The following is a 230,686-nucleotide window of genomic DNA, read 5'->3' on the forward strand; positions in this document are numbered from 1 at the left end:
GTTTGAGACTGGAAGACGGTCTGCTGGACCTTGAGACGACCTTTGGCCGCAAAGCTCCACTGGTTGTGGAAATTGGTTTCGGTATGGGCCTGTCGCTGGTTGAAATGGCTGGCAACGAACAAGACAAGAACTTTATCGGTATCGAAGTTCATCGCCCGGGCGTTGGCAGCCTGATGAACGAATCCGATAAGGCTGGCTTGAGCAACCTTCGCGCATTTTGTGATGACGCGGTAGAAGTTCTGGCTCGCTGCATTCCGGACAACAGCATTGACCGTATGCAGATTTACTTCCCGGATCCATGGCACAAGAAGCGTCACAACAAGCGTCGTCTTGTTCAGCCAGAGTTTGTTGCTGCCATCCTGCCTAAGCTGAAGCAGGGCGGTGTTCTGCACTTGGCAACAGACTGGGAAAACTATGCCGAACAGATGATGGAAGTGATGTCTGCCGCTGAAGGTTATAAGAACCAGGCTGGCGACCAGAACTATTCTCCACGCCCTGATTATCGACCAATTACCAAGTTTGAAAAACGCGGCGAGCGGCTTGGACACGGTGTTTGGGATCTGCTGTTTGAGAAAGTCTGACTTCTCAGAATTGCTTAAACGATGCCTGGCTTATGCCGGGCATTTTTTATGCGCGCAAATAACCAAAACGACAATGAGCTTTATCGGACTGAAAATAGTGGAAGCAGGGAAAATGTCTTTTGCGGGGATAAAAAAAAGCCTGGTACCTAAGCAGAGGGGGGAGGAGGGTGGTACCAGGCTTACTATTACAACCAGAAGTCAGGGAGTAATGAAAAAGCAAGACGAATGATAAACTTTCATAGAACTCGCAAAATCCGTACATTCACTCTACAAGTTGTCGCGATTACCTAAACATGCCAACAAACCAACAGGCATACCACATGAAGCGTACAGGCGTTTTCGGTTCAGCCTTTAATCCTCCCACTCGAGGCCACCTTGATGTACTTCGGCAGGCCGCCCCGCGCTTCGATAAAATTTTGTTGCTGCCCAGTGTAGCCCATGCCTTTAACAAGGAAACAATTCCTCTGCAAAAACGTCTCGAGCTTCTTGAGGCATTCTGCAGAGATGTTGAAGAGTTACCTTGCAAGCTTGAAATTTCCACACTGGAGGAAGAGATTCTTGCCAGTCAACCTGACTCTCCCGTTTATACGTGGTCAGTGTTGAATACTCTAAGCAACCAGGAACCAGCGACAGAATTCACCTTTATTCGCGGGCCGGATAATGCAGCTCAGGAAACCTGGCAGCGCTTTTATCGTTATCAGGACATTGAACGACGCTGGTCCATTTTCACCGCGGATGAATCCGTCAGCGCGCGCAGCAGTTATGTGAGAGAGTTACTGTGCCAACCCGAACCTGAGCTAAACCTGTTGCAAAAATGGCTGACGCCATCTGTAATGGCAATGATTCTGGAGCAACGCCTCTACCAAGCAAACGCCTCAATCAAACGAAAGCATGAACGATAACAGCAAACTGTCTTTCACTATCGAGCGGGAGGAACCTCTCTACAAAGGTTTCTTTAACGCAGCCCGTTACTTCTTCCGTCATAGCCTGTTTCGGGGCGGTGAGAGCAGTCTGGTTGCCCGAGAGGCTTTTATTCGCACACCCGCCGCCGCTGCTCTGCTTTATGACCCTGTACTCGACAATGTCGTTCTAGTTGAGCAGTTCCGGGTCGGACCGATGATTGAACAGGATTATCCGTGGATGCTGGAAGTCGTAGCCGGCATTGCTGAGCCGGGCGAGAAGCCAGAAGACGTGGTTATGCGCGAGGCTGTCGAGGAGTCTGGTTGCCATATCACCCAGCTGCTACCTATACATTCTTTCTACCCTTCTCCCGGCGCCTGTAATGAAGTGATTCATCTGTTCTGCGGCTTGATAAACAGTAAAGGTGCGGGTGGCATCCATGGATTGGATGAAGAACAGGAAGATATCAAGGTTCACGTTATCCCGGCCCAGCAAGCATTGGACATGCTCACCGCTGGCAAGATCAATAACGCCACCACAATAATCGCTCTGCAATGGCTGCAGAACTATCGAACCTCGGAGCAAACGGCCTGACACCATGAACAAGTTCTACAACCTCATTCTACTTGTGTTCATCAGCGTACTGGCCGGTTGCAGCTCGATTCCTTATGAGGATGGCTATCCGAAAGAAAACCGCTGGGCGGTTCTGCCTGTGCAGTCTCTTCAATCTCCAGATATCGGCGTTCAGACTGAACGCATGCTGAAGGTTCTGCTGGCTTCCAGAGGCATCGCTCATGTTGCTCTGCCACCGGAAACAGAACTTCAGGGTGATAACGCTCTGCTGCAGGGTGCTCAACGGTTGAGCAATGCGGAATCCTGGGCTCAGCAACATAATATTCAGCTGGGAATGACCGGTGTTATCGATTTCGTTAAGACCGATTCTCGCGACCGTTTTCTGATCGGAATAACCTTGCAGGTTATCGATATCAAGACAGGCGAGCACTTGTGGGCAGTTTCTGGGCAGGGTGAAGGTAAACCCGGTGAAGATCGCTACACAGTTACCCGCAATCTTCTGACAGCCTTGCTGAACGGGCTTCCCCTGAAGCAATAGCGATCAACGCCAACTCTCTGTGGCTGCTAGATTGAAAGAAATCAGCAGCAGCCACAGGAGATTCTTATGCTTTATGGGTTCAGGGATGAATCAGGCAATCTTGTCGCGATTGGAGAGGCACAAGTGTCTCCAGAGTGGCAACCGATCGATGAAGTTTCTGACGAAACCAGAGCCTTTCTTGCCCGCCAGCAAGCTTCCCAGATAGAAGCCAATGCCCTTCAGGATTCTGACCTGCAATTTATTCGGGTGTTGGATGACGTGATTGAACTTTTGATAGAGAAGCAGATGATTCAGTTTACCGAGCTTCCGCAACCTGCTCAGGACAAGCTCTTGAAACGGAGATGGTATCGCCAACAGCTACGGGGCGATGACGACACCACCCATCTTATTGATCCTCAGGAAGGGTTGCTCTGAAGTTCATCTCAGCCTGCAAGACCATAGGCAGATCCACATTCATACTCTCCAGAAGCTGACCTGTGGCCTGCAGAATGCGGTAACGGGAAAAAAGCTCTTCATGTACAGTCTGAATAAAGTCCCGCTGGGACTGAAACAGCTCATTTTCGGTATCCAGAAGATCCAACAATGAACGCTTGCCCAGCCGGAACTGCTGCTGGTAAGCCTTGGCAACTTCCCGACTCGCAGTGATATGCTCCTCCAGATACTGAACTTGGCCATCCAAGTAAATAAAAGCATCCCAGGCCAACCTTAAGTCCCGGGTAATATTACGGTAGCTTAGCTCCCTTGAGGCTCTGGCCTCTTCAATCCTCCAGGCAGCCTCACGACGGCGAGCCTGATCAGCTCCACCGTTGTAGATGTTGTAGGAAAAATTCAGCATCGCGCTGAGTGTATCGTTTCGTCCATCCGAGGCTGGAATGTCCGAGCGGATATCACTCCAGCTCTGCCCAACCTCGATATCCAGCTGGGGCAGGAAATTACTCTTGGTCGCATCCGCCTGTGCTTCGTACGTTTTGATATCGTAACTAGCGGCCTGAATCGTTGGGTTGTTCTGCCCGGCCATAGCCATGGCTTCGTCGAGTGAAACTGGCAGCAGCGTACTGTCCACCATTGGCATCATCAGATTCAGCGGCTTGCGGTTGACGATACTGAAATACTCACTGCGGCTGTTGGAGAGTGTATTGATCGCAGTGATCAGATTGGCGCTGGCTCGCGCTCTCCGGCTACGAATCTGCTCAAGGTCAGAGCTTCTGGACAGGCCGCTGTCGGCTCTCTGGAAAATCTGATCGTAGATCTCATCATGGACAGCCAGGTTCTCTCGAGCCAGCTCCACCAGCTGTTCAGAGCGAATCACCTTCAGGTAAACCTCAGCGACCTTGAGAGCCACACTTTCAGCTCGGGCGTGCATCATCATGGAGCGGGATTGGGTATCCATCTCCGCACCTTCCACCCGGTTGCTGGTACGAAAACCATCGAACAACATCTGCTTCAGGGAGATGCTGGTTTCCCCGACCCGGTCTGTGGTTTTGCTGTTCCCGCTGCTCAAACGGCTGTGCTTACGCTGCCAGCCCAAACGCCCGCTGACACCCAGCTTGGGGAGATAACCGGCCCTCTCAATATCCACCTGCTCTTCACTGGCCCGAAGCTGGTTGATGCTGATCAGAACCTCGGGATTAGTCTCGATGGTGTAGGCAATCGTTTCCTGAAGGCTGTTGGCTGAAGAAGATGACGATAATGAAAGTGCACCGACCAAGGCCAGAGTGGAGCAGGCGCTCAGGCTCGATAGTAAGGAAAAGCAGCGTCCCATCCCTGGACCCTCTTGGTAGACAGCATCCGGAGCCATAATGGCTAATGATTCCATACCCGGGTACGTCTACGGGCACGACAACTAATAGCGTTATCGACGGTTCCTGCCTTTGAGTTTAGAGGTTGCTATCAAGGCTGAGAGGAAATTCCTCCTGGGCGGGTTTTGTGAGCCCCGGCTGTCGGCCAATTCTCGACCCAACTGTCCTGCTGCTCAAAGCAGGGTAGAGGCACCATCCACTCTGGGCTTCTTACGCGAGATGGGTACAGCCGCCCATCAAGATGATCCAACTCATGCTGAACAACCCGCGCCATAAAACCATCCAGTTCCTTTTCTTTTGGTTGACCGTTTCTATCCAGCCCAATCAGGCGAATGGCTTCCGGCCGCTCCACCCAACCTCGAAAGCCTGGAACCGAGAGGCAGCCTTCCCAGGTCCAGACCTTTTCTTCACTCGCCCAGACAATTTCAGGGTTAATCCAGCACTCAACAGGATGAGCATCCGCATCCGGGTATCGAGGGTTCTTGGCGGGAATCCCAAAGGTGATAACGCGGGCAGCCCAACCGAGCTGAGGAGCGGCAATGCCAACGCCATTCATGGTCAACTGGCTAGCTTTCAGAATCTCCAGATTGTGCTGAAAGGTTTCAGAGGTCAGGTCATCAGGACTGACCGACGGCTGAATCTGGAAGAGGAGTGGATGACCAACCAGAACAATATCCGGGTTCTCAGATAAGCGCTCCATAAGAGCTCCCTGCCATTAAAATTTCGTATTCTGGGCAAGGATTATAGGCTTTCAGCCCTCTCATGTTAGCAGATTGCCATTATCCGTAAGCTGATTAGTGAGCTGAGTAACATCGGTCGTGCCGAAGGATGAAGACAGATCCACATTATCCAGCACGATATTTTGGACAACAGGCCCACCAGCAGTAGTGCTCACGCCAATCGTTGTGTTGCCATCAGCAAAGCTGAATGAAAGGAACTCATCTAGAGTACTCTCTGCTGTGTCGGGCAGTAACTCTCTCAGGTCGAGTACATCGCCCAGACGACCAGCTGAGAAGTCGGTAATCGTATCAATAGCCGGTGAGGACGATGTTCCAACATCCGCACCTCGCCAAACATAGAAGTCTGAACCACTGCCGCCTGTCATGGTGTCGTTACCGGCTCCACCAATAAATTCATCGATATTGGTCCAGGTGTCCGACGAACCTGTGAGCGTATCATCCCCTGAAGTTCCGGTACGGGTATGGTCAATGCCTGCCAGGGTTGTGTGGATAGCTGAGGTGGATGTCCAGCTGGAGGTTGTAGCGCCATTGCTGTCATATTCACTGACCGTGGCAGAAATACCCATATGCTGCCCCCAAGCCTGAGAGCCGTTAATTGTTGCAAGGGTCAGGCCAGCACTGGCCGCATCAAAGCTATCCAGCCCTGCATTGGTTCCAGGTGTGGCTCGCCAGACAAACTCAGACGAATTGCTGGTGTTGCCGGTAATGGTGCCGTTATCTGTAAGCACAGACGGCACATTGAATGTTGATCCGTTAACACCTGAGATTACGATCTCTGTGATCTTGTCGCTGTCATTCTGAGTGGTGATGGTGAAATCAATGGGGATTGTAGAACTGGAGGCATCAACACTCGTCATGACATTGTAATTGGAGAAGGTTGCAGCATCTGTAGTCACAACTTCACTACTGCCATTCACAAACACGGTCAGGATGCTTTGGGTTGATCCTCCCGTTGTGCTTGCGGTGTAGACAAAACGATCGGTTCCGGTTTCCTCACTGGCCAGATTATTTGTGGCTTCCAGGCTGTTATCCAATGTGTAGATGTAGCTGCCATCCGTTTGCATGATCAGCGTGCCATATGTTCCCTGGATCGTAGCTCCGCCATTACTCACAGTCGATGATGTACCATCCGGCAAAGCAACTGTGGTCACGCCTGTTGTACCGGTGTCGTTGGTGAGAACATTACCGGCCATAGATGTACCGGAGGAAGCTGAGTCTTCAATCTTTGCAGCTCCAGTCACTGGAGCACGACTGGACACCAGGCCTGTAGTTGTATCGATGGTGACCGTTTCCCCACCCGTGTAGGACCAGACAACACCGCGAAGCTCTCCGTTGACCGAGGTGATACCATGGAGGGAACCAGCATCGGAAGCATTGGGAAGAGGCGTTGCGGTAAAGCCAGAGTTCGAGGGCTCGATGCGGACAAACTGGTAAATGCTTTGACCATTGGTGTAGGTATAGGCCTGTGTATACAAAGCCCCATCATGCCAGACCAAGTCGCCCCAATTATTTTCAAAGCCACTCACACCACCAAGATCAGTTGCTGCACCGGTTGATGGGTTCAGTGTGTAAATATGTCCATCATATTTTGCCGCATAGATAGTGCCATCAGGCGCCACTGTTAAACCAATAAACGACATGCTATCCGTAACGCCGTGCGCACCAACGAGCGTCAGCGCCTGTGTGGAAGGGTCGAGTGTGTAAAGATTGGTGCTGTCAGTGACATACAACGTGCCGTCAGGTCCCATTGCCAATGTTTTCCTTGATGCACTGCTTCCTGTTATGGCCCCGAGGCGATGAGAGACTCCGGATTCAGTATCTACGACCGCAAGATAATCCTGCCCACCTGTTTCATCGAGCATATAGACAGCACTGGCTGAAAAACCGGACTCTGTCACTGTCAGGGTGTCTGCATTTGCGGAGCCATCAGCAATAACATTCACGGTAAGATTTGCGGTGGAGGTTGTTGTACCGTCGCTGACTGTATATGTGAAGGTGTCAGTACCACCATTAGCGGCACTGTTGAGAGGCGTGTAAGAATACGTGCCATTTGCTGCGATCACCAGCGTTCCATAAGTGCCGGTAATGCTGGTTGTACCCGATGCAGCGACATCCGTTGTCCCTACCCTGGTGACAGTCAGAGAGTCGCCTTCCGCATCACGGTCATTGCCAAGTAGTCCCTGCCCGGCAACGCTGTTTATTGCAGCCGATTGATCGGACATAACCGACAACACATCATCAACCGCGACAGGTGAAATATTGGATGGCGTGGAAACTGTTAGGGTAAGAGTTGAAGAGGATGTGCCGCCGGCTGAATCTGTGGCCGTATAGTTAAAGATTTCCGTAGCTGAGGTATTGCCACTGTGAAGCAGACTGACTTCCTGCTCATTCAGTGCCCGGTTATAGACCCGCACCTCATCAATCTTGCCGTTAAAATTAAATGCTCCGGTTTGCTCACCATCGTGAAAAAGGTTGCCATCACCACTGCCTCCAAGACGGATATCACTGGCATGGCTGGCAACAGCTTGCGCATTGCTGATCTCTCCAATGCTTGCACCATCCAACCATGCTTCCATCGTGTTGGTCGAAGCATCTAAAGACAAGACAATACTATGCCACTGACTGGTATCAAGATTGGAAATATCAGTGCTGAAGTAATGTCCGGTCCAGCCCGTACTACTGCTATAAGCTCCGGCATATAAAGTATTGCTCTGGATATAAATTATAAAGCCGTTGGTCGTACCACCTTCTTCATAGATGACCTGACGGTCAGACAGACTTGTTGCTGAATCCGGCTGGAAGAACAGGCTGATAGTTCTGGCTGAGATATCGGAAGTGGGGGTATTAATCTCTACAGAGTCTGCAAAAGAAACATAATCTCCGGTGCCATCCAGCTGGAGAGCATTCCCCGTCCGACCACCGCTTACAATACTGGCATTGTTATTCAGCGTTCCGGTATCGGTAACACTGTCCATGATGGACGAATCCTGAACACTGGCAGAGCCCACACTTTCATTGAACGCCCAATGGGCAACCATATCACTATGCAGATCAACACTGGCTGCTGTGTAGTTATACATTCCGTCAGCCTGGATGCTTAAGGAACCGTACTGCCCTTGAATGGTAGTGGAGCCTGTTTCCAGTATATCGGTATCACCGACTCGACTCAGGGTTATACCTGTTCCCTGATCATTGGATAAAAGACCACTTTGCTGAACAAGACTTTGACCAAAAACAACGCTTCCCGTATCCGCTGTGGTGGATGCCGCCACTACCGGTTCTGGAGTTGGGGTGGGAGTTGCTTGTTGCGCTGCGGGTTCGGGAGTCGAAGGTGATGCTGGTGTGATAGTTTGCGTAGAGGTCTGTTGAGGCGCTGTGGATGGTGTTGAGGTTGTAGCTGGCGCAGAGCTTACAGCCGTCTGCACCTGCGCACTGCTGATAACAGCTCCACCTGTAGCGCTGCTTGATACAATCGTTGGATGACTGATGATCGGTGTCGTATTTGATGAGGCTCCGCTACCAGAGGCTAACGCTTCAGATAAAGCTATCGGGCTGTTTGCTGCTGTACTGGGTGATGATGCAATCGCCCCGGCGGATGAAACTGTAGATAACCCTGAGGAAATACCAGGATCAGAACTCTGAGAAAATACCGGACCTCTGCTTGAGGTATACCCTATATCACGAACACCACTATCCAGTGAATTTCCTAACGAACCATCACGAGCCAAAGTGGGTGTACTGCCAAGGCCAGCTATCGGACCGGATGATCCACCACCAATCTGCCCAGAAGCTGCTGGAGTATTCTCTTGATGATTTGGTGAATCCGCTGAGTAGCTAACCGGACCAGACTCGAAAAAACCGGAGCTGGAAATATCCGGGAATAACATTCCATCTGCTTGTGAATTGGCAATAGTTTCTGAGTCATCTGATGCTTTCAATTCATCAGACTGATCACTCTCTGTGAGATCGGTGATTTGAGTCGATAGCGTCGTCGCTGGTAGTGTCAGTGTTCCACCGGCCGGCAAAGCAAGTTGGCGACCATCGGGGAAAAGCAATATAGCCTGTGCGCCTTCTTCTGCTTCCAGTGTTTCACCTGGCAGCAAGCTATCACCCTCACGCACAATCCTTGAACTGCCATCAGGGGCAACAGCTCTGACTTCCCCGGTTACTTCACCCACTGTGAACATAGTCTGCTTCCATCCTTGCAAGCATCAGTTCAACACCAACCTATGTCATCAGGTTGCCATTGTCCGTAAGGTTATTGATCAGGGCGCTGGCATCTGTTGTTCCATACATTACGGACAGATCAACATCCTGAAGAACAATTTTCTGTACTGCATCACCGCCTGCAGTTGTGCTGACATTGATCGTGGTATTACCGTTATCAAAGTTAAACCCTATAAACTGGTCCAGATCATTGGCCGATGCAGAGTTAGGTATAAGGTCTGCAAGGCTGAGCACATCGCCACTCATACCTAATGAAAAGTCAGTGATAGTATCTATTGCCGGTGAGTCCGATTTACCAACATGAGTGCTCTGCCAACCGAAGACATCAATACCATCACCACCGGTTAGAGTATCATTGCCCCTGCCACCCAGAATGGCATCCTCAGAGGCTGTTCCCACCAGTGTGTTGTTTCCGTCATCACCGGAAACCATATTGTCCGCAAACACCAGTTTGGAATCGAAGGGAACGGTAGAAGTCCAACTGTTTGAAGCCGTTCCATCACTGTTGTATTCCGTCACTGTAATCTCAACATGCAGATTGCTGTTCTTATTCACAGCGTCCGTTACGCCACTCAATGTCAAACCCGCAGAATTCGTATTCAGTATGCTCAAGCCGCCGAAGTTTCCTGACGTAGCAGTCCACTCCCAACTGTTGTCATTGGCTTCAATCGAACCACCGTTGTTTAAATCCTGTCCAGACGCAGAAATGGTAGCATTCTCATGGCCGGTAATTCTCAAGCCAGTAATACGTTGTGTTGCGGTATCCACCATCGCGCTGAAGGCTATTGGCTGGCTTTCCTGTGTGCTGCTGAAAACATGGGCATAACGTTCACCCACTAGCTGAGCCGGAGGAGTAGTGGACACATCACTCGCACCATTTACAAAAACCGTCAAAACGCTTTGAGCAGTGGTTGAACCATTTGTGGCCGTGTAGGAAAAACGATCATTAGCGGTTTCATTAATTCCCAGTGAGTCCAATGCATCCACTGAGTTATCAAGGTGATAGGTATACGAGCCATCAGCATTGATTCGGAGCTCACCGTACTGCCCCTGAACTATGGTGACTCCGCTGCTGCTGACAGAAACATCCTGCCCATCAGCTCCCGAAATCTGTGTAACCGCAGTTGCACTGGTGTCATTCGTAAGAACATTCCCAGTCGTCTGACCAAAGGCAAACTGGCTACCACCAGAAACATCTTCGCCGATGGTATTGGTAAGAAGCGTTGCCTCACCATTGGAGGGGTTCAGCTCATAAATCACCCCATCGCGGTTAACGCCAAGTAGATCCCCATTGCGGGATATTAACGAGCTGTAGGGCGTATCAACCTCGGCAATCGGGATAACCATATTGGTTCCCATATCCAGTCTGGTCAGCCAGTTTTCACCACTCGTGGAGTGATAGAGAACGGTATAGATTGAGTTGTCATGCCAGGTAATACCACCGACAGGTTCACCACCCAAATTGCCTATGGCAGTCGTCGTACCATCCGTCAGGCTGATACTGTGAAGTACGTTTCCATCATTAACCGCGTACAGCGTTCCAGAGGGGGACATGGTGATACCTTCAACCTCGCCACCCAGATTATGCGATACGACTTGAGTCGATGTTCCGTTAGTCACATTGATGGAATACACACCCGAACTTGTTATGCCGTATACCGTGTTATTGCTTGAAACCGTGACATCCATAAATGTCGGGGAACCCGAGAAAAGTACACGACTGTCACCGTTCTCAGTATTAACAGCCAGTAGTCGACTGTTTGCAGCATCATAAAGAAGTACTCCACTGTCGTATCCTTCAGACTCATACACCGTAGCACTGTCAGTGGATGCAAAGCTGGCAGCAGTTACTTCTACAACCAGATTGGCAGTCGATGTGGTTGTGCCATCACTGACAACATAGGTAAATGTTTCTGTACCACCATCAGTGGCTGAGTTCAGCGGCGTATAACTGTAGGTACCATCGGAGGCGACAATCAAAGTACCGTATTGGCCTGAAATCGTAGTTGTACCCGAACCGTTGATTGTTGTGCCATTCACCGTTGATAACGTGAGAGTGTCACCATCACGGTCATGTGACTGTCCGATCAGGCCAAGTCCGGCAGCCGTCACTCCAGCTGAGCTTTGGGCATGGGCCACAGTCAGGTTTTGATCCGAGACTTCCGGAGCATGGTTGTAGTTTTCCTGCACGGCGATTGTCAGCGTTGAAGTGGCCGTATTGCCGTTCTCATCGGTCACCCTGTAGGTAAATTCATCATCGAGATCGGTTATCGCGGCAGTATCAATATCATTGGCCGTGTATGTGTAGGTACCGTCAGAGTGAATCTCCAGACGACCCAAAGTAGTGTTAACCGTGACACTGCTACCAGCCGGAACATGGACATCATTCACATGAGAAACCCGACTTCCCTCAGGTACTGAGTCATTACCCAAAATACTGGTACGGCTGACCAGCTGACCGTTGAGGCGGGCAATCTCGGTGTCCGCAGTTAGAGACATATTGTCTGATACGACAGGCTCATCAACCGTAGGTTGTGAATTCACTGGTTGTTCGGTCTGGGGAGCAGTATTAGGAGTTTGAGCTGTATTGGTATTTTGTGGCGAAACAGTTTGAGTATTGGTAGGCTCGGCAGTATTCGGTACGGCTGTCTGAATATCTGAAGCACTTCCATAGATGGATGCGCCATCAGAATGACTGCCTGAAGAAGTATCAGCCACCGTGCTCTGCGCAGCAGTCTGCTCGTCGCTATTGGTAGACGTCAAAGCATCCGTGCCAACAACTTCGGAGCTCTGGCCACCACTTGCGCTTTTAACAGCCCCGCCAGAGTAAGAGGGGGCACTGTAGCTGGAAAATGAAGGCTGAGAGTTATAAGAAGATGATGGGCTCTGCATTCCAGAAGACGCCAGAAAATTCACTGCTGGCGAGAGAATAGGTGTTGAACCAAGCCCTCCCAGTTCTAACGAACCACCTCCAGATTGGGTATTGTCCTGAGTGGTATCGTCACTCGTATCCTTGCTGGCTACGCCATCTTCAGCGTCATCAGTTTTGGGCTCTGCTTCTGTAGCAGTTTCGAGCGATGGAGAAAAAGAAGAAAAGCTGTTCACCACAACAGGCTGTGCATTACCGACCTGAATCTGGCAGCTTCCGTTCATGGTTTTCAGGGATTCTTCAGGCAGTAACTGGTCGCCTGATTTCAACGCTCTTAGTGAACCGTCTGGAGCCTCCGCAAAAACCTCTCCAGAGACATCAAAAACGGTAATGGGGGCATCCTGCTGGCTGGCCTGGAACATCCTTCTTCCCACCTCTTAACATCGAGAAGTACTTCTTCATCTGCCATTTCGTTGAGACAGGGCTTATTTCAAGATTAGGAGCTGCAAATCAGCCGATGGAGAGAAAAAAGCTATAAAAGAATTATTTTTATTCTCTTTAACCATCAAAATCAGGTTATGCCCTCAAACGCTCAGCGTTCTGTCAGGGCATTGTCACGGGCTTTCAGGATAGGCTTGAGCAGATACGACAGTATGGTTTTCTTGCCCGTCACTATATCCACTTGGGCATGCATGCCCGGGATGATCTCCAGTGGTTTCTCATTGCTACCGAGATGGTTTTTCTGGGTTTTGATCCGTACCTGATAGAAACTCTCGCCTTCTTCATCGGTTATGGTGTCCGCACTGATATGATCGACAACACCTTCGAGACCACCATAAATAGCAAAGTCATAAGCTGTCAGCTTCACGATGGCTTTGTCACCGGACTGCAGGAAAGCCACATCCTTAGGATTGATCTTGGTCTCCACCAGCAAGGCTTCTTCCACAGGAACAATCTCAATAAGATCCATACCTGGCTGCACAACACCACCAACGGTTGTGACATTGATTTTCTTCACAATTCCAGCCAACGGTGCACGCACCTCTCTACGCGCCACCTGATCTTGAAGCGATTTACGAGATTCCGTTAATTGTGCAATTTTTACTTCCTGATCCCTTAGCTCTTCCTGAGATTTCTCACGGAATTTCAGTACCACCTCACGCTCTTTAGTCTTTTGCTCCTGCATAGTGGACTGCAAACGAGGAAGGTTCAGCTGCGCTTCATTCAGTTCAGAGAGAAGATCATTAACCCTCTGCTCCAACTGAATCATCTCCACTTCAGAGACAACACCCTTCTGCGCTAATGGGCGGGTCATGGACAACTCTTTCATTCCAAGATCGTAACTACGCTGCAAGTGATCTCTTCGCGTTTCCAGAGCTTTCACTTCCTGCTCACTCTGTCGCACTTTTTCCGCTACGATCTCAAGTTCTGTTTCCAGCGCTTCCTGCTGACTGTTGTATAAACGCATCTCACGACGCTGAACGTCTGCAAACTCAGAAACGGCTTCAGGGAATATCAGTTCACTACCCTCAGACTGAGCTTTAAGTCGGGCAATGGCAGCAAGAAGGCTGTAATACTCAACTTCCGATTCTTTGAAGGTCGAGTTGAAACTCGTGTCATCCAGCACCATCAGAATCTGGCCTTTAGCGACACGATCGCCTTCCTGTACCAAAAGTTTTTCCAGTATCCCGCCTTCCAGATTCTGAACCACCTGCAAACGGGAAGAGGGCACAACTTTGCCATCGCCACGGGTAATCTCATCCACTTCCGCCCAGCTTGCCCAAGCGATCGCCATGATGATGGCCAGAAAGCTGATAACAATCAGCATGCGTCCACCCTGGGGAGACTTCAGCAACATTGCTGCAGAGGTATCAGACATGTACTCCAGCTCGACGGCTGAAGCTTTGCGAGGCTCACGCCCCTGTTTGGGAAATTGGGCAACAGGCGCTTTCTGCCCCTTGGGAACCGGCGGACGAGTCTTTTTACGCCCACGTCGAGGGTCGAGAGGTACTGTCTTGTTGTCGTTTTTATCTGCCATCAGGAAATCCTCAACTTACCTTCCCGCAACGCAGCAAACACCTGCTCTTTAGGGCCATCAGCAACAACACGTCCCTGATCCATAACTATCAGGCGATCAACCAGATCGAGCATGGAAGCTTTATGGGTGACCAGCACCAATGTTCTGTTCTGGCAGTAATGACGCAGACTCTCCCGCAAACGCGTTTCCGTGGTGTTATCCATAGAGCTGCAGGGTTCATCCAGCAGCATAATGGGAGCATCAACCAGCATGGCTCGGGCAATCGCTACACTCTGCCTTTGCCCACCAGAAAGGTTGGAACCGCGCTCGCCCACCTGCATGTTCAGGCCTTCCGGATGGCGGTCAGCAAATTCTTTCACGCCGGAAAATTCCGCCGCCTGCAAAATAGCTCCGTCATCCATGTAGCTGACCCCCAGAGCGATATTTTCTTTCAGGGTTCCGTACATCAGCATGGAATCCTGCAACGAGCAGCCAATGTTGTGCCGCAGGTCTGAAGGGTTTATCTGGCGAATATCCACACCATCAATGCGCACAGCTCCGCTTTCAGGCTGATAAAGCCCAAGCAACATCTTCTCAACCGTGGTCTTGCCAGAACCTATACGACCAATGATTCCGACCTTCTCTCCCGCACGAATACGCAGGCTGACATTATTCAGCGCCTTAAACTCTTGCCCGGGATACGAGAAGTTCACTTGCTCGAATTCGATATTGCCTTTCAGCACCGGGCGGTGTGCGTAGGACTTCCCCTCAGGCCGATCCATTGGCAGCTTCATAATGTCGTTCAGAGCATTAAGAGCGACCTTGCTCTGGTTATAACGTGTAGACAGTCCGGCAACCTGCGCCATAGGCGCCAGCGCTCTTCCGGAGAGCATTACACCGGCAATCAGCCCCCCCATACTCAGCTCGCCTTCTGCTATCAAATAGACCCCTGCAACTACCATGGCCACGGTCACGACCTGCTGAATATAGCCTGCAATCGTGCCGGCAGAGCTGGAAAGCAATTTACTTTTGATACCCCACTTGGCGATGTGCCCGACATTCTTCTCCCAGCGCGCCTGGAGATCACTCTCAGCCCGCGCCACTTTGAGGGTTTCAATATTCGTCAGCACTTCGATCAGGGTGGCGTTCTTTTGTGCAGACGAACGAACCGTCTTATCCACGGAGCGTCTGAGCGGCCCCAGCAGGGCAAAGCCATACAGCGCAATAATCAGTGCGCCAATAACGGGTATCACCACCAGCGGGCCACCAATAAAGCCGATAGCAAGCAGGATGATGATGGTGAAAGGCAGATCAACCAGAGCGGTAATCGTGGAGGAGGTAATAAAGTCCCGAATACTCTCGAATTCCTGAATATTCCGGGAGAAGGAACCTACCGACTGAGGCCGTGAAGCCATCGAAAGTCCCATGACCCGTTCAAAGATACGGGCCGACAGCAGCACATCGGATTTCTTTCCAGCAATATCAATAAAGTAACTGCGCATCATCTTGAGCACAGTGTCGAAGGTGAACAGCGTCAGCGCGCCTGCCGCGAGCACCCACAGGGTTTCAATCGCATTGTTGGGCACAACCCGGTCGTACACATTCATCACAAACAGCGGGCTGGCGACAGCAAAAATATTGATCAGCAGAGAGGCCAACAAAACATCACGATAAATCCGCCAGGATTTTGTCATGGTTCCCCAGAACCAGTGTCGGGAACGGATACTCAGGGTTTCCGGTGCCCGGTCATCGTACTGGTACTTCTCCCGAATAAAGAACGCATGACCGGTGTACTCTTTGGCGAGCATATGCAGCGTGACTTCACGGGTGCCATTGCCTGACTCAGGCAGAATCACTCTCGCAACCTTCTTCTTACGATCGATAGCAGTAAGAACGCAGGCGCGACGGCCTTTCAGAAGCAGCACAGCAGGAGTCACCAGCGGGGAGATTTTACCGAGGCGTGTTTTCACCAGCCGAGCAGAGAAGCCACCCCGTGCAGCGGCCCGGATAAACAACTCAGCCGTCAGACGACCATCCTGAAGCGGCAAACCATGCTTCAAGGCATCGGCGCTGCTGGGGCTGCCATGAATCTGGGTAACGGTGACGAGACAATCCAGTAAAGGGTCCAGATGCGTGCTGCCATCCCGTGGCAAGCCCCACTCAGGGTTCGATTGTTGATTGCCTGCGCCAGGCGGCATAGATGGGGCTGGATCAGGCATAAAACCTGTAAAACCTCTGATAACTGCTTTATCAAACAAGCGTAGGAGCAAAGGTGGGGAGTGTTTTTGCGGGATGGCATCTGCGACATAAACCGGTCGAGAGGCCGAATTAGAGTTTATGAGCCACAGAAAGCCCGAATCTCAATTGACGCAGCAGGAAGGGAAATTAAAGTTTCTGCGACCAAAACGAATAACGGCCAAGCCAGACACTAAAAGTCCAACTCAGCCGCTTATTATCAAGACAGGGTGATATCAGCTTTCAGGAAAGCCGGTATCAAACACCTCTTTCTTCATGCGCTTCAGGCCGATATGGCGAACATCCGTACCTTTCACCAGATAGATTACATATTCGGCGATATTGCGGGCATGGTCACCAATCCGTTCCATGGAACGCAGCACCCACATGATATTCAGCACCCGGCTGATAGCCCGCGGATCTTCCATCATATACGTCACCAGCTCACGCATGGCTGAACGGTATTCACGATCCACCGCTTTATCTTCCTGCGCCACGGCCAGAGCCATATCCGCATCGAAACGGGCGAAGGCATTGAGAGCATCCTGAACCATACGGCGCACATGGTTGCCAATATGACGCGCTTCTATATAGCCCCGTGGAGCTTCGCCATGCTCGGCCAGCTCCATGGAGAAGCGGGCGATCTTGGCAGCTTCATCACCAATACGCTCCAGGTCAGTGGAAGCTTTGGTGCAGGCGATAACCAGACGCAGATCAGAAGCCGCCGGCTGACGACGGGCCAGAATACGGGCAGCCTCTTCGTCGATAGAGACTTCCATAAAGTTCACATCATCATCTTTGGCTCGCACGCTCAGAGCCAGATCACTGTCTGCCTGAATCAGAGACTCGATCGCATCAGAAACCTGCTTCTCAACAGCGCCACCCATCGCTAGAAGATGGTTACGCAGTTCTTCCAGCTCGTTATTGAACTGCTGGGAGATGTGTTGGTTCAAATCGGTATTCATATCCATGATGGTTATCTCCCTTAACCGTACCGTCCGGTGATGTAATCCTCAGTCTTCTTCTCGCGAGGATTGGTGAATATGGTGTCCGTATCGGCAAACTCGATCAGCTGGCCCATATACATGAACGCGGTGTAGTCAGAAACACGCGCCGCCTGTTGCATATTGTGGGTCACGATCACGATAGTGAACTGTTCCTTCAGTTCATTGATCAACTCTTCAATCTTCAGCGTGGAGATGGGATCCAGTGCAGAAGCCGGTTCATCAAGAAGCAGAACCTCAGGCTTAACCGCGATGGTACGGGCAATAACCAGACGCTGCTGCTGACCACCGGATAACCCCAGTGCGCTGTCATGCAGACGATCTTTTACTTCGTCCCACAGAGCCGCACCCTTCAGGGCCCACTCTACAGTTTCGTCCAGAACCCGCTTCTTGTTGATGCCCTGAATACGCAGACCGTAAGCCACATTTTCATAAATGCTTTTCGGGAACGGGTTTGGCTTCTGGAATACCATGCCAACCCGACGACGCAGGTCAGCGACATCAACACTCTTGTGATAGATGTCTTCACCATCGTGAAAGATTCCGCCTTCGATACGGCAGCCATCCACCAGATCATTCATACGGTTCAGACTGCGCAGCAGGGTAGACTTACCGCAACCGGATGGTCCGATAAAAGCCGTCACGCGCTTTTTCGGGATTGGCATATTGATGCCGAACAGCGCCTGCTTTTCACCGTAGTAGAGGTCCAGCCCACGAATATCCAGACAGGTTTCTTCCTGTTCCAGACGCATCTTTGTTCGACCACGACCCAGCTCATTCATGCTGATACCGTGAGTACGGGCTTCTGTATTCTTCTCTTGTGCGCTGGTCTCACTCTGAGCCATATCTGTTGCTTCCGAATGCTCTTCCCGGTCCAGGGCTTCCGTCTCGTTCAAAGCGATTGCTTCGCTCATAGTCAGTCTTCCTGTCAGATTCTGTGTTGGCAGAGTACTTATGTCCACACTTACTCAGTAACTGCCGTCCAATTTCTATTTCTGTCTCTAATAGCTTGCAGCTTTAAACTTCTAAGGCCTTGTACTTCTCACGCAGGTGATTCCGGATCGCTACTGCGGAAAGGTTCAAAACGGCAATAACAACCACCAGCAGCAGGGCGGTGGCATAAACCAGCGGCCGTGCGGCTTCAACGTTCGGGCTTTGGAAACCTACGTCGTAAATATGGAAGCCAAGGTGCATAAATTTCTGGTCGAGGTGCAGGAATGGATAGTTACCATCCAGCGGCAGGCTTGGCGCCAGCTTCACCACACCCACCAGCATCAGAGGAGCAACCTCACCTGCTGCACGGGCAACCGCCAGGATCAAGCCGGTCATCATCGCCGGGCTGGCCATTGGCAGAACCACACGCCACAGGGTTTCTGCTTTAGTGGCACCGAGAGCCAGACTGCCTTCACGAACAGACTTGGGAATACGGGAGAGCCCTTCTTCCGTGGCAACAATAACCACCGGCAAGGTCAGCAGCGCCAGCGTCAATGAAGCCCACATCAAACCAGGAGTACCAAACGTTGGAGCAGGCAAGGCTTCCGGGAAGAACAGAGCATCCATCTGTCCGCCTAAGAAATAAACAAAGAAACCCAGGCCAAATACGCCATATACAATGGAAGGCACACCGGCGAGGTTATTCACAGCGATACGAATGACCCGAGTCGTGAAACCCTGCTTGGCATACTCACGCAGATAGACGGCTGCAATCACACCAAACGGCGTCACGATGACCGACATAATCAGTACCATCATTACCGTACCGAAAATGGCCGGGAAGATACCGCCTTCGGTATTGGCTTCACGGGGGTCGTCAGCTACAAACTCCCAGATCTTGCTGCCGTAGAAAGCGATCTTGCCGCCCAGTCCCATGGCATTGGGCTGATAGGCTCGCACAATTTTGGAAACATTAATTTCTACGGCCTGACCGGAAACCGTCTCGGCAACAACGGTATCGCGAGTAAACGACACATAAAGCTCACCAAGGGATTTTTCCAGAACCTGATAAGCAGCGTTCAACTCGGCACGTTGGGCTTCGATATCCGCCAGAGCAACTGGAGTCGCTTCGCCTTTCAATTCCAGTCCACGCTGTTGCAGACGCAAACGCTCCAGTTTGCTGTTAATCGCACCGATATCCTTCTTCTCGATTTTGTAGATATCGTTATGGATGGTCAGTGCACGTTCGATGCTGGCATTCAACGCATCCCAGGCTTCAGAACCTGTGGCGACAACCGCACCATTGTGGCGAACTTCTTTAACGAAGCCGTAGAAGTTACCCCACTCACGACGCTCCAGAGCGATTGCATCTTCCGGGTACTGAATGTTGTCCAGCCATGGCTCAATAATCCAGGCGAAGTCGCTACCACTGACATCACGGTTGCCGACCTTGAGCAGCTGACGGGTCACCAGATCCTGTTCTTCAAAGCCCTGAATACCGGCATCACGCAGTCGCTGGGTGGGAATCTCTTCCTCGTCGGCAAACTGCCCCATTACCACCTGAGTGCTTTGACCAGGAACCTGATACTGTGCAGTCATAATGCTGGCCGGCCAGAAGTGTCCCAGACCACGCACCGCGATCAGAGCCAGCAGACCAACGACCATCACCACACTGATGGATACCGCTCCCGCATTCATCCATACCCACGGGGAACCACTTTTAAACCAGCTTTTGACAGTTATTTTCATATCGTTTTACCGTCGTTCATTTCCGCCGCAGGGTTAGAGTGAGCTGTACTTCTGACGCAGTCTGTGACGCACCAGCTCAGCCAGCGTGTTGACCACGAATGTGAAGATAAACAGCACCAGAGCCGCCAGGAACAGGATGCGATAGTGAGAGCTGCCCACCTCGGATTCCGGCATTTCTACAGCGATGTTGGCTGCGAGAGTCCGCATGCCTTCAAAAATATTGGCGTCCATTATCGGCGTGTTACCCGTCGCCATCAGTACGATCATGGTTTCACCGACCGCACGGCCCATACCGATCATTACGGCGGAGAAAATACCAGGGCTGGCAGTAAGCAGAACCACTTTGGTCAGGGTCTGCCATGGTGTTGCGCCCAGTGCGAGAGAGCCGTAACTCAGATGCTTGGGTACGCTAAAGATGGCGTCTTCTGCGATGGAGAAGATGGTTGGAATAACTGCAAAGCCCATCGCCAGACCAACCACCAGAGCATTACGCTGGTCGTAACTGATACCCAGATCCTTGGTAATCCAGGAACGCATATCACCACCGAAGAACACGCCTTCCAGCGAGCCACTGATCGCCAGACAGATCCAGGCCACCAGAATCACCACCGGGATCAAAAGGCCCGCCTGCCATCCTTCGGGAACAACAGTGCGTACATTCAGAGGCAACCGATCCCAGATAAAGGCAAACAACAGAATCCCAAACGGCATCAGCAGTAGCAGACTGAAGATGGCCGGGAGGTTGTTTTCCACAAACGGTGCCAGCCAAAGACCCGCCAGGAAGCCGAGGATTACTGTTGGCAAAGCTTCCATCAGTTCAATTACCGGCTTCACCTTGCGGCGCATGGCTGGAGCCATAAAGTAGGCGGTGTAGATCGCACCACAAATTGCCAATGGCGCCGCCAGCAGCATGGCGTAGAACGCAGCCTTCAGGGTTCCGAAAGCCAGGGGCATCAGGCTCAGCTTGGGTTCAAAGTCATTGTTTGAAGCAGAAGACTGCCAGATATATTCCGGCTCATCGTAAGACTCGTACCAGACCTCATCCCACAGAGCGCTCCAGGACACTTCCGGGTGCTCGTTTTCCACACTCCAAAGGTGCATCTGATTCCCCGTACCAAGCACTAGAGCATCTGCTCGCGGAGCCAGACCGGCCTGATCAACAACACCTTCAGTTACGGACAGAGTCATAACCTGACGGCTGGCCGTGGTGTTATAAAGACCCAGAACACCCTCAGCATCGAGCGCCAGAAAACCCTTACGACGATGTTCCGGGATAATACGGGTAATAGCAGCATCGCCCTGTTGAAAGCTGCGAATCTCGGTCAGCTCATCTTCACCGGCAGCGTTTGTAGCCATAAACCACTGACTGATACGACCATTGCTGTCACCAGCCAGAAGGGAAATACCACCCAGCAGAAGCTGAAGCTCGGTCACTTCATTCTTGCCGGCTGTCAGAGCATAGGACTTCTCGACAAAAGGCTGGCCGCTGCGAATATCAATCTGAGTCAGCGTGTCGGTGCCAGAAAGCACATACAGCCAGTTGAGATCAGGTTCCAAAAGCAGGCTTCTTGCGGCAGCACCGGAGAAAGGCAGTGAAACCTCTTCCCGCTCAAGGGTTATCTCTTCGGTGAGGAAATCCTCTTCCTTGAGAAAACGAACCATAAACAGGTCGGAGCCGCTGGCCCCCGCCACAATCAGCTGTTCTTCCGCATCACGTACCGCAACCTTATCCAGTGATGCGCCCGCCTCAAGAACAATAGGCTCTTCACCGTAAGGGAAGGTCAGCAGCGGTGTAATCAAACGCTGATCATTGGGCCAGGTGATGCGGTACTCATGTTTGAAAACAATAACTGAGCCATTGGAAAGGCCAGCAATCATCATATTGTTTCCGGCAGCCATTGGCGCTGCGGACGTTACTGTCACACCGGGCTCTACCGGCAACGCGATAGTTTTCCGAATCGCGCCATCTTCCGTATTGAAGAAAACAGCTTCACCGGCACTGGAAACCTGCATGCCGATTTCGGCCTGTTCCTCCATCGTCACATAGAGGCTGTTGGCAGAGGCCACAGGCATGTTATAGCTGCGCTCAAGCTCCACTTCAGGAGACTGAAACAATGGCATCACTTCGTAGAGAAGATAGAAAAAGATCAACAGAATGGCGGCAATAACGCCAAGCCCGCCAGTGGCAATGCCATAGCGGGCCGTCTTATCTTTTATTTTTCTGACATTGCGGTAGCGCAGGACCGCCGGGGTATCGAAGTTAACGCCCGGAGCTGACTGAATGCTTTGTTCACTCATGCTGCTCGTTCAAACCCTGATTTTGTAATGCGTTATAGGAATGAAACTCCCTTATATGAGCGAACCTTAAACTCCTTTTATGACAGTTAAGTTACAGAATTGTCATATTTTTGAGTCTTCCGTATTTCACATAATCTCTTGGCCTCAATAACACACCTGTAACTTCATCTGACTTTCTGAAGCTTGCTCAAGAACCTCTGCATCAAAAGCAGTCTAAACAAGCCAGATATCCCTTAACTCGAGCAGTTTTTAGGAAAGTACCAGGAAAAACTCTGCTCCAATGGATCTCGGGCCAGCCGGTTAAATAGGAAGTGTGTCCTTAAATGGCAGAGACTCAAATCCACACTGATTTATTTGATAGGAGGAAGTGAAAATGGATGATCGTGTTCACTTTAGATCCACTCCAACAGGTGCAACTGTGGATCTGGATAGCAAGAAAACCATGACCGACGGAAACTGGCAAGGCTCACACGTTGCAGCTACGCGACGTCCTCCTATACAAATACCACCCGCGCCGACTCGTACAAAGGATGAAACAACACCTCTACCAGAACGCAAAACTGAAAATGATAAAGGGATCGATGTTCACTCAGCATTGAGTGCGGCACGCCGTTCAGCCGTAGACAACCTGTATGAAGTAAGATGCTCAATTGCCAATGCATTCTTTATTTATGCCGAGGAGACACCTAAGCATCTCCCCTCAGAGGGCGTTGACATACCTCTCTCTGTGATTTCAATAAACGGCGAGGCTGTGATCAGAACCAAATCGTCAAAGCCTCTCACAGAAAATTTCAAGCGGTACTACTGGTTATCAACCACTGCCACTCGCCATAAGCTTCGCCAACTCTGCAGTACACCGTACATATCAGAAGCTGTTAAGTCCGCATCATCACTGGTGTGCAGCTGGATTGCCGAGCCCCTGCAAAGTCTTAACGGCAAATTCAGGCTTTCTTTTGACGTTGAGAGCATTGATATCACAGGTGACGATGAGTCAAATGAAGTCAAAGTGCATTATGAGCTGAAATACACGCCCTCCATTATCAGCCAAGACCAAAAGTACCCTCTCTTTGACAATATGGATGTCACCATGAAAGCTGTGGTGACTTTGATCGACGGTCACCCTATCAAGGAACCTGCATTTCTGAAAATCAATACAAAATCACTGCTTTTACCAAAGCCTCAGTTCCCGAGCCAAGATCCAAAAACTGAGACAAATACTGAGGATGATCCAGATCTATTTGTGGATGATTTAATTCAACTGGACGACTGAGGCATCCGTTATGACATCACCCGTTCAATCACGAACGCCCTCGCCCTTTGAGGTTATCGAGATTAAACCGGTGCCAACTCCGGATACCTCAACAACAACGTTCGCCGGTCTTGATGTGTCGGTCGAAGACCCAGAGCATTTACTGCCTGGTCTGATTCCTGTTCCGCAAGACGTTCCGCCCCTGCAGCTTTCCAGCAGCGACCGTCACTGTGAAGTGATTCCCAAGAAGATAAAGCAGCTCTCTGTGGATACTTCGGAGTTATCTGTTGAGGCTGCGGTTGAAGAGGCTGGCTCTCAGTTTAAAAAGGATCTGCCAGAGAATCTGGACATATTGCAGGATGCTTTCAGCTATAAAGCCCTCAACCTGTATCAAGACTGTGACACTAAATATGCTGAAGACGAAAAGCACTATCCCTATTTACACGCCATAAAGATCAAAGGCGCTCCACTGCAAAAAGAAGAGGGATCTGTCTGGGGGTTATTCAAAGAGACCTTGAGAGGAGGGGTATTCGGCAACAATCTCAATCATCATTTTCCTGGCATACCCATGCCCACACGGGAATTTATTATGTTGCTTGCCTCCAGGGAGTATCTGACAGGAGCACTTCGCGCACTGACTCCTGCTATCAGCAACCAGATCGAGATGATCAAACCCGGTATCGAAGGGCGAGTCAGCACATCACTGCATGTTCAGGAGATCTTGATTGATGGCGATCCAACGAACTTCCACTTCACCATTCAATACCAGATCGCCTATTGGCCCAAGTTTTTGTATCAGAATAAACAAGTTGCCATTTTTCGTAAAAACCCGCCTCTTCTGACCTGTAAATTGGATGTTCAGACCCAGAGGCCAGTGGGAGAAAAAATACAGTTCCCGGCCCAGGTAGAAATTGCTATGGAGATGGGAGAGCTAAAAGCAACTCCTGAGCCGGTGAAGAAATCTGCCGATCTCGATGAGGACCTGCAAGACTCTCAAACCAAACAAGAATCTCCCGATCGTCAGGAGAGTTATTACGACATCAACTTCTATCCGCTCTAACCATCCAATCTAACGCAAAAACCCGGCACAAGGCCGGGTTTTCAGGGCTCTAACTTTTCAATTAGAGGCCAAGTGCAGCCAGCTGCTTGTCAACAACCTTGGAAGGCAGAGGGATGTAACCATCCTTAACGACTACTTCCTGACCCTGCTGAGAAAGAACCATTTTCAGGAACTCACGCTCGATTGGCGCCAGCGGCTTGTTAGGCTGCTTATTCACGTAAACATACAGGAAACGGGACAGTGGGTAGCTGCCGTTTACCGCATTGTTCGGGTTAGCTTCTACGAAGGCCTGACCGGCTTTCTTGGCCAGAGGTACAGTACGTACGCTGGAAGTCTTGTAGCCGATACCGGAGTAACCAATGCCGTTCAGGGACGCGGATACAGACTGAACAACAGAAGCAGAACCTGGCTGCTCGTTTACGTTGTTTTTGTAGTCACCCTTACAGAGAGCTTTCTTCTTGAAGTAACCGTAGGTGCCGGATACAGAGTTACGGCCGTACAGCTGGATATCACGGCCAGCCCAGGAACCGCTCAGGCCAGTGTCGCCCCAGTTGTTGATCTTCTTGTCGCCGCCACACTTCAGCGTGGAGGAGAAGATTGCATCAACCTGAGCCATGGTCAGACCTTTAACAGGGTTATCCTTGTTAACGAATACGGCCAGAGCATCGATAGCAACAGGAACGGCAGTCGGCTTGTAGCCAAACTTCTTCTCGAACGCAGCCAGTTCCTTATCCTTCATCTTACGGCTCATAGGGCCGAGGTTAGAAGTTCCTTCAGTCAGGGCAGGAGGCGCAGTAGAAGAACCGGCAGCCTGAATCTGGATGTTCACGTTAGGGTAAGTGCGCTTGAAGTCTTCAGCCCACAGAGTCATCAGGTTGGCGAGAGTATCGGAACCAACGCTGGACAGGTTACCGGAAACGCCACTGGCCTTGGTGTAAGCCGGGATTTCGGCATCAACCTTGTTGCTGGCCTGGGCAGTGAAGGAAACACTGGCGGCGGCCAGAGTCAGAGCAGTCGCCACTCTTTTAAAAGAGAAAGGGTTAGTCTTTATCATCATAAGCTCCCTGTGTATTTATCTTTTCCCGGTGCTTTAAGGGGGCAAGCCACTTAATCACCGATCTGAACTTCTTGGACGATGACAGTATCCGTGGCGCTTATGACAATTCTATGAATAGATTGTTACAGATTTACTACACGCTATTTTCTCCTGTACATCGAGGGAACAAGGGTAGGAACCATATGTGTTGTCAGCTTCATCAAATCGGCATCTTCAAACAGCAATGTCTGTACGGGAGCCGCCCTTGAAGGTGTAAGTGAGTGGCTTGAATACCCACATGCTGTCAGACAGATCGGCTCAATGTCTGCCATCAACAACTGCAGTTTTCTGCTCGCTTCACTTACATCGAATATTTTATCAACAGCCTGCACGGTAGAGAGTGCCATTTTGGTCATATCCTTACTGAGCTGAATCCGGCTCGGCCTTGTTGCCGATGGCAGGGCCATGGAGTGTGCCACCTGCTGTCGGGTCAGCATCGTATGGGCGATCGGCCACTGGCTGGTCAGGTAGTCAAAGTAGAGTCCGTCTGTAATGCTGTGAGAAGCATGGGCCAGCCATTCAAATATACCGGCGGCAGGACGCCTCAGCCGCTTGAGTTCATTCAGAGTGGTATCAACCATATAAAGAGCCATTGGCGCTTCCAACAGCATCATCAAAGCTTCAGCAGCCTCGGTTTCCGAGCCGGATTGCGCCAAGGCGTTCAGCTCATTGAATATTTTGACGACCATGAGATCCAAATCATTGGTCACACTTTCGGTGTCGTGCACTTCCAGCAACTTCTCATAATAGGTATCGGCTTCTTTAAAGCTTTCTGGTCTTACTCCCGGGAAGAAGGGCCGTGTCAATTTGTAAACAAAAGGCCGTTGTCTTATCAAAGCATGTTCGAGGGCTGCCGCCATCAAGTGAAAATCCAGAACTACGCCTGAGCCCTCATACACATTTTCAATATATGTCTGTAATGCTCTGGTGAGATCAGGCCAGTCTGCGGAACGGCTTTTCATGTAGGCGGGCAGCCCAAGCAATTCTTCGGGAGACATCTTTGAGGATGAGCCATGCCCTTTTTTATGCATCTTCCTGTTAAACAATAACCACCACTCCCGGTGCTTGTTGTCCTGCGCCATGATTTTGATAATGGCATCACTCACCGGTAACTCTGCGGCAAAGGAAATCTGCTTATTGGTCGTGTTCAAGGGAGTCAGTTGTAGAAACAACTCTGGCCCCCGATAGCGCAACAGGCTGAGGAGCACATTAAATATCTGGGCAAGGCTGCCAATACTCTCTGACTCGTATGTCCCCGGAATTTTACGTTTGTACATAACATGATCAGTACGCCGCCAGAGATCCTCACTGTTCTCTCTCAATGTGCCATCGGGCTTAAAAATCGTTCCCCAGAATATGCTCAGAAGATCGAGAGTCATCTTCCGATCACCAGCAGTTGATAGAATCTCCAAACACAGCGAAGCGACTAACTTTCGGACGAAGTTCTGCCTCTTTTCCAGCGGAACACCTTCAGCCTTCTTGGATTTTAAAAACATCTCCAAGCCTGTGAGCCCTCGTCTGTTCAGCTTTTGTGATGCCAGATTGTCAGGCGTGTTGATAATGCGTCCGTCCTGCTCAATAGTGCTGGCAACTTCCGGATACTTTTTCCGGAATGCGTCCTGATTCAGGACAATCACATCCAATGCCTGAGCATCGCCCGCCAATGACATATACACACTCTGACCAGCCTTGCGATCAGGGCTCGCGTAAATGCTCATGGTTTGCATAAGGGAATCCATAACCTGATTCTTCACGCTCACAGAAGCCAGTTCTGCGGTTGGAATATCCTTTTTTAACTGCAGACTTGTTAGAGTGGCATCTTCCGGAGAGTCGTTGTCGGACCAGGCTTTAAGCAGATCAACATCATCCTCGTCATCCTCATTCCACATGGCAGGAGCGGGGATACTGAGCCCCAGAAACAAGGTCATAATCAGAAATGCGAAGAAGCGTTGAGTCATGCCTGCGGTTCAGCCTTTGATCGCCCCAGAACGGATGGAGGATCAAACGTAGACCATCTGTTTTATTTTTGTTGTGTGATTCCTTTTCAAATGTCTAAACCGTGCTATTTCTTTCCTTCCTGATTTTCCAGCCGCCTAGTACGGGAGTTTATGTCACGGATAGCTTTGAATAATTTATGCATCCGTATTGCTTATCTCATTAGCCTTATTCTGGTTTCCATCAGCCATGATTCATTCGCCTATTGGTATATGGAGCTGGAAATCACTCTGGATCCGCGCAATCCATGGGTGAGCATAACCGGTGTAGATTCGATAAAAATCTTACCTGCCTCAAATACGTTGAAAGGCACACCACATTCTCCACCAGAGTACTATCTGGTTGGTAAAAGCAGTCAGCACGCTATCGCTCACGATAGTAGAAGACCTGGAAGAAGAAATTCTTTTGCCACTGCCAATCGGATACCGACTCTGTATGCCATACAGGTTGTAGAGGGCACAGGTTACTTACTGCGATCCAGGCTCTCATCTGCTCCAGATAAATCTGATTTTTTAATGGTTATGGAGGTGATTGATCAGACGCCTGCTGAAAACTGCTCGCCTTTCTTCGCCACCCTCTATGCCAGTATGTATGGGAATATCGATCACTCTTTATTTAATACAGGACAATCTGAGTCGTCCGAAAAAGTCCTGAAAGCTCTATTGATGCACTGGGCACGTAAGTTGGAGGGCTCGATAAAAGAGGGCTGGGGACTCAGTACTCTGTCCATTATGTGGCGTCAGGTTTTCGCCGAGGACAAAATCACCTTCTCTACAAATTCAAATGACAAAGACCCAGAACCTCCTGTGGCGTTGCTTAAGGAGATGACTCTGGAAGTCAAAGCGAATAAGCAGCACACGCCTCAGCAGAAAAAGCCTTATAAGCCCCCAAAGCTGGATGACAGCCTCTTTGAGGATAACTCCAGCGGTGACGACGCTTCTGAAGATGAAACCACGCCACTCGCTTTAGCGGGTCAGCCGATATATCAGAAGATGCCGCAACGCTCCCTGCGCAGAATTACCCTTAAGGAAGGAAGCAGTGAGGAGTACCAGGAAGCCGTTGCTCAAATTAATAATGCCACCGAGCAGCAAAAGGTTGATGCCCAGAAAAAAGATATCAATGCAAAATCAACTCTTAAACGTCTGGACCTTGAGCGTCTGGAAGTAAATAGAAAGCTTGTTGGTGTTTATCTGGCCAAGCAACCTGGAGCCGAATCCATCGTTTATAGCGGTTTTCTTCAGAACGATGCCGAGCCGGCCCGGTATATTGCGGTAAAACAGACTTGCTGCCGTGCCAATGATCCAGTCTCGATACAGCGCAGGGAAAGGCTGCTGAAGTATTTTGATCACCAGCTTCAGCATTCCAACCTTATCCCTGTCTTACACTGGCAAAGATACAGAGACAGCCTGATAACCATCGAACCATTGATGTATCCCCTTGAGCTCAAAGGCCCCATGGCAATGGCGGAAATCAAACAATTTGCCAGGCAGATGCTTGATGTACTCGCATATTTACACTCTCTCCACTATGCCCATCTGGATTTCAAACCTGCCAATGTCGTTTTTCGCAAGAGAAAGGACGCACCAAAGTTGTTTGTTCTGACAGACTTGAGCACCATGCGGCATATCAGTCTGGAGCCAGAACAGACACAGGACAATCAGGAGCCGTTGGTAGGAACTTTGACCTTCCTCCCACCAGAGACAATAGACATGGCTCTGAAATACCAGGCCGGAAAAGCCATAGATACCAGTCTGATCCAACCTTTCACTCAGGACCTTTTTGGCTATGCCATATCATTGATAGCACTGTATTTTGGCGAAGATCTCCGCCTCGCACATAATCGCTTCGTGTCTCCGGATAATCCGAAAGTCGATACTCTGCCCGAATACCGGGATATGTTAACGACGCTGCTAAATAGCACTTACAGCACAGAATCCTTTTCCAGCAGTTTCTTAACCATGCAGAAGTCCCTGGCCCCCCACTTCAAGGCTCTGCCTGATTTCTGGTTCATGAACTTATTGAGGGACGTTTTAAGCTACTGTCGGCAAGCCAAGCACAATACTGCCAGCATACTCTACAAAAACCACTTTCAACTTAACGGTCCTGGTCGCCTGACTCCACCTCTTCCCAGTCACTCACAGTTAGTGGTTCCCAAAAGAAACAACTATCCCCCTGTTGTTCAGCCGCTGCCTGCCTCTGGAGTTAACTCTGGCAGCAACCAGCCTGTGTTCCCGACCATGAGCCGAAGGGATTATCGCAAACCTGATTAAGTATCGACTCACTTGAAGCCGCAGGTATACTAGGCGCAAACAATAATAAAATGGATTTTTGCAGTGGATTTCTCCAAGCAACCAGGGATTGTCAGAGTTGCCTTCTCGATTATTCGCATCACAGATTCCTTCACTGAAGTCACAGGGCGCGTTCTGTCCTGGCTGAATATTGCTCTGGTCATAAGCATCTGTACCGTCGTGTTTATGCGTTATGTGCTCAGCCTCGGCTCCATTGCCTTGCAGGAGCTGGCCATCTATCTCCATGCGTTTATCTTTCTGGGTTGCTGCGCCTACACACTTCGCCATGATGGCCACGTACGGGTCGATATCTTTTATCGTCGTTTCTCTGCTCGTAAAAAAGCCATTGTTAATGTTCTGGGAACACTGTTCCTACTCACGCCTGTCAGTCTGTTTATTGGCTATGCCAGCTGGGATTACATAGAGACCGCCTGGCAGTTGAGAGAATCATCACACGACGCTGGCGGCCTGCCATGGGTTTATCTGTTGAAAAGCATGATTCTGTTTCTGGTAGCCACGCTGCTTATTCAGGCCATTGCTGAACTGTTACGCGGACTGCTAACCATCAGCGGCTATCCAGCTGCAATTGAACGCTCTGCCGAACCACTGCAGGAGGCTGCGTAATGGATTATACGCCGCTGCTCATGTTTGCCGTTGTCTGCCTGATTCTTCTGGCAGGTTACCCCGTTGCCTTCTCTCTCGCCGGAACCGCTCTGGCCTTTGCGGCCATCGGGATAATGAATGGTGTCTTCGAGCCCGCTTTTCTCAACGCTCTGCCCAGCCGCCTTTACGGCATTATGACCAACCAGACTTTACTCGCTGTACCGCTGTTCGTACTGATGGGCGTAATGCTGGAAAAGTCTCGGGTGGCGGAAGATCTGCTCGATAATATGGCCAGATTGTTTGGCCGTATGCGCGGCGGGCTTGGCATCTCTGTCACTCTCGTTGGCATGCTGCTGGCGGCCAGCACCGGTATTGTAGGTGCGACCGTTGTGACAATGGGCCTACTTTCGCTGCCCAGTATGCTAAAGCGCGGTTACGATCCCTCGCTGGCAACAGGCGCAATTTGTGCCACTGGCACATTGGGACAAATTATCCCGCCTTCCATCGCACTGGTTCTGCTTGGTGATGTTCTCTCCAGTGCTTATCAGCAGGCACAGCTCAAGCAAGGTATCTTCTCTCCAGAAACGGTTTCTGTGGGTGACCTGTTTGTAGGGGCTTTGATTCCAGGCCTTATTCTTGTGGTGCTGTATATCACTTACCTGCTTATTGTCGCCTGGCTTAAGCCAGAGAAATCTCCAACCATTGAGATAGATGAAGACTTACGCTTCTTTGATCTGATCAAAAGCCTTCTTCCACCGTTACTGCTGATTTTTGCAGTTCTTGGCTCAATCCTTACGGGGGTCGCAACTCCCACCGAAGCTGCCGGCGTTGGTGCTCTTGGTGCATCGTTGCTGGCTCTCCTTAAGCGACAGATGTCATTTTCAAAGCTGCATGAGGTCGTTACCAGCACCACTCGTATCACCTGTATGGTCTTTATGATCCTGATTGGGGCTTCTGTTTTCTCGCTGGTGTTCCGTGGGTTTGGCGGGGAGGAGCTGATCCACCAACTGTTTGAAAGTATGCCGGGCGGTGTGTTTGGCGCAACGCTGGTTGTGATGCTGGTGATCTTCGCCCTGGGCTTTATTCTCGACTTTATCGAGATCACTTTTGTCGTTGTGCCAATTGTAGGCCCGGTTTTGCTGGCTATGGGGCTTGATCCGGTCTGGCTGGGCATTATGATCGCCGTGAACCTGCAAACGTCGTTCCTGACACCGCCATTTGGGTTCGCACTGTTCTATCTTCGCGGTGTGGCTCCTGATACAGTACGCACTATAGAAATCTATCGCGGTGTTGCACCCTTTATTCTTATCCAGCTGATCCTGCTGGGCTTGTTGGCCGTATGGCCGCAACTTGCAACATGGCTACCCGAGCAGGTTTATGGTTAACACCCAGAAGCCACTGGCTCTTGAGGCAACCTCTCGACAACAATAAAAATGAGCCCTCTCTAATGGAAGTATTGGAATACGAAGCAACGACTGACGCTGAGTCCGACGCTCTCCCGGCGCCCCAGGGTGAACTGACCCTGCAGATTCCAGCCATGCCCAGAGATACCAATCCGGATAATGATATTTTCGGAGGCTGGGTTGTCTCCCAAATGGATCTGGCAGCAGAGATTACTGCTCGCCGGGTTGCGAAAGGGCGCGTCACTACGATTTCCATCCACCAGCTCAACTTTCTGCGGCCTATCGAAGTCGGCGATATGGTCAGCTGCTACACCAATGTCACCAACATTGGCGGCAGCTCCATTCATATCGATGTGGAAGTCTGGGTTCAGCCACCGGCTGAGCAGGTTCCCCACAAGGTAACTGACGGCACATTTGTCTTTGTTGCCATCGATGCCAACCGCCGCACCCGCAGGATTCGATAATCGCTGATGGTATAAGACCTTCGTCGTAGTCAGACGTTTTTGCGACCAAGGTCTTATAGAATTCTTACCGCCTTCCTCCAATAATCGACCAAAGTTGATTAACTCAAGGTCGAGGAGGATGCATGTCAGCCATCGCAGCACAGCTTGAATATCTGTCGCTTAAAGTGCGACCGCTTCTCCCTGCCCCTGACGTAAAAGCACGTTTCAAGCGCCGGACAGTTAAGGTCGTGCAAGCCAGCAAGTCCCGGATAGGTGGCTTTTTCCGCAACTTCGGCAAGAACGTTCGCTTAGGTGCCAGAAACTTCAGACGCGCCCAAAATGTTGCTCTACTTCTCCTGCTGCAAAGGCTCAGTCAGCTGTCCTATATCGCTCTCCTGGAATACTTCAGTATGTTTTCGGGTATTCCCGTTCCACAGTCTTATTACGTGCTGGATCTTGTCTGTAATGTTGAGGACAGCCTGAATATGAACAGCTCGGTACCGGTGAATAACTTTGTGCAGGACTACACCCAGCGCCACGCTCCCGGAATGGCTCTGGATGCGGCTTATAAAATGGTCTGTTCTTAAACAACCTTTGTTGTCGCCGTCACCAGTCCAGGCAACTCGGCTTTCAGCTCCATGCCGGACTCAAGCTTACCCACACCTGCCGGCGTGCCCGTCAGAACTACATCGCCGGGTTGCAGTGTGAAGTATTTGCTGATGTAGGAAAGCAAAGCCGGAATCCCAAACAGCATCTGGGCACTGCTGCCATCCTGTCGTACATCACCATCAATCGTCAGCTTCACCGGAATATCATTAAGGTTCTGCCCGGTATATTTCAAAAACCCGGAGAGAGGGCTGGCTCCATCAAAGGCCTTGGCTTTTTCCCAGGGATGACCTTTCTCTTTCAGCTTTGATTGCAGATCCCGCAAGGTCAGATCCAGAGCAACGCCTAAACCGACAATGCCGTTGGCCGCTTCAGCTTCTGAGACATTCTTCATGGTTTGACCAATCAATATGGCAATCTCAACCTCGTAGTGCACATCCCCCAGCTCAGGAGCGAACACAAGGTCCTCTTCGAGTGGCGTAATCGCAGTGGCAGGTTTGATAAACAGAATAGGATCAGTTGGAATCGGGTTATTCAGCTCCCTGGCGTGTTCGGCGTAGTTCCGACCAACACAGACAACCTTGCCAACAGGAAGATCTACAGCTGAGTCTGCACTCTCTTCGCTAAACCAGTGATGCTGATACATGGCATATTCCTCAAGTATTTTTCTTGTTTCAGAGCATTTGGGCGTGTTGATGTTTCAGGGCTATGATGAAAGTGCATAGGGGGAAATCTGCTATGCAACAATAAAACCTCAACAGTCCTCAGGCTGAACCTCTGATAGGGGTAAAACATATGAGCGAAGAACTTCAGCTCCGCATCCAGACCCTGCACGATATGCTCGAAGGCCAGCCAGTCGATGAATGCACTGCGGCCACACTCCGGCAGGTCACCAATGATCTCCAGATTGCTTTGGCTCAGGCTGAGGGTACGATTCCCGAAGAAGCCTATAACGAAGAACTGGAAAAAGCCGCCATAGAGTTTGCCGAAGACCATCCGGCTATCGCTCAGGTTATACGTCAGATTATGAATACGCTGGGTAATATTGGTATTTAAAAGCCGGGTATATAAAAGCCCGATATTTAAGAGCCCTATCCGGCGGCAGGCACCAGAGAAGCTCTGGTGCCAAAGCCTGTACGAGCTTATAGATCGAAAATTTTGCCCGGGTTCATAATGCCGTTCGGATCAAACACCTTCTTGATACCGCGCATCATCTCAATCTCTGCAGCACTGCGGGTGTAAGTCAGATAATCCTTTTTCAGCAGCCCGACACCATGCTCGGCTGAAACTGAACCGCCATAGTTCTGCACTATCTCAAATATCCACTTACTCACCCGATTGCACTGCTGCAGAAACTCCTCACGATCTAAAGCGTCCGGCTTGAGGATATTCAAATGCAGATTGCCGTCTCCGATATGACCAAACCAGATAATTTCAAAGTCTGGATATTCACGGGAAACCACATCATCAATCTCTGCCAAAAAGCCCGGCACCTTGGAAACCACCACCGAGATATCATTCTTGTAAGGTGTCCAGCGGGTGATGGTTTCACTGATATCTTCCCGGCAGCGCCATAGGTTCTGCAGCTGTTGCAGGCTTTGGCTCATCACGCCATCCAACACCCAGCCTTGCTCCATGCAGTGCTCAAATAGTTCCATGGCGGTATCCGACACAGCTTCGCTGGTGCACTCAAACTCCAGCAGCGCATAAAAAGGTGTGGGTGTTTCAAACGGACGCGGAATACCGGAGTGTTCAACAACCTTGGAAAGCGCCTGCTCTGAGAAGAACTCAAACGCGGTCAGATCCATCTTCTCCTGGAAGGTTTTCAGGATGGACATCACACCATCCATATCTTCCGCCCCCAGCATCAGCACAGTCAGTTCCTGAGGCGGACGGGCCAGACGCATAGTGGCTTCAACAATAAAGCCCAGCGTCCCTTCTGCACCGATAAAGAGCTGCTGCAGGTCGTAGCCGGTATTGTTCTTCATCAGGCCATTATTGAGTTCAAGCAGTTCACTGGTACCGGTCACCACTTTCAAGCCGGCCACCCAGTCCCGAGTCATGCCATAGCGAATAACCTTGATGCCGCCTGCGTTGGTCGCGATGTTGCCGCCAATCTGGCTGGAGCCGCTGGAGGCGAAGTCCACCGGATAGAACAGCCCCTGATCTTCAGCAAACTGTTGCAACTGTTCCGTGATAACGCCCGGGCCACAGGCAACAGTACGATCTATCGCATTGAATCCCGAGATGGTGTTCATACGGTCAAAGGCAACCACGATCTCACCATTGGTGGCGACAGCCGCAGCACTCAGTCCGGTACGGCCGCCGGATGGGACAAGGCCGATCTTATGTTCATTGGCAAAACGGGTAATCGCCTGAACTTCTTCGATCGAGGCAGGGAGAACAACGGCTAGTGGGGAAGGGTCAAGAAAACGGGTCCAGTCGCGACCGTAATTAACTAATGAGTCATCATCGGTAAGGACTTTGGGTTCACTGCCAGTCAACTCTGCAAGCGTGGCTTTAAGAAGGCTAATTAACTGCTCTTTATTCATTCTTCCGGCTGCCTTTTTATCGTTAAGCGTACAAACCGCGATACAATGTGCCGCCATTGTACGCATATACCGAAAAGTTTTCTCTAACCGTTGCGCGCCATGTGTTAGTATTGCCCTCCCGTATGAGGGTGCGGGCTTATCCAAGACATCAAATCACAACATCAAAGCAGTCAGGAAAAGTGAGCATGGCCACAACTTCTCTCGACAAAAGCAAGATCCGTTTTTTGTTACTCGAGGGCGTCCACCAGTCTGCCGTAGCGTCACTGCAGGCCGCTGGTTACACCAACATTGAGTATCTCAAAACCTCTCTCCCCGACGAAGAACTCAAGCAGAAAATCGCTGACGCGCACTTTGTTGGTATTCGATCCCGTACACAATTAACCCGTGAGGTTTTTGAAGCTGCCGAGAAGCTGATTGCCGTTGGATGTTTCTGTATCGGTACCAATCAGGTTGATCTGGAAGCGGCGACCGAGCACGGTGTTGCGGTCTTTAATGCTCCGTATTCCAACACCCGTTCCGTCGCCGAGCTTGTGCTCGCAGAAGCCATTATGCTCGCCCGCGGCATTCCAGAGAAGAATGCTCTGGCCCACCGTGGTGGCTGGCTGAAGAGTGCCGCCAACTCGTTTGAAGTCCGTGGCAAGCGTCTGGGTATTATCGGTTACGGCAATATCGGCTCTCAGCTCAGCGTACTGGCTGAATCTCTGGGTATGGATGTTGTTTACCATGATGTGGTCACCAAGCTGCCGCTGGGTAACGCTAACCCCATGCCTTCCCTTGAAGAGCTGCTGGCAACCTCTGACGTTGTTTCCCTGCATGTTCCTGAGACAGCAGAAACCCAGTGGATGATCGGCGAGAAAGAGCTGGCCACCATGAAGAAGGGCAGCATCCTGATTAACGCGTCCCGCGGAACGGTTGTCGATATTGATGCACTTGCTAAAGCCATGCAGGACAAGCACCTGGCTGGCGCGGCTATCGATGTATTCCCGGTCGAGCCTCGTTCCAACGATGATGAGTTTATCTCTCCGCTCCGCGAGTTCGATAATGTCATCCTGACGCCGCACATTGGCGGCAGCACGCTGGAAGCACAGGAAAACATTGGCGTAGAAGTGGCTGACAAGCTGATCCGCTACAGTGATAACGGTACATCTTTGTCGTCTGTGAACTTCCCGGAAGCGTCCTTGCCAGCCCATGCCGGCCACCACCGAATCCTGCATGTTCACCACAACATTCCAGGTATTCTTGGCCGTATTAACCAGATCTACTCTGAGCAGGGTGTGAATATCTCCGGTCAGTTCCTGCAAACCAATGAAAGCATTGGTTATGTGGTAACAGACCTGCAGGCAGACCACAGCCGTGAGGCTATCAAGAAGATGAAAGAGATCGAAGGCACCATTCGCTGCCGGGTTCTCTACTAAGCGACACCATCCCGCTACGCTCAAACACAGAGAGTAGCGGGATAATCCTCACTAAAAACTCATCTCATGTGACTCAATGCCATCTGCGGCATCAAACTGCACAGTTTCTTTGCCAGATAACTCAAGCTCCCAGACGTTTCCAGGGTAGAGACGGTTCTCGACAAAGTACTCACAGTCCACGGGCTTACTGTCCCGACACTGTCGAATATTACTGAGATAAACATTGGTATTGCTGTTGTTGGTCAGCGTCAGCGTATTGCCTTCCCGTTTACCCACCAGATCAAACACAGTCTTTTCTGGCCGTACAATAATGAGTGCCTGATAACCGACCATCAACTTAACCGCATTCTGTTCTGACTCAAACTCACCTGCGACTGGAGAGAAGTTCACCCGGAAGATTCGCTCTTCGCTCTCGGCCGGAAGCAGGTTCACCAGTCGAACCAGTCTGCGTCCTGCGGGTGGGAGAATCACACGGTTAGGCGAGGCCACCAGACCTATCTTGGAGGGATCATCGGTAATGATGCGAGTCTCTGCTGGTGTTCCAGGCTTATCCACTTCAAGAACCTCAACATTGATAAACAACGTCTCGGACTCGCTGGTATTAATCAGCTGGACATCATTACGGCTTGGCGAATCTTTCGTGAAATCAACAATAATCCGATCTACAGCCAGCTGAGCCAGAATGGATTGCGACAACACCAATCCGGCAACAGCAATCAAGAAACGTAATCGATTCATACAAACCACCCTTCGGCTGCCATGAAAAACAAGGACCGAAAACACTGAGGCTTATTAATTATTTTGAACGACCAAATAGTAAGCCTGTAGTTATTTATAAGACAGGAGGATCGTTTTTTTCTACATGAGATGCCTAGAAGTTATTTAGGCTCTAACCAGAGCCTAAATATTTAATCAGTAATAGATCTTAAATTATTCAGCGGCAATAATAATTGAAGAATCAGCCTGATTAAATGCGAGAGTCGTCGTACCCGCTTTGCACTCTGCAATTTGGTTTGTGTGAATAGAGTAAGGCTGAGAGTATGTGGAGAAGTCATTCTGATCGATAGTAGTTTCCCCTTGGGACTGAAGTCTGAACTTTCCGACACCACTTCCTGCAACACAGAGCTGGCCTTGCTCAACGACCTTTGCATTGATCTTTGCAGGAATTACAACACGAACAGTAATGTTTTTTGAGTCAGATACTGGAGCTGCGCTGGTAGAAGTTGAAATGGCTACCATAGAAAACGCAGACAACAAGAAATATAAGTTTTTGTTTATCATTTTATCGTTTTTTCTCTTAATTATTTCTTCTCTTTTCTCGAACTTATTTATAGCAACAAATATTGACTTAAATCAAAGAAAGGCCTGTTGATAGGGAGCATTGTCAAGCCTCAGGCAGGCCAAACGTCTGAAAAACAAGGGCAGTCAAAAGCTGACCACTTACTAATTACTTAAGAATTTGAAGATACGGATCAACAACAAAAATAGCAACCCTGCAATTTTGTAGGTTTAGTATTTAAAAGGGTCGAACATCCTCGATCTTAATTATTATTTGTTTTCTGAAACAAAGATTTCTGGTTCGGGCATTTGTGACTCGAGGTCAGTTATTTATGAACCATTCTATAAAGTTCATTTTGTATGCATTTGCTTTCGGGCTATTGGTAGGTTACTCGATTGCAAGAGCGGCTGACGTGACAGACAGCGCAGAAATAGAAGTTCGCACCGAGATCCAGGACCTGATTCGTATAGAAGGTCTGGATGAACTGCTGGTCATCTCTGGAACAGACAATACCGACTGGACAGGTTCAACAGAATTTAAAGTGAAGCGGCAGGGAGCCAACGCCAATACTAGGCTGTCTTACCAGCTGCTTCTGGAAAGCAATACACAAGGCAATGCGCAGGAGTTTTTCCTCGTGGATGGCGAAAATATCCTGCCAATCAATATTGCTTATACGACAGACGACAAAGAGGGACTGTTGCGTTATGGGGAGTGGTCGACAGAGCTTCTCACCGACCAGGGCTTCACTGAAGACCAGCAGGATGATGACAACCTCGCTCTGACTTTTGTCGTGAAAAAGAACACTATCGTAAGTGCCCGGGCGGGCGCTTATGAGAGTGTGGTGACCGTAATGGTAAGGGCCAGATAACTGGCATTTGATAAATCTGATTGTTCAGCAGGCAGGCCAAGCCTAACGATGTGCTCAAGGAGTCATCTTATGAACGCTACAAAATTATTTGCAATCAGTCTTATTGCGAGTGCAATAAGCGCTTCCGCATTAGCCGAAGCTCCTAATGATGACTTTGTTGTAAAAACAGAGTTGCCCGACATTATTGAAGTTGAAGTGAAGAAACCAACCGTGGTTCTCGGCACCCCTGACAGAGGCGGACGTCTGACTGGCGATACTGGTGTCTCTATTAAGATGCGTGGTGCGTCTGATGAGAACAAACGTCCTTACATTATTAAAATGAATCAGGAAATCGACGGACCATACCAGATGGTCCATAAAAAGAATAAAGACAAGATGCCACTGGAAATCTCATTCCATCCAGGGCTGGTTGAAGAATCAGGGATTGCACTGTCGAATGGTACTGAGATCAAGCATAAAAGATTCAAGACCAACAACGGCTTGAATTCCAATCTGGATCACAATACCTATCTGACCTTTATGGTCTTGAAGGGCAACCATGAAAACGCCTATCCAGGTGTTTATACCTCCAACCTGACTTTGTGGGTAACTGCTAAATAGCGTGTCTTTTGTGAGTGTGTAAACCTGTGGCCCTTGCGGCCACAGGTTAAAAAGGTGGGTTAAATCTATTTAACCTTAACGACTGATGTCTTCTGCATTGCCCGTTCCTATTTATCGTAGCGTGGTAGTGAAGTATGAAAGAGAAGATTCTCACCCAATTCCCCACAAGGCTAATCAGCACTCTTATGCTGGTGTCGTCATTAACAGCCTTCGCTCATCCCAACAATGATGCGGAAATGAATATGACGGTCAATGCCGATATACCTGAATTTATTCAGATTGGTGGGCTACCTTCGAGAGTAACTTTAAATATTACTCCTGAAGGCTGGCTTGCCTCTGATTTCATTGGCTTTTATGTCACAAGAAACGGAGCCAGCCCGGAGCAGACCAAGAAATTCTTACTTACAGTCGATAGCTCCAGCGGCCAAAGAAATAAAAAGTATTTTCTTAGTCATGAGCTGGGCAATAAGAATCAACTTGCTGTGCGCGTTGGTCTTACCAAAGGCACAACAGCGTCACTTGATGAGCTGATAGAAGTTCCCGTTTCGGGCCTGGAAAGTGAAACCAGTGCCAATCTCAGTTCCAAACAGAAAACCCACACATTGGCTCTGTTCAATAAAAACACAAAATATATTAACTCACTTATCCCCGGTAAATACTCAGCTACCTTCACGATTACCGTACAGGCGAAGTAATTGGATACACGGCGAGGTGCTTAAAGCTGACACTCAGATCTGTTGGAAATTTTGTTTCGGATGCCCTTTGTCAGGCAAGGCTCGGGTTTTACTTTTCAGCGATTGAATAAAGGTCTTGGATAATGAATAACTCAAAGAAACTTGACCTGCTGGCAGCTGTTTTTGCCCTGCTAAGTATCTCGCTGACTGTGAACGCCAACGAGGGTGTCAATCTCAGGCAAAGCACAATTCATCTCACTGACCGCAAGATTACCGAGCAGGTCGTGATGGATTTTACTCTTGATAAGCCTTCCACATTTACCGTTACGGTTTCAGAGCTTGGCCGGGGGGCCGGCAAAGATACAAATTATTTTTACCTCAAACCTCGAAAGGGTATGAGTAAGGACCGTGTTAAGGTCCATATCGACTTTCCTTCCCAGCACCGCACGCCCAGCGGTCCTTACAGGGTGGAAACCTTCAATACAGTCCAGCATGGCGTGAGTGTTCACAGCACCAGCCACTATAACCTTTGCCCAAACAATGATGGAAAAGTCTGTAAGCCTTTCTCTTTTATCGTCATCGATGAAGGGGCGATACCGGGCATTCGCTATGAAGCCATGCTGAATATGCAAGTCACAAACAGCTCCGGGCATTCCTTTAACGAACAAGTGACTGTGAGCTATAGAAACACGCTCTCGTCTATTGGCATTTACTCTCCAAATGATCGCTTTGATCTGACCGCCAGAAACCAGTTCACCTCAGAAAATAGCTTTTGCGTCTATTCACGTGGTTTGCCAAGGCTCTTTGATGTTCGCCTGGAGGGCCAGAACAGCGATAACGAATTTCTGCTTCACGGCCAGAACAATGAAACGGTTGCCTATAAGGCCCAGGTGCATGGAAATCTCAGTTCATACCATGCCATTGATCCTCTGGAGTGGCGGTTTGCCGGCCTGTCAAAATGGCTATCTCGAAACTTCGAGAGTTGCGGAAGCTATCGCAACTTATGGGTGAAGCTGCAAATCCCGCAAAGCGAGGTTATGGCTACCGCTGCCGGCCGCTACACCGGCACACTGACAGTGAGAGTGAGAGCCCGATGAAAACATCATTCAATAAACTGGGCCGATTCACATCTTTATTGGCCGTATGCTCTCTCTGCAGCCTGTCAGTCTCTCCGCTCGTGATAGCCGAAGAGGCCGATATTGAACCGTCGGTTTTCGGATTGAAACTAAGCCAGATTCCGGAAGGTTTTCGTGACCTCGCTGAACCACAGACAACAGAGGCTGACTTCTATTATGGGGGTCGCTATATAGGTTCAGAAACTGTCACCTACACCCCGGAGAGTATCATTATTGCTGATCCGGCAGCGGTACTTAGCCGTCTATCCATGATCAGCAACCCCGATGCAGTACAAGCGGCATTGTCCGGAGAAATCCCCTCCAACCCTGGTAGCATCTGTGTACAACCCAGAGATACAGAGTGCGGCCAACTCACACCGCCAGTGGCTGGGGTGATTTTTGACGCAGACAACTTTCGTGCAGATCTCTTTATTGCTGAGCCTTACCTGAAGGTTAAGACCATCCACAAAAGCAAATTCCTTCCGGAATCCAATAGTCCGCTGGGGCTGATTCAGGGTATTTCCGCTGTTAGCAGCGGCGTCACCGGCTCAGGCAATAATCAGGATAACTACTCACTCTTTGGTAATACCTTGCTCGGGTGGCAGGAGAACCACCTGGTTGCCAACTGGGATTACAGCAAAGACAACAGCTTCCAGATCGATACGTTCTATCTGGAGCGGGATGCCCAGGGTTTGCAGATGGGGGCTGGCTATCTGGATTACAGCGGCACAATGACATCGGAGTTTGCCAGCAGCCAGCAGGTGCTTGGCTTCAAGATTGGCAGCTCCATGAACTCCCGCCTTGATATGGCTAATATTAATTCAACACCGATTCGGATATTTGCCAACGGGCGTCGTCGTGTAGAAGTACTGCGTGATAACCGGCTTATCTATGCCACGTCTGTTAATGCTGGTAGTCAGGAGATAGATACCAGCTCATTCCCACAAGGCTCTTACCAGCTCACTATCCGTATATTCAATGGCTCCACGCTTGAACAGGAATTCTCCCGCTTCTATACCAAGTCTGTTCGCCTGCCACCGTCCGATGAAACCCTGTGGTATGTCGAGGGTGGCGAAATGACGGAGCGCCTGGAAAATGAAACACTTCCTGAAAGTGTTAATGAGTGGCTGATGCGCGCCGCAGCTGCACGACGGGTAACAGAAAACTCCTCATTGGAGCTGCGGGGAACAGCTACCGGAGAAGAACAAACCCTCGAAGCTGAGTATTTTATTCAGGGCGGGGCATGGGATTTTTCTTTAACCGGCATGGCAGGGAATAACAGCGCCAAAGGCCTTGCTCTGCAAAGCTCAACATCATTTGGACCAGTCCAGCTCAGTTACAACCATCGTCGCTTATGGAACGATAGCTACCAGCCAGAACAGAGTAACGGTGAGGAAAATAAAGCTCTGTTCCTTGGCGAAAGCAATGAAAGCCGGTCATTGTCCCTGGCAACAGCTTTCCTCGGCGGTAACCTGTCGGGTTCCTACTCTTACAACAAACAGAATCTTGATGACCAAGTCCCGACTTCATTGCAGGATGATGGATCAACCACCATTTATTCGCTTTCCTGGTTCCGAAACATCATTCAGTTCAGTGATCATGGTCTGGACCTCGAGCTGGATTACTCAGAGAGTGATGATGATAAGACTGGCACTATTGCTCTGACACTGCGCCGCAGCAGCCGCAACTGGAATTACAACATCAGGGCAGAAGGTCGCAGGGAAGAGCAGTCTGATCAATCTGCAGAATCTGATTTCGGCTATGCCGTTGATTCACGCTGGTCACGGGATGAGATCCTCAATGGAGCAGGAGAGTTAGGTGTTCGTTACGAAGACTTGCCAGGTGAACAAACGTTAATGGGCGGGGATGTGAAGTATGAACATGCACGTTTCCTGACCGAGTTCTCAGCCGATTATATCGATCCGGATAATCAGGACTCCTACACCAACTATAACGGCCGCCTGGAAACTTCATTTGCGATTAATGCTCAGGGCGCAGGTGTTGGTGGTGGCAACAGAGCAGACAGCGCTTTGATGGTTGTAATTGATGGCAGCCCAGACGCTCGCTTTGATGTGCTGGTCAATGGTACGTCTGCTGGTATCGCTGTCGGCAACGGTAAAACTGTAATCCCACTCACACCTTATGGAGAGTATCTGGTCAGCATTCGACCTCGTGGTGAACAGTTCTATCGCTATGATCAGGCGGAACACCGCATAACGCTATATCCAGGAAATGTGGAGACCATTACCTTTACTGCCGAGGAAGAGCTGGTTCTGCTCGGCAAATTAATTGATGAGCAGGGCAACCCTCTAAAGAATGCGACCATCCCCGGCGAAGAGGGTTTTGCCAGAACGGACGCATTCGGAATCTTCCAGGTGCGAGTTCCGGCAAAAGGCAATCAGCTGCAGGTCAACATAGGGAATGGACAAAGCTGTACCGCGACTATTCCGGCTCAGTACCAGAAGCGCAGTGGTATCGGGATGGTTGGTGTCTTGCAGTGCCGCTGAATAAGCAGGAAGTGACTGATAGAAGTTCGACTATGAAAAAACCAGAGCGGGTACTCATTTCAGCAGGCAGGCCAATGACTGTGAACAAGGAGCACATTGGAAGGGAGATCCGTGGTGGGAGGCAGCCTTCCGCTCTGGTTAACGCAATATTAACGACATAGCACTTCTATTGTCTTAACTTTTTCTGACTAGATTTCAAATATGAGACCTGCATCAGGTTTTTGATCTTCTAAGACAAAAAAGTCGTTTAGAATGTGATCAAAGCCTGCCAGCTACAGCTCTAAGACAGGCCTTAGACCTGAAAAAATGCCCCGAGATTCGGGGCATTATTTATTCCGCTTTTAGTTGTTCCCAATTCTCATCAGCTTCACCGATGTGCTGCTGTGAGTTGGCGCGCCATCGTCTGTTAACTGAATCGCTATGATTCAAATACAACTCTCCCTGAACAATATCCCAATGCTGAGGGCTACCTCGGTAAAGTCTGTTTTTAGAGGCAACAGCCCAAGCACAGTGCCCGCCATATCGAGGGGCATACTTCTCCGGATTCGCCTTAAACAGATCGAGATGCTTCTGGCTGATAAAACGCCACTTCGCGCCTTGCCAGTCATACTCAAAATCTTCACTGCCCTTCATGGCATCTTCTTCAGTGAAGTACGCGACTGGGTCGTAGCCACCAACAGCCAGGTTTCCCCAGAACGTGGTGTGGTATTCGCTGGCATTTACACCGCATGGCAGAAACCAAAGCAGGAATATCAATAACTTACGAGAGGCTTGCATGCCGACTCCTCCATGAGCCAATCATGCATTAATAATAGCCAGTCTGGGCTTTACTCAGCGGCCAATCGGTAAAGCGCCTGAATCTCGTCAGGCCAGATGGATTCATCAATGGTTTCCAGCACCATGGGCACACCATTAAAACGCTCATCTTTCATGATGTAGCTAAAGCAATCCCAGCCAATCTCACCTTCGCCCAGGCTGTGATGCCGATCCTTTCTGGAACCAAGGCCGCCTTTGGAATCATTCAGGTGCATGCCTTTCAGATATTGAAAACCAACAATACGTTCAAACTCACCGAAGGTTTGCTCGCAAGCCTCTTTAGTACGCAGATCATAACCAGCCGCAAAAGTATGGCAGGTATCCAGACACACACCTACACGGGACTTGTCGTTCACCTGATCGATCATCGCGGCAAGCTGTTCAAACTGCCAACCAAGGTTGCTTCCCTGACCCGCAGTATTTTCAATCACTGCGATAACACCTTCGGTTCGGTCCAAAGCCAGGTTTATGGACTCAGCGATTTTGGCAATACACTCTTCTTCACTGATGGTGCGCAAATGACTGCCTGGGTGGAAGTTCAGACGATCCAGCCCCAGCTGCATGCACCGCTCAATTTCATCAATAAAGGCTGTGCGAGATTTTTCCAACGCCTCGGCTTCAGGATGCCCGAGGTTAATCAGGTAGCTGTCGTGTGGAAGAATCTGCTCTGGCTTGAAGCTGAATCGTTCACAACGCTCCTTGAACAGATCGATGCTCTTTTTCGTCAGCGGCTTCGCCACCCACTGACGCTGATTCTTGGTAAACAGTGCAAAGGCACTGCCGCCAATCTTATGAGCATTCATTGGTGCATTCTCAACACCACCAGCGGCACTGACATGTGCCCCGACAAATTTTCTGGTTGCCAAACGATTCCCTCTAAACGGTTCTCTTTCCCTCATTATGCCTGAGTTAATGACCGAAATGTCAGGAACCCGAAACCGCACCAAACCTCTAAAAATACTCTTCAGAAAGGTGCCACCCGTGCTCTCAGCTTTAACATCACCCGGATCTGCACAGCCCCCAATCAGCAGGACGCATTCTCTCTCGGATGCGGAGCTGGAAACGCTCTATCAGAAACTGCCTGTGCTGTGCGAAGCGGGTGAGGGAATTCCAGTTGGGCGATCCGACAAAGTTTTCTGGAATGCCCATGAAGTAACGCTGAGTTATCAAGATACGACTCTTATATCCTGTATTGCCAGCGGTTCACCAGACCGAGAGGCGATGGATAACTTCTGGGATCTGGTCGGTCAGTTCCCCGGTTATATCGTAAACCTCGGCAATGCCATCGCTTATCTCGGGATGGAGAGCAAAGAAGCAACGGCAAGCTGTCCTTTACGGCAAGTCACTCTGGAACCGATACCACCAGCGATGACAACTCCAGAGCATTTTGCCTACCGCGTAGGCTCATCTCAGGTAGCTTTTAATCACAATAATAACCGCATTCAGTTACCCGCATTGGAGGTGACAAACTGGCCGGGGGGCAAGGGGCTGCCACCAGAGCAACTTCATCATTTAGTCATTCAGATGAATCAGCTTGCCTGCAATACGGATTCAAAAGGCATCATCCATTGCCACTATGGTATCGGGAGAACAGGTGTACTGATTGTGGCAGCAGCATTATCCCAGCTGCACCAACAACAGCTGTTGTCTGCCATCGAATTACCAGCCATTCTTTCAGAACTGATCAGGCAGGCCAGAAGACAGCGCAGCAGCTGGTTTATTGAAACTCCAGAGCAATACAAGGCCCTGTATCGTTATGGTGAATGGCTTTGTTCAGCCAACTGATCCGCGCAAGGGCAATACTTGCCTGATCTGAGAGCCGCTAGTATGCGTAATTAATAATAAATACAGCCTCGGTGGTCACAATGGCAGCAACGGACTCTTCACAATCTCAAACCATTCCATCCCACAGTAAAACAGCCTGGATCATTGGAGCCAGCTCCGGTATTGGCAGCGTGCTGGCCCGCAAGCTTGCCATGGATGGTCACCGGGTCGCTGTCAGTGCCCGTTCCGCCCAGCCTCTTCAGGAACTTGCTGCAGACTCCGCCAATATGGCTGGGGAGATTATTGCCATCCCTCTGGATGCCACCAGTTTTGAGCAGTTCCAGCAGGCTGCCAAGCAGGCTGAAGAGATACTCGGACCGATCGATACCGTTCTGCACAACGCGGCTATCTACTGCCCAATGCCTCTCAGTCGTTTTTCAGCTTCGGAAGCTAATCGGATCTTCTCGGTCAATATTGAAACCGTGACCAATGGCCTTGATGTCTGTCTGAACACTCTCAAAAAAAAGCCCCGGCAGATCATTATTACCACCAGTCCGTCTGGCTATCGCGGCATGCCTGGGGGAGGTGCCTATGGCGCCAGTAAGGCTGCGTTAATTACTTTGGCTGAAGGTTTTCATGCCGAAATGAAGGCGATCGGAATTGATCTGCGCATTATCAATCCCGGTTTTGTCGATACTCCGCTGACCAGCTCTAATCGCTTCCACATGCCGTTTCTTATGTCGGCAGAAGAAGCCGCTGGTCGTATATTGAAGAAATTCTGGAAGGGCCCTTTCGAGATATACTTCCCTAAGCGGATGATCTTACCTCTGAAGATTATGCGCATTCTTCCCACCGGCCTGTTACTGCGCCTCAGCAAAAAGCTCACACCACCAGACGGGAAGTAAAGCGCTTACTGCTCAAGCAACCGCTTTACCGAACAGCCTGGGTTTTCTCCTAGACAAAGCACTCCCAAAGCCTCCAGCTCGGTTTGATGAATCACCGAGCTATGGCCGCTTATGGCAACCTGACAATTCACCAGTTGCATCAAACCGGGAAGACCACGTTCAAGAGTGTCGCGTTGCAAAGCGCGATCACTGTGCAACAGAACATAGTCACAGTGGCTGCGAACTGCTGCGACATTTACTTCGTCCATCAGCAAACCGGGTTGCAGCAATCGCACCTGGCCTCCACGTTCACAGGCTGAGAGTGCCAACAGAAGAGTATCCCTATCATCAGCTTCTTCGGGCAGGCAAGCACACAGCACAACCTTCTCCGATCGCTGCTGATTCGCATGGTAGATACGGGTTCCGATCCAGTTACGCAGATGAGCATGCAGAAAAGCACGCTCGGCGGCTGCACCCTGTACGGCACTGGCACAGTTGGCATCGGCACGTTCGAGAACCGGTCGGACCAGGCGTTCTGTGATAACTTCAGCAGGATAGAGCTTGTGGTATTCCGTCCAGACACTGCCCATCTTCACCGCATCAAAGTTTTCCAGTGCATTCAGAAAGTGCTGCTGATGTTGCAGCCATTCATCATCACTGTCTGCCGCCAGCTGGGAAATATTCTCCTGACTGTGCTCCAGAAGACTTTTGACCTTGCCTACAGGTACACCACGATCAATCCACTCAGTAATGATTTGGATACGTGCGATATGTTCATCGTTATAAACACGGTGTCCTTTACTGGTTCGCAAAGGAGTGATTAATCCGTACCGACGTTCCCAGGCCCGAAGGGTGACCGGATGCACGCCGGTGATGGAAGACACCTCACGTATTGGATACAGCTTTACGTCGTCGTTATTGTTATTCATCAAAGCGTATTTCTTAATCCCAGCTCTTCCGGATGAGGCTGAAGGTAGACCTGATTTTTCACATACTCACTGCCATGCATGCTAAGGAAGTGTCTGAGCATGGTCACCGGCACAACCAGTGGAATCATACCGACACGGTACTCTTCTATCAGCTCCAGCAGTGTTTGCTTGGATTCATCGCTCAGGGTCTTTTTCATATAGCCGAGCAGATGCAGCAGAACATTCGTGTGGCTTTTCCGGTTCGCCTTTAGCTTCAGGGTTTGCATGCACAGTGTGATGTATTCATCCGCCAGCTCTTCTATCGGTTTTTTACTGCCAACCGATACGATCTGGCCCAGTTTCTGGTAGTTCTGTGGACTATGAGCCATCAGCACATATTTATAGGCCGAATGGTAAGCGACCAAGCCCGCATACGTTGGTTTATCCCGCATCTCATTCTGCCAGCGGCTCCAGGCATAAACCCTTACAAAGAAGTTATCCCGCAGAACCGGGTCATGGAGACGTCCTTCCTCTTCAACGGGCAGCAGAGGGCAGTTTTCCATCAAGGTTTTAGCGAACATTCCCGCGCCACTGGCTCCGAGTGGATTACCATTTTCATGGTAGATCTTGACCCGTTCCATACCGCAGCTGGGTGATTTCTGCATCAGGATATAACCGCTGATATCTCGCTCCAGAGCGTGGGCGGTCTGTTTGCCAAACTCGATCAGTGGCTCTGTCACATCCTTGGTCTGATCATCGGAGCCCTTAACTCCATAATCCTCATCGGAAGTGCCCACCAGCCGGATTGGCTCTCTGGGAATACCCAGGCCAATCTCTACTTCCGGGCAGACTGGTTTGAGATGAAAGAAGCGATTGAGATTATTGACCACAAAGCCAGATCGCTTGTGCTCGCCGTTGTAGCGAACTTTCTGGCCTGTCAGGCAGGCACTGATGCCCAAGGTAATTTCTTTTTCTGGTTCCGGACGATCAACGATAGCCATATCGTGCACACCCTTTTCTTGTACATTTTCTTCATTATTGTACAAGAATATTCGTATTGGCAATATTGACCTTACATTGCCGCACTCCCACTACCAGAAGTGTCAAAAAGCCATCAAAAAGGCCGCAGGATTGCTCCGGCGGCCTTGGTGTTTTCTTAAAAGCGTTCAATGAAACGCTTTGTCCGTCTTTACATGGTTTCAGTAAAGGTACGGGTGATTACGTCTTTCTGCTGCTCTTCAGTCAGGGAGTTGAAGCGCACAGCGTAACCGGATACACGGATGGTCAGGGATGGGTACTTCGCAGGGTTCTCCATCGCGTCCAGCAGCATTTCACGGTTCATAACGTTTACGTTCAGGTGCTGACCACCCTCACGAGCCGCTTCGTTATGGAAGTAACCGTCCATCAGGCCAGCCAGGTTCTTCTGACGGCTGTTGTCGTCCTTACCCAGCGCCTTAGGCACGATGGAGAAGGTGTAGGAGATACCGTCCTTCGCGTACTCGAATGGCAGCTTGGCAACGGAGCTCAGGGAAGCAACCGCACCGCTGGTGTCACGACCGTGCATTGGGTTGGCACCCGGGCCGAATGGCGCGCCTGCACGACGACCGTCTGGAGTGTTACCAGTCTTCTTGCCGTATACAACGTTGGAAGTGATGGTCAGTACAGACTGCGTCGGGATAGCGTTACGGTAAGTCTTGTGAGACGCAACCTTCTTCATGAAGCGCTCAACCAGATCACAGGCGATCGAGTCAACGGCGTCGTCGTTGTTACCGTACTTCGGATAGTCACCTTCGATCTCGAAGTCTACCGCGATACCGTTTTCATCGCGTACCGGCTTAACCTTGGCGAACTTGATGGCAGACAGGGAGTCAGCCGCGATGGACAGACCTGCAATACCACAAGCCATGGTACGGATAACGTCACGATCGTGCAGAGCCATCAGCGCAGCTTCGTAGCTGTACTTGTCGTGCATGTAGTGGATGCAGTTCAGTGCAGTTACATACTGGGCAGCCAGCCAATCCATGGTTTCGTCGAAGCTTGCGAAGACTTCGTCGTAGTTCAGGTATTCACCGGTCAGAGGTGCTTTCTCAGGAGCGATCTGAGTCTTCAGCTTCTCGTCGATACCACCATTGATGGCGTACAGCAGACCTTTCGCCAGGTTGGCACGAGCACCGAAGAACTGCATCTGCTTACCAACAACCATTGGGGATACACAGCAGGCGATGGCGTAATCGTCGCTGGTCATATCCGGACGCATCAGGTCGTCGTTTTCGTACTGGATAGAGCTGGTGTCGATGGAAACCTTGGCACAGTACTCTTTAAAGCCCTGTGGCAGTGCTTCAGACCACAGTACAGTGATGTTTGGCTCTGGGGATGGACCCATGTTGTACAGGGTCTGCAGGAAACGGAAGCTGGTCTTGGAAACCAGAGTACGGCCATCCAGGCCCATACCACCGATGGACTCAGTCGCCCAGATTGGGTCGCCGGAGAACAGCTGGTCGTACTCAGGAGTACGCAGGAAACGCACCATACGCAGCTTCATTACGAAGTGGTCGATGTATTCCTGAGCTTCCTGCTCGGTGATAACGCCTTTTTCCAGATCGCGCTGGATGTACACGTCCAGGAACGTGGATACACGACCCAGAGACATAGCCGCACCGTTCTGGCTCTTGATAGCGGCCAGGTAACCGAAGTAGGTCCACTGAACCGCTTCTTTAGCGTTAGTCGCAGGACCGCTGATGTCACAGCCGTACTTCTCAGCCATCACCTTCATGTCGGCCAGAGCGCGGTACTGATCGAAGATTTCTTCGCGCAGACGGATAGTGGCTTCCAGATCTTCACCGGAGGTCAGTTTGGCTTCCAGAGACTTGTGCTGGCGCGCCTTGTCCTTCATCAGGAAGTCAATACCGTACAGAGCAACACGACGGTAGTCACCGATGATACGACCACGGCCGTATGCATCAGGCAGACCGGTCAGGACACCGGACTTACGGCAAGCCATGATGTCAGAGGTGTAAACGTCGAATACACCCTGGTTGTGGGTCTTGCGGTACTTGGTGAAGATTTCCTTGGTTTCTTCATCCAGCTCACGGCCGTAAGCCTGGCATGAGCCTTCAACCATACGAATACCGCCGTATGGAAGAATTGCACGCTTCAGAGGCGCTTCGGTCTGCAGACCAACGATGGTCTCCAGTTCCTTGGTGATGTAGCCGGCATCGTGGCTGATGATGGTGGACGGAAGCTTGGTATCAAAGTCGATAGGCGCGTGAGTGCGGTTCTCTTCCTTGATGCCTTCCATAACCTTGGCCCACAGAGTGTCTGTGGCTTCAGTCGCATCAGTCAGGAAGCTATGGTCACCCTCGTAAGGGGTGTAGTTCTTCTGGATAAAATCGCGTACATCTACGCCTTCTTTCCAGTCGCCGGCGGTGAAGCCTTCCCAAGCGCTTTGGAATTGTTCAGTAGTCATTCAATTACCCTCATACCGTTTGCGGTATCGAATACAGGGTTATCAATAACGTGGTTCCAGCGCTGGCAGCATCCTCCCGCTCCCGTCACCGGCGTCCACATCCTTTAAGCCACTTTAAAAAAGAAGCTTTTAAAACTCGTTACAAGTTTTTGATGGAAGAACGCTTACGCGTTCTTCGCATCTTCTTCAGCCTGAGCCTGAATCGCAGTCAGAGCGATGGTGTAGACGATATCGTCCACCAGCGCACCACGGGACAGGTCGTTAACAGGCTTATTCAGACCCTGCAGCATAGGACCAACACTTAATACGTTGGCGCTGCGCTGCACAGCCTTGTAAGTGGTGTTACCGGTGTTCAGATCCGGGAATACGAATACTGTCGCTTTACCGGCAACGGAACTGCCTGGCGCCTTGCTGCTGGCTACATCTTCAACAGAGGCAGCGTCGTACTGCAGAGGACCATCAATGATCAGGTCCGGACGACGGGACTTGGCAATTTCGGTCGCTTCACGCACCTTCTCAACGTCTGCACCGATACCGGAAGTACCGGTGGAGTAGCTGATCATCGCAACGCGTGGTTCAACACCGAAAGCGGCGGCAGAGTCAGCACTCTGAATTGCGATATCAGCCAGCTGTTCAGCCGTTGGATCCGGGTTAACGGCACAGTCACCGTAAACCAGAACCTGATCCGGCATCAGCATGAAGAAAATGGAAGATACGTTGCTTGCACCCGGCTTGGTCTTGATCAGCTGGAATGCAGGGCGAATGGTGTTGGCTGTGGTGTGAACCGCACCGGAAACCAGACCGTCAACATCGCCTTCTGCCAACATCATGGTGCCGAGAACAACGGTGTCTTCCAGCTGGGCTTCTGCCATTGGCTCGGTCAAACCCTTGCTCTTACGCAGCTCAACCATAGGCCCAATGTACTGGCCACGGACTTCGTCCATATCCAGAATCTCCAGACCTTCCGGCAGCTCGATACCCTGAGCTTCTGCAACAGAGCGGATAACTTCCGGCTTACCCAGCAGTACACAGTTGGCGATACCACGTTCCTGACAGATAGCGGCAGCCTTGATGGTACGAGGCTCATCACCTTCCGGCAGAACGATACGCTTGTTGGCTGCCTGCGCCTTGCGCATCAGCTGGTAGCGGAATGCTGGAGGGGACAGACGCTTCTCACTGTCCACACTAATCAGGTTACGCAGGGTTTCTACGTTGATGTGCTCAGCAATCGCTTCCATCACCAGCTCAACACGTTCCAGATCATCAGAACGTACGGCAGAGCTCATACGATCCAGACGGGTCGCGGTTTCAAAGGAACCTTCTTCAACCATCAGCACCGGCAGGCCGGACTCGTGCAGAGAGCGTTCAACCAGAGACAGAATGCCTTCAGCAGGACGCATGTCACCAGTAATCAGAATACCGGCCAGAGGTACGCCGTTCTGGGCAGCCATACAGGCAGCCAGGATCACGTCATCACGGTCACCGGAAACAACAACCAGTGCGCCAGGCTTGAGCAGGTGGCTCATATTGGCAGCAGTGCGGGCACAGAGTACGCAGCGGGTCACACGACGGGTGGCGATGTCACCGGAGAACAGCACTTCGGCGTTCAGTTCGTCGGCAACGTCTTTGGTACGAACGGCAGACAGCTCGCTGCGCCATGGGATATAACCCAAAGGCAGGGCAGCAACACGCTCCAGACCAGGCAGTGGGTCGAAGATACCTTCGCCGCCACCAACAGCATCAATAGTCTGAGCGTTCAGCTTGTTCATTACGTAACCAAGGATGTGCTTGCCATCCAGACCGCCAAACATATCGGCAGCGATATGTAGCTGGTCGGTTACGTCACGGAGGGTTTCGTGTTCTTCAGCCTGACCCACCAGAATAACCTTGGCGTTCAGGGTCTTGGAGATTTCCGCGTTCAGACGACCCAGGTAAGGCGCATCACGGGTTGGAACCATACCTTCAACAATGATGCAGTCGGCACCAGAGCTGATACGGTCGAAGTTGCTGACGATCTCTTCCATCAGCACATCGCGCATGTTGGCGCCCAACAGGTCTTCTGCACGACGGAAGGTAATAGGATCGACGGTAGGCTGGGACATGGTGGCACGCACCATCTCCACGGAGTGTTCAGGACCGGTTTTGGAAGCAGTCTGGGCAATGGGCTTGAAGAAACGAACGCGGCAACCCAGTTTATCCAGGGCGCGAACAAGGCCGAGTGCGACAGATGTCAGACCAACACCGTAGTGGGTTGGTGCTACGTAAAAAGTATGCATGATCGAGTCACTATCCAGATACTGCAGTTAGCTCCAGAAGAACGATCACCCACCGGAGCTGTCTGAATTACTGAAGGTATCAACCTTCTCCGAGTTTGCGCTGGCGAATGTAAAGATAAACCGTGTGCCGGGAGACACCCAGTTTCCTCGCCACGAGAGGCACACTTTCCTTGATATCAAAAATGCCCTTCTCGAACAGGGACATGATGATATGTTTGTTTTTGACCTTGTTAGACAACTGCTGGTTGCTGTTAATCTCAGCAATAGTGCGGTCTACGGTGCTTTCCACAAGATCATCAACGCTGGCTGGAAAATGCCCGGTCACCGGTACGGTATTATTACCTTCCAAGGCAAAGGCCTGGATAAAATCGCTGGCCGATACGCTCATGTTGATATTGATGCACAGCATGCCAACAGGCTGCTGCTGGGCATTACGAATCACCATGCTTGTTGACTTGAACAACTGACCTTCAGGGGTGCGCTTGCAGGTATGGCGAATGTCAGAGCCTTCCTGATGAGCAATTTCATGCAGCTGCTTAAGCGCTTCAGCAGTAATTGGACTGTCGATATCCCGACCGGTTGTTACTCCGTTGGCGATTTTGACAACGGAACGGCCCGGGTTTTCCAGAGAGTGCAGGACAACTTCACAGAAGGAACCAAATACACTGGCAATACCGTCTACTATGGTTTCCATAGAACGGATTACTTTGCGGTCATCATCGCTGAAGGTGTGTCGCCACAGAGCGACATCGTCTCTCACAGAAGAGTTTACAGCCGAAGTTTCTACATCTTGGGTCATTGGTACAGCCCGTGATTCCAAACGACAGAACCATGCTATTAGCAAGTCGTGACTTGCGTGCCACAAAATCGCCCTGTCGCTTTGGTGTCTACTGAAGATGCAGAGCTTTCTCTGAGGTCAGAAGCATCCCTATAAGCAGGGGCATTTATCAGCTCGGAAGTTGGAGTGAGCTGATTAAAATCAACTATAGTTGAGGAACTGAAAACCATGCTTGTTGCAGGTCAATAGTCTTTTAGTTTTTTCACTTCTGTTGAAACATTCAACTAAGGACATGTACCTAAAACTTCTGTTTGCTCTCATTTACGCTTCAAAATCCGGCATTGATTCGGGAGAATCCCTACACCTTTCGCCAGCCCTCACAGGCTTACGCGGACAGACATTTCCTGATCCAACACCCAATTCACTCCAGGAGTAAGCGATGAAATTCGGGCGTATCCTGACTCTGGCAGCCGTCGTTCTGTCAACGCCAGCCCTTGCTGCCAACCTGACCTTCAACAGCAATATCGAACTTGCCGTTGTTAACGGCCAGAAGCATAACCAAGAAAGCGTGTTTGGACGTCCTAAAGACGTTGTGCTTCCAGAAGGTGAGCAGCAGATCGTTTTCCGTATTTACGACAGTTTCCGCACTCCTGGCGGTCATGAGATGTATGGCTCTGAATACTATGTCGCGACCTTCGCAGATCAAGGCGATGAAACCATCAAACTGACGTCTGCCAACCTGCCAAACCTAAAGGCTGCCAAGAAGTTCGACGACAACCCGGAATTCAAGCTGACCAACAGCAAAGGTGAAGCTGTGCCATTCACTCTGGCTCAGCTGAAAAAAGAAGGCATGCAGATCAGCCGTGATCTGGTGAACGAACTGCGCGAATTTAATGCCACCGGTCATGAAGGTGCTATCGAGTCCCGCGCACCATTTGCTGCTTTGGCCATGATGAACAACGAAAGCACCAGCCTGCCTAAAGAAGGCGGTGTACAAACTCGCATCGGTGATGTGCTGATGTCTGAGCAGATGCTGCACTATTGGTTCCAGCAGGCTGACCACGATACCCGCGTTCGCTTTATGGAATGGGCTGATCGCTCCATGAAGCGCTCTATGAAAGAGTCTGCTGCTAAATAATCTCTGGCTCTCCCGCTGAGATTACTGTTGAATAAGCCCGGACAGTTTCCACTGTGCCGGGCTTATTTCTTTGAGTAGCTATATGACCAGAACCGCTTATCCCGTTCCTGCCGCTCCCGTCATCTTTGAAGAAATCATCAAAAAAAGTCGCTTTATCACCTACCTGGCCCGCACAACCGGCCGGGAAGAGGCACAGGCTTTTATCCAATCCCTGAAAGAAGAACACCCGGATGCCCGCCACCACTGCTGGGCGTTTATCGCCGGTGCCCCCAATGATGCCCAGCAATGGGGCTTCTCCGATGATGGCGAACCCAGCGGGACCGCAGGCAAGCCTATCCTGGCACGACTTGAAGGCTCAGGCTGTGGCGAAGTCTGCGCCGTGGTCGTTCGTTATTATGGCGGCATCAAGCTCGGCACTGGAGGTTTGGTTCGGGCTTATGGTGGCGGTGCAGGTGCTGCGGTTCAGCAGCTCACCACTGAACTGAAAGTCCCCCACGATGATCTTCAACTCACCTGTGAATACGATCAGCTCAACGATATCCAGCATATCAGCGGGTTACATGGCGCGGTTCTGCTCAACACTGAATACGGCATCAACCTTCAGCTGCAACTCTCCGTGCCTGCAGCCAATATGGGTGAGCTGAAAAACCACCTGAACAGCCACTTCAAAGGCCGACTGGTTTTACCAGAGGACTAAGATTCGCGTCGCTCTGGCCGTAAACCTGATCAGGGAAGATGCGAAAAGGGCCAGACAGTGGCAAAGGACTCACCAGAGGAAGAGGGAAGCAGCGCCAGGCACCAGCCATTGGCTCAGGCTCCGCTCTGGGAGCGTCTGATGGCTCGTATTACCAAGACACCTCTGCTTGATGTTCTGATAAACCGATTGGGCCTTGAAGCCTCTGCCATCGGCCCCGGAAAACCTGCCAATACCCGCAAGATCAAACGCCTGCTAACCTCAGACAAAGTTCTGCAACTGTTCTCGGAAGATACCCGTGCCAACCAAAACCAGTTATTAATCTCACTGATATCCGATACACCGGAGACTATCGAGCTTTTGCTCAGCGCCTTATCGCGGGAACAGAAGCGCAGTGTATTGCTGCTCTTCGGTCGCCAGCCTCCCGCACTCTCAACACAAGCAGCAGCCAAATACGCCATGCTGCTTGCTCGCAGCAACGAGCCAGCCAGCATACGGGCGGTTCTTCCGGGCATACTTCAGAATTCAGGCATGAAGGCGATTGGTGCGGCGCTTGCCAGCCTTTATCAGGAAAACTGTCTGGACTACGGCCTGTTGTTAAACCTGATACAGAGCCTCACGACAGAAGACAAACATCCAGAGCCTCTGGCGGCAACCATCCTGCGCAGCACCCGCCAGCAGCAGAATCATGCCATGCATAAGCACATTCAGGTGTTCTACTCACTGATCTTTCAGGCCCTGCCCGATTATCAGAACTACTGGGCCCAATGCACTGGTCTGCCAGCAGAAGACTGCCCGGTACAAACTGACTCTTTAAGTCTGCAATCCAGCCTCATGCATCTTTCGCAGCAGGTTGTCGAACAGCTCTGTTCTGCCCAGAGTCATGAGGATCTGGTGAATTTCACCAGCCAACACAGCTGGCGGAAGATTCAGCCCAAGGCATCGGCAACCCTTAAGAACCCGGACCCGGCAACCGGCGATTTTATTTTCCGTGCCTTTGCAAGCCTGCTTCCCCAAAAGGTCGCCTGAAACGCCCACAGCCCCTAATTAACCCTTTAACTCAACCGCAAGCCAGTCAAAGAAGCCTTTGCGTATAGCCTCATTTTCATTCGCAAGGTTATGTTGGCCTTCAGGGATAAAGTGGATCTTGGCGGACTTATACAACCGCTGGTAAATCGGCATATTATGCTGCCAGTCGACAGTACCATCCTGCTGCCCCTGCACAATCAAAACATCAAAGTCACAGGCGGACTGCACCTTCTCAATATTTTTAATCCAGCGGCTCATGGCACCAACCCAGCCGACAGGCAGAATCTGATGCTGCAGCGGTTCTTTGTGCAGAAAACTCAGGAAGGATTGATCGCTAGAGCTACGTGAAGGAGAGCGGGGAATCTGCTTAACAAAGTGACGAATAAACTGATACTGAACCCAGCCCCAACGCCATGACAATGGCCGAATCAGCGGTGCCAGAAGTATCACTTTATCGAGTGGAAACTCTTCCCGACCACACTCTTCGGCAACCAGAAGTTCAGTAATAATTGCACCGCCCATGCTCTGACCACAAAGATGGAACGGTTGCGGGAGATGATGCTCTACAGCCCAGTTCAAGCATTGCCTTACGGCCGTCGTATAGTGGGAGAAGCTTTCAATATTAGCCGGCGCACCATCAGACAAACCATGCCCGGGTTCATCAAAGGCAAAGACTGAATAGCCCTGCTCCAGAAAGAATCGAATCACATGACCGTATAGACCTGCATGATCATAGTAACCATGCAGAATAAACATGGTGCCTTTGGTGTTATCCGGTTGTATCCATGTCTGGCAAAACAGCTGGTTGGCATCAACCGTGAGGTAACCGCAGTGGTATGTCAGCCCGGCAAAATCCTTCTGAAAATTCAGGCCGTAGGCATCCAGGTAATATTCCAGATGGTCAGGAAGCGTGCTGTTTACAGATAGTGGTTCCAGCCCACTCTTGAATTGCTGCAGGCGCTGGCCATCGGGCACAGGTCTTTGCGGTTTCATAGATTGATCAACAGAAATGTCTTAACAGCCCCTAATATAAAGTGGTGCTCTGCCGGGTAAAAGGTATCAGTTGTATGAAACGCAAATATGGACACTTTCTCGAAAGAATTCTTGCTCCAGTCTCGCGTTTGGATGCTGAAACCAGCAAGAGCAAAGTGCTGGCCAGCGTCGCCAGTAAGAAAACCATCAGTAAAAATATTAATCACACGTTCGAGAAGAAAAAGAGTCTGGGTGACAGAGTAGCGGATACGGTTGCCACCTTTGGCGGCTCGTGGATATTTATCGGACTGTTTTGCCTGTTTGTCACTATCTGGATATCGATCAATGTGATTGCCTTGACCAATGGCTTTCACTTTGATCCTTACCCGTTCATCCTGCTGAACCTTGGCTTATCGATCCTGTCCGGCTTTCAGGCACCCATTATTATGATGTCCCAGAATACCCATGCCTCTAAAGACAGGGTGAAGCAGGACTCTGTGTATGAGATCAACCTAAAGCTGGAACTGGAAATCAACCAGATGCAGGAGAAGCTGGATGCAATCACGGCAGACTTGCACGATCTGAAGAATGACCTGAAGAATGATCTTAAGAAAAGCTTGAAGACAAAATAAAAGGCACCCGCCGTAAAGCGGATGCCTTGAGGATCACGTCAAGCGTATTACAGAACGTCTACGCTGTTCAGATCACGGTGAGCCTGCTCCAGACGAGCAATCATGGACTCCTGACCAGCACGCAGCCATACACGTGGGTCGTAGTATTTCTTGTTTGGCTTGTCTTCGCCTTCCGGGTTACCCAGCTGGCCCTGCAGATAGCCTTCGTTCTTCTTGTAGTAGTTCAGAACACCTTCCCAGGTCGCCCACTGGGTGTCAGTGTCGATGTTCATCTTCACTACGCCGTAGGAAACAGCTTCTTCAATTTCCGCCTGAGTAGAACCGGAACCACCGTGGAATACGAAGTTCAGAGACTTGGCCGGCAGACCGAATTTCTCGGAGCAGTACTTCTGGGAGTTATCCAGAATCTTTGGAGTCAACTGAACGTTACCTGGCTTGTAAACGCCGTGAACGTTACCGAAGGACGCTGCGATGGTGAAACGATGGCTGATAGCGCTCAGCTTCTCGTAAGCGTAAGCAACATCTTCTGGCTGGGTGTACAGCATGGAGCTGTCCATACCAGTATTGTCTACGCCGTCTTCTTCGCCGCCGGTGCAACCCAGTTCAAATTCCAGAGTCATGTCCAGCTTGGCCATGCGCTTAAGGTATTCAGCACAGGTTTCGATGTTTTCTTCCAGAGACTCTTCAGACAGATCGATCATGTGGGAAGAGAACAGTGGCTTGCCAGTCTGCTTGTAGAACTCTTCACCAGCGTCCAGCAGAGCGTCGATCCAAGGCAGCAGTTTACGTGCAGCGTGGTCGGTGTGCAGGATCACAGGAATGCCATAGGCTTCGGCAACAGCGTGCACGTACTTGGCACCAGCAATAGCGCCCAGAGCACCCTTAGGGCCTTCTTCCTTCATGCCCTTTCCGGTGAAGTAAGTCGCGCCACCGTTGGAGAACTGAACGATTACCGGAGACTTGGCCTTGGCCGCTGCTTCCAGAACAGCGTTGATGGAGTCAGTACCCACAACGTTAACCGCAGGCAGAGCGAACTTGCCTGCTTTGGCGGCTTCAAAGATTTTCTGAACGTCGTCACCAGTAACAACGCCTGGTTTCACCAGATCAAGAATCTTAGACATTTGTTTGTCCTTCCAAGGGTTTGGGAGATAGATAAATCAAAAAGGCAGGTTGCGCCAGCAACCTGCCTTTACGTTAATCAGCCTGCACGCTCTTCCAGCATGGCAACTGCTGGCAGCGTCTTGCCTTCTACATACTCCAGGAAGGCACCGCCGCCAGTGGAGATGTAGGAAACCTGATCCTTGATACCGTACTTGTCTACGGCGGCCAGGGTGTCACCGCCACCAGCGATGGAGAATGCTGGAGACTCAGCGATCGCCATGGACAGAGACTTGGTGCCTTCGCCGAACTGATCAAATTCAAATACACCAACCGGGCCGTTCCAAACGATGGTACGGGCATCCTTCAGGATGTTGGCGAACAGCTCGGAAGTCTGAGGGCCCACGTCGAAGATCATGTCATCGTCTTCTACGTCGTCAGCCATCTTGATAACCGCTGGCTCGTTCTCGTCGAACTTCTTACCAACAACTACATCGATAGGCAGAGGAATGTTCACTTTTTCCATCAGGGCCTTGGCCTGAGGAATCAGATCTGCTTCGTACAGGGACTTACCAACCGGCTTGCCGGCAGCAGCCAGGAAGGTGTTGGCGATACCGCCACCTACGATCAGCTGATCACAGACAGTGGACAGGGATTCCAGAACAGTCAGCTTGGTAGAAACCTTGGAGCCACCAACGATAGCCACCATCGGCTTGGCAGGGGCTTTCAGAGCCTTGCCCAGTGCGTCCAGTTCAGCAGACAGCAGCGGACCGGAACAAGCGATAGGAGCGAACTTACCAACGCCATGGGTAGAAGCCTGGGCACGGTGAGCAGTACCGAAAGCGTCCATTACATAGATGTCACACAGGGCAGCCATCTTCTTGGACAGCTCGACATCATCCTTACCTTCGCCCTTGTTAAAGCGCACGTTTTCCAGGATAACCAGTTCGCCTTCAGCGACTTCAAAGTCGCCATCCAGCCAGTCCTTGATCAGACGTACTTCCTTACCCAGCAGGTTGCTGATGTAATCAGCCACTGGCTTCAGGGAAGCTTCTTCAGAGTAAACGCCTTCTTCCGGGCGACCCAGGTGAGAAGTGGCCATAACCTTGGCACCTGCTTCCATAGCCATCTTCATGGTTGGCAGAGAAGCGAGGATACGGGCATCGCTGGTTACCTTGCCGTTTTTGACAGGTACATTCAGATCTTCACGAATAAGCACGCGCTTTCCGGAAAGGTCCAGGTCGGTCATATTCAGTACAGACATGGTCAATCCTTCTGTAGGAAATAAGTTAACTTAAGAGCTTGGCGACACGCATTCTGACAACCGGTCAGATCTGCGGCCTCCGGAAGACAGGTCTGGGCTTGATTGATAGCAGCCAGACCAACAGCTACGCCAGTAACGGACTGTTTGTTTTTGTGGGATCGTATGAATTGGGATTGTGTGAGTATTTCACTCATAACCCGGTCCTGTTGGCGTAACAGCGATGTGATGGATGTTCCGAAAAACAGCTGCGAACCTTAACACAGGTTTACAGGGGTCGTAAGTTTTCCACCCAACTTCCTTACAAAAAACACGATCAAAAAATAAGCAATTATTGGAGAAGTCACGAGTTTTTGCGTCAGATCAATATTTAACCGGGGTAATTACTCAATCGAGGAAGTAGTCGCTGGCACCCTGTATCGGACCAAGGGGATTTCTCTCATCGTTGTATTCCAGAATCTGCGGCGTTCCACTCCAGATTTTGAACACCACGCGGTTGTCCACTAGAACAATAACGGACCGAAACTCCCAGCCGGTAATCTCCTCATTCTTCTGGAAATCCATCAGATCGAGCATCACATTGCCGTAGCGTTTCTTGTTTCTGACCTTGGGCCAGGCTTCCACGCCAAAGCATCGTGCTCTGGCAAAGATACATTGCTGAAGCCCCGGAGCGAGCTGATCCACCTGAATGGCGGGGTTGGGCATAAAGAAGTTGATGACATCCAGATAGGTAAGACGCTTCACGTTCGGAATAGAGAAGGGATCAAAGCCCAGCTCCTTCAACTCTCTGAAGTCACTCTTGCCGACAATCACTTTGTCGTAGGCCTTTTTAGCCTCACCAAAGTTGGTCCAGGAGGTATGACTGCGCTTATGGCCACTGGGCAGAGGAGAGGTGCTACAGCCGGAGAGAGTCAGCCCCAGAAACGCTGTTGCCAAAACACACCAGAGTAAAGCGGAGAGCCATGGGCGAATACATCCGTGTACATACATCGCCAAACTCACTTCTGGCATTGAGCCAGTTTTTATTCGTTTGAAGGCTATACGTACAGTTTAGTCCTGACGTTTATAACCTTTAGGTATAGTGTTTTTTAGGCTTATGGAGAACAGAGCTGATCAGAAGATCAGCCCTGTAAAGAGGAATACTACGAAACTCAGGCAGGGGTTTTCTTGCGGCGCAGCGGCTCAAAGCCAGTATCAACACCGGCAGGGCGGGCACGCGCTGGAGAGGCTGGCTTCTTGGCAGCCGGCTTCTTAGGCCTGGCGACCTTCTTCGGTGCACCTTTCTTGTCAGCAGCGGTTTTCTTTTTCTTCTTTGGGCCAGCCGCTTTACCGTTGGCCTTCACTTTCTTAGGGCCTTTGTAGTGACCCTCCAGCCCTTTGATAGCACGACGCTCGAACTGAACCTGCAGGTAACGCTGAATAGCGGCTGCCAGGTTCCACTCGTTAGGACCAATCAAACTGATCGCTGTACCTTTCTGACCGGCACGACCAGTACGACCGATACGGTGGATATAGTCATCACCGTTACGCGCCATATCCAGGTTGATCACCAGATCAACACCCTGAATATCCAGGCCACGGGCAGCAACGTCAGTTGCGACAAGAATATTCACCTTGCCTTCACGGAGCAGCATCATCACCCGGTTACGATCAGGCTGAATCATCTCACCGTGCAGGGAGCTGACACGCAGATCCTGCTCCCGACGCAGAACCGTGTTCAGGACATTGGTCATCTCACGGGTATTGGTGAAGATAATGGCCTTGGTGTAGGTCTCATTCTTCAGCAGCCACAGAACCTGACGCGCTTTATGCTCAGGATCATCAGCCAGAATCATCTGCTGGGTAATGCTGCCGTGCTGATCCTGCGCCGTGTTGAGCAGTAACTCCTGCGGCTCGCGCAGTACCTGCTTGATCACATGGCGCATGCCTTTCTGCTTCAGAGTCGCTGAGAACAGGAAGGTCTGGCGGTCTTTCTTACAGGCTTCGGCGATGGTCAGTACATCTTCCTTGAAACCCATATCCAGCATACGGTCGGCTTCATCCAGAACCAGTACTTCCAGATCGGAAAGATCGACTTCGCCCTTGTTCAGGTGTTCCAGAAGACGACCAGGGGTCGCTACCAGAATCTCAGGATTGCTACGCAGCAGCTTGATCTGGGCTTTGTAATCTTCACCACCCACGATCATCCCGGAGGTAATAAAGGTGAACTTGCCGAGTACCTCTGCCTGCTGGAGAACCTGACGGGCCAGCTCACGGGTTGGAACCAATACCAGTGCCCGGGTATTGGACTTCGGAGACTTGTTCTTATGGAAGCGATCCAGAATCGGCAGCATAAAGGCTGCTGTCTTACCGCTGCCGGTTTCCGCGCTCACCAGCATATCGGCGCCAGTCAGGGCGACAGGAATAGTTTTGGCCTGAACTTCCGTTGGTGTATCAAAGCCCAGCTCATCGATAGCCTTAAGCAGACGATCGTTGATATCCAGCTCGGAGAAATGGGCGATGACAGGCGTTTCTGCCACCACAGTCTGTTCTTCAGTTGCCTGCTCTGGAGCAGCATGTGAATCAACTGGCAGGGTCTGGTCTTCGGTACTCAAAGTCAGTCTCAGGTAGAAAATCGATAACTGATGGACTTTAGCAAAAATCAGGCTCTGTGGCGTGTTATAACTTAGATTTACATACCTGTTACTTCCACTCACGCGATACGTATTATCAAAGTGAAAGCCAGCTTCGGCTCACATCCAGCATTCGATTGGCAAAGCCCCATTCGTTATCAAACCACAGCAGCATTTTCAGCATCCGCTTGCCACTGACCATGGTCTGGGTGCCATCAATAATCACCGAGCGGCTGTCATGGTTAAAGTCCACGGAGGCATGAGGCTCTTCGCTATAACCCAGAATACCCTTGAGCCGACCATCCAGAGACATCTGCTTCATCAACGCATTGACCTGCTCATCCGTTACATCCGCCTTCAGGTTTACGGTCAGATCAATCACTGAAACATTAATTGTTGGCACACGCATGGAGAGCGCCTTGAAGCGTCCGGTTAAGTCCGGGAGAAGTCGCTCAATACCTTTAGCCAGACCGGTATCAACAGGAATAATGGAGTGCAGGGCGCTGCGGGTCAGCCGGAGATCGTTTTTGTGGTAGGCATCGATAACCGGCTGATCATTCATCGCCGAGTGAATCGTGGTACTGGTGCCTTCGCTAATCCCCCAGTGCTCATCCAGAAGTTTTAGAACCGGCACCAGACAGTTGGTTGTACAGGACGCACTCGACACAATCTGGTGGTTTAAATCGAGCAGTTCCTCATTCACGCCATAAACAATGGTGGCATCCACATCCGCCTGGGCAGGTTGGGAAAACAGCAGGCGAGGTGTTCCGCTGACAATATGCTGCTGTGCAACAGCACGACTGTTAAACGAGCCGGAGCATTCGAGCAGCAGGTCGATTTCCTGCTCATGCCATGACAGGTTTTCAGGGCCTTCCTCCCGAAGAATGCGAATGCGATCCTGACCATTAATAATCAGCTCATCACCTTCATGATCCACGGTAAAAGGCACACGACCATGGGTTGTGTCATAGCGGGTCAGATACGCAATGGTGTTGATATCCGCCAGCTCATTGATGGCCACAACCTGAATATCTTTCCGGTAGTTATTCTCATAGAGCGCCCTGAGAACACACTGCCCGATTCGGCCGTAGCCGTTGATCGCAACCCTTGAAGCCATAGCCTGCTAAAACATCTTTGATTTATTCGGTGACAGCAATATTAACTGCTTCGCTGGCCGGGACACAGGATTTATTGTGTAGAGCGTTTGAGCGCTGTCATCAGGCTGGACTTGCCTGTGCATATCCCTGACAGCCTCGGTAACAGCCTGGAAACTTTTTCGGCTCCCCTTTCTCTCAATCTATTGTCCATACAAGATCATAGGGTTGTTGAATTATGCAGGGAGCCAGAACCACTTTAACCATTAACGGTACCGAATGGTCTATCCCATTGAACCCGTTACTGGAGGACTGCAAGATCTGTTTTAACGATCTGGCTATCACGCGGGTCTGCGACAGTGAACACCGCTACTGTCTGGGTTGTTATGACAAATTTGAGACAGGGGAGTGCCCTGAGTGCAAAAAAGAGCTTATTGATCGAAAAGCCGCCCTAAGCTCCCAAAGGAATTACCTTAACGCTTTGGAAAAGACTACGTTTTTTTGCTTAACCCAAAATTGCCAATGGGAAGGTTCCTTTAAGCAGTTAGAGATTCACAAAAAACTCTGCCTGGAGACCAAAGAGCGTTGTAGCTTTGGCTGTGGTGAGCATTTGTTCCGCTACCAAATAAAGCATCATCAGACAGAGTGCAGGAAACGCCCTTACAAAGAAGGGAATTTGGTGACTGATTATGAAACCGTATTAGAGGTTAAACAGCTGAAAAGCGAATGTCAGGATGCATTGAAAAAAACGTCTCTGGAACAGGGATCAAAAAACCATTTATATGAACGCTTGGTCAGGATTTTTCCCCTGGTTGCTGATGCGGCACTGGAAGAGCATGAGCCCGTCACACAACCAACAGGGACGGTGTATCAGAAGGAATGTGCATACAAATGTGGTTTTATAGCGTCCTCTATCAAAGAGATCTCTTCCCATATCTGCCCGAATGTTCCACTTACATGCCGCCACTGCAAAAACCACGTTTTACCAAAAGAGATTGGTGGCCATGAGTCAATCTGTGATGAACGAGTTGTCAGTTGTAGGTTGTGCGGAGTAGACACTAAACAGGTGCTTTTAGCTCTGCATTTTCAATCGTGCATCAAACATCCAGAAGAATGTCCGCAATGCCAGTGTATGGTCGTCCGACAAGAACTTGAGCAACATAAACAAACACAGTGTCTATCAAGGCTTATTGACTGTGAACGATGCTTTACGTCTGTTGTTTTCAGTGAGCTGGAAGCCCATAAACAAGGTTGCTGGCTTACAAAACCTGTCACTCTGCGCGAGGGTAAACCAGACGCTATCCTTCTCACTCCTCAGCCAGATTCTGTCGGGCCGTTTTACCAAAACGGTAATAACTCCTCGGTGATCTACATGGTAACAACCCATGATCAATTGAAGTCGTTGCCCAAACAGCATCACAAACATGTATTTCCAAGAGATTTGGTCTTGAGATGTACCTATGATGGCGAGCCTGCGACGATGCAGGAAAGTTTCACCATATGGGGTGAGAAGAGGTGGATGCTCTGCCTCCGCCAACGCTATCCGAATAATTTCATTACCAGCAGAGCCGATGTTCTGGATGCAGACTCAAATATCATCTGCTCGTTTTATCGTAATTGGTACCCCAAGATCACTGATATCGAAATAAATGCGAATGATAGAGATAAAGATACAGCAGCACTGCATAAGGATGAGATATCTCGCCTTGAACACTACAGCCATCCGAGTCATTTAAGAATAATAAGGTTTATGAAAAAGTAAACGCCCTTAAACACACATATCGGCATTAGGCAGAACGACAGGAACAGCTGGAGTGTTTGCCACATCCGATATCAGCTCGAACTGACCTGCGCATATTCCTGACAGCCTTGGCACTGGCATTGAAACTTTCCCGAATCCCTTTGCTCTCAATTATTTCCCGTGTGAGCTTATAGGGTTATTGAATTATGCAAAGTGCCAGAACCACTTTAACCATTAACGGTACCGAGTGGTCTATCCCATTTAACTCTTTACTGGGGGACTGCAAACTCTGTTTTAACGATCTGGCTATCACGCGGGTCTGCGACAATGAACACCGCTACTGTCTGGGCTGTTATGACCAATTGACAACGGGAACATGCCCTGAGTGCAAAGCGCCTCTTATTAATCGGAAAGCCGCCCTAAGTTCCCAGAGGAATTACCTTAACGCTTTGGAAAAGACTACGTTTTCTTGCCTAACCAAACATTGCTCATGGGAAGGTTCCTTCGATCAGTTAGATGCCCATAAACAAACCTGTTTGGAGACCAAAGAGCCTTGCAGTTTTGGGTGTGGTGAAGATATTCCCCGTTTCCAACTGGATGATCATCAGACTGTATGCAGGAAGCGCCCTTACAAAGAAGGGTGTTTGGACGCTAGCTATGAAACCATTTCAGAGATTAAACAGCTTAGATCCGAGTGTCAGAATGCACTGGAAGGAACGTCATTAGAAAGGGAATCTGAAAAACATTTATATCAACGTCTGATCACACTCTTCCCCCTCATCGTTGATGCAGCGTTGGGGGAACATGAGCCAGTCACCCAACCGGCAGGTGCGACACCTCAAACAGTATGTACATATCAGTGTGGTTTTATAGCAACCTCCTTCCAGGAGCTTTCCTTACATAACTGCCCGAATGTTCCGCTCCAATGCCGCCACTGCAAGGATCACTTTTTAACGAAAGAGATTGGTGTCCATGAACCAAAGTGTGATGAGCGGATCATCAGTTGCGAATTTTGTGGGGATAACACCAAACAAGGACTTTTAGCTCTGCATTTTAAATCATGCATCAAACAACCCATAAATTGCATACAGTGCCAGAGGCCTGTGCCCCTCAGAGAACTTGAGCAACATCAAGAGTCACTATGCCCCTCGAGAGCTGCTAATTGTGAACGATGCTTTACACCCGTCGTTTTCAGCGGGCTGGAACGACACATACAGAATTGCTGGCTTACAAAACCTATCACCCTACGCGAGGGTCAACCACGCCCTGTTATTCTCACTCCCCAGCCAAGGTCGGTTGGGCCGTTTTACCAACATGGTAATAGCTCCTCCACGATCTACATGGTAACAACCCATGAGCAGTTGAAGCCGTTATTCAAGTTGAATGGCCGACCTGTTTTTCCGGCGGACATGGTTTTGAAGTGCGCCTATGATGGAGAGCCTGCGACCATACAGGAAAGTTACGCCACACCATCGAACGAGTTGAACTGGACGCTTTATCTCCGCCACTGCACTCCGGAAAAAGTCATCCCAAGCCGAATCGATATTCTGGATTCAGACTTCAATGTCATATGCTCATTTCATCCTTATAACTACCCTAAGCTTTCTGACATCATGATCAATTCGATCGATCTCAATCAAGGCACAGCGGCACTGGATGTTAATAGTATTCTTCGTCTTCAACGTTGGAGCCACCCAAATCCTTTGAGAATCATAAGATTTACGGTATGCCCTGATAAACCCACTAAAAAGAAAACACCGCGTCGTTAAAAATTAAAAATCGCAGACGTTAAGCTGCAAGTTCAGATTCCTGGGACACGGGATGCATTGTGTAAACCTTTTGCGAGCTGTTAGCCGTTCGGACTGACCTGTGCATATTCCTAACAGCATCGAAACTTTTTCGGCTCCCCTTTCTCTTAATCTATTGTCCGTACAAAATTATAGGGTTGTTGAATTATGCAGGGAGCCAGAACCACTCTAACCATTAACGGTACCGAATGGTCTATCCCATTTAACGCTTTATTTGAGGACTGCAAACTCTGTTTTGAAGATCTGGCTATCACGCGGGTCTGCGACAGTGAACACCGCTACTGTCTGGGCTGTTATGACAAATTAGAGTCAGGGGAATGCCCTGAGTGCAAAGCGCCTCTTATTAATCGGAAAGCTGCCCTAAGTTCCCAGAGGAATTACCTTAACGCTTTGGAAAAGACTACGTTTTCTTGCTTAACCAAAAATTGCCAATGGGAAGGTTCCTTCAAGCAGTTAGAGATTCACAAAAAACTCTGCCAGGAGACCAAAGAAAATTGTAGCTTTGGCTGCGGTGAGGAGTTTCCCCGCTTCCAAATGGATCATCATCAGAAAGAATGCAGAAAGCGCCCTTGCAAAGAAGGGAATTTGGAAGCTGATTGTGAAACCATTTCAGAGGTTAAACAGCTTACAGACAAGTGTCTGGATGCACTGAAAAAACCGTCATCAGAAAGGGCGTTGGACAAACATTTCTATGATCGTCTGATTACACTCTTTCCCCTAGTCACTAAAGCAGCACTGAAACAGCATGAGCCAACAACCCAACCGGCAGGTGCGGCCTTTCAAAGGGAATGTGAATATCAATGCGGTTTTATAGCAGGCACCCTCCAGGAGCTCTCGTCACATGACTGCCCAAATATTCCGCTTCAGTGCCGTCATTGCAACAAATGCTTTCCAGCAAAAGAAATCAATGCCCATAAGCAAAAGTGTGATGAGCGGATGGTCAGTTGTAAGGCTTGTGGAGTGGACACTAAACAGGGGCTTTTAACTCTTCACTACCAAACCTGTATCATGCTACCCGTAGAATGCACACAATGCCTGAGATCAGTTCCCCAAAAGGAACTTGCAAAACATCAGCACTTAGAATGCCTGTCCAGATCTGTTAACTGTGAACGGTGCTTTAAATCTGTCGTTTTCAGCAAGCTGGAAGAACATAAACAAAACTGCTGGCTGACAAAACCTATTACCCTGCGCGAGGGCAAACCAGACTCTATCCTTCTCACTCCTCAGCCAGATACTATCGGACCTTTTTACCAAAATGGTAATAACTCCTCTACGATCTATATGGTAACAACCCATGAACAGTTGAAACCGTTATTCAAACTGAATAGACAGTCTGTTTTTTCTGAAGAGATGGATATGATATGTATCTATCATGGAAAGCCTGCGACTATAAAAGAGAGCTACTACACATCGGATACATTAAACTGGATAATCCACCTCAGCCAAACCACTCCGGAAAAAGTCATTTGCAGTAGAGCAGATGTTTTGGATGCAGACTTAAATATCATATGCTCATTTCACCCTTATCATTACCCTAAGCTTTCTGACATTATGGTCAACTCAGACGATGCCAATCGCAGCAAAGCGGCACTGGATAGCGATAAAATATCTCGTGTTCAACATTGCAGCCATCCAAACCCTCTAAGAATCATAAGATTTATGCCATCACCTGGCCCCAATTCTTAAAAGACAACAAAGCTCCATTCAAAAAAAACCGCGTCAAAAATTGACGCGGTTTTTTTATCAGAAGCCTGGAAAAGGAATGTTTTATTCCATGTCTTCCAGCATATCTTCAGCAGTTGCTAGAACATTATCCAGCGTGAAGCCAAACTCACGGAAAAGCTCATCCGCAGGTGCAGATTCACCGAAGGTGGTCATGCCGATCACGCGACCTTCCAGACCAACATACTTGTACCAGAAGTCAGCCGCAGCCGCTTCGATCGCCAGACGGGCAGTGACTTCCAGAGGCAGAACCTGCTGACGGTACTCGGCGTCCTGAGCATCGAATACTTCAGTGGCTGGCATGGAAACAACGCGAACCTTCTTACCTTGGGCAGTCAGGGCATCGTAGGCATTTACAGCCAGCTCTACTTCAGAACCGGTAGCGATCAGGATCAGGTCCGCGGTGCCTTCACAGTCACGCAGGACATAACCACCGCGCTCAATGTTGGCAACCTGAGCGTCATCACGGGTGATGCATTCCAGATTCTGACGGGAGAAGACCAGTGCGCTTGGGCCATCCATACGCTCGATCGCGTGCTTCCAGGCTACCGCAGTTTCAACGGTGTCGCATGGGCGCCAGGTGTTCACGTTTGGAGTCAGACGCATGCTGCCCAGCTGTTCAACCGGCTGGTGAGTCGGACCGTCTTCGCCCAGACCGATGGAGTCGTGGGTGTAAACCTGAATCTGACGCTGCTTCATCAGGGCCGCCATACGCAGAGCGTTGCAGGCGTATTCCATAAACACCAGGAAGGTGGCGCCGTAAGGAATAAAGCCGCCGTGGAGGGCGATACCGTTCATGATGGCGGTCATACCAAACTCACGCACACCGTAGTGCAGGTAGTTACCATCAAAGTCTTTGCCGGTAATGCTCTTGCAGCCACTCCAGATAGTCAGGTTAGAACCTGCCAGGTCAGCGGAACCACCTAGGAATTCAGGCAGTTTAGGACCGTAAGCATTCAGAGTGTTCTGAGAAGCTTTGCGGCTGGCAATCTTGGCACCTTCGGCCTGACAGCTACGGATATATTCGGCAGCGTGACCAGAGAAGTCTGCAGGCAGCTCTCCAGAAACACGGCGTTTGAACTCGGACGCCAGCTCAGGATACTCAGCCTGGTACGCGGCAAAACGAGTGTCCCATTCGGCTTCGGCAGCGGCACCTTTCTCACGACCGTCCCACTCCTTGTAAATCTCTTCGGGAACTTCAAAAGGACCATAAGTCCAGCCCAGCTGAGCGCGGGTCAGTTGAATTTCTTCATCACCCAGCGGCGCGCCGTGGCACTCTTCCTTACCCTGCTTGTTCGGGGAACCAAAACCGATCACGGTCTTGCAGCAAATCAGGGTTGGCTTGTCGGTCGTCTTGCGAGCCTGAGCAACGGCAGCAGCAATTGCATCTGCACTGTGGCCATCAACCGCAGGAATGACTTCCCAGCCGTAAGCTTCAAAACGCTTAACGGTATCGTCGGTGAACCAGCCTTCTACTTCGCCATCGATGGAGATGCCGTTGTCATCGTAGAAAGCCACCAGCTTGCCCAGACCCAGAGTACCGGCCAGGGAGCAGACTTCGTGGGAGATACCTTCCATCATGCAGCCGTCGCCCAGGAACACGTAGGTGTTGTGGTCAACGATGTTATGGCCAGGACGGTTAAACTGGGCTGCCAGAGTCTTTTCAGCGATCGCGAAACCTACCGCGTTAGCGATACCCTGACCAAGAGGGCCAGTGGTGGTCTCGATACCTGGTGCGTAACCGTACTCAGGGTGACCGGCAGTCTTGGAGTGCAGCTGACGGAAGTTCTTGATGTCGTCAATAGTGACGTCATAACCGGTCAGGTGCAGCAGGGAGTAAAGCAGCATGGAACCATGGCCGTTGGAAAGAACGAAACGGTCACGGTCAGCCCAGTTCGGGTTGGACGGGTTGTGCTTGAGATTGTCTCGCCAAAGAACTTCAGCAATATCTGCCATGCCCATTGGGGCACCTGGATGGCCGGACTTTGCTTTCTGTACGGCGTCCATGCTGAGGGCACGGATCGCATTGGCGCGGTCTCTGCGGGTCATCATCGAACCACTAGCTCCTGATTATTGGGTAAGGAGTAAAAGCAGGAAAGGCGCCTATTCTAATGGTTGCGGGGGGAAACGTGAACAGGCAATGGTAAGCCGCTCCCGTTGTAGTCGGTAAATTTACAACCTGCCGATATTTTTCATGCGGTTACTACATTAACGATCCCTTACATATTCCCCGCCAACACTCACAATTTTAACCAGCACGAGCGTGCATGAGTGTCTATTACTTTCCGGCTTATAAAATTCTGTCTGCCGGAGAATCAAGCTATGTCTGTATCTCAAAGATCAAGGCTACTGCCAATCACCATCGCGATTACTGCTGCCTGTCTCTCATTGACTGCACTTCCTGCCCTTTGTGACAGCATCGCTCCTGGCCCTTCAGGCTATTGGGGCAGTGGTGTTCTGGTTGGGCAGAAAGGGGATATCGTCACACGCGGACTGTTTTTCCCCACTAAAGAAATGACCTTTCTGGTTGGCAGCGAGCCGCAATCCGGTAACAAGGGTTACCCACCAGAGACTTTGAACGTCTCGACTTATAATCAATCAGTTTATGATCAACTTCAGGCTGTGCCTGCCGAGCAGCCGGTGGTTTTACGCTACGTTCACCCGTTCCCGCTCAACCCGTTTCATCTGACCGAGTCCAAGTACTTTGTGACAGATGTGAATGCCGTAAACCAAACGTTTGAGCAGACACCGTCTTATCAGCAACACGGCTATGCATTTGATGCCAGTGACGCTGGCCATCATGGCTCCTATGAAGCAGGACAAAAGAGCGGAAAATTTATTCATGTTTCCCGCTGGGGGCTGGTCTTCGGTAAAACCTGCACGGCTTATCTGCATGAAGGCGGAACCAAACAGGTAACTGTGACCAAATACCGTGACGAATCCTCCTACATGTACAACCCGGAAACGGGCTTGAATGAACGGGTTACCGAAAGACGGCCTTATGAAGATACGATCACGGTTCCCAATGTTTCCGCTTTAAATATTTACTCAGAGGCGGGCTGCCGCTTTGCCGAAGACCTTGCTCTGACCATGACACCGGTCACCGTAAAACACTCAAGGAAGATCATAGAAATATGGAATGGCCATGCCCTTACCATTCACAGCATGCAGGCAAAGTCGAAGCATTAACGGCGTTGTGCACGTTTCGGGGATGGGCAACCAACCCCGAAACCGTGCTCTGGCTTTTCAGACTCCTCTCTATTGGTTCCAGCCCGCACAAACCGCTATATCAAAATATTTTGATGCACCGTTTTTTGCTGTTACACTGCGAAACTATGACAATCGCCATTGCCAGCTCTGCGCCTGACTCCACATCACTTACAGGTGCAGACTCCACGGATCTAACCGGATCCCATTCAGACCTCAGTACTCTTGCAGCCCTTGGCAAAGCCATGGGGGATACTCTGCGCCTGGATGTTTTGCGTTTGTTACGAACAGAGTCCCTTGGTGTTCTGGAGCTGACTCGCATTCTGGATACTCGCCAGTCTGGTCTCAGCCATCACTTGAAGGTGCTGGCAAAAGCGGGTTTGGTAACGACCCGCCGCGAAGGAAATTCCATCTTCTATCGCCGTGCGCTTCCGCCATCCGATTCTGCACAGGGACAACTGATTCAGTCTCTGTTTGAAGCAATCGATGAGCAGCCTTTGGTTACGGCTTATCGGAAAAGGCTGGACGAAATCCGCCAGGCACGCGCTGAACAGTCCAGAGTATTTTTCTCCCGCAATGTTCAGGCGTTTCGTCAGCATCAGGAACTGATTGCTGACCATGAACTCTATGCCCACACCGTTCTGGAAATGATCTCCCATGTGGATGCCAACCATAACGGTACCGTGCTGGAGCTGGGTCCGGGTGAGGGTATGTTCCTGCCGGAACTCGCCAAGCAGTTTGAACGAGTGATTGCCCTGGATAACTCCCGCGAAATGCTGGAGCAGGCCAATGAACATGCCAAGGGTTCTGGCGCGACCAATATTGAATACCGTCTCGGTGAGCTGTCCCTGCTGGCCGATGAAGGTTTATCTGTAGATTGCATTATCGCCAACATGGTTCTGCACCATGTTCCGGCACCGGCCGCTATCTTTCGGGAAGCGGCAACATTATTACGACCCGGCGCAAGTCTGTTTATCAGCGAGCTCAGTCGGCACGATCAGGAATGGGTAAAAGAGACCTGTGGTGATCTGTGGCTGGGGTTCAGCACCGATGAGCTGAGTGGCTGGGCGAGGGAAGCCGGTCTTATCGCAGGTGAGGCGCAGTATTTAGGCCTGCGTAACGGCTTCCAGATTCAGGTTCGGCAGTTTTATCGCCAGCACCACAGACAGCTATCGATTAAAGAATTAAGTGAGTGAGGATTACTAAACCATGTCTGAATATTCCCTGTTTACGTCCGAGTCCGTCTCTGAAGGCCATCCGGACAAGATCGCCGACCAGATCTCCGATGCCATTCTGGATGCCATCCTGAAGGATGATCCAGACGCGCGTGTCGCCGTAGAAACCATGGTCAAGACCGGTATGGTTATCGTAGCGGGTGAAGTGCGTACCGCCACCTACGTTGATATTGAAGATATCGTGCGTAACGTTGTGAAGAGCATTGGCTACGACCACGGAGACCTGGGCTTTGACGGTGAAAGCGTTGCCGTTCTGAACGCTATCGGCAAGCAGTCTCCGGACATCGCCATGGGCGTGGACGAAAACGAAGAGAAAGAAATGGGTGCAGGCGACCAAGGTCTGATGTTCGGTTACGCGACGAACGAAACCGACACTCTGATGCCTGCTCCAATCTTCTACTCCCACAAGCTGGTTCAGCGTCAGGCGGAACTGCGCAAGAACAAGACCCTGCCTTGGCTGCGTCCGGATGCTAAGAGCCAGATCACCATGCGTTATGGTGAAGATGGCAAGCCAGTAGCCATCGATGCCGTGGTTCTGTCCACTCAGCACGATCCAAGCATCAGCCTGGAGCAGCTGCGTCGTGAAGTTCTGGAAGAAGTGATCAAGCCAGCCCTGCCAGCCGAGTGGCTGCACGAAGGCACTCAGTACCACATCAACCCAACCGGCAACTTCGTAATCGGCGGCCCGGTGGGTGACTGCGGCCTGACTGGTCGTAAGATCATCGTTGATACCTACGGCGGTATGGCTCGTCACGGTGGTGGCGCGTTCTCCGGCAAGGATCCATCCAAGGTTGACCGTTCCGCAGCTTACGCTGGCCGTTACGTAGCCAAGAACATTGTTGCAGCCGGCCTGGCTGACCGTTGTGAAATTCAGGTGTCTTACGCTATCGGGGTTGCCGAGCCAACCTCCATCAGCATCAACACTTTCGGCACTGGCAAGATCAGCGATGACAAGATTGTTGAACTGGTTCGCGAAAACTTCGACCTGCGTCCAAAGGGCCTGATCGCCATGCTGGACCTGAAGCGTCCAATCTATCAGGCGACTGCGGCTTACGGTCATTTTGGTCGTGAAGATGCAGACTTCACCTGGGAGCGTACTGACAAGGCTGCAGCTCTGCGTCAGCAAGCTGGTCTGTAAACCAGCACTCGCTTCTGCAATATAAAAAAGCGGATAAGGCTTTCACCTTATCCGCTTTTTTGGTTTTGAAGCCGCTGGTCTTACTTAACCTGGATCTTGAATTCACCAGTCGTCAGTTTACCAAGTGCGTCAACTTCCTTATCGCTGCGTACATGGGACTTCAGCTTTTTATGCTCAAGCAGGTCAGCTTCTTCCATAACAAACATGTGGTTGTCGGTAGAGGCTTTGCCTTCAGCAACCATCAGTAGGATGGCTTCAATCATGGCTGCGTGATGATCGACAGCCTCACGAACTTCCACGCTCTTCTTGCTGAAGGCGGTGTTGGAGTTCGTCAGACACTGATCAATCTCATCCCGCTTAAGCTCACTGGATGGATCAACCGCGACAAACCAGCCGTATGCACCGTTGCTACCGTTAGCGGTCAAAGTGACCTGGAAGGTACCTTCAGTACATGGCGTAGCGCCTTCGTCTGTGTAGTCAGACCATGTGCTGGCACGATTAAATACGCGGAACTTGATACTCATGGAAGGAGCACCGTTAGCGCTGAAAGAACCTCTGACAGCCGGGTAGTGACCAAACATGTCCTTCTTGAAGTCCGGTACAGGATGTCCGCCGATAATATCGCTGTCTAAACGACCAACCATATCACCTGACAGGTTAGGATCTGTGCTCTTGCGAACAGGTAGATTGTTGTACAGGTGGATAAAGGCGTTTTCCAGGTTCTCCAGATACTCTGGGCTACGGGTAGCCGTCCGGTATTTATAGGCCATGTTAACCTGATACATGAAGTCTTCATCGAAGATAGTATTGGTCAGAGAGTTATCCTGAACGTCGTCCTGACGCTGGGACTGGGTCTCGCCATCTTTCTTACCATCTTTGGTTTCTACGGTTTCATCTTCTTTCTTGTCGTCAGCATTTTTTGCTTCAGGAGCTGGTGTTTCCTCAACAGTTACAGATGAGGAAGAAGCAGTAGAGGAAGCCGGAGTACTTGTTTCAGTCACACTTTCCGTAGAGGAAGGTGAAGGAATCACAGTCTCACTGCTGGACGTGGAAGTGGAACTTGTTTCAGTCACAGGCGGAACAATAGACTCGCTTGTGCTGGTAACTGGAGGAATGGTTTGGCTCTCTGTCTCACTGCTAGTAGAAGTGAAGCTACTTTCAGTCGTAGACGGAGAAACAGGAGGTATGGTTTGACTTCCAGTCTCACTGCTTGTCGTAGAAGTAGAACCGCTGTCAGTCACAGTTTCACTGTTCTGAGGCGCATCCTTAGCGGGTTCGTCCTTAGGCTCGGATGTACTACCCGCAAAATAATTCCAGGCGTAATCAAATCCCTTTCGGAATATACCCTTACCACCCTTCTTAACAACTTCCACAGGCTGTGGAGGATTAGTTTCCTTTGGAGTTTCAGTGGATGAAACTGCAGGCTGGGACTGAGTCACGCTTGGCGCTGGCTTGGTCACACTTGGAGCAGGCTGAGTTACGCTCGGCGTTGGCTTGTCCACACTTGGAGCAGGTTGAGTTATGCTCGGCGTTGGCTTGGTCACACTTGGAGCAGGTTGAGTCACGCTTGGTGTTGGCTCGGTCACACTTGGAGCAGGTGGAGTCACGCTCTGTGTTGGCTTGGTCACACTTGGAGCAGGCTTGCTTACGCTTGGAGTAGGCTTAACCACGGAGCTGGACTTAGACTTGCTTTCGCTTGACTTAGCAGCAGACGAAGCTGGTACTGAGCTTTTGGAAGGTACAGGCTTAGTTACCTTGGCAGGCACCTTCTCGACTCTGGAAGAGTCTACAACGCCAGGCTTTTTAACCTGCACAGAAGCCGCTTTCGCAGCATCTTGCTGAGCCAGTTCACGACGCTCAGTTTTGGACAGAGTGTTTCGCTCCTTACGCTCTTCTGCAGGAAGACGCTTATAGAGTTTTTCCTCTCCCATGAAACCGCTACCAGCGTTATAGCCGGTATCACCAAAGGCCACTGTGGCCATGACTGTTAAAGCCAGTCCCGCAACTTTGATAGCAGGCCCTGCTGACTTATTCCTTTTCATTCCCTGTCCTCCTATATCGGTTCGGGATCAGTTAACACTGCTGACCATCTGCCCTAAATGCAGTAACAGCCCGGAGCTATTTTCAGGTCTACATGTATGACTGATCTGAACCCCTAACATTCCCGTGATTTCTTCTGACTTACTGACAGGGTTGTTAGTTATGCTGACACCGGCGCTTTCTGCGGGCTTTGTGGCGGGAGAGAGGAAACAAGTCGCTATATCAAAATAAATTGATATAGCCATTTCGTGTTGCTAGACTGCCATGACAAACAACAATAATCAGACAGCTCGCTCCGCAGACAGGTTCCAAAAAGACCGTTGATTAACGGGCGAAGCTCTTTAATAAAAGCCACCACAATGAGAAGAGATACCCTATGAATGCAGCCAATCTTGATGGTTTTGGTGATTACAAGGTCGCAGATATCTCCCTTGCCGACTGGGGCCGTAAAGAGATCCAAATCGCGGAATCCGAGATGCCGGCACTTATGGCTATCCGGGCTCGCTACCACGATGAACAGCCCCTGAAAGGCGCCCGCATTATGGGCTGCATTCATATGACCATTCAGACTGCCGTACTGATTGAGACTTTAGTCGCACTCGGTGCTGAGGTTCGCTGGTCCTCCTGTAATATTTTCTCGACTCAGGATCATGCCGCTGCTGCCATCGCAGCTCAGAACATCCCGGTCTTTGCCTGGAAAGGTGAAACCGAAGAGGAATACCAATGGTGCCTGGAACGTACTGTTGGTGCAGATGTGCCGAACTGGGAACCCAATATCATTCTGGACGATGGCGGCGACCTCACTCTGCTGTTGCACAACAAATACCCACATATTCTGGATAAGTGCCATGGGGTATCTGAAGAGACCACCACCGGTGTGCATCGTCTGTTGGAAATGCTGGCGGAAGGCACTCTCAAGGTTCCGGCCATCAACGTGAACGACGCCATCACCAAGAGCAAGAACGATAACAAGTACGGCTGCCGTCACTCTCTGAACGATGCCATCAAGCGTGCAACTGACCACTTGCTGGCAGGCAAGAAGGCTCTGGTTATCGGCTATGGCGATGTGGGCAAAGGCTCCGCAGCCTCCCTGCGTCAGGAAGGCATGATTGTTAAAGTCACCGAGGTTGACCCGATCTGTGCCATGCAGGCCTGTATGGATGGCTTCGAGGTTGTCTCTCCTTATATCAACGGTGTGAACGGCGGTGATGACTCATCCATCAATAAAGCGCTGCTGAGCAATACTGATCTGGTCGTGACCACCACCGGTAATGTGCATGTCTGCGATGCCGCCATGCTGCGCAACCTGAAGCCTGGCTGTGTCGTCTGCAACATTGGCCACTTCGATACTGAGATTGATACTGCCTATATGCGTGACAACTGGCGCTGGGATGAAATCAAACCTCAGGTTCACAAGATCTTCCGCTCCGAAGATGACGCTGACCATCTGTTGCTGCTGTCCGAAGGTCGTCTGGTCAATCTGGGAAATGCCACCGGTCACCCGTCACGGATTATGGATGGCTCTTTTGCCAACCAGGTTCTGGCACAGATTCATCTGTTCAAGGCTGACTTCGCCAACCTGCCGGCTGACCAGAAAGCTGCGGCAGTATCTGTACAGGTTCTGCCCAAGAAGCTTGATGAAGAAGTTGCCCGCTATATGGTTGAAGGCTTTGGCGGTGTGATGACTCAGCTCACCGATAAGCAGGCCGGCTATATTCATGTACCTGTTGATGGTCCTTACAAGACTGACGACTACAAGTACTAAAACCTTCTGCTGTCGCCGCTTGGTGGCAGCAACCCTGAGAGCCTGCTCGATAACAAGCATTGCTATCTGCAGGCTCCACAAAAATAAAAGTTAAAGGGGATGGCGGTATGACAGCAATCAGTTATGAATTCTTCCCAACCCAGACTGAAGCGGGCGCGGAGAAACTACAGATTCAGGCCGCCCTGCTTGCAGAGAGCAACCCTGAGTTTTTTTCGGTGACCTATGGCGCCGGCGGCTCCACCCGTGACCGCACCCGTGGCACTTTGCTCGCCACACAGCAAACCACCGGCCTGCCGGTGATGCCCCACCTGGCCTGCATCGGCGATTCCAAAGACAATATCCGCAGCCTGCTGCAGGACTACAAGTCTCTGGGTATTAACCGGATTATTGCCCTGCGTGGTGATCGTCCATCGGGCATGGGGAATATGAGCAATTCGGACTTCCAGTATGCCAGTGAGCTGGTGTCCTTTATTCGTGAAGAGACCGGCGATCATTTCCATATTGAAGTGGCAGCCTACCCGGAAGTGCACCCGCAGGCCTGGTCCATGGATGCAGATCTGGAAAACCTGCGTCGTAAGGTTGAAGCCGGGGCTGACTCAGCAATAACCCAATACTTCTTTAACCCGGACAGCTTCTTCTATTTTATGGACCGCCTCGCGGCCATGGGTATTGAGGTACCGGTTGTGCCCGGCATTATGCCGATCACCAATTATATGAAGCTTGCACGTTTCTCTGATGCCTGTGGTGCCGAGTTGCCGCGCTGGGTGCGTAAGCAGCTGGAATCTTACGGTGATGACAGTGCCAGTATTCGCCAGTTCGGTGAAGAAGTGGTGTCACAGATGTGCGAAAAGCTTATCGCCCAGGGCGTGCCGGCTCTGCACTTCTATACCCTGAACCAGGCTGCGCCATCACTGGGCATTGTGAAGAACCTTGGGCTCTTCCCAAATCAGAATTAAGCCCTTCGACGCTGTCGCTCTGCGGCAGCGTTTTGATACCCTTGCCAATTCGCTACAATAGCTCCGCACATTTTCTTCCGGTCTTCTTCTGGCTTTCCTATGCGTAACCCTCGTATTTATGCTCCTGTTCCCCTGTCTGCCAACCAGACAGTCGAGCTTCCTGAAAATGCCTCTCACCATGTCGGCCGCGTGCTGAGGATGAAAGCCGGAGAGCCTTTAGTCCTGTTTAATGGTGAGGGCGGTTGCTGGCAGGCGACTATTTCCGAGATCACCAAGAAAGCCGTCTTCGCTGTTCCGACAGAGTTTATGGCGGATGACCGTGAGTCCAACCTGACTATCTCCCTTGGCCAGACCCTGAGCCGGGGTGAACGTATGGACTATGCGATTCAGAAGGCCGTGGAGTGCGGTGTAACTGAGATCACTCCACTCTTTACCGAGCGCTGCGAAGTGAAACTCAAAAGTGAACGGGCAGACAAGCGCATCCGCGGTTGGCAGCAAATGATTATAAGCGCCTGTGAACAATGCGGCCGTAATCGTGTGCCTGTGATTCATCAGCCAATGCTGTTGTCCGAATGGCTGGAGTCCCGATCAACAGAGCTCAACTTTGTTCTACACCACAGAACGGAGAAAGCTCTGGAAGGTTATGGCAAGCCAGCTTCTGTTTCTTTACTGATTGGTCCGGAAGGTGGGCTGACAGCCGATGAAATTGCTCAGGCAGAAGCGAAGCAATTTCACCCTTTGGCGCTTGGCCCCAGAGTGCTGCGAACAGAAACAGCTCCGGTAGCGGCTATCAGCCTGATGCAATATCTCTGGGGTGACTGGAAATAGTAATGAGTGAAAGGGTTTGAGCATGCCGAGCATGCTCAAACTTAAAAACGGGTGCTCGCTACTGCCATTTACGCTGTTTGTTCTTGGTTTCCTTATCCAGAAACGCCTGTTCGAGGTTCAGATCAAACCGGTTGGCCAGGGCACAGAGGTAGATAAAGACATCTGCCAGCTCATCGCCAATTTCACCAACCTGCGATTGAGGATCCATGGCCAACCCTTCCGCTTTACGGATCGCCTTGAACAGCTCCCCGATCTCCTCCCCCAATAAAAGACACTTGTCCTTCACTGTCTGACTGGCAAAACCTCTTTCACGTTCCATTTCCGAAACGTAGGACTGAAAGTCCGCCAGCGTCGGAGTTGCGGGTAAGTCTGGCATAGCGAAATGCTCACTGGTTAACGGTCAACAGGTCTTCCAGCTTATCAAGATCAGGAATCGCAGCCGTTGCGCCAGATGCCTTTACATGCATTTTAATAATTTCAGAAGCAGCAGACTGTTCACTGGCAGTCACATCACGGCCCGAGAGTCTCAAGGTGCGCGGAATACCTTGAATGATCAAAGCATAAAAGGGCAGTTCACTCTTTCCCGATATACCGTTCACAATGGCAAGACGGGTTTCTTCTGCACGTTCTTTCATGGTGCCATTACCGGCACGCTCAAAAGACACCAGAGGAAGCTTAAGACCACGCCAGGAAACTTCGCCAAGGTACCAGTCAGGCTTGCCTTCAACAGGCTCAGGCTGCTGCCAGCCAATAATCTCGGCGATCACCGTACCCGGCACCAACAGCAGGCTATCCGTCAGAGGCACCAGCATACTGGCCAGCTGTTGTTCCGACTTCAAATCTTCAGACATTGCTATCGCTCCTGATTAGCGTTTGGCTCGAACGCGCCTTGTCCTTCGCAGCCTCAGCCGTAATGTATTCAACGAGTTTTGCCGCCAGCTCGCGTGGTGTTCCCTGACAGGTGGCACTCTCAGCCTCAATAATGGCTTCGGGCATCACACTACTGGCACAGTCTTCCGGAGTTTGTACCCAGACTGGCAGGTTATGCTGTTTGAAAACCCGCGCCTCAAAAGAGCCATCTTTGCCCATACCGGAAAAGATCAGAGCGCCGCAGGTTCCCGGCCATCCTTGTCGCACCGCCAGCATGACTTCATCAATATTCGGGCAGTAAACCCCGGACCATGATTCATCCAGAATCTGTACACGGTGACGGCTATCAAACTCTATCTTCTTCTCAATGGGGGTAAACAGCACCTCACCATTGTGTAAAACCTGCCCGCTTTTGGCTTCAACAACTTCACAATAACTGTGTCGTGCAACAGTGGAAGCCAGAATGGAGGCAAATTCCTGATCGATATGCTGCGCATAAACAAAAGCGACAGGCAGACCGTCGGGAAGATGATCCAGAAACTCTTTAACGGAATGCGGGCCGCCTAAAGATGCCCCTAGCACCCAGACTCTTTCTGCCGGTACCTTCGGGTATTCACTCTCTTTTTCCTGCGTAGAGCGAATCGGCCAGGTGACTACATTTCCCTTATGGGAATTTGAAGTCTCTGCCGATCTGTTGGCATCAGAATCCAAAGTGGCAGGCTCACGAAACTCTCTCAGCTTACGGGTCAGCCTGCGAACCCAGTGCGCGTATTCCACACTCTGCAATCCACCGGGCAAGCCCATATCAAAAAAGACAGGTACGGAAGGTACTTCCACCAGCCGGTCGAGCAGCTCGCCGTGATCTTCTTCTTTTTCAAGATCAACAATCCACGCCCGCACCAGCGGTGAGGCCAGCAGCTTATCACTGCAGCCCTTGGGTGGCGTATTCGCCACCACATAAAAGCCCTGCTGCTCCAGAGTCTCCCGTAACCGCTGCCGCACCAGTGTGCGGTCAGCGATAATACCAATCCCTCGACGCTTATCAGTCATGGCGCTGGGCAAAGCTGGCTATGGCTTCAAGCAACATCGGCTCCTGGAACGGTTTACCCATGTAGTCGTTCACACCAATTTCCTTCGCACGCTGACGGTGTTTCTCACCGGTACGGGAGGTGATCATGATAATCGGCGTACCCTTCAGATCCGGATGGTTACGCACCGCAGTCGCGACTTCAAAGCCGTCCATCCGTGGCATTTCAATATCCAGCAGGATAACGGCAGGCCTGTGCTCCTGCAGCAGCGCCATGGCTTCTACACCATCACGCGCAGTCAGCGTCTGATAGCCATTCCGCTTCAGCAGACGGCCGGTAACCTTCCGTACGGTAACCGAGTCATCGACCACCATAACCAGATTGTTTTCCTGCTCGACGGCAGCGCCGGCACCTTGTTCGATAGCAGTTTTCTGTCTGCGGGTGTGGTTCAACAACAGGCCAACCGGATCAAGGATCACAACCACACGACCATCACCAAGAATGGTGGCACCACTCACACCACGAACACCGGCAAACTGGGCACCGAGGCTCTTCACCACGATTTCCCGGCTGGCAACAAGGCTGTCTACCTGGATCGCAATACTGTTTTCACCGGAGCGAATCAACAGAACCGGCAATTCCTGGGTCACGTTATCCAGTCTTGGCGGACGCTCGTTCAACAGCTCGCCAAGGTAATGCAGCTGGTAATTTCGGCCGGCGTACTCGAGATCCTGTACATCACCTCGGTAATGACTTTCCAGCTCAAACGGGCTGAGACGTACAATACCTTCCAGAGAGTTCAGCGGGATCGCAAACTGGTCTTCACCGATATTAACCAGCAGAGCCCTGTTTACAGATAGGGTGAATGGCAGACGAATCTCAAACTCGGTGCCTTTGCCTTCTTCACTGTTGATCTCAATATGGCCGCCCAGCTGCTTCAGCTCGCTGTTCACCACGTCCATACCCACACCTCGACCGGAGATCTGGGTTACGTTGGTTGCGGTCGAAAAGCCCGGCTGCAGTATCAGCTGGGAGATTTCCTTGTCGGAAACAGCAGTATCGCTGGCCAGCAAGCCTCGCTCTTCGGCTTTACTGCGTACGGCAGACATATTCAATCCACGGCCATCATCGCCAAGGGAGAGAACAATCTCGCCACCTTCACGGGCCAGGTTGATGCTGATTTCGCCAACTTCGTTCTTGCCTTTGGCAACACGGTCTTTGGCGTTATCTTCGATTCCGTGGTCAATAGCGTTACGCAGCATGTGCTCAAGCGGCGAGATCATCCGTTCCATTACAGAGCGGTCCATCTCACCTTCCGCATTCACAACCTTCAGCTCAACCTCTTTGCCAAGCTCGGAAGACACCTGACGCACAATGCGTCGCAGACGCGGCAGCATACGGTTAAACGGCAACATGCGGGTACGCATCAAGCCTTCCTGTAGTTCCGTGTTAATACGGGACTGCTGGAGAAGCAGGGTTTCGGAATCGCGGTTCTTGTCCTCAAGGGCTTCCTTGAGATCCAAAAGGTCAGTCGCGGATTCCACAAGGGAGCGGGACAGCTGAGTCAGCTCCGAGTACTGGTCCATTTCCAGTGGGTCGAACTCAGGGTGTTCGGCCAGTTCGCCCTCGTGGCGAGAAAGAATCTGAGCCTGGGTTTCGATGTCCAGACGACGCAGCTGTTCCTGCAGACGCTGAATGGTCGCGTGCATCTCTTTCAGGGTGTAACGATAGTCACTGATCTGCTGCTCGATACGGGAACGGGAGATACTGGTTTCACCCGCCAGGTTAACCAGCTGGTCAATCAGTTCTGCCGGAACACGTACCATTTCCCGATTACTGCTGTCAGCCTGACGCTCTGTTGCCTGATTCAGGAACACCGAGGCCGGGGCGGCAATACGCTCACCGGAATCCTGAGAGCTTGGGAATTGCACGACATTGGTAACAGGAGCGGCGGTAGTAGCTTCAACCTGAAGCTCTGCAGCATTCTGGTTTTGAACAGCCTGCAGTGTCGCTTCAAAGTGTTCCTGTAACTCTGCAAATACGCGCATCAGCGGACGAATCTCGTCGGCATCAGAGGCCTTGCGCGCCTGCAGGTCGATAACCTGCACTTCAAATTCATGGCTGAGTTCACCCAGAGTACTGAGACCCGCCATACGTGCACTGCCTTTTAAGGTGTGCAGGTCACGCATCAGCAGCTCAGAGAACTCTTGATTATTGGGTTCATCCAGCCAGGCATTAATCTGGCGTTCAATATCTTCCAGCAGATCGACCGCTTCTTCCCGGAAGACATCAAACATCTCAGGATCAAGATCGTCTGGAAGAGCTACCGCGGGACCGCTGGCAACAGCAACAGGTTCGATCTCACCAATCTCAACGGAAGGTTCGATTTCTACAACCTGAGGCTCTTCCTGAGCAGGAGCAGGTGAGCCTGCTTCTTTTAGGGAAGACTGCATCATGGCGCGGATATCACTGCACAGCTGTTCAGCCGGAACACTTGGACGGTGGGAGCGGATAGCGCCCAGCATCTCTTCCAGCGCATCATGGCCGCGCAGCAGCAGGTTGATCAGGTCGCCGGAAATATTCAGACGGTTCAGGCACAGCGCCTCGTAAATATCTTCCAGCTCATGGGACAGATCGCTGACAGGCTCAATACCTGCCATGCGGGCTCCGCCTTTAATGGTATGCAGATAACGCTGAAGCTCAGTCAGAAGACCAAGGTCTGCATTGTTATCGAGCCAGCTTTGCAGCGCCGAGGATGCACCATCCAGGTTATCCATGGCTTCATCAAGGAAGATAGCCAGCAGTTCGTGATCGCTTTCTTCTTCTACGACTGGTTCATTAGCCGCCGGCGCAGCTTCATGCTGCACTTCTTGAATCGCTTCCTGTATGGCTTCAATGGCTGGCTCTTCTTCCAGCTCATCAATCAGTGCCTGCAGACGGGAGAGCAGAGATTCAGCAACAGATGGGGTTTCCTGTGCAGCCAGACGATCCATCATATCGGTCAGGCTGTCGTGAGCCTCGATCAGGGTCTGAATAACAACATCGGAAATATCAGTTTTCTGATGTTGTATCGCCTGATAAACCACTGCCATCTGTTCAGCCAGATCAGCAAAGGCATCCAGTTCAACTTCCCGGGCTGAATCAACAAGCTCCAGCAAGCCACCGTGAAGGTTGCGGGCAACAGACGCCTCCGGATTTCTATCCCAGGCCAGCAGGGCTGGAACAGCATCCAGAACCAGATTCATATGACGGGAGATAAACTCCCCATACGATCTGGCTTTCTCCTGAGCCGTCTCTTCAATCGCCTGCTCGCTCAGACGCTGATCGCAATAGGCATCGATCTCGGCAATCAGCGCAGCTGCACCTTCGATTTCCAGCTCTACCGCAGGCTGAGCATTAACCTGTTCAATGCCATCAATAATTAACAGGTTGCAGCGAGCCAGATAGCTGACCACGGTGCCATTGGCTTTAATACCGTGGCCGCGGAACTCTTTCACCATCCGCTCAACGGACTTAACCAGAACAGCAACCTGGTTTACGCCGGCCATACCCGCACTGCCCTTCAGGGTGTGCAGGGCACGCTGCAGATCATCACTGATAATCAGCGCGTCAACATCAGACTCATTGAACTCTTCAACAAAGGCTTCTACCACTTCCAGATGAGTGTTCGCTTCTTTGCTGAAGATAGAAATCAGCTCAGCATCAAATACCGGTTCAACGCTATCAAAAACGCTACTTTCATCAGCAACAGCCTGATCAGCAGCAGCTTCCGAGATATCAATGAACTCATCATTAACCGCCGACTCGTCTTCAAGGCTAAGATCAATTTCAATGTCTTCGAGCTCTGCCTCATCCTCTTCGATAAGGATCTCGTCAACGGAGAGTTCTTCAAGAATCAGCTCATCAGCGGAAACATCTTCCTGAACGGGTTCCTCAACGGTAAGTTGAACGTCTGCAGTCGTCGGCTGTTCACCACGCTCCCAGGCTGCTGCTTCATCCACACAGGCCTGAACTTCAGCAGTAATTTCCTGACGATTATTGGCATAGTCCTCAACAAGACTTGGCAGCAAGGCGATAACCCGCTCAACCAGAGCAACAATGCCTGGGGTGCTTTCAACCGCACCTTCAATAACCCGGTTGAGCATATTTTCGATAGACCAGCCTAGCTCACCCAGAACGGTCGCCCCAACCATGCGACCGCTGCCTTTCAAGGTATGAAAGGCTCGGCGGAACTCAGTCAGTGCTTCGGTATCGGTACGATCAGCCTGCCAGCGTGGGAAGTACAGAGACAGTTGCTCACGCACTTCACCGACTTCTTCAATAAATATCTCGACAAGCTCTTCATCTAGCTCGTCATCATCGTCTTCTTCCAGCTGCAGGCTTTCGGCTGCAGTTTCTGGTTCGACGACTGCCGGTTCTTCCTGCTCAGGAAGATCATCAATGTCTTCAATAGTCAGTTCGAGATCAGAGCTTTCTTCCGGCTCATCGCCCACCAGAGTCAGGTCTGGTACAACAATCCCTTTAACGGCCTCGACGGGCTCAGTCTGTGCAGAATTTTCTGCAGGCTCGTCGAGTTCACTCAGCTCGATATCTTCAAGGGTGAAGCCAAGATCATCGTCATCACTTTCCAGAGAAAGCTCTTCTACCTGAACATCTTCAACCGGTTCTTCTTTAACAACCGGCTGGGCAGATTTAGGAACCAGCTCAAGATCCAGGTCGAGATCAAGCTCCAGCTCTTCTTCAGCTACATTCGGAGTGACTTCTTCCGGCTGCTCGGGTTCTTCAGGCTTCTCTTTAGCAACCGTTTGTCCCGGGCGTGGTGCCTGATCAAAGCTGTCTACCAGATCCAGATCGATCTCAACGGCATCGCTGAGCGGTTCAGGATCTTCAGCTTCATCTTGTTCCTGCTCTTGCTTCTGCTCTTGCTCCTGAGCTTCATCCATCAGCTCAAGAGTCAGCTCTTCATCAGAGTCTGGAATATCAGCTTCCGGCGTATCAATCATGCGTGCGGAAGCAACCAGCAGCTCCAGGCTTTCTGCTGCCAGATCAAGGATGCCTTCACCCTGATCATCCGCAGAATTGCCCAGACGCTCCAGATAATATTCAACACCGGCCAGCACATCGGCCAGCAGCTCCATGCTCTGCCATTCTGGTTCCTGATCAGACGACAGCAGCGTTGTTTGAATATATTCACTGGCAGAGTGTACCAGCTCAGAAACTCGATCCTGCTGGATCATCGCCATGCTGCCACGGACAGCTGCCAGGATTTCCGGAACGATATTCAGGCTTTCCCGATTCCAGCCAGTGGCAGTGAAATCGACAATGGCATCCTTCGCGTTAATCAAGCCGGAGCAGGCTTCCTGAATCACGGTGACACGAGCAGAGCGAAGGTCTGCGGGCTCATCAGACAACATTGGCTGGCTGAATCCGGCACCACTGGCCATGCCACTTAACGTGGCTTCGACATAAAGCAGGCTGCCGGCAATATCCATCAGCTTGTTGTCGTCATGGCTCTGGCTGTTCACCATCGCCGAGAGCGTATCAAGCTGTTCCAGAATCACCTTCCGCTGAACACCAAGCCCCAAGACCGCAAGAGTATCGGCAACCTGACGCAGGGTAGATATCTGACCATCCAGCGAGTTCTGGGCATCACCGGGATTACGCATATAAAGATCAAGCGCATCCTTAACGGTCATCAGCTCATCAGAAAGGCTCTTGATAACCGACTGCATGGTTTCCCGATCCGGACCAGACAGCTTACGACGTTCCTCGTTGACGGTATTTTCGTCAATCAGAGCCACATCGAGTTTGAATCGCTCTTTCAGGTTATGGGTGCGGGTATCGGTACTGCTGCTGCGAGCGATATAGAACAAAGAGTTCTTCAGCAGATCTTCCGGCACCGGGCCATTAAACGCCTGTGGACCATTATTAATAAGATCCGCCAACTGGCCATCAACCTGACGCAGCAGGTTACGCACTGCCGCATTGTTGCGAACATCGCCAGTCACAACGGACTGCAGCAAGGCATAAGACACTGGCCAGATATCTGCTACCGGGTAGCCTTTACAGAGAGACTCCATCCGTTCAAAAACACGGATTAAATAATTCTGACTGGTGACATCAGAGGGGTCTTTGAAGAAACCCACCAGAGCAAACTGATACATCTGGCGCAGCTTTTTCAGCAGCTGAGTCAAAGAGCTGCTTTCCATCTTTTTCAGCTCATGCTCACTGGCTGGTGCCGTGATGGCTGAAAGGTCAGGAGTAAACAGAGATGTCTCCGACAGCAGGTTTTCACCACGGGCACTGCGAAGATCATTCAGAATAGGAAGGATAACAACCGGCAGATCACGTCGGCCCGACTGTACCTGTTCAAGATAATGCGGCAGCTGAATCATCGCCTGCATCAGTACTTCATGGGCATCATTCCGGCTCGGTACAGAACCGTTAATGAGCGCATGTACGAGATTTTCCATCTCTTCGGCCAGCAGAGCTGCACTGTAAAACTCCACCATATCCAGCGTGCCGTGAATCTGGTGGATATAGTTCAAACAGAAACGCAGACGGGAATCATCCTGCTCGCCATTGTTGGAACTGTTTACAAAGTCTTCCAGTGACTGGCGAGCCTGGGTGAGGGTCTCAGTGATTTCTCCACGCACCCAGTCCAAAGCCACCCAGTCCTGAGACTGCTGGCCGTGTTTTGGCTGTTCGTGGTCACCTGAATTGCGGCGATCCCCCATAATCTCTCCTGTCCAGTACGGCCTGCGCCGCTTATGTTCTGGTTATTCTTCCCGTGCCTTCATGGCACTGAAACTGTTAAGAAGCTTTTCCCGGGCAGTCTGTGCTTTCTTGCGAAAAGCCAGAACCTGCTCGCAGCCAACCGGCTCAAGATCCGGATGACTCCATTGACTGATTTCGCCAGGCCCCAACACCAGCAATCCGCCGGGAGCCAGCCGTTCAACAAGCTGCTCGATAATGGTGATACGACGCCAGCGGCGGAAATAAATAAGCAGGTTCTGACAGAAGATCAGATCCATATTGCCCATGGGAGCCCGGTCAAGATTGAGAACATTGACCCGGGTGAAGCAGACCCGCTCTTTAAGACGCGGGCAGATACTGACTTCACGACTGCCGACACTTTGAAAGAATCGGTCGGTCAGCGCGGTGTCTAAACCAAACAAGCGACTATTGCTGTATACCCCTCTGCGGGCATGAGCCAGTGCTTCAAGGCTGATATCAGTACCGGTCACGGTAAAGGGAATCACACGATCCTGACGGCTGACCATCTGGGAGAGCAGCATGGCCATCGACCATGTCTCCTCTCCGGTTGAGCAGCCAACACTCCACGCCTCAATGGGGCGGGTTCTGTCACTGGCCAGCAGACTGGCGATAAATTCCTGAGCGGTATCGTAAGAGGGCAGGTGCCGGAAGAAGCGGGTTTCCCGCACCGTGAGATACTCAATCAGGCGCGCCCATTCCATATTGGAAGAAGGCCTGTTGACCAGTTCAAGGTAGGAATCGTGTTCATTGATGCCCAGCTCACGCATCCGGCGCACAACACCGGCCTGGAGGATTGAACGGTGTCCCCAGCCAATATGGTTACCGGTACGTTCTTCAAACAGCTGCTGCCAGCGGTCAAACTGGGACCGCGTCATATCCGGCAGACGCTCTGTTATCCAGGTGGGCATCGACATTCTATGGTTCCTGTCAGCAGTCAGGAGCAGGATGCCTATCCAGCTCCCGACTCGTCAGATCAAGCCTGTTGATACTCAGCCTCATCGAAGGATTCATTACTGAATTCTTCTTCAGGCAGCTTAAAGCCGGATACGGATTCACGCATCTCACTGGCCATCTGGGCAAGGTTACCGATGGACTGTGCGGAAGCGTTGGTACCGGCAGACGTCTGGGTGGTGATCTCCTGGATAACGTGCATCGTGTTGGAGATGTGACCGGCAGAAGACGACTGCTGACGTGCTGCTGCGGAGATGTTGGAGATCAGCTCGGACAGGCTTCGGGATACTGTCTCGATCTCTTCCAGGGAAACACCCGCATCCTGCGCCAGGCTCGCACCACGTACTACTTCAGAGGTGGTCAGTTCCATCGAGATTACCGCTTCGTTGGTATCTGTCTGGATGGTCTTAACCAGGCCTTCAATCTGCTTGGTTGCCGCAGAGGAACGTTCCGCAAGGCGCTGTACTTCGTCCGCAACCACCGCGAAGCCTCGACCTGCATCACCGGCCATGGAGGCCTGGATCGCAGCGTTCAATGCCAGAATGTTGGTCTGGTCGGCAATGTCGTTAATCAGGGATACGATGTCACCGATCTCCTGGGAAGATTCACCCAGACGCTTGATCCGCTTGGAAGTATCCTGAATCTGCTCACGGATGGTATCCATGCCCGCGATGGTGTTCTGTACAACCTCGTTACCCTTGTTCGCGAGTTCTACCGAACGTTCCGCTACCGCGGAGGACTCAACGGCGTTGGCAGATACCTGATCGATGGATACAGCCATCTCGTTGATCGCCGCAGACGCTCCGGCAATTTCCTGAGCCTGGTGCTCGGATGCATCAGCAAGGTGTCGTGCAGTGCTCTGGGTTTCTTCCGCAGCCTGGGCTACCGATACCGCAGTAGTGTTGATGGTTTCTACCAGAGTCCGCAGCTGCTCGATGGAGAAGTTAATGGAGTCAGCGATCGCACCGGTAAAGTCTTCGGTTACGGTTGCGGTTACGGTCAAGTCACCATCCGCAAGGTCGGCCAGTTCGTCCAGCAGTCGCAGGATCGCAGACTGGTTGGCTTCGTTGCTGGCAGCTGTTTCCTGCAGACGCAGACGGGTTTCGCGAACCATGCTCCAACCGATCAGGAGCAGGGAGAGCAGGGCAATCACACCCGGTGCGATTACCGTAAATTCATTACCCTCGATAGGGGTACGGTCGTTAGACAGATTCTTGAATGCTTCGGCCAGGTTGGTGGTATCACCCAGCAACTCGCCGGAGTCAACGAAGATCGCGTCGGATGCTTCACGCACCAGGAACAGTTCAGGAGAGGTATCAAGGATCTCATCCACAGAGCCGGATACGAAGGCGAACAGGTCAGAGATCTCGGTCAGCAGGAAGATAACCTCCTCATCGTCGATACGCTCAACGTCCATGGCCTCGTTACCTTCCAGCATACCTTCCAGTACACGACCAAAGAGTTCTGCGTCACGGCTGAAGCTGTCTGCCGCCAGTACCGCGTTCTCACCACCTTCCAGTACCTGGGAGATACTGTTTACGATACGTTCCGCACGCAGGGACTGTTCCTGAGCCTTCTGTACCTGCAGAGCCGGGGCATCGATATCGAGGAGAATCTGTACGACTTCGTCGTATTCCACCTGCAGCTGCGGGATGGTTTCAGCGAGAGTCAGAGCAACGTCGTGGAGGGCCAGAACCGTCTCTTCGTTGCTGATAATGCTGTCGGCATTTTCCTGTACACGTTTCCAGGTAACGGTCAGTTCCTGCATCTGTGAAGGCGCCAGCCCACCCAGAGTGCTTACAGGAGGAAGACCGGTAGACGCATTACCTTTTTCCAGCAGGTTGTAACGGGTTTCAAACTCGTTACGGGCATCCTGCAGCAAGGCAAAGGCCTCTTCCTTACCGGAAACAGCTTCCGTGGAGTTTTTTGCAATCTGCTGGGACAGAACCCGGAGATCATCCGCATGGGTTACATATTCCCGGTCAAAATCCGACAGTCGGTTGGTGTACCAGAAGGCTGCCACCATCGCTATCAGCGAGACTGCTAGGACACCAAACAGAATACCTGTAATTCTGTTGGCGCCTGATCCTGAATTTTTGGCTCTCATTGTGTTTCTGGCTCCCGCTAGCCGAAATAATCCCTATTGTTATTCTTTCTTCTCAGCCGTCTTCACTGCAGTCGGCTGAACCCTGTACCTAAGTGGCTATTCATTCCGCCGGGAATGGAACACTCGCTGTGCAGGGCTGTCGGAAAGTGCTGAGGACGAACCGTCCATCAGGCTACAGCAATGCTTGGCGACACCTGCAAAAACTTCTCATTACTGGCCAGGGCTTTCAGGCTGAGTACCAGATACTCAGACTCATGCTGCCCGACTTTGTGCAGGTAACTGCCAGCCATGCAAAAACGCAAACTCTCTGGAACCGAGGCTGGAATGCTCCCGTTATAGGTTTCCGCCTCGAAGTGCTGCATTCCAAGAACACCATCAACAATCAGGCCACAAAAGATGTCGCCTAATTCAAGAACCAGCACCCGTTTACCGGATAAGGTGGAGGCTTCCTCAAGATTCAGGAAACCGCCGAGATCGATCAGAGGCAGAAGCCGTCCGCGCACGTTGGCGACACCGCGAACCCAAGGCATGGTGCCCGGGATAGGAGTGATGGCACCAGGAAGGTGGAGAATTTCATGAACTTCATCCAGCGGGGCCACATAACGCTGACCACGCAAAATAAAGGCGACACCGCTCCAGTAACTGCGGAGCTCTTCCTGAGCAGGAAGACCGGCGGCACCCATACGGGCCCGCCGGTCAAAATCAGCCAGTAGCTCAAACGGTTTCTGCATGCTTTTTACCTAAGCCTGCTCAGGCTGCCATAACGCTTTTCAGCGTCTTGATCAGCTCACTTTCATCAACAGGCTTGGTCAGGTAACCCTTGGCACCCTGACGCTCGCCCCACACACGATCAGTTTCCTGATCTTTGGTGGTCACGATAATGACCGGAATGTCACTGGTGTCCGCTCCGCGGGTCAGCTGTCGTGTAGCCTGGAAGCCATTCAGGCCCGGCATAACGATATCCATCAGCACAACATCAGGCTTTTCTGCGCGGCACAAGGCAACACCATCAGCACCGTTGTCGGCTTTAAGAACTTCGTGGCCATTCTTGGTGAGAATTTTTTCAAGAATCACAGTTTCTGTCGGAGAGTCGTCTACGATCAGTACTCGTGCCATGTTTCCCCCATTAAAATCTTTACAACAATGTGGATAAGCGTTTGGAAAATGATCAGGCCACTTCCGCCGTCAATTCCTTGATGGCATCCAGCAATTCATCCTTGCTGAAGGGCTTGGTGAGATATTGATCCGAGCCGACGATGCGTCCCTTGGCCTTATCGAACAGGCCATCTTTACTGGACAACATAATGACGGGTGTCGTTTTAAAGCGGCTGTTGTTTTTGATAAGCGCACAGGTCTGATAACCGTCGAGACGTGGCATCATGATATCGACAAAAATCACATGCGGTTCGGTATCAGCAATCTTGGCGAGAGCATCAAAACCATCGACAGCCGTGATGACCTCACAGCCAGCCTTTTTGAGAAGGGTTTCAGCGGTACGACGAATAGTTTTACTGTCGTCGATAACCATGACCCGGAGATTTGCAAAGTTGTCACTCATTGTTCTTTTCACCTCTCCAGATTGGCCTGCCACGACAACATCCCTGATACAGACTTATATAAGACTGCTGTCTTCGGTTACGGACAAAACCGCTGGATACATTTTTCTTTGGAACCTTTTTTAACATACATCACTAATGCATGCTACAGAGCCTGTCTAACAGGGATCACACTTTTGAGATAAGTCATTGCTACGGCGGCCACAAACAAACAATTCTGTCTAATGCTCTGATTTGTGTGCAGGTTCAGGTTCTTTGCGGGGGCGTGTTTCGTTAGAATGTCGTCCGGTTATGACGTTTTGTGAGTCCTATAAAATGACTATCCGCCTCGGCATCGTGATGGATCCTATCCAGGACATCAATTTCAAGAAAGACTCTTCTCTGGCCATGCTTCTGGCCGCCCAGAAGAGAGGCTGGCAGCTCTTTTATATGGAGCAAAGCGATCTTTTTCAGGAAGACGGTGTGGCCATGGGCCATATGGCACCTCTGGAAGTGCGCGCCAATCCGGAAGACTGGTTTACTCTCGGCAAGTATTCTCAGGAGCCACTGAGCTCCTTGAACGTCATCCTTATGCGCAAGGATCCGCCGTTTGATAACGAGTTTATCTACAGTACTTATATGCTGGAACAGGCTGAGCGTGATGGCACTCTGGTCGTGAACAAGCCTTCCAGCCTGCGCGATTTCAACGAAAAGTATTTTGCTACCCTGTTCCCTCACTGCTGCACCCACAGCATGGTCAGTCGGGATATGAACCGACTGAAAGAGTTTGCTCTCAAGCATGAAGATGTTATCTACAAGCCTCTGGACGGTATGGGCGGCACCGCAATCTTCCGTGTGAAGAAGGGCGATCCTAACGTCAGCGTGATTCTGGAGACTCTGACCCGATACGGTACCGAGCAGATCATGGCTCAGAAGTTTATCCCTGAGATCGTTAAGGGCGATAAGCGCATCCTGATGATTGATGGCGAACCTGTTCCCTTCTCTCTGGCCCGTATTCCCCAGAAAGGTGAAACCCGTGGCAACCTGGCCGCCGGCGGAACGGGTGTCAGTCAGCCACTCTCTGATCGTGATCGCTGGATTGCTGAGCAGGTTGGCCCCACACTGAAAGAGAAAGGTCTGATCTTTGTCGGGCTGGACGTAATCGGTGACTATCTGACCGAAATTAATGTCACCAGCCCAACCTGCATTCGCGAAATCGAAGACCAACAGGGCGTTGTCATTGCTGACCGGCTGATGGATGTGATTGAAGAAAAACTGGCTCAGCGTAAATAACCATAAGCCGACAATGCCCGCCTTTTACACAGTGCGGGCATTTTTATGGTAAACAGTCTTCGGACATACGCAGGAGCATTAACAATAAAGACGCTTTCCAACACAATGTCGTCCAACAAGATGTCAGGCAGTATACCCAGCTCAACCGGGATCACCCGTTTCAGCCCCGCGACCGCAGCCAGTACCGCTGTGGCTGTGGCGCTGCACGTCATTATTATTTATGGATTGGGCTTTGCTCTGGAACCGCCCAAGATGCCGGCCCAGACCATGGAGATCACCCTCGCCACCTTTGCCACGGATAAAACGCCCGACAAGGCCGACTATCTGGCACAGGAAAACCAGCAGGGTAGCGGCACTCTGGATGAAAAGGCTCGTCCTTCCAGCGATATGCCGGCTCCGTATCAGGATAACAAGCTGAGAAACGTTCAGCTTGAGCAGCAAACGGCAGCACTTCCGGAAACCACCGCCAGCAAGGCCACGCGGGTAACGTCCACCAAAGGTGAACGCAAGGTGGCTTCTGCGGATGTTCAGCAAAAGGAAAACCCGGTTGAAAGTGCCGAAGTGCCACGCAAACGCATCGACCTGAGCTCTGAAATCGCCAGCCTTGAGGCTGACTTCTTCCAGCAGCGTCAGGAATATGCCAAGAAGCCGGTTGTCCACCGGATCAACACCGCCTCAACCCGCAAAGCTGATGTTTATTATCAGGAAGCCTGGCGCAGGAAAGTGATGCGTGTTGGCCAGATCAACTATCCTGCAGTAGCACGTCAGAACAAAATCTATGGCGAGCTGCGCGTTGCGGTTCAGATCCATCGTGATGGTTCACTGCGCAACGTTGAGATCCTGCGTTCATCCGGCCATGACATTCTGGACAATGCCGCCCTCCGGATTGTGCGCATGTCGGCTCCGTTCACACCTTTTCCACCAGAGCTAAAAGGGTATGATGTTATAGAAATCATACGGACCTGGCGCTTTGAGCCGGGTGATCTGTTCAGCGGGTAAGGCAGTCTTTCCCGCTTACAATCTGATGGCACCATTATGCTGATGACCAAAAGCAGTCTGCGAAATACACTGCTGATCGCTATGCCACAGCTGGAGGATGAAAACTTCTCCGGCTCGGTCATCTATATCTGTGAACATAATGAAGACGGTGCCATGGGGCTGATTATTAACCGGCCCCTCAGCGTTCCGCTCCACGAGCTGTTTAATAAAACCGGCATTGCTTACCAAAGCCAGTTGGACGAACTTTCCGCTTCGATCCTCTACGGCGGTCCGGTCGATATCGAACACGGCTTTATCCTGCACACCTTCACTGGCGAGCTGGATGAAAGAGCTTCTATACCCGTAACCCACGATATAGCTCTCACATCTTCCCGAGAACTCCTTGAGGATATGGGGCAGGGTAATGGTCCTCAGTATGCGCTCGTTTCATTGGGCTACGCCGGCTGGGGGCCGGGCCAGCTGGAGCAGGAGCTGGCCGATAATGCCTGGCTGAACAGTCCGGCTGATAAAATTATTCTTTTCCAAACCCCTTACGAACAACGACTCGAACGAGCCTGTACTCGCATCGGTGTTGATCTGGCCATGCTCAGCCATGAAGCAGGCCACGCCTGAGATATTAAAATCACTTTATGAAGAAACCTCCGTATCAGTCTGTTATGGGTTTTGACTTTGGCACCCGCAATATCGGTATTGCTATGGGGCAGGCCGTCACCCAGACAGCCAATGCTATTTCTCCCATTAAAGCCCGAGATGGCATCCCGAACTGGGAAGAGCTGGAACGTATTGTTGAAGAGTGGAACCCCGATGCCTTTGTGGTCGGCATTCCGCTGAATATGGATGGTACAGAGTCCGATATGTCCAGACGGGCAAGGAAGTTTGCCAACCGGCTGATGGCTCGCTTCAACCGAGCATGGCATCCGGTCGATGAACGCCTGACATCGTTTGAAGCAAAGGAATGGGCGGGAAGACTCGGCCACAAGGGTCACTATGGCAGTAACCCTGTGGACGCGATGGCTGCTCAACTGCTTTTGGAAAGCTGGATGAACGGCGAAGGGGCAGAGCTGTTAGCTGTCAATTAATGTCTGACAGCTAATCAATCATCAGTGCTCTTCATCCTGAATACTGAGTCCACCAGCAATCTTGTTCAGATGCTCGGCATCGGTCTCGGAACCCAGTTTAATCATCAGACGCAAGTCGTTCGCTGAATCCGCATGGGCGAGAGCATCTTCATAGGTGATCTCGCCATTTTTGTAGAGTTCATACAGAGCCTGGTCAAAGGTCTGCATGCCCTGCTCGTTAGAACGGGCCATCAGCGCCTTCAGCTCATGGACTTCACCTTTACGGATGGTATCGGATGCCAGCGGCGTATTGATCAGAACCTCTACCGCCGGACGACGTCCCTTCCCATCCGGCGTTGGAATCAGCTGCTGACCAACAATCGCCTTCAGGTTCAATGACAAGTCCATCCAGATCTGGTCATGACGATCAGCCGGGAAGAAGTGAATAATCCGATCCAACGCCTGGTTAGCATTATTGGCGTGCAGAGTCGCAAGACACAGGTGACCGGTTTCCGCGAACGCCACCGCATGCTCCATGGTTTCCCGGCTCCGCACCTCACCAATCATGATCACGTCCGGTGCCTGACGCAGGGTATTCTTCAGCGCTACTTCAAAACTGTCGGTATCCAACCCCACTTCTCGCTGGGTTACGATGCAGCCCTGATGCTGATGGATAAATTCGATCGGGTCTTCGATGGAAATAATATGCCCGGAGCTGTTGCGGTTCCGGTGACCGATCATAGATGCCAGAGACGTAGACTTACCTGTACCGGTACCACCGGCAAAGATAATCAGACCACGCTTGGTCATCGCCAGCTCTTTGATAATGTCCGGCAGACCAAGGCCGTCCACATCAGGAATCTCTGTCTCAATACGACGCAGCACCATACCGGCCAGGTTACGCTGATAGAAAGCGCTGACCCGGAAACGGCCAATCCCCCGGGCACTGATCGCAAAGTTCAGTTCATGGTTGGCTTCAAACTCTTTCTGCTGGCCCTCATTCATAACCCCAAAGACAATCTCTTTGGTCTTCTCGGGAGACAGCGGCGATTTTGAAACAGGAATGATGCGCCCGTTAACTTTGATGCTGGGCGGCATCCCTGCAGTAACAAACATATCTGAAGCCTTTTTCTCAACCATCAGCTTCAGAACAGGAGTCAGGTCCATTCTTTATTGTTCCTTATTGAATGGCTCTTGGCCTATTTAAAAGACTCAGGAGTCTTGGCTTTTTCCCGTGCAGCTTCGACCGAGATAACACCTTTATCCACAAGATTGCGCAGACAGCTGTCCAGCGTCTGCATGCCCAGAGCACCACCGGTCTGAATCGCGGAGTACATCTGTGCCACCTTATCCTCCCGGATCAGGTTACGAATCGCCGGCGTACCGATCATGATTTCGTGAGCTGCCACCCGGCCACCGCCTTTCTTTTTGAGCAGGGTCTGGGCAATAACCGCCTGCAGGGATTCCGAAAGCATGGAACGAACCATCGCCTTTTCTTCCGCTGGGAATACGTCAACGATACGGTCAATGGTCTTGGCAGCAGACGTGGTGTGCAGGGTTCCGAAAACCATGTGACCGGTTTCCGCAGCTGTCAGGGCAAGACGAATGGTTTCCAGATCCCGCATTTCACCAACCAGGATGATGTCCGGGTCTTCACGAAGTGCGGAACGCAGTGCGTCGTTAAAGCTGTGGGTATCCCGGTGAACTTCCCGCTGGTTAATCAGGCACTTCTTGGGTTCGTGAACAAATTCGATAGGATCCTCGATGGTGAGGATATGGCCGTAATGGTTTTCGTTGATGTAATCGATCATCGCGGCCAGGGTTGTGGACTTACCGGAACCGGTTGGCCCGGTAACCACACACAAGCCACGGGGCTTGTTGGAAATATCCTTGAACACCTGCCCCATGCCCAGGTCTTCCATGGTCAGAACCCGGGAAGGGATGGTCCGGAATACCGCACCGGCACCGCGGGCCTGGTTAAAGGCGTTGACACGAAAACGGGCAACTCCGGGAACCTCGAAGGAAAAGTCTGTTTCCAGAAACTCTTCAAAGTCCTTGCGCTGCTTGTCATTCATGATGTCATAAATCAGCGCATGCACATCTTTATGGCTGAGTGCCGGCAGATTGATTCTGCGTACGTCACCATCGATCCGGATCATCGGCGGCAGACCAGCAGAGAGGTGAAGGTCAGACGAGCCTTGCTTTACACCGAATGCGAGAAGTTCAGTTATTTCCATGCCTGTTCCATATCCCGGAGCTTCTGGACACGGGGAATGGCTGCCCCAAAACCAGAACACTCATGTTATTCGCTTTATATTCGCTGCACTCATAATATTCGGCGCGGTCTTCCTGTATTCTAGACCTACTGCCTTAAGCAGTAACCGAACCGAATTTTGTTCATCACGATATTACACGGCTATGACCTCAATAGAAACGCGCTTGCAGCAGACCCGTGACAGCATTAACGAAGCCAGGGAACGTTTCGGTAGAACCGATGCTGTACAACTTCTGGCCGTCAGCAAAACCAAGCCGGCCGAGCAGGTGAGGGAAGCCTACCAATACGGACAACGCGCCTTTGGTGAGAACTATGTGCAGGAAGGCGTAGACAAGGTTAAAACTCTTGCAGACCTTGAAGGTATCGAGTGGCACTTCATTGGCCCGATCCAGTCCAACAAAACCCGCCCTGTCGCTGAAAGCTTCGACTGGGTTCACAGTGTTGATCGTTTAAAAATCGCTTCACGCCTCAGTGAACAACGCCCTGCTGACCTGCCACCATTGAACATCTGTTTGCAGGTCAACATTGATAATGAAGCGAGCAAATCTGGCTTTACACCCGAACAGGTGCTTGAGGTTGCTGAACAGGTGATCGCTCTGCCAAATATTGTGTTGCGTGGCCTTATGGCCATCCCAGCCCCAAGCGAGACCGAAGAAGAGCAGCGTAAGCCTCTGCGAGCCATGAGCGAATTGCTGCATGAACTGCAAAAACGTTTCCCGGAGCTACCGCTGGATACCCTCTCCATGGGCATGAGTGACGATATGGCCGCCGCCATCGCTGAAGGTGCCACCATCGTACGTGTTGGAACCGCTATTTTTGGCGCTCGATAATACGAGCCACCTAACAAGAACTGATTAACCAGAATTACACAGGTAGAGAATGAGCAAAGCAGATTCTGTCACACTGGCCTTTATTGGTGCCGGAAACATGGCCGGCAGCATCATCGGCGGTCTGGTACAAACCGGCTGGCCGGCGGAGCAAATCATCGCTGCCGAGCCGAGCAATACCAAGCTGGATGTTCTGGCTGAAACACTGGGCATTCGCACAACTAACAATAATGAAGACGCTGTAGCCGCTGCGGATATTGTTGTACTGGCGGTGAAACCACAGATTATGAAATCCGTGGTTGAGCCTCTGGCTGCTTCTTTTCAGGAACATAAACCTCTGATTGTTTCTGTGGCTGCCGGCATTCCGGAAAACAGTCTGAACCAGTGGGCGGGCGGCAACATGGCTATCGTGCGCTGCATGCCTAACACCCCATCTCTTGTTCAACTGGGCGCCTCCGGTCTCTATGCCAATGCATTGGTTTCTGATGAGCAGAAGAGCGTGACTGAACAAATTATGGATGCCGTAGGCATCTCCAAGTGGGTAGAGAGCGAAGCCGGCATTGATGATGTGATTGCTCTTGCGGGCAGCGCACCGGCTTACTTCTTCCTGATGATGGAAGCGATGATCGAAGCCGGTGAAAAGATGGGGGTTTCCAAAGAAGCGGCTTCCGAACTGGTGATTCAAACAGCCCTTGGCGCAGCAACCATGGCGAAGGAAAGCGATGTTGATGTCGCAGAACTGAAGCGCAGAGTTATGTCGCCCGGTGGAACCACGGAACAGGCTATCTTTTCTTTTGAGGATAGTGGTATTCGCACCATGGTCGATAAGGCCATGAATGCCTGCCGCAACCGGGCAGAAGAAATGGCAGACGCATTCAAAGACTGAGTCAGCACCTGCATCCCGGCGGTACATTGTAATACGCCGGGATATCCCTCATATTCAATACTGTACTCATTAAAATCTGCTCTTGTGACAAGACAAGGCACTCAAGGCGAGACGCTTACTGAATGTCCAGCACACTGATACTTCTAATCGATATTGTTGGTGGCCTTTTTGTGATGGCCATCCTGCTGCGCTTCCTGCTTCAGCTGGTAAAGGCTGACTTCTACAACCCTATCTCCCAAGGTATCGTTAAGGTTACCAGCCCCCTGCTAAACCCTCTGCGGAGAATTATTCCGGGCTTTGGCGGTTTTGATCTGGCATCACTGATTCTGGCCTTTATTGTTCAGTGCGTGCTGGTGATGCTGAAGATGAAGATTGCCGGTTACATGATCTTCGGCTCCCAACTCCCGACTATTGCCCTGCTGTCTGTGCAGGAGCTGCTGTTCACCCTGCTGAACATCTACCAGTTTGCTTTGCTGATCATGGTTATTGCCAGCTGGGTAGCACCTTCCAGCTATCACCCGGGTCTGATTCTTCTGCATCAGCTGACCGAGCCTCTGTGCAGCCGGGTTAGAAAGTTCATCCCGCCAATGGGTGGTCTGGACTTCTCGATCATGGTGCTGTTTATCGCCATCATTCTTTTGAAGAATATGGTTGCCACCATGAGCATTCTTCCGGGCATGTGATCTCAAATAGCCCGTATATAAAGAACCCGCATATAAAGAGGCCTGCAAATGCAGGCCTCTTTATTCCCCCCGGAGCTTCTCTCTACAAAAGCTCTCTGCTTATTTTTTACGGACTTCTGACTTACTCGTAATAACGAACCCCCTCCTTCACATCATTGCGAATCACTGTACCGGAATCGCCGGTCAGGATTTCTGCAGCCTTGGCCAGAGAGCCAATTGCCGCCATTTGGCCGCCGTTACGTACGAACTGTACGCAGGCTTCTACTTTCGGGCCCATGGAGCCAGCCGCGAAGTTGAACTTGTCCATCGCTTCTGGAGTGATGTACTGAATATTCTGGGAATCCGGCTGACCAAAGTTGGTTGCAACCGCTTCTACATCACTCAGGATTAGCAGCGCATCAGCTTCAATACCTTCTGCCAGAACACGGGAAGCACGATCCTTGTCGATAACCGCTTCCACACCCACCAGTTTGCCATCCGGAGCACGCTTAACCGGCACACCGCCACCACCGCCACAGATCAGAGTAATCTGTTCATTGGCAATCAGGTGCTGCAGGGAAGACAGTTCCAGAATTTCCTTTGGCATTGGGGAAGGAACAACACGGCGCATGTACTGGCCGTCAGCCTTCATCACCCAATGTGGATTCTGGTTCTGAACTTCAACGGAATCTTCCAGACTGTAAACCGGGCCAACAAACTTGTCCGGTGCAGCAAAGGCTGGATCTTCCGGATCCACCAGAGTCTGGGTAGAAACTGTGCAGACTTCCCGGCCAGGCATGCAGTTTCTGAGTTCCTGCTCGAACATAAAGCCGATCATACCCTGAGTCTGGGCGCCCAGAGCATCCAGAGGGTATGGAGTGACTTTGCCATAGGCTTCGTTCATCAGAGCCAGCAGGCCAACCTGTGGACCGTTGCCGTGGGTCAGGATGACCTGATGGTCACGAGCGATACGGGCGATGGCTTCTGCGGCTTCACGGATATTCTTACGCTGAACTTCACACTCCAGTGGTTCACCGCGCTGAAGAATGGCGTTACCGCCAAGGGCAATAACTACACGCATGATTCTGTTATCTCTTGATTTCGATGAAGAGAGGTGAAGCGCCCTCCTGATCGTTTGCACAAGTGCACAGGAGCAATAGGTTGGAGAGCGCTTCAGGGTGATCATTCAATCCGGTGCGGATCAGTCGCCCAGGGTTGCTACCATCACAGCCTTGATGGTGTGCATGCGGTTTTCGGCTTCATCGAAAACGATGGAGTGGTCGGACTCGAATACGTCTTCAGTCACTTCAAGGCCGTTCATGCCGTACTTCTCGGCAACATCCTTACCGATCTTGGTTTCATCGTTGTGGAATGCAGGCAGACAGTGCATGAACTTCACGTTCGGGTTGCCGGTCTTGCGTACGCAATCCATGTTGATCTGGTAAGGGGTCATCAGAGCAACACGCTCATCCCAGGCATCTTTACTTTCACCCATGGATACCCACACGTCGGTGTACAGGAAGTCCACGCCCTTCACACCATCTTCAACACTTTCGGTCAGAGTGATCTTGGCACCAGTCTTCTCGGCAATCAGGCTGCACTCTTCCACCAGAGATTCTTCAGGCCAGAAGGCTTTTGGAGCGACCAGACGGATATCCATACCCATCTTCGCTGCGCCAACCAGCAGGGAGTTACCCATGTTGTTGCGGGCATCGCCCAGGTAAGCGAAAGACATTTCGTTCAGTTGACGACCCTGACCGTGTTCAATCATGGTCATGAAGTCAGCGAGGATCTGGGTTGGGTGCCATTGGTCAGTCAGGCCGTTCCATACTGGCACACCGGAGTATTCACCCAGTTCTTCAACAGCAGCCTGGGAGAAGCCGCGGAATTCGATACCGTCGTAGAAACGACCCAGTACACGTGCAGTGTCTTTTACAGACTCCTTGTGGCCCATCTGTGAGCCGCTTGGGCCGAGATACGTCACATGGGCACCCTGGTCGAGGCAAGCCACTTCAAAGGCACAACGGGTGCGGGTGGAGTCCTTTTCAAACAGCAGAACGATGTTCTTGCCCTTCAGGCGCTGCTGCTCGTAACCGCCGTATTTGGCTTTCTTCAGTTCGATACTCAGATCGATCATGTGCTGAATTTCGCGAGGGGTGAAGTCCAGCAGCTTCAGGAAGTTACGGTTACGCAGATTGAAAGCCATTGTCTTGTCCTTAAACGTTTTCCGTATAAACGGTTTTGGTCGTTAACGTTATTTGGTTAGCTGGCAGCCGGGAGGAAGCATCCGGCTGCCCTTGTTGAAAACGGAGACTTAGATATCGTCACGCTGGATTGGGCAGCTCATGCAGCGAGCACCACCACGTCCGCGGCCCAGGTCTTCACCAGGAATGGTGAGTACTTCGATACCGGCAGCCTGCATGTTCTTGATGGTGTGAATGTTGCGCTCATAAGTCACAACCACACCTGGACGAACCGCCAGAACGTTGTTGGCATCGTTCCACTGCTCACGCTCGGCTTCGTAGATGTCGCCACCGGTTGGGATCAGACGCAGCTCGGAAACACCCAGGGAACGTTCGATAGCCTTGATGAAGCCATCCTTAACGCGGGTGGTCACCAGCTCTTCGTTATCGCCCATGGTCAGTTCCCAGCACGCGATGTCGCCCTTCATGATGTCTGGGTAGTAGGTGAAGCAGTCGATATCCATGTGGGTGAACACGGTATCCAAGTGCATGCAGCTACGTGCCTTAGGCAGTTCCAGAGCGATAACCTTCTTGGCCTGGCCGGTCATGAACAGTGCACGGGACAGCTGCTCAACACCTTGTGGAGTGGTACGTTCGGACATACCGATCAGTACAGTTCCACGACCAATTACCAGAACGTCGCCGCCTTCAATGGTGGACAGGTCATAGTTCTGATCGTCATCACCGAAGTAGGTGAAGAAGTCAGAGTTCTTGAACATTGGGTGATGGTTGTAGATAGCGCGCAGGTGAACGGTTTCACGCTTACGGGCTGCCTTGGCCATTGGGTTCATGGAGACACCGCCGTAGATCCAGCAGGAGGTATCACGGGTGAACAGATGGTTAGGAATAGGGTCGATCAGGAAGTCGCTAGGGCTCATCATGTCCAGAGTCATGCTCTTGGACAGACTGCTATCCAGCTCAGATACACTCAGACCACCGATCAGGTAACGAGCCAGGTTGTCGTTATCCATGCTGCTCAGGTGAGAGCGAACATCTTTGGCTAGATCATTACCGAAGCGGTTTTTATTCACCTGGTGATCCAGGATCCAGTTTTTGGCTTCGGTACTCGCCAGAGTTTCTTCCAGCAGATCGTGCAGCAGGAAAACTTCAGTGCCGTTATCTCTTAATACTTTCTGGAAGGCATCGTGTTCTTTGCCAGCCAATTCAATACGCAGAACATCATCAAACAGAAGTGATTCACAGTTAGATGGAGTCAGTCTATTAAGACACAGATCTGGTCGATGTAGAATAACCTTTCTTAATTGACCAACTTCAGAACCAACATAGAAATCTTTCATCGTTACCACCTTTAATTGATTAATACTTCTCTAGAAATAATCAGGATTTTTTTGATGAAAACGGCATCAATCCACCACTAAAGAAACAAACATTTTGTTCCTGAAAAATGACAAACTGATGTCCAGAAAAAACAGGCTCCCCCATACCCAAACACTTCTATCCGATGGGGTCTGCCCTTCAGTTGCGACTCAGTCTATGCCTGCCAAAAATGGGGTTATTGATCTGAATCAGCCTTTTTTATTTCGGTTATCCACTATAAGAGGATTATTTCGATGCTTTATGCGTTATGAGAAACAAGCTATCCACTTATTCAACCGTTGACCGCCACCAAAAGCCTTTTTTAATGAATAACGAACAAAAACAACAAACCCACACATTTTTTGACCGTAATCAAGTTTGAAATGAACGACGTTAGACTGTTGACCTGCGTCAAAAATATTAAATAAACAAAGAATAAACTCCGCAGCAACCTTAAAGGCCTGCTGAAAAAAATATTAACCGGTCAATGCCAGGTTATTTTATTCATGTGTGTTTTTTCAGAAGGCCTCTTAATTACCCTTGAGGAGTCCTGGAGAAGTTATGTCTGAAATAGCCGCATCTGGTAATGATGCCATTACCGAAAAGAAAAAATTTAAATTACCTTCCGCTTATACGATTCTTTTTCTTCTTATTGCCTTTATGGCGTTGATGACCTGGATTGTTCCAGCCGGTAAATACGAAACCGTAATGAACGAGGATCTGGGAAGGGAAGTCGCGGTTGCCGGCACTTATATGTCAACAGAGAGCAACCCGCAGGGTCTGCTGGAAATCCTGACCGCTCCAATCGTTGGTATTCAGGGCAGTATCGACCTGGGCCTGTTCATCATGGTGATTGGTGGCTTTCTGATGATCATCACCGCAACCGGTGCGATCGACTCCGGTATTAATGCGGCTGTGAAGAAGATGGAAGGCAAGGAATTGATGATGATTCCAATCCTGATGTTTTTCTTTGCGGCAGGCGGCACCGTATACGGTATGGCGGAAGAGACTATTCCTTTCTATATGCTGGTTATCCCCATCATTATCGCTTCCGGCTACGACGCAGTAACCGGTGTAGCGATTGTGCTGCTGGGTTCAGGTATCGGCGTACTGGGTTCGACCATCAACCCGTTTGCCACAGTTATTGCCTCTGATGCTTCCGGCATTCCTTTCACTGACGGCCTGATGATGCGCGTTGGTATTCTGGTGGTCAGCTTTGTGGTCGCTGTTGGCTACGTAATGCGCTACGCCCAGAAGGTGAAAGCCAATGCCGCACTGTCTGTTGTTGCAGATCTGGCTGAGTCCAACAAGCAGCACTTCCTTAAGAAGAAAGAAGACAGTGGCAATCTGGAGTTCACCGGTCGCCACAAAGCCATCCTGGTTCTGTTCGGCCTGACCTTTGCCATCATGATCTGGGGTGTGGCTTCTGCCGGATGGTGGATGACCGAGATGTCCGTACTGTTCCTGGCATCCTCTATTATCGCTGCCTTCCTCGGCCAGATTAACGAAGAAAAGTTTGTTGATAACTTTGTTGATGGCTGCCGCGATATTCTGGGTGTTGTACTGATTCTTGGTATCGCCCGCGGAATCGGCATTGTGATGGATGGTGGCCTGATCACTGGCACCATTCTGAACTGGGGTGAACAGACACTTGCGGAGATGTCCTCCGTACTGTTTGTGAACGTGATGTACTGGATTCACATCATCCTGTCATTCTTCATCCCGTCTTCTTCCGGTCTGGCTGTGTTCTCCATGCCAATCATGGCACCGCTTGCTGACTTTGCCGGCGTAGGTCGTGATCTGGCGGTTACCGCTTACCAGACAGCCAGTGGCTGGACCAACCTGATCACCCCGACTTCCGGTGTGGTTGTGGCGGCTCTGTCCATCGGACGCGTACCTCTGGTGACCTGGATCAAATTTATGCTCCCGCTTCTCGGTATGCTTGCCCTTATCACCATGGGCTTCCTGAGTGCAGCAGTGCTCTAACACCAATCAAGTTCTAAAAAGCCCGGGATTACCGGGCTTTTTAGCCTGGAATGAAAAAGCAAATGGAGGTACATAAATGCGCGTGCTAGACAAAGAGCTGGTGCATGTTCTGAAAATGCTCATTACCGAGCACCAGTTCAGTTCTCAGGGAGAGATCATTGAAGCGTTAAAGGAGAAGGGCTACTCAGACATCAACCAGTCCAAAGTCTCCCGTATCCTCCATAACCTCGGGGCAGTCCGAACCCGAAACGCCCGTAAAGAACTGAAGTACGCCCTCCCTCAGGAGTTCCAGACTCCTTCCATTGATTCCTCTCTCGCAACCCTTATTACCGAAGTCGACTACAACGATTGTCTGGTCATCATCAAGACGACACCAGCAGCAGCCCAGATTGTTGCCCGTCTGATGGATTCTCTTGGCCGTTCCAGTGGCATTCTTGGCTGTGTAGGCGGCGATGACACCATATTCCTGACACCAACCCGGGAATCCAGTGTCGAAAAACTTTATGAGCTGATTACTGACCTCATACATATTCAGGAATAACAGGGTCGGAAATGGGCAGCTGACGTCTAGGAGAAAAGCTCGATAACTGTATAATGGTGAAAAAATAAACTGCAGGCAGGAAAACTGCAGAGCAAACTTCTCGGGGGAGGATACAGGTGTTTGAGCTGAATAAAGGCATTGCGGCACACCTGGCATGGAAAAAGTCACTGCTTATCCAGGTCAACCGTTATCAGGCCTGGCTTGAGCATAACCAGCTTTTCTCTACAGACATCGCCAGTCAGCTGTCCAGCTGCCGCAAGACCCTGTCCAGCAATAATGTGACGCTGGCTTTTGTCGGTGAGTTTTCCCGGGGAAAAACAGAACTGATCAACGCTCTGTTATTTTCAGGGCTTGGTAACCGTCTGCTGCCATCACGGGCAGGTCGGACAACCATGTGCCCGACAGAAATATTCTTTAATCCCTCACGCCCTCAAAGCCTCAGGCTTCTGCCTGTTGAAACCCGTCTGTGCGATAAAAGCATTCAGCAACTACAAAACGACCGGACTGTCTGGCACGAAGTAAAGCTGGAGAGCGGCGATGCCGTTGAGATTTCCCAGGTTCTGGACTCCATTGCCCATACCAAACAGGTTTCCCGCAGTGATGCCATAAAGCTTGGTTTCAACCCTGAGCATCTGGACCTTTGTCCGGATAACCCCAACAAGGTTTCTATTCCTGCCTGGCGGCACGCGATGATCAATATCCAGCATCCTCTGCTTCAGCAAGGCCTGCGGATTCTTGATACTCCAGGATTTAATGCACTGGGTTCAGAGCCTGAGCTGACCATGAGCATGCTGCCTTCTGCGGATGTCATTGTTTATCTGCTCAGTGCCGATACCGGTGTAACTGCCAGCGACAAGCAGGTCTGGGATGACTATATCCGTCAGATACACGGTCAGCGTCCGTCAAACTTGTTTGCCGTTCTGAACAAGGTGGATTCCCTTTACGATGACCTGATCCCGAACGAGCAGATTACGGCGATGATAGAAGACATCCGCCAGACAACAGCCCGCCAGCTGGATATTCCGGTCAATGATGTTTTACCGATGTCTGCTCGCAAGGCTTTGCAGGGACGTGTTCAGGATAGTCCTGAGGTGCTCGAGCAAAGTGGCATTATGGCCCTTGAGCAACTGTTGGCTCAGGAACTCGTCGGTCGCCAGCAGGCACTGATCAGCCAGCACATTGTTAAACCACTCCATGCTCAACTGGAAAATAGCCGCCTCGCTCTGCAAAAGCGCCTTAAAGAAATGACCGCTCAGCAGTGGCGCATGAGCAGCAGTCACAAGAACAATCTCTACATGATCTCGGAACTGACAACCCGAACCCGTGAGCTGCATACCCAGCATCATCACCGTCTGCTGTCGATTAAATCCAGCCAGCGACTAATTAAACGTCAGGGCGAAGCATTAAGCAGCGCCTGTCGTCCACAGGTGTTCCGTAATCGCTTGATGAAAGTCGAGTCCCAAATGAATGCCAGCCTGACTACGGCTGGTATGAACCATGCGATCATCAAGTTCTTTCATTTGATACACGACGACATTTATACACTGGGTACGGAAGCACGACTGGCTAACAGATTGATCAGCTCCATCTATGAGCGTCACAGAAGCCTGTCGAAAGACAACCCTCTAGAACCAAAGCCATTCACGACCCACGAATATATCAACGAGCTGGATACCATTCGTCGTCGGGCTAACAGCTTCCGCAAGCGCTTCAGCACCGTTATGTCCAGCCAGAGCAATGTGGCCAGACGCTTCCTCAATACGATTGCTATGGAAGTGGCCATGCTGAACGACAGAATGGCCAGAGATGCACGGGAATGGGCAGATAATGCTCTGCGACCTCTCACTCAGAACGCGTTTGAGCAGAAGCAGTATATCGAGCAACAGCTGATTCAGATTCGGGCTTTGACTCTGAACGATTCCAGCCGCGAACACTTGATGGGCAAGCTAGATGGTTTTATTCAGGAAACCGAACTGCAACTGGCTCAAGTCGATAATCTGATTAAAGAAGTACGTCGGCCATCACCGGCCAGCCGCATTGGTAATGTTATCCATCTGCACACCGGTGCAGCTATCGCCTAACAGCTCACTCTGCGCCCAAAGCGCGCTTCATGCATGACTGTATGTTGCGCGTATCGCAGGGGGTATTTAGACTGCCTGCAACATTGCACTGAAATAATACCTGAATAATAAAGATGCCGGATCACTCGCAAGCGCCGTCCGAGCCTGTTGTCACGAGGAGCTTCCCCGACAGCAGCGTGGGTCTCGTTACCCCGGAGACCCTCCATTTCGATCAGCCGTTAGCCCTGAGCTGTGGTCGAATGTTGGAGCAGTTTGATCTGGTTATTGAAACCTATGGTGAGCTGAATAAGAGTGCCAGCAATGCGGTCCTGATCTGCCATGCACTCAGCGGTGATCACCACGCGGCCGGTTATCATTCGGAAGATGATCGCAAGCCGGGATGGTGGGACAGTGCCATTGGCCCGGGCAAAGCCATTGATACCAACCAGTTCTATGTTGTCAGCCTGAATAATCTTGGCGGTTGCCGGGGCAGCACTGGCCCGGTCAGTATCAACCCGGAAACCGGTAAACCCTGGGGGCCAGACTTTCCCGTAGTTACGGTTGAGGACTGGGTAGAGAGCCACGCCCTCCTTGCTGATCGTTTAGGTATTACCCAATGGGCTGCCATCGTTGGCGGCAGCCTTGGTGGCATGCAGGTTCTGGAGTGGACAATTCGCTTTCCGGACAGGGTTCGACATGCGGCGGTTATCGCCTCGGCTCCCAAGCTCTCCGCGCAGAATATCGCCTTTAACGAGGTAGCCCGACAGGCCATCATGTCCGACCCGCAGTTTCTGGAAGGACGCTATCTTGAGTCGGAAACTCTACCTGCTTCCGGTCTTGGGCTGGCCCGAATGGTTGGGCATATCACTTATCTTTCCGATGATGCCATGAAGGCAAAGTTCGATCGGGACAGAAAAGTCACCGACTTTCAATTTGATTATGGTGCCGAGTTTCAGGTGGAAAGCTACCTGCGCTATCAGGGTGAATCTTTCACCAAACGCTTCGACGCCAACACCTACCTGTTAATGACCCGGGCTCTGGATTATTACGACCCGGCCAGTCGTCACAATCATAACCTTGTGGAAGCGCTGGCTAATGCAAAGGCCCGCTTCCTCGTCATCTCTTTTACCACAGACTGGCGTTTTAGCCCGGAGCGGTCGGAAGAGATTGTGAATGCACTGCACACCGCCGGTAAGGATGTCAGCTATCTGAAGGTTGATGCACCGCAGGGGCATGATGCGTTCCTGATGGATATCCCTCGCTACACCAACGCTTTGTCCGCCTGGATGAACCGGGTTGCCACAGAGAGCAAGGAGTACACGGTATGAGACGGGATTTCAGTGTTATCAGCCAGTGGATTCCGCCTCAAAGCCGGGTGCTTGATCTGGCCTGTGGCGACGGTGAGTTACTTGATCAGCTGAAGCGGGATAAGTCAGTAAGCGGCTATGGTCTGGAGATTGATCCGGACAAGATTCAAACCTGCCTTGAGCGCGGTGTCAGTGTTATCGAGCAGGATATCGACAAAGGTCTTAACAACTTTGAGTCAGGCAGCTTTGATACGGTGGTGATGACATCTGCACTGCAGGCACTTCATAACCCAGACAAGGTTCTGGATGAAATGCTCCGGGTCGGCAAAGAATGCATCGTGACCTTCCCTAACTTTGGCCACTGGCGCTGCCGCCTGCACTTAGGCATCCATGGTCGTATGCCAGTTTCCGAGTTTATGCCTTACTCCTGGTATGACACACCAAACATTCACTTCTGTACCTTCAAGGACTTTGAAGATCTGTGTCATAGCAAACGACTACGGGTTTTAAGACGACTGGTGACTGACCAGCAGTTAAAAGACAACCTGCCAGCCAGACTGCTTCCCAACTTGTTTGGTGAGGTCGCTATTTATCATATCAGTCCTAAAACTTGAGACTCTGCTCTGATAAAAAATGACAGAACAGGCTCGATCAGTGCTGTCATTTCTTAAATAGAAATCTATTTGTATTGTAAAAAAGAGCATAGAAATACAAAAAAATCACAAACAAAAATGCACAAAATATTTCTTGATAATTATCAATATTATTCATTCCTTATAGGCATAGTATCCGCCTCGAAAACCAAGAATTAATTTTCAGTTTGTCATCACTTCAACAGTATTAGTGTATCTGCAGTTTTTGCAGGGCCTGCTTATATCTGGCGTTCGGGTCTGGTTTTTCTGAACATCATATATCAGTTGATCCGCAGTTCTGTCTGATGCCTGTGTTCTGGAATCTTGCTCATGAGTGCAGAAAAGAGTGAATGGGGCCTGATCAATAAGTTATTGATCGGCATCGCAGTTGGTATCGGGATTGGCTTGCTGGCGAATGAACAGATAATGGCCGTTGTTGCCTCGTTCAAATACGTCATCGGTCAGTTTATTTTCTATACCATTCCTTTTGTCATTATTGCGTTTATTGCTCCGGCTATTACCAAGCTGCGCCATAACGCCAACAAAATGCTTGGTGCCGGTATCACCATTGCTTACCTCTCCGCTGTTGGCGCCGCGACCCTGGCTTATGTATCCGGCCTGCTGATTATTCCTCACCTGTCCGTACCTACCTCTGTAGAAGGCCTTCGTCATCTGCCAGATGCCGCCTTCACCCTGAACATTCCTCCGGTAATGTCGGTAATGACCGCTCTGGTTACCGCGATTGTGATTGGTGTTACTGCTCTGGCCGCCAAGGCAACAGCTGTAGAGAAAGCTCTGAACGAGTTTGAAAACATGATGATGATCGTGGTGAAGAGAATGGTCATCCCTGTGCTGCCATTCTTTATTGCCACTACTTTCGCCGGTCTGGCCTATGAAGGCACCCTGACTCAGCAGCTGCCTGTCTTCCTGAAAGTTGTTGTTCTGGCTCTGCTGGGCCACGCTGTTTGGCTGGGTGTTCTGTACGGTATTGCCGGTGCGGTTTCCGGTAAGAACCCTCTGGAAGTACTCAAGCACTATGGCCCGGCTTACCTGACTGCCGTAGGTACCATGTCCAGTGCCGCGACTCTGCCAATCGCCCTGAGCTGCGCGCGTAAGTCCAAGGTACTCAGCAAGGAAACTGTCGACTTCATGGTGCCAATGGGTGCAACCATTCACCTGTGTGGTTCCGTACTGACAGAGACTTTCTTCTGTATGGTTATCTCCCTGATGCTTTACGGAGCACTGCCTCCTGTTGGCACCATGGCGATGTTCATCGTTCTGTTCGGTATCTTCGCAGTAGGTGCACCAGGCGTTCCTGGCGGTACTGTAATGGCGTCCATGGGTATCGTGGTTGGTGTTCTTGGCTTTGACCCTGCTGGTGTTGCTCTGCTGCTGGCTATCTTCGCCCTGCAGGACAGCTTCGGTACTGCCTGTAACGTAACTGGCGATGGTGCGATCACCCTGATGCTGGAAGGCATGTTCAACAAGAACGGTGAGCTGTCTGCCATGTCGGCAGAGGCAGCAGCCATTGATGCGGTAGAGCCTGCCAAGGCCTAACAGCATTATCACGCTTGTTTATAAGGGCCGGACTTTCCGGCCCTTTTTTTGTTTTTTCAGCTACGATTCAGCCTTCAGGAACCCATCAGACTCAAGCCGTTGTACGCAATACCGGAGATTTTTGGTATTTTGAGGCGCATAGCCACGCTATTAACAAGAACAGATGATAATTATCCGTTAAGGATGAACAGTATGTTGAAGCTATTCCTTGCCAGAGTCCCTTCCACCCGAGCTCTTGCCACCAAAGCACTGATCGCTATGCTGCTTCCTTTTGCCTTCGCAGTGACGGCGCAAGCCTCGCAGCCAATGGGAAGTGAGGAGAAGTTTGGCGACTATGTTGTTTACAGCAGTGCCTTTAACAGCACCTTCCTGACGCCAGATATCGCCAAAAGTTATGGCATCGAGCGGGCAAAAAATCAGGCACTTATTAATGTATCCATCATGAAGGATGGCAAGGGTGTGGAAGCGGATGTTCAGGCGGAAACATCCAACCTCATGGGTCAGAAAAATACTCTGAAAACATGGCTGGTTGATGAGGGCGATGCCAAGTATTATCTCGCCTCATTCAAGATTACCAATGATGAAGTTCTGCACTTCACCATCAAGGTCAGCCCAAAAGGCACGAACCTGAGCCACACTGTACGGTTCAGCCAGAAGTTTTACGAAGATTAACTGTGTTGACCCATTCAACCGCTGACAAAGAGACCGACCCCATGGAAGTTGTTATTGCCACCGGCAATATGGGCAAGCTGGCCGAGTTCCGCCAGATGCTGGCACCTCTGGATATGACCCTGCGCGTACAGAGCGAATTCAACACGGAAAGTGCTGAAGAAACCGGCCTGACCTTTGTTGAAAACGCCATCCTGAAAGCGCGTCATGCTGCCCGCATCTCCGGCCTGCCAGCCATCGCTGATGACTCCGGTCTTGAGGTTGAATACCTGAAAGGCGCTCCAGGCATCTATTCCAGCCGTTTCTCTGGTGAAAACGCTTCCGATATCGACAACATTCAGAAGCTTCTGCACGAGCTGGACGGTGTGCCAACGGAGCTGCGCAAGGCACGCTTCCAGTGTGTTCTGGTGTATATGCGCCATGCCGATGACCCGATTCCTGTTATCTGCCAGGGTTCCTGGGAGGGTTATATTCTGGAGCAACCATTGGGCGATAACGGCCATGGCTATGATCCGGTCTTCTTTGTGCCGGGCATGCACTGTTCTGCCGCTGAGCTTTCTGCGGAGCAGAAAAACAGCATGAGCCATCGTGCTGTGGCTATGGCCAAGCTGCTGGAAGAACTGAAAAACCTGTGAGTCTGTCTTTGTCTGAAAACTCCTCTACACCTGCTCAGGGGCTGCAACTGCCGCCCCTGAGTCTTTATGTGCATGTGCCATGGTGTGTTCGCAAGTGTCCCTACTGCGACTTCAACTCTCATAAAGCGGATGGCGTTATCCCGGAAGAGCTTTATGTTGAGGCTTTGCTGCAGGACTTGATCAGTGAGTTGCCGGCTGTACAGGGCAGGGAACTACAAAGTATCTTTATCGGCGGTGGAACACCAAGTCTGTTAAGCCCTGATGCCTATCAAACGCTCTTCGATGGTATGCGCCAACACCTGCGCTTTGCGGATGATATTGAGATCACCATGGAAGCCAACCCGGGAACATTTGAGCAGGAGCGCTTTAACGGTTTCCGTAAAACTGGCATCAACCGTCTTTCCATTGGTGTACAGAGTTTTCACGACAGTTGTCTTCAAGAACTGGGCAGAATTCACTCAGGCGGTGAAGCCATCAAGGCTGTAGCCATGGCCCGAGCTGCCGGGTTCGATAATATAAACCTTGATTTGATGCATGGTCTGCCCGGTCAGGATGAAGCGATGGCGATGGCCGATCTTCAGCAGGCTATCGAGCTCAAGCCCGATCATTTGTCCTGGTATCAGCTGACGATCGAGCCCAATACCGTATTCTGGAGCAAGCCTCCGACGCTTCCGGAAGATGAAACACTCTGGTCTATTCAGGAAGAAGGGCAGAAGCTGCTTGCTGAGCACGGCTTACAACAGTATGAAATTTCCGCCTACAGTCGGACTGGACGTCAATCTCGTCATAACCTGAACTACTGGCAGTTTGGTGATTTTATCGGCATAGGTGCAGGCGCACATGGAAAGGTCACAGATCTGAAGCGTGGCGTTATCTACCGTAACTGGAAAACCCGCCAACCAACCGCTTACCTTGAAGCGGGCAAGCTGATCAAAGAGAAACCGTTTCAGGCAGGGGTTCGTGAACTGGAAACGGATGAACTGCCTTTAGAGTTTATGATGAATGCCCTGCGTTTAAACCAGGGTATTGAAGCTCACCTCTATTCTGAGAGAACAGGGCTGGAACTGTCGGATATTCAATTTGCCATCAGCAAATTGAAAAGCCAGGAGTTACTGGCTGATGATAACCGGCGCATTCAGCCAACTGAGCGTGGCAGCCTTTTCCTTAATGAGCTGTTGGAGCATTTCTGCTCATAAGCTGCAATCCTTCCGGTAGCTGTATTTCAACGGCAACCGGAAGGTGATCCGACTGGGGAAAATCCAGTACTTCACAACTCACCGCCTTGAGGCTGGAACTCAACAGAATATGATCCAGTGACTTCTTGGGTTTCCAGCTAGGAAAAGTGCAAACGTCCATCGAGGCGTTGTGCAAACCGGCTCCATTTAACGGGGAGTCATAAAGAAGCTGCTCGGCATGGGTATTCATATCACCCATGAGCACCACATGCTCGTGAGCATCAATCAGCCTGCGGATATATCCCAGCTGATGCTCGCGGCCACGCCGACTTAAAGCCAGATGCATAATGACAATAAGCAGTGGATTGGTTTCCCCCAGCTCAGCGACAATTGCCCCTCGGCCAGGAATCAACCCCGGTAACTTGTGATCCTCAAGTAACTCTGGGTGGCAGCGGGTCAGCAGGCCATTACTGTGCTGGGCAAACTGTCCAAGATTGCGGTTGAGCTGCTGGTACCACCAGGGGAAGCCGCTGCGATGTGCCAGATATTCAATCTGATTAATAAAACTGCTGCGCAGACTGCCACCATCCGCTTCCTGCAGAGCAACAACATCATAGCTGCGAAGCAGTCGGGCAATACGATCGAGGTTCTTTTGGCGAGAGGAAGAGGGAAGAACATGCTGCCAGCTGCGGGTCAGGTAATGGCCGTACTGTTGCGTTGTGATGCCCACCTGGATGTTAAAACTCAATAGTCGCAGGGTTTCCAGTCTTCGACTTTCCTGGCTCCAGTCCGGATCAGATGCTTCAACCTGGTCGGCTTTGAAACTGCCACTCTGGTTGAGTGCACGTTGCCTGATACGTCGCTGCAGAGTTTTCTGAACGGATTTCAACGGCATGCCCATCCTCCTAATGCTGCAGAAGGGGTACTGGAAGGATGAAAAGTACCAGCACCTCGGGAAATTAACTGGTCGGTTTTTCCTTGGCTTCAGCAGGGGCTGCAGGAGCCTTTTTATCCTTGCCCGACTTTTCAGCACGAGCCTTATCGATCAGGAAATCCGCCACTTTCAACATATTTTCAAGCCCGCCAGCCATGCCGGGATCGACAACATACTTCCCATCAACAATGATAGCGGGAACCCCCATAAGCTGGGCACCACGGGTAATGGCACTGGCTTTCTGGGTCTGATTTCTGACACCGAAGGAGCCATAAGCCCGCTCGAAGTCTTCTTTCTTAACGCCAAAGCGACTGTTCAAAAACTCAGTCATATCCTTCTCATTATCCAACCTGCGGCCCTGTTCTTGAACAGCTTCAAAGACAGAGAAATGAGCTTTATCCAGCAACTTCATATCTTCCAGGGCATAAAACAGCTGGGCATGGGCCTGCCAGGGTTTACCGAAGATAACCGGTACATCATCCAGTTCGACATCTTCACCTTTCCCTTTTTTCCATTTTTCCTGCAGTTTGGCCAGATCAAAGCAGTGCGGGCAGCCATACCAGAACACGGTATCCACCTCGACCTTGTCAGCTGAAGAGCTAATCACAGGAATCGGCTGTTTAAGAGCCTTGTATTCGACACCTTCCTTAAAATCCGCTGCGGCAGCGATAAAGGCAAACAGAGATAGCATGAGAAAAAACAGATGCCGCAGTTTGTTCATTTTTATCTCCAGATCAGGTCATCTGACACCCCGGGCATTCAAGGAAGGCGGGGCTGTTCACATCGAAAAGCTGGTTATTTTAAGTTAGCAGGTATCTGCTGGAGATGAGTGCAGGCAGGGGATAAAGGGTGGTTTAGGAAGACTGAAAAGCAAAACGGGAGCTCAATAGCTCCCGTCCTGTTAACTCTTGCGTATTAACGCAGACCGCTGATGTAGCTGCTCAGAGCATCAATCTGCTTGTTGCTCAGCTTCTCGGCAACAGCACGCATGATCTTGGTTTCGCCATCATTCACACGATCACCTTCACGGAAATCACGCAGCTGCTTGGCAATATATTCAGGAGACTGACCTGCCAGTGCTGGGAACTTGGCCGGAGCATTACCGGAACCCGTTGGAGAGTGACAGGCGGAACAGGCAGGAATGCCTTTAGCCACATCACCACCACGCCACAGTTTCTGACCTACAGCCACAGAAGCTTCAGTGGCCTGACCGGTAGGTGCCGGCTGGCTGGCATAGAATGCGGAGATATCAGCAATATCCTGCTCAGACAGGTTGTCAGTCATGCCTGTCATCTCGAGGATCTTACGATCGCCATTCTTGATATCAGTGATTTGTTTGATCAGGTAACCTTCGCCCTGACCGGCGAGATGCGGATAATTGGGAGCAATACTTTGCCCCGTCGGGCCATGACAGGCTGAACAGATCGCCACTTTTTCCTTTCCTGCAGCGGCATCCCCCCCGGCAACTGCCAAGCCGGCCCATCCAAGACCTACAAGCAAACACGCAACTAACTTTTTCATCAACACAACCCGGCTCCGGTTATTGTACTTGGAAGACGCCACCTGTTTTTCAGTGAATGAGTGAGTGACGGTTCCGCTTTTGGCTGTTCTATTTATCTCTTATGTACCCGCCGGATGTCATGTTCGATGCACCTGACCGAACAACTCAACAATGGGTACCCGCGAGGCAGCCTTGTTTTCATTTTAATTATCCCTGAAAAAGCAGGGTCACACTAAGGCCGAGCCCATTATATACTATGCCAACATCAAATCTGAACATGACAGTTCATATGGACGGTGTTAATTCAGTGCTTCGTCCGGAAAAATTTGGTTTTTGGAAACTTAGTCTTAGGTAAAGAGCCTCTCGATGTCACAAAATCATGCCTCCCTGAACTATCGGGCGACCAGCTTCCTGATCAGCGCAGCCCGTTTTGATCAGTGCCCACCAGCTACCGGGCGAGAGGTTGCTTTTGCCGGTCGTTCCAACGCGGGTAAGTCCAGTGCTCTCAATGCACTGACGGGCTCCAACAAGCTGGCTCGTACCAGTAAAACTCCTGGCCGCACCCAGTTGATTAACTTTTTCACCATTAACAATGGCGAACACAAACTGGTCGACCTTCCTGGTTATGGCTTTGCCAAAGTGCCGGAAGCCATGAAACTGGAATGGCAGAAAGAGCTGGGAACCTATCTGGAAGAACGTCCAAACCTTGTCGGTGTCGTTCTGCTTGTGGATATCCGTCATCCACTCAAAGAGTTCGACGAAATGATGATCGATTGGGCTATTACCAGCGGTATGCCACTGCATATCCTGTTGACCAAGTCCGACAAGCTGAAGTTCGGTGCGGCGAAGGCAGCACTGCAAAAGCTGCGCAATCAGCTGCGAGACCATAAAGACCTGATCACCGTACAGCTGTTCTCCTCCCTGAACAAAGTCGGTATTGATGAGCTTTCTGCCCAGCTTGATCACTGGTACCTGGCACCAGAAGCTGAGGCAGAGATCGTTGAAGTTGATGATCAGGAACCCGCCGAAGATTAACGGGTCAAAAGACAGGCAAAAAAAACCGGTCATCTGGGGGTAGATGACCGGTTTGAATTTCAGGTTTCAGGGCACACACAACCCTAAAACCAACAACACTAACACCAAACACACAAGGAGTTTTGAGAGCCTAAACCGTCACACACACCAAACAATTTTGCCTCTCATATACTCTGACAGCAGCCTTCCCAAAAAGTTCCGAAAAATTTTAAATTTTTTCCGTTTTATTTTTTCCCAGCCTGTCCGTATTACCGTTTGCGCCTTGCCGGCTTTTTATTCACTGCTTCTTTCAATAGAGCCTTGGCATACTCAGCCTCGGTAATAGGCTCGCTATAGTCGCCCTCTGACTTCCATTCTCTGGGCAGGTAATCGTAATAACCCTCGTAATCACTTTGTTCTGCCCACACCTCAGGTGGCAGCTTTAAGCGACCATTCTCGTCCAGACTGGCAGGGACCGATTTTTCTTTTGTTGCACTGCCACGTTTTGACTTCAACTTTCTAGGCTGATCAGTGGCATCATCCTGCCGTCCACGCCGCAGTTTTCTTTTTTCTCCCCGCCGTGGAGTCGAGTCCATATCAGCGGGGTCTGGCAAGAACCAGTTCATTGCCGCATAAATGAAGTTTCTAGTGATCAGACTTCTTCCCAACTCGACGCTCAATCCTTCAAGCCCACGCCAGTGACCTGGTTCCTGCCGTTCTTCAACTTTGGCAAGGACGATATTCATATCCTCCCGGTAAGCATCCGATGTGTTCAGCCATAGCTCAGGAAGTTCAACGTTTTGTGTGGTGTTACGATCAACCAGCAGATAGCCCTCAGACCCACCAGTACTAAATACGGCCAGATGGCCTTCCGGAGACAAGGCATGAGGGACTCTTTGGATAACCACTGCAGATGATTCATCTCCCTCGGTCACCAGCTTTTTTATCGCCTGCAGAACAGAGTGAGAAAAAGGTGTGATCACCGCAAGATGATCCGGCAGAGTGTCCTGCCACTCTTTAATTGTCAGCCAATCGGTCAACCATATGCTGCCAACCTCAGTGTCGACGGCTACGGGCAACCGTGTCTCGGATAACAGCCGTCCTTCCCGCCATAGCTGAATGTACATGGCTTTCGTGCTTTTACCATCCGGTCTCATGCGTACGGAAGTGACTCCGTGATCAAGGCAGGCTTTAGCGAGACTGAACCATTCGTTTTCCAGTTCATTAACTGTACTTGGCAATGTTTCTGGTGTGACACCAGAGAAGTGCATAACCAGCTCAGCGCTTTCACCAATATTGATACCGGTTGCAACCAGCTCCAGGTCTATCTGCTGATCCATAATCGGCGACATAAAGCGCACTCTTTGAGTGCCTTCATGGGCATAGCGCATCTGAGAGCGAACCTCTGGCCAGTACTGATTCGCCAAAGAGATATGCCCCAGCAGGAAAGCACCCATCTGTCGCCAGAACGCCAGATAATCACCGGGTAGAATGGTATTCGCTGCGTTAAACCCCGCACGCATATAAAAGTCACGCATGGATAAAGACGAGAAGAAGTCGGCGGTTGTCTGCAGCCCCAACGTCATAACGGGCGCAATCCAGGGACGGAACCAGACTGGACCATAAGTCGCCAGAACAGAATCACCAGCACTCAAAGCCAGCCGGCCGGCAATAGCCATACTGATAATGGCACTGGCACGTACACCTTCTTCTTTAAGAACCCGGAAAGCGGTATCACGGTTTGACCATCTACGATCTATAAATTCCTGATTTTTGCTGACAGGCAAAGATTGCAGAATATAAGAGGCATCAGGCTCATTCGTGAATGCGGAACCTGAATCCTGAGCAGGCAGATAATTATTAGCAGCCCAAAGCGGAGCAACCTGTGCGACGGACAGAAGAGTGGCAAGAACAGCCGCTGCGGTGAATGATTGCCGTCCTCGCTCAACCATGAACCTGACCCTCCTGCCATTAGCTCCAGAATGAGGGCGGCAAGTATAGTGAAGTTCAAGGGAAGTACAGGACGAGCTTTGTAACCTTGCTAAAAAGATGCCCCAGTGTGTTTCAACACACTGGGGCATCTCATACTCTTGATGACGGGAAGCGCTTAGTGAGCTTCATCCCAGTTGTTGCCAATGCCGGCATCAGCCACCAGCGGAACATCCAGAGTTGCAGCTTCTGCCATACGGGCTTTCAAACCAACAACCAGCTCATCGAGCTGCTCTTCTTTCACTTCCAAAACCAATTCATCGTGTACCTGCATAATGATGCGGGCATCCAATGAAGACTCCTGAAGCCAGGCATCAACGGCAATCATCGCCTTCTTGATGATGTCAGCGGCAGTTCCCTGCATAGGTGCGTTAATCGCCGTACGCTCTGCAGCCTGCTGACGCATCTTGTTCTTGGCATTGATTTCCGGAAGATGCAGACGACGACCAAACAATGTTTCCACATAGCCTTGCTCGTGAGCCTGAGCACGGGTTCTATCCATATATTCCAGTACGCCCGGATAACGCTCGAAGTAGCGCTCTACATACTTCTGCGCGTCTCCTCGCGGAATATTCAACTGCTTGGCCAGACCAAAAGCAGACATGCCGTAGATCAGACCGAAGTTAATTGCCTTGGCACTGCGACGCTGATCAGCAGTCACTTCATCCAGGCCAACACTGAAAACCTCAGCCGCTGTCGCTTTGTGCACATCCAGTCCATGGGAGAAGGCGTCCAGCAACCCCTGATCTCCAGACAGGTGCGCCATAATGCGCAGTTCAATCTGGGAGTAATCCGCAGCCACCAGCTTATAACCTTCAGGCGCGATAAAGGCCTGACGAATACGACGACCTTCTGCCGTACGCACCGGGATATTCTGCAGGTTAGGATCAGACGATGACAGTCGTCCGGTTGCTGTGACTGCCTGATGGTAAGAGGTATGAACCCGATTGGTGACCGGAGAAACCATCTTTGGCAGTTTGTCGGTGTAGGTCGACTTCAGCTTGCTCAGACTGCGGTGTTCCAGAATCAACCGTGGCAGATCAAAGTTATGGGAAAGCTCCACCAAAACCTCTTCCGCTGTAGACGGCTGTCCTTTCGGTGTCTTCTTTAAAACCGGCAGTCCAAGCTTATCGAACAACAAAGCTTGCAACTGCTTAGGCGAAGAAAGATTGAACTCTTCACCGGCAACCGTCCAGGCCTCATCCTGTAGCTCGCACAGACGCTTTTCCAGCTCAATACTCTGCTGTCCCAGCAGATTCACATCGACCAGTGCACCATTACGCTCAATGCGGGACAGAATAGGAACCAGCGGCACTTCAATATCTGTGAACACGGATTTCAGAGATTCGCTCTTTTCCAGCTGAGGCCAGAGAGCTTCATGCAGACGCAGAGTAATGTCTGCATCTTCTGCCGCATACGGCGCAGCCTGTTCCAGAGAGATCTGGTTAAAAGTCAGCTGCTTGGCACCTTTGCCAGCAATATCTTCAAACTTGACGGTTTTAACGCCGAGGTATTTTTCCGCCAGCGTATCCATATCGTGGCGGCCGTTGGAGTCCAGAACATAAGACTCCAGCATGGTATCGAAGGCGATGCCTTTCAGCTCAATGCCGTAACGCATCAGAACACTGCGATCATATTTCAGGTTCTGGCCAACCTTACGCTGACTCTCATCTTCCAGCAGAGGCTTGAGAGCTTCCAGAACAGCATTACGATCAAGTTGCTGCGGTGCATCCAGATAATCATGGGCCAGTGGTACATAGGCGGCTTCACCGGCTTTCACCGCGAAGGACACACCCACGACCTCAGCATCCATATAATTAAGGCTGGTTGTTTCGGTATCAAAGGCGAACAGCTCTGACGCTTTCAGTTTCTCCAGCCAGACATCAAAGGCTGATTGTTCCAGAATGGTTTCATAAACCACTTCTGTTGGTGCTGCCGCAACAACGATCTCGGGAGCAGACGACTCTGCGCTGGCAGCAGGCGATCCGGCTTTGTTCGCCAGAGTACCCTTCATAGGACGCAGTTCACCATTCTCTTTGAGTTCTTTAATCCAGCCACGGAATTCCAGATCTTCAAAATACTCAAGCAGTTTGCCGCCGTCGTCTTCACCGTTAACCAGATCAGTAATCGTACAGCCGACATCCAGATCAGTTGCAATAGTGGCCAGTGTGTAGGAGAGGTAAGCCATCTCCTTGTTATCTTCCAGCTTCTTGGCCATGGTCTTGGCACCACGGAAGCCAAGATTCGCCACCTTATCCAGGTTGGCATAAATAGAATCAAGTCCACCCAGACCTTGCAGCAAAGCCAAAGCAGTTTTTTCGCCAACACCCGGTACACCTGGAATGTTATCGACCTTGTCACCCATCAAAGCCAGGAAGTCGATAATCAACTCAGGGCCGATAGAGAACTTCTCGTGAACGCCCGGAATATCCATAACAGTGTTGGACATGGTGTTCACAAGGGTCACATGTTCATTGACCAGCTGGGCCATGTCTTTATCACCGGTAGAGACGACAGTGTGCAGGCCAGCTTTGGTCGCTTGAACAGCCAGAGTGCCAATTACGTCGTCCGCCTCAACACCGGTAATCGCCAACAGAGGCAGGCCCATTGCACGAATAATGTTGTGTAATGGTTCAATCTGGCTGCGCAGATCATCCGGCATCGGTGGGCGATTAGCTTTGTATTCTGGATAAATATCATCCCGGAAGGTTTTACCCTTGGCATCAAACACCACAACAACCGTGCTGCCGGAGTAATCCGCCTGCAAGCGTCGCAGCATATTCACCACACCTTTTACCGCACCAGTCGGCTGGCCTTTGGAGTTGGTCAGCGGTGGCAGCGCATGATAGGCCCGATAGAGATAGGAGGAGCCGTCTACCAGCACCAGAGGTTTCTGACCTTCGGCCTGATCATGGGTTTCTTGCAGGAGATCTGTCATTGTCTTCCTTGTTTTGGCATCAGTTTCGGCCGATAAGCACCACGGTTTACCGCTCTTGGCTGTTTATGGGTAGAATGCAGTCACGAGGTGTATCGATCGGGCTATTCTAGACCAGACGCTAGCTTTCAGGCACCTGTACAGTGGTTGTGATTTACTCATTGGAGCATTCATGAATATCCGAAAGAACCTGCTTACAGCATCTTTTGTTGTAATGACTGTTACAGGCTGCGCTACACAAACTTCCACACCGACGACTGTTCCCGAAGATGCGGCTGCCATTCCAGAGTTACCGGGCATAACCGTTATTACCCAGAAAAACTCAGCAGCAACAGAAACAACCAATGCCCCAGAGGTTTCCCCTGAGACTCTGCAGAGCCTGCCGGCCGGCACCGATATTATCATCCGCCCCGGTGAAGACCGCACAATCCACGAATATCGGGTCAACGGTCAGCTCTACTCTATCAAGGTTGTTCCCAAGGTTGGACCTCCCTACTACCTGGTTGCTGTCGATACGGCCGGAAACTTTATGCGGTCAGATCGCCCACAGATGCTGATTCCCAGTTGGAAGGTACTGGAGTGGTAAGCTCTTTCTGAGCAAAGCCACACAGTCGTGAGAAAAAGGACGCAGGAATAACAACACCATGTCTGTCTATACACAGCTTACTGAACAGGAGTTCAGGGACTTTCTCTCTCTTTATGATGAGGGTGAACTGGTTAATTGGCAGGGCATAGAAGCCGGGATTGAAAACACCAACTACTTCGTCAATACACGACATCCGGCTAAAGGTGACCAGCAATTCGTTCTGACGATTTTTGAATACCTGCCAAAAGAGAAGCTGCCTTTCTTTATCCGCTTTATGGAGCTGCTGGCAAAGTCCGGTCTGCCTGTTCCTGCACCTGTTCATGGCCGTGATGATTTGTCTCTCAAAGAACTGAAAGGCAAGCCCTGCATGTTGCAGCCTCGTCTGGATGGCAACCATATTGAAGCTGACGACCTGACAGTTGAGCAATGTCGCCTGATTGGCGACAGCCTTGCCCGTGTTCATGTTGCCGGACAGAAGGCATCCTTCACTCAAGATAACTTCCGGGGTATGGACTGGATTGGGATGCAGGTTTCCCGTCTCTCCACCTTATTGCCAGAGGACGAAAGAAAACTGCAGGCCGAGCAGTGGCAAGCCATTACCGCTGAATTCAATGATGAAACTGATCTTCCCAGAGGTTTAATTCACGCCGACCTGTTTGTGGATAACGTGCTGTTCCATAAAGGTAAGGTGAGCGGGATTATCGACTTCTTCCAATCCTGTGAAGACTGGTTGCTTTATGATGTGGCCGTGACTGTAAACGACTGGTGTCTAAAGTCTGGATCGCTGGAGCTGGCCCCACAGCGCACTGAAGCCCTCCTGCAGGCTTATGCGGCTGTTCGCCCGTTTACAGATGAAGAGCACCGCCTCTGGCCTTTGATACACCGGTTGGCCTGTCTGCGCTTCTGGATATCCCGTGCCATTACCTACACCTATCCAGATCATGTGCTGGATAGCAGTGACCCTCATGACGACAGCGTCCTTCGTCATTTCAAGGATCCGGCCAAATTCAGGGATATGCTGAGGCTGCGTACCGCCAACTCTTCGAGCCTGGTTTTGCCTTAAGGCTCGGATTCAAGCCTTAATCCTGTCACGCTCTCCGGTTCTGAAACCTTTGAATCTGAGAGCGTCACATTCCCGCCACATCAGCCATTTGACTGACAAGCCTGTCTATTCTGGAAAGAACAGTATTCCCGCTATGGACCGGCCCTATGATGCGTTTAAATTCGGCAGCTCTTTTCCAGAACCGGAGCCTTGATAACTTTAAAGAACTCTACGCTAAGGACGAGAGCAGGTTTTCTACCAAAACCTATCTTTCCGGGAAAGGAAGCAACAAAACCAGCCATGATGTTCTGGAAACCAAGGATGGCTATGTTCTTTACCTCCACACATCCCAACCAAACAAAGACGGTAAAACCCTCAGAACTGTTCGGGCCATTTCCCGAGGTGAATTTCGCAACAAAGAAGCGGAGCTGTTAGTAAAATCCAGAGAGTTGCTGGATCTTCTTAATGCTCCCCCTCCAAAAGATACCAAGATTCAATCACGCTCAATCAGCAGCCAGACATCATTTACCGATTCTGTAGTGGGTCCACAGTCATCCGGCTACTCCACACAAACGTCTGGGGAGGCTCCACCAGAAGAAGAGCTACCAGAATCGCCGACTCCTCTTGTAACAGATAGCTCGAATTATGAAGCCGTTCCACCGAAAAGAAGGGAAGCGTTACACAAAATAGATCGCTCTCTTGCTCAATCAAAAGTCTTCTCAAACAAACTCGATGAACTGGCACAGCCCACAACGTCTGAAGACGAAGAGGTACTTCCCCGGCCTCAGGAAAAGATGAAGCGCAAAGTGTTCAGGATGAAAACTGAGACACCCAAGCCTTTATCCACGCCACCGCCATCAGACTATCAATCACAGATCTCCACAACAGAAGGCAGTGATGAATCTGATGATGAAGAAACACGACTACCTTCCACACACAACAAGCCACTAACTAGCAGAAACTCTGCGTCATTACCTGTCGATTCCGATAGCGAACATGAGTTTACTGTTATGGATGCACCACCAATGCCTCCAAAGCGCAAAGTTCTGAAGAAAAGAGTTAAACAGCCAAATCGCAAAGAAGAACCACCCACGCGCAGTCTGTCGTCTACCAGCACAGCATCTCTACCAGAAGAAACAACTGAAGAACGCAGACAATATCGAGATGAAGTCACCACAACTTCTCTCAAACTTCAACCGACGGTTACAGCACTTTCTGATGAAGACGCACAACAACAGTCCATCTTCAGAAATAAACTGATGCAGTTGTGTGATCAGTATCTTGATGAGCGCGCCTGTAGAACCAGAGAAGAAGAGCAAGCTCAGAGAACACTTCTGTATGGAGCTCTCGTTGCCAGCTCCGACGCTTTCTGCTGGCCTCGTAACCGTTATGAAGAACTCGATTTTTCTACAATCCTTATCAACCCTGAAGCTGCTAAAAAGCTTTTTGCTTCCGGCGGTGATGAGAAGGTAACCCAGAAACAAATTGAACGTGCGACAGGCAGCCTCTTTAATCGAGCGACAAACACGCTCAAGCAACATAGAAAAAGCGTGAACGAGCCAACCGCGAATTACCTACAGGAAGAAGCCCAGCGGGTGATGCAGGAAGCTTCAAAGATTAAGGTTTATTGTCAGCGCCATGATATTACACCTGAAGATATGGAGTTCTGGTCACAGAGCGCGCCAGACTCTCCGATAGAGCAAGATTCCGCCTACTTTGAAAACCTCATCTTCGGTACCAACGCTCCCCAAAAGACCCGCGACATGTCCGAAGCGGACTATGACCGTTACAAGGCCCAAAAGCATAAGGATGATCTTGCAGCCATAGACTGGCTGAACAAAACGCTGAGCCGCCAACCTGAATGGATGACGGAAGACAGGGATGATCTTGCCAGCATCACTCCCTATAAGCCCAAGTATCCGAATATCCATCACGCAGCCCCCAGCACTACAGGTAAAGGGTCGCTCTACGACATTCTTCGCCGGGATGCGGTTCAGCCGGATTCTGCGCTTTCCCATAAGGATATTGATAACTACCAAGCTTATTGCAAAAAGCTGCACCAGCAGGCTTTTGACCAGTATGCTGAAGAAACCAGAGGCCGCCCACAGCATGCCACTGTAAAGGAAACCGAGCATATCAGCCCCCTCGGTTTCAAAGGGAAAAAGCGCAGCAAGCCCATTACCCTTCCGCCTCGCCTTCAAGAACGGGCACAGTCCTATAAGAAAAAGTAACAGGGCAGATTCGATTCTGTCCTGCCTTCCACCCCTGAAGTGTTATATTATATCGTTTTTGTTCAGGGACATTTGGCGTGACACTCAGCACCAAAGCCAGCAGCCTCAAAGCCCGCGACCACGAAGACAGTTCGGGCTCTCAGGCCAGTAGCGATCTCGCCAATCAGGCCTATACCTCTCACGATCACAGCAGCTGCGTCAGCAAAGCGCTTGAGCAGGCCACAGAGCTATGCCAGCAGAGGGGCCAGCGCCTTACCGCGCTTCGTAAGCAGGTTCTGGAACTGGTGTGGGACAGCCATAAACCTATTGGTGCCTATGATATTCTGGCGATGATGTCGAAAGATCAGGATCGACCGGCTGCTCCACCGACCGTCTATCGAGCACTGGACTTCCTGCTCGAACAGAGCCTGATTCACAGGATTGCCTCTCTTAATGCCTATATTGGCTGCCACTGTCCGGACAGTACCCATGAGGGTATTTTCCTGATCTGCGAGAAATGCAGAACAACCCGTGAACTCACAGGCTCCGAAGAGATTTCCCTGCTGAAGCAGCAGGCCGCTAACACCGGCTTTCAGGCAACGCATTCCCTCGTAGAGATTTCAGGTTTGTGCCCTGCCTGTCAGCCTGCCTGTCATGAAGGTGCGTAGTCTGATGAGCCAACACATCTCAGACAAAACCCTGCTCTCACTGGAACAGATCAGTGTGTCTTTCCAGGGGCGAACCGTTCTCGATAATGTTTCCTTCGAGCTGAAAGCCGGAGAGATTGTTACCCTGATCGGCCCCAATGGTGCTGGCAAAACCACGCTGGTGCGGGTTGTGCTTGGCCTGTTAAAGCCCGGTATAGGGAAGCGTTTTATCAGCCCTGGGCTGCGTATTGGCTATATGCCCCAAAAGCTGCAAATCGACCAGACCATGCCTCTGACGGTTAAGCGCTTTCTGGCTCTGGCCGGCGCCAACGGCAAAGAGATTATTGAATCCCTGCAGCGGACCAAGGTTGAGCACACTCTTAACAGCCCCATCCAAAAGCTGTCTGGCGGCGAGATGCAGCGGGTGCTGTTATCCCGGGCTTTGCTGCGCAAACCTGAGCTATTGGTTCTGGACGAGCCTGTACAGGGTGTTGATGTCACCGGGCAGCGTGAGCTGTATCGCCTGATTGCCGAGCTACGGAACGAACTGGGTTGCGGAGTGTTGATGGTTTCCCATGATCTTCATCTGGTTATGGCTGCCACCGATAACGTTATCTGCCTCAACAGCCATATCTGCTGCCATGGCCATCCCAGCCAGGTTACCCAGCACCCGGCCTATCTTCGTCTGTTTGGTGGAGAATCCGACGAGCTGGCCATATACAGCCATCACCATGATCACAGCCACACTCCCGATGGCCACGTTGTTGGTTGTAACCATCATCACCATGACAATGATTCCAAAGACTCCGGCTCACCACATTCATGATTGATTCTTTTCTTATTTATCCGCTGCTGGCCGGACTTGGTGTGGCAGCAATAGCGGGGCCACTGGGCACATTTGTTGTCTGGCGCCGCATGGCTTATTTCGGGGAGACTCTCTCTCACTCGGCTCTGCTGGGCGTGGCTCTGGGCTTCCTGCTGAACATCAACCTGAACCTCAGCGTTGCCATCGGTTGTGTTGTTATCGCACTGCTTTTAGTCTGGCTACAGCATCGACAGGTTCTGGCGACCGATACTCTGCTCGGCATTCTGGCGCACAGTGCCTTAAGTCTTGGCCTCGTCGTTGTCAGTCTGCTGGGCAATATTCGCATTGATATGATGGCTTACCTGTTCGGTGACCTGCTGGCTGTCGGACCGGAAGACCTGTTCTGGATCTACGGTGGCGGGCTGGTAATCATTGCTCTGCTTTACACCTTCTGGAGCCAGCTGCTTTCTATCACTGTTCATCAGGAACTGGCTGAGGTGGAGGGCATCAATGTTAAACGCATTCGTCTGATGCTGATGCTTATGATTGCTGTGGTGATTGCCGTTGCGATGAAGATCGTCGGTGTACTGCTGATCACCTCTCTGCTGATTATTCCAGCAGCCACAGCCCAACGTCTTGCCCGCTCTCCTGAACAAATGGCCATTGGTGCCAGCGTTGCGGGTATGTTGTCCGTCTGTGGCGGGCTTTGGGCTTCGATGATCTGGGATACGCCGACCGGGCCATCCGTGGTAGTGTGTAGCGTAACGCTGTTTCTTGTCGCCATGGTTCTTTTCTCATGGCGCAATCCGGGTACAAGGCCGTAAACCGCAGACGCATGAAAACACTTAAATACATTATCACTGCCGCTTTTCTTGTAGCAGCCCTGGCAGGCTGCCAGAGCCAGCCTCGCAAGGATGCCAGTCTGGAAATCTACAGCCCGGCTGGTCCGGTTGTTGCTGCCATTGAAGCGGATATCGCCGCCAACCGGCTGACACGCCCGACTGGCAACAATGCTTTGGAGAAGATTCACCGCCTTTCTCTGATTGCTCCGGGAGATGCACGCATCGAGCAATACAAGGACGAGGTTGCAGTACAGCTGGTTAAGCTTGGTCAGCAGGCATTTCTGGATAAGAAGTATGAGCGGGCAAGACTGTTGGCTCTGCGAGCCCTAAAGATCAGTCCGGAAACCCCGGAAGCCGGGTTTATTCTGGATGCCGTTACCGAAGCCAGAAAGCCGACCGGAAGACGTACAACTCCGAGTGAAACTATCGTGATAGAGGAAGTGGAAGCTCCGGAGTCGGTCGGGATTATTACCGTGACAGTGCCAAGCCTGGAATCCACCACGCTGACCACAGAGCAACCAGTTGCAGAGAATTAATTCTTCTATAACGGAATATCAAGCTGCCCGGAGAAGAACAATCCCAGAAACTCCCGGGCATGCATGATCTTCCAGCCTTCATCGCCACTACGCATCAATGGCTTCCAGCCCAGCTCTCCCAATAACTCTTTTGCCTCAGGCTCGTTTCTATCCAGCAGCTGTTGCATCTGCTTCAGAGTGATACGCTCCAGCTCTGAATAAAGAGCTTTATCAACGGGCTGCACCTGCTTCTTCGGGTGAGCCAGGTTAAAGAGGGGCAGGCTGACAGTGTGCATAAGATCCAGAGTACAGCAGGCTTCTGCCATGGTGACATCATCAGCCTTGAGCGCCGCTTTCATCATGGCTGCCATTATTATGGCGTAAGCATTATGGCCAGCTGAATGTTCCGGCCCTAAAAAGGCTATCGCCGGCATACCTTCCAGCAGACTTTTCCCTTCATCAAACCAGCAGGCCAGCCAATTCTCATCAATACCGTTCTGGAAAGCCTGATCAATCTTGACTGTCAGGTTATGAATCAGCGTCCCCATGGGTACCAGCAACAATTCCCCAACAGAAATACCTGAATCCTGATTTTTTTCCTGCAGCTTTGCGAACACCGTTTCCGGCGAGAGAACATCCATCCAGGGTACCGATAACATGCATTTGAGAGGTTATCGGCAACCCGTCAGCGAATATCAGAAGGAGATTTAGAAGTTCTGATCGACCTGAATCATGGCCTTAGCCAGATCAGCAGCTTTGAACGGTGGTTTCAGGAAGCCCTGGTAATCGCCCATCGGATTAATCAGCACAACCTGTGCACTATGTTCCACCAGATAGTCGGCTGAAGAAGTATCACCCACGATCTCAAAAGCCACATTCAGCTGCTGAGTGAGAGCCTTGAGGTTGGCCGGGTCACTGGTTGCGCCCTTGAACTCCGGATCAAAGAAATTGACATAGCCCGTCAGTTTTTCCGGGTTATCCCGATTAGGATCCACACTCACCAATACGACATCCACACGATCAGCCACCTGGGGGTTCAACACCTTCAGTTCCTTCTTGAGCTGCGCCATATGAGCAAGCGCCGCAGGACAGATATCCGGGCAGAAGGTGAAGCCAAAATACATCAGGGTCCAACGATCCTTCAGGTGTTCATGGGTAAAGGTTTTCCCTTCAGCCATGGACAGAGGATTGAAGGCGAAGGTTCGAGGAGTTTCGTACCAGACCACCCCCAACTCCCGCAGTGCTTCCTTATCAATACCGGCCTTGGTACTGGTATATTTATTGACGGTTAAACCAATTACCCCAAGCACCACCAGTACCAGAACAATAACCGTATTACGTACACCTTGTTTCATTCTTCCCTCCCCCGGTTTTTATTACTTCGATACAGCTCTCTCTAACCCGATGCCGGCATCCCTGCTCAGCCAAGGTAGAGATAGTGATCCACCAACAACACAACAAACAACAACATCAAATAGGTAATGGAGTAGTGGAATGTCTTGATAGCCGCATGTGGTCTTGAGTCACGCAGCAAAGCGACAGCCCAGTACAGAAAACGCAGGCCGAGCAGAGAAGCCCCAACCAGATAAATCATTCCACTCATGCCCGTCATCCATGGCATCAGGCTGACCAGCAACAGAACCAGGGTGTAGAGCAAGATGTGCAGCTTGGTGTATTGCTCGCCATGGGTAACCGGCAGCATGGGAATATCCGCCTGGGCGTATTCTTCTTTCCGGTGAATAGCCAATGCCCAGAAGTGAGGGGGTGTCCAGGCAAAGATAATCAAAACCAGTAGCAGGGCATTGCCGTGAAACTCTCCGGTGACAGCCGTCCAGCCGAGCAGGGGAGGTGCGGCACCGGCAATTCCCCCAATAACAATATTCTGTGGCGTAGCACGTTTCAGAAACAGGGTATAAACCACGGCATAACCCAGCAGAGAAGCCAGTGTCAGCCAGGCGGTCAGTGGATTCACAAAAGCCAGCAGAATACCCATACCTAACACCCCAATCGCCAATGCGAAGAGCAAGGCATTTAATGGTTCCACCTTGCCTGTAGCCACCGGGCGCTTACGGGTTCTGGCCATGATGGTATCGATCTTACGATCGACCACATGATTGATGACGGCCGCAGAAGCCGCACAAAGGGCGATACCAAGATTACCCAGCACCAGCACATCCAGAGGCACCATTCCGGGTGTCGCCAGGAACATGCCGATCACCACAGTAAGAATCATCAGCGCAACCACGCGCGGCTTGCACAGTTCCAGATAGTCCTGCCAGCGAACGCTACCGGAGTTCATGTCTTTGGTATTTGCTCGTGTTGTCTCCATCACATGCACCTTTTATCCGTTTTATTATTCTTATGTCCTTGGATATTTTCTGGAAACAGCCTTCAGCGAAGGCCTTCCCGCTCATAGCGAAGCCGGTAATTCAAAACCACCAGCGAAATCAGCAATAACGCACCACCCAGATTGTGGGCAACAGCCACCGAGAGCGGCAGATAAAAAATAATATTGCTTAGCCCCAGCGTCAGCTGAAGACCTAATGCAAAGAGAACAAAACCATAGACAGGTTTCAGGCTTCCTGCCCCCCGGAGCAATCCTCTTATCGCCAGAACCCCAACCAGCAGGGCGGTAATAATCGCGCCGATGCGGTGAGCCATATGAATCGCCACACGAGCGTCGTTATCCAGTTTGCCTCCCAGATAATTCGGCCCGATGGATTGCGTAACATCAAAACCTTCAGAGAAGTCCATCTCAGGCAACATCTGTCCCTGACAGGTTGGCAGATCGGGACAGGCCAAAGCGGCATAGTTAGAACTGGTCCAGCCCCCTAGAGTTATCTGGGCAATCACTACTAACGTGGCAATAACTGCCAGCTTTCTGGGCTCAAACTGATGACTGAACAACTCTCGTATCGGCTGCCAATGTCCTGAAAGTCTGAGCGTTAACAACGCCAGCAAGGTTAACGTCGCAAAGCCACCCAACAGGTGAGCCGTTACAACCTGAGGCCAGAGTTTCAGGGTCACAGTCCACATACCAAATGCAGCCTGCACAATGATCAGCCCCAAAATAAACAGAGGCAGCTTGAATGGTTGGCCAACCTGTTTGCGGTTACGGAATGCACTCACAGCTAAAGCCCCCACAAACAGAAGCAGGGAACCGGCGACATACCGATGAATCATTTCCGGCCAGCCCTTCTCAACTTCTACCGGAGCATCGGGGAAACGCTGTTCGGCAATAAGAATCTCGGCTGCAGTATCGGGTACAGTCAGAAAGCCATAGCAGCCGGGCCAGTCCGGACAGCCAAGACCCGCATGTACAAGACGAGTCCAGGCTCCAAGCCCAACCACCACTAGAGCCAAAACGGTTGAGAAAGCCGCCAGCCAAAATCCGGGCTTGCGCAGAGATGTAGAAACGTAACTCATAAGTTCTCCTTAACTCTCTGCCTTAACCAATCCGACTGGCTTTGAGCAGCCGCTCCAAATCCTTGAGCATCTGAGCACCGTCGTGCTCTTTTCCGTACCAGAGCATGACATTTCCCAGTGGGTCTGTCAGATATACACGGACGCGCTCGTCTTTATTGTTCTCATGGTCAGGAAGTGAGCCAGGAATAACCGTTAAATCGGGATGTTCCTTCTTGATATAAGAACCCAATTCATCGGTCATCAGATCGCCGGGAATAGCAGAAACCAGATAACGTTTCACCCGGCTGGTATCACGATCCAAAGCCTTATAACTCTGCCGGGTCAGATGGAGCCGCTCACGGCATTCCTGTTCGCAGGCGTAATCGGTTACTACCAGAATGCCCCACTGTCCTTCCAGCTCGGTATCCACCAGAAGAGGGCTGTCAAAAGCCTCCAGCTTTAAAGGGGGATCCAGCAGCACGCCTTTGTGCGTTCTCCCTTCCGGTAAAAAGCTGCCACCAAAATACATCCATGCCGCCAGTACGAGGCTGGCAAAGGGAATCAGGATAATCATCCAAAACTCCAGCTTACTGCTGGTACTACTGGCACGGCTTTGTTCCGATTGCGTCATAACCGTTTCTCCTGCTGGCTGTGTTCATTGTTATTGTTGTTATGGCTGGTATTGTTAGCGCCGTTGTTGTTCGTGTGAGGCTCTTTTCGATAAGCCCAGACACCCAGAAGCAACAGGGCAAAAGCCATAGCGAACCACTGGATGGAATACCCCAGATGCTTCGATGGCGGCATATTGATGATGGAATAATTTTTTTGCAGGCTGCTTGGCTGATCACTATCGAGTACCAGAAACCAGGGCTGAATTTTTGTGTTTAACGCAACCTGCATGCGCTCAGCATCCAAGGCCTGAATAACCTTGGGCCACTCGTTTTGCCATTTGTCCTCTTCAAGGAGAAATGCTTCTCCTGCAGGCTGCCAGCTCTGCCCGGAAATAGACACAAAACCTTCAACACTAGACACCTCCGGCAAACGACTACGGTCAGGTAGACCGGCAATCCAGCCACGATCTACCAAAATGGTTTCACCGGAACGGGTCGTAAACGGCATCAGCACATGAAAACCGACACGTCCCTGGTAGGTTTTATTATCCAAAAGAAAATACTGGTTGTTATTAAATTGTCCGGAAAGGCTGAGGGGATAAAAACGGGGATCGTCCAGAGTTTGGAGATCCTGCACGGTAAAGCTTCCGGTACGGCGAGCCTGATACTCGTCCTCAATAGCCAGCTTGTCCTGATAACGGCTGTACTGCCATATACCCAGTCCTACCAGAATGGGCAACAGCACGGTAACAAAAATGACTATGCGGATCCGATACATCAACTTCATCCGATTAGGTTTATTATTCTTTTCTCTCCCCGCAGAAAAACTTTTCCTGACAGGTTATGCTGGTTCTAAAACAGCCTTGAGCGGAAAACATCCACCTTCAGTCATGAAGGCACCGCAGATGTTTTCATAATTAAGAGGAGCCGTTCCATGTGGATTAAAGTCGCTATAGTCATCCTGCTGATTGCGATGCTTGCCAGCCTGATCAATGCCTTTGTTGCACTGATGAGGGACAAAAGCGGCTCTCCTCGTCTGGTCTGGTCTCTTACCTCCCGTGTTCTGATGGCTGGCCTGATTCTCGCTCTGGTTCTTTATGGCAAGTTGTCAGGCCAGCTCGATCTCTCTGCGCCCTGGTTGCCGTGGCTTTAGAGTCTTTAACAAGACCCTTAGAGCACGTAAACAAACAGGAACAGGCCAATCCATACCACATCAACAAAGTGCCAATACCATGCAGCCGCTTCAAAGCCGAAGTGGTTCTTGCTGGTAAAGTGTCCTTTATTGATACGGATAAACATCACCAGCAGCATGATGGCACCCAGCGTTACGTGAGCACCGTGGAAGCCGGTGAGCATAAAGAAGGTGGAACCATAGATGCCGGAGTTCAGCGTCAACCCGAGATCATTATAGGCGTGGTAGTATTCATAGCCCTGAACAACCAGGAACACAGCACCAAGAACCAGAGTAATGGCCAGCCAGGTCTGAGTTGATTTCCGGTTGTCCGCAACAAGAGCATGGTGTGCCTTGGTGCAGGTGAAACTGGAAGTTACCAGCAGGATGGTATTGATCAGGGGCAGAGTCCACGGGTCAACCAGTTTTTCTGGTCCAGGGAAGGTTTCAGAATCCGGATTCGTCATCAGCGGCCAGGCGGCTTCAAAGCCCGGCCAGAGCATATTGGATGAACCTTTCTCGCCCTCACCACCCAACCAGGGCACGGCATAATAACGGACGAAGAACAGCGCGCCGAAGAAGGCGGCAAAGAACATCACCTCCGAAAAAATAAACCAGCCCATACCCCAGCGAAAGCTTCGATCCATCTGTGGGCTGTAGAGTCCGGCACGGGACTCACGCACAACGTCACCGAACCAGCCAAACAACATATAGGCCATAACCAAAGCGCCGGCGAAGAACACATAGTGCCCGGTGGCACTTTGCCCACCAGCCGACATGTTGTTCATCATCAGGCCTGCTCCAACCATCGTCAGAAACAGACCGATGCTGGCCACAATCGGCCATTTACTCTGAGCCGGTACGTAGTAGGTGCCATCGCCACCAGCTTGATGTTCTGTAGCCATAAAGCTCTCTCCATTGTTCTCCAGAGCCATCACAGGCATTTGGAGATTTGGGGGACTTACCGCGCAGCAGTCCTCTTATTATTCATCTCTGTAATATCAAACAGGGTGTAGGACAGGGTCAGCTTGTTGATATGTTTGGGCAGATCCTGATCCACAATAATTTTCAACGGCATATCCTTTTCCTCATGGCCTTCCAGAGGCTGAGAGGTAAAACAGAAACACTCTGTTTTATGGAGATAATCCGTTGCTTCGAAGGGCGTCACGCTGGGAATAGCCTGACCGACCATGTTCTTTCCGGATGGGTTGCGTACATAAAAGTTTAAAGAGCCAACCTCACCCGGATGAACCTTGACCTGATGAACACTTGGCTTGAAATCCCAGTTCATGCCTTTGTTATTAGTGGCCAGAAACTGCACAGTAATGGTTCGCGAAGTATCAACGGCTGCCGGTACGGTTTTATAGGGATTCGGATCGGTTTTTCCGTTTAGCCCCGTCACCTGACACAGCACGTTGTACAGCGGCACCATCACCCAGAAAACGAAGGCAAACATGGCAACCGCAGTCGCGGTCGCCTTGATGATCGTCTTATGTGCAGGATTCAGCTGCATACTTCCATCACCCTCTGATTACTTCACATCCGGTGGCGTAGTGAAGGTGTGATACGGTGCAGGTGAAGGCACCATCCACTCCAGACCATGAGCACCTTCCCAAGGCTTGGCTTCTGCCTTCGGGCCACCCTTCACACACTTGATCACAATAAACAGGAACAGCAGCTGGGTTACACCGAACATAAAGCCGCCGATACTGGCGATCATATTGAAATCGGCAAACTGCAGCGCGTAATCCGGAATCCGGCGTGGCATACCTGCCAGTCCTACAAAGTGCATGGGGAAGAAGGTCAGGTTCATGCCAATAAATGACATCCAGAAATGCACCTTGGAAAGGCCAGCGTCATACATGTGACCAGTCCACTTGGGCAGCCAGTAATAGACACCTGCAAAAATGGCGAAGATCGCACCTGGCACCAGCACATAGTGGAAGTGGGCAACAACAAAATAGGTGTCGTGATACTGGAAATCCGCCGGAGCAATAGAGAGCATCAACCCGGAGAATCCACCAATGGTAAACAGCACCACAAAGGCCACGGCAAACAGCATCGGCGTTTCAAAGGTCAACGCACCTCTGAACATGGTCGCTACCCAGTTAAATACCTTCACTCCGGTTGGCACTGCAATCAACATGGTCGCATACATAAAGAACACTTCGCCCACCAGCGGAATCCCCACTGTGAACATGTGGTGTGCCCAAACAATAAACGACAAGAACGCGATACTAGCCACCGCATAAACCATAGAGGTATAGCCAAACAGCGGCTTGCGGGAGAAGGCAGGAATAATCTGGGAGACCACTCCGAAGGCCGGCAGGATCATGATGTAAACTTCCGGATGCCCGAAGAACCAGAACACATGCTGGAACAACACAGGATCACCGCCACCACCGGCATTAAAGAATGCGGTACCAAAGTGAATATCCATCAGCATCATGGTGACCACACCTGCAAGTACCGGCATAACAGCAATCAGCAGGTAGGCGGTAATCAGCCAGGTCCAGACAAACAGCGGCATTTTCATCAACGTCATGCCCGGAGCCCGAAGGTTCAATATGGTCGCGATAACGTTGATGGCCCCCATAATCGACGACACACCCATCATATGCACAGCAAAGATAAAGAAGGTCGTTGAAGGTGGCGCGTAGTCTGTAGACAACGGCGCGTAGAAGGTCCAGCCAAAGTTTGGACCGCCACCTTCCATAAACAGCGTGCTGACCAGCAGCGCAAAGGCAAACGGCAGAATCCAGAAACTCCAGTTATTCATCCGGGGCAGAGCCATATCCGGTGCACCGATCATCATCGGTATCATCCAGTTGGCAAGGCCGACAAAGGCCGGCATAACTGCACCGAATACCATGATCAGACCATGCATGGTAGTCATCTGGTTAAAGAACTCAGGCTGTACCAGCTGCAATCCGGGCTGGAATAGTTCCGCCCGAATCACCATCGCCATCGCACCGCCAAGCAGGAACATGGCGAAACTGAACCACATATACATGGAACCGATATCTTTATGGTTCGTGGTCAGAACCCAGCGCATCAACCCTTTCGGTGGGCCATGGTCGGCATGACTGTCATCATGATCGTTAACATGGCCAATTGTTTGATCTGTCATTACTTGGCCTCCACATATTTGCCGGTGTAAGCACCATTCTTCTTGTATTCCAGAATATCTTTCGGCGTAACCACTTCACCGGTGTTATTACCCCAGGCATTCCGCTCGTAGGTGATAACAGCAGCCATATCCACTTCATTCAGCTGTTCTTTGAATGCCTGCATGGCCGTGCCTTTCACACCGTACAACAGCACATCGATATGCTTGCCGATCTGGGAACGTTCAACAGCGATAGGGGCATCTTTCAGGGCAGGGAACATAGGTGGCAGACCCATACCATTTGGCTGGTGACAAGCGGCGCAGAGTTTGGTGTAAACCTGTTCGCCCTTTTCCATCAGCTCATCCATGGTCCAGTCTTTCTGGGTCAGCTCACGAACCTTGGCGGCTTCGGCGCGCTTCTCATCAAGCCACTTCTGGTATTCATCCATCGGGCGGGCATCAACCACAATCGGCATAAAGCCATGGTCCTTGCCGCACAGTTCCGCACACTGGCCACGGTAAATGCCGGGCTCATTGATCTTGGCCCAGGATTCATTGATAAAGCCGGGAATCGCATCCTTCTTAACGGCCAGTTCCGGTACCCACCATGAGTGGATAACATCCGCGCCAGTGACCAGAAATCGAATCTTTTTACCAATAGGAACAACCAGCGGCTCATCAACCTCAAGAAGGTAGTCTTTGTTTTTAGGGCGCTGGTTATTGATTTCTTCTCTGGGTGTCGTGAGGTTGCTGAAAAAGCTGACGTCTTCTCCCAGATATTCATACTGCCACTTCCACTGATAACCAGTGACCTTGATATCAATATCAGCTTCTTTGGTATCGTAAACCTCAATCAGGGTCTTGGTCGCCGGAATAGCCATAACCACCAGAATCGCGAAAGGAATGCTGGTCCAGAGAATCTCGACCAGAGTACTTTCATGAAATTCCGATGCCTTCGCCCCCCGGGACTTTCGGTGAAAAATCACCGACCAGAACATAACCCCGAATACCACAATCCCGATGACTACACAGATCCAGAATATGGTCATGTGCAGATCATAAATTGAGCGACTGAGATCCGTGACCCCTTCCGGCATGTTGACAGCCCACTCAGCCCAAAGGGCAGGAGATGCCAGCAGGCCGGCCATAAGCGTGAGCAACTTCCGCGCTTGCAGCCTCATCCACATCCATCCTCTAACAGGAGCTCTATCTCAACTGTTCTAATGGGGAGTACAGCGACCCACTGGCGTACGACATAACGTTGGACAGTGCTTTGTTCTTGTTATCCCCGGCGCACGCTAAAAAGTAGTTAACACCGGGCTGTTTCGCATTTGTTCGTACAACTAAATTTCAATTGCTATGCGGCATTCACAAATCACGGCGGAGCAAGCAAGCGCCCAGATCCCGAATACATATCCGAAATCAACATAGCTGCTGGTGAAAATCACAAGAGAAGAGAGCCGGAACAGGCTATAGAGAGAGAAGTAAATTACAGACACGGGATACAGACAGATCTACAGACCTGTTACCCGGAACCTAACATCAAACAGACAACTTCCAAGGGTGGAGCATATACTCCAAAACCAACCACGCCAGCCAACCCTAACTGCGGAAACAGTTTATAAGCCCAGTAAGCCACACCTCTTTTTCACGGGTGTTTTTTACATTGTCCAAACCATTTCTTTCTCTGGTTCAAGCCGGCAACCTGAGGGGAGGTTAATCGGATTTCACCATCAGCAGGAACTTCCTGCTTCTCGAAACCTGGTCAAACATCTGCCACTGAGTTTTCACTGCTACCTTCATTCAAACAACATGAACCAATAAAAGCAACCTTAGAATGTCTCCTGTCTCACATTGATTCGTTAATTCTTTATGACTGATTTGTTACCTCTACTCACAGGCTGAACCAATTCTCTTAACGATAGTCAGAGCATTACGACTGGAGAAAAGCCATGATCAGACCCTCGACCTCGAAGCTCGTTATTTTTATGGCGGCAGTTCTGGCAGGCCTGTTTGTCCTTCCCGGCTTCACCCTCTTTCACTCTCCGGTTTACAGCATCCCCTTGCAAAAATGCACCCCGGCGAAAGTTCTCTCTCCTGACCACCCCATTGGTTTGGAACGGATTCTGGATGAAGCCAGAAAGACCAACACACCCGTCAGTATCCTTGGTGCCGGTTACAGTCAGGGCGGGCAGACCTGTGCCAACGACAGCATCCAGATTAATACCCGGGAAATGAACCAGCTGATGCATGTGGATCTGGAAAAGCATGAGGTGACGGTTCAGGCCGGTGTCACCTGGAAGCGACTGCAGGAACAACTGTCCTTCTTTGGATTGAGCGTTGCTGCCATGCAGTCCTATGCCGACTTTACCGTCGGAGGCTCTCTTGGTGTTAACGCCCACGGCCAGGATGTGCACTGGAATCCGGTATCCAAGTCAGTCGTGTCCATGCGGGTACTGCTAACGGATGGGCGCCATATTTTCGCCCGCCGTGATAACAACCCTGAGCTGTTTCGGGCGGTTATCGGAACCTATGGTCTTGTGGGGATTATTACTGAGGTCACGTTAAAGGTTCTGCCCAATACCATCCTCCACAAAAAGACCGAGCTGATCAAAGCCCGTAATTACTCTGACTATTTTTCCAGTCTGCAAACGAATTCTGATCTGGCACTTCACTCTGCAAGGCTGTCCATCAACCCGCTGTATCGCTTTAAAAATATGGTGGTGGTCAACTTTTTTGATACCGGAGAACCGGCAGGGCCAGAAGAAGAGAAATATTCTCCCAACTATCCGGATGCCCGGTACCTGAATTACCTCAAAAAGAGTTGGCTGGCTCGCACTGCCAGAACCACAGTCGAATATTTCTGGGCTGAAAAAGACAGCCTGATGACTCGCAATCAGGCTATGGGAGAATCTGTCAGCTCGTTGGCCAACACCCATGAAGGCAGCAAAGATATTCTTCAGGAATACTTTCTCCCGCCTGAACAGCTGGAACCTTTTATTCACGAACTCAAGCTCTGGGTAAAGCGGCATAAGAGCTTTACGCTGGTCAACGCAACGGTTCGCAGTGTCAATGCTGACAAAGACTCTCTGCTTCCCTATGCCCCTGAAGACCGCTTTGCTGTTGTGCTGTTTATCAATCTGGCCGATGAGGAAACCGCGGATAACAAGATGCAGCAGGCTACCCGCGAGCTGATTGATACCGTCCTGAACATGAACGGACGCTACTACCTGCCTTATGCGCTGTACGCTACCAAGGTGCAGCTCCACAAAGCTTATCCTGAAATTTCGGCCTTGATTGCCGCGAAACAGAAATGGGATAGAGCCGGCCTGCTAAACAGCCAGCTCTATCAAAAGTATTTCTGATTCACTTAGTAGTTCGAGCTTTGGATTTTCTATCCATCTTACGGGTTGGTTGCTTTCTATCCTTTTCGGAACCTTTTTCCTTTTTCTTGCGCTGAGCTTTTGGTTTGGCAGCCGGAGTCAGATCCACAATATCATCATCGGGGATATTAAATGCGCCAACCAGCGTACGCTCTTTACTGTCGGTGATCAGTGTCACGCCCTTGGTAAACAACGGGTTCTCCGAACGCTGGAACTCCTCAAGAGTCATTATCAATGGGCCACTGGATGAGTCGGAATAAAACAGGGCATGCCCTTCAAAGTAACCTTCGATATTCGGTGCATACTTCTGCACATCCCCCACCATGACCACCACATCACCGGGCTCAATGCTTGATTTCACCTCTTCGGCAAAGCTCGTTACCTTGGAACGTCTGACGGAATCTTTCCCCTGCACCGGACTTTTTTCAACGAAGACAAGTCGGCCGTTACTCATTTCCTTAGTGACTGCAACGCCCTGACTAACGCCAAGAAGCGTGTTATCTGCAATCCATAGGAAACTGTATGTCCCATTGATTGGGGCAGGTAGCTGGTCGGTATTCAACGTGGCAGAGAATGCACCGCTGGCATCGGCAATCAGCTTAAAGGCAACAGCCTGATCAAGGTTCGCCCGGATATCAGCCCCGGGAACCACCTGCAGATAAACCTGATCAGCCTTAGTGGGAATTTTCGCTGGCGAAAGTGTGATGGTGTGAGCGGATGGATCAAACAGAAAGCTATCTGCCAGAACGGGAGGTAATTTTGCGGTGACCTTATGCTCATAGGTATTCATCTTATCCTTGAGCAGTGCGACGTGACCGTCGCCATCATTGCTGTCTGGCTCATCGGAGACGAGTGTACTGAGAGCAGCGGTCAGTTTGACGATAAAACCATCAATGTTTGCAGTCTCTGTCTCTTCTGCGGGTGGCGTGTCTTGAGGCGACACATTCTCGCCTTTTTCAGTCTGAGGCAGCAATTTTGGCAAACTGTCCAAATAAACACCTCTGCGCGCTTCCAGAGACTGTTTGCGGATCTGCAGAACACCTTGAGGGAGAAGAGCGTTCATAAATGGTTTGTTAGTATCCGCAACAGCTATAACAAGAACGCTTGCTGTATCTTCGGGAGTACTTCCAATGATAACGGTGTCATCTTCAAGTACCGGTGCAGTCTTTTGATTGACTCCCTGAACATCTACGCCATCACTCTTGGGTACTGCATAGAACACGGTGTTAAAAATTTTACGATCAATCCCTTCGTCCGAAAGATCGTATTCGCTATAGACAGGCTCCTGTATATCTTTGGTTGATCGCTTTGCCTGACGAGCCTCTTCAACTTTTTGTTCGTACTCTTTCCACTCTTTCCGAACCTGCTGCTGATCCAGGCGGTGTGGATCATGGTTCAGATCTATTAACTCGATATCCAGTAATTTATGAGGGTCAGGCACAGCCAGCCGGAATGTTCTACGGTGGACGGTTTCTCCGGGGGCAAGATCAAACAGCTCAACCATAAAAACCATCACTCCGGGCTGCCCCTTCTGGAGTGGAGCAAGACTGAAGCTCACATCGGCATAACCATCTTCTACCGGAAAGCTTAACACCTCATAACCCGGTACCGACTCATGGGAAAACTCAGTATGACCAGGCTGCAGAGGATACACCCGTACCCCAACCGACTCACTGGTACTCCATGGGACGGAGGACTCAAATTGTGTTTCTTCCGGAAGAAAGACCCAGTCGTCCATTTGCTCAGAAAAGCCATGAACAAAAGATAATGTAGGCTTGTCTGGATCATAAGTGAGTGCAGGTTCGCTGCTGGTATTCTTCGGTTCTATTGAGGCTGCACGCCCTGTGCCGGCATCTTCTGCAACAGAGAGCTGTGAGCGCAGGGCTGGCTGAGAGGGACTGCCATTATTCCCAGGATGAGCCATATCCTGAATGGAGGCTCCATGAACAGAAGCGGGCGTTTTCTGAGATGATGCAAGTGTGCCATCACTGTTAGGCGGTGGCATTTGTGCTGGCGGTGGAGTATCACCTCCGGCAAATGCGTTACCGGCGGCAACAAGTGATAGTCCTGCTAATACCTTAACCAAAAGCCGCTGCTGCGTGGCCATTGCACCTCTCCTGATATCTTTGCAGGGAGATTAGTCGATTATCAGGACTTTAGAGGGTTGGGCACTTATGAATTATGGATTCAAAAGGTCAGTGCAATATTCTAATAGGCGACACATCGTCGTCTAAGGCTTTTGTTTCCGGAGCCTCAGTCTGATTGACCCGAGTTTCCAACTCCTTGGGCTCTTCCAGATTTTTTTGGTTATCGGTAAAGCCACAGTTCACACACTCACGAATCGTGACGCCCTGATCTTCATAAACAACCAGACGATCCATTTCTGCACAAGAGGGGCACACAGCCCCGGCAATAAAACGCTTTTTCATACAGCCTCAACGTTTCTGGGTCGGGAGTCAGACCACTGTCCGACTCCCGACACGCTTCTTATCAGCCACTGATGCCTTTATGGCGCAGCAGAGCATCAATCTCCGGCTTACGACCACGGAAGGCAGCAAACATATCAGCAGGCTCGCGGGAGCCACCTTTTTCCAGAACCTCGTGCAGGAACCGCAAACCGGTTTCCCGGTTAAAGATGCCGTCTTCCTCGAACTTGGAGAACGCATCCGCAGAAAGCACCTCTGCCCACAGGTAGCTGTAGTAACCCGCCGCATAACCGCCAGCAAAGATATGGGAGAAGCTGTTCTGGAAGCGGTTGAAGGTTGGAGGAACAATGACCGCCACTTCCTTACGTACGTTATCCAGAACGCTCTGGATATCAGTGCCTGGCTTCCAGCCTACGTGCAGACGGAAATCAAACAGCGCAAACTCCAGCTGACGCACCAACATCATCGCAGACTGGAAGTTCTTGGCCGCCAGCATCTTCTCCAGCATTTCGTCTGGCAGAGGCTCGCCGGTTTCGTGATGACCGGAGATGATGGCCAGCGCTTCCTTCTCCCAGCACCAGTTTTCCATAAACTGGCTTGGCAGCTCGACTGCATCCCATGGCACACCGCTGATACCGGACACACCAGAGTAATCCACCTGAGTCAGCATATGATGCAGACCATGGCCAAACTCGTGGAACAGAGTCACGACTTCATCGTGGGTCAGCAGGGCAGGATTATCGCCAACCGGCGGAGTGAAGTTACAGGTCAGGAAGGCAACCGGAATTACGGTTTCACCTTCAACCTTGCGACGGTTGTGGCAATCCGCCATCCAGGCACCGCCACGCTTGTTGGCACGAGCATACAGATCCAGATAGAAACGACCAATCACTGTGCCATCACGCTCAATATCGAAGAACTGAACGTCTTTGTGCCAGGTATCCACATCTTCAACAGGCTTGAAGGTCACACCGTACAGACGGCTGACCACTTCAAACATACCGTTGATAGCCTTGTTGGACGGGAACCACGGGCGCAGCTCTTCCTGGCTGATGGCATAGCGTTGCTGACGCAGCTTCTCACCATAGAAACCGGCATCCCAGGCCTGGAAGTCTTCAGCACCAAACTCGTCTTTGGCGAAGGCTTTCAGCTCTGCCAGTTCCTTTTCTGCCTGTGGCTTGCTGCGGGCTGCCAGATCTTCCAGAAAGCCCAGCACCTCATCAGTGGTGGAAGCCATCTTGGTAGCGATGGAGTATTCCGCGTAATTCTTGAAGCCCAGCAGGCCGGCCAGTTCTTCGCGGGACGCCATGATTTCATTCATGGTTTCGCTGTTATCAAACTCGCTGGCGTTAGGGCCCTGCTCGGAAGCACGAGTTACGAAAGCAGTGTACAGCTCTTCACGCAGCTCGCGGTTTTCACAGTAGGTAAGAACCGGGATGTAACTTGGCATATCGAGACTGAGCATCCAGCCTTCATCATGGCCTTTGCTCTGTGCCAGCTGACGGGCACCGGCCAGTGCGCTTTCCGGCAGGCCTTTCAGTTCGGACTCATCGGTAATCAGCTTGCTCCAGGCCATGGTGGCATCGAGTACGCGGTCAGAGAAGCTGCTGGTCAGTTCGGAGAGCTTCATGCTCAGTTCAACGAAGCGTTTTTTCTTTTCGTCTGGCAGATCAACACCCGCCAGATGGAAATCACGCAGGGCGTTATCGATCACCTTGCGCTGGGCTTCATCCAGCTGCGCGTATTCAGCGCCATCGGCAATCTGCTTATAGGCATCAAACAGGGCTTTGTTCTGGCCAACCCAGGTGCTGAACTCGGAAAGCTTTGGCAGACAGCTGTTGTAAGCATCACGCAGCTCGTCGCTGTTCACTACGGCATTCATATGGGAAACAGGAGAGAAAGCGTGATCCAGTTTCTCGCCAAGAGTATCCATAGGTTCCTGAAGGTTGGCCCAGGTATAGGCCTTGCCATCCTCCAATAAAGCTTCGATGCCTTCCCGGGACTGCTTCAACAGCTCATCGATGGCCGGGACAACGTGATCGGCCTTAATATCAGAAAAACGGGGCAGGGCGTCCTGCTTTATCAGTGGGTTGGTCATAGGTTCCATACCTCTTGTTAGAGTATTCATTCCCACCAGAGATGGTGTCTCGGGCAGTGTTTTTCAAGGTTTCGAGCTTATTAGTTCAAGTGCTGTGTTACTCTTCGTGGGAGTCAACAAACCAAGAAAAATCAGATTATGGCTGTTCGTACGTATCAGGGTAAGACCCCAGTTGTCGGTGACAAGGTTTTTATTGATGAGGCCGCAGTTGTTCTGGGCGATGTCGAGATCGGATCAGACAGCTCCATCTGGCCCTGTGCCGTTATTCGTGGCGATATGCACGAGATCAGTATTGGTGAACGTACCAGTGTGCAGGATGGCAGCGTGCTGCACATTACTCACGCCGGGCCATTTAATACCGATGGCTGGCCTTTGCATATTGGCAGCGATGTAACCATCGGCCATAACGCCACACTGCATGGCTGCACTATCCACGACCGGGTTTTGATTGGGATTGGCGCGATTGTTATGGACGGTGCGGTTGTGGAATCCGAAGTGCTTGTTGCTGCCGGGGCAATGGTGCCACCGCGGGCCCGTCTGGAAAGCGGTTATGTCTACAAAGGCAATCCGGCCAAGAAGGCGCGTCCACTGACAGACAAGGAAAGAGAGTTCTTTCTCTACTCATCAAAAAATTATGTAAATCTGAAGAATACCTTCCTCGCCGAAAGCACTTCAGAGTAATCGATTCGCTCAGCAAGAAGTCTCCATGAGCTACATCATCAACCAGGTTGATATGCCCCCCGGGCAGCCTTTTGCTATCAACACGCCGCCCAGCACTGAAGAAGAAGGCAGCCCTTTTCTTCTGCCACACCGGCATGACTATTTTGAAATCCTGTGGGCGAACGGTGATGACGCGGGCACGCATACCATTGATCTGGTTGATTACACATTGCGTCCCAACCGTTTGTTTGTGATTTCTCCAGGACAGATTCATGAGTCCACACGGCTTGGAGATGTCCATATTATGTCGTTTGTCCCTTCCTATATGCCTGATGACTATCAGCACGGTTCACTGATGGATACGATTTTTGGGGATATTGGTGGCGACAAACCCTTTATCGATATTGATAACAAGGGAATGGCTGAACTTGAGGTCATCTATGGGCTAATGGGAAGGGAAGTGACCACCAAACACCCTGACTGGGATTTTATAGAGCACCTTCTCAGTGCCTTTCTGCATTACCTGGCTCGCTACACAGAAGTCAGTCAGGGTAAAAAAAGTCTGAACAGTGAGCGGCTGCTGCACTTGCGCAAGCTGATCAATCATAACTTTCGCAATCATCATCAAACCGAGTTTTATGCTGAGGCCTTGTCTGTCACCAGCAACCGCCTGAACGTTTTAACCCGGGAGAGCACAGGCAAAACCGTAACCCGGCTTATACACGACAGAATCATCACAGAAGCCTACCGGGAACTGATCTTTACCACGAAAACGGTCAAGACCATCGGAATGGAGCTGGGGTTTGAAGACCCGGCCTATTTCAGCCGCTTCTTTCGCAGGACAGCCGGAGAATCACCGATGGACTTTCGGGAAAGAACAACCAAAAAGTACCACAGAATCCCCTAATCCTCCCTTTTAAGCACCCTACAACAACCCGAAAATACCCGGCTTTTAAATTTATCTCCTTCGTTCGAGGGATAGGGTATACATGTCCAAAGCGGCACCTTCCGGGAAGGCAATTGACCTCCACAACGATCCTGTTCGATCGTCCTTTTTTAAATATCTGCTGCCAGCACTGTCCGGCATGTTGATTAAGTCTGTCTTCATCATGGGGGATGCCTGGTTTATTGGCCGAGGTGTGGGTGCTGAAGGTTTGGGAGCGGTGTCTCTGACTATTCCGTTCTTCTCCTTCTTTACCGCTATTGCCATGATGATCGGTATTGGTGGCGCGGCTCTTATGTCCATCGCCTTTGGTAAGGGTGAGATCAGAAAGGGGCAAGAGCTGTTTGTTCAGTCCATGACGTTTACCGCCATTCTGGCCACCATTCTGGTCACCACCAGCCTGTTCTTCCTGGAAGAGATTATCTCTTTGATGGGCGCGCAGGGTCATATGGCAGACCTTGCCTATGACTACTTGAGCGTGATGCTGAAGTTCTTTGTGATCTACGCACTGGCCTGGATTTTGTCCTGCTTTGTCCGCAACGATACCAACCCGAAGCTGGCCATGTATGCGATGTCGGCAGGGGCTATCTGTAATCTGGTTCTGGACTATCTGTTTATCATGCAGTTCGGCTGGGGTATGACCGGTGCTGCGGTTGCGACCGGTATCTCCCAGGTGCTGATCGGTCTGGTGCTGCTAAGCCACTTCCTGACCAATCGCGGCCAACTGAAGCTGAACCTTGAAGGCTTTGGTTTTACCCGGGTGGGTGAGATTCTGAAGATTGGTACCCCGATCTTCTTTATCGAAGTTTCCACTGCCGTCACCATCATGCTGTTCAATTTCATGCTGCTGACCCGCTTTGGTGAAGGCCATGTGATTGCCTATGGCGTAACTGCGAACGTGGGAGTGTTTGCTCTGTTTACCATGGTCGGCATTGGTCAGGCCTGTCAGCCAATCATCAGCTTTAACTATGGTGCGGGTAACCTTGAGCGTGTACGTGAAGTGCTGATGCTGGGTCTGCGTTATGCATTGGGCAGTGGTGTTGTTTATATCGCTCTGATTCTGGCCACGGCCAATATGATTTCAGAGTCGTTTATTGCCGATAATGCCGAGGTTGTAAAGCTGGCAGCTATCTCACTCAGCCTGTACTTTATGGCTGCCCCGCTGATGGGTTTGAACATGATTATTGCCAACCTGTTCCAGGCTACAGCTCAGCCGGGTAAGGCAACCATCATTTCTCTGGGACGAGGTTTTGTACTGGTCGTAGCCGGTATGCTGGTATTGCCAATGGCGTTCCCTGAGAACGGTATCTGGGGCAGTATCCTGTTTGCAGAGGGTATTACTGCAGTTCTGAGTCTGATTTTCCTGCAGCGTTTCCTGAGATCTCAGGGTTCCAACGATCAGCCTTCAATTCCCCCTATGGCAGCTGCCGCTTAACCGGCAGTTTCCTGGTTCTCCGGCATGGCCCTGACAAATGCGTCCAGGGTCATGCAATGTTCCCAGATACTGCGCAGCTTCGGATAGGGACTAAGGTCCATCTCAAAACGCATGGCGTTCTTTATCTGGGGAATCAGGCACACATCAGCCAGCGTTGGCTTATCCCCAAAACAAAAAGGCGCAGCCTCGACCTGTTGCTCAAGCGCATCAAAACCCTTTCCAATCCAGTGGTGATACCACTCGGTTTTCTGCTGTTCCGTGACTTCTAAATCATCCTTGAGATAGTTCAGCACCCGCAGGTTGTTTAACGGATGAATATCACAGGCAATGGTATAAGCCATCGCCCGAACCCTGGCTTTATCCCAGGGAGCTTTTGGCAGCAGAGGGATTTCAGGGTAGGTTTCTTCCAGCCATTCGATAATCGCCAGAGATTGCCCCAGAGTTCCTTCCGCAACCGATAACGCAGGCACCAAACCCTGAGGGTTTTGTGCCTTGTAGTCACTCTGGCTTTGCTGACCGGTTCGGAGATTGACAGGAATCTGCTCGTATTCCAGACCTTTCAGATTAAGGGCAATGCGGGTACGAAACGCAGCGGAAGAGTAAAAGTAATCGTAGAGTTTCATGGCAACATCCCTGTCTGCGGTAAAGATTCTCTATTATTCATGGCTGGCCAAAAATCTGTCCAGTGCGTTGGCAAAGTCCATCTTTTCACGATTACCCAATGGCGGAGGCCCGCCACTCACCTGACCGGTGCTGCGCATCTCTTCCATAAAGTTACGCATAGCCAGCCGGTGACGGATATTTTCCTGATCGTAGAACTCGCCGCGAGGGTTCAAGGCATGGGCCTTTTTCTGGAGGACTTCTGCAGCCAGAGGAATATCTGCGGTAATCACCAGATCACCAGCCTCACACTCCTGCACAATATGATTGTCAGCAACATCAAAGCCGGAAGGAACCTGCACAGCTTTAATCAACGGACTTGGCGGTGTGCGCAGGTATTGGTTGGCAACCAGAGTCAGCTCAGTGCTGGTACGCTGAGCCGCTTTGAAAAGAATATCTTTAATCACATTGGGGCAGGCGTCTGCATCAACCCAAATTTTCATCAGCACCTGCCTTACAGGATCAGTATCTGGAACGAATCATTTCAATGCCCGGCAGCATAACACTTCGCCATTGCCCTGCCAGCGCTGACGTGTACTCCTCATCATGCGCCGCAACGGTTTTCAGCAAAGCTTCCAGCCACAAGTCATACCACTGGGGAGGGATATTGTAACCATTGCGGTTATGGGACTCACCCAGATCTTTCAGCTTGGTATCAGACATGCCGCGCGCCCGAAGAATCATCCACAGCAGTCCGGAGCGGAGCAGGTGATACTGGGAGCTCATATCGGTATCTTTGAAGCGTTCTTTTATCGCATCTGATGAAGCCATAAAGTTTTCGTAAAAATCCTCCAGAAAGCGCGGGGATTTACAGCAACGTCCATAACTCTGGAAAACAGCATCAGCTTCAGTCATTTATTTATACTACTTAGACTTAATTATTATCATTCTTGATAATAACACGACTTTGCTTCTTATTTTTAGTGTGTCGTTTATAGATCTATATTTTCAGATGCATTTCACAGCTTTTCGCTACAAAATCCCGTTAATTTATGAGAAGTTGTCGCCACTCTATTTCCGTGTGACACATTGATCTATTGCTCCGAAGATCGTGTCTCCCTGCTTATCCAGCATCTCAATACGAACTCGCTCCCCGAAACTTAAAAACGGTGTTTGAGCTTTACCATCTGCCAGCGTTTCCAGCATCCGCTGCTCTGCAATACAACAGGAACCCACACTCCGATCACGATTGGATATAGTTCCAGAACCAATAATGCTGCCCGCCCCCAGATCCCGCGTTTTGGTTGCATGGGCCAGCAACTGATGAAAATTAAAGGTCATATCCGTTGCACAGTCCGGTGCCCCAAACTTCTCATCATTCCGATGGACTGTGAGAGGGCGGTGGACAACACCGTCAGCCCAGTCGGCTCCCAATTCATCCGGTGTAATAAACACAGGTGCAAAACTGGAGGCGGGTTTGCTTTGCATAAAACCAAAGCCTTTGGCGAGTTCACCAGGAATCAGGTTACGAAGGGAGATATCGTTCACCAGTCCTATCAGTGCGATATGGGATGCAGCCTGCTCGACGCTGCATCCCATAGGGACATCATCAGTGACCACAACGACCTCAGCTTCAAAGTCGATTCCCCACTCTTCACTGCTTAGGGCAACCTCTTCACAAGGCCCCAACATTTGATCAGAGCCACCCTGGTACATAAGAGGATCTGTCCAGAAGGACTCCGGCATCTCTGCGCCTCTTGCCTTACGCACCAGCTCCACATGATTCACATAGGCACTGCCATCAAGCCACTGATAAGCCCGAGGCAAGGGTGCAGCCATCAACTCAGAATCAAAGGGTTGAGCAGCCGGGTAACTCCCGGCATTCAGTTGTTCATAGACCTGCTGCAGAGCAGGAGCGGTAATCTCCCAGTTATCCAGTGCCTGTTGAAGTGTTGTCGCGATATCTGATGCCGCCACCATTTGAGTCATATCCCGGGAGACAACAACCAGTTTTCCGTCTCGACCGGCTTTAAGAGAGCCCAGTTTCATTGGCCACCTCCTGTCACTGGAGCCGCTTTCCACGAGTTCACATAAGCTTTGTCTTCTACGGCCCAAAGGCTGTCGACCATTTTTAATGGACGACGAGAGTCAATCATTACCGCAACTTCATCTGTTTCAGTGGCAGGATTGTTTTGGCTGTTTTCATAAGCCTTTGGATGTGGACCGTGAGGGAATCCGCACGGGTGGAAGGTCATCATTCCCGGGTTGATATTATCCCGGCTGAAGAAACTTCCCTGGTGATAGAAGATCACCTCATCAAAGTCATCATTGTTGTGATAGAACGGAACCTTGAGCGCATCAGGATCTGATTCCACAGGTCTGGGCACAAAGGTGCACACCACCAGCCCGGAACCAACAAACGTGGAGTGCACGGAAGGGGGAAGGTGATAGCGATGGCTCATCATTGGCCGAATATCCCGCCAGTTCATGCGCAGCACCATATTGGTTCCGTGCCAGCCAATAGCATCCAGAGGATTAAAGGGATAAGTGACTTTGGAGATATGCCCTTCACGCTTGACGTAAATCTTCCAGGATTCTTCATCCTGCTGTGCAAGGAACTTGTCGTTTATTTCAGGATGATCAAGACAGGCAGGGTCAAAGATAGCGTTGTAACCAGCAAGGCCTTTGTCCGGCAGAGAAAAAATACCATCCGTGTTTTCTATCATCAGAAAACAACAAGGCTCGTTTATCTCCATCCGCCAGGCAGTGCCACGTGGAACACATAAATAGTCGCCTTCAGTGAACGACAAGTGACCATAGTCACAATAGAAGTCACCGGCCCCTTTGTGAACAAAGATCAGCTCGTCACCATCACTATTACGAACCAGATACTCCATATTCCGATTCAGACTCCAAAACCTCAGTCGTACATCACGGTTATAGAGCAGGGGCGAAGACAACCACGGGCTGATCGCCTCCGAGTGCAGCTTGCTGAGATCAAAAGCATGGGGACGAAGCGGACCTTCCCACTTCTCCCACGCTGTTGGAGGATGTCGGTGATGCATATGAGTCACCGGACCGAAAAAGCCTTCTCGACCTAACTCACGCTCATAGGTTCCGGCAGGAAGATCACAGTGCGCCTGTCGGGATGTCTTTCCTTCCCGCACCGGCAGCCCGTTCATAGTTTTATTTTTCATAATCAGACGTCCACTGTCTTGATTTGTAGAGCAGGGTGGATAGGTTAGACGCTCAACACCTCATCCGTGCGGGCAGCCATAATAAAATCATTGCGGTGCAGCCCCTTTAACTTATGACTCCACCAGGTCACTGTGACCTTTCCCCATTCCGTTAACAATGCAGGATGATGACCTTCCGCTTCAGCAACCTCTCCCACGCGGTTGGTAAACGCCAAGGCATTCCGGTAGTTTTTAAAGGTATACACCTTTTCCAGCTGCAAAATCCCATCGCGGGTTTCGATGTTCCAGTCACTGATCATATTCATCAGTTCGGCCATCTCGGCTTCAGTGACTTTGGGAGCATCCGCTCTGCAGGCTTCACAATGCACTTGTGCCAGTTCGCTCATGGTTATCCCCTCATACATCAATCGCTAATCGCTTGTGAATAAAGGTGGCAGCAGACCTGTTTGCCTAGCCTCTGCAATCATCAACATAATATCCTGCTGTGCCAGATGGTTCAGATCACCAACCCGATCAATCACGTAGTACAACGGCTGGAGAATATCGATACGGTAAGGCGTTCGCAGCGCCAGCACCGGATCAAACGCCTCCCGCTTCGGAGCAATGCTCTCAATGCTCCACTTGGTTTCCTTTGGGCTGGAAAGAATACCGCCACCATAAATACGCAAGCCCTGTGGCGTATTGATCAAGCCAAACTCCACCGTAAACCAGTAAAGCCGGGCAAGGAAGACCCGCTGCTGATGGTCAGCCTTCTTGCCCAGCTTTCCATAGGTGTGGGTAAACTCAGCAAAGTCAGGATTGGTCAGGAGAGGACAGTGCCCAAACACTTCATGAAAAAGATCCGGCTCCTTTAGATAATCCATATCCTCAGGCCGACGGATAAAAGTAGCGACCGGAAATTTTTTCTCCGAGAGCAAAGTAAAGAACCGGTCGAAGTCGATCAAAGCCGGAACCCGTTCAACCTGCCAGCCCGTTGCTTTATCAAGCTTGCTGTTCAGCTCTGCAAGCTGGGGAATACGATCATGGGGAAGATTCAACTGCTCCACACCATCCAGAAACTCCTGACAGGCATGCTCCGGCATAAGATCCAGCTGCCGGTGAATAAGCTTTGACCACATCTCATGCTCAGCTTCGGGATAATCAATTACCCCGTTTTCATCCGGCTCCCGGGCTTTGTAGGTGGACTCCTTCATGGCTTCTGGCCTGCGTTACCTCCGGACAGAAGGTCACCCTGACCACCTTCGCTCAAAACACCCCGTTCAATCTGGTCCTTCTCAATACTTTCAAACAAGGCTTTGAAGTTACCCTCACCAAAACCTTCATCCCCTTTGCGCTGAATAATCTCAAAGAAGATGGGACCGATAACTGTGTCGGTAAAGATCTGCAGCAACAACCCGCCCTGACCATCGCCATCTATCAGTACGCCATGCTCCTTCAGAGCTTCAACATCTTCGCCATGGTCAGGCAGACGCTTATCCAGGTTCTGGTAATAGGCATCCGGAGGCGGAGGCATAAACTTCATCCCGGCACTTTTCAGGGAACGCACAGTGCGAAAAATATCGTCCGTACTCATGGCGATATGTTGGATGCCTTCGCCTTTGTAGAGATGAAGAAACTCCTCAATCTGACTTTTATCATCAGCCGACTCGTTAATCGGGATGCGGATTTTTCCACAAGGGCTGGTCATCGCCCGGGACTTCAAGCCAGTCAGCTTGCCTTCAATATCGAAGTAACGAATCTGTTTGAAGTTGAAGTAGTGTTCATAAAACGCCGCCCAGCGATTCATATTGCCGCGGTAAACGTTATGGGTGAGATGGTCGATTTCATACAAACCAAAGCCATCATGGGTCTGGCTCACACCTTTGATTGGTGAGAAGTCCACATCATAAATCGAACCCCACTCACTATAACGATCGATAAAATAGATATGCGCTCCACCAATTCCTTCTATGCCGGGAATATTTAACTCCATCGGTCCCGCCTGAGAGCGCAGCGGACTGGCACCGAGCTGTAATGCCCGTTCCATGGCATGACGGGCATCAGCAACCCGCAGAGCCATGCCGCAGGCACAAGAGCCATGTCGTTCCATAAACTCATGGCTGAAGCCTTTACGCTCGGCATTCACGATAAAGTTGATATCCCCCTGACGCCAAAGCGTGGCATGGCGGGAACGGTGACGGGCTACGGCTTTGAAACCCAGCGAGGAGAACAGCATTTCCAATTCATGGGGATCAGCTGCGGCAAACTCTACAAACTCAAAACCATCGGTTCCCATCGGGTTCTGCTCGGTGATGAGGTCAGAACGCCGGAATGGAATCTGCGCTTTGATAAATGCATCCATAGGAGCCTCCATGCTCTTCAGGTACATCTGATCGAAATAAAAATTATTGTTTAAATATAGATTGGCTATTTAAGACCTGTTGATGTTTTTAGGCGGTAAACAGCAACAGGTCTTTAAGAAGGGGAGTGTGAGAGGCGTTAGTCGTTGGAGAAGCTGACCATAGGCTCAGCATAACCAAGCTCTAGATCCCATGGGAATCGTACCCAGGTTTCCTGACTGTATTCATACACGCAGGAATCAACCAGATGCTTGCCAGCTGGTTTTACATACAGGGTGCAGATTTGCGCTTTAGGCAGGCGCTCACGCACAGTCGCCAGTGTGGTGCCGGTATCAACCAGATCATCAATAACCAGATAGCCTTCTCCATCGGTATCCAGCATTACGTCTTTGAGGACTTTGAGCGTGTTGATGTCCTGCCCCTCGTAAGTCGAGATGCAGAAGGTATCAACCAGACGGATATTGAGTTCACGGGAAACGATAGCGGCCGGAATCATGCCACCACGGGTGATTGCGATAATGCCTTTCCAGGGAGATTTCCTGTCCTTGGCAATGTGCAGAAGTTTCCACGCCAGTTCGCGGCTGTCCCGGTGGAGTTCAGACCAGGACTTAATAACATCTTGCTTGTACGGGTTCATGCAGTAGCGATACTTTTTTGTTTAAGCTTTTACTGCCTGCCGATTGTATGCGGGATTTGTAATCGAAAGAAGAAAAAAGGCGGAAAGTCGTATGATTTCCGCCTGCGTATTTCCGAAATGCTATCGGCTGTAGATGCCCTGATAGCCCCAGCCGGTGAAAGGAACCCAGACCGGAAGGGCAGGGAGCCCATCGTTTTCCCGATATTCACGCACACCGTTTTGGGTTTGATAGCTATCAACGCGCAAAGTCTTTTTCAGTAGCCATTGCTGTTCTGATGCGTGGGCAATGTGGAAACGACGGACATAATCCTCGGTTTCCAATCCCACCAGCAACCGGTCACCTGCAGCAGCCAGATACTCCTGATTCTTTTGATCGGCATTACTGGTTATCCGCGATTCAGCAACAGTCAGCACGCCATTATCAATATGCATTTCCGCCTGAAGCAGGTCGATACCGTTGCCGTGGCGATCATTGCCAGAGTGCTTGGTGCGGATATAAAGCGTGGCGCAGATACCCACTCCGGCCTTCTGACACTCTCTGCTCGCAATCAGTGTCTTAACACGCGGAGTGGTTTGCGCACCTTCTTCCATCTGCCAGTCTTTGGAGAGCTCCGCTAATAGAGCGTCCGTGTAGGCCTGATGGTTTTCCAAAGTGCCGCTGTCTTTATTAACGGAAACAACCCGCAGGGTTTTCGGACCCTGGAACGCTTCATCTTCACCCATATCACCAATCAGGAAAGTATCCTGATCCAGTGCGATCAGACCGCGAATATCAACCCGGCGCTCACCTTCCATAGCAATCGCGCCAAGGGCTGAGAGAAACTGGCCGGCATGATCCATTCGGAAGACATGTCCCATCACAGAGACAATCAGTTGGCTCGGATCGTCAGAAATTTCAGAGACATTCACCCGATAAACAGGCAGGCGCTCATCATAAATCTTCCACTTGGCCTTGGGCTTTTTCTCGGTAGGCTTGGTGTACAGGTTGTCCTTCCACTCCTCGGAAAGACCCACCATCAGCTTTTCTGCTGCGGCAAGAACACCCTCAACATTATCGGCACCGAAGAACTCGTTGTTCCGCTCCCAGATTTTCTTGGCCTCTTCCTTGGTCGGGCCATCCTTGCGAATAATCTCCTGGAACAGCGCACTTAACTGCTGCTCGGCATCAGCAGCACCTGCAAGCTCCTGAGCCTTCGTCTGCAACAGTGCTGCCGCTTCATTCAGTGATGCTTTTTCATCCAGAACTGTTCTCTTCTGCTTATTCCACAGCTTGCTGCGATCCCCTTCCGACAACAGACCCTGCTCAACAAACATATGAAAATCCGGGGAAGCTTCACGGTATGACTCAAACAGAGAACGCTCCGTGCTTTCGCCGCTATTTTCACCATCAGCTTCACCACCAGCCTCACGGGCAACCAGTACGTCTTTGACCAGCTCATCCTGTACAGCGATCAAATCGGCCGTCTGATTATTGGCAGTAAAATTTAATGCCTGACTGCCAATCGTATTCCGATCAATCACCACGTAGCTGTGGGTGTAGGAGACAATACGTCCGCCGTCTTCGTTGGGTGATAAACGGTTAAGAACACCACCAGCACCGCCAATATAAATCGTGCCGTCATCATGAAGATAAGGGTTACAGGTTATAGGGCAGCTATCCCGACCATCAGCCAGACGGGGCAGGTGATAACTCAGCCACTTGTTTTCTTTGGGAAAATACACAGAGAAGAAGTTTGCCTGACGGCGCGTGCCAAGGTTATAGAGCTCAACACCATCGCTGGCGAGCACAACAGTGGCTTTCGGCAAGACTTTAGGTTCTTCCTTCCTGGGAGGATCGACGGGCTTAGTCTTCGTTGGAACAGACTTGGATTCGACGGGTACTTTGCGAGGCTCTGCTTTATTAAGCACCTTCTTGGTCTTCGAGACCAAAGGCTTGGACTCTTCTGTGGCAACAGGCTTTGGCTGCTCTTTTTTTACCGGAGCAGCATGGGTCGTTTCTTTACGACCAAAGTCTTTATGGACAGTAGGTTGCTTTGCAACTGTGGCAACCTTGGGCTGGGAAGATTGAGCCCTGCCCGGATTGCTGTAACGCGCTTTGCGCTCCTCACTGCTAATCCGTTTGAAAGCCTTATCGCTCACATACGAGTACTCAGCACCGAACGATGCTGCCTGAGCAGTGAAAGTAGATATTGATGAGAAAACCAGAACAATAGCGACAATAAACGCCGAACCAGACGACATCCTTTTCATTCCCAAACCTCCCGTTACTCCTTGGGATAACACGTGTGGGGTCCAGCCGAGATTCTCTGAGAGGGTTCGCAGCCTTGCTCCCTTATCGCATGTTTGACCCGCCTCACTTACAGAAAGTTCCAACGGGATTCTGACGTTAGCCTATCAAGGCGCTGGCTGTTTTTTGTACTATGCCTTGGTATAACTTGAGGCCATGAAAATTTCAGGCACAATGCGCGTCTTTTGGTCACAGACCAACTTAAGTCGTAAGATCCAAACACCCGATCACCTGTAAGCAAGCGGAATAAGCTGGTATGGAAATCTGGAGCGCAGCTATCACGCTGTTTCTCATCATGGACCCTCTCGGCAACCTGCCGGTATTTATGTCCATTCTTAAAAATGTTCCTGAAGAGCGTCAGAAGGCTGTTCTGATTCGGGAACTGCTGATCGCACTGTTCGTGATGATTGTGTTTCTGTTTGCCGGTCAGACGATCCTCAACTTTATGAATCTGCGTACAGAGGCCGTCAGCATCTCTGGCGGTATTATCCTGTTCATCATCGCGATCCGAATGATCTTCCCGGTACCGATGAAGCCGGGCGAAGATGCTCCATCCGAAGAACCGTTTATCGTGCCACTGGCCATCCCGCTGATTGCCGGCCCATCCCTGCTGGCTTCCCTGATGCTGCTGTCCAATCGCCAGCCGGATATGACCCTGCAATGGACTGGCGCAGCCATTGGCGCATGGGCGGTGTCGTCCCTGATCCTGCTGAGTGGTCCACGTATCTTCAAGCTGCTGGGCAAACGCGGCCTGATGGCCTGTGAGCGCCTGATGGGTATGATTCTGGTAATGCTGTCGGTGCAGATGTTGCTGGATGGTTTTGCCAACTATTTTAAATAATCAGTTAGCCCTGCCCCTTAACAAGAGAGCCCGCCAGAGATTATCTGCGCGGGCTTTTTTCTGAGGTGTATTAGCTAGCGAACAGAAATTCCATCAAAGCCATAACCGGTGTAGAACACCCACTTAGGCAACTCTGGCAGCATATCTCGCGGTGGCTGAACTTCGTCTGTAGCCATATCAGAGAAAGCACTGACATGATGCCTGACCGATGGCAGATAGCCAGTGCGAACATAATCTTCCGTTTCGCGGCTGGTGATCAGGGTATGACCAACAACGGAGAAGAATTCACCATTCACAGAGTCGGAGAGTTTCAGCTCCTCCACATCACCAACCACCAGGTTTTCACCCTGTAGTTGCACCGGCACTTTCACCATATCCTTGCCGGCATGTTTGGTGCGCAAGTAGAGGCTGACTGGTGCATCAGCAGTCGCAACATAACGTTCCCGCCCTCCAAACATCGCTTTAACCCGAGGGGTGGCATTCTCCTGACCTTTTGTAATCCAGTGCGGCTTCAACTTATCCAGCAATTGAGCTGTCAGCTTCTCATTGGTTGTGACGGTACCATCGCCATTATCAGTGACGACACGCAGGGTACGCGGACCATTAATGGTTTCATCAATGCCCATGTCGGCAACCACAAAGGTTGTACCATTGAGAGCAACCAGACCACGGGTATCAACATCGAGGGAGTATCGATCCTGCGATAATTGGCCATCATTCATCAGCATGGGGACTGACTTATGATCGGAGTAGGCCTTGCCCCGGTAAGTAACAGAACCAGACTGATGGTCGATGTGGTAAAGATGACCAGCAACCGACACAGCTAATGCATCTGCATTTCCAGGCACTTCAGCGATGGCACCGCGGAGAACCGGCAGCCGCTCATCATAAATCTTCCATTTACTTTCGGGGGTATAAAGACGCGTGCTTTTCCTGACCTTTTCAGGATTACTCTTGTCTTCATCCGATAGGGCATTGGCCTGCAGGTCGCACTGTTCAGACAGGCCCAAGCTCAGCTTTTCAAGAGCGTCTGCGACAGGGTAGGCACCTTCGGAAGCCGGAAACTGATCATTGTTCCGCTCCCATATCCTGATGACTTCATCTTTCAGTGGGCCGTCCTTGGAAAGCAGCCCTTCCATATAAACTCTGGCCTCTTCATCAGAAAGCGTTCTGACATTGTCCAACGCTTCCTTGATACTGCAGGGTTTCCCATTAACCTGACGCTTGGCTTTCCCCCAGATGGCATCTCGACGCTCTGCTGTAATCAAGCCCTGCTCGACCAGCATATTGTAATCCTGAGACTGTTCCTGATAGCTCTGGAAAAACGGTCGCGTAACTTCTACATCATCAACCTTTCTTTTTACAACCGGGTCCTGCAAAGGCCTGTCACCAACCGCCAGCTGGGTGACTGCGGGCGCGTTGATCACAAATTCAGGATAATCCCGGCCATCCATGATCGCGTAATCATGCCGGTACGAGCCGTTAACCTGTTTGGTAAATCTATTCAGAACACCACCAGCGGCAGCAATGTAGATGGTTCCATCAACATGAATATGCGGCGTACCCACAACGGCACAACTTTCCAGCTTTCGACCATCCGGCAAAGTGATCACTGGGATTTGATAACTGAGCCATTGCTCGGAGGCTTTGTCGTAAACAGTAAAGAAATTAACCTGACGCTCTTTGCCAAGGTTATAGAATTCGGTTCCATGACCAACTAATACGGCCATATCTGGTTCTTGAAGTGTGGTGGGCTGTTCCTGCTTCTGTGCTCGTTCCTGTGGCTGCTCTGGTAGCTGCTGCATGCGTAAACTCCCTTAACGCTTATACGATCGACATAACTAGAGAGTCAGCAGAACTGTTCAAGTTTCCGGGCAAACAGAAGGTTTTGTTAGTTTGCCTAACCAGGCTGTTAAGCTGTCAGGCGCGGGGTGCGCAGAAATAAACCATTGGTTCCCTTGCACCAAGTTGGTACATTAATAATTACCTGCGCTCTCAATGTGAACACATTGCGATGTGGTTCTGCCAGGTATCGTGCTTTTACCGGTGGAATAAAGGAAACCATGCCCCTGGCATGTGTGGTCTCAACTTTGCTTTATACAAATGGCATTTCCAGAAAATGCGGTATGAGGCAGCAGGCAGACAGCCTGATAAAAACAAAAATTATTACAAAAAGAAAAAGAGACGGATTATGAAAAAGGCACTCAAACTGACAGGCGCAGCACTGGCCCTGACAGCACTTTCCGGTCTTTCCCAGGCCAGCACCCTCGACACTGTTAAAGAACGCGGCTACCTGTCCTGCGGCGTGAGCACCGGTCTGCCCGGCTTCTCCAGCCCAGACGACAAAGGCAACTGGTCTGGCCTTGATGTGGACGTCTGCCGCGCAATGGCCGCAGCCACTCTGGGCGATGCCAGCAAGGTAAAATACACCCCACTGACCGCCAAGGAACGTTTCACCGCTCTGCAGTCCGGTGAAATTGACGTTCTGCCACGTAACACCACCTGGACCCTGACCCGTGATACCTCCCTCGGTATGAATTTCGTAGGTGTGAACTACTACGATGGCCAGGGCTTTATGGTCAGCAAGAAGCTGGGCGTAACCAGCGCCAAAGAGCTGGACGGTGCCACGGTATGTATTCAGGCCGGTACCACCACCGAGCTGAACATGGCGGACTACTTCCGCGAGCACAACATGAAGTACCAGCCAATTGTATTTGATACTTCCGCTCAATCTGTACAGGGCTTTGAGTCCGGCCGCTGCGATATGCTGACGTCTGACCAATCCCAGCTGTACGGCCTGCGCACCAAGCTGGCCAACCCGAACGACGCAATCGTTCTTCCGGAAATCATCTCCAAAGAACCTCTGGGTCCTGTCGTACGTCAGGGTGACGACCAGTGGTTCAACATTGCCAAGTGGTCTCTCTACGCCATGGTTGCCGCTGAAGAGCTGGGTGTATCCTCCGCCAACGTTGATGCCATGATGAAGAGTGAGAATCCTGGTATCTCCCGCCTGCTGGGTAACAGCGGCCCTGGAGGCAAGGCTATGGGGATTTCTGATGACTTCGCTTACCAGATCGTCAAGCAGGTTGGTAACTACAGCGAATCCTTCGAGCGCAATGTCGGTAAAGACTCTCCGCTGCTGATTCAGCGCGGCCTGAACGCGCTCTGGAAAGATGGCGGAATCATGTACGTACCGCCTTTCCGTTAATCCAGTCAAAAAGGCCAGAGTACGCTCTGGCCTTTTTTATTCCTGAGTTACTGAATTAAAGGCTGGTTATCGTGTCTGAAAATATTGCCTCCGCTCCTGCAGCTGGACGTTCTTCCAGCACCCGTTTCCTGTACGACCCGAAAGTGCGCAGCATTGTCTTTCAGCTGTTGTTTATCGGGCTGTTGTTTTTCCTTGTTTCCACCATTGTCACCAACACCACCAATAACCTTGAACAACGCGGGATCACCACCGGTTTTGATTTCCTGAGTCAGGAAGCCGGCTTTGGCATCCTGCAAAGCCTGGTGGAGTACGACGAAACCCATACCTTTGGTAAAACCTTTATCGTTGGTCTGCTCAACACCATTCTGGTGTCGGTACTCGGTATTGTTCTTTCGACCGTTGTCGGCTTTCTGGTTGGTGTAGGGCGACTGTCGCGTAACTGGCTGATCTCCCGCCTGTGTGGCGTTTATATTGAGATATTCCGGAACATCCCTGTTCTTCTGCAGATTCTGTTCTGGTACATCGCAGTTCTCAGGGTTCTGCCTTCGCCAAGGCAAAGCCTGTCTCTGGGTGAAAGTGTCTTCCTGAATCTTCGCGGGCTTTACTTCCCGGCACCGATCTTTGAAGAAGGCTCCGGCGTTATTTTTGCGGCGTTGGGAGTAGCCGTTGCTCTGATCATAGGATTGTCTTATTGGGCGAAAAGACGACAGGTAATGACCGGACAGACCTTCCCGGTCTTCAACGCCAGTCTGGCACTGATCGTCTTGCTTCCGGCTGTAGCCTGGTTTGTTGCCGGCCAGCCCGTCTCTCTGGAGATGCCGGAGCTGAAAGGCTTTAACTTCCGAGGCGGTATTACCGTTATCCCGGAGCTTATCGCGCTGTTGCTGGGTTTGAGTTTCTATACCGCTGCTTATATTGCCGAGAATGTTCGGGCGGGTATTGATGCCATCAACAAAGGTCAGCAGGAAGCTTCTGGCGCACTGGGGCTAAGCGAAAGCAAAACCATGCGTCTGGTGATTATTCCTCAGGCCATGCGTGTAGTTATTCCTCCACTGTCCACTAACTACATGAACCTGATCAAGAACTCCTCTCTGGCAACCGCTATCGGTTACCCGGAGCTGGTGAATGTATTTATGGGCACCACCCTGAACCAGACCGGCCAGGCCATAGAAATTATTGCCATGACCATGGCCGTCTACCTCACCATGAACATTATTGTTTCCCTGTTCATGAACTGGTTTAACAACCGCATGGCTCTGGTTGAGAGATAAGGAAGGGATAACGATGATTGTGAACGACAAAACCATTCCCTCCCGTCCGGCACCGGCTGCAAACCGTGGTGTTATTGGCTGGCTGCGGGAGAATCTGTTCGCCACACCGGGCAACTCTGTTCTTACCTTGATCGGCATCGCATTCTTGCTCTGGGCGATTCCTCCCATTCTGCAATGGGCAGTGCTTGAGGCTGATCTGTTTGGCAGTGATAAAAACGCCTGCACCAGTGAAGGTGCCTGCTGGGTCTTCGTCTCTGCACGCTTCCAGCAGTTTATTTATGGCTTCTATCCGGATGCGGAGCTCTGGCGGGTCAATATCTTCTTTGCCGAGATGACCGCGGTACTGGTCTGGGTACTCTGGGACAAAATGCCCAAGCGTATGTGGGGCGGCATCTGGTTTCTGACCGGCTTCCCGGCCACCAGCTTTATGCTGCTGTATGGCGGCGCCTTCGGCCTTGAAGTTGTCGATACCCATAAATGGGGCGGCCTGATGCTGACGCTGGTGATCTCACTGGTGGGCATGGTGATCGCTCTGCCGGTGGGCATTCTTCTGGCTCTTGGGCGTCGCTCCCAGATGCCGGCGATCAGCTCCTTCTGTACGGTGTTTATCGAGGTATGGCGGGGTCTTCCGCTGATCACCATCCTGTTTATGGCTTCGGTCATGCTGCCGTTGTTTGTACCGGGCGATATCGAACTCGATAAGCTCATCCGGGCGATGATTGGCATCAGTCTGTTTGAAGCCGCTCTGATTGCTGAGGTTATCCGTGGCGGTCTGCAGGCCATGCCGAAAGGGCAGTACGAAGCCGCAGATGCCATGGGCCTGAGCTATTGGAAAGGCATGCGACTGGTGATCATGCCGCAGGTTTTAAAGATATCTATTCCCGGCATAGTAAACACCTTTGTTCAGCTCTTTAAAGACACCAGTCTTGTATTGATTATCGGACTGTTTGATCTGCTGGCCGTGATGCAGGCCGGGATTGCTGATGTGAACTGGCCCAATATTGCCATCGAAGCCTTTGTATTCACCGGCTTTGTCTTCTGGCTGTTCTGCTTTGGCATGTCTCGTTACAGCCTGTCGCTTGAGCGCAAGCTGGACACAGGCCATAAAAACTGAATAAGGTGGCAGGTAAAAGACTTATGCATTCAGAACTCGAACAAGTAGAAATAAAAGAAAATATTATGCAGGCACATGACCACCATCAGGATGACGCAGCCGCCCCTTCACATGTGGCTGCCGAAACCATGATTGAGCTGACCGGCGTGAACAAGTGGTACGGAGACTTTCACGTTCTCAAGGATATCAATCTGACTGTAAGAAAGGGCGAGCGCATTGTTGTCTGCGGACCGTCCGGCTCCGGTAAGTCCACCATGATCCGCTGCATCAACCGTCTGGAAGAACACCAGGAAGGCATTATCAATGTCAATGGTGTGGCACTGACCAACGACCTGAAGAACATTGAGCATATCCGTAAGGATGTGGGCATGGTGTTTCAGCACTTCAACCTGTTCCCCCACCTGACCGTTCTTGAGAACTGCACGCTTGCGCCAATCTGGGTTCGCAAGATGCCCAAGAAGGAAGCGGAAGAGATTGCCATGAAGTATCTCGAGCGGGTTAAGATTCCGGACCAGGCCAACAAGTATCCCGGCCAGCTTTCTGGTGGTCAGCAGCAGCGTGTGGCTATTGCCCGCAGTCTGTGTATGAACCCGCAGGTGATGCTGTTCGACGAACCAACATCTGCCCTTGATCCTGAGATGATCAAGGAGGTGCTGGACGTTATGATCGAGCTGGCTCACGAAGGTATGACCATGATCTGCGTAACCCATGAAATGGGCTTTGCGCGCACCGTGGCAGATCGAGTCATCTTTATGGATGGCGGCCAGATTATTGAAGAGAACGCGCCGGAGCCATTCTTTAATAATCCGCAGTCTGACCGGACCAAACTGTTCCTGAGCCAGATTCTCAGCCACTAAACCGTTGTAATGTCGGGTTAGGTTCAGTTATCTAGCCCGACATAACAACATCTTCACCCAAAGAGGTGAGTTATGGATAGTGAACTGTTAATCAATGTTTTCGGCTTATGTGCGCTGATTAATATCGCACTTATTGCTCTTTGGTTTGCGCTGTTCACTCTCAAACGAGACTTGATCCATAAAGTCCACACGCGATGGTTTCAACTTTCTGAACAACAGTTTGATGCCATTCAATATCAGGCGATCGCCTTTTATAAAATTGTTAACACCTTACTGTTTATTGTGCCCTGGCTGGCTCTTACTGTTCTTAAATAGCTAGAAGACATACCCCCGCGCGCCCTGCAAACCTCCCGTGTGAATAGCCAGAATTCGGCTACCTTCCGGCACGGCTCCGGTATTGACGGCATCAAACAGCCCCAGCATCATTTTGCCTGTATACACAGGATCCAGAGGAATACCGCTCTCCTCTTCAAAGAATCGGATAAAGGAGAGTAAATCCGGCGTGGTTTTGCCATAACCTCCACAGTGATATTCAGTCTCTATCTGCCAGCCAGTGCGACCTTCTGGCAGATGCTGGGCCACATCGCCGGCCATCCAGTCAGCTCCTTTCAACACGGCGACACCGTGAATCTCAACACTCTCAGGAGCCGAGCGAATAACACCTGCAGTTGTTGCACCGGTCCCCGCCGCCAGCCATATCTGCTGATAGTCTGTAGGGTTAATACGACCGGCAGGAAGAATATCTTCGCAGCCTTTCACTCCCAAAGCACCGGAACCACCTTCCGGCACAATCCAGACATCGCTTGCCGATACACCCAGATCAGCCAGCAGCTGATTCTGAAACTCTTCCGTATGCTTTTCCCGGTAGTCTTTACGGCTAACAAAATGCAGTCGCATGCCCAGTCTTTCTGCATCCTGCAAAGTCAGGGACAGGTTCTCGGCACGCTCTCCTCGAATCACACCAATAGTAGAAAAACCAAGATGATGCCCGGAAGCGGCCAGGGCATGAATGTGATTGGACCAGGCGCCACCAAAACTTAAAGCCGTGCTGTACCCATGAGCAAAGGCATGCTCAAGATGCCCTTTTTGTTTGTACCATTTGTTACCGCTGATTTCGTGGTGAAGTAAATCCAGCCTGAGAATATCGAGTTGTATATTCTTCCGCTGTAACCAACTAAGTCCGACATTTTGAACGGGTAAATCACTACGATTTAACGCATTCCACAGTTCAATATTCATCAATAAAGCAATTATTCAAACTACATTATGGCTTTAGTCTAAACTGACCAGCTTTTCTTGCCGAGAGTTGTAGTTTATGCATAAAAGATGGGCATTCATATCCGTACAGTGTTTGATTGCCTTTCTTGGTGGAATCTATTTACTCGCCTGTGCACAGTCGATATTTGCCGGAGAAATAAAACCAAATTCTCTGGCAGTCACAGCGTGGGTTCATCATCTTCAGAAAACAAGACCACAATCCGCGTTACCGTCATTACAAAGTATTTCCTGGAAACTGAATCATGAACTCATGGCAGAAGGCTTTGAAGGGACAAGAGAACAGATAGGTGATGTCTTCAGCTTAAATTCACCTCCCACCGTATGGGATGATGGCGTTGATCATATTGATTTAATTCACCGTTGTGCCGACAAAGCCAACAGCATTGTTGCCTGCACTCTCGAGTACAGTCTCTGCAATTGGGAATGTGCCCGTGCTGCTATCCGGGCAAAAGCAGAAACCCAAAATGGCTATGCCGTGGCCATCGCGCTATCAATTATCGAATTATGGAAAAAACTTCCGGATGCCGTTAAGAGCTGTCCTTTCCTGGTTCCGCTTGGACAAAAGACTGTGCGCGTTACTCTCCCGACTCTTATTGAAGTGTGGATAAGTGATCCTTCTCATGCTTTTGTCAAACCACCCAAAGCTGCCGGTTTGCTTGACGGTTTGACCCTGCCTGTAAGCTTGCCACAGTATGAAAAGCGTGGTTCCACAACAGTTATAGGCGTCTCGTCCGATGAAGCTCTGGCAACATCATCTGCCATGATTCCCGATACCAGCCAATGGAACATTTCCAGCCTTGAAGACGCATTCAGTCAGTTTTCCATGGCCGAGCCAGTAAACCCTGATCAATTTAAAGAACAGGACAAAGATAAAAAATCATTGGAGCTCATCTCGGCGCTGGCCAATAGCTTGATAATGATTTTGCGCCATCCAGAGGTCGGAGATAATTTCGACCTGATCAAGTTGCTGGTTGATGCCATCCACAAACACCGGTATCTCGCCCACAACTTAAGATCGATTGAGTCCCACATTCTTGGCTTTTACCCATTTGCATTGCCTGGTAAGCACCGGGAGCAAATGGAACTCCTTCGGACCATTTTGAAATATTTAAGATCAGGGGCGATTATCGATTCACCGGAGGAGCTGGTCTTTCAGGCCTTTCAAAAGAAGCTGGAGATGGCTGATCATAATAGTCTTGTCCGGAAATTTATTATGAAAGGGCTGTTAACGCCTGACACCATAGCCAAGGTCAATACTCCTGACCAGACCCTGAGTGATGTTTACTATTCGGAAAAAATTCAGCAGGTGACGACCCATCGGAAACAATTAAGTCGCCCTCAGACACGGGATTCACATCTCAGATCCGTTCTTGGAAAAGAAGCCGAACCACTTATGGATAGGAACTCCCGGCATATGAAGGTCAGAATGATCCAGAGTCTAACCAATCCCTCACCCCCGACTCATGTTCCATCCGCTATTGCTATCACGATGCCAGCCCATCATCGAACTCGAATTCTGGTCTCAGAAATTATTCAGATGTTGCTTGATAACGGGTTCTCGTCACCCGATTTATCACGGGATCTGTATCACCAGTTTACCTCTGTGGATTGGACAAACCGATCCCAGATAATTATGAGCCGGGATCAGTTCAATATTGCCTGGCAGATTGCTCAGGAAGAGTTGAGAGACGAGGGCAGTACCGTACAAAAGATAATTCAAGGCGCATTTAAAGTGGACCGTAAGGCGCCACTTTAAATGTGAACACAGCAGGCTTTAGTTTCGCCTCTGTACCAGAAGCTCCTGCAAGACTTTAGGAAGACGGCTCTGCAGCGATGCACTGATCTGTTGCTCATGCTTTTGCCAAAGTATGCCCAGCCAGACAATGCCAAGCCCTGCGATGGTAAGAGCGACAGGAAACAGCCAGCTATCTTTAAAAACTCGGTCAGCCATATGCATCAGATAAATAAACGAGCCTGCAGCTCCGGCAATCACAAAGATCTTTCTCAGCAATACAACACCACAACCTATCAAGCCAAGGTTAAGACAGAAGTAGAAGAACTTACTGAGTTCGCTATCGGAACTCTGTGACGTTAAACCACCCCAGAAGGTCACAACCCCAACAAGATAAAACCAGAAGGCATAGTCGCGGCTTTTACGCGTGGCAATATCTGTCCCAAAAGCGACCAGCACCATCGCCAGACCAAACCACATGGTTACCAGAGATCGGTTACCCCAATCAAACTCTTCACCATAAACAAGACTGGTCACACTCAGAGACAGGAACCATAACGCCAATGTAATGGGCAGGGTCTGCAGAGGTCTTCGGTAAACCGATAAAACCAGCACACCGGCAAGCAGGGCAGTACCTTCCATCATGATGGTGAGATCATCAAAACCAAAGCGGAGGTTCTGGAAGTTTTTATCCTCGGGCCACATCCCCAAAGCCTGTTGCCCGCCATAAACAGCGAGAGGAATCAGTGCGACAATAAACAAACCACACAGGCTGGCCGGCACATCGTAATGCAATCTATTCATGCACTGCATAAGCAACGCGGCTACACAGAGATAGACAGCACAGATTCCCACTATGCCCCAACCACCAAACTGCTCCCAACCCAGATTCATGAACAGGGTCAGAGCCCCGATGGCCACAAAGCCACCGAAGTAATACAGCACATGGGTGAGGTTAAAACGGGATGAGGAATGTTCCTGCAGATAGTTATAGAGCGGATCGACCTGTGATGGCTGCAACAAACCATTTTCCACGGCTTGCTCAAGAACTGTTTTCTTCACCATCACAGGTTCTCCATTCAGGACTTATGAATCAGGCTTTATGTCCCGTATCCAGTTGCTTCTCCAACCACTGGCTGTAATGAGACATCCCAAAACAAAATATAAAGAATACGGCAGCTCCTACAAAGTACGATTCCATATAGAACGGTGTCCAGGGAGGATCAGCACTGAAAGCTATACGGACCGTATTCAGTACATCAAACAACCCGATAATCACCACCAGCGAGCTGTCTTTAAAGGTTCCAATAATTGTACTGACAATCGGCGGAATGGATATCTTCAAGGCCTGAGGAAGAATAATCTTTCGGGTCGCCTGCCAATAAGTCAGCCCCATCGCATCAGCCGCTTCATACTGCCCTTTCGGGATAGCCTGCAAGCCTCCACGAATCACTTCTGCCATATAGGCAGAAGCAAACAGGATGATACCGATCTGGGCCCGAAGCAGTTTATTAATCGTCAGATCTTCCGGCATAAACAACGGTAAAAGGAACGATGCCATAAACAGGATACTGATCAGCGGCACGGCACGGATCAGTTCGATATAGCAGATACACAGGGTGCGGATGAAGTTCATCTCCGACCGGCGACCAAGAGCCAGCAAGATGCCAAACGGCAGGGAGAAAGCGACCGACAGAACAGCCATACCCAGGGTTAACGGCAAGCCGCCCCATTTGCTGGTAGGTACCTCGGTAAGACCAAATAGGCCGCCAGCCATCAATACAAAACTCACAACCAACGTCGCAAGCCAGACCAACAGGAAGACCGGATGCCAGAAACGGCGAATACCACTGGCCATCATCATGCCCACCAGCAGAAAGCAGGTCACCATGGGGCGCCACTGTTCATCCTGAGGATAGAAGCCAAACAACATAAACCTGTGTTTTACGCTAATGAGTGACCAGCAGGCACCTCCCGCTTCTTTACAGGCTGCCACCGTCTGGTTGGTAATTTCACTCGCATTACCTTCCGGGCCATAAATCGCCCAGGTCGCACTCAGGAAAAACCAGTCAACCAGCCCGGGCAACACCTGCCATAAGCCATAAAGACAAACAGCGGTGAGCACTGTATTCAAAGGCGAGCTGAAAAAGTTACTGCGCAGCCAGAATATAAGACCACTGTTATTTACCGGTGCCGGGCGCGATGGCAACGGCTGAGAATTAATTATTGCCATGTCTGCCTCCTATCGCTCAGCCAGTGCCACGCGGGCGTTGTACCAGTTCATAAACAACGATGTGCTCAGGCTGGTAAACAGATAAACCAGCATGATCAGACTGATACATTCCACCGCCTGTCCTGTCTGATTGAGAGAGGTTCCGGCAACCGAAACCAGATCCGGATAACCAATGGCTACCCCCAGAGAACTGTTCTTGATCACGTTCATATATTGGCTGGTTGTCGGAGGAATAATCACCCGCAACGCCTGAGGAAGGATAATAAGCCTCTGGCTGCGGGCAGGAGACAACCCAAGAGAGCTGGCTGCCTCATGCTGCCCCTTATTCACCGACAGAATGCCACTGCGGACATTCTCGGCAATAAAAGCACTGGTATAGGTCACCAGACCGAGCAACAGACAAAGGAACTCTGTCGTAATCTCAATACCACCCTTGAAGTTAAAACCCTTGAGAGCAGGCATATCGACAACAATATTTTGTGGCCCCAACAACCAACCCAGTAAACCACCTATGCCCAAAAGACCAAGGACTGGCAATAAAACAGGTAACTGTCGTCCACTGTTTTTCTGTATTCCTTTGGTACGAACAGCCCAGAAAACAGCTGCCGCCAATCCGACAAACAGACCTGCCATCAGATAATAAAAGTCTGTATTGGTTTCCAGCGTTGGCAGGAACAGGCCACGGTTACTTAAGAAGACACCGGCCGCAGGATTAAGTGCATCACGTGCTCCCGGCAAGGCCTTGGTCAGCAGGGCATACCAGAAGAACAGTTGCAGCAGCAGCGGAACGTTACGCATGTACTCCACATAAATTCTGGTAATGTTTTTAACCAGAAAGTTCTGGGATAGACGAGCGATACCAACAATCACACCGATAACCGTTGCCAGAGCAATAGCAATCAAGCTGACTTTCAGCGTGTTCAAAACACCAACAATAAGAGCACGGCCATAGGTGTCGTTAGCCGTGTAGGCGATGGCGGTATCGCCAATATCAAAACCTGCCCGCTCTGACAGAAAATTTAATCCGATAGGAATATTGCGGGCATTCAGGTTAATAACCAGATTGGAAACCAGATAATAGGCCGTTGCCGCGATTATCAGGAAGGCTGATGCCTGGATCAGCAAAGAGCGTACAGCCGGATCATGCCAAAACCGCCCCGTCGAACGACCGGCATGCCCACCTGCAAGTGAATTATTGATCATGGAGTGACCTGCTACCGAGTACAACCAAAAAGGCTGGCTTGGCGAGAAGCGCCAGACCAGCCCCGAACATCTGCAAGCGTGTTCTTAACGGACAGGTGCCGCGTACAGGATACCGCCATCACTCCAGAGAGCATTGATGCCTCGCTCGATCTTCAGCGGGCTGTTGGTACCGATATTACGCTCAAAGATTTCGCTGTAGTTACCTACTGCACCGATAGCACGAACGGCCCAGTCATTGCTCAGGCCGATCTTCTCACCCAGGTTACCATTCACACCCAGCAAGCGCTGGATAGCAGGATCCTGGCTCATCTTCATCTTCTCGACGTTAGCAGCAGTGATACCCATCTCTTCAGCATTGATCAGGGCATAGGTCACCCAACGCACCAGAGAGAACCACTCGGCATCATCAGAGCGCACGGCAATGGACAGAGGTTCTTTGGAAATGACTTCCGGGAGGATCGCGTAATCATCCGGGTTGCCAGGAGCATTCGCGCGAACACCTGCCAGACCGGTCAGGTCAGCGGTCATCACATCACAGCGGCCACTGAAGAAAGCAGCACGCTCTTCGGAGCGATCTTCAAAAACAACCGGCTTGTAGTCCATCTTGTTCTTATTGAAGAAGTCCGCCATGTTCAGCTCAGTGTTTGTACCAGTACGGGTACAAACAGCCGCGCCATCCAGTTCTTTGGCGCTAGTCACACCTAGCTTCTTGGCAACCATAAAGCCCTGACCATCATAGATGGTGGTTGCAGCAAAGCTCAGGCCCATGCCGGCATCACGGCTCATGGTCATAGTTGTTGTACGACTCAGTACATCGATCTCACCACTCTGCAAAGCAGTCAGACGCTGCTTGGAGGTCAGAGGAACATACTCAACCTTATCCGGGTCATTAAACACCGCCGCAGAGATTGCACGACAGAAGTCGACATCAAAACCAGCCATCTTGCCGTTGGCATCCGGGGCAGAAAAACCGGCCGTTTTGCCGTTGGAACCACACAGCAACTTGCCACGCTCTTTGATGGTGTCGAGAGTCGATGCGGAGGCATTACCTGCCATAAGAGCTACGCCAAGAGCACTGGCGGCCAGAAGTTTCCAGCTTTTCATTATTTCTGATTCCCTGATTTTTATAATGCTGTTGTTGTTTTTTATGTGAACAAGCACATCAGAAAATCATACTGCCTAGATTGTTACTGTTTGTCATTTACCGGAATGACCACAGAGTCCCAAAACAAAAAAACCCGACACAAAGGCCGGGTTTCTTTTAAGCGCAGAATCTAACTTAGAAGTTGTACTTCAGGGTGTAGATCATTGCGTTCTGGTAGCCATCTACGCCCAGCTTTTCTTCGGCGTAACGGTATTGAATACCAGCAGTGATTTTCTCAACTGGAGTCCACCACAGGGCAACTGCACCGTTCACACCGCGGTCGCCGTTGCTGGCTTTGTATTCAGCAGCACGATCGAACTCGATTTCGTTCCAGTTGGTTACCATCAGAGGCTGGCCCATAACTTCAAAGGCATAACCCGCGGTCCAGCCAGCAACCATGCCGTTGTAACCACTGAAGCTGGCGCTCTTACCGCCAGGGTAAGAACTTGGGAAAGCAGCGCTGGAATCGGTGTAGTTAGCAGCGATGAAAGGCTTAACCCACAGACCGGATTCAGTAGCGAAACGGTAGCCCATACCACCCAGATAGTTAGTTTCAGTGAAACCTTTGGAATCTGCGTTGTAGATGTGGGAGTACAGAGTGAAGTTGGTGTCGCCCAGGTAGTAGTGGAAGGTTACCTTGTGAGCAGTACGGAAGGCATCGCCACCATCTTTTTCGTCACGGTCCTGACCTGGGTTTTCCAGATCGAAGAAACCATAGAACTCACCCCAGGTGAAGCCCATGCCGCCGTCAAAGCTGATGTAGTTGAAGTCACGCTTTTGCGCGCCGCTTGCAGAACGATCTTCAGTACCATCAGACCAGTTCAGGTTGTTAATGCTGACACCACCAAAGGTGTAAACTGGAGTGAAGGTATCAGCGGCAGCTGCACCGGACAGAAGAGATGCGGAGAGAGCGATAGTCCCTGCAATTTTTTTAACAGTTTCCATAAACCTACTGCATGTTTGGGTGTGTGTTTTTTCGGGCGAAGAGTACGTAAAACCTGCATAAAAAGAAACACTCTTAGATCAAAAGTTGCTCACAAGAAAATCGGTATTTCAAAGGTTTTTTTGTGTTTCATTCTGGACTAAGAGGATTCGTCTACTCTCTGCAAAAACAACAATAAATCCGCGCAATGTTCTGGAAAAATACAGTTAAAATATGAAATGATGCACGGACAATAAAGAGAAGTGCTGAACCATGTCTGATCTGAGCAGAGTGCATTTCCGCACGAAAAATAACATCGCCTTTGTTTCCCTTAACCGACCGGAAAAACATAACGGTCTTGATGAGCAGCTCTTTCGCGAGCTGATCGGTACCGCGAAGCGTATTCGCAAAGACAAATCGATCCGCGCTGTGGTTTTATCCGGAGAAGGGGAGTCTTTCTGTGCCGGCCTGGACTTCAAGGCTCTCCAGAAGAATCCGATGATGGTCCCCAAGCTGTTTCTCAAGCTTCCGTGGACCTCGGCCAACAACTTCCAACGTGTCGCCTATATCTGGAAAACACTGCCAGTGCCGGTTATCTGTGCCGTACATGGCAACTGTTTTGGTGGTGGCCTGCAGATTGCGCTGGGAGCGGACTACCGCATCGCTACGCCTGATTCCAAATGGTCGATCATGGAAGTGAAGTGGGGCCTTATCCCCGATATGAGCGCAACCACCACTCTAACGACATTGACCCGCTATGACATCGCCATGGAACTGACCATGACAGGTCGGGTTTTCTCAGGGGAAGAAGGCTATCAGTACGGACTGGTCAGCAACATTAGTGATACACCTTTAGCTGATGCTGAAGCATTGGCAGAAGTCATCAGCCAGAAATCTCCCGATCAGGTCGCCGCAACCAAGCTTCTGTTCCGCAAGACCTGGAAAGCTGGGCCTAGGTTGGCGCTGCTATGGGAACGTTGGATACAAACCCGTCTGCTGGGTAGAAAGAATCAAAGTATCGCTATGAAGAATGGTCTTGCAGGAAAAGACAAACCTGCCAAGCCTTTTGCAGACCGCTCACTGTTCTAATGACTTAAGAACCCTGGAGCTGGATCATCTCTGACTGGATATCATTAACGACAGAGAACCAACGTCTGGCCTCCGGGGTTTTCACAAACGCGATATATTCCCTGAGTCGTTCATTTGGGATGTCTTGATATATCCAGACAAACCGGGCGAGGGAAACGGTTTGCAACTCCTTAACAATGGCAGGCATCTGCTGGGTCAACCCGGCCTCAACTTTGCCAATATCAAGCGACTGCCCATCAGGCATATATTGTGCGACCAGTGTCGCCATTGAGAGAGCGCTTGACGTTATAAATTGAGCACTCTGCTCTACCGCCTGAGTTTCTTTGATAAGAGCCTGTAGCAGAGCTCGCCTTTCATCAGTAAGAATCTGTTGCCGATACCAGCTAGACAGACTCTTCCCGCCAAGACTTTCAGCATCCAGAGAACGCTCATTAGCCGCAAAGGTTTTGCCTTTATTTTGATACCAGTTCAGCAAGACTTTCGCTTCCTGGTCAGAAAGCTTTCTGCGCAAGGCAAGAATTGTACGACGTTGATAACGTGATTCTGCAGCCAACACACGATAACGATCGTTTACTTGTTGAAAGACTTCTGGAGGCAGTACACGTTGATAATTATTCAGGATGTTCCCCATGGAACCTTTCCAGCCTGAATAATTTTTATGCAGACCGGCAAGACCATAGAGCGACGCGGCCTGCTCACGGGATGCAGCATAGCCCGGCGTCGCAATGGCTGCGAACAAAATAACAGCTAACAAAGACCGGACCACATTCCCTCCTGGAATCTCGCTTAAGCAAATAAATTTAGTTGTCGTCTATTGCCGTTTTCACTTCTTCCGGATCGTCGGTAAAGATGCCTGAAGCACCCCATTCAAAAAGCTGCCTGGCTTTTTGTGCGTCATTCACCGTATAACAGTACAGTTCATATCCTGCTTCACAGACTTCCTGCACTTTCTTCTGTGTCAGCTTGCGCTGGTTGGCATGCACCGTGGCAGCATTAACCTCTGTTGTCAGTGTTAACCAATTGCTTGGTAGACCTTCAAACAGATGACCAAGAGGGATCTCTGGTGAATGTTGATGACACAGAGCCAGTGCTTCGTGATCAAAGCTGGAAATAATCAGCTTTCCTTCTCGCAACAACGGATGATTTTTCAATACATCCAAAACAGGTAATACAAGATCAGTCACCGGGTGATTATGCATCTTGATCTCAAGATTCATCCCCATGCCCAGCTCGTGTGTCAGATCCAGGGCCTCCTGCAGAGTTGGAACAGGCTCGCCTTTAAATGTATCGCCATATTCCTTTTCAAAGAGCTTGGCAGCATCAATGTTTTGAAGATCAGCCAGCCCCAGAGCAAGCACTTCACCTTTACCGGTGGTGCAGCGATTCAGGGTTTTGTCGTGATGCATAATCAGCGCACCATCGCCCATCAGAATGACATCCATCTCGACCCAGGTCACACCACATGCCGCAGCGGCACGAATGCCTGCCAGTGTGTTTTCAGGTGCAATACGGGCAGCGCCCCGATGGCCAATTATGGGACTCATCCTCATGCCAGAATCCTTTTCAGTACAAACCAGCTAGTTAGGGCAAGGTAGCAAAGTGTTGGTAGGGAGAACAGAGGGGCGGAGTGTACGATTTGTGCCCCTCTTGGCAGTATTGAGAGCTTACATGAGAACCAGACGGGTATCTGTGCGGGACAGCGCCTTCATCGGCTTACCTTCAGCACCGATGCCACGCAGGGTTCGGAAGCCTTCATCGATAACATCCATCAGCCGATCGAGAGTTTCTGCTTCTGCATAGAACACCCCATCGTGGCTGCCAAGAACATTGAAGGCGGCAATAATTTCCGGATGGTGATTCACCAGCTTTTCGGTGAATTTCCGACTGCTGATCTTCTGGTCGGTAAAGATCCACGCACCGGTTCCATTCGGGCGCGAGAAGCGCTCAGCGGTCAGGTCATCACCAAAATGGTCCAGCACCAGCAGGGTTTCTGTCTTTTCGATAGGATTAAACTGGTCTTCCAGCAGCTGAGGCATTTGCGTGCTCATAATATCCTTAAGCTCGCTCATGCTTGCGGCTTTGCCATAACAGATCAGGTCTGTTGGGCCCAGCGGGCAGTGGGCAATGCTGATCGCATCCAGCTTGAGAAAGGCTTCACGAATCTTGTGAACATCGTTATCACCCGCGTCAACGAGAATAATAAAACTCAGTTGGCCATCTGCGGTCATTGTCACTACCCCCTGTGTATCCAGCGCCCCTGACTGTTATTGGTGTAGGGCTGCTGTCAGTTTTTACTGAGTAACGTCCTTCATATTACCAGTCTTCAGCTTCTAAAATCATGAGTGATATCAGAAGCTGCCCTATAAAAGAGAGTTCTTTATAAGAGATATTGTCTTATCTCTTCGACGATTTCTTGCGTATCCGGACGAACACCACGCCAGATAAAGAAAGACTCCGCCGCCTGTTCCACCAGCATGCCCAGACCATCCATCGTGTGCACAGCACCCTGATCCTTGGCCCACTGGATAAACGCAGTATCTGTAGCTCCGTACATCATGTCATAAACAATCGTGTCCGGAGTGATCGCAGATGGCGGCAGAGGAGGGCATTCACCCTGCAGGCTCGCTGATGTGCCATTGATGACCAGATCAAAAGGGCCCTCGGCTTCAGTAAACCCGCAAGCCGTCAGCTTGCCATAGTCAGCAAAGAGCTTAGCCAGCTCATCAGCACGGCTTACCGTTCTGTTCGCAATAACAACCTGTGCAGGTTTTTCTGCCAGCAAAGGTTCAAGCACACCGCGCACAGCACCACCCGCGCCTAGAACCAGAACGTTTTTTCCGGCAATGGTGCTTTGATGATTTACGGTAATGTCACGAACCAGACCAACACCATCGGTGGTATCGCCCCATAACTCACCATTGTCGTCTTGCCAGAGTGTATTAACGGCACCAGACAGACGAGCACGTTCGGTTAATTGTGAGGCAAGCTCCCAGGCTTCCTGTTTAAAAGGCACGGTAATATTTAACCCGCGCCCTTTATTTTCAAAGAATCGGGCAACCGCATCCTTGAAATCCCATAGCTCAACCAGCTCCGCCTCATAGCGAATAGCTTCACCGGTTCTGGCAGCAAAAAGCGTATGAATAATCGGTGATTTGCTGTGCTCGATGGGGTTTCCCATCACCGCATACTGGTCGGCTGGAACAGTCATAATGATGCTTTACCACTCTCTGGGTTTCAGATAGTTGTCGTACAGATCAGCCTCTGGTGTACCTGGCTCCGGCGCCCAGTCATAACGCCACTCCACCTCCGGAGGCATGGACATAAGAATAGATTCTGTCCGGCCACCAGACTGTAAACCAAAGATCGTGCCCCGGTCATAGACCAGGTTGAACTCAACATAGCGACCACGGCGATATTTCTGGAAAGACTTCTCACGCTCTCCCCAAGACATGTCTTTCCGCTTTTCGATAATCGGCAGATAAGCTTCCAGATAGCTGTCACCAACAGCACGCATAAAATCGAATGTCTTATCGAACGACCATTCGTTCAGATCATCAAAGAACAGACCACCCACACCACGGGTTTCTCCCCGATGTTTCAGGAAGAAGTATTCATCACACCACTTCTTGAAGCGCGGGTACACATCATCCCCAAAAGGCGCACAGGCTTTCTTACAGACGTCGTGCCAGTGACGACAGTCTTCTTCAAAAGCGTAATAAGGTGTCAGGTCGAAACCACCACCAAACCACCAGACCGGATTCTCGCCCTCTTTCTCTGCAACAAACAGACGAACATTGGCATGGGAGGTGGGGATGTAGGGATTTTCAGGATGGATAACCAGAGAAACGCCTGTCGCTTTAAAGCTGCGACCCGCGAGTTCAGGTCGGCGGGCAGACGCTGTAGCCGGCAGGGCAGCACCTCTTACTGAGGAAAAGTTTACGCCGCCTTTCTCTATGATGTTACCACCTTCAAGCACACGGGCACGCCCACCGCCGCCACCCGCATGTTCGGTTAAATCGGTTTTGAAGCCCGTGCCTCCGTCAATATCAGACAGCCCCTGACAGATACGATCCTGCAGGTCCTTCAGATACTCCTCGACGGCTGTTATATCCAATGCTTTGGCAGCGCTGCTCATCTTCTATCTCTTTATAATCAGCTTTTTCGGGAAGCATCCTATCACTGTTGTAGAGCATCAGGGAGGGGAAGCCCGAAAGAGGACTCGGGCTGAATATAGAAAAAGATCAGCTTCTTATGACGTTGCCGCTGACAAGATCACAGATCTGGGACGGGGAAGCGTTCTGTCCGACCTCACCTTCCACAACCACATCCACTTCCTCACCTAGCAACGAAACCACTTCCTCGTAAGAACGCAAAGCGTCTTCGCCGGCACGGTTGGCTGAGGTTGAAACCAGAGGCTTACCCCACTGCTCACACAGCGCTTTTACCATCGGATGATCACTCACCCGGACAGCGACTGAGCTGTGCTCACCACGCACCCACTCTGGCGCCCACAGGTTGTGATCGGGAATAAGAAAGGTGAAAGGACCAGGCCAATGCTCCGTAAGCACCGCGCGCTGCTCATCAGTTAAAGGCGCAAGCAACGGCAGCAGTTGCTCTTCACTGGCAGCAACCAGTATCAGGCCTTTTTCTACAGGCCGTCTTTTGATGGCGAGAATCTGCTCAACAGCCCTCTGGTTCCATGGATCACATCCAAGTCCCCAGACAGCTTCTGTGGGGTAGGCGATAACACCGCCAGTGCGGACGGCATCCGTTGCAGCTGTGATTGATTGTTGTGCCTGTAACTGTTTAGCCTGCTCGCTCAAGCCCTGTCCCCCGTAAAATCTAGCCTTGTACAATCTGGCCTTGTAAAAAGTCCGGCTGTCGGCAACTTAAACGATGGCATTTTCTTTGTCTAGCGCAGCTAGCCCACTCGCGTGATGCCGGCCGGACTGCTTTGCACCCAGCCTTCAAGCTCCATAACCAGCAACAACTCCGAAAGCTTCTGGCTGGAAAAGCCTGTCGCTATAACCAGCTCATCATGCTGGCAGCTGTCATATCCCAACATCTCCAACACCTTGCCCTGCTCAGGGCATTCCGGCTGCTTGTCTTTGAACGGCTGCGAGCTAAGGCGAATCTGTTCGAGCCCATGGAGTGTGGAATTGCTTCCTTCTATTTCATCCAGTAATTGTTCTGCGTTTTCTATCAGGATGGCGCCATCGCGAATCAGGGCATGGCAGCCCCGAGCCTTGGGGTTGTTCACCGAACCGGGCATGGCAAACACTTCCCGCCCCTGTTCCAGTGCAAAGCGAGCCGTTACCAACGAGCCACTGGCTACGGCCGCCTCCACAACCAGAGTCGCCACACTTAAACCGCTGATAATTCGGTTACGTCTTGGGAAGTGTCCAGATCGTGGCTGGGTTCCCAAGGCAAATTCTGAAACTAGAACTCCACCTGCATTCACAATCTCACCAGCCAGGCTGGTATGCCTTTGTGGATAGATAACATCCAGCCCGGAGGCCATAACCGCCACCGTTCTGCCTTTGCCTGACAAAGCACCACGATGAGCAGCGCCATCAACACCGATGGCCAGACCGCTGGTCACAGTTACGCCACAAGCACTTAATGAACTTGCCAAAGCTTCTGCGGTTTTACTGGCCTGCAGTGTAGGCTGCCGGGAACCAACCACCGCGACCTGACGCGCGCTAAGAATATCGGGATCGCCCTTAAGATAAAGCAGTACCGGAGGATCATGTATGGCTCTCAGCAAAGCCGGGTAAGTGGGGCTGTTCAGCGGAACAATATGGTGATGCTCTTCCCTCAGCCATTGTTTGTCTTGTTGAAGGCAGGCCTGAACATCAGCATCCGTCCGTACCGACAGAATGCGCTTGGCGATTCGTTCAGGCACATGGGGTTTCAGCTCAGCCAATGAGGCTGACAGGATGCTCTCGGGTGAAGAGAAAGCTTTTAGAAGCGTGTGATAACGGGCCTGACCAAGCCCTGAAATATGAAAAAGCAGCAACCAGGGTTCCAGTTGCTGCCATTCGAGAGGTTCGGTTTGTCTGTTGTTTTCATTGCTCATGGCAACGAAAAGTAGACTAATTCCGAATCAGGGAGAGCGCAGAGTATCGCCGGTATGCAAAGGCTGGCTGGCCTGCATAATAATGGCGAGACTCATCTTCTCGTAAGAACGGTAAACCATCAGATGACCTACACGCTCAGGTGGCAGATTTACCACCTCATTGGTCATCTTGTCCTTAACCTTGTTGCTGCGGAAGATCGCCAAAACACTGCCATCTTCAATGCCGTCACGTACACCCAGATTCACCAGCACATTGTTATAGATGCCGATCTGGTTCACACCACCAATTACATCAAGAATCGAGCCTTCGATATCCTTGTTGTCTGGAGCAGACGGGAAGAAAGAAGTCGCCAGACGGCGCTCTTCGGATTCCAGAAGACGATCGCCAACCCGCAGCTCTTCGCTGGCCTTGGCAACATGCATGGTGGCAACGTCGTTGGTCAAATTCTGAACATTCACAGAGCCGATGCTCTGGATCATGGTGCCCAGAAACTCACCGGTCTTGGGATCGGTGTAATTTTTCTGATTGCGATACACTCCATAGGTACGAGCATCAGAAGAGAATTCACCACGGGCATAAATCGTATCGCCGGAACCACTGATCACCCGATCCTGACCATTGGCCAGAATATAAGGTGCCATATTCATAATTTCAGCGCTTTCGATAACCCGGCTGATATCCAGAAAGCTATTGATCGCTTCAAGAGGAATAGCAGAGATCGCATTATCCAGCGGAGTAGAACGAATCTTCGGACCCAGCTTGATTGTGTGGCCGGTCTCTCCACGGCTTACCGTCAGCCTTGGCTGACCATCGACGTAAACCAGGTGAACGAGATCGCCTGGATAAATAAGATGAGGATTATTGATCTGGGGATTCTTTTCCCAGACATCTGGCCAATTCCAGGGATTTTTAAGAAACCGTCCGGCTATATCCCAAAGTGTGTCACCTTTTACAACGGTATAGGACTCAGGGTGACTATCACGAAAAGGCTCAGCAGCCCAACCCGGGGTGAGCAGGCACCACAGGGCAGCTCCAAGCATTACTCTTTTCATGTTTGATTCCTTGCTATTGTTTTTTGCGCGCATGTCCATATTAGCAGCAAGAATTACTCAAACTCTACTCTATTAAGGCAAGGAGAGGGCTGATTTCCCTTTTTTTGCTACATGATTCTCCTTCTGGTGGAGAGTCTGTTGTTGGATATATTGCGGGTTGAATCACCGCTGCGAGATCTAGTTGTTTTTTTACGGGACTTCGGTGTTATAGGCTTTCGTCGTCTTTGCAGAGTACGAGCCTGTCCATATCCTGGTGCATCCATATCCATAGGTTCTTCACCGGGGCCACTGTCCAATCCTGAATCATCACCTTCATCAGTTGATGACTCAGAAATGGTTGGTGTCGGAGTTTTAACACGACGTCGTTTAATAACCGGAGGCCGTTGTTCGTCTGGCTCGGACTCCTCACCTTCTGATTCCGAAGTCTGATCCGTTCTGGTCTGAGGTGTTACCAGGGGTGGCTGTTGTCGGGTCGACATGGGGCGTTTCCGTCTACTGCCGCTGCACATACTCAGCAAAGGCTTCGCCGTGGTGCTGACGAAACTCATTAATTTACTGATGTCCCACTCCAGAGGGATCAGGGTACCCTGAACCATTAATGTCAGCCTCAGTGCCCATAACGGCGGCATAATGGCCGGGCCGAACCACAGCCCGCCACTGACAACAGCAACAATCAAAGCGATGGCCGCATAGCGGAAACGCTTATCTTCCATCTTCTGCCAGAACATAACGGCTGGCATGCCTAGCCCCGTTACTGCGGCATAAAACAACGGCAGGTTTTCTGCGGTTAGCTCCGTGGTATTACCAATACGATCCAGAATACTAATGGTCCCACCGGAACGCAGCGCCCAATCCATAGTGGACTGATGCTGCTCAAACTCGGAACCAAGGTTATCTGCAGTGGTTTTGGAAAAGGTATGAACCGTATTGGCAACCAGCCCCCCCACCTGCGCGGCGGCAACTGGCGTGCCGGTGAACATCCCGACAGCTCCACCCACCAGCTTGCCGATGGTTTCTGCAGATTTTTGTTTGGGATCAGCAGAGACAGGACTGCACAGCCCACCATTAACCATACCGAAGACTGTGGCTGTTCCTACCGACGTGGGTCCATTATCAATAACGGCACTGAGCACACCGCTGGAGACAGCCCCCATCATGCTGTAAATGGTTTTTTCTGCCGCGACACTCTTCTTTGAGCGCTCACCACTATCGTTAACCGGCACACCATCTCTCAAGGGCCGCCGAGCAAGCATGGAGCTGGTTGGATCCTGGCTCATCTTTGTGCAGATGTTGTGAATCTGCATATCACCATTCAAGCTGTGAGCCGGGCTTTCTGGGGCAAGGTCACCCGGAAAATGAACCATACGGCTGGTCATATGCCCATCCTTATGGCGACACACCAGACAGGCATGGGTATAGCTAAGGGGCGCGGTATTCAGCTTTCCGAACAATTCTTCAGACGCCTCCTCAAAAGACTTCTCGCCTTCGGAAAAGTGGTACACCGCAACGCCACTCTGTTTGCGGATATCTTCTTCTGATGCCCCTGAATCCCTGAGCCTTTGATAATTCAGAGCCAGCTTCAGTTTGGCAGCCAGAAAATAGTCCTGGGCTTTCAGAGCATGGTCGATTTCGGTGTCACCGTTATGGTCTCTCAACCCAAGGCGGGCGCCGTTATCAATAAAGAAGTCCACCAGGCTGATATCCCGGCACTGCTCCACAACCAACTGCAGCACATTACGTCCGTCCGCAGGATCAATCCCCTGAAACAGACTGTCGTACTTTGGCAGTTGCACGACGCCTTGCTGGCGCTCTTTATCGAATGCCTTCAGCTGATCCTGAACAACCGGTGGCAGGCCAACCTTTTCCAGAACCGTTAATTCCTGATCAACCTGTTCTTTGGACACATCTGACCGCAGGGAGTGAATCGCTCCCACCAGAGCCTCACGGGTTTCAGGCTCTTTGCTGCCTTTGGCTTGAACGGCAATATCTCTGGCACTTTCCAGCGTAATTGGCGTTTTACTGCTCAATACTGTGGTCAGACGTTCCTGCTTGTAATAGCCGCCCCGCAGAATTTTTCTGGTCTCTTCATCCAGCGCTTTCATGCTGGCGGTATTCACATAGCGTTGAGCGATACCCGTTCCGAATACTGAAGAGACATTCAGGCCACTCTGCAGCTTCAAATCTTCGGTATTACCAAACCGAGTGAGGGCTCCGCCCAACAGATTGCCCGTGGCACGGGAAACCCGCGCGACAACACCGGCATCGCCAGTATGTACAACATCGGGGTGGGGGTTAGTGCCAACTGACAGAATCGGCCGATTACCTAGTTGTAAAGGTATGCTCATGACGGAATTCCCGGACAATCTCGATCACGGGAACATATCTGCGGCCTATCGGGGAAGCACTAACACTGCGGCAAGGGGGTATGACGGATGCCTGAAGCTAGCAGTCCGTTAGTTGTACTGACAATGTTGAGAGTGATCGGATGATGCCTGTTGGGGCGAGTTCTCGTACAATAACCTTATTAGGTATATAAAAATCAGGGTTTATTCGATAATGGCAAAACTGGAGATTCTTGAGTTTCCCGATCCACGTCTTCGCAAAGTTGCAGAGAAGGTCGAAGAAGTCACCGCCGACATCAAGCAGCTCATCGAAGATATGACCGAGACCATGTATGCAGCTGATGGCTGTGGTCTGGCTGCCACTCAGGTGGATGTGCAGCTGCGCATCTTCATTATGGATTTCTCTTCCGACCAGACCGGTCTGGAAGTGTTTATCAACCCTGAGATCACTCCTCTGTGTGAAGAACCTTCCGAGTTTTCCGAAGGCTGTCTGTCTGTACCGGGTTTCTTTGAAAACCTGGACCGCCCGAACCGCGTGAAGGTGAAGGCTCTGGATAAGGACGGTAACGTCTTCGAGAAAGAGTACGAGGGTATTCAGTCGGTCTGTGTACAGCACGAAAACGATCACCTGGACGGCAAGCTGTTTGTTGATCAGCTGACCAAGCTCAAGCGTGACCGTATCCGCAAGAAGCTGGAAAAGAACCAGCGTCTGGCCACCAAGCAGTAACACCTGCACTGCGGTCTTTGCTACCGGCGCTGAGAAGGGCGATAATTCGTCTCTTAACTTTTTCATCAGCGCCGGAGCACCATGAGCAAAGCACTGCGTATCGTCTTTGCCGGCACCCCCGAGTTTGCCGCCATCCATCTTCAAGCCCTTCTGGACAGCCGTCACGAGGTCATAGCTGTCTACACACAGCCAGACCGTCCGGCAGGACGGGGCCGCAAGCTGACCCCAAGCCCGGTTAAAGAGCTGGCTCTGGAGCACAACCTTCCGGTTTATCAGCCGAAATCCCTGCGCAATGAAGAAGCCCAGCAAGAGCTGGCGGCTCTCAAGCCAGATCTGATGGTGGTTGTGGCTTATGGTCTTCTGCTGCCTAAAGAAGTGCTTGATACCCCGGTCCATGGCTGCATCAATGTTCACGGTTCTATTCTGCCGCGCTGGCGCGGTGCTGCGCCGATTCAGCGTGCAGTTGGCTGTGGCGATAAAGAATCCGGCGTCACCATCATGCAGATGGATGAAGGTCTGGATACCGGCGATATGCTGTTGAAAGTGACTTGCCCGATCAATGCAACCGATACCAGCCAGGATCTTTATGACCGTCTGGCGGTTATGGGTGGCCCGGCTCTGGTTGAAACCATTGAGATGATTGCAGACGGAACGGTGCAACCGGAGAAGCAGGACAACTCTCTGGCGACCTATGCTCACAAGATGACCAAGGAAGAAGGTCGGGTAGACTGGTCTCAACCAGCCTCTCAGCTGGATTGCCAGATTCGTTGCTTCAACCCATGGCCGGTTGCCTGGATGCTGCAGGATGAAAATGCTCCGGACAAGCCAACCCGCATCTGGGAAGCCGAACCTATAGCAGAAAACACTGGCAAAGCCCCGGGCACAATTGTTAAAGCTGACAAGCAAGGCATTGATATCGCCTGTGGCGAAGGTGTTCTGCGCCTTAAGAAACTGCAGCTGGCTGGCAGCAAGGCGATGGGCACACAGGACATCCTTAACAGCCGCAAAGAGATGTTTGCGGTTGGTGTAGTGTTGCCTTGAGATGACGACCATGAATTCCGACAAGCCAAGCCGCAGCACTCTTTCCCGCAAGTCATCTGCAGTACGTAAGCCAAGCGGCAACCGTTCCGATGATGCACCAAAGAAAGAGAATATCCGCCTGCATGCTGCGCGGGTTATTGCCAATGTGATGAAAGGCGAGTCTCTTTCCACGGCTCTGCCGATGGCAGAGCCGGCGTTTCAGGGACGTGATCGCAGTCTGCTGCGCCAGCTGTGTTACACCACTCTGCGCCACTGGTTCACTCTGAATGCCATTCTCGATCAACTGCTGACCAAACCACTCAAGCAGCGGGATAATGATGTTCGCGCGCTGATGCTGGTTGGCCTTTGCCAGCTCTACTTCACCCGCGTTGCTCCTCATGCTGCAATCAGTGAGTCTGTTGGTGCAGCCAAGAAATTGAGAAAGTCCTGGGCGAACGGTCTGGTAAACGCTGTGCTGCGCAACGCACAACGTGAAGGTTACAAGCTGACCGAAACCATTATCGATGAAGCCACCAAGGCCGAACTGCCAGACTGGCTCTACGGCAAGCTGAATAAGCGCTGGCCGGAGCAGCTGGCGGATATTGTTGCCGGCACCAACAGTCAGGCTCCGATGACCCTGCGGGTGAATGTGGCGAAAACCTCTCGCACCGAATACCTGAAGATGCTGATTGCGGCGGATATTAAAGCCAACCGCTGCCGTTTCAGCACCCATGGTATTCAGCTGGAAGAACCAACAGATGTGCAACAACTTCCAGGCTTTAATAAAGGTCTGGTGAGTGTTCAGGACGAAGCCGCACAGCTTTCTTCCCAACTGCTGGAACCACAAGACAGCGAACGTATTCTGGATGCCTGCGCAGCGCCGGGCGGCAAGACCTGCCATATCCTCGAAAGTGCCGAGAACCTCGACGTAACTGCGCTGGATCTTGAAGAGTCCCGCCTTGTACGAGTGAGAGAGAACCTTGAACGCCTGCAACTAAATGCCAAAGTAATTCAGGGTGATGCCAGCCAGCCGGACCAGTGGTGGGATGGTCAGCAGTACGATCGTATTCTTCTGGACGCGCCATGTTCTGCAACCGGCGTTATTCGTCGTCATCCGGATATTAAACTGCTGCGCCGCGCGGAAGATATCAATCAACTGCAGGAACTGCAGGGTCGCATTCTTGATGCGATGTGGAGTCTGCTGAAGCCGGGTGGCACGATGTTGTACGCAACCTGTTCCATTCTCCCGGAAGAAAACCACAATCAAATTAAGGCTTTTCTTGCCCGCACTGACGATGCGGTGCACGATACACCTGATATGGAGTGTGGCCTTGATACAGGTTATGGCCTGCAGCTGTTCCCGACACCGGACAGCCATGATGGCTTCTTCTACGCACGTTTACGCAAACAGCCATAAGCGGTAACAACGACCGATAACAGAGATGTTATGAAGATCATTATTCTTGGAGCCGGACAGGTAGGGGGCACCCTTGCCGAAAACCTGGCCAACGAAGAAAACGATATAACCATCGTTGATACCGATAACGCACGCCTGCGTGATCTCCAGGAGAAGCTGGATATCCGCACCGTTCACGGTATGGCCTCGTTCCCGTCTGTTTTGAAACAGGCGGGGGCAGATGATGCCGATATGCTGGTCGCTGTCACCAACAGTGATGAAGTGAACATGGTAGCCTGTCAGATCGCCTTTACCATGTTCCACACCCCGACCAAGATTGCCCGAATCCGTCAGGCCGCCTACCTGACCCGTACCGGCCTGTTCAGTGAAGAAGCCTTCCCGGTGGATGTACTGATCAGCCCGGAGCAAGTGGTCACTACCCACATAAAGCGCTTGATAGAGCATCCAGGTGCTTTGCAGGTTCTCGACTTTGCCAATGGCCGCCTGCAGATGGTGGCCGTGAAAGCCTACTATGGTGGGCCACTGGTGAATCAGGAGCTCCGCACCATTCGCGAACATATGCCGAATGTGGATACCCGGGTCGCAGCAATCTTCCGCCGCGGCCAGGCTATCAATCCGGAAGGTACAACCGTGATCGAGGCCGACGATGAAGTATTCTTCATTGCTGACCGCCGCCACATCCGTGATGTGATGAGCGAGCTGCGCCGCCTTGATCATGACTACAAGCGCATCATCATTGCCGGTGGCGGTAACATCGGCCTGCGTCTCGCCCAGGCCATTGAAGACCGTTACAACGTCAAGATCATCGAACGCAATCACGATCGTTGCCACACGCTCTCTCAGGAACTGAACCGCACCATCGTTTTCCACGGTAATGCGTCCGATAAGGATCTGTTGCAGTCGGAGAGTATTGAAGGGACCGATATCTTTATCGCTCTGACCAACGATGATGAAGCCAACGTGATGTCTTCGATGCTGGCCAAGCGTCTCGGAGCCCGTAAGGTGATGGCGTTGATCAACAACCCGGCTTATGTGGATCTGGTGCAGGGTGGTGAGATTGATATCGCGATCTCCCCGCAGCTGGTCACGATCGGCAGCTTGCTGCGCCATGTACGCCGTGGCGACGTTGTAAACGTTCACTCACTGCGTCGTGGAGCGGCTGAGGCCATCGAGGCCATTGCCCACGGTGACAAGCACAGCTCCAAGGTTGTTGGACGCACAATTGGCGAAGTGGCACTGCCTCCCGGGGCGACAATCGGTGCCATTGTTCGTAACGACGAGGTGTTGATTGCCCACGACCATATAGAGATTGAAGCGGGCGATCATGTGATCTTGTTCCTGACTGACAAGAAGCGTATAACCGAGGTTGAGAAGCTGTTCCAGGTGGGTATTGCGTTCTTCTAAAACGCACGCCTGATCAGCACTTTATTGCCTGCCGTTCGGAGGAGGGCGGGCAATACAAGTTTCAACTCAACTCTGGTGTTGAGAGTGCCTGCGCCAATAAAAATGCAGGCCTATAAACGATAAAGAAACTTACGATAAAAATACGTCCAGGGACGACTGGGGTTATATGCATCCGTCGGTAATATTGCGCATTCTCGGGGTTCTGCTGGCTGTGTTCAGTCTTGCCAGTCTCCCGCCCATGCTTGTGGCATGGATCTACAACGAACCTGAAATCACCCTGTTTGGTTACACCTTCCTTGTTACCTTACTCACCGGCCTTGGCTGCTGGCTTCCATTTTATCGCACCCGCTACGAACTACGTCCAAGGGACGGTTTTCTGGTTACCGTTTTGTTCTGGTGGGTACTGAGCCTGTTTGCTTCCATACCATTTCTGCTCATGGATGCACCGGCGCTTTCGATTACTGATGCCTTCTTTGAGGCCATGTCGGGCCTGACAACCACTGGCGCAACAATCCTGACCAATATTGAAACATTGCCACGCTCAATATTGTTTTACCGTCAGCAGCTGCAGTGGTTTGGCGGCATGGGAATAATTGTTCTGGCAGTTGCCGTGCTGCCAATGCTGGGCATTGGTGGTATGCAGCTCTATCGAACCGAAGCTCCAGGTCCGATCAAAGACAGAAAGCTGACACCTCGTATTGCCGAAACAGCCAAGACGCTCTGGTATCTCTATCTCGCGATCACCATCGCCTGCGCTGTTGCCTATTGGGTAGCCGGGATGAATGCTTTTGATGCGATTTCCCACAGTTTCTCAACAGTGGCTATTGGCGGTTTCTCAACATACGACGCCAGTATTGGTTATTTCGACAGCTCACTGATTGAAGCCATCGCCATTTTCTTTATGGTGATCTCCGGGATGAACTTTGCTCTGCATTACTTTGCATTGCACGACAAAGACCCTCTTTATTATTTTAAAGACCCGGAAGTTCAGGCCTATCTCGGGATACTGCTTGGCGTCAGCATTGTTACTGTTTTGGTTCTTCAATACACCGGCGTCTATACCGATTGGGATGCACTGCGTTATGGCCTGTTTCAGGTTGTCTCCATCGCTACAACAACCGGTTTCGGGATTACAGACTTCTCTTTGTGGCCCATCTTCCTGCCGCTATTGCTGTTCCTGACCAGCTTCTCTGGCGCCTGTGCCGGTTCAACTGGCGGAGGTATGAAAGTGATTCGTATCCTGCTGATCTTCAAGCAGGGTTCCCGGGAGCTGAAGCGTCTGATTCACCCAAATGCCATCTTTGCTATCAAGCTGGGCGGTCGTGCTGTTCCCGATAGGGTAGGGGAGGCAGTCTGGGGCTTCTTCTCGGCCTATGTCTTCGTGTTTATTCTGCTGGAGCTCGCAGTTCTGGCGACCGGTGTGGATATTGTAACCGCGTTCTCTACCGTTGCGTCCTGCCTGAACAATCTGGGCCCGGCACTGGGTGAAGCAGCTGCTAACTATCAATCTCTACCCGATGCCGCCAAGTGGTTCCTGTCCTTCGCCATGTTGTTGGGACGGCTGGAAATATTCACTTTGATGGTACTGTTCTCGCCTATGTTCTGGCGGCATTAATTCATCTTTTGTTTTCTCTCCCCATCAGAATGACTCGAGAATCAGTCCTGATGGGGAATTTCCTCTGCCAAGGCCAAATCCGTCATCTATAAATAAGGCTTTTTGTGCGGAACGAATAACAAATGCGCGCTCTTGTTTACAGGATCCACCGTCTGGCTTTTCTCCTGTTAACACTAATCACACTCTCTCTGGAAAGTTCCGCTGGAAAAAAAGGTACTCCACTGCCACCCGGCATAGTTCCCCTGAAAGATGTGCTTGCTATCCAAAGCGCAGGGGGCGCCATCAATTCTGAGCAACGAAAACAATGTCTATCCAGTCTTCGCTGCCATGTCGGCATGGCTGTGGATAAGATCGAGTCGCGGTGTTGCAGGTACTGGAGCTGGGGGACAGCTGAGGCTTTGCCACTGTTTCAATCATTTATCGACCCACAAGAACAACCGAAATCCCAGACTTATAACGATTGGTTCTCTCCGCTAAACAGTACCGATAGCGATAGCTTTGAGGAAGCCCCACAGCTCAGCCAACCCTACTATCCAATCATTGCTAACCTGGAGCTGGACGAAAATGACGAACCTTTGCCCTCCAGACAGGACACCGTCAAGGTGTTTCCCAATATCCACAAGATCATTCAACAGCTTATTGAGGGCAGGCAGGGCGTAGATATACGCCTTTCGACAAATAATCATCCTTATAATATTCGATTGCGGATGCAGGACACCCGCAAAGACCTGCAGGTCATGCTTCCTGATGCAGGAGTGCTCACCATTTTTCTTCCCAACAGAAAAAAAGGCGATGATCTTTTGGAACAGTTGGAGGAGGCGGGCTTTTTTTCCCTGCTTGACGAGTTGATGCACTGGAACAATGCACAACCTTATCAGGTGATGCGCAACATTGCGGCCACCTCCCAAAAGCCTTCCTCCCGTCTGCGGGGAGGAGTTTCCAGACAACTGAGTAAAATCCAAACTGCCCTGAAGTCTCCACAACTGACCATGACAGGCCCTCAGTCAGGGCTGATTTCATCTGCCAGCATGCAAAGCCTTTCTCAATCACTCACAACACTCTCACTGGCCGATGATGAACGAATTCTGACCAGACATAGAAACTTCCAAAATGTTCTGGAAAGCCACAGTCCAGCCACATTCCAAACCCTGATAGATGCCAACACCGGCACCACAATTCTTGAATATGTTCACGCCAAGACCACTCTTCGCAAGCCCAAATATATGTCCGTCGCAGCTCTGGTTCACAGCCACTATGAGCTTATGACCAATTCGACAGAGAGGGCAGAAGGCAACACCCAGTCCCGTAATATATTTATAAATATGCATAAACAGGCTCTACAACACTATCTGGGGATTCATCACCCCATTCCTATTATGCAGATTGAACGGGAAGAGCTGGACACGCCTCAGGGCGATAACACCCGATTTATGACTGACCTTCAGGCCAGCGTGGCCTATAACCGTCAATGGAACAGCAACAGCTCTCTAGTGGTTGAATTCAACTCCTCACAGGGCAACACCTACCTGGTACTGCGCTCTAATCCGGTATTTCGCGCACTGCTGGCGCTACCCGGGCAGGTACTGGCCTTTGATAGCGCTCCATCAGTGGAAAACAAACATGCCCCCCGCCAAATGACCTTGGACACAGACCAAAGCTGGCGGCAGCTCTGGGAATTGCTCCGTACCTACTACGATGATGATAATGGTGCGATTCTCGTCAATATTGCAGTTGTTCACGACTATGGCAGCTTCCACGGCACTATACCCACAATACAGGTAATACAAAGTAAACGACAAAGCAGCCTTAGCACGCTGGAGAAAATTTCAGATCGTCCAGTCCCCTTCGTCTACCCCAAGCAGTTTGCAGAGCCCTCAGATGTGCAGAATGCCCGAAAACTGGCTGCTTTTATCGAGCCGAAACTACTTGAGCTGGAAAAGGAATTAATAGAGTTCGAGGGGAGCCATCATGATTCTCTAGCGCAACAGGACGACGAATGCCGCACAAACCCTGAATTGGTTTCCCAATGTGTCCAGCAGATCAATAAAGTGGCTGCAGAGTTTGATAAAAAAAAGAATGCCATCTCTCGACTTAAAATCTGCCGCGCTGAGCTATTGGCTGTCACTAAAAAAAAGACCGTGTCACAAACTGCCGATCACCTTCTCACTTTTCCTCCAGCAGACAAATACTGGCCGGATATCCTGAGTTATGCCCAGACGTTACATGCGCCTGCTACTGCTAACCCTTTCACCGATAGAGCCCAAAAGCTGCAGCTTGATTTCGCTCTCCACACCCTCAAAAACCTTCAGGTCGTTGATGAGGTGCCAATTTACGATGAAATTGAGGAGCTAAGGACAGAAACAATCTCGTCACCAACCTCTCTATCCTCAATCTCCCCATCACCAGCACCGGAGCTACCTATAAGAAACACAGATCAGGAGAAAGAGGAACATCACGCTAAGATGCAGCAGGTGATTGCAGCTCTCGAAGATATGGATTTCCCCCCCCAACCATCACCGTCTTCTTCACCACAGCAGTCACCAAAACTATCACCGCACTCATCATCACCATCGCGCGAGCTTATATCTGATCCACTGGATCTGATTCAGGAGCAAACATCCGAGCCGCCTCTGGCAGTTTCATCAATCTCTCCAATAAGCTCCCCACTGCCAATCAAGCCTCCACGTCGCAAAAAACAGAAAAACGATAACAAGCCTGACAGCCCCGTTCAGGTGGATTCACCAATACCGCAGGTAAACGACACAGAACAACCAACCACGCCAGCACCTGCGCCTCCTCCACCGCCTCCCCCTTCAGGGCCAGGTGGACCACCACCTCCACCACCACCACCTGCCGTTATCATGGTAAAGACTCCCCTGGAAAAGGTCGGAGAGGTATATAGCCAATGGCAGAAAAACCAGGAAGATGCCAAGATCTCAGCCAATCTTGGCATCCTGTTTTCTCAGGCTTGGAGCACCGCGAAAAATCGGCCCCAACTGCAGCAGCGCTACTACACCTACCTCTTGGCACGGCTGAGTGATGAAACCATATCAGGCTCGACCGCTATCAAGTATTTGCGCCGTCTAATAACTGTTTTACGGGTCTCCGCAACGCTGACAGCCCATCAGGTCTCCTCGCTTTATACCCGCTTTCTACAACTGCCCAGTATTGCGGGCAAGGCCGTTGTTTTTAATGACTTGCTGAATCTGGTCATGGCCAAAAAGCGCCCTGCGGATGAAGTCGTCGGGTTTCTCGAAGAGGTGGCCAGAAAAGACCGCTACAGTGGTACCACTCTGTCGTTGATTGAAATGAACCTGATTGAACTGTGGCTCAATGCCAGAGATAGCCTGACAACGCTCTCGCCGGGACAATGGATAGAAAATATTAAGCAACACAACCCCGCCCGCCTGCATAATTTACAGCCTTATTACCAATGGCTGGGCGAGCTGGAAAACACTCACGAGCCCGAACATAAAGCCGCGAGTCAACAGGTGGACTTGTTGCGCAGTCTGCTTGGGTTGCACCGTCCTGCATCGTTATTGCTATCTCAAATTATTTCCCACCAGGTACTGCAACAGCAGCCAAACGAGGGTGGACCGGAAGCTTCTGGCGATGAGAAAGACCAGCATAAGAAAGCCTTGATGAAAAGCATTGCCAGACGTTCGCAGTTAAGACCTGTAAAGGCAGGGTTGGCACAACTCATCGCCACTCTGGAGAAGGAGTTTGAAGCATTAAGCACCGACAACCCACCATCACCGGAGGAAATGATTAACAAGCTGCAGACCCAGGTAGGTGAAGCTCTGTTCTCAAACAATCCTCCGGTATTGCCCCCTTTACCGGATGAAGATATTCCAGAAGAACTAACAGCGGGCCAACTCTACTATCTCGAGCTGGAGCAGGAACTTGTTCAGCAGTTAAAAGCTCTTTTCCTTAACTGCGCTCTCTATGCGGACAAGGCCAACCACCACTCCGTAGCCGCTGAATACATGGCCATGGTCGCACAGCTGCATACCGCACAACTGGAACAACAAAGCTTTACAAGTAGTAAATGGGAGCAGCTGCAGCTGACATTCTTGCATCAGATCATCGAGCTTCAGGCCACAACCCGGGAGTTGCAACAAATACAAGAGATAACCACCCAACAGATAAAGCTACTGCCTGCCAGGGGTGAGGATCCCTTGGCAGAGAAACTGGCCCAGGCACTTGAAAACCAGGACTGGGATAACTTCATCACTGTGCTCGAAAGCACAGAAAAAGTGGCGACAGGCCATAAACTGCGCCGGGTGACACGAAAGGAAGTGAGCGGTAGCGAATCACCCGGTCACTTCCAGATGCCAACACTACGCAAGACAAATCCTGCAGTCAGGCAACAGGAAATTACCCCGGAAGAACACCTGATGTTCACCATCAGAGAACAATCCCATCATCGCAGTGTTACTTTTTCCGAGGAAGAGATTGCGGAGTTAACAACCTGGGTACTGGAGCAGAAACCCGACAGAGGCAGGGTCTCCAGTGAAGTCAGTAACCGTGCCCAAAGGAAAATAAACATCACCCATTACACACGCATGGTGAACCAGCCTGCGATGCAGGATGTGCTTAGCGCAAGTGAGCGGGATAAGTTAATAAGCGATGCTCAGGAGCAAAAGATCACGATTGCCGACTTCAATGGCTTTTTGCAGCAATACATAGTCAATAAATTAGCTCAACTGATGCAAAACATGTCGACCTCGCCCCCCACAGCAGCTATGGATATCGACCCTCTCGCTCAGGATGATTCGGATCCAGAGAACAAAGAAAACCCCATAACCACCGGGGAAGATACTGAGTCTGGGGAATCCGAGGAAGATGAGGAATGGGGAATAGCTCCTATGGAAACCAACAAAATCAGCACGGTGCAAGAAGATTCTGGCTCAAGCAGCGAATCCTATGGCACGCCGGAAGAGGGAGACTAGCTTGATTTCAGCTTTTCCATGGTTACAGCCCACACAAAACGTCAACAGTCCCTATCATTCTGGGGTATAATCCGCCCAATTTTTTGCCTGCACCCCGGATGGGTGTAGGGCGTTTTCCCATAATACCGAGGTGGTACTGTGACCAACCAGAACGCGCCCGACGTCAATACGTTTCAGGGGCTGATTCTTACCCTTCAGAATTTCTGGGCCAGCCAGGGCTGTGTGATTATGCAGCCGCTTGATATGGAAGTCGGCGCGGGTACCTTCCACCCGGCAACCTTCCTGCGTGCCATCGGCCCAGAGAACTGGAATGCTGCTTACGTTCAGCCAAGCCGCCGCCCGACTGACGGCCGTTACGGTGAGAACCCAAACCGTCTGCAGCATTACTACCAGTTCCAGGTCGTGATGAAGCCAAACCCGGCCAACTTCCAGGATCTGTACCTCGATTCCCTGCGCGCACTGGGCATCGATCCACTGGTTCACGACATCCGCTTTGTGGAAGACAACTGGGAATCCCCGACTCTGGGAGCCTGGGGTCTGGGTTGGGAGGTGTGGATGAACGGTATGGAAATCACTCAGTTCACCTACTTCCAGCAGGCTGGCGGCATTGAGTGCTATCCGGTGACCGGCGAGATCACCTATGGTCTGGAACGTCTGGCCATGTACATTCAGGGCGTAGACAGCGTTTACGATCTGGTTTGGGCCAAAGGTCCTCAGGGCGTTGTCACCTACGGCGACGTTTATCATCAGAACGAAGTGGAGCAGTCCACCTTTAACTTTGAACACGCCGACACCAAGGTGCTGTTCGAGCACTTCGACTTTTACGAGCGTGAATCTGCGCGTCTGGTTGAACTGGGTCTGCCACTACCAGCCTACGAATACACCCTGAAGGCTTCTCACACCTTCAACCTGCTGGATGCCCGTCACGCTATCTCTGTGACCGAGCGTCAGCGTTTTATCCTGCGTGTGCGCACCCTGGCCCGGGAAGTGGCCAAGGCTTATTTTGACGCCCGTAAGAAGCTGGGCTTCCCAATGGCTGATGAAGCTATCCGAAACGAAGTGCTGAAGCAGCTGGAGGAAAACTAATGTCCACTCGTGATTTTCTGGTTGAGCTGGGCACTGAAGAACTGCCTCCAAAAGCTCTGCGCAAACTCTCTGATGCTTTCTCCAACGGTATTACCAGCCGTCTGGAGCAGGCCGGCCTGAAGTTTGGTGAAACCAAGTCTTTTGCTGCCCCGCGTCGCCTGGCTCTGCTGATCAAAGGTCTGGAAACCAGCCAGCCTGACAAGAACAGTGAGCGCCGTGGCCCAGCGGTTCAGGCTGCTTACGATAAAGATGGTAACCCATCCAAGGCTGCTGAAGGTTTTGCACGCTCTTGTGGCGTAGAGTTCTCCGCCTTGGAAAAGCTGGAAACCGATAAAGGCGCATGGTTGGTTTACCGTTCCGTAGAGCAGGGCAAGCCAACCGCAGAACTGCTGCCAGGTATTGTTTCTGCCTCTCTGGACGAGCTGCCAATCCCTAAGCGTATGCGCTGGGGTGCGAGCCGTTCCGAGTTTGTACGCCCGGTTCAGTGGCTGGTTATGCTGCTGGGTGATGATGTGGTTGATTGCGAGGTTATGGGTCTGAAAGCTGGCCGCGAAACCCGTGGTCACCGTTTCCACAACAATACTTCTCTGACTATTGCTCAGCCGGCTGATTACCAGTCTGTTCTGGCAGATACCGGCTTTGTTGTTGCTGATTACGATACCCGTAAGCAGACCATTCGCGAGCAGGTGAAAGCCACCGCTGAGAAGCTGGGTGGCGTTGCTGTTATCGATGCAGACCTGCTGGAAGAAGTTGCTTCCCTGAACGAATGGCCTTCTGCACTGGCCGGTCGTTTTGATGAAGCCTTCCTGGAAGTGCCTTCCGAAGCACTGATCTCTTCCATGAAAGAGCATCAGAAGTATTTCCATATGGTGGATGGCGAAGGCAAGCTGATGCCTTACTTCATCACCATTACCAATATCCAGAGCAAGGATCCTTCTCAGGTTATCTCCGGTAACGAGAAGGTAATCCGTCCGCGTCTGGCTGATGCCCGCTTCTTCTTTGAAACCGACAAGAAGATCACTCTGGAACAGCGTCGTGAAAAACTGAAACCTGTCGTCTTCCAGAAAGATCTGGGTTCTGTTTTTAACAAGACTGACCGTATCGCACGACTGGCGTCTTTCATTGCCGAACAGGAAGGTGGCAACAAGGACAACGCCAAACGTGCAGGTGAACTGTGCAAGTCCGACCTGGCCTCCGAGATGGTTATGGAGTTCCCGGAACTGCAAGGCATCATGGGCATGTACTACGCCCGTCACGATGGTGAGCAGGAAGAAGTGGCTGTCGCCCTGGACGAGCAATACATGCCGCGTTTCTCCGGTGATCAGCTGCCTTCCACCCTGACCGGCTGTGCTGTTGCTATCGCTGATAAGCTGGATACCATTGTTGGTATCTTCGGTATTAAACAGCCGCCGTCTGGCTCCAAGGATCCATTCGCACTTCGTCGTGCGACACTCGGCGTATTGCGCATCATCGTTGAGAAGAAGCTGAAACTGGATCTGCGCTCCCTGATTGCTGTGGCCATCGAAGGCTATAAAGCACAGGGCGTTGAATTGCCAGCAGGTGAAGAACTGAACGACACAGTACTGGAATTCATGCTGGAACGTTTCCGCGCCTGGTATCAGGATGCCAAGATTCCTGTGGAAGTGTTCCTGTCAGTACGTGCGCTGAAACCGTCCCGTCCATTCGACTTTGATCAGCGTGTGCAGGCAATCTCCAGCTTTATGGCTCTTCCGGAAGCAGCTGCTCTTGCTGCGGCCAACAAGCGTGTATCCAACATCATGGCAAAAGCCGGTGATGTGGTGATTCCGGATGCTGTTGATACTGCCCTGTTGCAGGAAGATGCAGAAAAAGCTCTGCACAGCGTTCTGAGCGCATGCATTAGCGAAGTGGAACCGATGCTCGCCGAAAGTAACTACAGCGCAGCCATGAGCCGCCTGGCGGCCCTGAAAGAGCCTGTTGATACTTTCTTCGACAAGGTTATGGTGAATGCTGACGACGAGCAGGTTCGTTTGAACCGTTATGCTCTGCTCAAGCAGCTGCGTAACCTGTTCCTGCACGTAGCCGATATTTCCCTGCTGCAGGCCTGATCTGTAAATAAGGTCAACCCCGGTTGGCCTTAACTGCCAGATCCTAAGCCCTTTACTGCCAATAACCCACAAGGTTATTTGCGGTAAAGGGCTTTTTCTTTATCATTTGTAGGGCCTGTTGTGATTTGCTGATGCGGCTCAGTGAAACGGAAAACCATTCATCGTTAGGAAGGCTTGTGAAAATCGTAGTTGCCCTACATTAAACAAGCCTAACGCAGCGAGGGATGGCTTTCCGTTTCACCCGAAGGGCTTTCCCGAGAGCTTCCATGGCGTCGTTGTAGCGATTTGAAAGACCACCAGTATTCCTTCATCGCTACGCCTAGCCCTGAAAACTCTCGGGAAAGCTGAGCCCGATCAGCAAACCACAACAGGCCCTACTGTTGTTACTTTTCTCTGGACGCACATGAAGCTGGTTATTCTCGATCGTGATGGGGTGATAAATGAAGACTCTGATGATTACATCAAGTCTCCGGATGAGTGGCACCCGATCCCTGGCAGTATTGAGGCGATCGCTGATCTGACCAGAGCAGGTTTCACCATTGCTGTCGCGACTAACCAATCTGGGGTTGGCAGGGGGTACTATTCCCTCGAAACGCTCGCAGCCATGCATGAGAAGATGATCAGTCTGGTTGAGGCGGCAGGCGGTTCTATTGCCTGCATTCGTTTCTGCCCTCATGTGCCTGAAGATAATTGTGACTGCAGAAAGCCAAAGCCAGGCCTTGTCAGGCAGATAGAGAATGCGCTGTCCTGTTCTGCTCGTGGCGCCTGGTTTGTCGGCGATACCGATAAGGATATGGAGGTAGCTGTTACCTGCGGCTGCCATCCGGTTCTGGTTAAAACCGGTAAGGGACAAAGAACCCTCAACAAGGGTCTTTCAGTAAAAGAATTAGAGGTATACGGGAATCTCAAGGAGTTTGCAGATTCCCTGATTCAGGATACGCAATGATCGCGAATAGTATTTGTTGGTTAAGGACAGCTGTTTTTTACTTTTTCTGGGTTTTGTTTGGTGTTCCGTGGTGTACGTTCGTCATACTTGCGGTTTACTTTGTGCCCGTTCGCTCCCGCCACCCATTCTTTATAAAGAACTTCTGCGTTGTCTCGCTTTTCCTCTGCCGGTGGATCTGTGGTATCCGCTGGAAAGTAGAAGGGCTGGAGAACGTGCCGGATAAAGCCTGCGTAGTGGCCAGTAATCATCAGTCTCCCTGGGAGACGTTCTTTGTACAGATGCTTATCAGTCCACAGTCGACTGTTATCAAGAAAGAGCTGTTCTCTGTTCCCTTCTTTGGCTGGGCGTTTAAGCGTTTAAACCCGATTGCGATTGATCGTAAAGAGCGCCGCTCGGCCATGCAGCAGGTGATGGACAAGGGTAAGGTCTGCCTTGATGACGATTATGGCGTAGTGATCTTTCCGGAAGGGACACGACACCACTGGCCGGAAGTAGGGCGCTTCACCCGTGGTGCTGCGACACTGGCTCAGCATGCCAATGTACCAGTACTGCCAATAGCACACGACGCTGGTCGCTTTTGGCCAACTTTCACTCTGAAGAAAACACCTGGTGAAATCACGGTGCGTATTGGCCCCGTGATCGATAGCCAGAACAAGCCTATCGACCAGCTCACCTCAGAGGTTAGAGACTGGGTTGTGGCTAATCACCCTTAAGTGTCTTTTATCTTTTTACAAACAAGAGCGCATTACGCGTTCTTGTTTTCTTCCTGTTCCCGCTTTCTCGCCACTCTATCGGTGAGGCGTTTAATATCCACAAAGTAATTTAAACAGCTATAAAATGGCCTTAGTACTCTATTGAGACAACCGTGATGCCACCTCTGCTTAAGCTCCTCTTCCAAATATTCCACATCAGAGGCTATTTGCCTTAGGTCCTTCTCATAGGCCGCATATTCCCGCTGCTCATTCGCAAACGCACGCATCTGGTACTCGCTGCAGCGCTTGCTGTACTGACCATCTGTGGTTTTATCGAGTTCGCTTCTCAGCTCTTTTAAAGCAGGATGTTGGCGGAAACCTGCACGTTCCATTTTGGAGAGACGCTTATGTTGATTTGCCGTCCACTGCCAGTTAAACCAGCGTTCATGCCTGCTGGCTTGCTGGCCATGCCTCATAACGGCTGTCATGGCTGGAGAATCATAAGGAACGCTTCCTAATACTGCAGCATACTCTACTGAGTTTCTCAGGCAGGGATTCTTTCCCGGCACATGTGGACGAAGTATATCCGCTTCCCAGCGTTGTCTTTCTTCAACTCTTTTCTCAAGGTGGCTCTGTAATTGCTGGCGTTCTTCGGTTAAATCACCGGTGAGACTCATCACCTGTTTAACCAAAGGCTTTTTCTCATAGCCCCTGATATAACTCTGAGATGCATTACAGGTTCTTTCTTCCAGCTGTTCCAGCTTTGGCTCATAGAAATCTTTAAAGTTATTCAGCCTTGCCCGCTTACCATTCAGCAAGAGATAACAGAGTTTGGGTACTCCTGCTATCACCAGGCAGACTGCGGTATAACTAACAGCAACAGTCACTATCATGAAAAAAGCGGAGCTCAGGGTAACCGGGCTTGCCGCACCCGTAGCCGCATAATAAATAGTTGGAATCGCAACCCATTTACAGCAGAAATTGATTACCGATTTAAACAATCCCTCAAGGCTGGAACAGACAAATGCTGTCGTCACTCGATATTTTTTTAACCGCTTGATGCGTGCCTGCGAAGGTCTATCAGGAGATTCAGGAAATGAGTTCTTACCTTCAACGACTGCGAGCTGATTTTGAACCTGCTCTTCACTAGAAAAGCGGTGGTAGCCTCCAGTAGAAGATATATTGTGATGAATTGCGCCGGCCTGATTCATATCTGCCATCCCTGAGAGTATTACTCAGCTTTGACAGAGTAGGCGGGGAAAGTGTTCTTAAGAGAGGGATCCGGATTGTCAGATCAACTAACAATCCGGTTAGAGAGCAATAGCCCCCAATCAGGCCATGTGTTTCTCAATCAGGCCAATCAGGATATGAATAATCTTGATGTGTACTTCCTGAATACGATCTGCATAGCCAAAATGAGGGACACAGATCTCTACATCAGCGATACCAGCCATCTTGCCGCCATCTTTGCCGGTCAGGGCGATAGTCTTCATCCCCTTGGCAGAGGCAGCTTCAAAGGCCTTGATAATGTTTGCTGAGTTACCGCTGGTGCTGATACCCAGAAGAACATCGCCCTGCAGGCCTACAGCCTCAACATAACGGCTGAAGACATAGTCATAGCCGAAATCATTACTGACACAGGAGAGGTGGCTTGGGTCAGAGATTGCAATCCCCGGATAACCAGGGCGATTGTCACGATAACGGCCGGTCAGCTCTTCCGCAAAGTGCATGGCATCACAGTGTGAACCACCATTACCGCAAGACAGCACCTTGCCATTGCTTTTAAAAGACTCGGCAATCAGCGCTGCGGCGCTTTGAATGTTCTGAATCTGCTTTTCATCTGCGAGAAAACGGGCCAGCACTTCCTGTGCCTCGGTCAGCTCACCTTTAATAAATGCTTGAATATCCTGCATATTTTCCTTCCTGCTTAATTTAGCTTCACAACTCACGGGAAGAGAAAAAAGCCGGTCATTCTCTGGACCGGCTTTTCGTACTTTACACGTCGAGGTTGGCGACCTTCAGTGCGTTGCTTTCGATGAAGTCTCGGCGCGGATCAACCTGATCACCCATCAATGTGGTGAAGATCTGGTCGGCGGCAACGGCATCATCAATAGAAACCTTCAGCATCCGACGGTTAATCGGATCCATGGTGGTTTCCCAAAGCTGATCCGGGTTCATCTCACCCAGCCCCTTATAGCGCTGGATGTTATGACGCTTGGTGGATTCATACATCAGCCAGTCCAGAGCCTGCTCAAAGCTATCAACAGGATGAGTACGCTCGCCCTTCTGGACGTAAGCGCCTTTCTCGATCAAGCCAATCAGCTTTTCACCCAGGCTGGTGATGGCACGATAGTCGTTTGAAGTGAAGAAATCGTTCTGGATCAGGTAAATGGTTTCCAGACCATGGGCCTTCACTGTCACTTCTGGCAGCCAGCTATTGTGCTCCTTGTCTTCGACAACACGCATGGTCGTGGTGCTGCCAGACATAAAGGAACCTTCCAGCTTAACGTTCAAAGTCTCAACCCAGCTGTCTACAACGCTCTGATTACGCAGATCGTCTTCTGCCATCTTCGGCATGTAGATCAGCTCACGCAGTACCTGAGCAGGGTAGAGACGGGACAGACGCTTGATAACGCCTTCAATCTTACGGTATTCGTTAACCAGAGCTTCCAGCTGGCTGTCAGCGATACCCGGAGCGTCCTCACTCACGTGCAGACTGGCATTCTCCAGAGCCATAGTCGTCAGGTACTCCTGCAGGGCTGGATCGTCCTTCAGGTACTGTTCCTGCTTGCCACGCTTCACCTTATAAAGAGGAGGCTGGGCAATAAAGATATGGCCACGTTCGATCAGCTCCGGCATCTGACGGAAGAAGAAGGTCAGAAGCAGGGTACGGATGTGTGCACCATCGACGTCCGCATCGGTCATGATGATGATGCTGTGGTAGCGCAGCTTGTCCGGGTTGAACTCTTCCCGGCCAATACCGCAGCCCAGAGCCGTGATCAGGGTGCCAACTTCCTGAGAAGAAAGCATCTTGTCAAAGCGAGCCTTTTCTACGTTCAGGATCTTACCTTTCAGCGGCAGGATAGCCTGGGTACGACGGTCACGACCCTGCTTGGCGGAACCGCCCGCAGAGTCACCCTCCACTATGTACAGTTCGGAGAGGGCAGGGTCCTTCTCCTGACAGTCTGCCAGTTTTCCAGGCAGACCTGCGATATCCAGAGCACCCTTACGACGGGTCATCTCACGAGCTTTACGGGCCGCCTCACGAGCGCGGGCCGCATCCAACATCTTGTTCACGACCAGTTTGGATTCCTGTGGGTTTTCCACCAGAAAGTCCGAGAACGCCTTACCCATTTCCTGCTCAACAGCGGTCTTCACTTCGGAAGAAACCAGCTTATCTTTGGTCTGGGAGGAGAACTTAGGATCAGGAACCTTAACCGAGACAACAGCAGTAAGGCCTTCACGGGCATCATCGCCAGTGGTGCTGACCTTCTGCTTCTTGGCCATGCCTTCAGCTTCGATATAGTTGTTCAGGGTACGCGTCAGAGCGGCACGGAAGCCCGCCAGGTGGGTACCACCATCACGGTTGGTGATGTTGTTGGTGAAGCAGTAGATGTTCTCCTGGAAGCCATCATTCCACTGCATGGCCACTTCTACGCCCACGCCATCTTCATGCATGGTTTCAAAGTGGAACACCTTATTAACCGGGGTTTTATTCTGGTTCAGGTATTCAACGAAAGCCTTCAGACCACCTTCATAGTGGAAGGTATCCTCACGGCCGTCACGCTCATCCTTCAGGTTGATGCAGACACCAGAGTTCAGGAAGGACAGCTCACGTAGACGCTTGGCCAGAATATCGTAGCTGAAATGGATGTTATTGAAGGTTTCTGCAGATGGCCAGAAGGTCACTTCGGTACCGGAGCCTTCGGTCTCGCCAATAATGGACAGAGGTGCTTTTGGAACACCGTGTACATAAATCTGCTGGTGAACATTGCCATGACGGCGAATAGTCAGGCGCAACTCGCTGGACAAGGCGTTTACAACAGAAACCCCCACACCGTGCAGACCACCAGAAACCTTATAGGTGTTGTCATCGAACTTACCACCGGCATGGAGAACCGTCATGATAACTTCTGCCGCAGAGACACCTTCTTCTTCATGGATATCAGTCGGAATACCCCGACCATCATCCCGAACGGTTACCGACTCATCCGGATGGATGATGACATCGATAGCGGAGCAGTGGCCAGCCAGCGCCTCGTCAATCGAGTTATCGACGATCTCAAACACCATGTGGTGGAGACCCGTTCCATCATCGGTATCCCCAATATACATACCAGGGCGCTTACGGACTGCATCCAGTCCCTTAAGCACCTTGATATTCGACGCATTGTAACTTTGCTCGCTCATCCGCCACGTTCTCCAATAAAACCAACAGCCACCCTGCAAACAGGACTATTAACTACTGGCTTGGTTATCCTGCATCCATCAGGTTCATTCCGTCAGGCACTTGCTTCAGCAGCTGGCTCGACAGAATCTTCGAGAATAACACCATGTTCCACATGGAACATTTTTACATCTTTATCAGTTCCCCAGGCATCAGCCAGGGCACCTTGCTCAACACAGGTAATAAACACCTGTGCATCCATGTTTCCCAGCATGCGGCACAATTTATACCGATGCTCTTTGTCCAGCTCTGATGGAAGATCATCTATTAAATAGACGCAGCCAAATGCTTTGCTTTCACTGAACAATTTTCCCTGAGCCAATTTCAGGGCGCAAACTACAGCTTTCTGCTGTCCCCTCGAAAGGCTTTCTACGGCAGGCGCACCTTTATGCCGAATTCGGATATCAGCCCTGTGAGGGCCCCAATGGGTGTATCCGGATTCAAGATCCCGTTTAAGGGATCGATCGAGGACTTCCCGCAAACTGGACTCTTTATCCCAGCCTCGGGTGTAGGAGATCTGAATATCAGATAAATCTGTCAGCTGAGCCAAGGTCTCTTCAAAGACGGGCTTTAGCTTTTCAAAGTAGCTTTGCCGATAGCTATCTATCTCTTCACCACTATGGGCAAGCTCGACATTCCAGACATCCAACAGCGAATCAGCTATTTTACCATGTCGAGCGCTACTATTCCTCAAGAATGCATTCCGCTGCTTCATAGCTTTTTGAGCCCGTTTCCAGGCATTCAAAAAGCGATGTTCCACATGGAACACTCCCCAATCCAAAAACTGACGACGATCTTTGGGGCTACCTTCCAGTAAGCGGAAGGTATCAGGATTTATGACTTGAAGAGGGAGTATGGCGGCAAGATCGGAAGTGAGACGGGCAGACTCACCATTAATATGAACCTTACAACTGGCATCTTGTGTGCGTGAGACACCCAGAGCCCAGGAGTGCTCGCCGGCTCCAACCTTACCAAAAACAATACAGGCTTCTTGCCCCTGACGTATCACAGACTTCACTTTGGTTGATCGAAACGAACGGGCAGTACCAAGAAGATGAATAGCTTCCAGAAAACTGGTTTTTCCGCTGCCGTTAACGCCGTGAAGAATATTGATCGAGGGGGAGGGGGTTAAGGTCACAGATACAAGGTTTCTTGTATCCGTGACGCTGATCTTCTCAAGACAGGACATCTAAGAGAGAGCAAAGAAAAAATCAGAGACGCATCGGCATAACAACGTACACAGAGTCGCTGTTTTCAGGCTCTTCTACCAGTGCACTGCTGTTAGGGTCGGACAAAGTCAGCTTAACTGCATCACCATCAATAACAGACAGCACATCCAGCAGATAGCTCACGTTAAAGCCGATCTCGAGGCCTGCACCATCATAGTTAACGGTGACTTCTTCTTCCGCTTCTTCCTGCTCTGGGTTGTTCGCCATGATCTTGACCGTGTTCTGGTCCAGCATCAGACGAATGCCACGATACTTCTCATTGGAGAGGATGGAAGCACGATTCAGAGCCTGACGCAGGGTCTGACGGTCACCAATCACAAACTTGTCGCCACCGCGTGGAAGAACGCGCTCGTAATCCGGGAACTTACCGTCAACCAGCTTGGAGGTGAAAATAAAATCACCGGTGGTTGCACGGATATGGTTGGCGCCCAGAGTGATATTCACGATCTCTTCGCCATCCGTCAGCAGACGAGCGAGTTCGAGAATACCTTTGCGAGGAACGATCACCTGATGACGCTCCTGCTGGCTGATATCTGCATCGACTGTGCACATAGCCAGACGGTGACCATCAGTCGCAACAGAACGCAGAGCGTGCTCACGGACTTCCAGGAGCATACCGTTCAGGTAGTAGCGAACATCCTGCTGAGCCATGGCAAAACCAGTACGATCGATCAGACGACGTAGACGGGATTGGTTAATGGCAAAGGAGTAAGAGGCAGACTCTTCATCAATATTCGGAAATTCATTCGCTGGCAGAGTAGACAGCGTAAACCGGGAACGACCGGAACGGAAAATAACCCGCTGATCTTCCAGCAGGAAGGTGATCTCACTATCTTCCGGCAGAGACTTACAGATATCCATTAACTTACGTGCTGGAACGGTGATTTCACCGTCTTCAGCCGGCTTGTCGAGATGTACCCGGCCAACCAGTTCCACTTCCAGATCGGTACCAGTCAGGGAGAGCGTATCGCCTTCAACAACCAGCAACACGTTAGACAGTACGGGGAGTGTTTGCCTGCGTTCAACAACGCCAGCAACCAGCAAAAGTGGCTTCAGCAGGGCTTCCCGGTTAATGGTAAATTTCATTGTTTCCTTTCTCGCCTCTAGCTAAGGAAATTCATCTAAATCTGGATAACGCTACAACTCAGCTTACTCATAAAAACATAAGGTCTTTATGACATTAGCTGGTTAGCAGCCTCAGAAGATTCTTATGATCTTCTGCAATTTCAGCATCTGTCTCACACAACTGCTTAACCTTACGACAGGCATGCAATACGGTTGTGTGATCACGGCCACCATAGGCATCCCCAATTTCCGGGAGACTATGGTTAGTCAGTTCCTTGGACAAAGCCATGGCAATCTGTCTTGGTCTTGCTACAGAACGGCTGCGTCTTTTCGACAGTATGTCTGAAATTTTAATCTTGTAATACTCAGCCACAGTGCGCTGAATATTTTCAATACTGACCTGTTTATCCTGGAGAGCCAAAAGATCTTTTAAAGACTCACGTATTAAATCTACATCAATCTTGCGCCCCATAAAATGGGCACTGGCAATTACCCGCTTTAATGCACCTTCCAACTCACGAACATTGGAACGAATACGCTGGGCAATAAAGAAAGCAGACTCGTGTGGCAGATCGATTTTGGCCTGTTCCGCCTTCTTCATAAGAATGGCGACACGGGTTTCCAGTTCCGGTGGTTCTACTGCAACCGTTAATCCCCAGCCAAAACGGGACTTCAAACGTTCTTCCAGACCGGCAATCTCTTTTGGATAACGGTCACAGGTCAGAATCATCTGCTGGCCACCTTCAAGCAACGCATTAAAGGTGTGGAAAAACTCTTCCTGGGAACGCTCTTTACCGGCAAAGAACTGAATATCATCAATCAGCAGTGCATCAACACTGCGATAATAACGTTTGAAATCGTTAATGGCATTCAGTTGCAGAGCCTTCACCATATCCGCAACGAAACGCTCAGAGTGCAGATAAATAATCTTGGCATCCGGGTTCTGCTTAGCCAGCTGGTTACCCACAGCGTGCATAAGGTGGGTTTTACCAAGACCCACACCACCATAAAGGAACAGTGGGTTGTAGGCAGAGCCAGGGTTCTCAGCAACCTGTTTGGCGGCAGCCAAAGCCAACTGGTTGGATTTACCTTCCACAAAGGTATCAAACACAAAGGTACGGTTCAGAGAACTGGTATGTTTGATACTGCCTTCCACTTCAACCGGGCGCTGCTTGGGGATAACCACTTTCGGCGCAGGCGGAGTAATAATGGTGGGCTCGTTATATTCGATTTGTGAAGACGGCGGCTGCGATGAAAGTGGCGTCACTTCAATCGAGGGATTATCACCCGCAACATTCACTTCAGCCTTGGGCTGATAGTTTCTATCTTCACCTTGGGAAGAACGCAGCGGGTTAACAAACCGCTGGCGCACAGCCGCAGGAGTCAGAACCGTTTCTGTCTCATTGGCAACACCTGTTAACTCTTTCTCCAGCTCAGCAACCACAGTCGCATCAGAAGCCGAAGAGGACTCCTGACGAGCAGGCTGCCCATAACCGGAAGACGCAGTTGATTCGTTCCGAGAAGGAGCAGAGGAGCCCTGTGGCTGGCTGTAAAGATCGAGAATAGCCTGACCATTGTCTTCATCATGACTGCGCTTAGGTTGCTCCTGAAAGCGCGAGGAGAACCCTGATGAACCCGAGGAAAACCCGGAACTGGATGGTGATGAGGAACGGCTGCTGGTCGCAGAGCTGCGACTACCGGACATACGCATACCAAAAGAAGGTCTGCGATTACTCACTCCCAAAGCAATAGCGGGTGGATTGCCATCCGACAAATCCATGAAGATTTCTTCTATACGGGGCAGGTACTTGTCTTTCACCCAATCGAGGACAAACCGGTTTGGAGCCAGAAGACACAGCTCATCTTGGTCAGCCATGACTTTGAGCGGGCGCAACCAGGTATTGAACTGCTGAATAGGCAGCTCGTCCTGAAGGATTTCCATGCACTTCTGCCAGAGTTCACGTGGCACTGGGACAACTCCGGTCATCAAAACGACGGTGATTAATAGGTGTTGAAAACTTTTCCATTCTATCCCGATCAGGGCAGGTTATCCACACCCCAAAACGTTCAAGACACCCTATTTTTGCTGGGAATTTCCACGTTTTTCAAGTGCTTAACGAAAACAACTTTCAGGCTGTGGATAGCGTAACGAAAAAGCAATCTGTGGATATCTTTGTGAGAAACTGTGAGGCAAAAAACAAAATCTATTTATTAACAGCAAGTTCTGCGTACTTTCTGCTAAATAACACGAGCGGGGATAACTGAGAAAACAAAGAATGGATTCTGTACCGTAACAACTCAGTTCAACGGAAAGGAATAACCGAAACCCGTGTAAATGAAGACAGTAAAAAAACAGGAATAGCTGCCATAATTGCTGCATCGAGGCAGTAATATGCGATATAGTGATAAATTGCCTATTTTTTATACTGCTTTTAAATTGACGCTAAATATAGTATTCCCTAAAATTGCGCGTCATTTTATTTTTCTCGTTTTTAACATCCCGTGTTATCGGTTCCGTTATGGCGAGGCAGCATCGAACCTGTTCGATACCAACCTTAAGAGTGATTGATCATGAAAAGAACTTTTCAGCCTAGCGTCCTGAAGCGTAAGCGTACTCACGGTTTCCGCGCCCGTATGGCAACCAAGAACGGCCGTGCTGTTCTGAACCGTCGTCGTGCTAAAGGCCGTAAGCGTCTGTCAGCCTGATTTCCGATCAGGGCCTGAACATGATCTTCGGTTTCAGCCGTGACCTAAGGCTGCTGAAGGCATCAGAGTTCAAACGGGTTTTCGATAAGGCAGAAGTAAAAGTTTCCGACCAGAACATTCTTATCCTGGCCAGAAGGAACGACCTGGATATTTCCAGACTCGGTCTGGTTATCGCCAAGAAGAATGTAAAAACCGCAGTATCCCGAAACAGGATAAAGCGGGTAATTCGTGAGACCTTTCGCCATAGCCAGAACAGTCTTAAGGGACTCGATTACGTTGTACTGGCCCGAAAAGGCCTGGGCGAACTCGACAACAGGCAACTGCACAGCCTGCTCAATAAGCAGTGGTTGCGCGCTCAAAAGAAAAAATCAGGAGCGGCTCACCAGATCAGAAAACGGTCTGACTCTCCTGAAAGAGCACCAGCCCCTGTTGGTTAATATTCCACAGGGGTTTGCCTGCATGCTTTTGAAGAGCTGCTTTAAAACAACCAGGTACAGAACATGAATCCAGTCCGATCGTTCGTTCTGTTACTGATAAGGGGATACCAGCTCGGTATCAGTCCCCTTATGGCAAACCGCTGCCGCTTTTACCCCTCCTGCTCCTCCTATGCCACGGAAGCCATCACCCTTCACGGCATCCTGAAAGGCGGATACCTCACATGTCTTCGTTTACTACGCTGTCATCCGTTTCATGCGGGCGGTTACGATCCTGTACCCGGCAGCCAGGAATATCAGGCATTGAACCAGGTGGACCCGGATACCCCTAACCGTTTTGATGGCCAATAAATCATGGATTTGCAACGTACCCTCTTAATCGCGGGTCTGGTTGTTGTCGGCTACCTGATGGTGCTGCAATGGAACCAGGATTATAACCAGCCGCAGCCCGTTACCCAGTCGGCTCAGCAGCTCCCTGCCAGCAATGCTCCTGAAGCACCTGTTGCCCAGTCAGCCTCTGACGTACCGACTCTGCCTGGCACCAATGTCAGTACTCCGAAGGCCGCCTCCCAGGCGCAGCTGATTACTGTCACCACTGACACTCTGATTCTGACAATCGACACCCGTGGTGGTGACATTGTTCGTGCAGAGCTGCCCAAGTTCACCCGCACCAAAGGGGAAACCACCCCTTTTGTTCTGCTGGAGAACTCCACCAACCGCATGTTCATCTCCCAAAGCGGTCTGACTGGTCAGGACGGTCCTGATCGTCTGGGTAAGCCGGTATTTACTGCCGCGCAGGCCCAATACACCCTGGGTGACAAGGACGAACTGGTGGTTGATCTGAACCTGAAGAGTGAAAACGGTGTGGATATCACCAAGCGTTTCACCTTCAAGCGTGATGTCTACCAGGTGAGCGTGGATTACATCATTCACAACGGCAGCGATGCTGACTGGCGCGGTAACTTCTACGCCCAGTTCAAGCGTGACAACACCGAAGATCCAAGCAAGGAAACCAGCAACGCTTCCGGCATGAACACCTACCTGGGTGCCGCCGTTCGTACCAGCGACAAGCTGTATGAAAAGCTGCCGTTTGATGAGTTCTCCGATGAGCCGTTCCGCGAGTCTATTGAAGGCGGTTACGCGGCCATCGTTCAGCACTACTTCGTGAGTGCCTGGATTCCAAAGCAGGATCAGAAGAACACCTATCAGACCCGCGTATTTGATGGTGACAACATCATCAGCGTGGTTGAGCCGACTGTTACAGTTGCACCTGATCAGACGGCAACCGTTGGTGGCATTCTGTACCTCGGTCCTAAGAATCAGGATCGTCTGTCCCAGCTGGCCCAGGGTCTGGATCTGACCATCGACTACGGCATGCTGTGGTGGTTCGCCAAGCCGCTGTTCATGCTGCTGAGCTTCCTGCACGGCCTGATCGGCAACTGGGGCTGGAGCATTATTGCCCTGACTCTGATTGTTAAGGCGATCTTCTTCCCGCTGTCCGCTGCCAGCTATCGCTCCATGGCGAAGATGCGCAAGCTGACACCGAAGATGCAGGCACTGAAAGAGAAGTACGGTGATGACCGTCAGGGTCTGTCCCAGGCCATGATGAAGCTGTACAAGGATGAGAAAGCCAACCCTATGGGCGGCTGTCTGCCAATTCTGGTACAGATGCCAGTGTTCATCGCACTGTATTGGGTACTGCTGGAATCCGTTGAACTGCGTCACGCACCATGGATTCTGTGGATTCAGGATCTGTCCCAGATGGATCCATACTTCATCCTGCCGCTGATCATGGGTGCTTCCATGTTTGCCCAGCAACTGCTGTCTCCAGCGCCACCAGATCCAATGCAGGCCAAGGTGATGAAATTGATGCCAGTTATCTTCACCGTGTTCTTCCTGTGGTTCCCGGCCGGTCTGGTACTGTACTGGGTAACCAACAACCTGCTGTCCATTACTCAGCAGTGGTACATCACTCGCAAGATTGAAGCAGAAGGCTGATAAGCCATTCACTTCAAACCTGTGAATAAAAAGCGGACCTTCGGGTTCGCTTTTTTTATGCCTGAAATATACAAGTTATTCCGCCATTGGGTGCCGGTTCTGAGCGGAGCGGGTTAGACTACTGCCATTCTTTATGTACCGCAGACACTGCAATGAGTTATCAACAGAAAGACACCATTGCCGCCCAGGCAACAGCACCCGGCCGTGGCAGTGTGGGGATTATTCGCGTCTCCGGCCCCAAGGCAGCTGAGATAGCAGAAGCGATTGTAAAAAAGTCGCTCACACCACGTTATGCACACTATCTGCCATTTTATGATCGGGACGGTCAGGTTATCGATGAAGGTCTGGCAATCTACTTCCCCGGGCCCAACTCCTTTACCGGCGAAGATGTACTGGAACTTCAGGGGCATGGCGGCCCGGTCATTCTCGATCTGCTGCTGAAAGAGATTGCTCACCTTGGCGTACGTCTGGCTCGCCCGGGTGAATTCTCTGAACGCGCCTTCCTGAATGACAAGCTGGATCTGGCTCAAGCCGAAGCGATTGCCGACCTGATCGACAGTTCTTCTGAAGAAGCAGCTCGCAGTGCCGTTCGCTCCTTGCAGGGAGCTTTTTCCACACGTGTGAATGAACTTGTGGAAGAACTGATCCGCCTGCGTATCTATGTGGAAGCAGCCATCGACTTTCCGGAAGAGGAGATCGACTTTCTCTCAGACGGTAAGGTGAGTCAGGATCTGGATCGGGTCATGGACAGTTTATCCACCGTCTTTAAGGAAGCCCGCCAGGGAGCCATCGTCCGTGATGGTATGACCGTGGTGATTGCCGGCCGGCCAAACGCCGGCAAGTCCAGCCTGCTGAATGCACTCTCTGGTCGTGACTCTGCCATTGTTACGGATATCGCCGGCACGACCCGGGATGTTCTGCGGGAACATATCCACATTGATGGCATGCCTCTGCATATTATTGATACCGCCGGCCTTCGGGACAGTGATGATGTGGTTGAACAGATTGGCGTAAAGCGAGCCTTTGATGAAATCGCTCAGGCTGATCTGGTGCTGTTAATGGTGGACAGCACGACCACAGATAAGACCGAGCCTCATGATATCTGGCCAGAGTTTGTGGATAAGCTGCCGGCAGGCGAAAAAATCACAGTTATCCGTAACAAGTGTGATCTGAGCGGCGAGGAAGCAGGACTGACAGAAGGCCAGTATCCGGTAATCCGCCTTTGTGCACAGACCGGACAAGGTGTTGATAACCTGCGCCAACACCTGAAAACACTGATGGGTTACACCGGAACAACCGAAGGCAGCTTCAGTGCCCGCCGCCGCCATATCGAAGCGCTGGAGAAAGCCCGCGACTCTCTGGAGCAGGGCAGAGCCCAGTTAATGGGCATGGGAGCAGGTGAACTGCTGGCCGAAGACCTTCGACAGGCTCAACAGGCTCTGGGAGAGATTACCGGCGAGTTTACCAGTGATGATCTGCTGGGCCGGATCTTTACCAGCTTCTGCATCGGGAAGTAATTTTTGTGCATATCTCGTTCCCACGGCCTCCGTGGGAATGCATATAGATTGGGATTCAAGTGGTAAACCGTTCGCCGAAACTGGAATGCTCTGCCCGTTCCGGCAATACGTCCCTGTATTGAGTCACTCTCGGGGCATCCTGCCCCTTGGCAGAGCACACCAATTCCGACTCTCTCCTTATTCGATTCCATCATTTTGCATTGAGTATGCAGGAAGAGCTGTGTGTATATTTTTATCCCATAATAACTCAACAGTCTGTACACAGTGTTTGCCCGTCCATCTGTGAACAAAACTCACTAACCACAAACTACCCCCATTGTGGACACAGCGCTGAAAGCCTCTGGTATCAGGCTTTGAGTAACTCTATACACACTTATTCTGAATAACCCACATGTGAGTAAACTGGTGGTAAAAGATAAAATCAGCGCATAAGAACTAGATGTGTGTAAACCCTGAAAACAAGGCTGAATAATCAGGTATGGTCTTGGGATGAAAATTGAGGCCTAAAATCAGAGGCAAAACTATTCACCAGTTGATCAGGCCAGAATCAGGGCTTTCCAAGGTTATTCGCACAAAGCTATCATCCTCTGTAAGCCTTGTTATCAGTGGCCTCAACGTACTTTTCCACACAAAAACCGGGTCTATATAAAAAACAAAAATAAGAAAAGATATATATAAGACATACATATATTCACTCTTCCTTTCTTCGCCTTACCTTTGGATAAAAACAGGTTGAACAGATAAAGGAAGGGAGGATGTGATTTGTACTAAAGCAGGAGCGGTTTTCTTTTCCGTTGCAAACCTTATACTCACCCGCCACAGTTTCTATAAAGGATGTCACCTCTCTGATCATAATCTTCAGGGAGATTCTGTAGACCATCCTGTTCTTGCCCGGAGGCTTTACTGAGTGGATTTTCCAGCACGTTTTGATGTCATTGTTGTCGGTGGTGGTCATGCCGGCACCGAAGCAGCTCTGGCCGCTGCCCGTATGGGAGCCAGAACTCTGCTGGTTACCCATAACATCGAAACCCTTGGCCAGATGTCCTGTAACCCGGCTATAGGTGGTATCGGTAAAAGCCATCTGGTGAAAGAGATTGATGCTCTTGGTGGAGCCATGGCCAAGGCCACCGATCTTGGTGGTATCCAGTTCCGTATTCTGAATTCCAGAAAAGGGCCAGCCGTTCGCGCGACCCGGGCACAGGCTGACCGAATTCTTTATAAGGCTGCCATCCGCGAAATGCTGGAGAACCAGGACAACCTCTGGCTGTTCCAGCAGGCTGTTGATGACCTGATCATGGAAGGTGATGAGGTCCGTGGTGTGGTTACCCAAATGGGACTGCGCTTCCTGGCCGATCAGGTGGTTCTGACTGCCGGTACTTTCCTGGGCGGAACTATCCACATTGGTCTGCAGAACTATGGTGGCGGTCGTGCCGGTGATCCTGCATCCAACAATCTGGCTCACCGTCTGCGTGAACAGCCTCTGCGTATTGAGCGTCTGAAGACCGGAACGCCTCCGCGGATTGATGCACGATCTGTGGACTTCTCTGTGATGGAAGCCCAGCCGGGTGATACCCCAACACCCGTGATGTCCTTTATGGGCTCGGTGGAAGATCATCCACGGCAGATCAACTGTTACATTACCCACACCAATGAGCGGACCCACGATATCATTCGTGGTGGTCTGGATCGCTCACCAATGTATACCGGGGTGATTGAGGGTATTGGTCCGCGTTACTGTCCTTCCATTGAGGATAAGATCCAGCGCTTTGCCGACAAGAACTCCCATCAGGTGTTTATCGAGCCGGAAGGTCTGACTACTCACGAACTGTATCCGAATGGCATCTCAACCAGTCTGCCATTTGATGTGCAGCTGGAACTGGTTCGTTCCATCCGTGGAATGGAAAACGCTCACATCGTACGTCCAGGTTATGCCATCGAATATGACTTCTTTGATCCTCGGGATCTGAAGCCATCTCTGGAAACCAAAGTTATCCCCGGTTTGTACTTTGCCGGTCAGATCAACGGCACTACCGGTTATGAAGAAGCTGCGGCTCAAGGTCTGCTGGCCGGTATCAACGCCGCACTACGCGCCCAGGGCAAAGACGCCTGGTGTCCTCGCCGTGATGAAGCCTACATCGGCGTAATGGTCGATGACCTGATCACCAACGGCACTTCCGAGCCGTACCGGATGTTTACTAGCCGTGCGGAGTACCGTCTGATTCTGCGTGAAGACAATGCCGATATCCGTCTGACCCCGAAAGGTCGTGAGTTGGGTCTGGTTGATGATGAGCGCTGGGCAGCCTTCTGTGAAAAGCAGGAATCCATTGCACTGGAAACCGAACGCCTGAAGACTACCTTCATCCACCCAAGCAAGCCGGAAGCGGAAGTGCTGAACCAAAAACTGACCACCGCGATTACCCGTGAGTACAGTTTGATGGAGCTGCTGAAGCGTCCGGAACTGACTTACGCCGATATCGGCAGTCTGAAAGGTGAAGCTGTGGAAAACCCACAGGTGGCTGAACAGGTTGAGATTCAGAGCAAGTACGCCGGCTACATTGATCGTCAGGCTGAAGAGATTGAAAAACTGCGTCGTCACGAAGAGACCAGCCTGCCGGCAGATCTGGATTACGAGACCATTACCGGCCTCTCCCATGAAATCCGCCAGAAGCTGAGTAATATTCGTCCGGCAACGTTGGGTCAGGCTTCCCGTATTCAGGGTGTTACCCCGGCAGCTATATCACTGCTGTTGATACACCTGAAAAAGCGTTCACTCGTACAAGATCAAAAACGAGCATAAAACGCAAAAGCCAATTCAGCAGGCGAAAGGGATAATACTCGTTCCTGCGGTCCACCGTAGGAATGCATACTATTCGCGAATGAGTGGCTGACAGTATGGGTTCCCACGCAGAGCGTGGGAACCAGAAAACTCTTTTGCCAGCGATATATTGAAAAAACAGCATCACAAGAAAGCCTGCACTGCGCAGGCTTTCTTTCATGTAAAATAATGCAATTTTGCGCAGTCAGTGCATACCAACTGACTGCAACACCCTAATGGATACTGGCCTGTGAATAATCTCGACGTCATGCTGAAATCCGGCGCGCAAGACATGGGGATCGCGCTGACTGACGAGCAGTTACACAAACTGCGCGCCTATGTGGACCTGCTGATGAAGTGGAACAAGGTGTATAACCTGACCGCGATCCGCACCCCGGAAGAGATGATCTCCCGCCATATCCTCGACAGCCTGAGTGTGCTTTCTTACGTAGAAGCTATGATTCCTGCCGGTGGCAATCTGATTGATGTGGGCTCTGGTCCAGGCCTGCCCGGACTGCCTCTGGCCATCATGCTGCCTGACCGAAATATATCCACACTCGACTGTGTTGGTAAAAAAACACGCTTCCAGGTTCAGGTATGTAATGAACTTGGCCTGAATAATGTTACAGTTTTGAACGAACGGGTAGAGAACTGGCAGCCCGAACAAGGTTATGATGGAGTGATCTCCCGGGCATTCAGCTCCCTGAAGGACATGATCACCGGAACCGATCACCTGTTGCGTAAAGGTGGATTGTGGCTGGCCATGAAAGGTATTCACCCGGAACAGGAACTGGATGAATTGCATTCAGTGCGTCCGGATGTAGTGATGACCGAGTCCCATCCTCTGGAAGTGGCCGGTTGTGATGGACAGAGACATCTTGTCATACTGGAACGAATGGAAACGGCGCAGGCCTGAATAAAAGCTGCGCTCACAGTTTAAGGGGCCAACCGATGGCGAAAATTCTGGCGCTCACGAACCAGAAAGGTGGAGTCGGCAAAACAACATCGTGCGTCAACCTGGCAGCATCACTGGCAGCAACCAAACGACGGGTGCTGCTGGTTGATCTGGATCCCCAGGGGAATGCCACCATGGGATGTGGTGTGGATAAGCACGAGTTGCCACTGTCGGTGTATGACGTTTTGGTTGGTCATGCACCGGTGAGAGACGCCATAGTGCCATCGGAAGCGGCAGGCATTGAGGTTCTTCCATCAAATGGTGACCTGACGGCAGCAGAAGTTGAGTTGATCAACAGTGCCGACAGTGAAGGCGCTCTTAGCAGAGCCCTGGAAGACCTCAGAGGCGATTACGACTTTATTCTGGTCGATTGCCCGCCCTCGTTGAACATGCTCACTGTTAACGCCCTGGTGGCCGCTGACGGTGTTATTATTCCCATGCAGTGTGAGTATTATGCCCTTGAAGGTCTGGCTGCACTGATGGACACAATTTCCGGTATTTCTTCCACAAGAAACCCGAAACTGCATATCGAAGGTTTGTTGCGCACCATGTATGACCCGCGCAACAGCCTGACAGTAGAAGTCTCCCGGCAACTGATTGCCCACTTTGGCAACAAGGTTTACCGCACCGTTATTCCACGTAACGTGCGTCTGGCCGAAGCGCCCAGCCATGGTTTGCCGGTGATTAAATACGACAAGCATTCCCGCGGTGCCATCGCTTATCTGGCATTGGCGGGTGAACTGATTCGCCGGCAGGATGCCGGTAAGGTCCGGCAGCAGCCGGAAGAAACTGCCGTGAGGTAACACAGCCAGTGGCTAGAAAACGAGCATTGGGTAAAGGCCTCGGAACACTTCTGCAAAGTGCCCGGGTTGCTGAAGAGATTGAGCAGCTGCAAAGACCTGCCACGGTAGAACTGGAAGTCGCCCGTGACAGAATGCTGCGTGAGATTCCGGTCGAGTTTATTGAACGTGGCCGTTATCAGCCGCGTCGGGATATGAACCCGGAAGCTTTGGAAGAGCTGGCCAGCTCTATCCGCAAACAGGGTGTCATGCAGCCGATTGTCGTGCGCCCTGTAGGTGATGGCAGTGAAGACCGCTTCGAGATTATTGCCGGTGAACGTCGCTGGCGGGCCACTCAGCTGGCAGGTCTGGACAAGATTCCAGCCGTGATTCGCGAAGTGCCGGATGAAGCTGCCATTGCCATGGCACTGATTGAAAACATTCAGCGTGAAGACCTGAACCCGATTGAAGAAGCCATTGCTCTTTCCCGTCTGAAGGAAGAGTTCGAGCTGACCCAACAGGAAGTGGCTGAAGCTGTGGGGAAATCCCGGGTAACAGTGACCAACCTGCTGCGTCTGCTGAACCTGCGGGAAGATGTACGCAAAATGCTGGAGTACGGTGATATCGAAGCGGGCCATGCCAAGGCCTTACTTGGTCTACCGGATGCTCAGCAGCTTGAAGCCGCTCGTACGGTCGTTGGTAAAGCTCTTTCTGTACGACAGACAGAAGCTTTAGTCCGTCGTATGCAGCAGGAAGCAGAAGCTGCGACCTCCAAGGTCAAGAAAGCGATTGATCCAGATATCCGTTCCCTGGAAGAAGATCTGTCCCAGAAGATCGGTGCCAAGGTGGCGATTCAGCATACTGCCAAAGGCAAGGGTAAGCTGGTGATCAGCTACAACACCCTGGATGAACTGGATGGTGTTCTGGCTCATATTCAGTAAGCGTCGTTTAAAACAAAGAGGCCCGCAAAATTGCGGGCCTCTTTGTTTTCATACTCTGAGCGTTTACGCATATTTTTAATGTGCGCGTTTACGCTTTCTCGTCGGTGAAACCCTGAACTCTGGTGTTGAAGAGAAAAGGTGCTCCAGATATCTTCGGTAAGCTGGGTAGGGGGAGCTAGCCTGCGGCTGAGTGGGATCTATACCTTTAAAAAGACATTCGGCATTCCAAAGGACTGCGACTCCACAGTCATTACTATTATCCTGCAAGGGAATTTCTTCTGAGGATATGGCATAGCCGGCGATCCTATTAGCCTGCTCTGTATCCCCACTCTGCTCGAACAGTGCCCTGGTCCATTTGCGAATATCCCGCGCCCATCGGGCGGCTTGTCGTGTATTCAGAGAATCAAGGCAGGAAATCTTTTGTGCACGATTATCCACAACAATCAGAAACCAATGGTCACCTGTATTGCAGGGCCAAAGGACTCTATCGGATTGGAAGCTATTAGCATCCACAAATAAAGGAATAGAAAGCTGTCGCTGACGGCTGGCTCGTACAAACTGACGCGTGTTAATAGGGTTGAGGCAGTAAATAGAACGACCGGCTTCTCGATAAAGCTGATGTGAAAAGATGGTCAGGCCAGCATTGATCATATTGTCATTCAGCCAGGCATGACCTCTAAGAATTTTCAGATCATCCTCGGTGATCGGATAGTCACCAAAATAAACCGCCGGTGGTTGTCTTGAGCTGCCCGAAGGGGAGTCACTGTTAATCGTGATGGTATCCAGTAGCTCTATCACATCCGGGGAGTCTGTCGAAGTGAGATCGATAACGGAACTCTCATTTTCTGGCTTCCGCTTCTTGAGTGGGGGACTGGTAATAATCACTGATTCATCAGCCGAACTTGCTAATGAAAGTGTGGAGCTCAAGGCAACAATCGTTGGTGGAGTCAGTGAGTGAGTGCGGTTGTGTACTTCAACGTTGGTAATCGTTAAAGACGGGGACTCTGGAGCCGTAGGTAGTGATTGCTTTGAAGCTACAGGTGGGCTCGAAACTTTTCTTGCCTGCTTGTGTTTAACTGGGGCTTTAGATACACGTTTTAACTTGAGGCTCACTGTTTTATTTCTGAGAGTGGCTTTGGTTGTTTGCACCTTCGTACGTCGTGTTGACGTTGGTTTTAGCGCTTGCGCATGAGGTTGTGATTTCTTTTTAACTGCAACGGGTTTTTTGGGGGCCGTTGTTGTGCGTGCTGAGCGTGATTGAGCTTTTGTCTTCGTTTTGCGACTTTTAATAGGCACGCCAGTACTTGTTTTCGTGCTTTTGGTTGCCTTGTTGGCGAAGTGCTTCTTTGGAGGTGCAGCTTTTGTCTGACGTTTTTTGATTGAGCCCCTTACTGGAACCTTTCGAGAAGAGCGTCTGCTGATACGAGTGTCTGGTAATGACGCGCTTGAGCTTGAATCCTGTGAACGGGGCAAGGTTGATTCCGTAGCCAGACTGCAAACAGATTCAACATCAACCGGGCAGCACAGGCTTCTGCCGTAATCAGCCAGCGTAGAAAACATACCTTTGGAAAAGGCCAGCATAATGGTGAATCTCGACAGAAAAGTAGTGATATCAGAGGCTTTTAAGGGGGGCTGAGTTCACTAATAAGCCAGCAACGCTGTTAGAACTACTGACGAAAATACAGATAAATTCGATATCCCCTATAAAGAGAACTGATTTGTTTTCAGGTAGTAGGAGGATGAAGATTGAACAGTGGAGCCAAAGTGTCAGGGACTGGCGTTAAATCCTTTTTTCTGCTTTTTTACTGATTGGTCTGACAATCTTTGCTGGACTTTATCCCTTTCTTAGCAGGATTTGCTGCAACCCACTTTTTGATCGAATGCATGTATTGGTAGTTTCGGTGGAAAATATCAGTACAGGCATTAACCGGTCTGTGGCGAGCTTTGCAAAATAGAGTATGTGACTAGAGATTAACTCAGTTGATCATAGGTAGTAATACCCATATACTTGCCACGCCTAACAAACGCTTTAAAACAAGGCTTGGACAGGGCGCGTAGCTGAAAAAGGATAAAAAAAGGCAATAGCCAGCAGAAAACTTCAAGGGCTATTTAAGTACCGGAGTTTGGGGACTCAAGTTCGAGACTCAACCCAGAGAAGAATGGCACTGGCTCAACGCATCATAGCAGTTGTATGTCGAGTCATGTGCAGAACAAAAACAGAGGTATGAGAGGCCGTCGTATTTTGGATAGTGTGCAGTCGCCTCATTTACGAAAGCCACCTGTTTTTCGGGTGATTATTGCTCAGGCATCAGTCACGTGCGTTCTCTTTGTAGGGCTTTTCGCTTTTAGCATTCTCAACCAGAGTGCTACCACCACAGCCACGTCTGCACTTCTCGGGGGACTGATCTGTCTCGTTCCCAATGCTTACCTTGTTTTTCGGGCCTTCAGCCACTCTGGCGCGCGTGCGGCACAAAAGATAGTACAGGAATTTTATCGAGGCGAAGCCGGCAAGTTTGTTCTTACATGCTGCGGCTTCGCTCTTGTTTTTGCACTGGTGAGACCGCTGGATGCAGTGGCCCTTTTTGGTGCGTTTGTATTGGTGCAGGCAGTGAACTGGTTTACGCCTCTGCTTCTTAGAAGAAGAACATAAGGGCGCTGCGACTATGGCACTGTTGAAAATCATGGCACTGGTGAAATCCGGGTGAATTAACGAGAGCAACTTATGGCAGAAACAGCTTCTGGTTATATACAGCACCACTTGCAGAATCTGACCTACGGTCAGCTGCCTGCTGATTATGTGCGTGCTGATGGTAGTGTACTGAGCGATGCCACCTGGACCTTTGCGCATAGCGCCCAGGAAGCAGCAGACATGGGCTTCTGGGCTCTCCATGTCGACAGTATGTTCTGGTCACTTCTTTTAGGCTTTGTCTTTGTCGGACTGTTCCAGTTCGTCGCCAAGCGAGCCACCTCCGGTGTGCCCGGCGGCCTTCAAAATGCTATCGAAAGCATTGTCGAGTTTGTTGATACCAGCGTGAAAGAGAGCTTCAGTGGCAAGAATGCCGTGATAGCGCCTCTTGGTCTGACCATCTTCTGCTGGATCTTCCTGATGAACCTGATGGACCTGATCCCGGTTGACTGGATACCAGGTCTGGCCACGCTGCTCGGCATTCCTTATATGAAGATTGTGCCGTCCACCGACCCGAACATCACCATGGCCATGTCCCTGAGTGTGTTCATGCTGATGATCTTCTACTGGATCAAGGTGAAGGGTGTCGGCGGTATGTTCGGTGATCTGGCCCTGCATCCATTCTCCAGCAGCAACCCGGTATTCAAGGTGTTGCTGATGCCAGTCAACCTGCTTCTGGAAACCGTATCCCTGATCGCCAAGCCTATTTCCCTGGGCCTGCGACTGTTCGGAAACATGTATGCCGGCGAATTGATCTTCATTCTGATTGCCATGATCGGATATGCACAGCTGCCACTGCACTTTGGCTGGGCGGTACTGCACATTCTGGTTATCACTTTGCAGGCTTACATCTTCATGACCCTGACCATCGTTTACCTGAGCATGGTTCATGAAGAGCATTGATTGATTTCCAAGGTGCTCCTGGTATCCACCGGAGTAGGGGCACCAAGGTAATCGTTTTTAACCCTGAAAAATAACGTTACTAAATCTATAAGCAACGTTTTACACACCATCACGCGACGTAAAGTCGGGAGGAAATATGGAACTGGTAGTTGGACTGACAGTAATCAGTGTTGCAATCATGCTGGGCCTGGCCGCTCTGGCCACCGCTCTTGGCTTCGGTATGCTGGGTGGCAAATTCCTGGAAGGCGTAGCCCGTCAGCCAGAAACTGCTCCTATGCTGCAAACCAAGATGTTCATCGTAGCGGGTCTGCTTGACGCGATCCCAATGATCGCCGTTGGTATCGCCCTGTTCTTCACCTTCGCCAACCCGTTCATCGCTCAGGTTCAGTGATACCGGGTTAATGCAACTGGAATGCCTGCCTGATTGTGATCGCCACTGCTCGACAATGAGCCGGCTTGATCGGCAACAGGCAGCGCAGACAACGACATTAACTGAATAGCGAGAGGTGTTGGTGTGAACATCAATGCGACCATCATAGGTCAGACGATTGCGTTCGCATTCTTCGTGTGGTTCTGCATGAAGTTTGTGTGGCCACCGCTGATCGGCGCACTGCAGGAGCGTCAGAAGAAAATTGCTGACGGTCTGGCGGCAGCTGACCGCGCAGACAAAGACCTTGAGCAGGCGCAGGCCAAGATCGCTGAAGAACTGGCCGCTGCCAAGCAGCAGGCACAGGAAATCATCGAACAGGCTAACCGTCGTGCTTCGGCCATCGTAGAAGAAGCCAAAGATGATGCCCGCAAGGAAGGCGAACGCCTGCTTGTGGCCGCACAGGCTGAAATCGAACAGCAGGTCAGCCAGGCTCGCAATGAACTGCGTGCTCAGGTTGCTTCTATCGCTGTTGCCGGTGCCAGCAAAGTTATCAGCAAGAACCTCGACGAAGCCGCGAACAGCGCGCTGGTCGATCAGTTCGTCGCTGAACTCTGAGGCGGGAGGCGAGTATGGAACTGACGACTTGTGCCCGTCCTTATGCCAGGGCCGCTTTCCAGTTTGCTGCTGAGCAGAACGCACTGGAAAACTGGGCCGGAATGCTGAAAACCGGTGCCGCCGTGGTGCAGAACGACACTGTTAATGTCCTGCTCGGCAACCCGTCTCTCACTGCAGCACAAAAGGCTGATGCACTGATTGACGTGTGCGGTGACAGCCTGGACGACAGTGGCCGGAACTTCTTCCACGTTCTGGCAGACAATAAACGAATCACTCTGCTGCCCCAGATTTCTGAGCTGTTTGAAGAGCTGAAAGCCAAACAGGAGCAAAGCGTAGAGGCCGAGGTTATCTCTGCATTCCCTCTGTCTGAGCCCCAGCTGGCAACGCTTACTGAGAAGCTGAAGAACCGGCTGAAAACGGAAATCAGAATCAGCAACACCATCGATGAGTCTTTACTCGGCGGTGTGATTATCCGGGCTGGTGATCTGGTGATTGATAGCAGCGTAAAAGCCAGGCTGGCAAAACTGGCCGACGCAATGCGCACGTAACAAAACGCTAAGGCAGGTTTGGTAATGCAGCAACTGAATCCTTCAGAAATCAGCGATATCATCAAGAGCCGCATTGAGAGCCTTGATGTTGCCGCTGAAGCCCGTAACGAGGGCACTATCGTCAGCGTATCTGACGGTATCGTACGTATCCACGGTCTTGCCGACGCCATGTACGGTGAGATGATCGAATTTGGCAGTGGCGTATTCGGCATGGCCCTGAACCTTGAGCAGGACTCTGTCGGTGCTGTTGTTCTGGGTGACTACAAAGGTCTGGCCGAAGGTCAGAAAGCCAAGTGCACCGGTCGTATCCTTGAAGTTCCAGTTGGTAATGAACTGCTCGGCCGTGTTGTTGACGCACTGGGTAACCCAATCGATGGCAAGGGCCCACTCGATGCCAAGATGACCTCTCCACTTGAGAAGGTTGCTCCTGGTGTAATCGCCCGTCAGTCCGTAGACCAGCCAGTACAGACCGGCTACAAGGCTATCGACGCCATGGTTCCCATCGGTCGTGGCCAGCGTGAGCTGATTATCGGTGACCGTCAGACCGGTAAGACCGCTGTCGCCATCGACGCCATCATCAACCAGAAGAACACTGGTGTTAAGTGTATCTACGTTGCTGTTGGTCAGAAGCAGTCCTCTATCGCTAACGTCGTACGCAAGCTGGAAGAGCACGGCGCGATGGATCACACCATCGTTGTTAACGCCGGTGCTGCTGACCCAGCGGCCATGCAGTTCCTGGCGCCATTCGCCGGCTGTGCCATGGGTGAGTACTTCCGTGACCGCGGTGAAGATGCCCTGATTGTTTATGATGATTTGACCAAGCAGGCATGGGCCTACCGTCAGATCTCCCTGCTGCTGAAGCGTCCTCCTGGCCGTGAAGCATACCCAGGTGACGTTTTCTACCTGCACTCCCGTCTGCTCGAGCGTGCTGCCCGTGTAAACGCTGACTACGTTGAGAAGTTCACCAACGGTGAAGTGAAAGGCAAGACCGGTTCTCTGACTGCTCTGCCTATCATCGAAACCCAGGCTGGTGACGTATCTGCATTCGTACCGACCAACGTAATCTCCATTACCGATGGTCAGATCTTCCTGGAAACTGACCTGTTCAACGCCGGTATCCGTCCTGCGATGAACGCGGGTATCTCCGTATCCCGTGTAGGTGGTGCAGCCCAGACCAAGATCATCAAGAAGCTGGGTGGCGGTATTCGTCTGGCACTGGCTCAGTATCGTGAACTGCAGGCTTTCGCCCAGTTCGCTTCTGACCTCGACGAAGCAACCCGTAAGCAGCTGGAACACGGTCAGCGTGTTACCGAACTGATGAAGCAGAAGCAGTATCAGCCTCAGTCTGTTGCTGAGATGGGTGTTGTTATCTACGCCGCTGAGAAGGGCTACCTGGAAGACGTGGAACTGAACAAGATCGGTGCTTTTGAAGCCGCTCTGATCAGCTACGTAAACAGCGAGCACGCTGCTCTGATGGCTACCATCAACGAGTCTGGTGACTTTAACGGCGAAATCGAAGGCGGCATCAAAGAAGCCATCGAGAAGTTCAAGGCAACCCAGACCTGGTAAGGGACGCTTGTCTTCTCCTGTAGGAGAAGCTGGCGCAGAAGCAGGTGAGGCGTTTTTTATCCAGCGCCAAACCTGCTCTCTCAGGTCCCTGACGAGGATTGACTATGGCAGTCGGTAAAGAGATTAAGACGCAGATAGCGTCGATAAATAATACGCAGAAAATCACCTCCGCGATGGAGATGGTTGCTGCGTCCAAAATGCGCAAGGCTCAATCGCGTATGGAGCGTTCGCGCCCCTATGCCGAACGCATTCGCCAGGTCGTCGGTCACATCGCTAATTCCAACCCAGAGTATCGTCATGACTTTATGACGGCTCGCGAAGTTAAGCGGGTTGGTTACATCATCGTATCTACGGATCGCGGACTGTGTGGTGGTTTGAACACCAACATGTTCAAGCGCACCGTAGCCGAGATGCAGAAGTGGCACGACCAGGGTGTTGAAATTGATATCTGTGTTGTTGGTAACAAGGCCGCGTCGTTCTTTAACAGCTACGGCGGCAATGTAGTAGCAGCCATGACTCATCTGGGTGACAACCCGAACATCGCTGATCTGATCGGTGGTGTGAAAGTTATGCTGGATGCCTATGAGAGTGGTCAGATTGATCAGCTCAACATCTGCTACAACCGCTTCGTTAACACGATGGCACAGACCCCGGTTCAGGAGCAGCTGCTGCCCCTGCCGCCCAGTGAGGATCTTGAGCACAAGTATTCCTGGGATTACCTGTATGAGCCGGATGCGAAGGCTCTGCTCGACGAACTTCTGGTTCGCTATATCGAGTCTCAGGTTTATCAGTCCGTGGTGGAAAACAATGCCTGTGAACAGGCTGCCCGTATGGTTGCTATGAAGAGCGCAACCGACAACGCCGGCAACCTGATCAACGAACTGAACCTTGTATACAACAAGGCGCGTCAGGCTGCGATTACCCAGGAACTTTCTGAAATCGTAAGCGGCGCTGCAGCGGTATAAGCGCGGCCGTTTAAACAGCCTTGAGCGGGCTCAAGCCCGAAGGGCTTGACCCAATAAAGAATGAGAGGTGAGGAACACACTATGAGTAGCGGTCGTATCGTCCAGATCATCGGCGCCGTTATCGACGTCGAGTTTCCGCGCGACGCTGTCCCTCAGGTCTATGATGCCCTGAAGGTAGACGGCAAGGAACTGACTCTGGAAGTTCAGCAGCAGCTGGGTGACGGCGTAGTCCGTACCATCGCACTGGGCTCCACTGAAGGCGTCAGCCGTGGTCTGATTGCCAACAACACCCAAGCACCAATCCAGGTACCAGTGGGCACCAAGACCCTGGGCCGGATCATGGACGTACTGGGTGATCCAATTGATGAGAAAGGCCCGATCGGTGAAGAAGAGCGTATGTCTATTCACCGTGAGCCGCCTTCCTATGCGGACCAGGCAGCTACCAACGAACTGCTGGAAACCGGTATCAAGGTAATCGACCTTGTCTGCCCGTTTGCCAAAGGTGGTAAGGTTGGTCTGTTCGGTGGTGCCGGTGTAGGTAAAACCGTAAACATGATGGAGCTGATCCGTAACATCGCGATCGAGCACTCCGGTTTCTCTGTTTTCGCTGGTGTAGGTGAGCGTACCCGTGAAGGTAACGACTTCTACCACGAAATGACCGACTCCAACGTTATCGATAAGGTATCTCTGGTTTACGGTCAGATGAATGAGCCCCCAGGTAACCGTCTGCGTGTAGCTCTGACCGGTTTGACCATGGCTGAGAAGTTCCGTGACGAAGGCCGTGACGTACTGTTCTTTGTGGATAACATCTACCGTTATACACTGGCCGGTACTGAGGTATCCGCACTGCTGGGCCGTATGCCTTCCGCGGTAGGTTACCAGCCAACTCTGGCAGAAGAGATGGGTGTTCTCCAGGAGCGTATTACCTCCACCAAGACCGGTTCCATCACTTCCATCCAGGCCGTTTACGTTCCTGCGGATGACTTGACTGACCCATCCCCGGCAACCACCTTCTCTCACCTGGACGCTACCGTTGTACTGTC

Annotated in this window: 194 protein-coding genes (2 of these 194 cut by a window edge); 98 read left to right on the top strand and 96 right to left on the bottom strand. The window is 50.9% G+C overall.

The genetic code is table 11. The features are described from left to right. The 5 genes from trmB to EHSB41UT_RS10200 all read left to right on the top strand — a co-directional run. On the top strand, positions 1 to 581 hold the 3' portion of the coding sequence (gene trmB / locus EHSB41UT_RS10180) for a tRNA (guanosine(46)-N7)-methyltransferase TrmB (protein WP_087109398.1). Its footprint begins 160 nt before the window's first position; only the last 581 of its 741 coding nucleotides appear in the window; its start codon lies beyond the left edge, outside the window; the stop codon is at positions 579 to 581. Between the two features lie 293 nt (positions 582 to 874). Then, entirely contained in the window at positions 875 to 1,483 is a 609-nt protein-coding gene (locus EHSB41UT_RS10185; protein ID WP_087109400.1) for an adenylyltransferase/cytidyltransferase family protein, read from the top strand. Continuing rightward, on the top strand, positions 1,473 to 2,075 hold the full coding sequence (locus tag EHSB41UT_RS10190) for an NUDIX domain-containing protein (protein ID WP_087109402.1): 603 nt from the start codon (positions 1,473 to 1,475) through the stop codon (positions 2,073 to 2,075). The genes EHSB41UT_RS10185 and EHSB41UT_RS10190 overlap by 11 nt, the downstream gene beginning before the upstream one ends. Positions 2,076 to 2,079: 4 nt before the next feature. Continuing rightward, positions 2,080 to 2,592 (top strand): hypothetical protein, encoded by a 513-nt coding sequence (locus EHSB41UT_RS10195; RefSeq protein ID WP_087109403.1) that lies wholly within the window; start codon positions 2,080 to 2,082, stop codon positions 2,590 to 2,592. A gap of 66 nt (positions 2,593 to 2,658) precedes the next feature. Continuing rightward, entirely contained in the window at positions 2,659 to 3,006 is a 348-nt protein-coding gene (locus EHSB41UT_RS10200) for a hypothetical protein (RefSeq protein ID WP_087109405.1), read from the top strand. Here EHSB41UT_RS10200 and EHSB41UT_RS10205 read toward each other — a convergent pair. The 10 genes from EHSB41UT_RS10205 to EHSB41UT_RS10250 all read right to left on the bottom strand — a co-directional run bounded on the left by EHSB41UT_RS10205 (position 2,978) and on the right by EHSB41UT_RS10250 (position 22,463). Then, complete coding sequence (locus EHSB41UT_RS10205) at positions 2,978 to 4,354, bottom strand: TolC family outer membrane protein (protein ID WP_165767214.1); 1,377 nt, start codon at positions 4,352 to 4,354, stop codon at positions 2,978 to 2,980. The two genes, EHSB41UT_RS10200 and EHSB41UT_RS10205, sit on opposite strands and share 29 nt — an antisense overlap. 128 nt (positions 4,355 to 4,482) lie before the next feature. Next, positions 4,483 to 5,091: a peptide deformylase gene (def, locus tag EHSB41UT_RS10210; RefSeq protein WP_087109409.1), complete on the bottom strand. Its 609-nt coding sequence runs from the start codon at positions 5,089 to 5,091 to the stop codon at positions 4,483 to 4,485. Positions 5,092 to 5,151: 60 nt separating this feature from the next. Beyond that, on the bottom strand, positions 5,152 to 9,318 hold the full coding sequence (locus tag EHSB41UT_RS10215) for a VCBS domain-containing protein (RefSeq protein ID WP_087109411.1): 4,167 nt from the start codon (positions 9,316 to 9,318) through the stop codon (positions 5,152 to 5,154). A gap of 40 nt (positions 9,319 to 9,358) precedes the next feature. Beyond that, on the bottom strand, positions 9,359 to 12,649 hold the full coding sequence (locus EHSB41UT_RS10220) for a VCBS domain-containing protein (protein WP_087109413.1): 3,291 nt from the start codon (positions 12,647 to 12,649) through the stop codon (positions 9,359 to 9,361). A gap of 170 nt (positions 12,650 to 12,819) precedes the next feature. Then, positions 12,820 to 14,265, bottom strand: a complete 1,446-nt coding sequence (locus EHSB41UT_RS10225) for an HlyD family type I secretion periplasmic adaptor subunit (protein ID WP_087109415.1) — start codon at positions 14,263 to 14,265, stop codon at positions 12,820 to 12,822. Next, entirely contained in the window at positions 14,265 to 16,463 is a 2,199-nt protein-coding gene (locus EHSB41UT_RS10230; RefSeq protein ID WP_242667276.1) for a type I secretion system permease/ATPase, read from the bottom strand. The genes EHSB41UT_RS10225 and EHSB41UT_RS10230 overlap by 1 nt, the downstream gene beginning before the upstream one ends. Positions 16,464 to 16,715: 252 nt before the next feature. Further along, complete coding sequence (gene phoU, locus EHSB41UT_RS10235) at positions 16,716 to 17,450, bottom strand: phosphate signaling complex protein PhoU (protein WP_087109417.1); 735 nt, start codon at positions 17,448 to 17,450, stop codon at positions 16,716 to 16,718. 14 nt (positions 17,451 to 17,464) lie between these two features. Beyond that, complete coding sequence (pstB, locus tag EHSB41UT_RS10240; RefSeq protein ID WP_341350350.1) at positions 17,465 to 18,235, bottom strand: phosphate ABC transporter ATP-binding protein PstB; 771 nt, start codon at positions 18,233 to 18,235, stop codon at positions 17,465 to 17,467. A gap of 265 nt (positions 18,236 to 18,500) precedes the next feature. After that, the gene (gene pstA / locus EHSB41UT_RS10245; RefSeq protein WP_087109419.1) at positions 18,501 to 20,165 is read right to left on the bottom strand and encodes a phosphate ABC transporter permease PstA; all 1,665 of its coding nucleotides are present in this window, start codon (positions 20,163 to 20,165) and stop codon (positions 18,501 to 18,503) included. Positions 20,166 to 20,198: 33 nt separating this feature from the next. After that, on the bottom strand, positions 20,199 to 22,463 hold the full coding sequence (locus EHSB41UT_RS10250) for an ABC transporter permease subunit (RefSeq protein ID WP_087109421.1): 2,265 nt from the start codon (positions 22,461 to 22,463) through the stop codon (positions 20,199 to 20,201). A 373-nt stretch (positions 22,464 to 22,836) separates the two neighbouring features. Here EHSB41UT_RS10250 and EHSB41UT_RS10255 point away from each other — a divergent pair, with 373 nt between their 5' ends. Beyond that, on the top strand, positions 22,837 to 23,733 hold the full coding sequence (locus tag EHSB41UT_RS10255; RefSeq protein WP_087109424.1) for a hypothetical protein: 897 nt from the start codon (positions 22,837 to 22,839) through the stop codon (positions 23,731 to 23,733). A gap of 244 nt (positions 23,734 to 23,977) precedes the next feature. Next, positions 23,978 to 24,772 carry a hypothetical protein gene (locus EHSB41UT_RS10260; protein WP_165767215.1) on the top strand — a complete coding sequence of 265 codons (795 nt, stop codon included), beginning with the start codon at positions 23,978 to 23,980 and terminating at the stop codon, positions 24,770 to 24,772. Positions 24,773 to 24,833: 61 nt separating this feature from the next. Here EHSB41UT_RS10260 and EHSB41UT_RS10265 read toward each other — a convergent pair whose 3' ends face one another. Together EHSB41UT_RS10265 and EHSB41UT_RS10270 are read right to left on the bottom strand one after the other, a co-directional pair. Further along, complete coding sequence (locus EHSB41UT_RS10265) at positions 24,834 to 25,829, bottom strand: PstS family phosphate ABC transporter substrate-binding protein (protein ID WP_278248149.1); 996 nt, start codon at positions 25,827 to 25,829, stop codon at positions 24,834 to 24,836. A 140-nt stretch (positions 25,830 to 25,969) separates the two neighbouring features. Further along, a complete protein-coding gene (locus EHSB41UT_RS10270; RefSeq protein WP_087109428.1) occupies positions 25,970 to 27,826 on the bottom strand; it encodes a hypothetical protein in 1,857 nt (618 codons plus the stop codon). A gap of 150 nt (positions 27,827 to 27,976) precedes the next feature. Here EHSB41UT_RS10270 and EHSB41UT_RS10275 point away from each other — a divergent pair, with 150 nt between their 5' ends. From EHSB41UT_RS10275 to EHSB41UT_RS10295, 5 genes are all read left to right on the top strand, one after another. Continuing rightward, complete coding sequence (locus EHSB41UT_RS10275; RefSeq protein WP_087109430.1) at positions 27,977 to 30,133, top strand: protein kinase domain-containing protein; 2,157 nt, start codon at positions 27,977 to 27,979, stop codon at positions 30,131 to 30,133. A 63-nt stretch (positions 30,134 to 30,196) separates the two neighbouring features. Continuing rightward, complete coding sequence (locus tag EHSB41UT_RS10280; protein ID WP_242667277.1) at positions 30,197 to 30,775, top strand: TRAP transporter small permease subunit; 579 nt, start codon at positions 30,197 to 30,199, stop codon at positions 30,773 to 30,775. Beyond that, positions 30,775 to 32,139: a TRAP transporter large permease gene (locus EHSB41UT_RS10285; RefSeq protein ID WP_087109432.1), complete on the top strand. Its 1,365-nt coding sequence runs from the start codon at positions 30,775 to 30,777 to the stop codon at positions 32,137 to 32,139. The genes EHSB41UT_RS10280 and EHSB41UT_RS10285 overlap by 1 nt, the downstream gene beginning before the upstream one ends. A 62-nt stretch (positions 32,140 to 32,201) precedes the next feature. Further along, positions 32,202 to 32,621 (top strand): acyl-CoA thioesterase, encoded by a 420-nt coding sequence (locus tag EHSB41UT_RS10290; protein WP_087109433.1) that lies wholly within the window; start codon positions 32,202 to 32,204, stop codon positions 32,619 to 32,621. A 122-nt stretch (positions 32,622 to 32,743) separates the two neighbouring features. Next, positions 32,744 to 33,187 (top strand): hypothetical protein, encoded by a 444-nt coding sequence (locus tag EHSB41UT_RS10295; RefSeq protein ID WP_087109436.1) that lies wholly within the window; start codon positions 32,744 to 32,746, stop codon positions 33,185 to 33,187. Here EHSB41UT_RS10295 and EHSB41UT_RS10300 read toward each other — a convergent pair. Next, complete coding sequence (locus tag EHSB41UT_RS10300; protein ID WP_087109438.1) at positions 33,184 to 33,852, bottom strand: fumarylacetoacetate hydrolase family protein; 669 nt, start codon at positions 33,850 to 33,852, stop codon at positions 33,184 to 33,186. The two genes, EHSB41UT_RS10295 and EHSB41UT_RS10300, sit on opposite strands and share 4 nt — an antisense overlap. A 149-nt stretch (positions 33,853 to 34,001) precedes the next feature. Here EHSB41UT_RS10300 and EHSB41UT_RS10305 point away from each other — a divergent pair, with 149 nt between their 5' ends. Beyond that, the gene (locus EHSB41UT_RS10305) at positions 34,002 to 34,262 is read left to right on the top strand and encodes a DUF4404 family protein (RefSeq protein WP_087109439.1); all 261 of its coding nucleotides are present in this window, start codon (positions 34,002 to 34,004) and stop codon (positions 34,260 to 34,262) included. Positions 34,263 to 34,348: 86 nt separating this feature from the next. Here the strand turns inward: EHSB41UT_RS10305 and EHSB41UT_RS10310 are convergent, their stop codons facing one another. After that, positions 34,349 to 35,758 carry an FAD-binding oxidoreductase gene (locus EHSB41UT_RS10310; protein ID WP_087109440.1) on the bottom strand — a complete coding sequence of 470 codons (1,410 nt, stop codon included), beginning with the start codon at positions 35,756 to 35,758 and terminating at the stop codon, positions 34,349 to 34,351. Between the two features lie 185 nt (positions 35,759 to 35,943). Here EHSB41UT_RS10310 and serA point away from each other — a divergent pair, with 185 nt between their 5' ends. Beyond that, the gene (serA, locus tag EHSB41UT_RS10315; protein ID WP_087109442.1) at positions 35,944 to 37,173 is read left to right on the top strand and encodes a phosphoglycerate dehydrogenase; all 1,230 of its coding nucleotides are present in this window, start codon (positions 35,944 to 35,946) and stop codon (positions 37,171 to 37,173) included. A 51-nt stretch (positions 37,174 to 37,224) separates the two neighbouring features. On the opposite strand, the gene EHSB41UT_RS10320 is transcribed toward serA, so the two are convergent. Together EHSB41UT_RS10320 and EHSB41UT_RS24475 are read right to left on the bottom strand one after the other, a co-directional pair. Then, positions 37,225 to 37,911: a fimbrial biogenesis chaperone gene (locus EHSB41UT_RS10320; protein ID WP_087109444.1), complete on the bottom strand. Its 687-nt coding sequence runs from the start codon at positions 37,909 to 37,911 to the stop codon at positions 37,225 to 37,227. Positions 37,912 to 38,103: 192 nt separating this feature from the next. Further along, positions 38,104 to 38,454 carry a hypothetical protein gene (locus tag EHSB41UT_RS24475; RefSeq protein ID WP_133060465.1) on the bottom strand — a complete coding sequence of 117 codons (351 nt, stop codon included), beginning with the start codon at positions 38,452 to 38,454 and terminating at the stop codon, positions 38,104 to 38,106. Positions 38,455 to 38,864: 410 nt separating this feature from the next. On the opposite strand from EHSB41UT_RS24475, the gene EHSB41UT_RS10330 reads away from it, so the two are divergent. From EHSB41UT_RS10330 to EHSB41UT_RS10350, 5 genes are all read left to right on the top strand, one after another. After that, entirely contained in the window at positions 38,865 to 39,320 is a 456-nt protein-coding gene (locus tag EHSB41UT_RS10330) for a hypothetical protein (protein ID WP_133060466.1), read from the top strand. 69 nt (positions 39,321 to 39,389) lie between these two features. Next, on the top strand, positions 39,390 to 39,920 hold the full coding sequence (locus tag EHSB41UT_RS10335; RefSeq protein ID WP_087109451.1) for a hypothetical protein: 531 nt from the start codon (positions 39,390 to 39,392) through the stop codon (positions 39,918 to 39,920). A gap of 134 nt (positions 39,921 to 40,054) precedes the next feature. Next, a complete protein-coding gene (locus tag EHSB41UT_RS10340; protein WP_133060467.1) occupies positions 40,055 to 40,615 on the top strand; it encodes a hypothetical protein in 561 nt (186 codons plus the stop codon). Positions 40,616 to 40,737: 122 nt separating this feature from the next. Next, positions 40,738 to 41,691, top strand: coding sequence for a hypothetical protein (locus tag EHSB41UT_RS24615; RefSeq protein WP_165767216.1), 954 nt, complete (start codon positions 40,738 to 40,740; stop codon positions 41,689 to 41,691). After that, complete coding sequence (locus EHSB41UT_RS10350) at positions 41,688 to 44,216, top strand: TcfC E-set like domain-containing protein (protein ID WP_165767217.1); 2,529 nt, start codon at positions 41,688 to 41,690, stop codon at positions 44,214 to 44,216. The genes EHSB41UT_RS24615 and EHSB41UT_RS10350 overlap by 4 nt, the downstream gene beginning before the upstream one ends. Before the next feature lie 330 nt (positions 44,217 to 44,546). Here the strand turns inward: EHSB41UT_RS10350 and EHSB41UT_RS10355 are convergent, their stop codons facing one another. Together EHSB41UT_RS10355 and nfo are read right to left on the bottom strand one after the other, a co-directional pair. Continuing rightward, the gene (locus EHSB41UT_RS10355) at positions 44,547 to 44,993 is read right to left on the bottom strand and encodes a YHS domain-containing (seleno)protein (RefSeq protein WP_087109459.1); all 447 of its coding nucleotides are present in this window, start codon (positions 44,991 to 44,993) and stop codon (positions 44,547 to 44,549) included. 50 nt (positions 44,994 to 45,043) lie between these two features. Then, positions 45,044 to 45,898, bottom strand: a complete 855-nt coding sequence (gene nfo / locus EHSB41UT_RS10360; RefSeq protein ID WP_278248150.1) for a deoxyribonuclease IV — start codon at positions 45,896 to 45,898, stop codon at positions 45,044 to 45,046. A 115-nt stretch (positions 45,899 to 46,013) separates the two neighbouring features. Between nfo and EHSB41UT_RS10365 the strand changes: the two genes are divergently transcribed. Together EHSB41UT_RS10365 and EHSB41UT_RS10370 are read left to right on the top strand one after the other, a co-directional pair. Continuing rightward, positions 46,014 to 46,817, top strand: a complete 804-nt coding sequence (locus tag EHSB41UT_RS10365) for a protein-tyrosine phosphatase family protein (protein ID WP_165767218.1) — start codon at positions 46,014 to 46,016, stop codon at positions 46,815 to 46,817. 80 nt (positions 46,818 to 46,897) lie between these two features. Further along, positions 46,898 to 47,701, top strand: a complete 804-nt coding sequence (locus tag EHSB41UT_RS10370) for an SDR family NAD(P)-dependent oxidoreductase (RefSeq protein ID WP_087109467.1) — start codon at positions 46,898 to 46,900, stop codon at positions 47,699 to 47,701. A gap of 5 nt (positions 47,702 to 47,706) precedes the next feature. Here the strand turns inward: EHSB41UT_RS10370 and EHSB41UT_RS10375 are convergent, their stop codons facing one another. The 5 genes from EHSB41UT_RS10375 to EHSB41UT_RS10395 all read right to left on the bottom strand — a co-directional run bounded on the left by EHSB41UT_RS10375 (position 47,707) and on the right by EHSB41UT_RS10395 (position 55,129). Next, positions 47,707 to 48,609, bottom strand: a complete 903-nt coding sequence (locus EHSB41UT_RS10375; protein WP_087109469.1) for a MerR family transcriptional regulator — start codon at positions 48,607 to 48,609, stop codon at positions 47,707 to 47,709. Continuing rightward, on the bottom strand, positions 48,609 to 49,589 hold the full coding sequence (locus tag EHSB41UT_RS10380) for a YbgA family protein (protein ID WP_087109862.1): 981 nt from the start codon (positions 49,587 to 49,589) through the stop codon (positions 48,609 to 48,611). The genes EHSB41UT_RS10375 and EHSB41UT_RS10380 overlap by 1 nt, the downstream gene beginning before the upstream one ends. A 188-nt stretch (positions 49,590 to 49,777) precedes the next feature. Beyond that, the gene (gene pflB / locus EHSB41UT_RS10385) at positions 49,778 to 52,054 is read right to left on the bottom strand and encodes a formate C-acetyltransferase (protein ID WP_087109471.1); all 2,277 of its coding nucleotides are present in this window, start codon (positions 52,052 to 52,054) and stop codon (positions 49,778 to 49,780) included. 164 nt (positions 52,055 to 52,218) lie between these two features. Continuing rightward, positions 52,219 to 54,330 carry a phosphate acetyltransferase gene (pta, locus tag EHSB41UT_RS10390; protein WP_087109473.1) on the bottom strand — a complete coding sequence of 704 codons (2,112 nt, stop codon included), beginning with the start codon at positions 54,328 to 54,330 and terminating at the stop codon, positions 52,219 to 52,221. 79 nt (positions 54,331 to 54,409) lie between these two features. Then, positions 54,410 to 55,129: a helix-turn-helix transcriptional regulator gene (locus EHSB41UT_RS10395; protein WP_087109475.1), complete on the bottom strand. Its 720-nt coding sequence runs from the start codon at positions 55,127 to 55,129 to the stop codon at positions 54,410 to 54,412. Positions 55,130 to 55,547: 418 nt separating this feature from the next. Between EHSB41UT_RS10395 and EHSB41UT_RS10400 the strand changes: the two genes are divergently transcribed. The 3 genes from EHSB41UT_RS10400 to EHSB41UT_RS10410 all read left to right on the top strand — a co-directional run bounded on the left by EHSB41UT_RS10400 (position 55,548) and on the right by EHSB41UT_RS10410 (position 57,969). Then, a complete protein-coding gene (locus EHSB41UT_RS10400) occupies positions 55,548 to 56,246 on the top strand; it encodes a YccT family protein (RefSeq protein WP_087109477.1) in 699 nt (232 codons plus the stop codon). A gap of 82 nt (positions 56,247 to 56,328) precedes the next feature. Then, complete coding sequence (locus EHSB41UT_RS10405) at positions 56,329 to 56,943, top strand: YigZ family protein (RefSeq protein ID WP_087109479.1); 615 nt, start codon at positions 56,329 to 56,331, stop codon at positions 56,941 to 56,943. Positions 56,944 to 57,000: 57 nt separating this feature from the next. Continuing rightward, positions 57,001 to 57,969: a hypothetical protein gene (locus tag EHSB41UT_RS10410; protein WP_087109481.1), complete on the top strand. Its 969-nt coding sequence runs from the start codon at positions 57,001 to 57,003 to the stop codon at positions 57,967 to 57,969. 18 nt (positions 57,970 to 57,987) lie between these two features. Here EHSB41UT_RS10410 and EHSB41UT_RS10415 read toward each other — a convergent pair whose 3' ends face one another. Next, the gene (locus EHSB41UT_RS10415; RefSeq protein ID WP_087109483.1) at positions 57,988 to 58,962 is read right to left on the bottom strand and encodes an alpha/beta hydrolase; all 975 of its coding nucleotides are present in this window, start codon (positions 58,960 to 58,962) and stop codon (positions 57,988 to 57,990) included. A gap of 74 nt (positions 58,963 to 59,036) precedes the next feature. Here EHSB41UT_RS10415 and EHSB41UT_RS10420 point away from each other — a divergent pair, with 74 nt between their 5' ends. Continuing rightward, complete coding sequence (locus EHSB41UT_RS10420; RefSeq protein WP_087109485.1) at positions 59,037 to 59,573, top strand: DUF1003 domain-containing protein; 537 nt, start codon at positions 59,037 to 59,039, stop codon at positions 59,571 to 59,573. 47 nt (positions 59,574 to 59,620) lie between these two features. On the opposite strand, the gene fbaA is transcribed toward EHSB41UT_RS10420, so the two are convergent. From fbaA to EHSB41UT_RS10450, 5 genes are all read right to left on the bottom strand, one after another. Then, positions 59,621 to 60,694 (bottom strand): class II fructose-bisphosphate aldolase, encoded by a 1,074-nt coding sequence (gene fbaA, locus EHSB41UT_RS10425; protein ID WP_087109487.1) that lies wholly within the window; start codon positions 60,692 to 60,694, stop codon positions 59,621 to 59,623. Between the two features lie 77 nt (positions 60,695 to 60,771). After that, a complete protein-coding gene (locus EHSB41UT_RS10430) occupies positions 60,772 to 61,935 on the bottom strand; it encodes a phosphoglycerate kinase (RefSeq protein ID WP_087109488.1) in 1,164 nt (387 codons plus the stop codon). Between the two features lie 384 nt (positions 61,936 to 62,319). Next, positions 62,320 to 62,943 carry a hypothetical protein gene (locus EHSB41UT_RS10440; RefSeq protein WP_133060468.1) on the bottom strand — a complete coding sequence of 208 codons (624 nt, stop codon included), beginning with the start codon at positions 62,941 to 62,943 and terminating at the stop codon, positions 62,320 to 62,322. Between the two features lie 140 nt (positions 62,944 to 63,083). After that, positions 63,084 to 64,526: a DEAD/DEAH box helicase gene (locus tag EHSB41UT_RS10445; RefSeq protein ID WP_341350349.1), complete on the bottom strand. Its 1,443-nt coding sequence runs from the start codon at positions 64,524 to 64,526 to the stop codon at positions 63,084 to 63,086. Positions 64,527 to 64,641: 115 nt separating this feature from the next. Next, positions 64,642 to 65,661 (bottom strand): type I glyceraldehyde-3-phosphate dehydrogenase, encoded by a 1,020-nt coding sequence (locus tag EHSB41UT_RS10450; protein ID WP_087109495.1) that lies wholly within the window; start codon positions 65,659 to 65,661, stop codon positions 64,642 to 64,644. A 215-nt stretch (positions 65,662 to 65,876) separates the two neighbouring features. On the opposite strand from EHSB41UT_RS10450, the gene EHSB41UT_RS10455 reads away from it, so the two are divergent. The 3 genes from EHSB41UT_RS10455 (at position 65,877) to EHSB41UT_RS10460 (ending at position 70,873) form a co-directional block, all read left to right on the top strand. Beyond that, positions 65,877 to 67,400, top strand: coding sequence for a hypothetical protein (locus EHSB41UT_RS10455; RefSeq protein WP_087109497.1), 1,524 nt, complete (start codon positions 65,877 to 65,879; stop codon positions 67,398 to 67,400). Between the two features lie 428 nt (positions 67,401 to 67,828). Continuing rightward, complete coding sequence (locus EHSB41UT_RS24480; RefSeq protein WP_133060469.1) at positions 67,829 to 69,148, top strand: hypothetical protein; 1,320 nt, start codon at positions 67,829 to 67,831, stop codon at positions 69,146 to 69,148. 186 nt (positions 69,149 to 69,334) lie between these two features. Beyond that, the gene (locus tag EHSB41UT_RS10460) at positions 69,335 to 70,873 is read left to right on the top strand and encodes a hypothetical protein (RefSeq protein ID WP_087109500.1); all 1,539 of its coding nucleotides are present in this window, start codon (positions 69,335 to 69,337) and stop codon (positions 70,871 to 70,873) included. Positions 70,874 to 70,954: 81 nt separating this feature from the next. On the opposite strand, the gene tkt is transcribed toward EHSB41UT_RS10460, so the two are convergent. Continuing rightward, positions 70,955 to 72,961 carry a transketolase gene (gene tkt, locus EHSB41UT_RS10465; protein WP_087109503.1) on the bottom strand — a complete coding sequence of 669 codons (2,007 nt, stop codon included), beginning with the start codon at positions 72,959 to 72,961 and terminating at the stop codon, positions 70,955 to 70,957. 270 nt (positions 72,962 to 73,231) lie between these two features. Between tkt and EHSB41UT_RS10470 the strand changes: the two genes are divergently transcribed. The 3 genes from EHSB41UT_RS10470 (at position 73,232) to metK (ending at position 76,489) form a co-directional block, all read left to right on the top strand. Further along, positions 73,232 to 74,098, top strand: a complete 867-nt coding sequence (locus EHSB41UT_RS10470; protein WP_133060471.1) for a hypothetical protein — start codon at positions 73,232 to 73,234, stop codon at positions 74,096 to 74,098. Between the two features lie 146 nt (positions 74,099 to 74,244). Further along, positions 74,245 to 75,312 carry an ArsR/SmtB family transcription factor gene (locus EHSB41UT_RS10475; protein ID WP_087109865.1) on the top strand — a complete coding sequence of 356 codons (1,068 nt, stop codon included), beginning with the start codon at positions 74,245 to 74,247 and terminating at the stop codon, positions 75,310 to 75,312. 13 nt (positions 75,313 to 75,325) lie between these two features. Continuing rightward, positions 75,326 to 76,489 (top strand): methionine adenosyltransferase, encoded by a 1,164-nt coding sequence (gene metK, locus EHSB41UT_RS10480; RefSeq protein ID WP_087109507.1) that lies wholly within the window; start codon positions 75,326 to 75,328, stop codon positions 76,487 to 76,489. Between the two features lie 80 nt (positions 76,490 to 76,569). Here metK and EHSB41UT_RS10485 read toward each other — a convergent pair whose 3' ends face one another. Continuing rightward, complete coding sequence (locus tag EHSB41UT_RS10485; protein WP_087109508.1) at positions 76,570 to 78,531, bottom strand: ribosomal eL19 family protein; 1,962 nt, start codon at positions 78,529 to 78,531, stop codon at positions 76,570 to 76,572. Positions 78,532 to 78,905: 374 nt separating this feature from the next. On the opposite strand from EHSB41UT_RS10485, the gene ahcY reads away from it, so the two are divergent. The 3 genes from ahcY (at position 78,906) to EHSB41UT_RS10500 (ending at position 82,078) form a co-directional block, all read left to right on the top strand. Continuing rightward, on the top strand, positions 78,906 to 80,294 hold the full coding sequence (ahcY, locus tag EHSB41UT_RS10490; RefSeq protein WP_087109510.1) for an adenosylhomocysteinase: 1,389 nt from the start codon (positions 78,906 to 78,908) through the stop codon (positions 80,292 to 80,294). A gap of 107 nt (positions 80,295 to 80,401) precedes the next feature. Continuing rightward, positions 80,402 to 81,250, top strand: a complete 849-nt coding sequence (gene metF / locus EHSB41UT_RS10495; RefSeq protein WP_087109512.1) for a methylenetetrahydrofolate reductase [NAD(P)H] — start codon at positions 80,402 to 80,404, stop codon at positions 81,248 to 81,250. A gap of 99 nt (positions 81,251 to 81,349) precedes the next feature. Further along, positions 81,350 to 82,078 carry a 16S rRNA (uracil(1498)-N(3))-methyltransferase gene (locus EHSB41UT_RS10500; protein WP_087109514.1) on the top strand — a complete coding sequence of 243 codons (729 nt, stop codon included), beginning with the start codon at positions 81,350 to 81,352 and terminating at the stop codon, positions 82,076 to 82,078. Between the two features lie 58 nt (positions 82,079 to 82,136). Here the strand turns inward: EHSB41UT_RS10500 and EHSB41UT_RS10505 are convergent, their stop codons facing one another. From EHSB41UT_RS10505 to pilG, 9 genes are all read right to left on the bottom strand, one after another. Continuing rightward, the gene (locus tag EHSB41UT_RS10505; protein ID WP_087109516.1) at positions 82,137 to 82,454 is read right to left on the bottom strand and encodes a MazG nucleotide pyrophosphohydrolase domain-containing protein; all 318 of its coding nucleotides are present in this window, start codon (positions 82,452 to 82,454) and stop codon (positions 82,137 to 82,139) included. 10 nt (positions 82,455 to 82,464) lie between these two features. Next, the gene (locus EHSB41UT_RS10510; RefSeq protein ID WP_087109518.1) at positions 82,465 to 82,929 is read right to left on the bottom strand and encodes a chemotaxis protein CheW; all 465 of its coding nucleotides are present in this window, start codon (positions 82,927 to 82,929) and stop codon (positions 82,465 to 82,467) included. Continuing rightward, positions 82,922 to 83,998, bottom strand: a complete 1,077-nt coding sequence (locus tag EHSB41UT_RS10515; protein WP_087109520.1) for a chemotaxis protein CheB — start codon at positions 83,996 to 83,998, stop codon at positions 82,922 to 82,924. Before EHSB41UT_RS10515 ends, EHSB41UT_RS10510 begins: the two co-directional genes overlap by 8 nt. Continuing rightward, positions 83,991 to 90,713: an Hpt domain-containing protein gene (locus EHSB41UT_RS10520; RefSeq protein WP_087109522.1), complete on the bottom strand. Its 6,723-nt coding sequence runs from the start codon at positions 90,711 to 90,713 to the stop codon at positions 83,991 to 83,993. Before EHSB41UT_RS10520 ends, EHSB41UT_RS10515 begins: the two co-directional genes overlap by 8 nt. Positions 90,714 to 90,755: 42 nt before the next feature. Continuing rightward, positions 90,756 to 91,667 carry a CheR family methyltransferase gene (locus tag EHSB41UT_RS10525; RefSeq protein ID WP_087109524.1) on the bottom strand — a complete coding sequence of 304 codons (912 nt, stop codon included), beginning with the start codon at positions 91,665 to 91,667 and terminating at the stop codon, positions 90,756 to 90,758. Between the two features lie 59 nt (positions 91,668 to 91,726). Next, positions 91,727 to 93,811, bottom strand: coding sequence for a methyl-accepting chemotaxis protein (locus tag EHSB41UT_RS10530; protein WP_087109526.1), 2,085 nt, complete (start codon positions 93,809 to 93,811; stop codon positions 91,727 to 91,729). A 167-nt stretch (positions 93,812 to 93,978) separates the two neighbouring features. Next, the gene (locus EHSB41UT_RS10535; protein ID WP_087109528.1) at positions 93,979 to 94,542 is read right to left on the bottom strand and encodes a chemotaxis protein CheW; all 564 of its coding nucleotides are present in this window, start codon (positions 94,540 to 94,542) and stop codon (positions 93,979 to 93,981) included. A 19-nt stretch (positions 94,543 to 94,561) separates the two neighbouring features. After that, positions 94,562 to 94,927 carry a twitching motility response regulator PilH gene (gene pilH / locus EHSB41UT_RS10540; protein ID WP_087109530.1) on the bottom strand — a complete coding sequence of 122 codons (366 nt, stop codon included), beginning with the start codon at positions 94,925 to 94,927 and terminating at the stop codon, positions 94,562 to 94,564. A gap of 52 nt (positions 94,928 to 94,979) precedes the next feature. Further along, a complete protein-coding gene (gene pilG, locus EHSB41UT_RS10545; RefSeq protein WP_087109532.1) occupies positions 94,980 to 95,369 on the bottom strand; it encodes a twitching motility response regulator PilG in 390 nt (129 codons plus the stop codon). A gap of 313 nt (positions 95,370 to 95,682) precedes the next feature. Between pilG and gshB the strand changes: the two genes are divergently transcribed. The 4 genes from gshB (at position 95,683) to ruvX (ending at position 98,717) form a co-directional block, all read left to right on the top strand. Then, positions 95,683 to 96,639: a glutathione synthase gene (gene gshB / locus EHSB41UT_RS10550; protein ID WP_087109534.1), complete on the top strand. Its 957-nt coding sequence runs from the start codon at positions 95,683 to 95,685 to the stop codon at positions 96,637 to 96,639. A 105-nt stretch (positions 96,640 to 96,744) separates the two neighbouring features. Continuing rightward, positions 96,745 to 97,638: an energy transducer TonB gene (locus EHSB41UT_RS10555; protein WP_087109536.1), complete on the top strand. Its 894-nt coding sequence runs from the start codon at positions 96,745 to 96,747 to the stop codon at positions 97,636 to 97,638. Positions 97,639 to 97,674: 36 nt separating this feature from the next. Then, positions 97,675 to 98,250 (top strand): YqgE/AlgH family protein, encoded by a 576-nt coding sequence (locus tag EHSB41UT_RS10560; protein WP_207626617.1) that lies wholly within the window; start codon positions 97,675 to 97,677, stop codon positions 98,248 to 98,250. 17 nt (positions 98,251 to 98,267) lie between these two features. Beyond that, a complete protein-coding gene (gene ruvX / locus EHSB41UT_RS10565; protein WP_087109538.1) occupies positions 98,268 to 98,717 on the top strand; it encodes a Holliday junction resolvase RuvX in 450 nt (149 codons plus the stop codon). A gap of 21 nt (positions 98,718 to 98,738) precedes the next feature. On the opposite strand, the gene EHSB41UT_RS10570 is transcribed toward ruvX, so the two are convergent. Then, complete coding sequence (locus EHSB41UT_RS10570; RefSeq protein WP_087109540.1) at positions 98,739 to 99,863, bottom strand: PilT/PilU family type 4a pilus ATPase; 1,125 nt, start codon at positions 99,861 to 99,863, stop codon at positions 98,739 to 98,741. Positions 99,864 to 99,895: 32 nt separating this feature from the next. Beyond that, positions 99,896 to 100,933 carry a type IV pilus twitching motility protein PilT gene (locus tag EHSB41UT_RS10575; RefSeq protein WP_087109542.1) on the bottom strand — a complete coding sequence of 346 codons (1,038 nt, stop codon included), beginning with the start codon at positions 100,931 to 100,933 and terminating at the stop codon, positions 99,896 to 99,898. 181 nt (positions 100,934 to 101,114) lie between these two features. Between EHSB41UT_RS10575 and EHSB41UT_RS10580 the strand changes: the two genes are divergently transcribed. The 3 genes from EHSB41UT_RS10580 (at position 101,115) to EHSB41UT_RS10590 (ending at position 103,367) form a co-directional block, all read left to right on the top strand. Next, positions 101,115 to 101,801: a YggS family pyridoxal phosphate-dependent enzyme gene (locus tag EHSB41UT_RS10580; protein ID WP_087109544.1), complete on the top strand. Its 687-nt coding sequence runs from the start codon at positions 101,115 to 101,117 to the stop codon at positions 101,799 to 101,801. Between the two features lie 49 nt (positions 101,802 to 101,850). Continuing rightward, positions 101,851 to 102,684 carry a pyrroline-5-carboxylate reductase gene (gene proC / locus EHSB41UT_RS10585; RefSeq protein ID WP_087109546.1) on the top strand — a complete coding sequence of 278 codons (834 nt, stop codon included), beginning with the start codon at positions 101,851 to 101,853 and terminating at the stop codon, positions 102,682 to 102,684. A gap of 122 nt (positions 102,685 to 102,806) precedes the next feature. Further along, positions 102,807 to 103,367, top strand: a complete 561-nt coding sequence (locus EHSB41UT_RS10590; protein ID WP_087109548.1) for a YggT family protein — start codon at positions 102,807 to 102,809, stop codon at positions 103,365 to 103,367. 121 nt (positions 103,368 to 103,488) lie between these two features. Here EHSB41UT_RS10590 and arcC read toward each other — a convergent pair whose 3' ends face one another. The 3 genes from arcC to arcA form a co-directional block, all read right to left on the bottom strand. Next, entirely contained in the window at positions 103,489 to 104,427 is a 939-nt protein-coding gene (arcC, locus tag EHSB41UT_RS10595; protein ID WP_087109550.1) for a carbamate kinase, read from the bottom strand. 120 nt (positions 104,428 to 104,547) lie between these two features. Further along, the gene (argF, locus tag EHSB41UT_RS10600) at positions 104,548 to 105,552 is read right to left on the bottom strand and encodes an ornithine carbamoyltransferase (protein WP_087109552.1); all 1,005 of its coding nucleotides are present in this window, start codon (positions 105,550 to 105,552) and stop codon (positions 104,548 to 104,550) included. A gap of 108 nt (positions 105,553 to 105,660) precedes the next feature. Continuing rightward, positions 105,661 to 106,887, bottom strand: a complete 1,227-nt coding sequence (gene arcA, locus EHSB41UT_RS10605; protein WP_087109554.1) for an arginine deiminase — start codon at positions 106,885 to 106,887, stop codon at positions 105,661 to 105,663. Positions 106,888 to 107,467: 580 nt separating this feature from the next. Here arcA and EHSB41UT_RS10610 point away from each other — a divergent pair. The 9 genes from EHSB41UT_RS10610 to hemW all read left to right on the top strand — a co-directional run bounded on the left by EHSB41UT_RS10610 (position 107,468) and on the right by hemW (position 117,489). Then, positions 107,468 to 108,892: a YfcC family protein gene (locus EHSB41UT_RS10610; RefSeq protein ID WP_087109556.1), complete on the top strand. Its 1,425-nt coding sequence runs from the start codon at positions 107,468 to 107,470 to the stop codon at positions 108,890 to 108,892. Between the two features lie 76 nt (positions 108,893 to 108,968). Continuing rightward, positions 108,969 to 109,433 (top strand): arginine repressor, encoded by a 465-nt coding sequence (locus EHSB41UT_RS10615; RefSeq protein WP_087109557.1) that lies wholly within the window; start codon positions 108,969 to 108,971, stop codon positions 109,431 to 109,433. Positions 109,434 to 109,549: 116 nt separating this feature from the next. Further along, positions 109,550 to 111,514 (top strand): dynamin family protein, encoded by a 1,965-nt coding sequence (locus EHSB41UT_RS10620; RefSeq protein ID WP_165767219.1) that lies wholly within the window; start codon positions 109,550 to 109,552, stop codon positions 111,512 to 111,514. 113 nt (positions 111,515 to 111,627) lie between these two features. Beyond that, positions 111,628 to 112,821, top strand: a complete 1,194-nt coding sequence (metX, locus tag EHSB41UT_RS10625) for a homoserine O-succinyltransferase MetX (RefSeq protein ID WP_087109561.1) — start codon at positions 111,628 to 111,630, stop codon at positions 112,819 to 112,821. Next, positions 112,818 to 113,414 carry a methionine biosynthesis protein MetW gene (gene metW, locus EHSB41UT_RS10630; protein WP_087109563.1) on the top strand — a complete coding sequence of 199 codons (597 nt, stop codon included), beginning with the start codon at positions 112,818 to 112,820 and terminating at the stop codon, positions 113,412 to 113,414. Before metX ends, metW begins: the two co-directional genes overlap by 4 nt. Positions 113,415 to 113,762: 348 nt before the next feature. Beyond that, the gene (locus EHSB41UT_RS10635; protein WP_087109565.1) at positions 113,763 to 114,989 is read left to right on the top strand and encodes a dicarboxylate/amino acid:cation symporter; all 1,227 of its coding nucleotides are present in this window, start codon (positions 113,763 to 113,765) and stop codon (positions 114,987 to 114,989) included. 192 nt (positions 114,990 to 115,181) lie between these two features. Continuing rightward, positions 115,182 to 115,661, top strand: coding sequence for a DUF4426 domain-containing protein (locus EHSB41UT_RS10640; RefSeq protein WP_165767220.1), 480 nt, complete (start codon positions 115,182 to 115,184; stop codon positions 115,659 to 115,661). 41 nt (positions 115,662 to 115,702) lie between these two features. Next, the gene (gene rdgB / locus EHSB41UT_RS10645) at positions 115,703 to 116,293 is read left to right on the top strand and encodes an RdgB/HAM1 family non-canonical purine NTP pyrophosphatase (RefSeq protein ID WP_087109871.1); all 591 of its coding nucleotides are present in this window, start codon (positions 115,703 to 115,705) and stop codon (positions 116,291 to 116,293) included. A gap of 8 nt (positions 116,294 to 116,301) precedes the next feature. After that, a complete protein-coding gene (gene hemW / locus EHSB41UT_RS10650) occupies positions 116,302 to 117,489 on the top strand; it encodes a radical SAM family heme chaperone HemW (RefSeq protein ID WP_242667278.1) in 1,188 nt (395 codons plus the stop codon). On the opposite strand, the gene EHSB41UT_RS10655 is transcribed toward hemW, so the two are convergent. The 3 genes from EHSB41UT_RS10655 to EHSB41UT_RS10665 all read right to left on the bottom strand — a co-directional run bounded on the left by EHSB41UT_RS10655 (position 117,458) and on the right by EHSB41UT_RS10665 (position 119,923). Next, entirely contained in the window at positions 117,458 to 118,363 is a 906-nt protein-coding gene (locus EHSB41UT_RS10655) for an endonuclease/exonuclease/phosphatase family protein (protein ID WP_087109872.1), read from the bottom strand. The genes hemW and EHSB41UT_RS10655 overlap by 32 nt on opposite strands. A 64-nt stretch (positions 118,364 to 118,427) precedes the next feature. Then, positions 118,428 to 119,123: a thiol:disulfide interchange protein DsbA/DsbL gene (locus EHSB41UT_RS10660; RefSeq protein ID WP_087109568.1), complete on the bottom strand. Its 696-nt coding sequence runs from the start codon at positions 119,121 to 119,123 to the stop codon at positions 118,428 to 118,430. A 194-nt stretch (positions 119,124 to 119,317) separates the two neighbouring features. Then, positions 119,318 to 119,923: a c-type cytochrome gene (locus tag EHSB41UT_RS10665; protein WP_087109570.1), complete on the bottom strand. Its 606-nt coding sequence runs from the start codon at positions 119,921 to 119,923 to the stop codon at positions 119,318 to 119,320. Positions 119,924 to 120,269: 346 nt separating this feature from the next. Here EHSB41UT_RS10665 and yihA point away from each other — a divergent pair, with 346 nt between their 5' ends. Then, positions 120,270 to 120,938: a ribosome biogenesis GTP-binding protein YihA/YsxC gene (gene yihA, locus EHSB41UT_RS10670; protein WP_087109572.1), complete on the top strand. Its 669-nt coding sequence runs from the start codon at positions 120,270 to 120,272 to the stop codon at positions 120,936 to 120,938. Positions 120,939 to 121,186: 248 nt separating this feature from the next. Here the strand turns inward: yihA and EHSB41UT_RS10675 are convergent, their stop codons facing one another. Then, the gene (locus EHSB41UT_RS10675; RefSeq protein ID WP_087109574.1) at positions 121,187 to 122,869 is read right to left on the bottom strand and encodes a hypothetical protein; all 1,683 of its coding nucleotides are present in this window, start codon (positions 122,867 to 122,869) and stop codon (positions 121,187 to 121,189) included. Positions 122,870 to 123,024: 155 nt separating this feature from the next. Continuing rightward, positions 123,025 to 125,844 carry a DNA polymerase I gene (gene polA, locus EHSB41UT_RS10680; RefSeq protein ID WP_087109576.1) on the bottom strand — a complete coding sequence of 940 codons (2,820 nt, stop codon included), beginning with the start codon at positions 125,842 to 125,844 and terminating at the stop codon, positions 123,025 to 123,027. A gap of 169 nt (positions 125,845 to 126,013) precedes the next feature. Here polA and EHSB41UT_RS10685 point away from each other — a divergent pair, with 169 nt between their 5' ends. From EHSB41UT_RS10685 to EHSB41UT_RS10715, 7 genes are all read left to right on the top strand, one after another. After that, positions 126,014 to 126,427, top strand: coding sequence for a DUF2782 domain-containing protein (locus tag EHSB41UT_RS10685; RefSeq protein WP_242667279.1), 414 nt, complete (start codon positions 126,014 to 126,016; stop codon positions 126,425 to 126,427). Positions 126,428 to 126,485: 58 nt separating this feature from the next. Next, a complete protein-coding gene (locus tag EHSB41UT_RS10690; protein ID WP_087109580.1) occupies positions 126,486 to 127,490 on the top strand; it encodes a homoserine kinase in 1,005 nt (334 codons plus the stop codon). Between the two features lie 146 nt (positions 127,491 to 127,636). Then, positions 127,637 to 129,700: a hypothetical protein gene (locus EHSB41UT_RS10695; RefSeq protein ID WP_087109582.1), complete on the top strand. Its 2,064-nt coding sequence runs from the start codon at positions 127,637 to 127,639 to the stop codon at positions 129,698 to 129,700. Positions 129,701 to 129,777: 77 nt separating this feature from the next. Beyond that, positions 129,778 to 130,347, top strand: coding sequence for a Fur family transcriptional regulator (locus EHSB41UT_RS24940; RefSeq protein ID WP_087109584.1), 570 nt, complete (start codon positions 129,778 to 129,780; stop codon positions 130,345 to 130,347). 4 nt (positions 130,348 to 130,351) lie between these two features. After that, entirely contained in the window at positions 130,352 to 131,152 is an 801-nt protein-coding gene (gene znuC / locus EHSB41UT_RS10705; RefSeq protein WP_087109874.1) for a zinc ABC transporter ATP-binding protein ZnuC, read from the top strand. Beyond that, positions 131,149 to 131,955: a zinc ABC transporter permease subunit ZnuB gene (gene znuB / locus EHSB41UT_RS10710; protein ID WP_087109586.1), complete on the top strand. Its 807-nt coding sequence runs from the start codon at positions 131,149 to 131,151 to the stop codon at positions 131,953 to 131,955. The genes znuC and znuB overlap by 4 nt, the downstream gene beginning before the upstream one ends. 11 nt (positions 131,956 to 131,966) lie before the next feature. After that, positions 131,967 to 132,509, top strand: coding sequence for a hypothetical protein (locus tag EHSB41UT_RS10715; RefSeq protein ID WP_087109588.1), 543 nt, complete (start codon positions 131,967 to 131,969; stop codon positions 132,507 to 132,509). Positions 132,510 to 132,514: 5 nt separating this feature from the next. Here EHSB41UT_RS10715 and EHSB41UT_RS10720 read toward each other — a convergent pair whose 3' ends face one another. The 6 genes from EHSB41UT_RS10720 to EHSB41UT_RS10745 all read right to left on the bottom strand — a co-directional run bounded on the left by EHSB41UT_RS10720 (position 132,515) and on the right by EHSB41UT_RS10745 (position 137,282). After that, a complete protein-coding gene (locus EHSB41UT_RS10720) occupies positions 132,515 to 133,129 on the bottom strand; it encodes a hypothetical protein (protein WP_087109590.1) in 615 nt (204 codons plus the stop codon). A 66-nt stretch (positions 133,130 to 133,195) separates the two neighbouring features. Continuing rightward, positions 133,196 to 133,843 (bottom strand): SCO family protein, encoded by a 648-nt coding sequence (locus tag EHSB41UT_RS10725; RefSeq protein ID WP_087109592.1) that lies wholly within the window; start codon positions 133,841 to 133,843, stop codon positions 133,196 to 133,198. A gap of 65 nt (positions 133,844 to 133,908) precedes the next feature. Continuing rightward, positions 133,909 to 134,817 carry a heme o synthase gene (cyoE, locus tag EHSB41UT_RS10730; protein ID WP_087109594.1) on the bottom strand — a complete coding sequence of 303 codons (909 nt, stop codon included), beginning with the start codon at positions 134,815 to 134,817 and terminating at the stop codon, positions 133,909 to 133,911. 62 nt (positions 134,818 to 134,879) lie between these two features. Continuing rightward, complete coding sequence (locus tag EHSB41UT_RS10735) at positions 134,880 to 135,914, bottom strand: COX15/CtaA family protein (protein WP_087109596.1); 1,035 nt, start codon at positions 135,912 to 135,914, stop codon at positions 134,880 to 134,882. 22 nt (positions 135,915 to 135,936) lie between these two features. Continuing rightward, positions 135,937 to 136,524, bottom strand: coding sequence for a hypothetical protein (locus EHSB41UT_RS10740; RefSeq protein WP_087109598.1), 588 nt, complete (start codon positions 136,522 to 136,524; stop codon positions 135,937 to 135,939). Next, the gene (locus EHSB41UT_RS10745; RefSeq protein WP_165767221.1) at positions 136,521 to 137,282 is read right to left on the bottom strand and encodes an SURF1 family protein; all 762 of its coding nucleotides are present in this window, start codon (positions 137,280 to 137,282) and stop codon (positions 136,521 to 136,523) included. Before EHSB41UT_RS10745 ends, EHSB41UT_RS10740 begins: the two co-directional genes overlap by 4 nt. Before the next feature lie 156 nt (positions 137,283 to 137,438). Here EHSB41UT_RS10745 and EHSB41UT_RS10750 point away from each other — a divergent pair, with 156 nt between their 5' ends. Then, on the top strand, positions 137,439 to 137,657 hold the full coding sequence (locus EHSB41UT_RS10750) for a DUF2909 domain-containing protein (RefSeq protein ID WP_087109602.1): 219 nt from the start codon (positions 137,439 to 137,441) through the stop codon (positions 137,655 to 137,657). A 17-nt stretch (positions 137,658 to 137,674) separates the two neighbouring features. Here the strand turns inward: EHSB41UT_RS10750 and EHSB41UT_RS10755 are convergent, their stop codons facing one another. Genes EHSB41UT_RS10755 through coxB form a run of 4 tightly spaced genes read right to left on the bottom strand, consistent with a single transcriptional unit; the run spans position 137,675 to position 141,965 of the window. Next, positions 137,675 to 138,580: a cytochrome c oxidase subunit 3 gene (locus tag EHSB41UT_RS10755; RefSeq protein ID WP_087109876.1), complete on the bottom strand. Its 906-nt coding sequence runs from the start codon at positions 138,578 to 138,580 to the stop codon at positions 137,675 to 137,677. 56 nt (positions 138,581 to 138,636) lie between these two features. Further along, positions 138,637 to 139,188 carry a cytochrome c oxidase assembly protein gene (locus EHSB41UT_RS10760; RefSeq protein WP_087109604.1) on the bottom strand — a complete coding sequence of 184 codons (552 nt, stop codon included), beginning with the start codon at positions 139,186 to 139,188 and terminating at the stop codon, positions 138,637 to 138,639. A gap of 18 nt (positions 139,189 to 139,206) precedes the next feature. After that, complete coding sequence (ctaD, locus tag EHSB41UT_RS10765) at positions 139,207 to 140,805, bottom strand: cytochrome c oxidase subunit I (RefSeq protein ID WP_087109606.1); 1,599 nt, start codon at positions 140,803 to 140,805, stop codon at positions 139,207 to 139,209. Continuing rightward, positions 140,805 to 141,965 carry a cytochrome c oxidase subunit II gene (gene coxB, locus EHSB41UT_RS10770; RefSeq protein WP_087109608.1) on the bottom strand — a complete coding sequence of 387 codons (1,161 nt, stop codon included), beginning with the start codon at positions 141,963 to 141,965 and terminating at the stop codon, positions 140,805 to 140,807. Before coxB ends, ctaD begins: the two co-directional genes overlap by 1 nt. A gap of 771 nt (positions 141,966 to 142,736) precedes the next feature. Between coxB and EHSB41UT_RS10775 the strand changes: the two genes are divergently transcribed. Continuing rightward, complete coding sequence (locus EHSB41UT_RS10775; protein WP_087109610.1) at positions 142,737 to 144,149, top strand: FAD-binding oxidoreductase; 1,413 nt, start codon at positions 142,737 to 142,739, stop codon at positions 144,147 to 144,149. A gap of 1 nt (position 144,150) precedes the next feature. Here EHSB41UT_RS10775 and EHSB41UT_RS10780 read toward each other — a convergent pair whose 3' ends face one another. From EHSB41UT_RS10780 to prlC, 3 genes are all read right to left on the bottom strand, one after another. Then, entirely contained in the window at positions 144,151 to 146,274 is a 2,124-nt protein-coding gene (locus tag EHSB41UT_RS10780) for a hypothetical protein (RefSeq protein ID WP_087109612.1), read from the bottom strand. An 88-nt stretch (positions 146,275 to 146,362) separates the two neighbouring features. After that, positions 146,363 to 146,596 (bottom strand): YheV family putative zinc ribbon protein, encoded by a 234-nt coding sequence (locus tag EHSB41UT_RS10785; protein ID WP_087109614.1) that lies wholly within the window; start codon positions 146,594 to 146,596, stop codon positions 146,363 to 146,365. Positions 146,597 to 146,657: 61 nt separating this feature from the next. Next, positions 146,658 to 148,691 (bottom strand): oligopeptidase A, encoded by a 2,034-nt coding sequence (gene prlC / locus EHSB41UT_RS10790; protein ID WP_087109877.1) that lies wholly within the window; start codon positions 148,689 to 148,691, stop codon positions 146,658 to 146,660. Positions 148,692 to 148,829: 138 nt separating this feature from the next. Between prlC and EHSB41UT_RS10795 the strand changes: the two genes are divergently transcribed. From EHSB41UT_RS10795 to EHSB41UT_RS10805, 3 genes are all read left to right on the top strand, one after another. Beyond that, positions 148,830 to 149,372: a gamma carbonic anhydrase family protein gene (locus EHSB41UT_RS10795; RefSeq protein ID WP_087109616.1), complete on the top strand. Its 543-nt coding sequence runs from the start codon at positions 148,830 to 148,832 to the stop codon at positions 149,370 to 149,372. 25 nt (positions 149,373 to 149,397) lie between these two features. Beyond that, the gene (locus EHSB41UT_RS10800) at positions 149,398 to 150,258 is read left to right on the top strand and encodes a helix-turn-helix domain-containing protein (RefSeq protein ID WP_087109618.1); all 861 of its coding nucleotides are present in this window, start codon (positions 149,398 to 149,400) and stop codon (positions 150,256 to 150,258) included. Positions 150,259 to 150,340: 82 nt separating this feature from the next. After that, the gene (locus EHSB41UT_RS10805) at positions 150,341 to 151,729 is read left to right on the top strand and encodes an MATE family efflux transporter (protein WP_087109619.1); all 1,389 of its coding nucleotides are present in this window, start codon (positions 150,341 to 150,343) and stop codon (positions 151,727 to 151,729) included. Here EHSB41UT_RS10805 and maiA read toward each other — a convergent pair. The 10 genes from maiA to EHSB41UT_RS10855 form a co-directional block, all read right to left on the bottom strand. Next, entirely contained in the window at positions 151,726 to 152,352 is a 627-nt protein-coding gene (maiA, locus tag EHSB41UT_RS10810; RefSeq protein ID WP_087109621.1) for a maleylacetoacetate isomerase, read from the bottom strand. The two genes, EHSB41UT_RS10805 and maiA, sit on opposite strands and share 4 nt — an antisense overlap. A 33-nt stretch (positions 152,353 to 152,385) precedes the next feature. Beyond that, positions 152,386 to 152,832, bottom strand: coding sequence for a YaiI/YqxD family protein (locus EHSB41UT_RS10815; RefSeq protein ID WP_087109623.1), 447 nt, complete (start codon positions 152,830 to 152,832; stop codon positions 152,386 to 152,388). 19 nt (positions 152,833 to 152,851) lie between these two features. After that, positions 152,852 to 153,244: a globin family protein gene (locus EHSB41UT_RS10820; protein ID WP_087109625.1), complete on the bottom strand. Its 393-nt coding sequence runs from the start codon at positions 153,242 to 153,244 to the stop codon at positions 152,852 to 152,854. A 156-nt stretch (positions 153,245 to 153,400) separates the two neighbouring features. After that, positions 153,401 to 154,378, bottom strand: coding sequence for a fumarylacetoacetate hydrolase family protein (locus tag EHSB41UT_RS10825; RefSeq protein ID WP_087109627.1), 978 nt, complete (start codon positions 154,376 to 154,378; stop codon positions 153,401 to 153,403). Continuing rightward, positions 154,375 to 155,526 (bottom strand): homogentisate 1,2-dioxygenase, encoded by a 1,152-nt coding sequence (locus EHSB41UT_RS10830; protein WP_087109629.1) that lies wholly within the window; start codon positions 155,524 to 155,526, stop codon positions 154,375 to 154,377. Before EHSB41UT_RS10830 ends, EHSB41UT_RS10825 begins: the two co-directional genes overlap by 4 nt. A 44-nt stretch (positions 155,527 to 155,570) precedes the next feature. Then, the gene (locus tag EHSB41UT_RS10835; protein WP_087109630.1) at positions 155,571 to 155,912 is read right to left on the bottom strand and encodes a 4a-hydroxytetrahydrobiopterin dehydratase; all 342 of its coding nucleotides are present in this window, start codon (positions 155,910 to 155,912) and stop codon (positions 155,571 to 155,573) included. Between the two features lie 24 nt (positions 155,913 to 155,936). Then, the gene (gene phhA / locus EHSB41UT_RS10840) at positions 155,937 to 156,719 is read right to left on the bottom strand and encodes a phenylalanine 4-monooxygenase (RefSeq protein ID WP_087109632.1); all 783 of its coding nucleotides are present in this window, start codon (positions 156,717 to 156,719) and stop codon (positions 155,937 to 155,939) included. Further along, positions 156,716 to 157,867: a 4-hydroxyphenylpyruvate dioxygenase gene (hppD, locus tag EHSB41UT_RS10845; RefSeq protein ID WP_087109879.1), complete on the bottom strand. Its 1,152-nt coding sequence runs from the start codon at positions 157,865 to 157,867 to the stop codon at positions 156,716 to 156,718. Before hppD ends, phhA begins: the two co-directional genes overlap by 4 nt. A 137-nt stretch (positions 157,868 to 158,004) precedes the next feature. After that, entirely contained in the window at positions 158,005 to 158,502 is a 498-nt protein-coding gene (gpt, locus tag EHSB41UT_RS10850; protein ID WP_087109635.1) for a xanthine phosphoribosyltransferase, read from the bottom strand. 120 nt (positions 158,503 to 158,622) lie between these two features. Next, positions 158,623 to 160,752, bottom strand: coding sequence for a hypothetical protein (locus EHSB41UT_RS10855; protein WP_133060472.1), 2,130 nt, complete (start codon positions 160,750 to 160,752; stop codon positions 158,623 to 158,625). A 293-nt stretch (positions 160,753 to 161,045) separates the two neighbouring features. Between EHSB41UT_RS10855 and EHSB41UT_RS10860 the strand changes: the two genes are divergently transcribed. Next, entirely contained in the window at positions 161,046 to 161,630 is a 585-nt protein-coding gene (locus EHSB41UT_RS10860) for a YhgN family NAAT transporter (RefSeq protein WP_087109639.1), read from the top strand. A gap of 74 nt (positions 161,631 to 161,704) precedes the next feature. Here EHSB41UT_RS10860 and EHSB41UT_RS10865 read toward each other — a convergent pair whose 3' ends face one another. After that, positions 161,705 to 163,435 (bottom strand): hypothetical protein, encoded by a 1,731-nt coding sequence (locus tag EHSB41UT_RS10865; RefSeq protein WP_087109641.1) that lies wholly within the window; start codon positions 163,433 to 163,435, stop codon positions 161,705 to 161,707. 386 nt (positions 163,436 to 163,821) lie between these two features. On the opposite strand from EHSB41UT_RS10865, the gene EHSB41UT_RS10870 reads away from it, so the two are divergent. The 5 genes from EHSB41UT_RS10870 to EHSB41UT_RS10890 all read left to right on the top strand — a co-directional run bounded on the left by EHSB41UT_RS10870 (position 163,822) and on the right by EHSB41UT_RS10890 (position 168,395). Next, on the top strand, positions 163,822 to 164,838 hold the full coding sequence (locus EHSB41UT_RS10870; protein ID WP_087109882.1) for an amino acid ABC transporter substrate-binding protein: 1,017 nt from the start codon (positions 163,822 to 163,824) through the stop codon (positions 164,836 to 164,838). A 71-nt stretch (positions 164,839 to 164,909) separates the two neighbouring features. Next, a complete protein-coding gene (locus EHSB41UT_RS10875) occupies positions 164,910 to 166,109 on the top strand; it encodes an amino acid ABC transporter permease (RefSeq protein ID WP_242667280.1) in 1,200 nt (399 codons plus the stop codon). Between the two features lie 13 nt (positions 166,110 to 166,122). Then, a complete protein-coding gene (locus EHSB41UT_RS10880) occupies positions 166,123 to 167,223 on the top strand; it encodes an amino acid ABC transporter permease (protein ID WP_087109645.1) in 1,101 nt (366 codons plus the stop codon). Positions 167,224 to 167,351: 128 nt separating this feature from the next. Beyond that, positions 167,352 to 168,080 carry an amino acid ABC transporter ATP-binding protein gene (locus EHSB41UT_RS10885; protein ID WP_133060480.1) on the top strand — a complete coding sequence of 243 codons (729 nt, stop codon included), beginning with the start codon at positions 167,352 to 167,354 and terminating at the stop codon, positions 168,078 to 168,080. Positions 168,081 to 168,152: 72 nt separating this feature from the next. Then, the gene (locus EHSB41UT_RS10890) at positions 168,153 to 168,395 is read left to right on the top strand and encodes a DUF6868 family protein (RefSeq protein ID WP_087109647.1); all 243 of its coding nucleotides are present in this window, start codon (positions 168,153 to 168,155) and stop codon (positions 168,393 to 168,395) included. On the opposite strand, the gene EHSB41UT_RS10895 is transcribed toward EHSB41UT_RS10890, so the two are convergent. Beyond that, entirely contained in the window at positions 168,396 to 169,319 is a 924-nt protein-coding gene (locus EHSB41UT_RS10895; protein WP_087109649.1) for a 1-aminocyclopropane-1-carboxylate deaminase/D-cysteine desulfhydrase, read from the bottom strand. Positions 169,320 to 169,395: 76 nt separating this feature from the next. Here EHSB41UT_RS10895 and EHSB41UT_RS10900 point away from each other — a divergent pair, with 76 nt between their 5' ends. Then, complete coding sequence (locus EHSB41UT_RS10900) at positions 169,396 to 171,114, top strand: hypothetical protein (protein ID WP_133060473.1); 1,719 nt, start codon at positions 169,396 to 169,398, stop codon at positions 171,112 to 171,114. An 18-nt stretch (positions 171,115 to 171,132) separates the two neighbouring features. Here EHSB41UT_RS10900 and EHSB41UT_RS10905 read toward each other — a convergent pair whose 3' ends face one another. The 5 genes from EHSB41UT_RS10905 to EHSB41UT_RS10925 form a co-directional block, all read right to left on the bottom strand. Further along, on the bottom strand, positions 171,133 to 172,155 hold the full coding sequence (locus tag EHSB41UT_RS10905) for a hypothetical protein (protein ID WP_087109652.1): 1,023 nt from the start codon (positions 172,153 to 172,155) through the stop codon (positions 171,133 to 171,135). Positions 172,156 to 172,183: 28 nt separating this feature from the next. Then, positions 172,184 to 173,323 carry an amino acid ABC transporter permease gene (locus EHSB41UT_RS10910; protein ID WP_087109654.1) on the bottom strand — a complete coding sequence of 380 codons (1,140 nt, stop codon included), beginning with the start codon at positions 173,321 to 173,323 and terminating at the stop codon, positions 172,184 to 172,186. Between the two features lie 9 nt (positions 173,324 to 173,332). Next, positions 173,333 to 174,526 carry an amino acid ABC transporter permease gene (locus EHSB41UT_RS10915; RefSeq protein WP_087109656.1) on the bottom strand — a complete coding sequence of 398 codons (1,194 nt, stop codon included), beginning with the start codon at positions 174,524 to 174,526 and terminating at the stop codon, positions 173,333 to 173,335. Between the two features lie 84 nt (positions 174,527 to 174,610). Next, positions 174,611 to 175,630: an amino acid ABC transporter substrate-binding protein gene (locus EHSB41UT_RS10920; protein WP_087109658.1), complete on the bottom strand. Its 1,020-nt coding sequence runs from the start codon at positions 175,628 to 175,630 to the stop codon at positions 174,611 to 174,613. Between the two features lie 175 nt (positions 175,631 to 175,805). Beyond that, positions 175,806 to 176,615, bottom strand: coding sequence for an outer membrane protein OmpK (locus EHSB41UT_RS10925; RefSeq protein WP_087109660.1), 810 nt, complete (start codon positions 176,613 to 176,615; stop codon positions 175,806 to 175,808). A 250-nt stretch (positions 176,616 to 176,865) separates the two neighbouring features. Between EHSB41UT_RS10925 and EHSB41UT_RS10930 the strand changes: the two genes are divergently transcribed. Further along, the gene (locus tag EHSB41UT_RS10930) at positions 176,866 to 177,681 is read left to right on the top strand and encodes a crotonase/enoyl-CoA hydratase family protein (RefSeq protein WP_087109662.1); all 816 of its coding nucleotides are present in this window, start codon (positions 176,866 to 176,868) and stop codon (positions 177,679 to 177,681) included. A gap of 4 nt (positions 177,682 to 177,685) precedes the next feature. Here EHSB41UT_RS10930 and EHSB41UT_RS10935 read toward each other — a convergent pair whose 3' ends face one another. The 9 genes from EHSB41UT_RS10935 to EHSB41UT_RS10975 form a co-directional block, all read right to left on the bottom strand. Further along, a complete protein-coding gene (locus EHSB41UT_RS10935) occupies positions 177,686 to 178,447 on the bottom strand; it encodes a hypothetical protein (protein ID WP_133060474.1) in 762 nt (253 codons plus the stop codon). A gap of 34 nt (positions 178,448 to 178,481) precedes the next feature. Then, a complete protein-coding gene (locus EHSB41UT_RS10940; RefSeq protein ID WP_165767222.1) occupies positions 178,482 to 179,225 on the bottom strand; it encodes a glycerophosphoryl diester phosphodiesterase in 744 nt (247 codons plus the stop codon). A gap of 120 nt (positions 179,226 to 179,345) precedes the next feature. Continuing rightward, the gene (locus EHSB41UT_RS10945; protein ID WP_087109668.1) at positions 179,346 to 179,909 is read right to left on the bottom strand and encodes an Lrp/AsnC ligand binding domain-containing protein; all 564 of its coding nucleotides are present in this window, start codon (positions 179,907 to 179,909) and stop codon (positions 179,346 to 179,348) included. 149 nt (positions 179,910 to 180,058) lie between these two features. Beyond that, the gene (gene aroE, locus EHSB41UT_RS10950; protein ID WP_087109670.1) at positions 180,059 to 180,889 is read right to left on the bottom strand and encodes a shikimate dehydrogenase; all 831 of its coding nucleotides are present in this window, start codon (positions 180,887 to 180,889) and stop codon (positions 180,059 to 180,061) included. A 9-nt stretch (positions 180,890 to 180,898) separates the two neighbouring features. Further along, a complete protein-coding gene (hemF, locus tag EHSB41UT_RS10955) occupies positions 180,899 to 181,816 on the bottom strand; it encodes an oxygen-dependent coproporphyrinogen oxidase (protein ID WP_087109671.1) in 918 nt (305 codons plus the stop codon). Between the two features lie 106 nt (positions 181,817 to 181,922). Further along, positions 181,923 to 182,504: an L-threonylcarbamoyladenylate synthase type 1 TsaC gene (tsaC, locus tag EHSB41UT_RS10960; RefSeq protein WP_087109674.1), complete on the bottom strand. Its 582-nt coding sequence runs from the start codon at positions 182,502 to 182,504 to the stop codon at positions 181,923 to 181,925. Between the two features lie 98 nt (positions 182,505 to 182,602). Continuing rightward, a complete protein-coding gene (dprA, locus tag EHSB41UT_RS10965; RefSeq protein ID WP_087109676.1) occupies positions 182,603 to 183,760 on the bottom strand; it encodes a DNA-processing protein DprA in 1,158 nt (385 codons plus the stop codon). A gap of 27 nt (positions 183,761 to 183,787) precedes the next feature. Beyond that, a complete protein-coding gene (locus EHSB41UT_RS10970; protein ID WP_087109886.1) occupies positions 183,788 to 184,813 on the bottom strand; it encodes a LysM peptidoglycan-binding domain-containing protein in 1,026 nt (341 codons plus the stop codon). Positions 184,814 to 184,920: 107 nt separating this feature from the next. Continuing rightward, entirely contained in the window at positions 184,921 to 187,158 is a 2,238-nt protein-coding gene (locus tag EHSB41UT_RS10975; protein ID WP_087109678.1) for a hypothetical protein, read from the bottom strand. A 211-nt stretch (positions 187,159 to 187,369) separates the two neighbouring features. Here EHSB41UT_RS10975 and def (EHSB41UT_RS10980) point away from each other — a divergent pair, with 211 nt between their 5' ends. The 10 genes from def (EHSB41UT_RS10980) to EHSB41UT_RS11025 all read left to right on the top strand — a co-directional run bounded on the left by def (EHSB41UT_RS10980) (position 187,370) and on the right by EHSB41UT_RS11025 (position 203,122). Continuing rightward, on the top strand, positions 187,370 to 187,882 hold the full coding sequence (gene def / locus EHSB41UT_RS10980) for a peptide deformylase (protein ID WP_087109680.1): 513 nt from the start codon (positions 187,370 to 187,372) through the stop codon (positions 187,880 to 187,882). Positions 187,883 to 187,963: 81 nt separating this feature from the next. After that, positions 187,964 to 188,923 carry a methionyl-tRNA formyltransferase gene (fmt, locus tag EHSB41UT_RS10985; RefSeq protein WP_087109682.1) on the top strand — a complete coding sequence of 320 codons (960 nt, stop codon included), beginning with the start codon at positions 187,964 to 187,966 and terminating at the stop codon, positions 188,921 to 188,923. A 10-nt stretch (positions 188,924 to 188,933) separates the two neighbouring features. Beyond that, entirely contained in the window at positions 188,934 to 190,319 is a 1,386-nt protein-coding gene (rsmB, locus tag EHSB41UT_RS10990; RefSeq protein WP_087109888.1) for a 16S rRNA (cytosine(967)-C(5))-methyltransferase RsmB, read from the top strand. Positions 190,320 to 190,349: 30 nt separating this feature from the next. Continuing rightward, positions 190,350 to 191,723, top strand: a complete 1,374-nt coding sequence (gene trkA / locus EHSB41UT_RS10995; RefSeq protein WP_087109684.1) for a Trk system potassium transporter TrkA — start codon at positions 190,350 to 190,352, stop codon at positions 191,721 to 191,723. A gap of 166 nt (positions 191,724 to 191,889) precedes the next feature. Further along, positions 191,890 to 193,338: a TrkH family potassium uptake protein gene (locus tag EHSB41UT_RS11000; protein ID WP_087109686.1), complete on the top strand. Its 1,449-nt coding sequence runs from the start codon at positions 191,890 to 191,892 to the stop codon at positions 193,336 to 193,338. Between the two features lie 122 nt (positions 193,339 to 193,460). Further along, on the top strand, positions 193,461 to 198,290 hold the full coding sequence (locus EHSB41UT_RS24620; protein WP_165767223.1) for a hypothetical protein: 4,830 nt from the start codon (positions 193,461 to 193,463) through the stop codon (positions 198,288 to 198,290). Positions 198,291 to 198,428: 138 nt separating this feature from the next. Continuing rightward, positions 198,429 to 199,376 (top strand): glycine--tRNA ligase subunit alpha, encoded by a 948-nt coding sequence (gene glyQ / locus EHSB41UT_RS11010; RefSeq protein WP_087109690.1) that lies wholly within the window; start codon positions 198,429 to 198,431, stop codon positions 199,374 to 199,376. Next, complete coding sequence (gene glyS, locus EHSB41UT_RS11015) at positions 199,376 to 201,463, top strand: glycine--tRNA ligase subunit beta (protein ID WP_087109692.1); 2,088 nt, start codon at positions 199,376 to 199,378, stop codon at positions 201,461 to 201,463. The genes glyQ and glyS overlap by 1 nt, the downstream gene beginning before the upstream one ends. Before the next feature lie 403 nt (positions 201,464 to 201,866). Continuing rightward, positions 201,867 to 202,409, top strand: coding sequence for a D-glycero-beta-D-manno-heptose 1,7-bisphosphate 7-phosphatase (gmhB, locus tag EHSB41UT_RS11020; protein WP_087109694.1), 543 nt, complete (start codon positions 201,867 to 201,869; stop codon positions 202,407 to 202,409). Positions 202,410 to 202,510: 101 nt separating this feature from the next. Then, positions 202,511 to 203,122, top strand: coding sequence for a lysophospholipid acyltransferase family protein (locus tag EHSB41UT_RS11025; RefSeq protein WP_165767224.1), 612 nt, complete (start codon positions 202,511 to 202,513; stop codon positions 203,120 to 203,122). Between the two features lie 32 nt (positions 203,123 to 203,154). Here the strand turns inward: EHSB41UT_RS11025 and EHSB41UT_RS11030 are convergent, their stop codons facing one another. The 6 genes from EHSB41UT_RS11030 to dnaA form a co-directional block, all read right to left on the bottom strand. Continuing rightward, positions 203,155 to 204,312, bottom strand: a complete 1,158-nt coding sequence (locus EHSB41UT_RS11030; protein WP_133060475.1) for a hypothetical protein — start codon at positions 204,310 to 204,312, stop codon at positions 203,155 to 203,157. 120 nt (positions 204,313 to 204,432) lie between these two features. Then, entirely contained in the window at positions 204,433 to 205,014 is a 582-nt protein-coding gene (gene lpcA / locus EHSB41UT_RS11035) for a D-sedoheptulose 7-phosphate isomerase (RefSeq protein WP_087109699.1), read from the bottom strand. 82 nt (positions 205,015 to 205,096) lie between these two features. After that, complete coding sequence (gyrB, locus tag EHSB41UT_RS11040) at positions 205,097 to 207,511, bottom strand: DNA topoisomerase (ATP-hydrolyzing) subunit B (RefSeq protein WP_087109701.1); 2,415 nt, start codon at positions 207,509 to 207,511, stop codon at positions 205,097 to 205,099. 92 nt (positions 207,512 to 207,603) lie between these two features. Beyond that, positions 207,604 to 208,737 carry a DNA replication/repair protein RecF gene (recF, locus tag EHSB41UT_RS11045; RefSeq protein WP_087109702.1) on the bottom strand — a complete coding sequence of 378 codons (1,134 nt, stop codon included), beginning with the start codon at positions 208,735 to 208,737 and terminating at the stop codon, positions 207,604 to 207,606. 22 nt (positions 208,738 to 208,759) lie between these two features. Then, complete coding sequence (dnaN, locus tag EHSB41UT_RS11050; protein ID WP_087109703.1) at positions 208,760 to 209,863, bottom strand: DNA polymerase III subunit beta; 1,104 nt, start codon at positions 209,861 to 209,863, stop codon at positions 208,760 to 208,762. A gap of 94 nt (positions 209,864 to 209,957) precedes the next feature. Next, positions 209,958 to 211,811 carry a chromosomal replication initiator protein DnaA gene (dnaA, locus tag EHSB41UT_RS11055; RefSeq protein WP_207626618.1) on the bottom strand — a complete coding sequence of 618 codons (1,854 nt, stop codon included), beginning with the start codon at positions 211,809 to 211,811 and terminating at the stop codon, positions 209,958 to 209,960. Between the two features lie 602 nt (positions 211,812 to 212,413). Between dnaA and rpmH the strand changes: the two genes are divergently transcribed. The 9 genes from rpmH to EHSB41UT_RS11100 all read left to right on the top strand — a co-directional run bounded on the left by rpmH (position 212,414) and on the right by EHSB41UT_RS11100 (position 221,987). Further along, on the top strand, positions 212,414 to 212,548 hold the full coding sequence (gene rpmH, locus EHSB41UT_RS11060) for a 50S ribosomal protein L34 (protein ID WP_087109707.1): 135 nt from the start codon (positions 212,414 to 212,416) through the stop codon (positions 212,546 to 212,548). A 20-nt stretch (positions 212,549 to 212,568) separates the two neighbouring features. Continuing rightward, a complete protein-coding gene (gene rnpA, locus EHSB41UT_RS11065; RefSeq protein ID WP_087109709.1) occupies positions 212,569 to 212,985 on the top strand; it encodes a ribonuclease P protein component in 417 nt (138 codons plus the stop codon). Between the two features lie 63 nt (positions 212,986 to 213,048). Continuing rightward, positions 213,049 to 213,333 carry a membrane protein insertion efficiency factor YidD gene (gene yidD, locus EHSB41UT_RS11070; protein ID WP_087109711.1) on the top strand — a complete coding sequence of 95 codons (285 nt, stop codon included), beginning with the start codon at positions 213,049 to 213,051 and terminating at the stop codon, positions 213,331 to 213,333. 3 nt (positions 213,334 to 213,336) lie between these two features. Further along, on the top strand, positions 213,337 to 214,980 hold the full coding sequence (gene yidC, locus EHSB41UT_RS11075; protein WP_087109713.1) for a membrane protein insertase YidC: 1,644 nt from the start codon (positions 213,337 to 213,339) through the stop codon (positions 214,978 to 214,980). A gap of 152 nt (positions 214,981 to 215,132) precedes the next feature. Then, complete coding sequence (gene mnmE / locus EHSB41UT_RS11080; protein WP_087109715.1) at positions 215,133 to 216,497, top strand: tRNA uridine-5-carboxymethylaminomethyl(34) synthesis GTPase MnmE; 1,365 nt, start codon at positions 215,133 to 215,135, stop codon at positions 216,495 to 216,497. 907 nt (positions 216,498 to 217,404) lie between these two features. After that, positions 217,405 to 219,294 (top strand): tRNA uridine-5-carboxymethylaminomethyl(34) synthesis enzyme MnmG, encoded by a 1,890-nt coding sequence (mnmG, locus tag EHSB41UT_RS11085; RefSeq protein ID WP_087109716.1) that lies wholly within the window; start codon positions 217,405 to 217,407, stop codon positions 219,292 to 219,294. A gap of 268 nt (positions 219,295 to 219,562) precedes the next feature. Continuing rightward, positions 219,563 to 220,228, top strand: a complete 666-nt coding sequence (rsmG, locus tag EHSB41UT_RS11090) for a 16S rRNA (guanine(527)-N(7))-methyltransferase RsmG (RefSeq protein WP_242667283.1) — start codon at positions 219,563 to 219,565, stop codon at positions 220,226 to 220,228. Between the two features lie 35 nt (positions 220,229 to 220,263). Continuing rightward, positions 220,264 to 221,070 carry a ParA family protein gene (locus EHSB41UT_RS11095; protein WP_087109720.1) on the top strand — a complete coding sequence of 269 codons (807 nt, stop codon included), beginning with the start codon at positions 220,264 to 220,266 and terminating at the stop codon, positions 221,068 to 221,070. Between the two features lie 8 nt (positions 221,071 to 221,078). Continuing rightward, a complete protein-coding gene (locus EHSB41UT_RS11100; protein ID WP_087109721.1) occupies positions 221,079 to 221,987 on the top strand; it encodes a ParB/RepB/Spo0J family partition protein in 909 nt (302 codons plus the stop codon). 75 nt (positions 221,988 to 222,062) lie between these two features. On the opposite strand, the gene EHSB41UT_RS11105 is transcribed toward EHSB41UT_RS11100, so the two are convergent. Then, entirely contained in the window at positions 222,063 to 223,568 is a 1,506-nt protein-coding gene (locus EHSB41UT_RS11105) for a Ulp1 family isopeptidase (RefSeq protein ID WP_087109723.1), read from the bottom strand. 643 nt (positions 223,569 to 224,211) lie between these two features. On the opposite strand from EHSB41UT_RS11105, the gene EHSB41UT_RS11110 reads away from it, so the two are divergent. From EHSB41UT_RS11110 to atpD, 8 genes are all read left to right on the top strand, one after another. Beyond that, entirely contained in the window at positions 224,212 to 224,637 is a 426-nt protein-coding gene (locus EHSB41UT_RS11110; RefSeq protein ID WP_087109725.1) for a F0F1 ATP synthase subunit I, read from the top strand. A gap of 72 nt (positions 224,638 to 224,709) precedes the next feature. Next, positions 224,710 to 225,576, top strand: coding sequence for a F0F1 ATP synthase subunit A (gene atpB / locus EHSB41UT_RS11115; protein WP_087109727.1), 867 nt, complete (start codon positions 224,710 to 224,712; stop codon positions 225,574 to 225,576). A gap of 136 nt (positions 225,577 to 225,712) precedes the next feature. Continuing rightward, positions 225,713 to 225,967 carry a F0F1 ATP synthase subunit C gene (gene atpE / locus EHSB41UT_RS11120; protein ID WP_087109729.1) on the top strand — a complete coding sequence of 85 codons (255 nt, stop codon included), beginning with the start codon at positions 225,713 to 225,715 and terminating at the stop codon, positions 225,965 to 225,967. Between the two features lie 123 nt (positions 225,968 to 226,090). Further along, the gene (locus tag EHSB41UT_RS11125) at positions 226,091 to 226,561 is read left to right on the top strand and encodes a F0F1 ATP synthase subunit B (protein ID WP_087109731.1); all 471 of its coding nucleotides are present in this window, start codon (positions 226,091 to 226,093) and stop codon (positions 226,559 to 226,561) included. A 14-nt stretch (positions 226,562 to 226,575) separates the two neighbouring features. Then, entirely contained in the window at positions 226,576 to 227,109 is a 534-nt protein-coding gene (locus EHSB41UT_RS11130; protein WP_087109733.1) for a F0F1 ATP synthase subunit delta, read from the top strand. Between the two features lie 24 nt (positions 227,110 to 227,133). Further along, positions 227,134 to 228,678 carry a F0F1 ATP synthase subunit alpha gene (atpA, locus tag EHSB41UT_RS11135; protein ID WP_087109735.1) on the top strand — a complete coding sequence of 515 codons (1,545 nt, stop codon included), beginning with the start codon at positions 227,134 to 227,136 and terminating at the stop codon, positions 228,676 to 228,678. Between the two features lie 104 nt (positions 228,679 to 228,782). Further along, positions 228,783 to 229,643, top strand: a complete 861-nt coding sequence (gene atpG, locus EHSB41UT_RS11140) for a F0F1 ATP synthase subunit gamma (RefSeq protein WP_087109737.1) — start codon at positions 228,783 to 228,785, stop codon at positions 229,641 to 229,643. 81 nt (positions 229,644 to 229,724) lie between these two features. Next, a protein-coding gene (atpD, locus tag EHSB41UT_RS11145) for a F0F1 ATP synthase subunit beta (protein WP_087109739.1) crosses the window boundary here: on the top strand, positions 229,725 to 230,686 show its 5' portion. Its footprint extends 415 nt past the window's final position; the window shows 962 of its 1,377 coding nt (coding positions 1-962); it begins with the start codon at positions 229,725 to 229,727; its stop codon lies beyond the right edge, outside the window.

The organism is Parendozoicomonas haliclonae (genome assembly GCF_900174585.1).
In the GTDB taxonomy this organism is placed as follows: domain Bacteria; phylum Pseudomonadota; class Gammaproteobacteria; order Pseudomonadales; family Endozoicomonadaceae; genus Sansalvadorimonas; species Sansalvadorimonas haliclonae.

What these genes read in the sequence shown, in the direction of transcription:
- EHSB41UT_RS10185 (WP_087109400.1), top strand. Translation starts at nt 875, where the DNA reads ATGCCAACAAACCAACAGGCATACCACATGAAGCGTACAGGCGTTTTC.
- EHSB41UT_RS10190 (WP_087109402.1), top strand. Translation starts at nt 1,473, where the DNA reads ATGAACGATAACAGCAAACTGTCTTTCACTATCGAGCGGGAGGAACCT.
- EHSB41UT_RS10195 (WP_087109403.1), top strand. Translation starts at nt 2,080, where the DNA reads ATGAACAAGTTCTACAACCTCATTCTACTTGTGTTCATCAGCGTACTG.
- EHSB41UT_RS10200 (WP_087109405.1), top strand. Translation starts at nt 2,659, where the DNA reads ATGCTTTATGGGTTCAGGGATGAATCAGGCAATCTTGTCGCGATTGGA.
- EHSB41UT_RS10205 (WP_165767214.1), bottom strand. Translation starts at nt 4,354, where the DNA reads ATGGGACGCTGCTTTTCCTTACTATCGAGCCTGAGCGCCTGCTCCACT.
- def (WP_087109409.1), bottom strand. Translation starts at nt 5,091, where the DNA reads ATGGAGCGCTTATCTGAGAACCCGGATATTGTTCTGGTTGGTCATCCA.
- EHSB41UT_RS10215 (WP_087109411.1), bottom strand. Translation starts at nt 9,318, where the DNA reads ATGTTCACAGTGGGTGAAGTAACCGGGGAAGTCAGAGCTGTTGCCCCT.
- EHSB41UT_RS10220 (WP_087109413.1), bottom strand. Translation starts at nt 12,649, where the DNA reads ATGTTCCAGGCCAGCCAGCAGGATGCCCCCATTACCGTTTTTGATGTC.
- EHSB41UT_RS10225 (WP_087109415.1), bottom strand. Translation starts at nt 14,265, where the DNA reads ATGGCAGATAAAAACGACAACAAGACAGTACCTCTCGACCCTCGACGT.
- EHSB41UT_RS10230 (WP_242667276.1), bottom strand. Translation starts at nt 16,463, where the DNA reads ATGCCTGATCCAGCCCCATCTATGCCGCCTGGCGCAGGCAATCAACAA.
- phoU (WP_087109417.1), bottom strand. Translation starts at nt 17,450, where the DNA reads ATGGATATGAATACCGATTTGAACCAACACATCTCCCAGCAGTTCAAT.
- pstB (WP_341350350.1), bottom strand. Translation starts at nt 18,235, where the DNA reads ATGCGTCTGGAACAGGAAGAAACCTGTCTGGATATTCGTGGGCTGGAC.
- pstA (WP_087109419.1), bottom strand. Translation starts at nt 20,165, where the DNA reads ATGAAAATAACTGTCAAAAGCTGGTTTAAAAGTGGTTCCCCGTGGGTA.
- EHSB41UT_RS10250 (WP_087109421.1), bottom strand. Translation starts at nt 22,463, where the DNA reads ATGAGTGAACAAAGCATTCAGTCAGCTCCGGGCGTTAACTTCGATACC.
- EHSB41UT_RS10255 (WP_087109424.1), top strand. Translation starts at nt 22,837, where the DNA reads ATGGATGATCGTGTTCACTTTAGATCCACTCCAACAGGTGCAACTGTG.
- EHSB41UT_RS10265 (WP_278248149.1), bottom strand. Translation starts at nt 25,829, where the DNA reads ATGATGATAAAGACTAACCCTTTCTCTTTTAAAAGAGTGGCGACTGCT.
- EHSB41UT_RS10270 (WP_087109428.1), bottom strand. Translation starts at nt 27,826, where the DNA reads ATGACTCAACGCTTCTTCGCATTTCTGATTATGACCTTGTTTCTGGGG.
- EHSB41UT_RS10275 (WP_087109430.1), top strand. Translation starts at nt 27,977, where the DNA reads ATGTCACGGATAGCTTTGAATAATTTATGCATCCGTATTGCTTATCTC.
- EHSB41UT_RS10285 (WP_087109432.1), top strand. Translation starts at nt 30,775, where the DNA reads ATGGATTATACGCCGCTGCTCATGTTTGCCGTTGTCTGCCTGATTCTT.
- EHSB41UT_RS10290 (WP_087109433.1), top strand. Translation starts at nt 32,202, where the DNA reads ATGGAAGTATTGGAATACGAAGCAACGACTGACGCTGAGTCCGACGCT.
- EHSB41UT_RS10295 (WP_087109436.1), top strand. Translation starts at nt 32,744, where the DNA reads ATGTCAGCCATCGCAGCACAGCTTGAATATCTGTCGCTTAAAGTGCGA.
- EHSB41UT_RS10300 (WP_087109438.1), bottom strand. Translation starts at nt 33,852, where the DNA reads ATGTATCAGCATCACTGGTTTAGCGAAGAGAGTGCAGACTCAGCTGTA.
- EHSB41UT_RS10305 (WP_087109439.1), top strand. Translation starts at nt 34,002, where the DNA reads ATGAGCGAAGAACTTCAGCTCCGCATCCAGACCCTGCACGATATGCTC.
- EHSB41UT_RS10310 (WP_087109440.1), bottom strand. Translation starts at nt 35,758, where the DNA reads ATGAATAAAGAGCAGTTAATTAGCCTTCTTAAAGCCACGCTTGCAGAG.
- serA (WP_087109442.1), top strand. Translation starts at nt 35,944, where the DNA reads ATGGCCACAACTTCTCTCGACAAAAGCAAGATCCGTTTTTTGTTACTC.
- EHSB41UT_RS10320 (WP_087109444.1), bottom strand. Translation starts at nt 37,911, where the DNA reads ATGAATCGATTACGTTTCTTGATTGCTGTTGCCGGATTGGTGTTGTCG.
- EHSB41UT_RS24475 (WP_133060465.1), bottom strand. Translation starts at nt 38,454, where the DNA reads ATGATAAACAAAAACTTATATTTCTTGTTGTCTGCGTTTTCTATGGTA.
- EHSB41UT_RS10335 (WP_087109451.1), top strand. Translation starts at nt 39,390, where the DNA reads ATGAACGCTACAAAATTATTTGCAATCAGTCTTATTGCGAGTGCAATA.
- EHSB41UT_RS10340 (WP_133060467.1), top strand. Translation starts at nt 40,055, where the DNA reads ATGAAAGAGAAGATTCTCACCCAATTCCCCACAAGGCTAATCAGCACT.
- EHSB41UT_RS24615 (WP_165767216.1), top strand. Translation starts at nt 40,738, where the DNA reads ATGAATAACTCAAAGAAACTTGACCTGCTGGCAGCTGTTTTTGCCCTG.
- EHSB41UT_RS10350 (WP_165767217.1), top strand. Translation starts at nt 41,688, where the DNA reads ATGAAAACATCATTCAATAAACTGGGCCGATTCACATCTTTATTGGCC.
- EHSB41UT_RS10355 (WP_087109459.1), bottom strand. Translation starts at nt 44,993, where the DNA reads ATGCAAGCCTCTCGTAAGTTATTGATATTCCTGCTTTGGTTTCTGCCA.
- EHSB41UT_RS10370 (WP_087109467.1), top strand. Translation starts at nt 46,898, where the DNA reads ATGGCAGCAACGGACTCTTCACAATCTCAAACCATTCCATCCCACAGT.
- EHSB41UT_RS10375 (WP_087109469.1), bottom strand. Translation starts at nt 48,609, where the DNA reads ATGAATAACAATAACGACGACGTAAAGCTGTATCCAATACGTGAGGTG.
- EHSB41UT_RS10380 (WP_087109862.1), bottom strand. Translation starts at nt 49,589, where the DNA reads ATGGCTATCGTTGATCGTCCGGAACCAGAAAAAGAAATTACCTTGGGC.
- pflB (WP_087109471.1), bottom strand. Translation starts at nt 52,054, where the DNA reads ATGACTACTGAACAATTCCAAAGCGCTTGGGAAGGCTTCACCGCCGGC.
- pta (WP_087109473.1), bottom strand. Translation starts at nt 54,330, where the DNA reads ATGCATACTTTTTACGTAGCACCAACCCACTACGGTGTTGGTCTGACA.
- EHSB41UT_RS10395 (WP_087109475.1), bottom strand. Translation starts at nt 55,129, where the DNA reads ATGACCCAAGATGTAGAAACTTCGGCTGTAAACTCTTCTGTGAGAGAC.
- EHSB41UT_RS10400 (WP_087109477.1), top strand. Translation starts at nt 55,548, where the DNA reads ATGAAATTCGGGCGTATCCTGACTCTGGCAGCCGTCGTTCTGTCAACG.
- EHSB41UT_RS10405 (WP_087109479.1), top strand. Translation starts at nt 56,329, where the DNA reads ATGACCAGAACCGCTTATCCCGTTCCTGCCGCTCCCGTCATCTTTGAA.
- EHSB41UT_RS10415 (WP_087109483.1), bottom strand. Translation starts at nt 58,962, where the DNA reads ATGAAACCGCAAAGACCTGTGCCCGATGGCCAGCGCCTGCAGCAATTC.
- EHSB41UT_RS10420 (WP_087109485.1), top strand. Translation starts at nt 59,037, where the DNA reads ATGAAACGCAAATATGGACACTTTCTCGAAAGAATTCTTGCTCCAGTC.
- fbaA (WP_087109487.1), bottom strand. Translation starts at nt 60,694, where the DNA reads ATGTCTAAGATTCTTGATCTGGTGAAACCAGGCGTTGTTACTGGTGAC.
- EHSB41UT_RS10430 (WP_087109488.1), bottom strand. Translation starts at nt 61,935, where the DNA reads ATGTCTGTACTGAATATGACCGACCTGGACCTTTCCGGAAAGCGCGTG.
- EHSB41UT_RS10440 (WP_133060468.1), bottom strand. Translation starts at nt 62,943, where the DNA reads ATGCCAGAAGTGAGTTTGGCGATGTATGTACACGGATGTATTCGCCCA.
- EHSB41UT_RS10450 (WP_087109495.1), bottom strand. Translation starts at nt 65,661, where the DNA reads ATGGCTTCAAGGGTTGCGATCAACGGCTACGGCCGAATCGGGCAGTGT.
- EHSB41UT_RS10455 (WP_087109497.1), top strand. Translation starts at nt 65,877, where the DNA reads ATGCAGGGAGCCAGAACCACTTTAACCATTAACGGTACCGAATGGTCT.
- EHSB41UT_RS10460 (WP_087109500.1), top strand. Translation starts at nt 69,335, where the DNA reads ATGCAGGGAGCCAGAACCACTCTAACCATTAACGGTACCGAATGGTCT.
- tkt (WP_087109503.1), bottom strand. Translation starts at nt 72,961, where the DNA reads ATGATGACCCGCAGAGACCGCGCCAATGCGATCCGTGCCCTCAGCATG.
- EHSB41UT_RS10470 (WP_133060471.1), top strand. Translation starts at nt 73,232, where the DNA reads ATGTCTGTATCTCAAAGATCAAGGCTACTGCCAATCACCATCGCGATT.
- EHSB41UT_RS10475 (WP_087109865.1), top strand. Translation starts at nt 74,245, where the DNA reads ATGACAATCGCCATTGCCAGCTCTGCGCCTGACTCCACATCACTTACA.
- metK (WP_087109507.1), top strand. Translation starts at nt 75,326, where the DNA reads ATGTCTGAATATTCCCTGTTTACGTCCGAGTCCGTCTCTGAAGGCCAT.
- EHSB41UT_RS10485 (WP_087109508.1), bottom strand. Translation starts at nt 78,531, where the DNA reads ATGAAAAGGAATAAGTCAGCAGGGCCTGCTATCAAAGTTGCGGGACTG.
- ahcY (WP_087109510.1), top strand. Translation starts at nt 78,906, where the DNA reads ATGAATGCAGCCAATCTTGATGGTTTTGGTGATTACAAGGTCGCAGAT.
- metF (WP_087109512.1), top strand. Translation starts at nt 80,402, where the DNA reads ATGACAGCAATCAGTTATGAATTCTTCCCAACCCAGACTGAAGCGGGC.
- EHSB41UT_RS10500 (WP_087109514.1), top strand. Translation starts at nt 81,350, where the DNA reads ATGCGTAACCCTCGTATTTATGCTCCTGTTCCCCTGTCTGCCAACCAG.
- EHSB41UT_RS10505 (WP_087109516.1), bottom strand. Translation starts at nt 82,454, where the DNA reads ATGCCAGACTTACCCGCAACTCCGACGCTGGCGGACTTTCAGTCCTAC.
- EHSB41UT_RS10510 (WP_087109518.1), bottom strand. Translation starts at nt 82,929, where the DNA reads ATGTCTGAAGATTTGAAGTCGGAACAACAGCTGGCCAGTATGCTGGTG.
- EHSB41UT_RS10515 (WP_087109520.1), bottom strand. Translation starts at nt 83,998, where the DNA reads ATGACTGATAAGCGTCGAGGGATTGGTATTATCGCTGACCGCACACTG.
- EHSB41UT_RS10520 (WP_087109522.1), bottom strand. Translation starts at nt 90,713, where the DNA reads ATGGGGGATCGCCGCAATTCAGGTGACCACGAACAGCCAAAACACGGC.
- EHSB41UT_RS10525 (WP_087109524.1), bottom strand. Translation starts at nt 91,667, where the DNA reads ATGTCGATGCCCACCTGGATAACAGAGCGTCTGCCGGATATGACGCGG.
- EHSB41UT_RS10530 (WP_087109526.1), bottom strand. Translation starts at nt 93,811, where the DNA reads ATGAGAGCCAAAAATTCAGGATCAGGCGCCAACAGAATTACAGGTATT.
- EHSB41UT_RS10535 (WP_087109528.1), bottom strand. Translation starts at nt 94,542, where the DNA reads ATGCAGAAACCGTTTGAGCTACTGGCTGATTTTGACCGGCGGGCCCGT.
- pilH (WP_087109530.1), bottom strand. Translation starts at nt 94,927, where the DNA reads ATGGCACGAGTACTGATCGTAGACGACTCTCCGACAGAAACTGTGATT.
- pilG (WP_087109532.1), bottom strand. Translation starts at nt 95,369, where the DNA reads ATGAGTGACAACTTTGCAAATCTCCGGGTCATGGTTATCGACGACAGT.
- gshB (WP_087109534.1), top strand. Translation starts at nt 95,683, where the DNA reads ATGACTATCCGCCTCGGCATCGTGATGGATCCTATCCAGGACATCAAT.
- EHSB41UT_RS10555 (WP_087109536.1), top strand. Translation starts at nt 96,745, where the DNA reads ATGTCGTCCAACAAGATGTCAGGCAGTATACCCAGCTCAACCGGGATC.
- EHSB41UT_RS10560 (WP_207626617.1), top strand. Translation starts at nt 97,675, where the DNA reads ATGCTGATGACCAAAAGCAGTCTGCGAAATACACTGCTGATCGCTATG.
- ruvX (WP_087109538.1), top strand. Translation starts at nt 98,268, where the DNA reads ATGAAGAAACCTCCGTATCAGTCTGTTATGGGTTTTGACTTTGGCACC.
- EHSB41UT_RS10570 (WP_087109540.1), bottom strand. Translation starts at nt 99,863, where the DNA reads ATGGACCTGACTCCTGTTCTGAAGCTGATGGTTGAGAAAAAGGCTTCA.
- EHSB41UT_RS10575 (WP_087109542.1), bottom strand. Translation starts at nt 100,933, where the DNA reads ATGGAAATAACTGAACTTCTCGCATTCGGTGTAAAGCAAGGCTCGTCT.
- EHSB41UT_RS10580 (WP_087109544.1), top strand. Translation starts at nt 101,115, where the DNA reads ATGACCTCAATAGAAACGCGCTTGCAGCAGACCCGTGACAGCATTAAC.
- proC (WP_087109546.1), top strand. Translation starts at nt 101,851, where the DNA reads ATGAGCAAAGCAGATTCTGTCACACTGGCCTTTATTGGTGCCGGAAAC.
- EHSB41UT_RS10590 (WP_087109548.1), top strand. Translation starts at nt 102,807, where the DNA reads ATGTCCAGCACACTGATACTTCTAATCGATATTGTTGGTGGCCTTTTT.
- arcC (WP_087109550.1), bottom strand. Translation starts at nt 104,427, where the DNA reads ATGCGTGTAGTTATTGCCCTTGGCGGTAACGCCATTCTTCAGCGCGGT.
- argF (WP_087109552.1), bottom strand. Translation starts at nt 105,552, where the DNA reads ATGGCTTTCAATCTGCGTAACCGTAACTTCCTGAAGCTGCTGGACTTC.
- arcA (WP_087109554.1), bottom strand. Translation starts at nt 106,887, where the DNA reads ATGAAAGATTTCTATGTTGGTTCTGAAGTTGGTCAATTAAGAAAGGTT.
- EHSB41UT_RS10610 (WP_087109556.1), top strand. Translation starts at nt 107,468, where the DNA reads ATGTCTGAAATAGCCGCATCTGGTAATGATGCCATTACCGAAAAGAAA.
- EHSB41UT_RS10615 (WP_087109557.1), top strand. Translation starts at nt 108,969, where the DNA reads ATGCGCGTGCTAGACAAAGAGCTGGTGCATGTTCTGAAAATGCTCATT.
- metX (WP_087109561.1), top strand. Translation starts at nt 111,628, where the DNA reads ATGCCGGATCACTCGCAAGCGCCGTCCGAGCCTGTTGTCACGAGGAGC.
- metW (WP_087109563.1), top strand. Translation starts at nt 112,818, where the DNA reads ATGAGACGGGATTTCAGTGTTATCAGCCAGTGGATTCCGCCTCAAAGC.
- EHSB41UT_RS10635 (WP_087109565.1), top strand. Translation starts at nt 113,763, where the DNA reads ATGAGTGCAGAAAAGAGTGAATGGGGCCTGATCAATAAGTTATTGATC.
- EHSB41UT_RS10640 (WP_165767220.1), top strand. Translation starts at nt 115,182, where the DNA reads ATGTTGAAGCTATTCCTTGCCAGAGTCCCTTCCACCCGAGCTCTTGCC.
- rdgB (WP_087109871.1), top strand. Translation starts at nt 115,703, where the DNA reads ATGGAAGTTGTTATTGCCACCGGCAATATGGGCAAGCTGGCCGAGTTC.
- EHSB41UT_RS10655 (WP_087109872.1), bottom strand. Translation starts at nt 118,363, where the DNA reads ATGCCGTTGAAATCCGTTCAGAAAACTCTGCAGCGACGTATCAGGCAA.
- EHSB41UT_RS10660 (WP_087109568.1), bottom strand. Translation starts at nt 119,123, where the DNA reads ATGAACAAACTGCGGCATCTGTTTTTTCTCATGCTATCTCTGTTTGCC.
- EHSB41UT_RS10665 (WP_087109570.1), bottom strand. Translation starts at nt 119,923, where the DNA reads ATGAAAAAGTTAGTTGCGTGTTTGCTTGTAGGTCTTGGATGGGCCGGC.
- yihA (WP_087109572.1), top strand. Translation starts at nt 120,270, where the DNA reads ATGTCACAAAATCATGCCTCCCTGAACTATCGGGCGACCAGCTTCCTG.
- EHSB41UT_RS10675 (WP_087109574.1), bottom strand. Translation starts at nt 122,869, where the DNA reads ATGGTTGAGCGAGGACGGCAATCATTCACCGCAGCGGCTGTTCTTGCC.
- polA (WP_087109576.1), bottom strand. Translation starts at nt 125,844, where the DNA reads ATGACAGATCTCCTGCAAGAAACCCATGATCAGGCCGAAGGTCAGAAA.
- EHSB41UT_RS10685 (WP_242667279.1), top strand. Translation starts at nt 126,014, where the DNA reads ATGAATATCCGAAAGAACCTGCTTACAGCATCTTTTGTTGTAATGACT.
- EHSB41UT_RS10690 (WP_087109580.1), top strand. Translation starts at nt 126,486, where the DNA reads ATGTCTGTCTATACACAGCTTACTGAACAGGAGTTCAGGGACTTTCTC.
- EHSB41UT_RS10695 (WP_087109582.1), top strand. Translation starts at nt 127,637, where the DNA reads ATGATGCGTTTAAATTCGGCAGCTCTTTTCCAGAACCGGAGCCTTGAT.
- znuC (WP_087109874.1), top strand. Translation starts at nt 130,352, where the DNA reads ATGAGCCAACACATCTCAGACAAAACCCTGCTCTCACTGGAACAGATC.
- znuB (WP_087109586.1), top strand. Translation starts at nt 131,149, where the DNA reads ATGATTGATTCTTTTCTTATTTATCCGCTGCTGGCCGGACTTGGTGTG.
- EHSB41UT_RS10715 (WP_087109588.1), top strand. Translation starts at nt 131,967, where the DNA reads ATGAAAACACTTAAATACATTATCACTGCCGCTTTTCTTGTAGCAGCC.
- EHSB41UT_RS10720 (WP_087109590.1), bottom strand. Translation starts at nt 133,129, where the DNA reads ATGGATGTTCTCTCGCCGGAAACGGTGTTCGCAAAGCTGCAGGAAAAA.
- EHSB41UT_RS10725 (WP_087109592.1), bottom strand. Translation starts at nt 133,843, where the DNA reads ATGAAACAAGGTGTACGTAATACGGTTATTGTTCTGGTACTGGTGGTG.
- cyoE (WP_087109594.1), bottom strand. Translation starts at nt 134,817, where the DNA reads ATGGAGACAACACGAGCAAATACCAAAGACATGAACTCCGGTAGCGTT.
- EHSB41UT_RS10735 (WP_087109596.1), bottom strand. Translation starts at nt 135,914, where the DNA reads ATGAGTTACGTTTCTACATCTCTGCGCAAGCCCGGATTTTGGCTGGCG.
- EHSB41UT_RS10740 (WP_087109598.1), bottom strand. Translation starts at nt 136,524, where the DNA reads ATGACGCAATCGGAACAAAGCCGTGCCAGTAGTACCAGCAGTAAGCTG.
- EHSB41UT_RS10745 (WP_165767221.1), bottom strand. Translation starts at nt 137,282, where the DNA reads ATGTATCGGATCCGCATAGTCATTTTTGTTACCGTGCTGTTGCCCATT.
- EHSB41UT_RS10750 (WP_087109602.1), top strand. Translation starts at nt 137,439, where the DNA reads ATGTGGATTAAAGTCGCTATAGTCATCCTGCTGATTGCGATGCTTGCC.
- EHSB41UT_RS10755 (WP_087109876.1), bottom strand. Translation starts at nt 138,580, where the DNA reads ATGGCTACAGAACATCAAGCTGGTGGCGATGGCACCTACTACGTACCG.
- EHSB41UT_RS10760 (WP_087109604.1), bottom strand. Translation starts at nt 139,188, where the DNA reads ATGCAGCTGAATCCTGCACATAAGACGATCATCAAGGCGACCGCGACT.
- ctaD (WP_087109606.1), bottom strand. Translation starts at nt 140,805, where the DNA reads ATGACAGATCAAACAATTGGCCATGTTAACGATCATGATGACAGTCAT.
- coxB (WP_087109608.1), bottom strand. Translation starts at nt 141,965, where the DNA reads ATGAGGCTGCAAGCGCGGAAGTTGCTCACGCTTATGGCCGGCCTGCTG.
- EHSB41UT_RS10775 (WP_087109610.1), top strand. Translation starts at nt 142,737, where the DNA reads ATGATCAGACCCTCGACCTCGAAGCTCGTTATTTTTATGGCGGCAGTT.
- EHSB41UT_RS10780 (WP_087109612.1), bottom strand. Translation starts at nt 146,274, where the DNA reads ATGGCCACGCAGCAGCGGCTTTTGGTTAAGGTATTAGCAGGACTATCA.
- EHSB41UT_RS10785 (WP_087109614.1), bottom strand. Translation starts at nt 146,596, where the DNA reads ATGAAAAAGCGTTTTATTGCCGGGGCTGTGTGCCCCTCTTGTGCAGAA.
- prlC (WP_087109877.1), bottom strand. Translation starts at nt 148,691, where the DNA reads ATGACCAACCCACTGATAAAGCAGGACGCCCTGCCCCGTTTTTCTGAT.
- EHSB41UT_RS10795 (WP_087109616.1), top strand. Translation starts at nt 148,830, where the DNA reads ATGGCTGTTCGTACGTATCAGGGTAAGACCCCAGTTGTCGGTGACAAG.
- EHSB41UT_RS10800 (WP_087109618.1), top strand. Translation starts at nt 149,398, where the DNA reads ATGAGCTACATCATCAACCAGGTTGATATGCCCCCCGGGCAGCCTTTT.
- EHSB41UT_RS10805 (WP_087109619.1), top strand. Translation starts at nt 150,341, where the DNA reads ATGTCCAAAGCGGCACCTTCCGGGAAGGCAATTGACCTCCACAACGAT.
- maiA (WP_087109621.1), bottom strand. Translation starts at nt 152,352, where the DNA reads ATGAAACTCTACGATTACTTTTACTCTTCCGCTGCGTTTCGTACCCGC.
- EHSB41UT_RS10815 (WP_087109623.1), bottom strand. Translation starts at nt 152,832, where the DNA reads ATGAAAATTTGGGTTGATGCAGACGCCTGCCCCAATGTGATTAAAGAT.
- EHSB41UT_RS10820 (WP_087109625.1), bottom strand. Translation starts at nt 153,244, where the DNA reads ATGACTGAAGCTGATGCTGTTTTCCAGAGTTATGGACGTTGCTGTAAA.
- EHSB41UT_RS10825 (WP_087109627.1), bottom strand. Translation starts at nt 154,378, where the DNA reads ATGAAACTGGGCTCTCTTAAAGCCGGTCGAGACGGAAAACTGGTTGTT.
- EHSB41UT_RS10830 (WP_087109629.1), bottom strand. Translation starts at nt 155,526, where the DNA reads ATGAAAAATAAAACTATGAACGGGCTGCCGGTGCGGGAAGGAAAGACA.
- EHSB41UT_RS10835 (WP_087109630.1), bottom strand. Translation starts at nt 155,912, where the DNA reads ATGAGCGAACTGGCACAAGTGCATTGTGAAGCCTGCAGAGCGGATGCT.
- phhA (WP_087109632.1), bottom strand. Translation starts at nt 156,719, where the DNA reads ATGAAGGAGTCCACCTACAAAGCCCGGGAGCCGGATGAAAACGGGGTA.
- hppD (WP_087109879.1), bottom strand. Translation starts at nt 157,867, where the DNA reads ATGGATGCATTTATCAAAGCGCAGATTCCATTCCGGCGTTCTGACCTC.
- gpt (WP_087109635.1), bottom strand. Translation starts at nt 158,502, where the DNA reads ATGAACCCGTACAAGCAAGATGTTATTAAGTCCTGGTCTGAACTCCAC.
- EHSB41UT_RS10855 (WP_133060472.1), bottom strand. Translation starts at nt 160,752, where the DNA reads ATGAAAAGGATGTCGTCTGGTTCGGCGTTTATTGTCGCTATTGTTCTG.
- EHSB41UT_RS10860 (WP_087109639.1), top strand. Translation starts at nt 161,046, where the DNA reads ATGGAAATCTGGAGCGCAGCTATCACGCTGTTTCTCATCATGGACCCT.
- EHSB41UT_RS10865 (WP_087109641.1), bottom strand. Translation starts at nt 163,435, where the DNA reads ATGCAGCAGCTACCAGAGCAGCCACAGGAACGAGCACAGAAGCAGGAA.
- EHSB41UT_RS10870 (WP_087109882.1), top strand. Translation starts at nt 163,822, where the DNA reads ATGAAAAAGGCACTCAAACTGACAGGCGCAGCACTGGCCCTGACAGCA.
- EHSB41UT_RS10880 (WP_087109645.1), top strand. Translation starts at nt 166,123, where the DNA reads ATGATTGTGAACGACAAAACCATTCCCTCCCGTCCGGCACCGGCTGCA.
- EHSB41UT_RS10885 (WP_133060480.1), top strand. Translation starts at nt 167,352, where the DNA reads ATGATTGAGCTGACCGGCGTGAACAAGTGGTACGGAGACTTTCACGTT.
- EHSB41UT_RS10890 (WP_087109647.1), top strand. Translation starts at nt 168,153, where the DNA reads ATGGATAGTGAACTGTTAATCAATGTTTTCGGCTTATGTGCGCTGATT.
- EHSB41UT_RS10895 (WP_087109649.1), bottom strand. Translation starts at nt 169,319, where the DNA reads ATGAATATTGAACTGTGGAATGCGTTAAATCGTAGTGATTTACCCGTT.
- EHSB41UT_RS10900 (WP_133060473.1), top strand. Translation starts at nt 169,396, where the DNA reads ATGCATAAAAGATGGGCATTCATATCCGTACAGTGTTTGATTGCCTTT.
- EHSB41UT_RS10905 (WP_087109652.1), bottom strand. Translation starts at nt 172,155, where the DNA reads ATGGTGAAGAAAACAGTTCTTGAGCAAGCCGTGGAAAATGGTTTGTTG.
- EHSB41UT_RS10910 (WP_087109654.1), bottom strand. Translation starts at nt 173,323, where the DNA reads ATGGCAATAATTAATTCTCAGCCGTTGCCATCGCGCCCGGCACCGGTA.
- EHSB41UT_RS10915 (WP_087109656.1), bottom strand. Translation starts at nt 174,526, where the DNA reads ATGATCAATAATTCACTTGCAGGTGGGCATGCCGGTCGTTCGACGGGG.
- EHSB41UT_RS10920 (WP_087109658.1), bottom strand. Translation starts at nt 175,630, where the DNA reads ATGAAAAGCTGGAAACTTCTGGCCGCCAGTGCTCTTGGCGTAGCTCTT.
- EHSB41UT_RS10925 (WP_087109660.1), bottom strand. Translation starts at nt 176,615, where the DNA reads ATGGAAACTGTTAAAAAAATTGCAGGGACTATCGCTCTCTCCGCATCT.
- EHSB41UT_RS10930 (WP_087109662.1), top strand. Translation starts at nt 176,866, where the DNA reads ATGTCTGATCTGAGCAGAGTGCATTTCCGCACGAAAAATAACATCGCC.
- EHSB41UT_RS10940 (WP_165767222.1), bottom strand. Translation starts at nt 179,225, where the DNA reads ATGAGTCCCATAATTGGCCATCGGGGCGCTGCCCGTATTGCACCTGAA.
- EHSB41UT_RS10945 (WP_087109668.1), bottom strand. Translation starts at nt 179,909, where the DNA reads ATGACCGCAGATGGCCAACTGAGTTTTATTATTCTCGTTGACGCGGGT.
- aroE (WP_087109670.1), bottom strand. Translation starts at nt 180,889, where the DNA reads ATGACTGTTCCAGCCGACCAGTATGCGGTGATGGGAAACCCCATCGAG.
- hemF (WP_087109671.1), bottom strand. Translation starts at nt 181,816, where the DNA reads ATGAGCAGCGCTGCCAAAGCATTGGATATAACAGCCGTCGAGGAGTAT.
- dprA (WP_087109676.1), bottom strand. Translation starts at nt 183,760, where the DNA reads ATGAGCAATGAAAACAACAGACAAACCGAACCTCTCGAATGGCAGCAA.
- EHSB41UT_RS10970 (WP_087109886.1), bottom strand. Translation starts at nt 184,813, where the DNA reads ATGAAAAGAGTAATGCTTGGAGCTGCCCTGTGGTGCCTGCTCACCCCG.
- EHSB41UT_RS10975 (WP_087109678.1), bottom strand. Translation starts at nt 187,158, where the DNA reads ATGAGCATACCTTTACAACTAGGTAATCGGCCGATTCTGTCAGTTGGC.
- def (WP_087109680.1), top strand. Translation starts at nt 187,370, where the DNA reads ATGGCAAAACTGGAGATTCTTGAGTTTCCCGATCCACGTCTTCGCAAA.
- fmt (WP_087109682.1), top strand. Translation starts at nt 187,964, where the DNA reads ATGAGCAAAGCACTGCGTATCGTCTTTGCCGGCACCCCCGAGTTTGCC.
- rsmB (WP_087109888.1), top strand. Translation starts at nt 188,934, where the DNA reads ATGAATTCCGACAAGCCAAGCCGCAGCACTCTTTCCCGCAAGTCATCT.
- trkA (WP_087109684.1), top strand. Translation starts at nt 190,350, where the DNA reads ATGAAGATCATTATTCTTGGAGCCGGACAGGTAGGGGGCACCCTTGCC.
- EHSB41UT_RS11000 (WP_087109686.1), top strand. Translation starts at nt 191,890, where the DNA reads ATGCATCCGTCGGTAATATTGCGCATTCTCGGGGTTCTGCTGGCTGTG.
- EHSB41UT_RS24620 (WP_165767223.1), top strand. Translation starts at nt 193,461, where the DNA reads ATGCGCGCTCTTGTTTACAGGATCCACCGTCTGGCTTTTCTCCTGTTA.
- glyS (WP_087109692.1), top strand. Translation starts at nt 199,376, where the DNA reads ATGTCCACTCGTGATTTTCTGGTTGAGCTGGGCACTGAAGAACTGCCT.
- gmhB (WP_087109694.1), top strand. Translation starts at nt 201,867, where the DNA reads ATGAAGCTGGTTATTCTCGATCGTGATGGGGTGATAAATGAAGACTCT.
- EHSB41UT_RS11030 (WP_133060475.1), bottom strand. Translation starts at nt 204,312, where the DNA reads ATGAATCAGGCCGGCGCAATTCATCACAATATATCTTCTACTGGAGGC.
- lpcA (WP_087109699.1), bottom strand. Translation starts at nt 205,014, where the DNA reads ATGCAGGATATTCAAGCATTTATTAAAGGTGAGCTGACCGAGGCACAG.
- gyrB (WP_087109701.1), bottom strand. Translation starts at nt 207,511, where the DNA reads ATGAGCGAGCAAAGTTACAATGCGTCGAATATCAAGGTGCTTAAGGGA.
- recF (WP_087109702.1), bottom strand. Translation starts at nt 208,737, where the DNA reads ATGTCCTGTCTTGAGAAGATCAGCGTCACGGATACAAGAAACCTTGTA.
- dnaN (WP_087109703.1), bottom strand. Translation starts at nt 209,863, where the DNA reads ATGAAATTTACCATTAACCGGGAAGCCCTGCTGAAGCCACTTTTGCTG.
- rpmH (WP_087109707.1), top strand. Translation starts at nt 212,414, where the DNA reads ATGAAAAGAACTTTTCAGCCTAGCGTCCTGAAGCGTAAGCGTACTCAC.
- rnpA (WP_087109709.1), top strand. Translation starts at nt 212,569, where the DNA reads ATGATCTTCGGTTTCAGCCGTGACCTAAGGCTGCTGAAGGCATCAGAG.
- yidD (WP_087109711.1), top strand. Translation starts at nt 213,049, where the DNA reads ATGAATCCAGTCCGATCGTTCGTTCTGTTACTGATAAGGGGATACCAG.
- yidC (WP_087109713.1), top strand. Translation starts at nt 213,337, where the DNA reads ATGGATTTGCAACGTACCCTCTTAATCGCGGGTCTGGTTGTTGTCGGC.
- mnmE (WP_087109715.1), top strand. Translation starts at nt 215,133, where the DNA reads ATGAGTTATCAACAGAAAGACACCATTGCCGCCCAGGCAACAGCACCC.
- EHSB41UT_RS11095 (WP_087109720.1), top strand. Translation starts at nt 220,264, where the DNA reads ATGGCGAAAATTCTGGCGCTCACGAACCAGAAAGGTGGAGTCGGCAAA.
- EHSB41UT_RS11105 (WP_087109723.1), bottom strand. Translation starts at nt 223,568, where the DNA reads ATGCTGGCCTTTTCCAAAGGTATGTTTTCTACGCTGGCTGATTACGGC.
- EHSB41UT_RS11110 (WP_087109725.1), top strand. Translation starts at nt 224,212, where the DNA reads ATGAGAGGCCGTCGTATTTTGGATAGTGTGCAGTCGCCTCATTTACGA.
- atpB (WP_087109727.1), top strand. Translation starts at nt 224,710, where the DNA reads ATGGCAGAAACAGCTTCTGGTTATATACAGCACCACTTGCAGAATCTG.
- atpE (WP_087109729.1), top strand. Translation starts at nt 225,713, where the DNA reads ATGGAACTGGTAGTTGGACTGACAGTAATCAGTGTTGCAATCATGCTG.
- EHSB41UT_RS11130 (WP_087109733.1), top strand. Translation starts at nt 226,576, where the DNA reads ATGGAACTGACGACTTGTGCCCGTCCTTATGCCAGGGCCGCTTTCCAG.
- atpA (WP_087109735.1), top strand. Translation starts at nt 227,134, where the DNA reads ATGCAGCAACTGAATCCTTCAGAAATCAGCGATATCATCAAGAGCCGC.
- atpG (WP_087109737.1), top strand. Translation starts at nt 228,783, where the DNA reads ATGGCAGTCGGTAAAGAGATTAAGACGCAGATAGCGTCGATAAATAAT.